The organism is Algimonas ampicilliniresistens (assembly GCF_030159955.1).
Classification (GTDB): Bacteria; Pseudomonadota; Alphaproteobacteria; order Caulobacterales; family Maricaulaceae; genus Litorimonas; species Litorimonas ampicilliniresistens.
The window spans coordinates 115,344-346,029 of record NZ_BSNK01000002.1 but is presented as its reverse complement, the minus strand read 5'-3'; the positions used below and the strand labels follow the sequence as shown (position 1 = coordinate 346,029).

Below are 230,686 nucleotides of genomic sequence, written 5' to 3'. Positions count from 1 at the left end.
TTCTCCGTTAGTGAAGACAGCGATTGCCGGGGAGGACGCCAATTGGGGCCGGATTGTTATGGCGGTTGGGAAGGCGGGCGAACCTGCGGAGCGCGATAGTCTGTCGATCCATATCGGACCGCACTGCCTTGCGAGCCAAGGTCAGCCTGACGCGGATTATGTTGAGGAAATGGGCGCGACCTATATGAAAGAAGCGGAGATTGAGATCGCCATTGATCTGGGTCTGGGGGGCGGTGCGGCGACGGTCTACACGTGCGATCTCACCCACCGCTACATCGACATCAACGCCGACTACCGCTCGTGACGCCCCAAGTTTCGAAAAAATTTAAAGGCCCCGTTGTCTGGGTCGCCGCCTGCGCTTTGATCGACGCAGATGGTCGCGTGCTGGTCACACAACGACCCAAAGGTAAGGATCATGCGGGGCTGTGGGAGTTTCCGGGCGGCAAGATCGAACCGGGTGAGAGCCCGGAGCAAACGCTGGTGCGCGAGCTATACGAGGAATTGTCGGTAGAGCCCTGTCTCGATTGCTTAGAGCCTCTGACGTTCGCCAGTCACGCCTATCTCGATTTTCATTTGATTATGCCGACCTATGTCTGTCGTCAGTGGGATGGCTTCGTGCGGCCCACGGAAGGGCAGGCGACGAAGTGGGCGTGGGCGGAGGACATTGTCCGCTTACCGCTTGTGCCCGCCGATGTTCCACTCGCCCAGCAACTGGCGGCGCGCCTGCCAAAAGGACGGCGGTTTTTGACTTAAAAACGCCCCGGCCCGAGTATAAGGCGCGGGACCGAGGCGCGTTGTTTTTGGACGCTAGCGCTTAAAAATCTTCGATGCGATGACGGAGACAATGATCGCGCCAATGACTGTGCCGATAAAGCCGGCTGCGTCGCCGGGACCATAAAGGCCCAGCATTTGACCGAGATAAGTGAAAACGACCCCACCGATCACACCGGCCAGAATCATCATGATCAAGCCTTTCGGCTCATGTTTGTCGGGCAAAATAATCTTCGCAACAAAACCAGCCAAAGCACCGATGATAATGGTCATTAAAATGTTCATGGGGTTCTCCGTGTATGATGTGAGTGCGTGTAGCAGCTTCGGTCGCGCAACCCAATGTCAATCCTGATCTCCCAGACCGATCTGCCAAATGGACCTACCTGACCGATCTGTCAGAGCAGATCAGAACCGATTTGCTACACACATGCGCCGAAGATCGAAGAGTCTCGGAACAATCCACCACACGTTCCCGTTGATTGAGTGAACCCACTTGCTCGGCGCCGCCAGCCCGAGCCACGAAATCTGAGGAGATATGACGATGGCTATTAACAATCTTAAAGAGCTTTATATTGCTGAACTGCAAGACCTGTATGATGCGAACCAGCAGGCCAATGCGACGGTCGAAAAATTGATCGATGCTGCCAGCTGTCCCGATCTGAAAGACGCGCTGAAAAATTCCATCGACGGCACAAAAGATGGCAATAAGCAGATCAAATCGATCCTGGATAGCCACGGTGAAGGCGTTGGCGATGAAACCTGTCTCGGCATGAAAGGTCTAACCAAGGAAGCCGAAAAACACGTTTTGAAAGAAGAGTTTGGCGACGATTCCGTCCGCGACGCGATGCTGATTAGCCAATATCAGCGTCTGGCCCACTATGCGATCACGGGCTACGGCACGGTTGAAGCCTTTGCTAAGCGCCTCGGCGATCTCGAAAACGCTCAAACATTGGAGCAGTGTAAAGAACAGACGATGGAGGGCGACTTGCACTTCACGAAACTGGCGCAAGCTTCCATCAATAAAGACGCGATGGCCGCCTAAGCGATCTCGTAACGACGAAACAAGCCGTCCGTGTCCTGCACGGACGGCTTTTTCATATTCATAAATGTCGAGGGGATGTGACTGGCGAAACTTCGGCGCGCATGGCAGAAGCTCCGCCTATGAGCGCCCCTATCGATCCTGAAGACGACGATCTTGGCCTGTCGGTCGCGCCGCTAGCGGGCGTAACGCCGGGAAATGTAACACCGGGTCAGGCGCTGCGATTGGATGACGCCGAAAACATGCTCAAATCGAGCTTTCGGACCATGGCGCTGTTTGAATTCTTCGCCGACGTGAAACGCCCGGCCTCAATCGGTGAGATCGCCGATAATTTGAATATGCCGCAATCCTCAGCCTCCGCGTTGACCAAGTCGCTGCAAGAAAGCGGCTATCTTCAGCGCGATGTAGAAAGTCGGGCTTTCTATCCGACATTGCGGATTTCCTTTCTTGGTGATTGGCTGATCCGGATGGCAGGTCTACCCGAGGGTTTCGCCGACAATTTGGCGCGACTGTCCGAGACCATTGGCGAGACCGTTTTTCTAGCCATGCGTAACGGCATCTACTCCCAGTATATTTACACCCATCATCGTCCCGGGCCGGTGCGCGAACATATTGAAACCGGCTCGGTCCGCCCGCTTGTCTGTTCAGCGACAGGCTATGCCATGCTGACCGGTGATACCGATGAAGACATCGGCAAGCTGGTGCGCCGCACCGTGCATGAAGTCGAAAATAGTTTCTGGAAGGAAACAGCGCTGGCGGCGGTCGACGGCGTTCGCGACACGCGCGCCAAGGGTTATGCGATCGCGGTCGGGCCAAGCCATAGTAGCACGGGCGGCATTGCTGTGGCGCTGCCATCGCGCGGCGTTCGGCGACATCTATGCGTCGGGGTTGGCGGCCCCGCTGATGTGATCCGCGAACAGGGGGCCGAGATCGCGCCCGTCTTGCGCGGCTTCGTGGCGGGCTTACCACGCTCCATCGAAGATGCGATATTGGGCCGTGCCGCGTTGGCAAGAGGGACGGGCCCCGCCTAGTCACACCCGACGAAACATCGGGAGATTTATCATGGCCGACGCCTATATTATCGACGCTGTCCGCACACCGCGCGGCATCGGCAAGGTCGCCAGAAATGGGAAGAAGGGCGGCGCGCTCGCCCATCTCCATCCGCAACATCTCTCCGCGACTGTTCTCAAAGCCATTGCCGCACGCAACGCGCTCGACACGGCCAAGGTTGATGATGTGATCTGGGCAACCAGCACACAGGTTGGCAAGCAGGGCACGGATATAGGGCGGATGGCGGCGCTGGATGCGGGCTATGATGTCCGGGCGTCAGGCATGACGCTGGACCGGTTTTGCGGGTCTGGTATTACGTCCGTTAGCCTCGCTGCCTCACAGATCATGTCGGGCATGGAAGATTGCGTGATTGCGGGTGGCTGCGAGATGATGAGCTACACAACCTCTATTGCTGATCCCAAAGTGCCGCCCATGCTGGATGCGCAGAACTTATCTCTGCGCGCTAAGCACCCACAGACACAACAGGGCGTTGCGGCGGACGCGATCGCAAAGCTGGACCGCATAGAGCGGGACGTGCTTGATGATCTAGCTTTGACCAGTCAGCACCGTGCCGCCACGGCTATTAAGGAAGGCCGCTTCGACGGCTCGCTGGTCCCAGTTCACAATGAAGACGGTTCCGTTGCGCTCGACCGTGAAGAATTCCCCCGGCCGCAGACGACAAAAGACGGCCTCGGCCAGCTCAAGACGGTGTTTTCTATGTGGAAGGATATTCCGGTTGATGAGCAAGGCACGACATATGGCCAGCTTGTCGAACAGCGCTATCCGGAATTAAAAGGGGCGTGGCAGCATGTCCACCACGCTGGCAATAGTTCAGGCGTCGTCGACGGGGCGGCGGCTTTGCTACTGACGTCTAAAGAATTTGCAGACGATAACGGGCTGAAGCCACGCGCCCGCATCGTCACGGCCGTCAATATGGGCGATGATCCGACCTTGATGTTGAACGCCCCGGTTCCAGCGGCGAGAAAGGCCTTGGCCCGTGCTGGACTGACCAAGGATGATATTGATGTCTGGGAGATCAATGAAGCGTTTGCCGTTGTGGCCGAAAAGTTCATCCGTGACCTCGATCTCGACCGGGCCAAGGTGAACATTAATGGCGGTGCGATTGCGCTTGGCCATCCGATTGGTGCGACCGGATCTATTCTGATTGGTACGGCGCTGGATGAGTTAGAGCGGTCGGGTGGTCGTTACGCTCTCGTGACGATGTGTGCGGCTGGCGGCATGGCGCCTGCGATTATCATCGAGCGAGTTTAGCGCGGCGGGGTCAAAGGCCACGAAGTCTATGAGATTGTTACAAACAGCGCGAGTGACGTCGCCTATGGCGTCGTAGATCCTATCGGGCACACGAGCGGTGAGTGACGGCCCCGCAAAGTTCGTGGCGGCTTAAAAATCCTCATGAACCTCAATTTGAGGTGGGCACCGGAATTAAACGGACCACGGTCCGAACAGAGCCAGTTCCCTAAGGATACAGTAAGGTCCGGTGGATTAGTGCCATTCACGCAACCCGCAGAAACCGTCTGGGACTATGTGGGGCTCAGACGCGCGCCGTGCAAGCGCGAATGCAGGTCAGAGACTACGCGTAGCAGCCAAATTTTTCTATCTGGGGTCAGCTTCGGACAGCCGCTCGGCCAGCCGTTCGATGCGTTGCGCGGCGCTCATCAGGCTTTCGACAGCCTCGACTTCGGTGCGCTCTCGCGCCTCCGTCGCAGCCTCTGTTTCGGTTTCGAGCGTATTCAGGCGTTTCTTGACTTGGGCTTCAACAGAACTGACCGGGTCTTCCATTTCGTCGAGCAGGGTAATCCCAGCCATGACCAAAAGGCGCAGATCGCCGATCTGTCCAAATTGATTGGCCATCTGGGCGACGCGTTCATCGAGCTTCTGGCCGAGCCGCATCAGCCGCTCTTCTTCACCCGTTTCGCAGCCGAGACCGTAGGCACGGCCATTAATGTTCAGGCTAACCTTACCCATCGACGCCTCCTGCCAGTGCATCCTTGAGCGCATGAATGGTCATGTCGAGTTCAGCGCGGGTTTGTTTGGATAGGGCTTCAAACTCGGCTTCACGAACCCGGCGATTTTCCAACGCTTCGTCCAACTCCGCCGCTAGTCGCGATCGGTCCTCGGAAAATCCTTCCGCCTCACGGGCTTTGGTCTCTAACAGAGCCAATCGGCCCAGCATTGGATCGAGCGATTTTTCAAGCGCAGAGAGCGCGCTTTGCAAAGCGTTCGCGGCATCCTTGAGGCTCGCTTGTTTCATGTCAGCGCTGTCATTCATCGGCTTGTGGTTAAAGTCCTCATTTTTACCCTGAATGGCGCAAGAATTGCCGTTCGCCAAGGGTATTTTATGGGGTATTTTATTGCCCTTGCGGGATGATCCGCGTAACCCTGCGCGCAATTCCAAGGACGTTTTTCCGGCACATCACCATTCGATCGGAATCTGTCCATCGCGTGAAAATTCAGGAACCTTCCCTCTGATATGACTCTTAAAATCGCCATTAACGGCTTTGGACGGATCGGCCGTCTGGTTGCGCGCGCCTTGCACGAATATGACATTGATGATGTCGAGCTGGTTCTGATCAACTCGCCCGGCGACATTGAAACGTCGGCGCATCTGTTACGCTACGACTCTGTTCATGGCCGCTTTAGCGCCAAAGTCGTTGAAGGCGACGGCATGATTGATTTCGGACGCGGACCCGTGCGGATGACGCATGAACGCGATCCTGCCAACGTCGCCTGGGGCGAAGCCGATCTGGTGATGGAATGTACGGGCCTGTTCCGATCACGTGAGCGGTGCCAGCCGCATTTCGACGGCGGCGCCAAAGCCGTGCTGATTTCCGCGCCCGGCGAAGACGTCGACAAAACCATCGTCTATGGCGTCAATGACGATCAGCTTGGCCCGAATGATCGGCTTGTCTCTTGTGCGTCTTGCACGACGAATTGTTTGGCCCCGATCGCCAAAGTCATCTTGAACGCTGTTGGTATTCGCCGCGGTTTTATGACGACAGTGCACAGCTATACGCAAGACCAACGGATTCTCGATAATTCGCATAAGGATCTCTACCGCGCCCGTGCGGCCGGGCTGAACATGATCCCAACCAGTACCGGGGCTGCTAAAGCTGTCGGGCAAGTCATTCCGGAACTGGAAGGCCGCCTCGCAGGTGCTGCCGTACGCGTGCCAACGGCGAATGTCTCCATGATCGATCTAGCGTTCCAGCCCGAGATGAAAACGACAGCGGAAGGCCTCAATGAGGCCATGCAGGCGGCGGCCAACGGAAATATGAAGGGTATCATCTGTTATTCGCGCAATGCGCTGGTCAGCTCAGACCTCAACCATGATCCGCACAGTGCGATTTATGCCAGCCCGCTGACCAAATCCATGGATGGCGATCTGGTCAAAGTCATTGCTTGGTACGATAATGAGTGGGGCTTCGCGAACCGAATGATCGATGTCGCCCGGACCATGGGCCAGCGCTTGGAGCTGACATAGTATGGATATTCGTCGCCTCGAAGAGGCCGACCAGACTTCCGGAGGTTTGGCAGGCAAGACTGCGCTCGTGCGGGTCGATTTCAATCTTCCGCGCCGCGAAGACGGGTCGATTGCTGACGATACGCGACTGCAATCGGCCTTGCCGACGATCAATTTTCTGCGTGAAAAGGGCGCGGCGGTTATTCTCCTGTCGCATTTCGGTCGTCCCAAGGGTGAACCTGATCCCGCTCTGTCACTGGCCTTCGTTGCGGGTCCGCTCGCCGAAGCGATTGAAGCACCAGTCCGGTTTCTGACCACACCCAATATGAATGTGCTGGATGATCTAGGGCCCGGCGACGTATTGATCATGGAGAATACGCGCTTTCTGAAAGGCGAGACAGAGAATGATCCTGATCTGGCAAAGGAGCTGGCGCAATTCGGCGACCTATTCGTCATGGACGCGTTTTCTGCCGCACACCGCGCGCATGCTAGCTCTGCTGGTATTGCTGACCATCTACCAACTTATGCCGGGCTCTCTATGGCGCGGGAATTGGATCATTTAGCGCAAGCGCTCGATCACCCCGAAAAACCGGTCATGGCGATTGTTGGTGGAGCGAAAGTTAGCAGCAAGATCGACCTGCTCGAAAACCTGGTGACCAAGCTTGACCGTCTCGCCATTGGGGGCGGCATGGCCAACACTTTCCTGCTGGCTAAGGGTCATGATGTCGGCAAATCACTGGCAGAGCCCGATTTGCTCGGCAAGGCGACGGATATTTTAAAGGCAGCGCGCAAAGCTGGCTGCGAAATCATCCTACCCGTCGACGCCGTCTGCGCAACGGAATTCAAAGAGGGTGCGGATACACGCGTCGTCGCGATGACAGACGCCGCTAAAGTCACGGTCAAAGCGGGTGAAATGATCCTTGATGTTGGTCCAGACACGGTCACTGAGTTGATGGACGCGATGGATAAGTCAAAGACGCTGATCTGGAATGGGCCGCTGGGCGCGTTCGAAACGCCGCCTTTTGATACGTCGACCATTGAGGCGGCAAAATATGCGGCTCGGCTGACACGCGCGGGCAAGCTCATTGCTGTCGCGGGCGGCGGCGACACAGTCGCGGCACTCAACGCCGCTGATGTGGTTGATGAGTTCACCTTCGTCTCGACGGCGGGTGGGGCGTTTCTGGAATGGATGGAAGGGAAGCCCCTTCCAGGTGTGGACATCGTAACGAAGGGAAATGGGGCATGAGCCGACTAGATGATATGGTCGCTGTGGCGGAAGCTATGGTCAAACCGGGCAAGGGTATTCTCGCGGCAGACGAATCCACCGGCACGATCGGCAAGCGCTTCGCCTCAATCGGCACGGAGAATATAGAAACCAACCGGCGGGATTGGCGCGACATGTTGTTCCGCACACGCCCCGCGATGGATGACCATATTTCTGGCGTCATTCTCTATGACGAAACGCTTCGCCAATCGGCTGCCGACGGTACGTCCATGGTTGAGCTGATCAAGGCGACGGGGGCTATTCCAGGCATTAAAGTCGATAAGGGCATCACGCCGCTCGCGGGTCGTCCGGGCGAAACGATCACCCAAGGCCTCGATGGTCTGCGCGAACGATTGGCTGAATATTACGAACTCGGCGCGCGCTTCGCCAAGTGGCGGGCCGTGATCGAAATTTCCCATCCTGACGTCACGGTTGGCCGGACGCCGACCGAAGGCGGTATCAAGGCCAACACTCATGCGCTGGGCCGCTATGCGGCGTTGTGTCAGGAAGCAGGCATTGTCCCCATCGTCGAACCTGAAGTGCTGATGGGCGGCGCGCATTCGGTCGAACGCTGCCACGAAGTAACGGAACGCGCGCTCAACTCCCTCTTCACCGAGCTTTATGAGCAAGGCGTGGCGCTAGAAGCGACTATCCTCAAACCGAATATGGTTGTGGCGGGCAAACAATGCGCCGAACAGCCGACGCGCGAGCAGATCGCGACCCGCACGATTAAAGTGCTCAAGGACACAGTTCCAGCCGCTGTGCCTGGCATCGCCTTCTTGTCCGGTGGGCAGGAAAACGAAGAAGCGACACGTAATCTCGACATGATGAATAAGATTGGCGGTTTCCCGTGGAAGCTGACCTATTCCTATGGCCGGGCGCTGCAGCAATCGGCGCTATTTGCGTGGCAAGGCAAGGCAGAGAATTACGCAGCGGCTCAGGCGGCCTTTACGCACCGGGCCAAAATGAACGGTCTTGCGTCCAAAGGCGAATGGTCCGCGGACATCGACGCCGAAGTCGATGCATAAGGCAGCTTGAAGCGGGTTATGGGCGATTTCGTCATTGATATCGCCCGTCCTTGCCCGGATTGGCCAGAGGTTGAAGCGCTGATCGCCCCAGCGGCACACGCAGCTCTAGCAGAGTTGGAGGCACCGCATTGGGGCGAGTTGTCGGTCGTGCTGAGTGACGACGCGCATGTTCAAACGCTCAACCGCGACTACCGGGCTAAGGATAAGCCGACCAATGTCCTGTCTTTCCCGATGCCTTCTGAGACCGGTCTGATGGGCGATGTCGTCTTCGCGCTTGAGACCATTACCCGTGAGGCTGAGGCGCAAGGTAAGATGTTTGCCGACCATTTTACCCATTTGCTGGTCCACGGTGTTCTCCATTTACAGGGTCTCGACCATGAAACGGACGCGGACGCGCAGGATATGGAAGCGCGCGAAGTCTGCGCATTGGCGCGTCTGTCGATTGACAATCCCTATAGGTCGGATAATCGCTAGCCCGCTATGACCACCGACCCCACGTCGTCCCCCTCGTCGCCTGAGCTGGCACCCGAGCGGAACGGATCATCCTTCTTCAGTAAGATTTTTCGCCGTGGCAACGGTCGCCGTTCAGGTGACTCCGAAGCCGCCTCTCCGACTGAAAAGGCTGCCGCGCAAGAACGGATGATGGATGCTGCTGAGCGGTTCCACCTACTGCGCGTCGATGATGTGATGGTGCCGCGTGCCAATATCGTTGCGATCGAGAAGACGGCGACACTCAAGGAATTGTCCAAGGCGTTTCGCGATGCGGGCCATTCACGACTGCCCGTCTTTGAAGATACGCTCGATAATCCTATTGCGATGGTCCACATCAAGGATCTGCTGCCCTACCTGATGTTCGATGCGCGGGGACGCACGGCCAAGACTTATCCGGATCGCAAAGTTATTCGAACGATCAAGCGCTCGGTCCTTTATGTGCCGCCCTCCATGCTGGCGCAGGATCTGCTGCGGCGGATGCAAGCGCGCCGGATCCATATGGCGATTGTTGTCGATGAATATGGCGGCACGGATGGCCTGGTCACGATTGAAGATCTAATTGAGCCGATCGTGGGCGATATTGAAGATGAACATGACGAGCTTGATGATGAGCTCAAACGGATCGTGCTCGATGGCGGTAAGGTCTGCTGGGACGCTGATGCCCGCATGAGCATCGATGATTTTGAAGAGGCGATTGGTCGCGACTTTGCAACAACGGACGAGGAAGACGAGGTCGACACTCTGGGCGGCTTGGTCTTCACGCTGGCCGGACGCGTGCCAGAACGCGGCGAGATTATTGTCCATCCCGAAGGGGTGGAAATGGAAGTCATTGATGCGGACCCGCGGCGCGTTAAACGCTTGCGCGTGACAATGCCCAATCGGGACGAAGGCGGTCTTGGCGACGTGCCTCACTTGCTGCCGCAAACATGATGTCATCCGACCGCTCACGCGGGTGGACGGCGCAAGGCTGGGGTCCCCGGCTCGCTATGATCGCCGCTGGTGCGATTGCGGTTCTCGGTTTTGCCCCATTTCACTTTTGGGGTGTCACGCTCCTGTCCCTCACCATTTTGTTTGTCCGCCTCATCGGTGTGTCGCGCTGGGCGCGTCCGGGTCGGGCGGGGTTCTGGACTGGTTTGCTGTTCGGTCTCGGCTGGTTCTCGGCCAGTTGTTTTTGGATCGCGTCTGCTTTCATCGAACGGGGGCCTGAATTTCTGCCGATGATCCCGCCATTGGTCGGTGGGTTGGCGGTTGTGCTGGCGCTGTTTTGGGCTGTGGCGGGGAGTGTTGCCGCCCGAATGATGGGCGGCGCGTCGATCTGGCGTGCCGGGCTGATTTTTGTGGCGGCTTTCATGATTGCGGAGCTGGCCCGCGGTCATATCCTATCCGGTTTCCCTTGGAATATGGCCGCCTATGCTTTCGAACCTGGCGGCGCGACCAGTCAGGTGGCGAGTTTGATCGGTGTTTATGGGCTGACGATGATCATCTATATCGCCGCTGCTTTGATCGGTATTGCGGTGTTATTGCGCGACTGGCGCCCGGCGCTGGGCGTGGTCCTCATTCTCGCTGGAATGATCGGTTTTGGCAGCTGGCGTCTGTCGACCGCGACGATTGAGACGCAACCCGGCGTGACCTTGCGGCTGGTCGATGTGCCGTTCCGACAGTCAGAGAAAATGAACCCGGACACATCTGTTCAGATCGTAAACCGTTACATTGCGGCGAGTTTGGAGCCGGGCATAGAAACGGTGACACATCTGGTCTGGCCTGAAGGCGCAGTGAACGGTCTGGCGATTGAGAATGAGCCGCTTCTAAGCGCGATGGGGGCTTTGTTGACCCAGAGAACAGCGACGCCCCCGGTCTGGCTCATGAATTCTCTGCGCATCGAAGTGAGTCCAGATGGCGAAGGTCGTCCGAAGCGCCGCTATTATAATAGCTCTGTCGCGATCACCTTTGATGAATTCGGCAATCCGGCTGTTGCTGCGACCAATGATAAGGCTAAGCTCGTCCCGTTTGGCGAGTTCATTCCAGGGGGTGAATGGGTTGAGCGAATTGGCGCGCGATTAGTGTCGACAGCTTTGGGCTCGATCTCGCCAGCCTCGGACAAGCGTATCGCGAACTTTCCGGGCCTGCCCCCGATTTCACCGCAGATCTGCTATGAGGTCATTTTTCCGGGACTAACGCCCCGGGGTGGTCAAAACGGCCAGGCTGCGCCGCAGGCTATTCTTAATCAAAGCAATGATGCTTGGTTTGGCGGGACAATCGGCCCGGCCCAACACGCCGCTATCGCGCGCTACCGGGCTATTGAAGAAGGTTTGCCTCTGATCCGGTCCGCGTCAAACGGCATTAGCGGTGTTTTCGACCCATTTGGGCGCGCAGACCGCGTTCTGGACGGTAGTCTAGATGGGCATATTGACGCAGTGTTACCGCTACCATTGGGTCCTAAGCTCCCGATGACATGGGTCAACGCAGCGCTGAGCTTGCTTAATCTATGTTTATTATTACTAGGGATGATCGGCCTACGCCGCCGCTAGGAACGGCATTGGCGTGACCGTTGGAACGGATCTTACGCCAAGGGGTATAGGTATAATGATCAATAAACATGCACCGCGATCGGCGAACCCGGTCGATGTACACGTCGGCGCGCGTGTTCGCTTGCGGCGTCAAATTCTCAAAATGAGCCAAGAAAAACTTGGCGACCAGCTCGGCGTCACTTTCCAGCAGGTTCAGAAATATGAGCGCGGGACCAACCGCGTTGGTGCGTCACGTCTCTGGCGTCTGTCGCAGGTTCTGGATGTGCCGATTAGCTATTTCTTTGAAGGCATGACTAATCAGATTGAAGCTGGTGAGTTCTCTGAGAATGATCAGATGCCGATCGTCTATGATTTCATCAATAGCTCAGACGGCGTTGCGTTGGCCAAAGCCGTGTCGCAAATCACCAATAAGGCGGTTCGCCGTCAGATCCTTGAATTGGCGCGTAGTCTCGCCAAAGATAGTGCCGACAAGGACGGCTAGCTGTAGGCGCTGCAACGGTTGACGGCTGGTTGACTCAAGGGGTCAATCGCGGCCAGTGCGCGGGCATGAGTTTTAACCCGGAACAAGATCGTTTTCGTACCTTTGGCCGCGCCAAAGGCCGCACTTTATCGCCTGCGCAAGCCGAACTTATAGAGACACATTGGCCGCGGCTGGAGATCAAGCCTGGGGATGCTCTACCGCCTGCGCCGCGTTGGCTTGAAATCGGTTACGGCACCGGAACGCATCTCATTCACTTGGCGAAAACTCATCCCGAGGTTTCAATTCTCGGCGCGGAGCCGTTTTTGAACGGGACGGCCAAAGCGGTTAAGGCCGTAGCGGATGGCGGCCTGAACAATGTCCACCTATTTCGCGGGGATGTGCGTGAGTTGATGGCTGAGATGCCGGATAGCTGTCTGTCGCGCGTTTACATTCTATTCCCGGACCCGTGGCCAAAGGCGCGGCACAATAAGCGGCGCCTGATCCGAACTGCTTTCATCGAAGAGCTCTATAGGGTTGTTGAGCCAGGCGGGCGCCTAACCTTCGCCTCAGATATTCCACATTATGTAGATTGGGCGCTGACTCGGTTCCGGACGCATTCCCATAAGGTAGGCGGCGGATTTGACTGGGCGGGCGGCGATCCCAAACAGCCGCCAGAGGGTTGGCCTGGGACAAAATATGAGGCGAAGGCGCGTCGCGAAGGGCGCACCCCCTATTGGTTTGAGTTCGATCGCCTGTAGCGGCGATGTAACCTCAATTCGCAGCAGCGTGTACGGAGTTAAGCACTCCGCTGCGACCCGCTTCGATCCAATCCGGATATTCAAACCGGTGGTTTTGGAGATCTTCGATCAGTTTTTGGCGTGCCTGCGGATCGTCAATCATCCGGACCAGCCGCGCAAAAGGAGAGAAGTCAGTCGTCGGGAAAATATCAAACGCGGTGCGTTCTGGCCCTAACAAACGACCTTCCAAATCAGAGAAGACAATGCGGTTGGAGCCCGTCTCAAAGGCGAAAGACCGATAAAGCAAGCGCTCCTTGATCGTTCCCTTATAAGATGGATCGCAAATATCGATTGGATCGACGTTAAAATCAATCTGTCCGCCAACGACTTCACGCAAGTGAAGCGTGTTTTCAGATGGAAGGACGCAGAGATGCCGGTTGGTCGGCCAAGCGGGCTGCAGGATTAGGCCGTCGATACCGCCCTTCCCTTTTTTAAGCATCTTCTTCACTTTGATCGATTTGGACTCAGCGACCTGACCTGTCGTTGGGTCAAGTGTGAAGCGTGCAAAGCCCGCTCGACCCTGCCAAGGCGATTGAAATTGAAGCAATGTGAGGGACTCAGTCATAAATTTGCCTTCTATACGCATGTCATTTGTGTGACGATCTTGTCGCAAAAGTGTAACAATAGTGTTAGCAAGTCAATATAGACGTCACAGTCGCTTACAGTGGCCTTGATTAAAGGACGCTGAGACGCGAAATCCGACCCAAATATTCGAGTGCCAACATCTCTTGAAAAACTGGATAAAGCTCTCTACATGCAGCACAACATCGCCGGTTCTGGCAGTTGCCAGCCAGGCGGCCCCCGGCAACGGCGGGCCGTTTTTTTATTGGCGAATTGAAGGATAAGCACTGAAAACCAAGACACATATCGACGAACGCGTTTTAGAGCTCGCAGAGCCTATTGCCGAAGACTTGGGTCTTCGGGTCGTTCGCGTGCGCGTCATGGCGGGCAAGCGCCGCACCGTACAGATCATGGCCGAACGTAAAAGCGACGGCCTGATGGGGATTGAAAACTGTCAGTCCTTATCGCGCGAATTATCTGCGATCATGGAAGTCGAAGATCCGCTTGATGATGCCTATGTTTTGGAAGTCAGCAGTCCCGGTATCGACCGACCGCTGACGGACATTAAAGATTTCACGGCCTATGAAGGCTATCTCGCCAGGCTTGAGCTTGACCGGATGGTCGAGGGTCGCAAGCGGTTTCGCGGCGTGCTGGCCGGGGTCGAAGATGGCCATGTGGACATTAATCTGGACGGCGAAAAGGACGCGACCGCGTCAATCCCGTTTGATTGGATTTCAGAGGCCAAGCTTCTGATTACGGATGAGTTGGTCGAAGAAGGCCAGCGCAAAAAAGAGGCGGCCATGGCAATGACCCAGGCCGCAGCCAAGGACGAGGAGGAATAGCGCCATGGGTATTGCCGGCGTTTCCGCAAATAAACTGGAATGGCTGCAGATCGCGAAAGCGGTTGCTGAAGAAAAAGCCATCGACAAACAGATCGTGCTGGCCGCGATTGAAGAAGCCTTCGAACGTGCCGCGAAAATGCGTTACGGTGCCGAGCTTGATATCCGCGCATTTCTGCACCCTGAAACGGGTGAGATGAGCCTGCGACGGGTCATGACTGTGCGCGAAGAAGTCGAAAACGAATATATTGATGTCGACCTTGCGACGGCTCAGCTGGATAATCCTGAGGCCGAAATCGGCACAGAAATCAACACGCCGCTGCCAATGATTGAGCCCAGCCGGGTTCAGACACACCTCGCCAAACAGGTCATCACTCAGAAGACCCGTGAAGCCGAACGCGCACGTCAATTTGAAGAATTCAAAGACCGTATCGGTGAGATCATCAACGGTATCGTCAAGCGCGTCGAATATGGTCACATCATTGTTGATCTGGGTCGCGCTGAAGCCGTGATCCGCCGTGATCAGGCTCTGCCGCGCGAAAACGTCAAACCAGGCGATCGTATCCGCGCCTACATTATGGATGTGCGCGAAGAACAACGCGGCAGCCAAATCTTCCTGTCACGCGCTCACCCGCAATTTATGGCGCAACTCTTTGCGCAGGAAGTGCCGGAAGTTTATGAGGGCACAATTCAAATTGTTGCCGTTGCGCGTGACCCGGGCAGCCGGGCTAAGATCGCCGTCTATTCTAATGACAGCTCGATCGACCCGGTCGGAGCCTGTGTCGGTATGCGCGGTTCGCGCGTTCAAGCCGTCGTCAATGAATTACAAGGCGAGCGGATCGACATTATTCCTTACACAGAAGATGTCGGCACATTTATCGTCAACGCGTTGCAGCCTGCCACTGTCGCGAAGGTCGTCATTCACGAAGCCGATGACCGGATCGAAGTTGTTGTCCCTGAAGAGCAGCTCAGCCTTGCTATTGGCCGTCGCGGCCAAAATGTCAGGCTCGCGTCGCAACTGTCTGGTTGGGCGTTGGATATTCTGACGGAAGAGCAAGAAAGCGAACGCCGCCAGCAAGAATTCCGCGAACGGTCCCAACTGTTCATGGTGGGTCTGGATGTCGACGAAATGGTCGCGCAGTTGCTCGTATCTGAGGGTTTCGAGACGATGGAAGAAGTCGGTTATGTCGAAATGGCCGAGCTTTCCTCTATTGAAGGCTTTGATGATGAAACGGCGGAAGAGCTACAAACCCGCGCCCGCGAATATCTCGAAAAGATCGCACAAGAGCAGAATGCGAAACGCATCGAGCTTGGTGTTGAGGACGGCGTTCTCGAAATCGATGGTGTGACGCTCCCAATGGCTGTCATCTTCGGCGAGAACGAGATTGTCTCGGTCGAGGATGTGGCTGGCTTGGTGCCGGATGATCTGACGGGTTATGTCGAGTTTAAGGATGGTGAAAAAATCCGCGAGCCTGGCTTATTCGAAGGCATGAAGTTCACGGCCGAAGAGGCAACCAACATGATCATGCGCGCGCGTGTCCACGCCGGCTGGATCAGTGAGGAAGACCTATATCAGGATGAGGAAGAGGCTGAAGGCGAAGAGGGGGCGAATGAATATGTCGCGCCGGAACGTGCCATCGATGCTGCCGAGGCCTTGTTTAATACTGATGGCCCCCAAAACAAAGGCGTGGGCGCTTAATGCGCCTATAGCCCCAGGACGGCCCGTTTGAGCGCCGAGTCCGACATCCCTAACCTCGAACAAACCGAGGAAGATCGTCGCGGTCACAAATCGCGCGAGCGCCGCTGCGTCGCGACGGGCGAGGTCCGTGATCCCGATCGGATGGTGCGCTATGTGCTATCGCCAGACGGTCAGGTCGTGGCGGATGTTTATGGCAAATTGCCGGGTCGGGGTGTTTGGGTGTCTGCGAATGAGGCCCTGCTGCGTCAGGCCGTCAAGAAAGGTGGCTTTGCCCGCGGTTTCAAAACGAAAGTCGCTGTCGACGCCGATACGCTCGTGGCGCATACGCGTGATCAGCTGCGTCGGCATATGCTGGGTCAGTTGACGATGGCCCGTAAAGGCGGACGGTTGGTTTTCGGTCAAACGGGTGTGAGAGAGCCTGCATCGCGCGGTGATGTGGCTTTGCGGATTGAGGCGTCAGACGGGGCTCCAGATGGTCGCGGTAAATTGCGAACATTGAGTTTGGCCACGGCGAGAGAATTAGAGCGTCCGGACCCCGCCGTGATTGGGTGCCTGACGGCGCTTGAAATTGGTAACGCGCTTGGACGTGATCCGGTTGTTCACGCGGCTATATTGGTCGGGCCTATGGTTAAGGCGATGAAGGCCTCGGCTGTTCGGCTATCCGGGTTTGAACCCCTTGTACCAAGCGATTGGGCAGATGCGCACCATGAGATTAGTTTGGAGCCTCCGCCCCTAAAAAGACCGCCCCCCAAGGGCGGTTGAAAAACTAGAGTTTCCCGCTAGGTTGCGGCCCGTCGCAGAGAGGGGCCGGAATTTAACGGCTTTGAAAGCGGGCGTCCTGGCCCATATAAAACCTGGCTGATGGCAACCCAGGACCCGTTTTGACGATATGATGATTTGAAAGAATAGAATGAGCGACAATAACGATAACAAACCACGCCGTCCTGGCGGTTTTGGCGGCGGCCGTCCCGGTGGACCCACACGGGGCCCGCGCCGGACAACGGCGCGTCCATCTGCTGTGGTGGTTGAGAAGAAGAAAAAGCGCTTGGTTAAACCAGGTGCTGGCGCGGCCGGGTCGACTGGCGCGAAGCCGAAAATCCAGTTGAAGCCGCGCACAGCGCCTGCGGCAACACCTACACCTACACCTACACCTACGCCCACGCCTGCCGCACCAACGCCCACGCCTGCCGCCGCGACGACGGCAGCGCCTAAGCCTGTGGCAAAAGCCGAACCAAAAGCGGTCGAAATTCCGGCACCTGAAGGCGCTGTCGCTCGCCGCGCTACGCCTGAGGCTGTGAAGCCAACCGAGACGAAGGCCAAGCCGGCAACATTGGCGCCACCGATCAAAACGGCTGCCGCAGCTAAACCGAAGCCTAAGCCCAAACCAAAACCCAAAGTCATGAGTGCCGACGCCGTCGCAGCGGCTGCACGTGAATTGGGTCTGTCGGAAGCTGAATATCGCGCCCGTCAGCAAGCGCTCGCTCAAGCTCAAGCTCAGGCCGAAGAACGCGCCGCCAAGAAGGCCGCAGAAGCCGAAGCTCGCCAAGCCCGTATGCGCGATGAGCAGCAAATGCTCGAAGCCAAAAAGAAGGCCGAAGAAGAGGCCGAGCTGCAGCGCATTGAGAAAGAAGAAGAAGAACGTCGGCTTAAAGAGAAGGAAGAACAGGAACGCTTGCAGCGTAAATCTGTCGGATCGCCGCTTGAGCGCAAAGACGGCAGTGAAGAGAATCTGTCCGAGATCGAAAAAGCGGGTGGACGGATCAAGAAGAAACGCAACACGCCGCCGCCGACCCGTTCCAAAGGCGAACAGAAACGTCGTCGTGGTAAGCTGACGATTGTTTCGGCTCTATCCGATAATGAAGATCGCCAACGGTCCCTCGCAGCGGTCAAACGCAAGCGCGAACGTGAACGTCAGCGCCGAATGGGTGGCTCTGGCTCACGTGAGAAAGTGCAGCGCGAAGTGGTCGTGCCGGAAACGATTACGATTGCTGATCTGGCCAACCGGATGGCTGAACGCGGTGCAGACGTAGTGAAATATCTGATGCAGCAGGGCACGATGTCCACGCTGAATGACGTCATCGACGCGGATACGGCGCAAGTGATCGTTGAAGATTTCGGCCACGTTGTGAAACGTGTCTCCGAAGCCGATGTCGAAGATGACTTCCTGATCGACGATACACCGAGCCAAGAAAAGGACCGCAAGCCGCGGGCCCCTGTCATCGCTATTATGGGTCATGTCGATCACGGTAAAACGTCACTTCTCGATGCCTTGCGCTCAACCGATGTGGCGGCTGGCGAAGCGGGTGGTATCACCCAGCATATTGGTGCTTATCAGTTGCAGCTTAAGTCTGGCGATAAGATCACCGTGCTGGACACGCCCGGCCATGCCGCATTCGCGCAAATGCGCACACGCGGTGCCGAAGCGGTTGATATCGTGGTTCTGGTTGTTGCTGCCGATGACGGCGTGAAACCTCAGACCATCGAGTCGATCCGTTATGCGCGCGCAGCTGGCAAGCCGATCATCGTCGCCATCAACAAGATGGATACGTATGAGGCCAATCCGCAGAAAATCGAAACTGACTTGCTGCAATATGAGGTCATCACAGAATCCATGTCGGGCGATGTCCAAGCCATTCCGGTCTCTGCCAAAGAAGGCACAGGACTGGATGCGCTGGCCGAGGCGATTTCGCTTCAAGCCGAACTGATGGAACTGAAAGCCAATCCGAAACGCAATCCGGATGGTCTTGTGATCGAAAGCCGGTTCGAAAAAGGTCGCGGTGCTGTCACCACCTTGCTTGTCAAACGCGGCACGCTGCAACGCGGCGATATGATCGTGGCCGACGAATATATGGGCAAGGTCAAGGCCATGATGGATGAGCGCGGCAAGCAGCTTAAAAAGGTCGGCCCGAGTATGGCGGTCGAAGTCATGGGTTTGGACGGTGCACCAATGCCGGGCGAACCATTTGCCGTTGTCGATGGCGAACAGAAAGCCCGCGAAATTGTCGAATATCGTCAGCGTAAGAAAAAGCAGGCCCTCGCCGCTGTGCCGTCAGCTTTGGCGTCGATGGAACAGATGATGGCGAAGCTGCAGAACAAGGAAGTGTCCGAACTTCCTCTGCTGGTCAAAGCCGACGTTCAAGGTTCTGCCGAAGCGATCAAAGCGTCGCTCGAAGGGTTGTCCAATTCGGAAGTCAAAGCCAATGTCATCTACTCGGCAGCCGGTGGTATTTCCGAAAGCGATGTGCAGATGGCCAAAACGGCCGAAGCGCCGATCATCGCCTTCAATGTACGCGCCAACAAGCAAGCCAAGGAGTTGGCAGAGCGTGAAGGTGTAGAAATCCGTTACTATTCAGTGATTTACCAACTGATCGAAGAGATCGAAGGCGCACTGACGGGCATGATCAAACCGGAGCGTCGCGAGACGTTCATCGGTTACGCCGAAATCCTGGAAGTGTTCAACATTTCCAAACTCGGCAAGGTCGCGGGTTGTCGCGTTACGGATGGTCGTGTGGAACGCGGGTCCGGCGTCCGTCTCTTGCGCGACGATGTTGTGATCCACGAAGGCACGCTCAAGACGCTCAAACGCTTCAAGGAAGAAGTCGAGAAAGTCCAAGCGGGCATGGAATGTGGTATGGCCTTTGAGAATTACGAAGACATTCGCAAAGGCGATCAGATCGAGTGCTTTACCGTCGAAATGATCGACCGGTCCCTCGAAGATGTGGCCCTGACCGATATGGAGGCAGCTGCTGAGGCGAAAGCGCAAGCGAAAGCTGAAGAAGATTAATCTAATCGATTATTCAGACTGTAAAAAGGGAGGCCTTGGCCTCCCTTTTTTATTTGTTTGAGCAAGGTGCCGACCTTGGTTTTTAAAATAATTAAATTTGCAGATGAGGGCGCTTTAAGCGCCCTCATCGCCCCACATCCGTCCGTGCGGGAATGATGAGCCGCTTTTTTAGAAGCGGCGCCCAATGCCGACACCGACGATCCAAGGGTCGATGTCAACGTCAGCGGACACGGCTGTCCCGCCTGCATTGATCGACACGTCAGTGCTGAGAAAGACCTTCTTCACATCAAGATTGAGAAAATACGTGTCACCCACAGGCACATCGACACCAGCCTGCAACGCGAAGCCTAGACTATTATCGTAATCAATGCTCGTCACCGCACCTGGGTCCTCATTATAAAAGATCGTATAATTGATCCCGGCACCAATATATGGCCGCACACTGGCCCGCGGTGCAAAATGATACTGTGCGGTCAAGGTCGGCGGAAGCAACCAGACATCACCGAGATCGACATTGCCGACCGTTGTGCCAACCGCGCTGACATCATGCGGTGTGGTTGCGAGGATCAGCTCGAACGCGAAATTTTCCGACAGGAAATAACTAATGTCGAGTTCTGGAACGATCTGATTTTCGATCTCTACAGAGCCGCCAATGGGCGTGATGGTGGCATCCTCATCTGGCATGACATTAATCGCGCGAACGCGGATCAACCAAGGGTCCTCGACGTCACTCCCCGCCAACGCGGTGGGGGCAGCGATCGCCGTCATAAGTGGTGCGGCAATCAATCCGGCCAATGCCGATCGTCCGAGGGCGGATCGTGTGAAAAGAGAGCGGGTCAGCATGGAAACCTCCTTGTTTCTGACACTCTGGCTATTCGCACTTTGGCCGCGTCTAAGATGTGACGACGGACACGATTGCGGATGGAGGATTACAGGCCTGACTGGATGTGCAGGCTGGTCTTTGTGCATCACTGTCCCTATCTAATCGCGCATGGCTCGAAATAGACCCCCCTCCCAACGGCAGCTCAAAGCAGGTGAAGTTATTCGCCGCGCTTTGGCGGATATTATTAATCGTGAGGATCTGCGCGATCCCGCGCTGAAGGGTGTCAGTGTAACGATTGCCGAAGTGCGCGCTGCGCCAGACCTTAAGATTGCCACGGTCTTCGCGGCCCCGCTTGGACCGGACGCCGACGGAGAGGCTGTGATTGCGGGTTTAAAGCGCTGTAGTCGTTTTCTGCGTGGACGGTTAGGGCGCGAGCTTGACATGAAAAACACGCCGCGCCTGGTTTTCCGTCTGGATACAACGTTTGAAGTCGCTGACGATATGGCGCGCTTATTGGCGCAACCGGATGTCGTTCGCGATTTAGGCGGCGAAGAGGAATAAAAAACCGTCTCCTGATGGGAGACGGCTGAAACGATTGCGTGCGCTATAGATTATAGTGCCCAGCTAGGGTGCAATGGGCTCGCCCGTTACAGTGGGTGTTGTGAGGTTCGCTTCCATTGGAATCGAAACCGTATCAGGATATTTATATATCGCCCCAGTGAGCGCATCGACACCAACCCCAATCGGGCCACCCAAGACAAGATTACCCGCAGTCGAGCCCTCGACTTTACCGGAGATACTCCGGCTCGCCATTTGATAGCCCGTCTTGTTGCACGTGATATCGATCGTTTTGCTGGACCGCGGCAGCTTGACCTCGACCGGTGTCTGGAATTGTTTGTTCACGGCAAAGTCCGAACCGCCCGTGGCCGTGCAGTCAGCTCCGGTCACGGAGCCCGTGTCGAACGCCACGCGCTGGTTTTTGCCATTCACAACGGTTGAACAGGCACCAAGGCAGAGAGTTGCGGCGGACATCGCCAGTAGTCTGAAAGTCATGATAGTCCCCAAGTAAAATTCGCCCGTTTGTCAGGCGTAGGTTGGGGGGAGATAATCCCGCAATTATACAACGCAGAATCTGACCAAGTTTCAATCTTCGGTAAAACGCCGCGTTTTCTTGTTGCTTGCACGGACATGCGCAGCCAATTCGCGCCCATGGATCCCAACGGACGTAATCGACGCAAACGCGGCAATCCGGTTCACGGCTGGGTCGTGCTGGATAAGCCTTTGGGGTTGGGCAGCACCAAAGCTGTGGGGCGTGTACGCTGGCTATTTGAAGCGCAAAAGGCGGGGCATGCTGGGACACTCGATCCGCTCGCCACGGGTGTGTTGCCCATTGCCTTGGGCGAGGCAACCAAGACGGTCCCGTTTCTGGTCGATGCAGCCAAAGCTTATGAATTTGACATTACCTTCGGGCTCAGCACCGAAACACTGGATGCGGAAGGGGCGGTGACGGGCCGTTCGGATGTGCGACCTGAGGCTGACGCTATTAAAGCCGTGCTACCGCGCTTCATAGGTAATGTAGAGCAAGTGCCGCCCAAATATTCCGCCATTAAAATCGATGGAAAACGTGCTTATGATTTGGCTCGTGCTGGCGTAGCGGTGGAGATGAAAACCCGTATCGTGCGGATCGATGCTGTGTCACTCACTGGGCAGTCTGGCGATATCGCATCGTTCACGGTGGATTGTGGCAAGGGGACCTATGTTCGTTCACTCGCGCGCGATATTTGCGAAGCGTTGGGTGCGCAGGGCCATGTCTCGCGCCTTCGCCGAACCCGCGTTGGGCCGTTCGATGTCTCGCAGTCTGTTACATTAGAGGCACTTGAAGCCGATGAGGACCGCATCACGGCTCTGCGTGCTGTCGCTGCCGCTCTGCCGAACTTACCCCGGCTCTATATAGATGAAGTGCAGGCAAAAGAATTGCGGTTCGGTCGCGATATTCCCGTCGATATGGCTTATCCAGATGGGACCGAGGTCGGCGTGTTTTTGAACGAGCAGCTGGTTGCGATTGGGGCGTGTGACGACGGCTTGTTCCACCCACGCCGGGTGTTCGCCGTAAATAGCCCAGAATAAGAGGCTACCCACTCTATTAAGCGGGGACGAAACAGCCGTTATTAGGGGCTTTACGCGCGTTGGGGCTTCGCGTATGCGCCGCGCGTACGCAAGAGATGACGGGCCGGTAGGCGGACCCAAGATAAACAATGTTCTTCCCGATGGTTCACTGGACGACATCCCGGTGATCGGGACGGAAGATCCCTCCTCCAGCTCTAATCTCTCGCGAGGTCCAATCCCGGGCCGTAGTCAATGATCAAGGATAACCACGATGTCGATTACACCAGAGAGCAAAGCCGCTCTTATTACAGAATACGCCACGAAGCCGGGCGATACCGGCTCCCCAGAAGTTCAGGTTGCCGTGCTGACGCACCGCATCAAAAACCTGACAGAGCATTTCAAGACGAACGCTAAGGATAATCATTCCCGCCGCGGTCTGCTCGCCATGGTCACGCAGCGTCGCCGCTTGCTCGACTATCTTAAAAAGAAAAATGAGAGCCGTTATCAGGACCTCATCAAACGTCTGGAACTGCGCCGCTAGGCCCACGCTCCAGGACTTATAGAGCCGCCGGAGACAGCTTCGGCGGCTTTCGCGCATCCAGCGCATCTGAAAATCGCGCCAACCCAAGGCAATGAGGCCATCCGGTTACGGCGCAGCACGTACGACGAAAGAAAGACTTATGTTCGATACGCAATCTGTCACGATTGACTGGGCGGGACGACCGCTCACACTAGAAACGGGCCGCATCGCCCGCCAAGCTGACGGCGCAGTTTACGCCACTTATGGCGACACGAAACTGCTCGCCACGGCCTGCTTCGCCAAGAGCGAACGCCCCGGTCAGAGCTTTTTCCCGCTCACCGTCAACTATATGGAAAAATTCTACGCGGCCGGTAAAGTGCCGGGTGGTTATTTCAAACGCGAAGGTCGTCCGACTGAGCGTGAGACGCTGATCTCTCGCCTGACTGACCGTCCGATCCGCCCGCTCTTCCCAAAGGGCTATAAGAACGAAGTTCAGGTCGTGATCACGGTCTTGCAACACGATCTTGAAAACGAACCCGACATCATCGGCATCGTGGCCGCGTCTGCAGCTCTGGCGCTATCAGGTGCTCCGTTCGCAGGCCCAATCGGCGCCGCGCGCGTTGGCCTGATCGATGGCGACTATGTTCTGAACCCAATGCTCGACGAAATGGAAGACAGTGAGCTCGATCTCGTTGTTGCCGGTACACATGACGCGGTCATGATGGTTGAGAGCCAAGCTCAGGAACTGACGGAAGAGCAAATGCTCGGCGCTGTCATGTTCGCCCACGAAGCCTGCCAAGACGTGATCGAAGCGATCAATGAGCTGGTCGAAAAAGCTGGCAAGCCAGTTGTTGAGTTTAACGCACCAGATCACTCCGCAGAGAAGAAACTTGTCAAGAAAGCCGCCGAAAAAGGCATCAAGGCTGCTTACAAGATGAAAGACAAAATGGAGCGTCAGGACGCTCTGCGTGCAGCCAAATCTGCCGCTAAGACGGAATTGGTTGAGTCCGATGACAATGCTGACGGCATGTCTGAGTCTGTCTTTAATGACGTCTTTAAATCGGTTGAATCCGAAACAGTTCGGACCTCAGTCATTAAGACTAAGAAGCGGATTGACGGTCGCAAATTGGACGAAGTTCGTCCGATTGAAGCGCTGGCTGGGCTTCTGCCTCGCACACACGGCTCCGCCTTGTTCACACGCGGCGAAACACAGGCCATATGTGTCGCAACGTTGGGCACGTCGGATGACGAACAGTTCGTTGATCAGCTGACGGGCACGATGAAGAACAAGTTCATGCTGCACTATAACTTCCCACCATACTCGGTTGGGGAAACAGGTCGCATGGGCGGAACGTCACGCCGCGAACATGGCCACGGTAAGCTCGCATGGCGCGCGCTTCAGGCGGTCCTGCCAACGGCTGAAGACTTCCCTTACACAATCCGTTTGGTTTCTGAGATCACTGAGTCCAACGGCTCGTCGTCAATGGCGACAGTCTGTGGTTGTTCACTGGCGATGATGGATGCTGGTGTGCCGCTCAAGCGTCCGGTTTCCGGTATTGCTATGGGCCTCATCAAGGATGACGCCGGGATTGCCGTCCTGTCCGATATTCTAGGTGACGAAGATCACCTCGGCGATATGGACTTTAAAGTCGCGGGTACATCCGAAGGCATCACGTCTTTGCAGATGGACATCAAGATTGCAGGTATCTCCGAAGACATCATGGAAACGGCCTTGGCTCAAGCCAATGCGGGTCGCCTCCACATTTTGGACCGCATGAATGATGCGCTGACAGAATCTCGTGACAGTGTGGGTGAATTCGCTCCGCGTATCGAGCAGATGCAGATCCCGGTCGATAAGATCCGTGACGTCATCGGCTCCGGCGGTAAAGTCATCCGCGAAATCGTCGACACTACAGGCGCACGCGTCTCTGTCGAAGATGACGGTAACATCAAAATTGCCTCTAACGATCAGAAGTCTATCGATGCCGCGAAAGCGTGGATCTCTAGCCTGACGGAAGAGCCAGAAGCGGGCAAAGTCTATAAAGGCAAGGTCGTGAAGGTTGTCGATTTCGGTGCTTTCGTGAACTTCTTCGGCAAGAAAGACGGTCTCGTCCATGTCTCTATGATTAAGCCTGAGCGCGTGAACCACCCGTCTGATTTCCTCACAGAAGGTCAGGACGTTTGGGTCAAGCTGATGGGCTTCGATGATCGCGGCAAGGTTCGCCTGTCCATGAAACATGTCGATCAGGACTCCGGCGAAGAGATCGAAGTTGAAGACAAGCCGCGCGCTAAGCGGGATGATGACGACGCCGATGGTGGTGATAAGCCGAAGCGTCCGCGTCGTCGCCGTTCACCGCGCAAAGACGAAGACTAGGGTTTAACCCAACCACAAATTTGAAAAGCCCGGCCCCGGATAATTCTGAGGCCGGGCTTTTTTTATGGTGAATTAAGTCTGAACACATCACTCAGCATCCGTTCGGGCAGTGTGCTGCAATCAATCCTTATCGCAATGATATAGGAGCGCGACATGACCCGGACACGATCTAGACAGACGACCTTCACAACGGCCAAGGCCGTTCTCGCCATCGGCGCACTCGCCGGACCTATGTTGGCCAACACGCCAGCGTTCGCTCAATATTATTCGTCCAATACGGCGGCGTATGAGCAATGTGAGCGTCGTGACGATACGACTCAAATCATCGGAGGTGTCCTTGGCGGCGTCGTTGGCGGTCTGCTCGGCAATGAAATCGATAAGGGTGACGGCACGGTCGGCACAGTCGTTGGCGCGGGTTTAGGGACCTATGCGGGCGCCCGTTTGGGCAACCGGAATTGCACGCAATATAACACGTCGCAATATCGTGCGCCGCAGCCATATCGGACCACGACCTATGTCCAGCCAACCTATACGCAAAGCTATCCGACGCGGACCTACACCCAGCCGACTTACACTCAGCGGACTTACACGGGCCGCCATCCGACGCGGACCTATTCGCAGCCAAGCTATCGTCACGTCACGCATCAGCCGTCAACTTACACGCGGACGCACTACCCGACGACGCGGTATAGCCAGCCGTCTTATCAACCCGCGACCTATGTCGCGCCGCGCCATTACCCCCAACCGCACTATTCCAGCTCGGTTTCAACCGTGACGCAGGGAAGTTATCAGGGCAGCTATTATGGGGCGTCATCAGGTCAGTTGCAGATTGTTGATCCGCAGACAGGCGCGAGCCGGACCATCAGCCAAGCCGAATATGACCGCTATTATCGTCGGTGAACCTGCACCGGTTTCAGGATAAACCCCCAGCCGGGCCGACCTTATCGGCCCGGCTATTTGTTAGCCGCCAGGCGTCATCCGAATCAGGCGACCATTGGTGCCGTCTTCGATGAGCAGCAGAACGGCCCCGTCCGTATCAATGTCTACATCACGGACGCGGAATGGATCAGTTTCCGTCTTGGCATCGCTCAGCAAGATCACTTCTTCGCCCGTCTCCGGGTCGACGCGGCGTAGGTCGCCCGATGCCAGACCCCCGATCAGTGCGTGTCCGTTCCAGTCGGCAAACAAATCGCCGCGATATATGGCGAGGCCCGACGGCGCGATGGACGGCGTCCAATGATGGACCGGTCCAGTAAAGCGCGCATCCTCTTCAATCGGGCTGATGCGGGCGCCTTGATAATCACGCCCATAGGTCACGATCGGCCAGCCATAATTGGCGCCCGCTTCCAGTTGGTTCAGCTCGTCCCCGCCGCGCGGCCCATGTTCATGTTCCCAGATGGCTCCGGTGACCGAATCTAATGCCAAGCCCTGAACATTGCGGTGACCGATGCTGAACAGTTGCGGCTTGGCCGCGTCGCCGAAATTGGGATTATCAGTCGGCGTGCCGCCATCGCGCGTGAGGCGGACAATGGAGCCGAGATGGAGGCAGGCTTTTGTGCTTCTTCGCGCAGCGAGAAGCCGTCCCCGAGACTGAGCAGCAGCGTGCCATCGTTCAAGAACAGAATTTTGCCGCCGAAGTGACTTCCCGCTGCTTTGGCGGGACTAACTCGGAAAACCGTCTCCGACGAAACAATTCGGTCGCCATCCAAGTAGGCACGAAGAAGCGCTGTGCCGTTGGCGTTCCAATTGCCATAGGCATAGGATAGATAAATCTCACCGCTGGTCGCAAAATCAGGCGCGAGCGCGACATCCAATAGTCCACCTTGCCCGCCTTCAGCGACACGGTTTCCAGCAAAAGCCCCGATCTCCATCGGAAGATTCTCAATTTCTCGCGCCGTGCCAGACTCGATCCGCCAGAGCTTGCCCAGTTTTCCTGTTATGAGATAGCCGCCCTCTGGCAAGCTTGCCACTGCCCAAGGTCGCTCCAGACCGTCGACGACAGTCTCCAACTGAAAATCTGATATGGTGCGGGTCGGAAGGTCAGGCGCTGGTTGCGCTTCAAGGCAGGCAGTGAGCCATGTCGCTGTCACTGCGACGGACAGCCATTTCATATTAGATCGCCGATCCATTGTTCGCTCCTACCCATTTGACCTGACCGATACTCTAGGCTTAGCTGCGCGATAGGCAAGCCGCCGGGCAATTCTGAGGAGACGCCACTATGGGCATTTTGACAACAGGCCGGGCTATCGGTCGCTTTATCCCGTCATGGCTAGCGGGAGCGGTCGCCACAACAGTTTTGGCTGTGCTGCTACAGACTCAAGCGGTGATTGGCCGATTGAACGGGATCGGCGCTGAGATCGGTTTAGGGGAACGGCTGGCTATGAGCGCCTATGATGTTTTCCGTCTCGGCTCATTTTATATCATCTTCATCGCAATCGGGATGTTGGTGGCTTATTTGTTTGGACTACTCGTCTACCGATTGGCGGGTTTCGGACGGTGGATCATCTTCGCTGTGGCGGGTGCTGTGGCTATGTTGGTTATGCTGATGGCGATGAAACAAGCCTTCTTTGATATTCATATGATCGCGGGCGCGCGTGACGGGTTCGGCATTGGCTTACAGATGATTGCGGGCGCAGTTGGCGGGTTGGTTTTTGCAATGCTCACGGCGCGTCAAAGTGCCAGTCAGCCGCGCGAGACCTAGGCCGGTTTAAGCGGCCGTGCGGAGCGACCGGGCCTGTTGCAACGCATCAGCCAAGCGGTTTGGCTTGAGCGGGAGATCAAGCAATAAGTCTGCACCGGCTGAGAACAGCTTGGCCTTTATCGCCGGACTTTCATCAGCAACGAGACCGACAATCAGTATGGGATAGCCTTGATCGCTGCGTTGGCGAATTTCCACAATCGTATCGACGGCGTCTAGACCGGATAGCTGCACGTTCAGCATGACGACATCAATTTGGCGGTCGTCCAATCGCTTGAGAAGCTGAGGGCTCGTCTCGGCTTGAACACAACGACATCCCAAATCTTGGAGGGATGACCGCAGGTCTTGAGTTTGTACGCCGCCATCATCACCGAGAAGAACAGTCATACGGGTCTCAGAACCGGCCGGCGGGCTAAAGAGTTGTTCTTCTAGCATCAAGTCGATGATCTCTTCCGGTTCGACAACATCGTCCAAGATGAGCGTTGGCACAGATCCTAAAGTTTGAGGTGGAACGGCAGAGGTCTTCTCTACTTTTATAGGGTGGATTTCAGCAGAGTTAGATTTGGCTGCTTTGGTTGCTGCTTTGGTTGCTGCTACGGGGGTGGCGATGGGGAGTTTGGCAGTCAGCACAAACTCTGATCCCGCGCCTTCGCGGGATGTCACATCAAGATCACCATCCATCATACGGGCGAGCTTACGTCCGATTGCGAGGCTCAGGCCTGCACCACCATATTTGCGTGTCATCATCGCATCGGCTTGCAAGAAGGGTTTGAAGAGGCGGGACTGCACGTCCTCACTCATGCCCTGACCTGTATCGGCGACGATGATTTTGACAGCCAAATCACCTTCGGCATCCGGTGCTGCTGTCGCATGAAGATGTATGCGGCCATCATGCGTAAAGCGCACCGCATTGGAGAGCATGAAGCGGACGCATTGGCGTAGACGCTTTTCGTCTGCGATCACTGTTTCGCTTAGTTCAGGCGCGATGAAGGTTGTGAATGTAAGCCCTTTTTTCTCAGCCGGTGCGGCCCAATCTTGAGCTTCATTCGCGATCGCCTTGGACAGGTTAGCCGCTTCCGTTTCGAGCGTCAGTCGATTGCCTTCAATGGTCGACATGGTGATCAGGCTATCAAGTAGATCGAAGAGGAGCTGACCACTTTCCTGCACGGCGGACGCTTGAGCCTGCATCGTCGGATCTTTGGCATGATGAATCATGGCGTCGCTGATCCCGATGATGCCGTTCAGCGGCGTGCGCAGTTCATGATTGATGACGCCGAGGAATTCCGTTTTCATCTTCTCGGCAGACAGCGCGTCTTTCTGTAGTCCCTGAACCTTGCCGCTGAGACGTTCGCGGTAACGCAGGAAGGCGAGCAGCAGATTGAAGGCGATAGTGAGCACAGCGATCAACGCCCAAAGTAATCTGTTCAAATTCGTTTTCTGCTCAAGCTGAACTGCTCTTAATTCGGCCTCACGTTGAATGGCGCTCTCGCGTTCAGACTGACGTTCGCGCGTGTTCTCTAGATTGCTCAACAAGGAGGTCATGTCGGCGGAGTTGGAGCGCTGAACGCGCTGAACCAGAAGGTCGGTGCGGCGCTTCATTAGCGACAAGGCAAATTTCGGGTCGCTTCGATGCATGGCGAGTAATGCTTCGGCATGCAGGATCGCCTGCGCGTTAATCTGGGTTAGCAGCGCGTCATGGTCATGGTCCCACCCCTGTTCATCCATGATGGCATGGGCTTCATCTTCCCGCCCTAAGCCGGCGAGGGCGACGACCAACATATAATTGGCGCGTGTCACGACCACTGGATATTCGGACAAGGCTAGGGCGCGCTCGGACAATTGTCGGGCTCTGGCGTAATCGTGCAATTCGTTGAACGTTTCTGCCATATAGCCTTCAGCGAGGCCCGGAAGACTGTCTTCGGGACGGTCTTCTAGGACTAATAATTCGGCAATTTTGGCGGCCCCTTCAAAATCCCGGACCCGGTTGAGCGTGAACACAAAATTTGTCATCAATTCATAGCGATTGATCGTCTCGCCAATCTCAGCCTTGACGTCGCGCTGCACTTTTGCGGCTTCCAGAAGGAACTGAGGATTGCCCTGCGCGCCATGTAGAATCATCGAGATGTCCGACGTCCGAAGTCGCGCATTGGTTACACGGTCAGACAGTTCGGTTGGGATGAGTTGCATTGCGTCATCGATGTAACGGGCTGCGACGAGAAGCTGATTGCGCGTAATAAAGATGTATCCCGAGATACTCTGAGCCAAAGACTGGACATACCAGTTCCCTTGCGCGTCGAAATCATCAAGGAATTGGAGGAGCTGATCGCTATTTCTGGACTCCGTTGTCGAATTTAGAGCCTCAAGAACACCTTCGGCGAGACGAAGCGCAGTTGGCCAATCGCTTTCATTGACACCCTGAAGACCTCGCGCTTTTTTGATGGCTGCTGAGAGACGTTCGACGTCATTATTCGCAACAGACTCGATGACGTCATCCATGAGGGCGACCGAGCGGCTCTCGATTTCAACCTTTTGGACCTGATCCGGAGCCGGAAGGGTCTGCGTTTGTTCAAAAAATTGGAGAACGGAGTCGGTCGAATAGGGCTCGGCTTGCTGCGCCCACACTGTCATGGGTAACCCTATGGCTATGAGGGTCGCTAGAAGGAGATATCGCAGAGCTGTAGTCACATCGGTCCCAATGACAGTCTGATACGATGTTTGCCTTAAGGAAGCGTATCTTCGTTTTTGGGAAGGCGAGCCGTTTGCGGCCATAAAAAAACCCGCTCTGAGAGCGGGTTTGCGTCCACATATTCAGGGGGCAGCCTTAGCTGCCAGAGTGTCTACCACTCGCCGTCAATAACGATGGGCAGGCCACCGGTGACGACTTCGAGTTCTTCAACAGTGAGTTCACGCATGTGTGTTGATCCTCTTTGTGTGACGCAACCGGAGGATTCCGATCACGGATGACGACCTAAGCAAATCGTCAGTACGTGCCTCAAGCGAAAAATGGCTCGAAATGGCACTTATCATAGTTAACGCATTGTAAATGCATCGGTTCCCAACACGCTGAACAAGTTTTAAAGACAAGTTCTCTTACAAGTTGCAGATAAATTTTATGTTAACTATGATTGTGACACGTGGATGACGCGATCACTCGCCTCCAAAAAGGCGGGCCTGTGCGCGACGATGACCCGCGTAATCTTCAAACCAGCGACAAGCGCAACGATTTCGCCCTCAGTTTCAACATCCAAATTCGCTGTTCCTTCATCGAGAAATAGCACATCCGGCTGCTGATAGAGCGCGCGCGCCAGCAAAAGACGTTGCTTCTGACCGCCCGATAAGATCGACCCCATATCCCCGATCAAGGCGAGGTAGTTCATCGGGATCGTCGCGATAGTATCGTGAATACGCGCCGCGTTCGCCGCCCGCATGACACGCTGCATGTCAATCTCTGGGTCGAAGAAGGCGATATTATCCGCAATCGTTCCCGATAGGAGCCGATCATCCTGCATGACCACGCCCACGCGGCTTCGCCAATCGTTCGGATCAATGGTTGTCAGATCGCGGCCATCGACCTGCACTTGGCCCTCAATGGGCGCATACAGACCCAGCATCAGCTTCATCAGCGTGGTCTTCCCGCCACCAGAGGGTCCGGTCAGCGTCACCATTTCGCCGGGCGCGATGTCCAAACTAAAATCTTTCACGACAATCGGGTCTTCGGGCGAATAGGCAAAAGTGACATGGTCGAGCGTCACACGTCCCTTCAACTCACCGAGCGGTTCATAGCCATCTGCCGCTCGTTCCGGTGCGGCGTGAACTATGTCCGCCAAGCGGTCGAGATGAAGCGAGAGCAACCTGAACTCATTGCCCTTGGTGACGAGCTGCACCACCGCGTCAGCGAAATATTGTCGATAAATCAAGAAGGCGACGAGCATCCCCACAGTGAAGGTGGAATCCGATTGGGTCATCATCCACGCGGCGGCTACGACGACGGCCACAACCTGCAAGCCAATCATCAAAGTTTGGGCAAAGGTTTGCGTCACCTGCCAGCGCTGATGACCCACATCGGCATTGATGAAATCGGTGAACAGATTGGCCCAGCTGGCTTCGCGTTCGGCTTCGCGCCCAAATAGTTTGACGGTAGTCGATGCGCGAATGCTTTCAATGACATGGCTATTCTCCAGCGCGCGCGCATAGATAGCTTCTTCCTGCGTGCTGCGCAGTTTCGGGTAAATCAGCAGAGTGGCGAGCATGAGCAGAGCGGACGTTATGATGACGATCAGCGCCAGCAGGGGCGAGAACAGGATCATCACGCCCAGCATGAGTAGCGCCATCGCCCCATCAATCAGAACTGCGACAACGGATTGGCTCAGAGCCTCCTGAATGGGCTGGGTCGAATTCATCCGACTAATAATGTCGCCGACATGGCGACGCTCAAAATAACGGACAGGCAAGCGGACCAGGTGGCGGAAGATGTTACCGACCATTTGCCGGGATAGCTGCGCGCCAAAGGTCACGATTGTGTAGCCCCGCGCCGCTTCAACAAGTGCGCGCATGACCGCCAATCCACCAAAACCAATGGCTAGCGCAATCAACAGACTACGGTCTCCGTCCGGAGTTTGCGGCGAAGGCAGAACGGCATCGACGATCAGCTGGAAGAGAAACGGAGAGATCAAGATGGTCGCCAGCAGGGCCAGCGATAAAAGAAGTGTCTGCGCCACAGCGCGCTTCGCCCCGACCAGTGATGACCAGAGATCAGACAGTTTTGGTCGAATACGGTCAGTGATCGGTTGAAACTCGGCCGCAGGCGACAATTCCAACGCCACGCCCGTGAAATGGTCGGAAACCTTAGCGAGCGGAAGCACCCGTTTGCCAATGCCGGGATCGTGGATTTCCACGCGGTCGCCGCGCACACCTTTCAACACGACAAAATGGTTCAGATCCCAATGCAGGATGGCAGGTGTGGCCAGTTTATGAAGTTGGTCGAGATCAACCCGCAAGGCGCGCGGCGAAAGCGAAAGTTCGCCGGCGATCTTGATAATTTGCTTAAGCGACGTGCCGCGCATGGAGAGTAAATATTTCTCGCGCAGACTGTTGAGGTCGACATCATGACCGTGAAAGCGTGACACCATGGCAAGGCAGGCCAAGCCACATTCCGTCATTTCGGTTTGAAGAATGACTGGAAGTTTTGGCTTGAACATATCAGCCCCAAAAAATTTAGCCATTGAGCCAGGTCCAGACGGTCTCGCCATCAACGCGAATACCAAAGAGAATTGCGGCGATGAGCCCACAACTGGCTAGAAGTAGTCCAATCACAGCCCATGCGGGTAAGGGTCCACGCAACACGACCTCCCCGAATAAAGCGCGCGACCGTCGCTCCATCGCTTCTTTACGGAATAGCTGACTCATGGCGCTGCCCCCTTTCGACGCATGAATCACGCCTAGCGTCCCGGCGGAACAAGTAAAGCGTCCGACTTGTAAAGCGCGCGTCGGGGGGGCAAAGCGCGTGTCATGGATATCTCACAAACTGCCGGGTGGTGGTCGCTACTCCCTCCCGTTCTTGCCATTGGCTTAGCGTTATTGACGCGACAAGTTTTCTTAAGCCTCGGGCTCGGTATCGCATCAGGCTATCTGATCCTTGCGGGCGGCAATCCGATCACCGCGACTTTCGACACGATAGATGCCGCCGTCGCGGTCTTCTCGGATGCGGGCAATACGCGAGTCATTATTTTCACGCTCGTGATTGGGGCGTTGATTGCGCTGATCCAGCGTTCAGGCGGCGTGGCGGGTTTTATCGAACGATTGCTGGCATGGCTGGATCGGCGCGTGAAGAGCGCGGAATCAAAAGACCAGCGAGTTCTGGTGGAACTGTTCGCTTTGGGCATGGGTCTGCTTCTTTTTATAGAAAGCAATATTTCAATCCTGACGGTCGGGACTCTGTTCCGGCCTGTGACAGACAAGCTCGGTATGCCGCGCGAAAAACTGGCCTTGATTGCCGATACGGGGTCTGCCCCGTCTTGCGTGCTGATCCCATTCAATGCCTGGGGGGCCTATCTAATGGGATTGATTGCCGCTGAAGGATTGAGCCAGCCCTTCTCGCAATTAATCCAAGCGGCCCTGTTCAACTTCTACCCTATGCTGATCATTGTTATATTGTTGGTCGTCATTCTGACGCGTCGCGACATTGGTGAGATGAAAACAGCGGAAGCGAGGGGCACATTATTGCGTGAGGGCGCTGTCCCGATGATCTCGGATGAGGCTTCAGACATTCCGCCTGCGCCCGGCGCAACCCCGCGGGCGCTCAACATGATCATGCCGATCCTGACAATGGTCGTATTAGTGCCGATATTCCTGATTATGACCGGTGAAGGCGATAGCTGGTTCGCGCGGATGCAGGACGGTTCGGGCTCGTCTGCCATACTCTATTCGACCTCAATCGCCGTGGCGCTCGCCATCATTCTCTATAAGGCGCAAGGTGTGCTGGGCGTCCGTGAAAGCGCCGACACAGCGATCAAGGGCATGGGCGGCATGCTGCCGCTGGCCATCTTGATGCTGCTCGCCTTTGCGCTCGGCAGCCTGTGCCGAACGCTGGGTACGGGCGTGTTTACGGCAGAGGTCACATCGGCCTTCTTGTCTCCAGCTTTGATGCCCGCGCTTGTCTTTTTAATTAGCTGTTTCGTCGCGTTCTCGACAGGGACCAGTTGGGGCACGTTTGCCATCATGATCCCGATCGCCGTGCCTCTGGCGGCTAGCTACGGTATCGATCCCTCACTCGCCATTGCGGCAGCTATTGGCGGCGGCGTCTTTGGCGACCATTGTAGTCCCACCAGTGACACGTCGATCATAGCCTCAATGGCATCGGGCTCCGATCATATCGACCATATTAGGACTCAACTGCCCTACGCGCTTCTGGCCGGGGGTGTGACTGTCGCAGCCTATCTCGTACTGGGTTTCACCTATGCGTAAAATCGCCCTCATGGCCATCCTGCTAGGCGGGTGTGAAGCCGCTTATGCAAACGATCTAGACGGTCTCTGGATTAATGAAGCCGGGTCGGCAGTTCAAATCTCAGTCGCTGAAGACGGCTCACTAAGCGGGTATTATCAGACGGAACTCGGCAAACCTGATGCGGAGAGTCAATTCGCTCTGACGGGTTGGGCGCAGGGCGATGTGGTGGCATTTTCTGTCAACTTTACCAGCTTTGGCTCGATCACGAGCTGGTCGGGTCAGTTGAGCGCGGACGAAGAGGGCGAGTTCATTCGTACACTCTGGCAGCATACGCGCGACATTGCGGAAGAGGATGAGATCGAAGATCTCTGGCGCTCGATCACGGCTGGTGCGGCGACGTTTAGACGGCCCGGTCCGGACCCCAGCGCGACACAGAATAACCAAGACCCACGCTGAGAACCATGGCGATTAGAGACGCTTTGGTCATGACCTCAAAGGTCAGCAGACCCGTCCCTATCGCGGCCGGCAGCGCCTCAAAAAAAGCGGCGATGAGGTGAGTTTGGTCATTGGCATAGGCAGCCAGAACATCCGATTTCAGTTTCCACGCAAAGACCGGAAGCGGGATGACACAGAGCGCCGTAAGCAGCCCTGCGATTGCTCCCCGAATAGGCGCACGGACTGAACCCTTTCTTCGCCAATGGGTCACGGTCCAAAAAATGAAACTGAGCACCACCGTTCCGACAGCAATAACACCGCCAATTTTAATCACGTCGGTCAGGACGTCGGCCTGTCCGACAATGCGCCGCGCGGCCAGAGAGCTGCCAAACAGAGTGGCGAGACCAGACATGAGACCTGTGAACAGCGTGCGCTGGGACAGGCGGGCTAGGCTGAACATCCGAGCGATCTCAACGCCGCTTAATCAACCAACTCGTCCCAGAAGGCTTTGGCTTTATCGAAGAAGCCTTTGCTTTCCGGGCTGATCTCGTCGCCGGACAGTTCGGCAAATTCTTCCAGCAATTCTCGCTGCTTAGCGGACAGGCGCGACGGCGTTTCGACAGCGAGTTCGACATACATATCGCCGCGGCTTTGGCTGCGCAAAACGCTCATACCCTTGCCGCGTAGGCGAACCCGTTTGCCGCCTTGGCTACCCTCTTCAATTTTGATCTTGGTGCGGCCGCCATCAATGGTTGGTAGTTCCAATTCACCGCCCAGAGTTGCGACGGTCATGGGGACGGGTGCGCGCATGAACAGGTTCGCCCCTTCGCGTTCGAACATGTCGTGCGGTTTCACGGAAACGAATAGATAGAGATCACCGCGCTGTCGGTTCGTGGCACCCCGTTTTGGCGCTTGATCGCCTTGGCCGGAGAGGCGGATACGGGTGCCGTCCTCTACGCCGGCTGGAATAGAAACATCCAGTTCAGTGGCTTGTCTGACCTGTCCCTGACCATCACATTCACGGCAAGGGTCAGACACATATTCGCCCTGACCGCCGCAGGTTGGACAGGGGCGTTCCATGGTGAACATGCCTTGTTGCGTGCGGACCCGGCCTGCGCCGCCACATGTGTCGCAACGCTCGACGGATGCGCCTGGCTCGGCCCCCATGCCGTCGCAACGTTCGCAATCTTCGGCAATCGGGACTTCGATCTCAACATCTTTACCGCGGAAGGCCTCTTCCAGCGTGATTTCCATTTCATAGCGCAGATCCGACCCACGCGCGACAGACTGGGCGCGTCGCCCACCGCGACCGCCAAACATATCGGCAAACCCACTCGCGCCGCCGGCGCCACCAAAGATCTGGCTGAAAATATCACCGAAATCTTGGAAGCCGCCGCCGCCCATGCCGCCGCCCTCAAACGCCGCATGACCCATCCGGTCATAGGCTGCGCGTTTTTGTTCGTCAGACAAAATGCCGTAGGCTTCATTTAATTCTTTAAACCGAGCTTCGGCTCCCGGATCGTCTGGGTGGCGGTCTGGGTGGCAGGCCATAGCGGCTTTGCGGAAGGCGGACTTTAGCTGTTTAGCGTCCGCATCGCGCGACACGCCGAGCACCTCATAATAGTCACGTTTGGACATGGTCAGACTTCTTCAAAATTGCATTGAGGGAGGTGGCATCTGCCACGAAATAATTATGGGCTTGGGCCAGTTCAATCACTGGATCGCCGCTGAGAGCTGCTGTCTCAACAATCAGCAATTGCGGATGCAGCGCTTCTGGGGCTTGGTCAAAAAAGGCGCGTAGCGCGCGTTCATCATGACCTTCAATGTCGAGCTTCATTGCGTCGATGTGGGTGACGCTAAGCCGGTCACAAAGACCCACTAAAGTCTCGACTTTAACCTGCTCACCTTGATCGGAAAGTTGCGCTTCGCCGCGATTATTCCCGCCATCCGACAAGCACGCTTCTCCGGGCGCATCGGAAATTGCCGACCGGATTAACTCGACATCAGCCTCGGATGCGTCCGCATTGACTACAAGCCGTGAGGCCATTTCGGCGCTAGGTTCCACGGCGATTAATCGCACAGGACGTTTGGCTGTTTTCGCATAAGCGTTGACGAACAGGGAATAGAGCCCGGCATTGGCGCCGACGTCAAAAAAAGTGAACGGACCTTCATCAGAACCAGAGTCAGAATTCACGGCCATACGTAGGGCATTACGCTCGGTTAAGTCCCAGACTTGAACCCCTGCTAAAGCTCGCTTTTCGCAACGATTGCCAGAGGGATAGAGGCGGGCTTTCACACCCGGCGCAACGTTCACGTCAAAGGGCTCGGTCAGGCCTTTAATGGCCCGTTTTCGCCGCGCGCTGATAATCCAGCGGCCAATGCGTGTGTCAGAACAGCCATCCGCCTTGACCCGCACGCGTTCGCGTGCGGGAGGAAGCGCATAAGCCCCAAAGGCTTGAATATGTGGTGATGGCCCCATGGTCTGAGCGAGCAGCGGACAGTTAAAACGTCGCCGCCTAGCAAAAGGCCCCGCCGTTTCCGGCGAGGCCTATTCGCTTAGCTTTAGGCCGCGTTTTCGTCGTCGACGTCTTCAAACTCGGCGTCGACAATGTCGTCATCTTCTTCGACATCGTCGCCCGGCTTCGTTGCGTCCTTGGCCTTGGCTTCTTCCTCGGCGGCGGCGGTAGCGTAGATCGCCTCACCCATTTTCATGAGCGCTGCGGTCAGGATCTGCACCTTATCGGTAATGCCTGCAGCATCGTCCGACTCGACGGAGGTTTTCACTTCGGCAACCGCTTCTTCGATGGCTGTCTTAGTTTCTTCGTCGACCTTATCACCATGCTCGGCGAGATCAGACTCGGCCTTGTGCACGATCGCTTCAGCCTGGTTCTTGGCTTCGGCCATATCGCGACGCTTCTTGTCTTCCTCAGCGTTGGCTTCGGCGTCCTTGATCATCGCATCGATATCGTCGTCATTCAGACCGCCAGAAGCTTGGATCCGGATTTGCTGTTCTTTTCCGGTTGCGCTGTCCTTGGCCGACACATTGACGATGCCGTTAGCATCAATGTCAAAGGTGACTTCGATTTGCGGCATGCCGCGCGGTGCTGGCGGAATGCCGACCAGATCGAATTGACCGAGAAGTTTGTTGTCGCCCGCCATTTCACGTTCGCCCTGCGCGACTTTAATGGTCACGGCTGACTGATTGTCAGCGGCGGTTGAGAAGACTTGGCTCTTCTTCGTCGGGATCGTTGTGTTGCGGTCGATCATACGTGTGAACACGCCGCCTTCGGTTTCGATACCGAGCGAAAGTGGAGTCACGTCGAGCAGCAGAACGTCTTTGACGTCGCCTTGCAATACCCCAGCCTGAATGGCCGCGCCCATGGCAACGACTTCGTCAGGGTTCACGCCTTTATGCGGCTCTTTACCGAAATAATCGGACACAGCTTTTTGCACGGCTGGCATACGGGTCATGCCGCCGACCAGCACAACATCATCGACGTCAGATGGCTTTAAACCGGCATCGGCCAAAGCTTTCTTGATCGGTGAAATCGTCCGTTTGATCAGGTCTTCAACCAAGCTTTCCAGCTTCGCGCGGGTCAGCTTCATGTTCAGGTGCTTTGGCCCTGTCGCATCGGCTGTGATGAAGGGCAGGTTGATCTCGTAAGTAGACGCGGTCGACAGTTCCTTCTTCGCCTTTTCGGCTTCTTCGCGCAGGCGTTGTAGCGCCAGCTTGTCGGTTTTCAGGTCGATGCCTTGCTCTTTCTTGAATTCGTCAGCGAGATATTCGACGATGCGCATGTCGAAGTCTTCACCACCCAAGAAAGTGTCGCCATTCGTCGCTTTCACTTCGAAAACGCCGTCGCCGATTTCCAGAACTGAGACATCGAATGTGCCGCCGCCGAGGTCATAGACCGCGATGGTTTTACCTTCGTCTTTGTCGAGGCCGTAAGCCAGCGCAGCGGCTGTGGGCTCGTTGATGATGCGTAGCACTTCCAGACCCGCGATTTTGCCAGCATCTTTGGTGGCTTGGCGCTGGGCGTCATTAAAGTAGGCCGGGACCGTAATAACGGCCTGAGTGACGGTTTCGCCGAGGAAGGCTTCTGCCGTTTCTTTCATCTTGGTCAGCGTCATGGCGCTGATTTCCGCGGGGCTGTAAGCCTTGTCGCGACCTTGGACATAAGCGTCGCCATTCTTACCTTTGACGATCTTATAAGGAACCAGTTTGGCGTCCTTTTTGACGGCCGGATCGGTGAAGGGGCGACCGATCAGGCGCTTGACCGCATAATAGGTGTTTTCCGGATTAGTCACCGCTTGGCGACGGGCGGTCTGGCCGATCAGCCGATCGCCATCCTCAGTAAAGGCGACAACGGACGGGGTCGTGCGTGCACCTTCTGCATTTTCGATAACCTTTGGCTTGTCGCCATCCATAACAGCGACACAAGAATTGGTTGTGCCGAGGTCGATACCGATCACTTTCGACATAAGTTTGCTCCTCTTTCGGGCCTGGCTCCCAGCGCCCAACGAAATCAATATGATGCGAGTCCCCGCACGTCCCGGATTTAGGCCCGGCGGGAGCGTTCTACGCCGATATGGGAGAGAGAATCACACCTGCAAGGGCAAGGGGGGAGATTTTGTCGGATTGGCTGTACCAAACAGGGGAAATGAACCCGCTGATGGGCGGTAAAGCAGATGACAGATGAGGACAGGTGACTCACCTTAATCAAGCGTCTATGTGGGTCCGATTGCGGGATGGGCCAATATTTGTGACTTGCCCGCGTAAAACATGTTGGTACGGCTCGCTCTGATTGTATGACAAAGTGCACGTTTGATCTGCGGCAGGCCGAGGTAACCTCGCAGCTAGCCCCCAAGGGTGGCGGTTGGCGGTCGTTGGGGTCAGACCCTTTTTTCGAACTGCAAGACATTCCGGACATTCAGCAGGGTTGGTATCGGATTTCAGTCGGCATTGCGTCGGACAAGCCGTTCTATCCGCGCCTCTACTTCGATTTTGGCAATGGCTTTAACGAACTAGAATCGGCGAAACTCTTTAAAACGGGTCGGTCGCGCTTTAGCGTCACGACCATGTTGCGCCATGCGCCGCGCCGGATCCGATTGGACCCGACAGACGAGCAAGGTTCGTTCGAGATTACCAAGTTAAGGCTTAAGCGGCTCAATAAGGCACATTTTGGCGTTTTCGCCGGGGTCAAAGCGGCCAAGTTGTTCATGCAGGGGCCAGTCCAGAATTTCGACCGTATGGTTCGATCCGGCAAGTCATTGGTGCAGGGTCGCCATTTTTTCTCGATCAATCCGAATGTTTCGCCCCGCAATGATGGGGATCGCTATACATTGTGGCGAGAGACATTTGACTACCACTCAAGCCATGACCGACTTGAGATCGAGGCGGAATTGGCGGATTTGGCTGCGCCCCCTATTGTCAGCCTGATCATGCCTGTGGTCGATCCCGATCCGGCCTTGCTGAATGAGGCGATCTCAAGCGTGACGGATCAGCTCTATCAGAATTGGGAGCTTTGCCTGGCAACAGACATCTCCTGCCCAAAAAGAACGCAAGAAAAGTTGAAAAACTGGGCGGATCGAGATGCTCGTATCAAGCTGACCCATAGCGAGACTGGCGGTCTTTATTCTACACGGTGCAATGCGGCGCTATCCGTCTCCACGGGGGAATGGATTGCGCGTCTCGATCCGGAAGATCAGCTCGCACCACACGCCTTGGCGACGCTCGTGCTGACGGCCCGCGATCGTCCGGATGGAGACATTTTCTATTCTGATGAAGACCGCATCAATTCAAACGGCCGTCGATCAGAGCCACATTTCAAACCAGATTTCTCGCCCGAATTATTCCGGTCGATGAATTATCTTAGCCATCTGACGATGTATCGTCTGCGCCACGTTCGCGGCGTTGGCGGTTGGAGCGACAAGCATCCTGGCAGTGAAGAATATGATCTGACTTTGCGAATCTGGGACCATGTCGCCCGCGACGAGGCGATCGTGCACATTCCAAAGGTTCTTTATCATAACCGCAAGGCAGGCGACCCAACCCGGAGTCCGTTTGATCTGCTGGGCCGCACATTAGGTGCGGGCAATAGTATTGAGGCGGTCCATGCGGTGCAGGACCATATTGAACGACGCGGCATGGCTGCTGAGGTTTTGCCGATGGAAAACCGCCCTTGTCTTCGGGTAAAGCCCGCCCTGCCGGAGCGGTTGCCGAAAGTGTCTTTCATCATCCCGACACGCGACCGGGCTGATTTGGTGAAGAATTGCATTCTCTCAATTTGTGAGCAGGACGAATATCCGAACTTTGAGATCCTTCTGGTCGACAATAACTCGACTGACCCAGACGCCCTTCGCTATTTTGACAATCTCAACGAAGACGGCATTGCCCGTGTGATCAAATACCCGCATCCGTTTAATTACTCAGCTATCAACAACTGGGCGGTTTCCCAATCCGACGGCGAAATTTTAGCGCTTATAAATAATGACATTGCAGCCATTTCGAGCGGTTGGATTTCAGAAATGGTGGGTTGGGCAATTCAGGACCGAGTTGGCTGTGTTGGCGCACGTCTCCTTTATCCGGACAACACGATTCAACATGCCGGCGTCATTCTCGGAATTGGCGGCCTGGTTGGTCATGGTCACAGATCTCTGGACCGGAATGAAGGGGGCTATTTCTACCGACCAAATGTGGTGCAAAACCTGTCGGCCTTGACGGCGGCGTGCCTGTTTGTTCGACGTGACGTATATAATAAAGTCGGCGGATTGGATGAAGTCGACCTGAAAGTGGCCTTCAATGACGTCGATTTCTGTCTCCGCGTAAGGCAGGCGGGTTATTTGAACGTTTATACACCTTTCGCGGAGCTTTATCATTTTGAAAGTACGACGCGTGGGGCCGAAGACGATCCTGCCAAAGTCGCTCGTTTTAATTCTGAAATAGACACGCTGGTTAGGCGCTGGGGGCCTGAGCTGGCTAAAGACCCCTATTATTCACCGAATTTGACACTAGGCGGCGAGGATTTCGCCATTCGCATTGATCGATAGGGCTTTGGTGTCATCGAGGTCGGCTGATCTTTATTTATCGAGCCTTTATAATAGCCGGCTTCGACAAACTTGACCTGTTGGCCTGCGTCCATCGTCTCAAGATGAAATCTATCAACCCAAGTCAGCAACGAACTGATTGATCTACGTTAAGTTTAATCTGCGAAGAGACGAAAGTTCATGAAAAAGCCGTTTGACGGGGGCGATAGGCTTCGTTAGTGCCTCTCTGAGTGCGGGTCCCTATGCGGTCTGCAATCACGAACGGGGACGCCAACAGCACCCTCTTAATCAAGTGACTAGGAATTACTGGGAGATATCATGAAATTCCATAGACTTTTGGCGGGCACTGCAGTGGCCGCTCTCATGGCTAGCAACGCGTCAGCGCTGAGCATTAGCCTTGCCGCCACTTCACCAAGTGCGCCTGGTCCAGGCGGTGCAGCCCTTGTTGCAAGTGATCTGATCGAAGCACCGATTGTCCTGGCTCAAGAACGTCCACAAAACGTTGTTGCCAATGCAGGTACATTCGCTCTGAACGTTACAACAAACAACGTTATTGCTAGCGCCAACAACTATTTCATCGTTCTCGAAATCCTGAACGGTACTTTCGCAACGCAAGTTGACGCTGATGACCTCATCAATGGTACCGGTGGTACTGCGACGGTTTTCAACGGCACAACGGTTCAGTTCGACGGTGCAAACCGTACGGGTGAAGTTGGCGACTCATCAGTTCGCTTCCTGTCATCTGCGACAACTGGCGGTGACAACTTTAGCATCGTCTTCGACTCAACAGCAACATGCGCAGGTCCTTTGAACTTCCGCGTTACGCTCTCGACTGAAAGCAACACGGCGATTGAACAGGGTGTTGTCACTCTTGCAACGCCAGCTGCGACATGTGTCGATGCTTACCAAGTCACTGTCGCATCAGACGAAACGGGTCCATTCGACTCGCTTCTGGTTGCTACGGCGTTCCAAAACTTCAACACAGCAGTTGATTCACGCTCTGTCGGTCTTGCTAGCTCGAATGCTAACAATGGCGGCATCAACGATGACGCAGACGAAGCGACTATCGGTAACATCAGCATCGCTTTTGACCCAACCAACACAGGCGCTCCGCGTCCAGTTTTCCCAACATTGTTGGCAGCTGAAGATGTTGCGACTGGCTTCCTAGCGGGTGTCCCTGCTGAAATCGGTGTAGTCTCTCTGACTGTTGCGGTTGACTCTTCTACTGGTGTCCAAGGCGTTGGCCTTCGCGCTGCTGGCGGTGCAACGAACGCTCTAACAGCTGGTTCAGCATCATTCACATACGATCCTGCTGCGATTGGCCCGAATGTTGCGGCTATTGAAATCGACGTCACTGGTTCTGACACACTGCAGGAAATTCAGCCAACTGCTACGGCCGGTACTGTTTCCTTCACAGGCGCAGCTGCAGGTCTGGCAACTGAGAACATCACACGTGCAAACGGCGGTCTTCTCGACAAGCTTCAGTATGCTGGTAGCCAGTGTGGTACGTTTGACTGGGTCGGCGACGGCACAGTGACACGTCGGAATGTCTTCCGCGTCACAAACTTCGCCAACTCGCAAACAGATGGCATCTTTGCTTCCATGACCAACTCTTCAGCTGGTCTGCCGAACGCAACATTGCCAATCAACGGTACTGTAACTGTTAGCGGTGCAGAAATGTCCTTCACGGATGTGGAACTGACGTCTGTCTTCGGCAACTACGGCCGTGCGGACTTTGCATTCAACTTCATCGGCGCGACATCGTCGCTCGATTGTGATCGTCTGCAGTCTTCACCTGTTAGCTCTGTTGTTACCGGCTTCGGTAACGGTACAGGTAACGCTGAATATGGCGACGGTGACGACTGATCCGTCTCTCATAGCCTAGTCTATGGAAGGGTCGCTCCTCGGAGCGGCCCTTTTTTTATGTAAAAATATAATTCATCCATCCAAGCTCGGACAGAATCGCGAGCTTGTCGGGTTCCATCAGCCAGACTAAGTAGGTCAGTATTACAGGCAGAGCGTATCTGCTGAGCCGGGCATTCCTCTTGGCTTTGTTTAATTCCGGGCCACCTCATTATGACACGTGCCGCAGTGACAGGTCAGGCTAGCCCGCTTAAGGCAGCGCCTTACAATACGCTGGGACAACAATTCACCGCCGACAATGTGCTGGCTTCAGCGGCACTTGCAGAAGCTGAATCCTTTAAACAGGAGTTTGGCGGCGGCTTGATTCAGGCCGCGACAAAGCTTGGCTTGGCGCGAGAGATTGACCTCGTCAGGTCAGCCGCCACATTTCTAGGGGCGTCCATTCTCGATATAGGGTCGACCGACGCCCCCAATGCCGAACAAGTCCGACAAGCTGCTCAGATCTTGCAACTTCCGATGAGTTGGCTAATCTCTGTCGATGCGCTCATCTGGTTTGATCCTGAACTTAAGGAATCCGCTGAGACGGAAACGGGCCCGACGCTCAATGCAGCGCTGCGGGATCCAACAAATCCGACCTTATTAGAAGAACTCGCTCGTCGTCAGGTGGCGGGACTTCGTCTATGGGTCGCAACGGGTCCGATGGTCGATTCTGTCCTGACCGAAATCTCAATTGGAGATGAGGCACCGGATCCTTCTCAATCTCACGCCGATCTCGCGCGCTTACGAGAGTTAGCGGAAGAAGCGCCCGTTATCGAATTCGTTAATGGCCTGTTTTCACAAGCCTTAGACCGCAATGCTTCAGATGTTCATGTTGAGCCCGGGCCCGCTGGATTTGAAACCCGTCTTCGCGTTGACGGCGTGCTGACCGATAAACGCACCCATTCTCGCTCTATGTTTGACAGTGTTGTCACGCGCATCAAAATCTTGTCCGGAATGGATATTGCGGAGCGTCGTCTACCCCAAGATGGCCGCCAGACCATCCGCGTTTCTGGCGAAGAGGTTGATCTGCGTGTGTCTTCCTTGCCTGCGACCGAGGGAGAAAGTGTCGTCATCCGTCTGTTACGAAAGAAATCGGAATTGCCGGATATGCAGGGTCTAGGGTTGCGCGGCTCACTGCTGGATGCCTTCCGGCGTATCATTGAACTCCCAAACGGGCTGTTTCTGGTCACAGGTCCGACTGGGTCTGGTAAGTCGACAACCCTTTACCGCGCACTCGAACACCTCAATCGCGGTGATACGAAAATTATCACGATTGAAGATCCGGTTGAGTATGATTTGGACGGGGTCAATCAAGTCCAAGCTCACTCCGAAATCGGCCTGACCTTTTCGAATGGCTTGCGAGCCATGCTACGACAGGATCCGGACATTATCATGGTCGGCGAAATTCGTGACCGCGAAACAGCGGAAGTCGCGATTCAGGCCGCTCTGACCGGCCACTTGGTATTCTCCACGCTGCACACTAACTCAGCCAGTGGCGCCATCGAGCGTTTGGTTGATCTCGGCGTCGAACCATTTCTACTGTCCGCCGCTCTTCGGGGTGTGTTGGGACAGCGTCTGCTTCGCCGCATTTGCTCAAGCTGCCGGCGCCCGGCTAGCGCGGACGACGCGCATCTGATTGCAGAAATGGTCAAGGATGTCCCGCTTGACCCAAGCCTACCCGACGCGACCGGTGTCTTCGATGCCGTTGGCTGCGAGGTCTGCGATGGCTCCGGTTATAAAGGCCGGATCGGTGTGTTCGAACTGGTCGATGTCCATAGGTTGGTTCAATCTGGTCTGCAGGGGAATATCCGCGACGCGATGAAACTCGAAGTGCTGCGGAAATTTGGCTATCGGACTATGCTGGAAGACGCGTTCTTAAAAGCTAGCCAAGGTGAGACAACGCTCGAAGAAATCGGTCGCGTCTTCGGACGCCGAACGGTTCAGCGAAGCTAAGTATGGCCGCTTTCCGCTATAAGGGCCTGTCCCAAGACGGCCAAGATGTCAGCGGCACGATCGATTCAAGCCGCATGTCGTCGGCATTACAAACTTTGGCGGAACGGCGCATCAGCGTGTATACGCTGGAACCCGTTGAAACCCGTGAGCGCCAGCTCAAACGCCGCGCACCGAAAAGCACAGATTATTACCAGCTAATTCAACAGCTTGCCGTCCTTCTAAAGGCCGGCATCCCGCTGCTGGATGCGGTCGAATCGTTGTCCCGAATGGTTGACCATCAGATCATGCTTGAAAAGCTGGAAAATCTTTCTCGCCTCCTGCGATCCGGCGCCAGCCTATCAGAAGGCTTACGCGAATATTTTCCTGAAATGCCGACGATTGTTCCGAACCTCGTCTCTCTTGGTGAACGAACGGGCGCCTTACCTCAGACCTTGGGCATTCTCGCGGATCAGCTCCGATTTCAAGAGGAGTTGAAAACCGAATTACGCGGGGCTTTGACCTATCCGGGTTTCTTGATGGTGGTTGGTCTCGTCGCGGTTCTGTTCATGTTCCTTTTCGTCGTTCCGCGCTTCCGCGGGATGTTGGGAGAGGATGCGGACAGCTTTACAGGGCTTACGGGTGTCATTTTTGGCCTGTCGCAAGGCCTGCAAGACTATGGTTTGATCGTGGCGCTCGCGCTTGGCGCGTTGATCTTGTTCCTTGTATTTTCTTGGCGGAACCCCGCGCGACGATCGCGAATCACCAGCGGTTTGCAACGGTTTCCAATTGTCGGCCCGTTGCTGCGTCAGCGCGAACTCGCTGATTGGACCCGGACGGTCGGTTTATCACTAGAAGCCCGGGCAAACTTGCTGGATTCTGTCACGCTCGCACGCGATGTGATCCGTAGCTCTCGCAACCGTGCGGCGTTTGATGATCTTGCGCGAGACCTTCGGGCCGGTACGGCGCTTGATGAAGCATTGTGTAAAGTCCCGGACCTTGATCCGGTTGTGCTGAACCTTGCCGCGGTAGGCGCCAAGGCCGGGAATATGGGCGAGATGTTATTGCTGGCGACCGATATTCTCGACAAATCGGTCCGGGCGCGATCAACTCGACTTGGAAAACTGGCTGAGCCGATCGCCATTCTCCTCATTTCTACGATTATTGGCGTCGTGGTGATCTCTATGGTGACGGCCATGACTAGCCTGTACGATGTTGGTTTCAACTAAGTCCGTGTAACCCGGCTGATTTCGTCATTTGCCAAGTCTGGGCCGTGCAACTATTAATCAATCCAGCCCGACAGCATCAAAAGAGGGAATCCCATGTTCCAAGATGTGCGCGATCTGCAGACGGACAAGATAATCGAAAACTCCAATCCATCGCAAAAGCCTGAAAAACCAAGCCGTGAGGCGGGATATTCATTGATGGAAATTTTGATTGCTCTGGCAATTATCTCCACTCTCACGGTTATAGTGGGCCCGCGCCTGACGGGCCATGTCGACCGATCCAAGACGGTTGCCACGCTCTCCCAAGCCAAACAGCTCAAAGCTTCACTGGGTATGATGCAGATGGATGTGGGGCGTTACCCAACACAAGAAGAAGGCTTCCGGCTTTTGATCGAGCCGATGAATGCGGGTCCGCTTTGGCGGGGCCCCTATCTTGACGGCGGTGTCCCGACCGATGCGTGGGGCCAGCCATTTCAATATGTTCCGCCTCCGGCTGACAATATTTACGCTGCGCCTCGCGTCTATTCACTGGGCGCTGACAATGCGCCGGGCGGCACCGGTCTGAACGCCGACATCGAAGGGTAGTGCGCCCCTCCCCGAAAGATATGGGGACAGACGCAAGACGAGATGCGGGATATTCGCTGATCGAAGTCATCGTCGTGTTGATGATCTTCTCGCTTCTGGCCGGGATTGTTGGGATCAATCTGCGCAAACCGTTGCAAAGCACCAAGTATAAAACGGTGCATTCCGATATTATTGAAGTGGTTGAGCTCACGCGCGCTGAGGCCGCCAATCGGGGTCATCTCATACGGTTTAACGAGATATTGGTCGCCCAGCGACGCGCGCCGGATGATGCAGAAATCTATTTCCCTATCAATGCTGGCGCGCGGGCTTACGGCTCTTGTCTCGATACAGTTGGCTCCTACGACCTGAATGGCACGCGGTATAGATTTCGGGTTGAGCCAGTAACTTGTCGGGTCACGTTCAATGTCTGAGCCGTCCGAAATCCTGAAGGCCCCAACAGAGCCGTCGACGTCAGATGCGGGGTTTTCTCTGATTGAAGCGCTGGTTGTCCTCGCCATATCCTCGCTGCTTCTGGTCGTACTAACCGATACGCTGGTCGCCTCACAACGCGGACATTTACGGTTGGAGGATCATTTCGAAAGACGCGGAGAGGCCTTTTACCTTGATCTACAGATGCAGGCCTTGATTGATCATGTCTATGTCGACCCCTTGCTGAGCCAATCCGGCTGGCAGCCGGCGCTCAATGACCGCCGAGCCCCTTTAATGACGTCCGCACAATGGCGGCAGCAACAACGCGATCCGGTTTTTCAAGGTAGTGAAGCGACTGTGACGGGTGAAGTTCGGAATATTTTGGATGGGCGCGGCGCGGTGGAACCGTTCCAATTGAACTGGGTCGACAGTCAATCAGGCCGACAAATACGCCTCCTTGTTGGCGATATGGACGTGACATGGCCGCGTCAGTTTCCGCGCGGCACCGTGTTCCGCTTCGCCACGGATTCGGGTCGGCTGGTCGAGCAGTGGCCCGTTACACAGATCCCCCGGTCTGACCGTGTGAATGAGGTTTCGGTATCGCCGACGCTGCCGAACGCAATACATTTATTCGATAAGTCGCGATCAATGACCTTGGCGGTCTATGATGTTCCGAAATAAGTTTCCAAAGACGAATGAGGCGGGCTTTGCGTTGCCTCTGGCTCTGACCGTTTTGGTCCTGCTCTCCTATGTAATCGCCAGCGGTCTTCAGCGCGTCCGCGTGGCTCAGGTCGATATCCGTCTGTCGCAGGCCAATGTACGAACCGACATTCTCAGACAGAATTTGGAAGAGGATGTGGTTTGGCGGACAATGTTGGAAGCTGTCGGACGTCAGGCGGGCTTTGGTTTTGCGGATGAAGTCGCCCGTTACAATGCCAGGGCCCCAGAAAGCCCTTGGCGGGTCGATGGCGTCCCTTTCATCTGGACCCCGAATTATCCCAATATAACGGATGGTCGTCTCGCGCCGGCGCTCATTGTGGTTCAGGACGAGGTCGGGAAGATCGATCTCAATTTCAGGAATAGAAACTTCCTCAGATTCATTGCTGAACGCGCGGATATACCGACGGGGCGCAGAGACGCCGCTGTTGACACACTGATCGACTACATCGAATCAAAGACCCCATCGCCAATCGATATTGAAGAGAGGCTGATTATTCCGTCACGGACAGGCATTCAGGACCCGGATGAAGTGTGCTCGCTGAATATTTGGGGCGACACGGATCTGTGTCGAGATCGCGAACGGCTGAGATCCTTGTTTACCGGAGGGCTAGGCATGCCGTCTAATATCGCTCTTTCGGGTCCAGACATCTCGGCGTTTCTTTTTGGCGGTAGATTCCCAGATAATCCAAATGATAAAGCCGTCGCATGGAACGAGCTGCAAAGTCGGTACGGGTTTTATGATCTGTTTGAGGGGATCGGCGCAGGCGGGATCAAAATGTCCGTAACCATCATTCCGGCTGGGGCGCTGTCGGCTCTACGATTTGACGTTGACGCCCGCGGACCCACGGAAACGGATCCATTTTCAGTACGTTTACGCCGACAGGTTCCAGCTGGACCAATCCTCGCCCAACTGGAAGAAAGCGCCCCGGATGTAGTCGAGTCTTTCCGGGCCTATTCAGGTGTGCCAGAGTCAAATTAAGTGAACGGGGTGATCAAACCAACACGGACCACACTGTCCAAGGACGGGGTTCAGCAGCCGCTGGGCGACGCACCGTGGCGTGAGAGTGTGTCCGGACAACAAATCGTCCTGTCTCGGGGTCTTTGTGCGTTTAATTTGATCCGTTTGGACAAGAAGCTCTCGGCTCAGCGCCAGCGCCAGGCGGCGGAACTACAGGCGCTCGCCAAAGCGCCGTTTGAAGATCCTGGCCTCTATATCGTAATCGAAGACGGTGCGGCGCAGGCATGGAGCTGGGACCGGGCCTTTGTTGAAGACAAGACCGGTCTGCCGTCCCGTCTCTGCGTTCCAGAAACGATTTTGCATCCAGCGGCTGACGGTATCGTTTTACGAGACTGTATCGACGGGTTTGAGGGGCAGCATTGGGTCAGTGGCAATTTGCAACAAAGCCGCTGGTGGCCGCATCGGCCGACGACACATGATTGGCGGCTTTTTCAGTCTAGCTTGCAAGGGGCTGTCGAAATTGGTGGCGCAAGTGTCCCGGCTGCCACGCCTGTCAACTTGGCAACAGAAACACTGCGCAGCAATAATCGCCGCCCTCTTATCTCTACGCTCAAATCATTGCGGCCTATGACGGTCGCAGTCCTAGCCAGTTGGATTATTCTGCCGCTGCTCGCTTTTCATCTGGTCAGCCTTCTGGTGATCTCACAGCAGACATCGTCGCTCAGAAACGATGTGACCGCTTTGCAGCAAGAGCTTGGCCCCAAACGTTTGGCGGCGACGCAACTCGGTCAGATACAGACGGAACTGGAGACCTATGCGGAGCGTCTTAATGTCGTCTCACCCTTACCGGGCTTCAGCGCGATTTTGACTCGGGTGGCGGCGGCGCAAGGAACAATCCAATCTGCCTCTCTTGTGGATTCAAACCTAGCGGTCACCTTTAGGGTTAGTGAGCCCATCAATCAGGTCGAATGGGTACGAGAGCTTGAAGCGACTCCAGCCTTACGAGAAGTCAGCGTGTTTCCATCGATTCGAATGGGGGACTGGGCCGTGGAAGCGACCTTGGTTGGTGTTGGTGCGCTGCAGCAGAATAGTGCGGTTGACCGTGCGGAGGGCGCGCCATGAGCGACACGCGTTTCTCCCAAGCTTTGACACTGACACCGATGGCTCGCCGTGGCTTGCTGGCCTTGGCAGCGCTCGCTCTTTTCTTCATGTTTGATCGTCTGAGTTTGCATGTTCAGCAAAAGAAGATGGATCTTCAACTGTTGCGTTCGCAACATTCCAAACTGGTGCAAATAGCTAACGGCGAAGATCCAACGCGTCTCTTGCAAGAGGGTCAAACCTTACTCAATCAAGCGCAGTCTGAAATCTTAAATGAAGGGACGACGGGGCTCAATTCCGCGAAGTTGCAGCTGGAATTGGTGGGGCTGCTGGATCAGTGCGGGATAAAAAATGCCAACCTCGTGTTAGAATCTGAGGCTCCGGACGTTGAGGGGCAGATTTTTGAAATCGAAGCCGGACTGCGCGGTCAGACAGATTTGCTGACTCTATCGGACTGTATGCATGAACTCGCCGAACATTCGACACGAATCCATATCCGCGCTTTCCGTTGGAATTCGGCGCAGCAAGTGAACATGCAGTTGCAGGCCTTGGCTCGCAATGACGGGCAGAGCGCGTCATGATCTCGCCCGCCTATAGTTTCACGACCCGAACGCTGCTGGTCTATGCGGTGGGTCTTGCGGTTCTCGCTGGTTTATATGGCGCCTATGTTTCGCGAGCGTCGCAAATGGCTGGCCTCTCCGCGCAACCTTTCGCGCCATCTTTACCCAATTTGACCGAAGTGGATACGACGGAGGCTGCGGATCAAATCAAGGCCTCTGGCATCGGACGCGCGGTGGATCCCAATGCCCCGAACCCTGACAATTCAGGTCCAGATACTGTCGGCGATATTGATCCTGAAAATGCGGTCCCTCGTATTTCTGCTGTCGTCGTTGAAAATGGCGAGCCCTATGCGTACGTCCGTACACAAGAGGGTTTTTTGAAACTTGCTGTCGGGGAAACCGTCAGATCCTTCCACCTTATCGCGTTAAGTCCGTCCAAAGCAGAGTTTCGAAAGTCTGATGGGGACGTCTCCACACAAATCTTCTTCTCGGCCGCAGATTGATTCGCGCTCCGATCCGGGTAAGGGCCTATAAATGGCATACGGCATGATACGATGGCACAGTTGACCACTTCTTCTAGATACCTTTCCAAAGGGCTGCTCTGCCTTGGCGTTTCGCTGATGGCGCTCTCCGGCTGTGCCTCGCTTAATCTTAAGCCGCCGACGGAAAAACCAAAAGCGCCGCCCATCACCAATCTTGAAGGTAGCGCGCCACTCCAATATTTTTCGGCAGATTCCTTATCGCCTGAGCCGGACGTCTATAAGCCTACGACAGGAGATCCGACTGCCTATGAACCGCCACAGGTGCGGCGAGATATTCCGAGCCTGACGACCGGTGTTCGGTCAAGTAAGCCTAGTTTCAAGGTCGAACGCCCTCGTCTGGATTCGACGCGCTTGACGGTCTCACTGCCACAGCAATCGGTTCCGGAATTTATCAATTCCGTTTATGGCGAAATTCTCGGTCTCGGCTTTGTTCTCGGTCCCGGCGTGATTGATTTGGAGTCCATTGTCGCGTTCCGGTCTGCGAACAATGTGCGCAAAATTGATCTGTTCGATTCTGCGTCTGCCGCGCTTCGTGACTATGGCGTGGCGATTTATTATAGCGATGGCCAAGTCCGCGCGGTGATGGAAGATGAATTACGGCAACAGGCTCCGCGCTTTATCCGCTCTCGCGCGCGCAGCTCCGTGCCGAACGGATTGCGACCTGTGGTGCAATTCGTCGAACTTTACGCGATTTCGGTTGATGAGATCGTTGGTATTCTCAAACAAGCTTTCACAGACGCTGACAAGCTCACAATTCTACCCAACCCGTCAACAAATGCGCTGACCCTGACGGGCCTTCCCAGGGAAGTCGACCGGGCACTTGCGATCATTAATGAGCTGGATGAGTTGCGCTTCGGGGGTCAGCAAGTCGCGACCTTGAAGCTCGAAAATTGGGAAGCCGAAGAGCTTGCCACCACGGTCAACAGCCTTCTGACGACGGAAGGGTTTTCGTCGACAACGTCTGCGAATGTGTACCGGCCTATCACGATGCGGGCTATCCCGTTCACCAATCAGCTGGTTATCTTTGCCAAGACAGACGAGCTTTTGGATTATGCGGTTGAGTCAGCCTTACGTCTCGAAAACGCTGCAAATGTGGATGCGGAATCCGAATCCGCCCGCATATACCAAGCGCTTTATTATAAGGCGGGTGACCTGATTACGCTCATAAGCCCGCTATTGGGAGAGGGGGCTGGCACGGCACAACCTGTCCCAGTCCAAACCAGCACGACAACAACCCAAAACGGATCTGACGACGAAGAGTCTGGTTTAGGTCCGGTGCAAGTTGGCGGTTTTGTCGCCGATGAGCAGAGTAATCGCATTATTTTCACCGCGTCAGCGGATCGTTACGCGCAACTCTTATCCTTGCTTCGTCAACTGGACACACCACCCCCAGAAGTTCTGATCGAAGTCACGATCGCCGAAGTGACTGTGACCGCCGATACGCGCTCCGGTGTAGAGTTCTTAATGCGTCAAGTTGGCACCAAAAGCTATACGGTTGGGACGCTTGGCGGGCTTGGCTTGGCAACGGGGGGGCTCACGGGTCGTTATTCCGATCCGGATGGCAATGTGAATGTGGGCGCTTTGTCGTCCGGCAATCAGATCAATGTGCTGTCGACGCCGCGCGTTGTGGCTAAATCCGGTGCCAGCGCCTCGATCCAAGTCGGCACGGATGTGCCAGTCATCACCTCACAAACGGCCAGTGATTCACTGATCGGGGGCAATACGGATATTCTCCAATCTGTCGATTATCGGAAAACCGGTGTTCTGCTTGAAGTGTCTCCGACCGTTCTGTCGGCAGACCGGATCGATATAGAGATCAGTCAGGAAGTGTCATCGGCGGAGGAAAACCCAAACCAAGGCATCGCTTCGCCGATTATTTCTAGCCGAACGATTACGTCTGAACTGACCTTGCAGGACGGACAATCGGCCATTCTCGGCGGCTTGATTGAGAACCGCTACACAGAAGGTGGATCGGGTGTGCCGTTCTTGAAGGACATCCCGATTGTGGGTCGCTTCTTTAGCACCGAAACGCTCAATGAATCCGATACGGTCCTGTTATTTATGATCACGCCTTATATTCTCGATACGGCGGATGATCGCGCGCGGGCTGTAGAAGCGCTGGCGGCATCGGTGAATCGCAGCTTCAATGATACGGATGAACAATCCAAAACCTTGATGCCACGTCGAACGCCCGTGTTCGTTACGCCGCGCAACCAGTCTGACAGTGCCGCCGATCAGCCATGAGGCGATCCGGCTCAGAGGACGGATTTACAACGATTGAGGTCTTGGTCGCCTTGGTGATCCTGACCGCCGGGCTGTTGCCGCTGATGCAAACACAGCTCGATATTCAGCGGCTGACGGCGAGACTTCAGCAGGCGGATCGCGAGTCCGCCGCACTGACCCAAAGCCTGCGCTATCTCCGCGACGTGAATCCCGGTGAGACGCCAAGAGGGACATGGGTTTTTGATGGCGGCCGCCTATCTTGGTCGTCAGAGCTTGTCGGGGCGGATACGGCGTTCGCTTATGAGCGTGGCACTGTGGCTCACGCACTATCCTATCATGATGTGGCGCTATCAATCCGGCTCGACAATGGAACCTTGATTTCAGAGACGGTCAATAAGGTAGGGTGGCAAAGGCTAGACGCTGAGTGAGCGGCCGCCTCTTCGCGTTTACAGATTATCAATCTGAGGTTCGCCCGTCAGTATGTCGACAAGACCGGTGGCATAGACATCCTCAGATAAAGCGACCTTGAAGACGGCCCCATCGAGAATTCGGTGCATGAAGATCATTTCACCGTCGATCTCTCGCGTGACACCGCCATTAAAGAAGTAGGTTCCTGGAACAAGGTTGCATGCGAATGGGAAGCGGACACGCCGCTTGTCGCCGGATACGACGGAGGGCAGGAGCCGATGCTTGGACCGCGAAGTTGTGGCTCCTGCAATCTCCAAACCGCCAACAGATTTTATCAACATGCCAAAGCCGACATTCTCGGCGGGTTCAGTGAAACTCACCAGATAGCTCAGCGTATAGTTCTGCCCCATTGCGAGCTGATTGACGCGCTGTCCGTCCGCGTTGAGAATCTGCATGTCATGAATTTGCGCGCCTTCCGTGTCATATTCGACCGTGGATTGCGGAACGAGATGGGGGTCGAAGAAATCGAGGTTCGGAGCATGTTCCACCTCAGCCTTGGGCGCTGGTTCGTTGTCTGCTTGGCTGGGCTCACTCACATTGAGAATTTCTTCACGGACAGATGTGGCAAGCTCTCCGCTTGCGTTCATCAGCCGCTGGTACTGACCGATGACTGTTTTGGGCTCGCCGTCCATCAGCATTTCCCCATCATCCAGCAGGATCGCGCGGGAACAGAGCTGCAAGACGCTGCTCGGTGCATGTGAGACGAACAGAACCGTCGCCCCGCTGGCCTGAATATGTTCGATCCGGGCGAAGCATTTACGCTGAAACGCTTCGTCGCCGACGGCTAAGGCTTCATCGACAATCAAAACGTCAGGATCGGAATGGATGGCCGTCGCAAAAGCCAAGCGCACGAACATGCCAGACGAATAGGATTTTACGGGCTGATCGATAAAGTCGCCCAAGCCAGCAAACGCTTCTATGGCCGGGAAACGCTCATCAATCTCTTTCTGGCTCATGCCGAGTATTGTGGCGTTTAAATAGACATTCTCGCGACCCGTGAATTCTGTATTGAACCCGGCGCCCAGTTCCAGCAGCGCCGCAATGCGACCTCGAACTGTCGTTGATCCGGATGTTGGCTGCAATGTCCCGCAGATGATTTGCAATAGGGTCGATTTTCCAGATCCATTGCGTCCGACAATGCCGAGCGTTTCACCCGGCTGAACATCGAAACTGATGTCGCTCAGCGCGCGAAATTCTCGGTATGATTTTTTCCGAGAGAATAATGCCTCGGCCAATCTTTGTGTCGGGCGACTATAAAGTCGATAGTTCTTGGAAACATTCCGAACCGTGATCGCGGCAGAATCGAGGTCAGACGGCATCGAAGGCTGAGCGGGATCAGAGGACATCGGCAAATCCAGGCCGTAATCGGGTGAAGCCCATCCACCCCGTGATCGCCAGCAAGGTGGCAACACCCATATAGATCGCCAATGCCGTCCAGTCCGGCCACACGCCCCAGATCATCATGTCGCGGAAAGCTTCGATCGGAATGGTCAACGGGTTGAGCGAGAGCCAAGGTCTCACACCTTCCGAGAAGGAGGAGAGCGGATAGAGGATGGGTCCTAAAAATAGCAGCGCTGTCACGAGCGGGGTCAGAATTTGATTAATGTCTCGAATATATGTGCCAAGCGCCGATAGCCACCATCCCAAGCCTGCGACGAGAACAACCAGCGGCAAAATTGCGAGAGGTGAGAGCAGGGCTGTCCATGGCAGAAAACCGGTCAGAATCAACTGGAACAGTATCAGGATAAGCAGCGAGACAAGTAGCTGGAACAAGGCGCTGAAAATATTGACGATGGGCAGAACGCGTAATGGAAAGACGACCTTTTTCACGAGGTTCACATTGTCTGTGATCGCGGTGCCGGTGGTGAGGACGACTTCGCTGAAAAAGGCGTAGAGACTTAGGCCCGCAAATAACAGCACAGCAAATTGGAAGGTCCCCAGATCGCCGACGCCGTCTGCGCTCACATCCGCGCCCCAGCGCACGGTAAAGACCTTGGTGAAAATGAACGTATAAACAACCAGCATCGAGATGGGTGTTAGGAAGGCCCAAGCCAGTCCTAAAAACGATCCGCGATAGCGTTGCAAAATCGCCCGGCGGGTCATTTGCACCGTGATGGTGGCGGACGGGACTCGGCTCCGTAAAAAGTTCATGACGAAGAAGACCGCGAACGCTGCGTCTGTTTTGACGGGTTCTTCCGCCGGTTTTTCATTTGCGTCTTCGCGCGCTTCGATGCCGTTTTGGGGGCGGATTTAGGCGTCGATTTCAATGATTGCCTAATCTTAGCGACATCTTTCGCATTGGCCTGACTGACGGGATCATAGGCGTCATGCAACATATCGTGACGGCGCTGTCTTTCCGATTGATCCATTGGAGTTAGGTAGATCGATGTGACTTTTGGCGTGAATACGAACGGTCCAACTTGAGCGTATCGGATCCAGAGGTTCCAATCTTCTAACTGCGAAAATTCAGGATTGAACCCGCCGAACCGTTCAAACAAGTTCTTGCGAAATAAGATCGATTGAATCGGGATGAAGTTTTCGCGCATCAACGTCTGGCGATTAAAGGGTCGCCGGTGACTATCGGGCAGCTCAAACTGATGCATCAGAGGATCATCGTTGACCATTTCAGAATGCGCATCCCAGGCCAGTGCGTAAGACGCAACGGCTTTGGGCTGATCTTGCGCGGCGCGGACCAAAGTCTCGACGTGATCAGCAAAGAGTAGGTCATCATTGTCGAGCCAGCAGAGCCAGTCTCCCCGCGCCAATGACGCGCCGTGATTGCCGCATTCTGATCGTCCTTTGCCGGGGCTTTTGGCGTAGCGGATACGGTGCTCACCAAATTGCGCGGCTGCGGCTTCAACCAATTCTCGTCCATCATCAGTACTGTCTTCGACGATGATATGTTCGATGTTCGGGTATGTCTGATTGAGCACGCAGGCGATGGCATTACGAAGATGCGCGTCAGATGGCCCGTGAGTCCGTGTGATAATCGAGACCAGCGGTAGGGATTTGAACTCCGTTTTCCTAAATGGTTTCGTTGGGATGTCGGCCCCAACCCGGGCCACGTCATAATCAAATTCGTTGAACGGGAAAAATATCTGTCCCTTGCGACGGAGTGAGGCAGAGACGCGTCGCCGCCAGAAATGCCAGCGATTGTCGCGCAGTATCTGTTTGGCTTTTTCGAGCGCGACGGCACGAGACGGGTCGATTTCATTTTTGAACGAAGCCTGCAGCAGCGCTTCACCAGCGGCAATATCCATCGGTGAACCATACCGATAGCGCAGCAAAACATTGGCCGCTGTGGAGCCCGAAAGCTGGTTGGGTCTTAAGTCAGCATTATCCAGCTCAACATGATGTAGGACGGTGGCGTCGGGCACATAACGCAATCGGTACCCACCAGCGCGGAATCGATAGGACAGCTCCACATCCTCACCATACATGAAGATCTTTGTGTCATAGCCGCCGACGTCTAAATAGGCTGATCGGCGCATGAGAACGCAAGCATGGGCGTTCCAATTTGTCTCCAGTGTGACCGGGTCATAATATTTCGGATGCTCATAGGGCATCTGGCGAAATTCCCAGCAGGCTACGTCTTCTGCATCGGCGCGCGCGACTGCGGCGCAGCGACGGAGTGATGTCGGATAAAACTCAATATCGACATTCGTGACCAGAACGAAATCGTCATCGCTGGACCGGATCGCGTGATCGTTTCCGGCGCCATAGCCAAGATTGTCGCGCGGTGAGAGTTGTAGCGATCGGTAATGGTCACCTTGGTTTGAAATAAAGGCTTCAATTTGCTCAATGGTGCCGTCGCTTGAGCCATGATCAACGAAATGGATGGAGAGCTTGCTGGCCGGGTAATCGAGCGCGACGAGAGATTTGAAGAATTTCGGTAACCAGCGCTCGGAATTATAAGTGACGGCGCTTACCGTGATCGGAGGGAGGTCTGCATCGGCAACCGCTTGAGCCTCTTTATGCAGCCATTTTGCATCCATGATGGTCGGTCGATTGCGTTGCAGAGCTCTCCGCGCATCACGGATTGACGGAGACCGAGACGCGTCGGCAGACGCTACAATATCTTCGGATTGCATGAGTTGCCGCGCGTGCAGACCGGCCATCATGCCAACGATCAAGCGGGTTTTATTGCGCCAAAGCCGGGTCAAATCGCGCGCGGGTTTGGTGATCCGCCAAGATGTCGACGCCTGCATCGCGGCAATATGATCGGCACTCGCCGATGCGCGAGCCGCCTCAAATTCCGCCATTGTTTCAAGTTGCAGGATTGTGCTTTGAGCCGTTTCCAACTGAGTCTTCAGAACGTCCTGTCTCTTTTTAGCGCGGTCTTTTGCGCCAGCGGCTTGTGCGCGCACATGGTCCAGCGTTTTCGACAAATCCCACAATTCCGCTTGTTTTGCGACCAGCTTGTTTCCGGCCTCGCTCAGATCGGATTGGACAGTTTTCAATTCCGATTGGAGTTGCGTCACATTCTGAACGACATGGTCGTTAAACGCTTTTGCTTCTTCCAACTGGCTCGCGCGTATGGTGGCCTCGACCCTAAGCGTTTTGACCCTTGCATCGGACCTGACACGCTTTTTGTATTGAGTATCAAACTGTTCGCGCAGCGCGTGCAAAGGCCCGCTCGACGCTTCTAGGACATTCCCAATCGCCGTAACTTTTTCTAGGGTTTCACCGTCTGGCGGTTTCGGAACGTTGGACAGCAGCCCATCATAGACTGGTTGCAACCACGCCCTCAGGTCTGGCGTGACTGTCCACTCGGTCACCCTGTGATGTCGCAGAGAGGGATCGAGAAATTCAGCGGCGTCTTTTTCAAAGCGTTCTGGCAACTCAGGCAAATCGTGATCCGAGAAAAAACGGCGAATTGTCCCAACACTATCATTCATGACCTGATCATAGGGCAGAACACTATGAGGTCGTTTGGCGAGCGCCGTCTCGACATCGACGACATGGCGTAGCCAGTAGAGACTGCCAAGCGGTATCGGTATCTTGTTACGCGTCTGAAGCGAGCGGGCAACTTCAACCGGATGTCGCACGGCATGCATAATGCAGACCCTGTATCCCATCGACTCTAAGGCTGAGAGAGTAAGATCCGCGAAGCGGGACATTCTCGGCTCTTTGAGCACGATCAGCTTTGCATCACCAAAGTCGCGTTCGACCAATGTACAGAAACGTTCCTGATATTGATCACGTTGAGTGTCTGTAAATTCAACAGGTCTGAAATCATCCCAGCTCTGATCGACAGCTTCCAGCATTTCGTCGTGAAAAGCGGCAATCGCTTTGGATTCCCAATGGCCGGTTTTATTGCCAGCCCGACTGCGCAGCAGGTCTTGCGGCAATGTCGCCCCAGCGAGCGCACAAAGGCGCGTCAGAGCGGACGTGCCGCTGCGATGCATGCCCAAAATTATAATGCATGTTTTAGCCGCCATTGATGGCCTCGATATGCGGTCCTGAAAGCGACAGGAGACGGAAATGCGATATAGATTTCAGAGCATTATGGATAGTGGAACGGTCCCTAGTGAGTGCGGCAGGACTTTTCAACGAAGAAGGCAGGTCTGGTGCAGCCTGCAAACAGACTATGCCGTGTGGTGACAATGTTTTTTGCCACAATCTTCTTAGTTTTGTCGGTAATCCGGACCTTGCAAAAATGAAATTTGCCGTGCCAGTTTAAGAATCATACTCAGGCAGAGAGAAATCTGGAGGGGTGCTGACATGAAACAATCTGGACTTGTCCTAACCTTCAGCCTGTTATCTGCCTGCGGCCCAGCGGCTGTGGAGACCCCAGAACAATCCGAAGACGATATTGCACCGCCGCCCATCTCTCTGGTCCTGACCGATGGCGAACAGGATGCATGGACATTGGATGTCGAACTGACCGAATCCAAACCGATCTTCTTCTCCCGATCCAATGGCGATTACCGCCGCGAAACTTTCTCGGTCCGAGACGACCAAGCGATGTTTGATCGGGTCGGCGGGTTCGACACAATCATTCCCACCGATGACGCCACATCGGTTGAGCTGTCCGTCACGCCCTATTCCGGCTATATCCGAGGGGACTATACGCCGTTTATTCCGTTTTCGGACGGCGGCATCGCTTTGTTTACGGGTCAATTTGAACTGCTACCCGGCGACGAACTGGCCTCGATCGAGGCGTTGAATGGGAATTTGGGGGCTTGGTCGGGCGAACAAGTGGCAATCCCGATGACGGTCAAATCGAACCGGACATTGCTAGTTCGCGGTGAACGCTATCAGGGCGAAGCCGACATCATGATCGATGGGTCCGGGGAATATATCTATCTCGGTGATGCGACGATCGTACAAGGCGATGCGTTTTCGGGCGTGATTGATCCGGGCCTGCCTGCTTGGTTGCGGGATAGTTTTGATAGCGAACTGTCGACCATTTTTGAGGCGCTGAGTGATCGCTTCGGCTATAGCCTATCGGACCGCGCCACAGTCCTGTTCGCTTTTCGTGGCTATGAAGGTCAGGGCCTCTCTAACAGTGGTGGTGCGCTGCCGGGCAGTGTCCTGGCGTTAGAAACCTCTGGTTCGGCTCTTCGTGATCCGAATGAGCAGGTGCGTGGACATTTCCGATGGTTCTTTGCCCACGAAGCCGCACATTTATTTCAGCATCAAAACGGTAAGATAGGCGGGCAAGAGGTAGCCTGGATTCATGAGGGGGCGGCCAATGCTATGGCGGGCCGCATACTCATTGATCGGGGGTTGCGGGATGCGGCGAGCTATGAGGCCAGCCTTGCCGCTACGTTCGTGCGCTGCGCAGACGGGCTGAAAGGCCGAACCTTGGAGGAGACGATGCGTGCGGGCCGTGTTGGGGCGTATGATTGCGGCGAAATCATCGCGATTATGTCTGACGCCGCTCTGCCGGAACATGATCTCTATGACCTCTGGTCTACCCTCATCACACGCAGCGAAGATCTGGCGCAATATGGTGCAGATGATTACTTCGCTGCCATGACGGAACTGGGCGCGAAGGCAGAGATTGTCGCAGATCTGCGCCGCTTAACAACAGAACCAGTCGAGAATGCGATGGCCCAATTGCAATCCTTATTGGCGGCGGTGGGGCTCGATACTGTTGAAGCGGACGGCCGGATCGTCCGGATCGCCTTACCGGGCTGATATGGCCCAATCTTTCCCACCGGGCTTTGCTCATTACCCGCTCTATTTCGATCCAGCGCAGCAAGCGCTGTTAATTGAAGCTGTGAAGGCGGGTGTGAAACAGGCCCCCTTTTACCAACCAACCATGCCGCGCACGGGAACGCCCCTTTCCGTCGTGATGAGTAATTTTGGCCCGCTTGGCTGGGTCACAGATAAAGACGACGGCTACCGTTATGAGGTTACCCATCCGAAGACGGGCGCGCCTTGGCCGGACCTGCCAAAGCTTCTGCGAGACTTATGGGAAGACGTGTCTGATTGGCCCGACCTGCCTGAAGCTTGTCTTATCAATTGGTATCGGGATGGCGCGAAGATGGGTCTGCATGTGGATCAGGATGAGCTGGATTTGAATGCTCCAGTGGTCTCGGTCAGCCTAGGCGACCCAGCCCTATTCAAGATTGGCGGAGAAAAGCGGGGCGGGACAACGGCGGGAGTCAAGTTGTTCTCCGGCGATGTCGTGGTGCTCGCTGGCTCGGCGCGACGTTGCTATCATGGGGTCAGTCGCGTTTTTTATGGTGAAAGCGCGCTGGTCCCTAAAGGTGGACGCATTAATCTGACCATGCGACGCGTCCATCCATCTTAATCGAGACACCCTATGCACAGAGCTTTGACGCGTATTCCATTACTGACCATGGCTGCTACCTTGGCCGTGATCCTGTCTTTCGTCTTGGTCGCGTGTTCGGCCAACGGCCAAGATAGTGAGGCGGTTGACCCCGATATTCGCTTCCTGACCGAAGGCGTCACACCGCCTGATGCATCGCTGGACGATTTAGACTGGTTCGTCGGACTGTGGGAGGGAGAGGTGTTTGGCGGTATTGTCGAACACCGCGTCATGGCGGCTCATAATGGACACATGCCAGGTCTCGTCCGTATCCGCGCCCCCGAAACTGATGCCGTGTCGATGTATGAATTATCCTCCTTCATTCTAAATGATGGAAGCCTGACATATCGGAATCGGCATTTTGGGGCAGACCTTGTTGCCTACCAAGAGCCAGAGGGTGTGGTTGATCGACCGCTTGTCGCTATGGAGGATGGTACGGCCTATTTTCACGGCATCACTTTCGCCCAGACGGGGGATGACACGTCTGTCGTCGCATTTATGCTGACCGATGATGCGGGCGCGCAGACCAAACATCTTGTTTACTACACCCGCAAATAGCGGGATTGATTATGCATAGTCTTATGAGCTTTCCAGACTTAATTGGCCTGATCGGCGTGGCCCTGATCCTGGTCGCCTATTGGGGTGTGCAAACGGACCGGCTGCCCGCCGCAGATTGGCGTTTCTCCGCGATCAACGGGCTGGGCGCCCTGCTGATCATGGTGTCGCTCTATTTCACCTTCAACCTCGCCAGCTTTGTGATTGAAGTCTTCTGGTTGATTATCAGCGGGTATGGGCTGTTAAAGGCGTGGCGAAACCGCAAGCCGAAGCAGGGCTAGCTCCGACCCAACTGTGCTTGGCATTTAGTCAGGCGGTCTTCGCGCGCGATCCCACCAGACGAAGGCGGCGAGGGCGAAACTAGTGAGGGCCATGATGAACAGCATCGGGCTCGTTGCGCTGTCTATCTCTGGGCCAGTCGGTGTGTAAATGCCGAGCATGGTCAGGTGCGCGCCGAATGCGCCGTCGATAATAACGTGGTTGAGGTGAGGTCCGACTCCTTACGCTCACAAACGAACGATTTGTCGCAGGAACGATCCTATGGCCGTGGACGTTATTTTTCTCGAACACCTAACCCTATCCGAGAAGGAGATTGCTCATGGCTGACTTGTCAAAATTTGAAACTGAACCCCGAATCCAACTACTCGAAGAACTCAAGAGCGCGCGCTGCGTTATGCTGGGCTCGCCGAATTCTAGCGAACATATGCAACCGATGGCCCCGCAGATCGACAAGCAAACGATCGAGACGGCTGAGCAAGGTGGCAGCTCCGCGATTTATTTCTTCTCTGACAACACGTCTGATCTTGGCAAAGCTGTGCTGAGCGACCCTGGCGCGACCGTCATGGCCACCCATATCGGTAAAGACTATCAAGCCTGTATTGAGGGCACGCTATACCCCGTCACAGACGATGCGGCCCTCATCGAGCGCTTCTGGAATCCCATCGCCGCGAGCTGGTATCCAGGCGGGAAAGACGATCCGAAAATGTTGATGCTGAAATTTGTGCCGATCACGGCAGGCGTTTGGGCGTCGACTGGCAACCCGCTGAAATTCGTCTATGAAACTGCCAAAGCCAATTTGACCGACACACTGCCCGATGTCGGTAAAAGCAAGATCATCGCAGCGTAACGGCCCCGCAATATGCGAATGAAGGCTCCGCACTTGCGGGGCCTTTTTCTTTGGGGACTTAGCGTCTAGAGGCGCGGTCATGTCTGATACTATACCCGATCTCTTCACACCGCTCACTTTGCCTTGCGGCCACACTGTGCCGAACCGGATCGCTAAGGCGGCGATGGAAGAGAATATGGCTGATCAAGCCTCAGGGCTGGGGCAAGTGCCGGGTGAGGCGCTAGTCAATCTATACCAGTCCTGGGCCGATGGCGGCGCTGGCATGCTGATCACCGGGAATGTCATGGTGGACGCCACGGCCATGACCGGTCCGGGCGGAATCGTGCTGCGTCAGGGGACGCTCGACAATCCTGATATTCGCACTCGATTTGAGGATTGGGCCGCAGCCGGAAAGTCCGGCGGCGCGTCGCTTATTATGCAGATCAGCCATCCCGGACGACAGCTATACGCCGCGCAGGGTGTGGAGGCGGTCAGCGCGTCGGACTCACGTCTCGATATGGGCTCGGAGACTCTGTCGAAATTATTTGCCCCGGCGCGGGCCATGACAGGGGATGAAGTCCGGGGCTTGATCGCGCGCTTTGGCGAATCCGCTTTGGCCGCCAAGTCTTGCGGTTTTGACGGCGTCGAAATTCATGCCGCGCATGGTTATCTGCTGGCGCAATTCTTGTCGCCGCTGACCAATATGCGTGAGGATGAATGGGGCGGTGCGTTGGAAAACCGGGCGCGGCTTCTGCTCGAAATTGTGCGGTCCGTCCGTGACCGCGTTGGTTCAGACTTTATCGTCGGTGTGAAACTCAATTCCGCAGATTTCCAGAAAGGGGGCTTCGACGTGCGCGATGCGACACAGGTCGTGGAATGGCTCGGCGCAGAGGCTGTCGATTTTGTCGAGGTCTCTGGCGGCACTTATGAAAGCTCCGCGATGATGGGCGAGAGCCAAGACGGGCGCGTCAGCCAGTCGACACATGATCGCGAAGCTTATTTCCTGAGCTTTGCTGAACAAATGGCGGAGGTGGCCAGCATGCCTTTGATGGTGACGGGCGGTATCACTCAGCGCGATACGGCCGACCGTGTGATCGGCTCGAAAGGCGTCGAGTTGATCGGTCTGGCACGGGCTTTGATTATCACGCCCGACCTCCCGAACCGTTGGCAGGCAGGCAGCACGGATAGCGGTCCCGTTCAGACTGTGAGTTGGAAGAACCCGGCGCTCCGCAGTCTAGCGAATATGGCTGTGGCTAAGGCCAATTTGCGCCGCATGAGCCGAGGACAAGACCCCAAGCGCCGATTCAATCCCGTGCTGGCGTCTCTGGTGCAACAAAAGAACCAAGCCGTGCAAACAAAACGCTACAAGGATTGGTTAGAAAAAGATGCGAATTAAGCGTCGCGTGCAACCGTCTGGCATCGATTTTTTGCTTAGTTACACTGCGCCTTAACGCCGTCTTAGTTGGACCATGCTTGAAGGGTCACTCTTGCAACCGGGGTTAACCCGGCCGGAACGAGAGAGCGCATCGTGACGAAAGTACCGCCACAGTCAGAGCCGCAGTCCGATACGTCCGCCACTTGGACGCGGTCGGATCCTGTGTCTGATCCAATCATCCAGCAGGATGTCAATTTTGACCCTCGCCGCGCGGTCACTCCGGATGGTGCTCGTGGGCCGCGTTCATCAGCTGATCCCGCCGTCACATTATCGCAATCATCTTACGCCCCGACCCAAGCGCCGCTCCAGCCTATCGTCGATCAAGCGGTTGACATTGAGGCGGAGCCTGTGCCGCTCAAACGTTCGTCTTTTCTGTCTCGGATCAAAACTCGGATTGACGAAGAGATGCCAGACAATGTGGTTGCCGCGCGTAAACCCTTCTTGATGGGGCTCCTGTCAGGCGTCGTTCTAATGCTTTTGCTGGGACAGATTTTCCGCGCGACACAGCCTGATCCGACCTTTGCGACTATGGTCCTGCCAGTCGACAACAGCGCGCCGGTCGCCTTTCTCGATCAAGTACCAACCGCTGATTAGGTCGACTGCCGCTGGGGCGAGGGATTAGAACTCTTACTTTCGAAGCGAAAGGCGGATGTCTGTAAAGGCTTCAGTCCGAACAGCGGACGTAGGATGGGTACGCGGCGAATGATTTCGTGACCGATGACGCAGCCACCAACCGTGGCCGCCGTTAGAAGCCCAAATTCAACGCCAACATTCAAGCTCTGGCGGGTTAGCCAAAACCCAACCGTTACGATAATCGTCTGGTGCAAAATATAATAGGGAAAGACAGCCTCGGTCAGATAGCGCAGTCCCCGCCACTCTCGCGCGGCCAGTTGTTGCGCCCAAGCCAGCAAGGTCAAGATGACGGCGGTCAGATAGAGAACGCGTCCCACGCGCGCAGGCCATAACCAAGTTTCAGCCTCTGCGACGGCGTCCCAATTGTTCCAGGCAACCGTTAAGACGGCACCTAATCCAATACTGAGGGTCAAAAATGCCCATCGGCCTGATCGCAAGGCCACCCAAACTGCGGATGATTTGGCGATGACATAACCGGTCAGAAGCCAAGTGACGCTGTGTGCATGATTGGCCCAGTCACCAGTCAGGTCATGCGTCGTTGGAAAACGGGCATCCAATGTCAGACGGATCAACATGTGTGGGGCAAAAACAATCGCGAGCAGCAAACACCAGCCCCAACGGCCCGACAGAACTTTCGCGAGCGCGGGCTCAATCGTGTCGCTCAATCGGCTGAGAGGCCGTGCGACTGGCAACAATAGAAGCGTATAGACGAGGATGTAAGCGACATACCAAAGGTGGTTCCACGTCGGCGTTGTGATCGAGTAAGCATCCGTGAGGTAGCCCGGATAAAAAGCGATCAATCCTTGTGAGACTTCACCCGATTCGATGAGTTGTAGCCAGGCTTGCGGGACCACAACAACCAGCATACCGAACAGCAAGGGTAAGAATAGACGCTTGGTCCGGGTCCGGCCAAACCGACCTAGCCCGTCCGTTTTATCAATCGCGAAGCGCAGCGCAGCGCCCGATATTAGAAACAGAAGCGACAATCGCCAGGGATTGAGCAGGCGCATGAGCGGCTCAGCCGCCTCTCCCGCATGGACGCTTTTCACGTGCCAGCCCCAGCTCACATAGAACATGCCGATGTGATAAAAAATGAGCAGGGCAAAAGCGCCGATGCGCAGCGTGTCGAGGTCATAGCGTCGCGTTGTCATTGTCTTGAGGTCCTTCAGCGTGTGTCCTGACCTCATTCCCGTTCTATTCCCTCGATGAGAGCCGGGTGTGACGAAACGCTGAGAGTTTGGGATCAAACAACGCGAGTCTGGGATGAACAACCTGTCACAGGGACAAAGGGTCTGGACGGGGTGCTGAGCTATGGGCGAGAGAACACCTATGACGAAGAGGACACAGAATCCGATAGACCGACGTGCGGACCTCCATAGTTGGGTTATCGTGCTGGTGTTTCTGACGCTCTCACTGATCGTTGAGGGAACGACTGAGCAAATGGAAATTGCGCGGCAGGGCGGGCCGCATGAGCCGGGCAGTATTACGGCGCAGTGGTTGTATGAAGCTAGCTCCCATATCGCGCTGATTGCGGTGGCGGCTCTGATCCCGATTTGGCTGAACAGATTTCCACTCAGCCTGTCGAATTGGGGGCGTCGATTGCCCAATTATGCTGCGGCGTTTCTACTGTTCACAGTCGGGCATATTCTCCTGATGGTCGCGATGCGTCACGCGGTTTGGCCATTCATTGCCCAGGGCCACTATGATTTCGGCCTGCTGCGGATTGAGCCTTGGGCTTATGAAATGCGCAAAGATCTGTTCACCTTCCTCAGCATGCTTGGTGTTTTTATCACGTCTCGCCATATCGCCGTGCTGGACGAAGAACGCCGGGCGGCGCGCGAAGACGCGCAGATGACGGGGCGTCTTACCCTGAAATCGGGTGGCCGTCAGATCTTCGTTCCCGCCAATGAGATTGTCCATGCCAGCGCCGCAGGGAATTACGTTGAGGTGCATACGGAAAGCGGACGCCATTTCGTTCGGCTCACTTTGTCAGAATTGCAAACGCTCTTGTCCGAAGCCGGGGTCGAGCCTGTGCGACTGCACCGCTCACACCTGACGGTGCGGGATCATCTGCGCGATGTCGGCCCGACCGACGCCAACCTGTCCACTGGCGTCCGGCTTCCTGTAGGACGAAGTTACCGGACCGGATTGCAGACCCTAGGCTGAGGTCAATATTTCCGTTATCGCGCGGTGCGCCTGACCCATAGCAACGCCCGTGTCGGCCTTGGCGCCTGCGTCCGAATTAGCGACATGAATGCGCCCAACAGGCTTGCGGCCAATGACCCAGGGTTTGTCCTCTTCATCGGCATAGTCCGGTTCCCAAATCAGCTCTGACGAATAGGCGTAACCATGCGGCCAGCGATTGACGGTGATCGCGGAAATATCCCGCTCGGGATCGAAATCATAATCGGCAAGCGCTTGCGATAGTTGGTGTTTGACGTGGCCCTCAAAGGTCTCAAACGGTGTGCCGAGGATGCGCATTCGCCCTTCACGCCATTGCGCAGGCCCCTTCGTATCCGGCACCCAAGGCACGTGACACATATGCAGGACTAAAGGCTCATCCGGTGAGCCGACGGCGTCATAGCCCCCGATGGAGACGGGATAGGCGAACTCGACCTGCTTGAAGAACCCGTCCGTATAATAGACGAAATCTGTGCCAATCTCTTTGAATCGACGCCAGTCCGGCACGGCGACCTTCGTGTAGACCAACGGAATTTTTGGCACGGAGAGTAGCGCCTCGCGCTGCGTTTCCGGCAGCTCGTCGCACAGATAGGGCAGAGCCATATTATAGCCCGCCATGACCATATGCGCGGCGCGCACAGTATGTTGCTTACCGTCTCGCATATAAGTCATAACCACACCGTCGCGCAGATTGTTCATCTTGACCGCCGTGCTGTTCAGGCGGATGCGAACAGCTTGATCGGGGCGGTCCAGTGCCGTGTAATCGGCTTTGGCCAGTACCACATCTTCCATAGTGGACCCCGGCATAGCGTCCGGTATCATACTGCGAACCATGAGGCGCGCGATGGACGCATTCCCGTCCGGGAAGTGGAAAATATAGGGGTCATCATTGCGCGTGCCCGTACGCGGTAATGTGTGCGTCACGCCCGGCATGCCGCCATCATAATTCTGAATCAGCGTCGCCGGGATTTCATCAATGCCGACGCACCAGAAACTCATCCCCCAGCGCTTATAGATATTGATTACCTCTTCCGGCGCGCGGGCATAATTACGCAGGAAGTCTTCATAGGAGGTTTTGCGCAGGATCTCGTATTTCTCGTCGGTCGACAGGTCTGGTATATAATCCTCGGTCGAGGTTTGCAGGCGGATAAATTCCTGCTTGGCCTGATCGCTGACTGGCATATCGGCGGCGAAGTCTGCCCAAGGACGAGATCCGTAGCCGGGGACCAGCTTGGTCGTACCGAATGTTTCCGCGTCGAACAGGATCGATTTTGACAGGCCTTCGCGGTCCCAGAACTCTTGATCGAAATAGGTGTAGAAGCGGTCGACCTCGATCCCGATCTCTTGCAACAGCCGCTTGGCTTCATCGGGGTAATGGCTTGGCGTATCGATCGCTTCCGTGCCGCCATAGCCAAGGCGAAACTTACCGCCGACATCGAATTCATTGCGCTTGGCATGGCCGCCAAAATCATCGTGATTGTCGAGAATGAGGATGCGCGCATCGGGTCGCGCATCGCGGTAAAACCAAGCCGCCGCTAATCCGCTCATCCCGGCGCCGACGACAATCAAATCATAATCATCTTCGGGGGCACCGTGCTCGATCGTTATACCCGATACGACATCATGCATCGGCTCCCACGATCCGTCATGACTACCACGCAAGCCCGTCTTGGTCGGCGGATAATACCCACTTGGCAAAGCGAATGTGTCTGTCACACCTGTCTCAGCACAGGCCGTGAGTAAGCCGGGAGTCATAGCTGCCCCGATCGCAATCGGAGCCCCATTGAGAAAGTCGCGTCGTGAAATCATGATCCGGTCCCCCTAAAAGGTGATCCTGATAGGGAAGATGTCCCGTGTAAAGGCCACAACGGCGCGGGATGAAATGTCGAGTTCAAGTAAAGGTTGTATTGTGCTATAGCCGTTTTGAGAGAGGGCTCATCATGACAACCAAGTTTGTTCGCTGGCACCCCAAGGGCAAGACAATCTGGCTTTATCCAGGTCCTGAAAAGCGAAGCAAAGTCAGGGATGTGCGATGGGGCGACGTACTTAATATCGTTGAAGACAGGTCTGATGGATGGTCTCGGATCAAATGGGGCGCGAAGACCTATTATATCCAGACGGAAGAGACGACAGACACCCGACCACTTGAAGTGCTGTTCGTAGATGTCGGCCAAGGTGATGGCGCAATCCTGACATCGGCTGAGACAGGCAATGAAGAGCGCATCATCATTATTGATGCCGGTAAGTCGAGCAATATGGCCCGGTTGATCAAGTGGCGATTTGGCAAGCTGAAAGCGCGCTTTGACTTTGCTGGGGCCATTATGACCCATCCGGATCATGACCATTACGGTGGCTTTCAAGCTGTGTTCGACAATGCAAAATTCGGCTTTGACAAGGTCTGGCACAATGGTCTTTTGGAGCGCGCCGGGGACGAGTTACTCGGGGCATCAGATAGCTCCGGCAGGTATCTGACCGACCTTGCGGTGAACGATGAAGATGCCCGCAATATCTATGCGGATGCCACAGTCCGGGGTCGCAAACGCTATCCCAAGCTAATCTGGACAGCTTTGGAGTCGGACAGGATTGGGCCGGTGGAAATGCTGGCGGTTGGACATGGGGTGCAAGCGGGCGGACACACTTACCTACCAGGATTTTCTCCAGCTGACTCAGGCGATGCCCGAATTCGCGTGATCGGTCCCGTGCCGGAGCGGAGGGGCGGACAGCCCGCTTTGCGTTGGTTCGGCAGTGATATTGGCTCGAGCGCGAAGAACACTGGCAAGACCAAGAATGGTCATTCTGTTCTGCTCAAGCTCGACATCGGTATGTTCAGCCTGCTGTTTGGCGGCGACCTCAATCGACCAGCAGAGGATTATTTGCTGCGCCATTATGGCGATATCAACAACCCCGCTGCCCCGCTATCTGATACAGTCAGGGAAGCACGCCGGGTTCTGCGCGCCGATATGATGAAATGCTGTCATCACGGTGCGTCGGATGTGACTGATGAATTTCTCGAAGCTGTTGAGGCTTTTGCCTACGTCGTCTCGTCCGGTGACGAAGAAAGCCATGCGCATCCGCGACCTGATCTTTTGGGTCGATTAGGAAAGCACGGGCGGGGTGATGCGCCGATGATCTTCTGCACGGAGATCCTACGCTCTACCCGGGAAAGCGGAGTGAAGGAGGATTTCACACGTTTGGCCCGTTTGGACAAAGATATTCAGTCACTCAATGTCGATATCGATGAGATAGAAGATGATGGCCGCGACGCTTCACAAGAGCGCACGGCGCTAAAGGACAAAATCAAAGGTCGTAGTGCGCTTCAGAAAAAGCTACAAAAACGCAATGTCGGCGTTTACGGCGCGATTACACTCCGCACGGATGGCCATCGCATGGAAATCAGCTTTATGCTGGAGAAGCCGCGCGGCAAGCAGCGTTGGCAAAGCTTCCGCCTTATACATGATCCTGCGACTGAAGAGTGGTACCCCGCTGATGACAGCGGGCACTAAGCCTTAGCTGTTTTTCCCGGCCTTGCGGTCGCGCGCTTTCAGCAGGCGCAGGCGCAGGGCGTTGATCTTGATGAATCCGCCTGCATCCGCCTGATCATAGACGTCGTCTTCTTCGAAGGTGACGTGTTCTTGACTATAGAGCGAATAGGGGGAGGCGCGTCCGATGACGTCGCAATTGCCCTTATAGAGCTTCAGGCGAACGGTCCCGGTCACGAGTTCCTGCGACGCGTCGATGGCGGCTTGCAGCATTTCCCGCTCTGGTGAGTACCAGAAGCCATTATAAATCAGCTCGGCATATTTCGGCATTAGCTCGTCTTTCAGATGCATTGCGCCCTTATCCATCGTGATTTGCTCAATACCGCGGTGCGCCATGAGTAGGATGGTCCCGCCGGGCGTTTCATAAACACCGCGTGACTTCATCCCGACAAAGCGGTTTTCCAGCAGGTCGAGGCGGCCAATGCCGTTTGCGCCGCCGAGCTCATTGAGTTTGGTCAGCAGGGTTGCCGGGCTCATCGCTTCGCCATCGATTGAGACGGCATCGCCGCGTTCAAACCCGATCTCAATTATAGTCGGCGTGTCGGGCGCATCCTGTGGGCTGACGGTCCGTTGATAGATAAATTCCGGGGCTTCGTCGTTCGGATCTTCTAGCACTTTGCCTTCCGAGGATGTGTGTAACAGGTTGGCATCGACCGAGAACGGGGCTTCGCCGCGCTTGTCGAGCGCGACTTCAATGCCGTGCGTTTCAGCATATTCGAGCAGCTTAGTGCGCGAGTTTAGGTCCCATTCGCGCCAGGGCGCGATAACTTTGATCTCCGGATCAAGCGCGTAATAGGCTAGTTCGAACCGGACCTGGTCATTCCCCTTGCCGGTCGCGCCGTGACAGACGGCATCAGCGCCGACCTCATGCGCGATCTCAATTTGACGTTTAGAGATAAGCGGGCGCGCGATGGACGTACCGAGCAGGTAGAGACCTTCATAGACTGTATTGGCGCGGAACATCGGGAAAACGAAGTCACGCACAAATTCTTCGCGCAAATCGTCAATATAGATTTCCTTGACGCCGGCGGCTTCGGCTTTGCGGCGCGCGGGTTCCAGTTCTTCACCCTGTCCCAGATCGGCGGTGAAGGTCACGACTTCGCAGCCCTTCTCCTCCTGCAGCCATTTCAGGATGATCGATGTATCGAGGCCGCCAGAATAGGCGAGGACGACTTTTTTGGGCTTGGACATGAGAAGGCCTTCACGCGAAATTTGTCGCGCCATAGCGCGACGAGCAGAGCATTCAAAGCGCCGTAATAGAAGGATGTTGCCAGAGTGTTGGCTTAGATCACATTTCCGACACGCCAATTGATAGCGCAGCGCGTGTCATAACGTCAGGATCAGGTTAAACGGGCGCATGGCTTACCCTCCACCCTATTATACCGACGCTGATCCTGACTTTGTGCAACGGATCATGGCGGACCATTCTTTCGCGCTGTTAGTGGCGGACGGGCTGGACGCCACGCATCTGCCTTTGCTGTTCAAAGATGAAGGCACGCAGGGGGCGCTTTATGGCCATCTCGCGCGGAGCAATCCGATTTGTGACAGCCTTGATGGCGGGACGGGTTTGGCTGTTTTCTCTGGGCCGCATGGCTATGTTTCGGCCACGCTTTATGATGATCCGTCAGCCAGTGTGCCGACCTGGAATTATACATCGGTTCAAGTGCGGGGCCGATTTTCAATCCTGCCGGAGTCTGACGTCATTCCGCATCTGGATGAGCTGAGCCGGGTCTATGAAGGCGATAGCGGGTGGGCGGTGTCTGATGCCCCAGACTATGTCACGCGCATTCGGCGCGGCATCATCGCGTTTAAGATGGAGATCGAAACCATTCGCGCTTTCCGGAAAATGTCCGGCAATAAGAGCCCGGCTATACAAAAACGTATTATTGACGCCGCCCGCGCCGGGGGCGAGGAGGCCTTCGCGGCTGAAATGGCTCGCTGAGATGGAGAGACGATCTTGACTGATTTGCTAAGTTACGACCTGACGGATGATGTCGCCACAATCCGATTGGATGATGGCAAAGCCAACGCCTTTTCCAATGCTATGTTCGATGCGGTCAACGCTGCCATGGACCGTGCCGACAGTGAGGCCAAGATCATCGTGCTACGAGGTCGGGACGGGATTTTCTCGGCAGGATATAATCTCAAAGAATTGATGTTGGGCGGCGATACGGCGGTGCAGCTGGTCAAACGCGGCTCTGAATTTGCCGTGCGTATGATGGAAACCCGCAAGCCGATTATTGTGGCGGGTGATGGCCATATCGTCGCGCTGGGAGCTTTCCTGTTTCTGGCCGCCGACTTCCGCATTGGCCGAAACGGCCCGTTCCAAGTCGGTTTGCCTGAGACCGCGAAGGGTCTGCCTATGCATAATTTCGGACGAGAGCTGGCGATGCCACGGCTAAACCAACGTTATTTCTCTCGCGCATTTATCAATGGTGAAATGTTTGAGCCCGAAGCGGCTGTGGATGTTGGCTATCTCGACGAAGCGACAGATGATGTTGATGCGGCCATCGCCAAGGCGGTCGGGTTTTTCAAAACGGTCAGCCTACATGCCTTTGCGATCAACAAGCCACGTGGCCATCAAACACTGATGCCCGTGTTGAAGCAGGCCATTGAGGACGATCTCGACCTCAAGATCGGCTAGCCCGCTTGCAACGCACTTTCTTTGATTTGCCGAATGGACGCCTGTCCGCGCTGCGGTTTGGCGATCCGGGGACGCCGCTGCGTCTGGTCTTCTGCCACGCCAATGGTTTTAACGCGCAAAGCTATAGGGCCATACTCGACCCGTTAAATGTCCATGCCATCGCGCTCGATTTGCGCGGACATGGATTGACAACCCTGCCGACTGACCCGGCTCGCTTGGCGAATTGGCAAATCTTCGCGGACGACATTAAAGAGTTTTTCGCCGCCCATGTTAGCGCCCCTACTGTTGTTGCAGGACATAGTTACGGCGCGGTCAGTGCGATCCTCGCCCTTCCGAATATCCGTGACAAAGTTTCAGGCTATGTAGGCTTTGACCCGGTTCTGGTCCCGGCCCCATTTCGAATATTAGCGCGTGCAGCGTTCTGGCGCGCCCACACGAAACGGCGGCTTCCGATTGCGCGCAAGGCAGGTCAGCGCAAAGCCGTGTTTGATAGCCTCGAAGAAGCTTTCAGTCGCTATCAAGGAAGGGGGGCGTTTCGGGGAGTCTCTGATCCAACCTTACGAGACTATCTTGAAGGCGGTTTAATCGAAACTGACGAGGGTCAGGTGCGTCTGGCGTGCGACCCAAGCTGGGAACAAGCGATCTACACGGCGCAGGGTCACAATGCGTTTCACAACATTCCGCAGCTGCCGGACAATTCGAAACTGGTTTTCGCGGGAGGCTATGGCCGGGTAAGTACGGCCAGTTTGCGCCGGGCTGTGCAACGGTTGCAACCCCGGCTTTCTGTTGAGTTCGGTGAAGACCTGACCCATTTGTTTCCGTTACAGCAACCCGAATTTGCCACAGATGTTTTGCGCGATGTGCTCAGTCGGACGGAGCCAGAGCAGGGATCGTAACGGCGCTCAGCGCGGCGATCTGCGCCTCTGTTGGCTTAGTTAGCTTGCGTGTGTTCAAATTGAACAGACCGCCGGCCGCATAGCCGGACGCGATGGATACACCGCTGCCGGGCTCAACGATATTGTGCATGATGGTCCGGATATAGTCCTTAGCCCCGACAACGGCGGGGTGGAGTTCATAGGCCATACCGATCTCAGCGAAGCGGTGCATCACCAGACGGATTTCCAGCACAACGGCCGAACCTCCACTGGCCGCATAGTCGGGGTCGAAAAATTCCGGCCACCCGCCTTCATACCAGCCGAGCGATGTCGTGATGCGGCGAAATATTTGTGAAAAGGGTACATGACCGGCGGGCATGATTTCGGTCGTGCGAAAGACACCGCCCCCGATGGACGGCGCTCCGGCCTCCGCCAGTGTCTCGGCGTTGAACGCCGGAAGGTCTATGTCGAGTGATAGACTACGCGGCCTGGCAGGGGCCGGGAGTTGATCAGTGAAGTCATCGGCAGCGCGGCGTAGGCGTGACGGCCACGCGAAAGATTTTTGGGTCGGCAGATAGACATGTTCGACCCGCTCACGCAGCGTCGCAGCGATCCGACCATCACGGTGATACATGACGTGACCGACCAGCGCTGTGCCCTCTTCAAGCGTCAACAGGGCGCTCTCAATGCGTAAGGGTTGGCCCGGACGGGCTTCGGCTAAATATTTGATATGCACATCGCGAGATCGGACGGTTGAGACCGCATCTGGGGTGAAGGCTTCCGCCAAGCCAAGCCGGATGAACAATCCCATGCGGGCTTGTTCGAACTTGTCGAAATAAAACGACATATTGAGATGGCCGAGCTCGTCACACTCCCATGCCGAGCAGTCGCCCGCCCACGTTGTTTTGAACATCGCTGTCTCTTTCGACCTTACGCTGCGGCCTGAGCGCAGTTTGCGCAGGTTCCGTAATGTTCAATCACGCTGCGATTGATCTGAAACCCTTTTGGTTTGCAGTCAGAATGGTCGTGCGCGTGTCGCTCTTCCACGCGGCTGCAGCTCTCGCAGATGAAAAACTCCGCCAAATCGCCCTCATGGCTGTGATCACAGGCGATGAAGGCATTGAGGGCTTCGACCCGGTGGACCAAACCGAGCCGGGATAGAAAATCGAGCGCGCGGTAAACGGTCGGAGGTTTGGGGCTGCCGCGATCAGGTTTAAGGCGGTCGAGCAAATCATAGGCTTTCACCGCGCCGCCATCTTCGATCACGAGCTCAAGCACATGTTCTCGTAGCGGCGTAAACCGCTCGCCACTGTCTTCGCAGACTTCGCGTGCGGCCTGCAATCGTTCCTGAATACTGTGCGATCCCATAAGTGACAGATAGGGGATGGGCAGCGCTATAGCAAAGGCCAATGGGTTCCGAAGACGGTCTGGTCTGGATGACTGACCTGAAAAGCCCGGTTGATGGGGACAAAGGGTTCCGCTAAGGCGCTGGCTTCATCGAATTCAGATGGCGGCGCAACACGAACGGGACTGACGCACCGCTCATTCCTTCCTTCCGATAAAGAGGCGACAATGGCTGAAAAGCAGCAATCTACTGTGACTGGTAATGTCATGTTCTATAAAAAGCCGGTTCCCCTGAACCGTGAGCAACATGCGGGCTACGGCGTCAAGGCTGTGTCCAACCCATTTGAGTTCATGGCGAAGAGCCATTTCATGCCGATCACTGCGCCAGAATTTGGATCAGCCGCAGCTAGCTATCCGGTCATTTTCGCGGGTGAAGAGCGCGCGCCTTTGGCTGTTATGGGTATTCGCACTGATGAGAACCTGTTTGTGAAAGACGGTCAATTCAATCAGGATTTCTATATGCCGAGCTTTGCTCGCCGATATCCTTTTGTACTCGCTGGCGATCAGTCGAACGACCGTTTCGTCGTCTGCGTCGATGAAGATGCGGATTGCGTGACTAAAAAGTCCCCGACCCAAAAATTCTTTGAGGGCGACGACACGTCGGGCTTCACGAAAGAAGCGTTCCAGTTTCTACAGGGTTTCGAACGTGATCGTCAGGCGACGAACAATATGGTCGAAGAGTTCAAGAAATTGGACCTGTTCGAATCAAAGGAAATGAACTTCCAAGGGCAGAACGCCGATGGCTCACCAGCCGAGCGTCAAAAAATCGCTGACTATTTCGCGATTTCCGAAGAGAAACTGCGCAATCTTCCGACTGAAACACTGAAGAGCCTAAATGATCGCGGTCTGCTGGCTGTGGCGCATGCTCACCTGATTTCGCTGAGTAACTGGCAACGTCTGGTCAATATGACCCTGCGTCTCGACGGCGAGAAGCAAGCGAAAGCTGCTAAGAAGTAAGCCCCCATTTCAGCTCAATCTTTGAAGCCTCGGCCTAACGGCCGGGGCTTTTTTCTACCTAGCTTTCTTTCCCGAGCAGGAACTGGCCAGAAAGCGCGGCGATGGGTGTGTCAAACCGGTCCTGCCAAGCGCGAACGCGAATATTGGCGACCCGTGCACCCTGCTTGAAAATTTGCGCGCGGGCATAGGTGTCGACAGGGCGTCCGCGGCGCAGATAATCGATATTGATCCCAATCGGCTTGGGTAGCTCTCGGTCAGGGTTGCTCAGAATGATCTGGGCAATGGCGCAGACTTCCATGAATCCGCCAATACCGCCGCCATGCAAGGCGGGCAGGGTGGCATTGCCGATGTTACTGTCTTTATAAGGCAGGATCAGAGTGAATTCCTCGCCCATGAAATGCGGCTCAATGCCAAGCGTTGTCGCATAGGGAATATTCGCCAGCCGATCCCGGATCTGAGTCATGGCGCTTAATGGGGTGTCTGTTTTGGACTGGCTCATGGCTGAAGACCTTCTTCGGCTTGTTTGCGCTTGGCCGCTTTTTCCATACGGGCGTTAATTGCGTCCTCGAAACTCAGTCTCGGACCCGTACTCATGAACGTGGCTTGCGCTGTCGCCACGGGGTCCGTTTCGTCACCGTCATGGGCAATGGCGCGCAGAAAGGCGACATGTTTGGTGGTCTTGTAGCATTCGGCGATACCAATAATGGTTTCACCGGGTTTGGCGGTGCGCTGATAATCAATGCGTAAGGATAAGGTCGCCAGTGCGCCCAATGTGTCAAACCCGGTAAAAGCGGCCAGGCCGCAAGCTTGATCCAGCAAAGTTGTGACGGCTCCGCCATTGACGACACGGGTGCGCGCATCGCCGATCAGTTTCGTCGAATAGGGTAAGGACAGAGTTGCCTGCCCTTCACCGATGGCGACGAATTGAATGCCGAGTTCAGTCGCGTGTGGTGTGCTGGCGATCATCGTTGCGCCGACATCCCAAAATAGTTTCAGTTTTTCATCCATGTCCATGTCGATCGATCTATTTCAAAGCGCGCCTAGCGCTGCAAAGGCCGCATCAATGATGCGATTGGCACGGGGGTCACCCATGAGATATTTATTCTGACGGTTCATCACATAAGCGCCGTGAAGCCCAGTTTTTGGATCTGCGAACACGGCTGATCCGCCCCAGCCCGAATGGCCGAGGCCGTCCGGATTTGGGCCATAATTATAGTTCGGCGCATTGCGCATGACGCCAGCGGCAAAGTCGATGGTAAAGGGCAGGACGGCGTCAGGGCCCATAATCCGGGATCGGGTGGCAGCCTCGCGAACAGCCGGGCTGAGGATTTGGCGGTCGGCCACGCGCCCCGTCGCAAACGCCCCCATCATAGCACCAATCCCGGCGGCACTGGCCTGACAATTGGACCCGGCCATCTCGGCTTCGCGCCATTGTTCGCCGGATATGCGGGACGGAGACGACCAGGGTTTGAGAAAGGCGATGCGCTTGGCTTCCGTCAGCGGCCCCAAATCTGCGGCGGCACGAGGCTTCACGTTTTGTGCAACGCGGTCATGATCGCTGGAATCGAGACCAATGTGAACATCCGCCTGTGCGGGTCCGGCCAAGTCTTCAGCCAATATCCGGCCAAGACGACGATTTTGTGGGTCGACCCGCCGCGCCACTTCTCCGGCTAGGAACCCGAAAGTGATTGGCGAGTAACCGCTTTGACTGCCTGGCTCGAAAAGTGGCTCTTGATCTTCAAGGACGCCGATGACTTTGTCGAAATCGATCCAATCCTGCGGCTGAAATGTTGGGTCGGTGATGCCGCACAGGCCGGATTGATGGCTCATTAATTGAGCGAGAGTCAGCGATGCTTTCCCGTGGCTTACAAATTCCGGCCAAATCTCTGCGACCGACTGTTCATAGTCGAGCAGACCCTGCTCAACTTGATAGGCGATGACCAATGCGGCCATCGTCTTTCCAGAGGAATAGACAGAAAAAAGCGTTTCGGGTGTGACCTCTGTCTCGTGCTTACGGTCGCCCCAGCCAGCGCACAGGTCGACAAGCGGATCACCGTTGCGGAAAATCGCCACTTGGCATCCCAACTCATCTTCCGATCGGAAATTTTCCAATACCGCGTCGTGGACAGGCTCAAAACCGGGTGCGACGAGGCCCGCTATAGGAAGATCTGGGGTCAGCCTGTCAGTCATTTTGGGTCTCTACTGTCAGCTCTGGCGCACCGCCGTCTGGATCAAGAAATCTCTGAGCTCTGATCAGCGGCAGTTCACCAGCATCTATAGTGTCCGCTGCGCCCATAATGGCGAAGACAGCTGAGACCGAACGGCCAAGCGCTTCGCAAGGCTCTATACCGCGCAAGCGTTGGCCTAGATAAGCGGCCGCTAACGTATCGCCGCCGCCATTGGGAACACCATCATAGCGTTCATGCATAACGGTGTGATGGCGATCTCTTTCAAAAAGACAGGCCCCAATCCGGTCTGCATCGGCCACGGACGTTACCAATGTTTCCCGCACGCCAGCCAGAGGGCGGGGCGGGGTATCCGGCGTTTCTGATAGATTGCCCGTGATGTAACGCCACTCCCATAAGTTCGGTGTCGCGATGTGCGCACGTGGTATTAGAAGGTCGCAAATCGCTTCAGCCCGGTCTTCCCCGATATAAAGTCCCTCCTCGGACCGACTGCCATCGCCCATAACGGGGTCGACGAGGACGAGTCCCGGCTGCAGCCGATCAATGATGCTGGCTGCCAGTTCCACATGACCTGTCTCACCCATATAGCCTGTCATTATGGCGTCGAAGGGTAGGGATTGCGTTTCAGATTGTAGTAGAACCGCTGCCCACATATCCGCCAATTGCTCGGTCGGGATGATCGCGCCGCCAGGCGCGCCCCAGCCCGGGTGGCGTCCGAACAGGGTCGTGGGCAGAACCGTCACATTTACGCCCATCCGGCGCAAGACGAAGGCGCTCACCACAGCGCCAACATGGCTGGTCGCTGTGAAAGAGGAGATAAGAAGGATACGGGCCACGGCGACAGGCGATGCCCCCGTGTCCCGATGCCGTCAAGCGGGCGGAGGTTCAATCCTTCAGTCGATCTGTGTCATTCGACTGGCGCGCCTGACTGAGGGGGTCAAACAATCGCGTAGCGAATTGTTCTGAGCTAAACCGCTTGTTAAGCAAGACGCGCCACAAGCCATTAACCATGGCGGGGTCTGCCCGCCTGTTTTTTGACTAGGCGGGGGACGTTATGCGTCTTGCAGGATTGGCTTTGTCGGCGGCGCTCCTGTCCGGTTGCTCTTATATAGGTGGTTTTGGTGATACGCTCGGCGGTGTCTTTAGTGGACCGTCGCAGGGCTATTATGCGGGATCATCGGGGACGGCTAGTGCGGGCTTTTCCGACCCTTGCCAAATCCCCTATGCTCAGGCCCCGATCCCACCGGGCTGCCATCCCTCTCAGGTCTCAGTCGCGACGCCAGGCGCCAATTCTTATGCGGGTGGTTTTCCGCAACAACCGCAGTTCGGTAATCCGTCGGCCTATGATCAGTCACAGGCCCAGTACGCAACGGGCGGCTATGGTAGCCATGCGTCCGGCAATGTTCATGCTCCCGCGCAACAGGTCGCGCGTGGTCCACGCCTGAGACGGCCGAACTTCCGTGGCTTTCTCGACCTCGGAGCTGAGCATAGCATTTCTGGGAATGTGCTCGATTACGGGAAGTTCCCAGTGCAGCCGCTCACAGGCTATGACCCTGACGTCTATAATGAGACGATTGTAAGCGGGTCGATCACGGATGGTCAGATCTCTACACAAGAATATTTCGTCAATTCCCGCTTACCGACCACTCCCGAAAAATGGGATGAAACTTCGATGCCGTCCATCTCGCTTGATGACGCTTGGTCGGTTCCGTCGACAATCGGCGTAGGTGGCGAATTTATCCTCGGCGACCGGGCGACCGTATTTGCGCGCGCCGGATACACCCGGTCTGAGGGTAACAGCGGCGATACAGCCTCAATCGAAGGCACAGTTTACGAGCGCACGACCAATCAGTTTTATGAAAGTGGGGTGCTGGTCGGAACATCCACAGGAACCGTCTTTAATACGGAACAGCTGATCACCGAGTATTCCTATGACTTCTCCGATATGGAGCGGATCGATCTGGAAGCCGGGGGACGTCTCTACTTCAACCCTGTTGCCGGTCAGTCGACCGGTCGTACGGTTACACCGTTTGTGAGCGCATCGGCCGGGGCATCACGCTATAATGACGTGTCCTTCACCATCGATCAGCGCCAATTATCCTACTCATCTGTCTATAATGATCCGGCCAATGAGTATTATGATCTGGATGTTGCGGGATATGATCTTGATGCCAATCCCGCGACACCGACGACCCGCACTGTTGATTTATATGAATCTCAATGGGTGCCGTCGGGTAGTCTGAAGGCGGGTGTTGAGTGGCAGGTAACACCCAAGACGGCGTTTGCCTTTGAGACAGGTTTACGTGTCGAAGGCGCGCGCGATTATGCCAATGGTACTAAAGGCGACACAAATATTGCTGTGCCTATGACCCTGCGCGGTAGCTTCAACTTTTAGGCAACCAACCCCGCCTCAGTGGCAAAAAGCCTTGTGTTGTTAAGGCTTTGTTCGGTGTTTGAGAACCTTTTCTTAAGCCTGTTAGGGTTAATGCGGACTGAAATGAAACTGTTTCGACGCGTCTTTGCGGCGGAATAGCGACCTGAAGGAGGCCGGCGGATGCGGCTCGCAGTTCTAGCACTTTCGGCAGCAGCAATATCGGGATGTTCCTGGTTGGGCGGGAGCGGCCATTATACGGCACAACCCGGATGTTATAATGCTGGCGCGGCCAGTTACGGCCATCAGCAGACAGGCTATCAATACGGTTATGCGCAAGGCGGCGTGGGATGTGTAGGCGGCGTCTATGGCGGTCAACACTATGGAGCCCAATATGGCGCGCAAGCCTATGGCGCTCAGGGCTATGGGGCTCAGGGTTATGCGCCTCAAATGGCCTCGGCTCAAGGCATGCCCGGTCAGGCTATGGCTCAAGGTTACGCCGCTCAGTCCTATGGAATGAACGCTCAGATGGCGGCGCCGAACATGGCCGGCTTTAATGGGGCCGGCGCAACAGTGGCGGGCGGATATCAAGCCACAGCAACGACGCTGGGCGCCGCCGCACCCTATGGTGCCGCAGTCAGCACGCAGCAAATTTCCGGTCAATATGGCCAAGCCCCTTACGGCCAAGGCGCTGGCGTCCAGACTGTCGTGGGCGCGCCGATCTATGTGCCGCAACCTTATCCAGCGCCCTATTTGGTCCCGCAAGTCCGGCAGCCCATCTGCTGTGGTGGCGGTCGTGTCAGTGGCGGCAGTGCGATGCCGTTCGGTCTCGAAGTGTTTGTTGGGACTGAGCTGAATTCCTCGGGTGAAATTTTCACAAAGAAATCTGATGGACCTCCAGATGGAGACTTCACCATCGACACACGTGTCGGCGAAATTGATCCGATCGGCTATGATGACGCTTTCGGCAATGCAAAGACTATTGGTCTAGCATTGGCTAAAGACATCTCTCCGAGCACCACGCTCTTGGGTTCGATCAGCCATAGCCAGTCTGAAGGTCAGACCGTTGAGAGCTATACGACTGTTGAGCCCGGCACGTGGGCAGGTGGGGTGTTTACGCCGCAGCCAGGAACCGCCCCGCGCGAATTGGACGGGACTTTTTCTGACTTAGAACTGACCACGATTGAAGGCGGTGTGCGCCAATATGTCGGTCATGACCCTAGCTTCCGTCCCTATGTCGGCGCGTCAGGGGGCTTTACGCACAATAATGACGTCCAATTCACCCAGACCTTCAATGATGATGGCAGTTTCTACGGTACCCGCCGCTTCGTCGATAGCGGATGGAGCCCAACAGCCGCTGCAACACTCGGCGCAGAAATGGCGGTCAGTCCACGGGCTGCAATTGGTATAGAATCCGGCGTACGCTGGCGCGGGAGCATGGATTCAGGCGCTCCGTCAGAAGATCGGGTAACAATTCCATTGACCTTGCGAGGTCGTTTGGCCTTCTAAAAATATCTAGTATTTCAGCGTATTAGCCCGCTTCAGTTGACTGGAGCGGGCTTTTTCATGGGCGAAGACACTGTCGATCATGAAAAAAATTCAAGAAACTGATTCATTCCGGCACAGTCTGGCACACGTGTTGCAAGGTTGGGCTCGTAAGAGATGGTTCCAGTGGCATAGTGCCGTTCCGGGACTGACGGATCAGGGATGAAGATCATGCGCAAACTGCTTCTTGGGGTCGCCGCCATATCACTTTCGGGGTGCTCCTTTTTAGGTATCGGGGGACATAGCTCCGGTTATCAATCGTCGGGTTATAGTGGTTACACGAACCCAACGCCACGAGGCTGTGGCCCGCAACATGTTGCGCTGGCTAATGGCAATTGCCTGTCCCGTTTCAATATTGAAGGCGGCATCGGCAAGTCTTACAATGTTGGTGGCGACATTGTGACGGGTGACGAAGCGACATACGTCAATGCGAATGTTCCTAACGTTGGTTTCGAAGATGCTTACGAAGACGGCATTCGTTACGAATTGGGCGGTTCTTATGCATTGTCGCCAAACAGAAAAGTCACTGCGATGGCCTTCCTTGACGAGGCTGAAAGCGCTGGGATCCAAAACTTTGGCACAATCGATGGTGATGCTTTCGCAGGGTCAATGTCAGATTATAAGTCAACCGGCGTCGAGCTTGGTTTGCGTCAATATTTCAATCCAACCGGTGCTCCACTGATCCGGACTGTCCGTCCCTATGTTGAGGGCCGCGTCGGTGCCGCTTACCAAGATGCCATTTTCATGGAAAACGCGACTAAGGGTGGTGCTGCAATCGGAACAGGCACGCTCGCGTTCAGCGACTCGGGTTGGGTTCCAACGGCAGCTGGTCTGGTCGGACTGGAAACACCGCTGACACGCTACAGCACAGTCGGCATCGAAAGCGGCATCCGTTGGACGGGTGGACGTGATGGCGGGTCTGCCTTCGGTCCTGGTAAGTTCCAAGGACTGAACAATGACGGTTCACGCGTATCTGTGCCGCTGATGCTTCGCGGTCGTTACCGCTTCTAGAGGATCTCACCTGATTAGATCCCCGAGGGTCCTCGGGGACTATTTAGACTGGGAATGCTCCGGCCCCGGTTCTTGCGATATGTCTCCAAGAAGGCATGTCCGGGCCGGACGTCGGAGTTCCTTCGTTTTAAGCCGTCGGTTTTTCCGGCGGTTTTTTTTATATGGATTTAGTCGTCGGTAGCGCGGGCTTCATTCGCTTCGCGGCGGCTTTGAGCGATGAACCGATCGATCTGTCGTTCTAGAATTGAAAGTGGGACGCTCCCATTTTCCAAGACAGCATCGTGGAAGGCGCGAATGTCGAAATCCTCGCCCAGCGCCTCTTTGGCCCGGCTACGAAGTTCAAGAATTTTCAGCTCCCCAATCTTGTAGGCGAGCGCTTGTCCCGGCCAAGAGATATAGCGATCGACCTCGGTCCGGATGTTGCTCTTCGATAGGGCTGAATTTTCCAAGAAGCAGGCTTCTGCCTGTTCGCGAGACCAACCTTTCCAATGCATACCCGTGTCGACCACCAGACGGCAGGCGCGCCACATTTCATAGGTCAGCTGCCCGAACCGTTCATAAGGTGTTTCGTAGAGACCCATCTCTGCGGCCAGTTTCTCCGAATAAAGACCCCAACCTTCGCCAAAAGCGGTTGCGTAAAGCGATTTCCGAAAATCTGGAATATCTTCCAGTTCCTGCGCTAGGGCGATTTGATGATGATGGCCGGGTACGCCCTCATGCGCTGTCAAAGCAGGAAGATTATAAAGCGGTCGCATCGCCAGATCGTAAGTGTTGACGACATAAAAACCGGCCCGCCCGGCATCTGGGGATCCGCCCCAATAACGACCTGTCGTATAATTTTTCGCAATTTCGTCCGGCACTTTCATCACGCCATAGGATAGACGCGGTAGTGTGCCGAAAAACTCTGGCATTTTGCCGTCGATCCGTTTTGCTAGCCATGCGGCGCGCATCAATAGCTCTTGCTCCGACTGGGCATAGAATTGCGGATCCGTGCGTAGGAAATCGAGGAAGTCCGCAAAGCTGCCGTCAAAGCCACTCTGCTCAATGACCGTATCCATTTCCGTGCGGATGCGCGCCACTTCAGCCAAGCCAATGTCATGGACTTCGTCAGGGGACAGATCGAGCGTCGTAAAATTACGCACAAGAGCACGGTAATAGTCGCGGCCTTCTTCACTGGATCCGACACCGGCATCGACGCGAGCCGAGGGGGCATACACTTCTTCAAAGAATTTCAGCAAATCGGAATAAGCGGGCAGGACAGATATATTGACCGCAGCCGTTCCGAGTTCGGTCAAACGGGATCTCTCAGTTTCGTCGATCGTGTCAGGAAAATTCAGGAAGGGCGCAAAGAGTGGATGCTCCGTCGCGGGCCCTTGCGATAGAGATCTGACGACATCGATGACGCCGGGCAGAATATCTGCGCTGGCCGTGAATCCGTCATCAATCCCGCGTTGCATGTTGTCTCGATGTTGCGCGAAATAGCGTGGCAATTGCGTTAGGCGCGCGGCGTAATCTTCAAAATCTTTGGCACGGTTGAATTGTGTCTGGCGCGACACGTAGCTCATCTCATTGAAGAAGCCGGAATCGTTCACAAAAGGAATACGCGAGGAATCGAACGGAATGAGCCGCTGTCGTTGATCGAGCAGAAAGTCCATCATCTCGTAATTTAGCCGCTGTGCCGCATTGAATCCTGAAAATTCAGGCGAACGGCGTAGCGCTGTATGCCGGCGTTTGAGGGCTTGCAGGCGATCATAATCCGCCGTTCGAGCCGCATCGCTGACATCGGGTAAGCTGCGCAGAGCATCACGATCGCCTTTTTCCCCCGCCGTGATTGGATTGTTGACGAGCTCTGCAGCTTCAAAATCCGTGATTAGCCGATCTAGACTGTCAGATAGGGCGCAGCGCGTTGTGTCTCCAATCAAACTGACACGGCCTTCTGGACAAGAAAATGAACGGACCTCCGTATTGGACGAGGCCTCTAAGGTTTGGGCCGAGGCAATGGACAAAGGCGCAAGACTACAAAGAGCCGTCGTGGCGGAGAGGCGTAAAAGTTTGGACATGGTCGATCTCTTGTCGCGGCAGTGCAACGGGAACAAGGCGCAATATATGTTAGACGCAGCGTCTAGTTACGTTTCAGGACGAAGCGGCGGCTTCCATCGCTTCGGCTAAAGTCACGTCCTTCTGGGTCACGCCGCCCGCATCATGGGTGGTCAATGTGACATCGACACGGTTGTAAACGTTGAACCATTCCGGGTGATGATCCATTTTTTCAGCGATGATCGCGATCCGAGTCATAAAGCCGAAGGCTTGCACGAAATCGTCAAATTTGAAGACTTTGGTGATGAAGTCATCACCGCCCGTCCAGCCGGCTAATCGCTCGGCGACGTCCTTCGGATTAAGACATTCCATTCATAGACCTCATCATTCGTTGGCGTGTTCGCCACAAAGTTGCCACATTTACCCTGGCTTAACCCTATTCTAGCTTAATCGCGCGCGTATTGGGAGGCATCTCTGAACATGAAATTCGCATTTCAGACAAGATTGCGTCTTTGCAGCGCCGTTTCAAACAGCCAAAGCGCAACTTGTGATGATTTGGTTTTTTCGACTTTCGGCTGTACTTCTGGCGATTGCCATACTCGTGTTTTCACTCGAGCCGGCCACGGATTTTCAGGGACCGCTTTATGCCGACAAGGTTCAGCATTTTCTAGCATATGGCCTGTTAGCGTTTCTCATCGCGTTGGGTTGGCCGAAGATAAGACTGGTTTTCGTCATTTTATTGGCCGCTTTGTTCGGCATCGGCGTCGAAATTGCGCAGGGAATCACGCATTTCGGGCGGACAGCCTCTCTATTCGATGCGGTCGCCAATTTGATTGGAGCCAGTTTTGGGGCGTATTTTTCAAGAGTTTTATCGAAATTAAGTCGACGTCGTTCATCTTAGGTTTGGTCTGGACCTTACAAGGTAAATTGTCGCATATTGACTTCACCACGTCCGGAGGACGGAGATGACGTACCGCCGCGCCCTTTTAGGCACAACATTCCTGCTCCTAGCTGGCCCTGCGCTCGCTGGAACGCAGCAGCCTGCCTATAAACCAGACCTGCTACCGCCAAACCCGGCGGTGGGTGAATGCTATGCGCGCGTCGAAATTCCCGCTCAATATGAACGGACCACGGAACGTGTCGTGACGCGCGAAGCGCATAAACGTCTCCATGTGCAGCAACCGCAACTGCGCTCGAGGACCGAGTCCATTATGGTGAAAGAGCCGAGCGTGCGTTATGTTGTGCGGCAGCCGACCTATTCGACCGTGACTAAACATGTGATGACCCGTCCGGGTTATGACAAGCTCTCCGTAAGCCACCCACACTTCAAGTCTGTGACCGAGACTGTGCAAACGGGCGCGCCGAGGTTGGTCTGGAAGCGCGGCAATCCGGCCAAACTTCGTGCACAAGGTTATATTATTCATTCAACTGCCGACGCTGGCGTTGGTGGCCGCGGCTATAGTTCGACCACGCAATACGGTAAAACTGGCGGAAGCCGATGTGGGCCCATGTGTGAAATCTGGTGCTTGGTTGAAGAGCCTGGCGACAGTGTGACCGTTACCCGTCAAGTAATGACAAGTCCCGGGCAGATACAGCGCACACCCGTCCCGCCAGCCTATCAGGCGATCACGCAGCAAGTTGTGACAGATCCGGGCGGCGTCCATAAAGTGCCGGTCCCAGCCGAGTATCAGTCCATCGAAATACAAGACATCATCCATCCGGGCGGTCAGGCCTATGTTGAGGTTCCGGCGGAATATGGCCAAGTTGACGGCCGTCGATTGGTGTCTGAATCGCGTTACGAATGGCGTCGTGTCGTCTGTAAACCGGGTGCGTCTTCGGGAATCGCGCACCGATCTTCCGGCCACACAGTCTATCCATCGTCATCGACGAGTATCCATAAGTCCGGTCATCTTGTTGGCCAGAATCAACAACAGATCCACCACCGCACGACAGTTCAGTCCAGCGCGCCTGTGACATATCGGACGACGCATACTGCCACGACAACCCATATTCCTGCGGTAACGCATGGGACTCTGGCGGTCAGACAGCCTGCTTATTCCACCGGTTACACGTCGGGCTATCAAGGCACTTATGCGCATGGCGCGACGACAACCCGGCTTGGCAAAAGTGGCCAGCCCAACCGATCATATTCTGGTCCCGCTTATACGGCTCCTGGCGCCTCTTCTGACGCACGGACGGTCATTTATGAGAGCCGGCGACAACGCTAACGATAGCGTCCTGATGTAACGGCATCAAAAAAGCCCGCCTCAGTGAGGCGGGCTTTTTCATGGATTGGGTGTGGATCTTAGCTGCCGCGCGGCAGGTCGTCCTGATCAATCAAACCGTCATTGGCTTCCTTCAGCTTGTCGAAATAATCTTTCGTCAGCTTGAAGACGATTGGTGAGAGCAAGGCTAAGCCAATCAGATTGGGTAGAGCCATCAGCCCTGTCAAACTATCCGCGATGAGCCAGAAGGTAGCGACCACCATATTGTCTTCACCGGTTTCAAACGCCAGTGCGAAGGTCGACGCAAATACGGCGACCACCCAGAAGACGCGGAAGACAGGAATAGATTTTTCTTTGAACAGAAAAGCCGTGCACCGCTCACCATAATAGGACCAGCCGATAATGGTGGTGAAGGCGAAGATACACAGGCTGATCGTCACGATATGCGCGCCAAACCCGACCAGTGTTGATTCAAATGCGGCCGCAGTTAGCGGAACACCAATCTCACATCCTGCTGGAGTTGAGCCGCTTTCAAGGATTTCCAAGATGGCTGGGCTGGCCAGACAGTCCGCGCCGACCACGCCGGACGTCAGGATAACCAAGGCTGTCAGCGTGCAGATGATCAATGTGTCGATCACCGTGCCGAGCATGGCGATCATGCCCTGATTGACAGGGTCATTATTCTGCGCTGCCGCATGGGCGATAGGGGCGGATCCCTGTCCGGCCTCGTTAGAAAATAGGCCGCGGGCGATACCCTTTTGCATGGCCAACATCATCAGGCCGATCGTGATGCCCGTTCCGGCTTCCTGTGCGCCGAAAGCCCCTTTGAAGATTAGGCCAAAGGCGGCAGGAACATTGCCGAAATTAGCAAGGATAACGATTAGAGCGGCAGAGATATATAGCACGGCCATGAACGGTACGAGGCGGGAGGCGACAGCGCCGATCCGCGTGATACCGCCAAAAATGACGCCCCCAACGAGGAGCGAGAGGACCACAGCCACCCAACGCGGATCGAAACTATATTGGCTTTGCAGCGCATCAGCGATGGAGTTGGCTTGGACGGCGTTGCCGGTTGAAAGCGCGCCGATCATGCCAAACAAGGCGAAGGCCCCCGCCAGCCACAGCCACTTCGGGCCGAGGCCGTTTTTGATATAATACATCGGTCCACCAACGCGGTTCCCGTTGGCATCGATTTCGCGATACCGCACCGCAAGCACACCTTCGGAATATTTGGTTGCAGTGCCGAGGATCGCCGTCACCCACATCCAGAAGACCGCACCCGGTCCGCCAATGGCGATTGCGGCCGCGACACCGGCAATGTTGCCCGTCCCAACGGTGGACGACAGGGCCATCATCAAAGCCGCGAACGGCGACACATCACCATCGTCAGTGTTTGCGCCGCGTTTCCTGAACAGTTGACTGAAACCGTAAATGATCTTTGTGATCGACCGGAATCGCATCCCGATCGTCAGGAATAAGCCGGTTCCTAATAACAAGATCATCATGGGGGGACCCCAGACAATTCCGTTAAAGGTTTCCATTAAGCTGGCGAAAGTTTCCATTATATCCCCTGGATGTCTCCCCTCGCGGCCGGTTGATGGCACGCGTCGTCTAGACGTTCACTTGCCGCATGCCCGACGACACGCCAAGGGCTAATGTCGATTCTGGCTAGGGTCGGGCGGCGCTATTGATCACGAAGATAGATCAAGGCGGCCTCCAAAGCCGGATCGCCTGCATTTTCATCGCTGTCGGCAGAAGTGAGAGATTGGTCAGCCACGAAATCCTCACGCGGCGTACCGTCAACATGGAATAGAGCTTCGGTCGGAATTGACAGAGTGATCGTCTGGTCCGCAAAGGAAAAGTTGCTCATTGCGCCCAGCAGATCGCCCATATCGGACGCGATGCTATGCACGCCCAGCGCGTCCATCCCAATAACAATGCCTTCGCCCATACTGCCAGTCCAATGCCCGCCTAGGACAACGGTCCGGAACGGGTCAAAGTTGGGACTGCGCGGAGTGACCTGTTCGACGAAACGGCGCGGGACGGTGAATTCCCGTTCAAGAGACGGGATCGTATGGATTTGAAAGGGCCGCACTCTATCGGTGAAATGTCCCATGATGGAACGGCCTACTTCTGAATTTCCACCGCTCGGCGTATTTCGAAGGTCGAGGATCAGTCCATCGGCTTCCATCACCTCGGCCATAGCAGCGTCGAACCCGGTGATGAGATCATTGTCGCCGAGCCGATTATTGATCCGTATTACCGCGATCATAGATCCGTCTGGGGTCGCGATACGCTGTGTTTCAATAGCCGGACGGGCCATGACAGCCCGCGCTTGCTCTCTTGGATTGGCGAGGTCTAGCCGCTGCGTTTCGCCTTCCGGGGTTAGAAATACTAGCGACCGATCTCCAACGCGCCGTCCATTTGCCAAGAGCGTCCCGGCATAATCTAACTGCGCGTCAGATGGGGTGTCGATCAAATCCGTAAACACAGCGGCGGCGAGATCCTGAATGGGTCGCTCATCGGCAGTATTTAAAATCCAACCGGGTCGAATGCCGGCCTCATAGGCGGCGGAGTCGCTTCGCACATCGGCGACGTAATATTGTCCCGCGCGGTGATCGATCTGCAAGTCGGATGAAGTTGGGATAATATTAAAATCGCCATCCTCTGCAGGTCCGAAGCCGAGATGCGGATCGGTAAATGCGTATGTGGCGCGGTGCAGTTGACGGCGGAAGGTGGCGCGGTCTGGCGCCGCGCTAACCAGCGTCCCAACTCTGTCGAGATAGGCATCGGCATCAAAGCCACGATCGTCGCGATAGGCATAGAAAAGATCAAAGTCGTTTCGAAGTGTGGCCCAAACAGACGCGGCATCGAATGCGGTTTCGGTCGTGGGGGCGGACGTATCGTCCGAGTCGGATGTGTCCGAGCGACAGGCCGACAGATTTACCCCGATCAGGATAGACAGAAGAATATGTTGCGCCGTTTTTTGCATAGCTCCGCGCTAACCGACGGGCATGTCTAGTGAAACCATAAATTTGGATTCGAACCCTACTGGTTGGCTGCGACGGATTGGGCTAGAGCGCCCCTATGTTTGACCGTCTCGATTCCCTTCCACCTGACGCTATCATGGCTTTGATGCAGCAATGCAAAGCGGACACGCGCACGGACAAGGTCGATCTCGGCGTTGGTGTCTATAAGGACGCTGCCGGAACGGTTCCGATTATGCGGGCGGTCAAGACGGCTGAAGAAATCATTTTCGGCGAGGAGAAAACCAAAACCTATGTCGGCACGACAGGGCGCGTCGGGTTTCGCGAAACCATGCTCGAACTGGTTCTTGGGACCGATCACCCGGTGCTAGGCAGCGGTCGTATTGCCTCGTCGCAGGCGGCGGGCGGATCGGGCGCGCTGCGTCTTGGCGCACAGCTTGTCCAAGCGGCTGCACCGGACGCAACGGTCTGGGTCTCAACTCCGACATGGGCCAACCATATTCCGCTCATCGGTTCGACCGGACTAAAGCTACAGAACTATCCTTATTATAATCGCGACACGCTCGGCGTCGATTTCGACGATATGCTGGCGCATCTGGATGCCAACGCCAAGCCCGGCGATCTCGTCCTGCTGCATGGCTGTTGCCACAACCCGACGGGGGCGGACCTGTCGCATGCGGAATGGGACCGATTGGTACCGTTTATGAATGAGCGCGGGCTCGTTCCTTTCATTGATCTGGCCTATCTGGGCCTGGGTCGCGGGATTGAAGATGATGGTTACGGATTGCGGCTAGTGGTTCGGGACTGTGCAGAAAGCCTATTTACCGTATCAGCATCTAAAAATTACGGCCTCTATAAAGAGCGGGTCGGCTTGCTGGCCGTCGTTTGCAACAATCCAGATGAGGCGGTTGTTATTCAATCCCGGCTTGGAGCGATTCAACGGACACTGATCTCTATGCCGCCCGATCACGGCGCGCAGATTGTCGAACGAATTCTGGGCAATGGCGATTTGAAACGGATGTGGATGGACGAGCTGACCGAAATGCGGGAGCGTATTAATGGTCTGAGACAGCTCTTGTCAGAAGCGCTCAATGTGCAAGGCGGCGAAGCCATAGCGCGGGCCGTGGTCGCCCAAAACGGTATGTTTTCCATGTTGCCCGTGACTAAAGATCAGGCCATCCGTCTGCGCGAAGATCATGCGATCTATATGACCAATTCGGGCCGCATAAATATTGCTGGGGCCAATGCGAGCAACATTCCCGGCGTCGCTGACGCGTTGCTGAGCGTCTTGAGCTAGCTTGGCTCGCGCCTGTTACTTTAAAACGCAGCGATCTAAGCCCTCATTCTCGACAACCTGGGCGCGCTGCGTCAGCGTATTTGCGCGGCCCCGCACATAAGCGCCCGGCGGATTGACGCGCCATTTGTTCGGGCTCGGCAACACGGCAGCGAGCAGCGCGGCATCCTCGCGGGACAAGTCCGCTGCTGATTTGCCAAAACGCAACTGGGCTGCGGCTTCTGCCCCAAAAATGCCGTCGCCCCATTCGGCAATGTTCAGGTAGACTTCCATCGTCCGGCGTTTGGTCCAGATACTGTCGATATAAAGGGCGAGCCACGCCTCTGCCGCTTTTCGGGCATAGCCGCCGCCATTCCAGAGAAATACATTCTTGGCGGTTTGCTGCGTCAAGGTTGAGCCGCCACGCAGCCGTCCGCCCGCTTGATTATCTTCGATCGCCTCTTCCAGCGCGTCAAAATCAATCCCGCCATGCTCACAAAACCGCGAATCTTCCGCTGCGATCACTGCGCGCACCAGATGGGGTGAGATTTGCTCCAAGGGCACCCAGTCGTGTCGCAGTTTCGTCCCGTCGGGCCGCATCATCATGTTGAGCGTGCCCTGAATGGGCATGACAGCAAAGGTAAGTCCGAGTGCATGCACCGCGAGGAATAGGACGCCCGCTCCAATAGTTGAGCGTGCCAAGATACGCTGCCAGCGTTGCTTATATCCGCCCGCAGATGATGCGGCCTCTCTCTTGACCTTGGCGGGCTTCGCTTCATTATCATTGGGGGGAGGATCAATCATGCGTAAATATCTTATCGTGGGAACGGCGCTCTGTCTCGCGGCCTGTTCGCAGGCTGAACCAGAAGCTATCACCGACACGGCGTATCAGGACACGTTGCAACTGGCTCTGCTTGATGCGCAACCGGGCGATGTCATTACCATTCCGGCTGGAACACACAGTCTTGATCGCGGTCTGTCATTAACGGCAGAAGGCGTGACCATTCGCGGTGAAGGCATGGATCAGTCCATCCTTTCCTTCAAAGGGCAGATTGCAGGCGCTGAAGGTCTGCTCATCACAGGCGACAATGTCGTGCTGGAGAATTTCGCAGTTGAGGATGCCAAAGGTGACGCGATTAAGATCAATGATACGGACGGTGTGACCATTCGCGGCGTCCGCGTCGAATGGACGGGTGAAGCGAAGACCGAAAACGGTGCCTACGGTCTTTACCCGGTACAGACGACCAATGTGCTGATCGAAGGTGTGGTTGCAATTGGCGCGTCAGATGCAGGGATTTACGTCGGTCAGAGTAAGGGCGTGATCGTGCGCAACAGCCGTGCCGAACGCAATGTCGCCGGAATTGAGATTGAAAATACGCAGGACGCCGATGTCTACGGTAATGTCGCAACGGATAATACGGGCGGCATTCTTGTTTTCAACATGCCCGGGTTAACCCAGCCCGGTGCGCGCGTGCGCGTCTATGATAATGACGTTTACGAAAATGACCGCGGCAATTTCGGCCATCCCGGTACGCCCGTGGCCAGCATTCCGGCGGGCTCAGGGGTCGTTGTAAACAGTCATGACGATGTTGAGATTTTCGAAAACCGTATTCGCGACAACCGGACGGCCAACATCATTATTGCCTCAGTCTACTCCAGCAACTTCGCGGACAGCTCTTTCTCCGACACGTTCGATCCCTATCCGGATCGCATCCACGTCCATTCTAATACGCTCTCAGGCGGCGGCCATAAGCCGGACGGGATGGAGTTGAAAGCGGCCAAGACTGTGAAGTTCGGCCTGACCGGACGCTTCCCGCACGTGCTTTGGGACGGCTTTGTTCGCGGCGAAGATGATCCGATGATCTGTATTGAAGAGCCCGAAGCCGAGGTCTTTAATGCGGACCTCGCCAATGGTTCCAAAAATATGCGGGTCGAGACTGAACCACATCGCTGCACACTGCCGCGTTTGGCCGAAGTGACGCTCAAGGACGGATGAAACGTCTCGCGCTCATAGCGGCCATCGGAGCCTTTAGGCTTGCGGCTTGCTCGCAAGCGCCCGACAAGATCATATTTCATGAGGTGAGCAATCCGCTGACCTTGGCAGAATGGAATGTAGTGAGCCTTGATCGCGGGCATCTGGTGACTAGCGGCGGCAGTGTTGCCTATGACGTCTCCGCGCCGCTCTTCACCGATTACGCGCACAAGTTTCGGACGGTCTACACGCCTGACGCCGCGCCCATATTGGCCGACGGGAGCCTCGACTTCCCCGTTGGAACAGTCATCTCCAAGACGTTTTACTATCCCGAAAATGCGGACGGTGTGGTGCGCTCAGAAGACTCGGGTGGGGATGCGATCAATCTCGCCACTCACCGCGTGATCGAAACCCGCTTGCTCGTTCGTCGGGATAGCGGGTGGGACCCGGTCAGCTATGTTTGGAATGAAGGCGAGACCGAAGCGCGGTTAAAGCGGACGGGGGCCGTCGTGCCGCTGACCCTGTCAGGCATGCCCTTCGCCTATGTTGTCCCAAATGAGAACCAATGTGCGGGTTGCCACGCGTCGGATATGAGCACCAAGGCATTGCATCCACTGGGAGCCATCGCGCCGCAATTCCGTGACCGCTCTAAAATGGTCGTAGAAGGCGTGATGCGGCCCGACGCGTTTACGGCTCAAGCTGATTATCGCGACGATGAGTTGTCACTGGATGTGCGGGCACGGTCCTATCTGGCTACCAATTGCGCCCATTGTCACAATCCGGTTGGCCCTGCGGATACGTCCGGGCTTGATCTGTCACTCTCAGCGCAATCGGATCTGGTTCTAGGTCGCTGCAAACCACCAATCGCCGCTGGGTCGGGCACGGGCGGCCACACATTTTCGATTGTGCCGGGTGATCCAGATGGGTCCATCCTGTCCTACCGCATGGCCAGCACCGATCCGGGCGCGATGATGCCTGAACTCGGACGCAGCATCGCCCATGATGAAGGCGTTGCCCTGATCCGAGAGTGGATCGCGGCCATGGATGGGGACTGCAGTTGAGACAAAACGGGTCATGACCGAACCGGGTGCAGACGCGCTGAAGCCGCTACAAGATCAGCATATGGCTCCCGTTAGTGCGCCTGATCTTGCTGACTATCTAAACGACCGTAGCTTCGATGACCTTTGGACCGCCTATGAGCGGGACGGTTATGTCATTGTCGAAAATATTCTGAGCGGTGCTGATGTCGATAAGATCCGTCGAGCCTTACAACCTCACTTCACGAAAACAGGCCGGAACGATTTTGAGGGTTTCCGGTCTCACCGGGTTTACGCGCTAGTGGACAAAGACCCGGACGTGTTCGGGGCGTTGGCTATGCATCCGCTGGCGATGGCCTTTGTAGAACGTGAGTTTGGTCGCTCCTGTCTTCTCTCTGCCATGTTGGCGATCCAGCTTTTACCTGACGAGACGGTGCAAGACTGGCATTTTGATGACGAGCAGATCATGGTGCCGCGCCCTCGTCCAGCTTATGGGGTTAGCACCTTCTGGGCGATTGACGACATGACCGATGAGAACGGCGCGACTGAGTTGATCCCCGGCAGCCATCTTTGGGGTCCAGACATGCCGCGCCCCAGCCGAGTCGAAACGGATGTCGTTAAAGCGATCATGCCATCGGGCTCGCTTATGATCGCCAAGGGAACCTTATTTCACCGGGGCGGTGCAAACCGGACGGATAAGCCACGCCTGATCATCACACCGCAATATTGCCCGGGTTGGGCGCGGCCCCTCGAAAATATGTTGCTGTCCGTGTCGAAAGACAAAGCTGCACACCTGCCGAAACGTGTGCGTGAGCTTCTGGGTTATAACATCCACGCGGCCTTTATGGGCTATGTTGATGGCCAGCATCCGGACCGTGTGCTGGGTCTAGGCAAGGATGCCGAATAGACTCGCAAAAGATCAATTCCATCAAGTCGATGTTACCGTGTCTTGGAACCTGTCACCGGACTGACGGGTTTAAAGACTAGCCCCGCCGTTGAAGGAAAGATGAATTATGACGCAGCAACAAATGATCGCCAGCGCCCGGCAGAGCGCAACAACTGCCCCAAAAGCTGACCCCGAAGTGGCAAAACGCGCTGTCGCGGATGCCAAAGCGCAAAGCCGCGATCATGAAACCTCAGTTCAGCCCGTCTATAAGACGCAGACGGACGACATTGCCGGTAAAAACATCCACCGCGACACGGACTCGCCGATCAGCGAATTCGATGATCCGGCGGCCAATACCTATAAGGACGGATACCGCTAGCCGCGCAGTTGTGCGCCTAGCTTTTCAGCGGCCTTGACGATTTTGGCGCTGATGGTTTCGATCTGACTGTCGGTCAGAGTTTCATCCCGTGGCGACAAGGTCACGTCAATGGCGAGGCTTTTATGTCCGTCCTCAATGCCTTTGCCCGTATATATATCAAACAAAGACACATCGCTGATCAGTGCCTTGTCTGCGCCTTTGGCCGCGCGAACCAAATCACCAGCGGCTAGCGTATCAGGCACGATGAAAGCAAAGTCGCGGTGAACCGGCATCAAATCTGAGAGCGCCAGCGCGCCCTTTGACTTGGAGGCTGACTTCTTGCCCTTCGCCTTATTTCTGGGTGCAGGCAGGCTTTCAGGCCAAACTTCAAAAGCCACAACGCGGCCATCAATACCGAGGGCCTTGAGTACGCGTGGGTGCAGCTCGCCGAAATCGGCGAGGATATTCTTCGGCCCCATCTGCAAGCGACCTGATCGACCGGGATGCCAATAATCGCCTGTCGGTTTAGACAGTTGCAAATTATCCGTATTCGCGCCCATTGCGTCCAAAGCCGCCAGCGCATCCGCCTTTGCGCTCAGCGCGGTGATGGCGTCAGCCCCAGCCCAATCGCGACCGGGCTCGACGCGGCGAATTCCCGCCAAAGTCAAAGACTGATCGCCCGGCTCCGTGCCGCGATAGACAGGTCCCAACTCAAACAAAGCGGCGCCGGGATAGCCTCGGTCTGTCGCTTTCTGCCCGGATAAGAGCAAGTGGATCAGCGCGCTTGGGCGCATGACATTCAGGTCCGAGCTGATCGGATTGTCGAGATAGAGCGCCGCATCACCGCCGCCAAATGCGTCCGCATGCGTGTCCAGAACAAAGGACCAGCTGACCGTCTCAGACAGGCCGCGCAAGGCGAGCGCGCGCCGCGCTAGCCGGGTCCGGGTTTGCGTCAAGGTTGCTGTCGGTTCGCGCCGTCCGGGCATGGCTGGAAGGGACGTTGCGGGGAGTTGATCGAAGCCCGCAATGCGCGCGACTTCCTCGACCAAATCAGCCTGCATGGTAACGTCACGCCGCCATGTTGGGACCGCGAAGGGCCACGGCACGTCAGAGCCCGTTTTTTTGAAGCCGAGCGTATCTAAGATGCGTAGGATTTCGTCATCGCCGGGCGTGAAGCCGAGCAATTGTTCGACGCGAGCCGGGTCAAAAGTGACGGGCTCAGGCTCCGCCGGAATTGCGCCTGCCACGTCAACTGTGCTGGCGTCTCCGCCGCAAAGGTCCAAGACAAGGCGTGTCGCCATTTCCATACCGTCGCGCATAAAGCCCGTATCGATGCCGCGTTCAAATCTGTATTTTGCATCCGAATTGACACCAAGGCGCTTGGCCGAGCGGCGAATGGTGAGTGGATCAAAGACTGCGCACTCGATTAAAATATCCGCTGTCTCGTCTGACACGCCGGAGCTTTCGCCGCCGACAATACCGCCGAGACCCAATATGCCGCGCTCATCGGCGATGACCACATCATCAGCGGTTGCCGTATATGTTTTGTCGTCGAGCGCTTCGAAGGTCTCGTCTTCGCCCATGCGCACAATGATGCTGCCCTCGACTTTGGCTAGGTCATAGACATGGAGCGGGCGGGCGCGGTCAATGGTCATGAAATTGGTGATGTCGACCAGCGCAGAAATCGGTCTCAGGCCAATCGCCTTGAGCTTGTCCTGTAGCCATTTCGGGCTTGGGCCATTTTTAAGGCCGCGCACGACGCGACCGACAAAGGCCGGGCAAGCATCGGGCGCTTCGATCAAGACGCTCTGCGCATTATCGATTGTCGCTTGAACGGGCTCGATCGTGTCAGGTTTAAGCGTACCAATACCAGCCGCCGCTAGGTCGCGCGCAATACCGCGCACGCCGAGCCAATCGGGCCGGTTCGGTGTGACTTCGAAATCGATGACCGGATCGTTTAGGCCCAACACGTCAGCGATAGGCGCGCCGACTTCGGCTTTCGGCAGCTCGATAATACCGTCACTATCCTCACCGAGGTCGAGCTCATCAGCAGAGCACATCATGCCGAAGCTCTCGATGCCCCGGATCTTGCGTGGTTTCTTGTCGAGCGAGAAATCCGCGCCGGGAATATAGGTGCCAAGCGGGGCGAAGGCGACATAAAGGCCTTCGCGCGCATTGGGCGCACCGCAGACGATCTGCTGCTCGCCATCCTTGGTCGCGACGCGGCAGACTTTCAGCTTGTCCGCGTCCGGATGTTTTTCAGCCGCCAGAACATGACCAACTGTGAAGGCGGACAAGGCCGCAGCCGGATCGATAACCTCTTCAACCTCAAGGCCCGCCATGGTCATGGCGTCCACGATTTCAGAGAGGCTCGCATCCGTGTCGAGATGCTCTTTCAGCCAAGATAGGGTGAATTTCATCGGTCTGTCTCAGATAGGCAGGAGAGGGGGCGGGAGCTCATGACAGGCCGCTTTCTAGGCTCGCCTGAACCAGCGGGCTAAATCCGTAATGGCCGAGCCATCTTGGGTCGCCGGCGAACATGTCGCGCAGATCTGGCATGCCGTATTTAAGCATGGCGAGGCGGTCGACGCCCATACCGAAGGCAAAGCCCTGATAGACATCCGGGTTGATGCCGCAGGCGGTCAGCACGTTCGGGTGAACCATACCGCAGCCAAGGATTTCCATCCAATCGTTACCCTGACCGATTTTGATCGAGGCCCCGTCCCGTTCATATCTTACATCCATTTCGGCGCTCGGCTCGGTGAAGGGGAAGTGGTGCGGGCGGAAACGCACATCGACGTCAGTCTCGAAAAAGGCTGAGACAAAATCCATCAGGCACCCTTTCAGGTGACCCATATGAATGTCTTCGCCAATCACCAAGCCTTCGACTTGGTGGAACATGGGCGTATGGGTTTGGTCTGAATCGCAACGATAAGTCCGGCCCGGCGCGATGATGCGGATCGGCGGCTTTTGGCTCATCATGGTGCGGATTTGCACAGGCGATGTGTGGGTTCGCAAGACTTTCTGCTGCCCATCTGAATCTGGGACCATGAAAAACGTGTCGTGCATGTCGCGCGCGGGATGGCCGGGCGGGAAGTTCAGCGCCGTGAAATTATGGAAATCGTCTTCAATATCCGGGCCTTCGGCGACAGAGAAACCCATATCCGAGAAGATGACAGCCATCTCTTCCATCACCTGCTGTACAGGGTGAAGCGTGCCGTTCTTGCGGCTGACCGGCAGGGACATATCCATCATCTCGGACGCCAGCGCCGCATCAAGCGCTTCATTTTCGAGGGCGGTTTTGCGGATGTCGACCAAAGCTGCGACGTCATTTTTGAGCCCGTTCAACGCCGGACCCATGACGGTTTTTTCTTCCGGGCTCATCTTACCGAGCCCGCGCATCATCATCGAAATTTCGCCTTTTTTGCCGAGCGCAGAGACGCGAATAGCGTCGAGCGAAGACAAATCGGAGGCGGTATCAATGTCAGCCTGAAATCGGCTGCGGATGGCCTCAATGTCACTGATGGCAATATCGCTCATGGGAACGGGTCCAGAAAAGGCGTAAAAAACGGATCGCCGCTCCCTAAGGCCGGGCCGCGGCTTTCGCAACCGCGCTTCGCAATGAAGCGCTTAGCCTGTTGCGCTGGTGCGACCCTGCGCGCCGTCAAAACTTGTCCGGCCGTTGGGCTGCTTGCCTTCCGGGAGGATTGGCTCGATCTCCGGTTCAGGTTTGCGATAAAGCCCCGGTGCACCAGCGATCGACTCCAGCCCATAACTCATATCGTTCAGCGTCTCGTTTGACCCCAAAATAAGGTAGCCATAGGGGCGCAGTACTTTGGTCAGGCTTCGGATCACGCGAATACGGGCGGACTTGCTATAATGATCAAGCGACCCTCTGAACATCACGACGTGATAGGGGTCCATCTGTTCTGATCCAGACATGAGGTGCATATCTTGGAAACTGATGTTCTCACGCAAATGATCGGCCGCAACCCAATCGGTCGATCCGGGGGCAGGGTCAGGTGTAAAATGGCTGACCATGTCGCGCGCCGATAGGCCGCGTTGGACTTCGAAATGAGTGTAACGCCCAACGCGTGCCCGCTCTAAGGCCTGACTGGGATAATCTACACCGGTAATGTGAAGGGTCGTTGCGCCCAACGCATCGCGCCCGCCAGGCGCGCGCGCGCGCATAGCGACGGAATAGACATCTTGGCCTGATCCGCAGCCATAAGAGAGTAGGTCGATCCGGCCTCCGCCCCGTTTCTCCGCCAAATCGCGCAGAGCGACATCGAACAGGGCGTCGAAGGACGCTGGGTCGCGATTAAAATGGGTATCGCGCTCAACCAAAGCAGAGACGACTTGGATAGCCAGTCGCGCCTGACCAACGGCGAATAGTTCTTCCACCATGGAGTCGAGCGAATCAAATCCTTCAGTCCGGGCCAAGCTCGACAGGCGCGTCTCAACCAAAAAGGCGTGATCCGAACCCATACGCACGCCCGCCAGCTGGAGGGTCAGCCGCCGCAGCGCTTCATAATAGGTGGGTTTGAGGGTTAGAGCACCGCGCATGCTGCAGGATCCCCATCCAATAAACCGGCCAGCGCGAATTTTGATTCGATAATGTCGGAATCAAACGGCTTCATGATATATTCGTTAGCGCCAGCCTTAAGAGCGGCAACAATCTGCTCAACGCTGCGCTCGGCAGTACAAAACAGAACGGTTGGCATGGGGGTGCCGGTCTTTTGCGCAATGGTTCGGAGGCCGGCAATGAAGGCCGCGCCGTCCATATCAGGTGTTTTCCAGTCAAGCATGACCACATTGGTCGGATGATTTTCGCAGAGCTCTAGCGCCTCATTTGCAGTTCGGGCTTCATCCACTGTGAATCCGAGATCACGAATGATACGCGCGGCAACCCGGCGGACCATCGGGGACTGGTCTATAATCAGGCAACGACGGGTCATAGGTTTTGCGACCCCCCGTCCATCAAGGCGGCTAATTGCGCGCGCAAATCGGCTTCCGTATCCTCAGTTATCCGCGGCTCAGGCGCGGCTACGGGCGCTTCGCCAGTCTCAAAGACCCGTTCAGGTAAAGGAATATCAAAAGCCGGGAAGCCAGACCCGGAAACGATCAGACCCGTAGGTGAGGGACCGAGGTCTAAACGACCCACGCCTTGCAAAGGAAGACTGCCGGCAATGACTTCGGACAGGCGCTCAAACAGCCTATCATCAACATGGGTCAGGGTGCCGTCTGCGACATGCACATCGTCGAGCGAATGCGAAACAGATAGGATTTTGCCGTAGTCGCGACCGACACATAGCAGGCGTTGCACCAAGTCAGCCATAATCCACTCAATCGGCACACCTTTTGCGTCTTGGGGGTCGGGCGTGCCTTGCAGGTTCACCTCAGGTGTATCCTCAGTGGGTAGGGTTGGATCTAGACTCTGTTCAATGACTGCGCTGAGGTCGATATCGGCCAGCCGCATCAGTGCTGCCTGCTCCGCTTCGCTAGCATGTGGCAGCAGGCTCATCAGCGTGTCTTTGGCCAATGCGTGAAGGGGATCAAAGTCCACCGTATCGGGCGTATCTGGTCCGGCGTCGTTCGACGCTTCGAGATCTGAGAGGCCTTCTTCATATTGGCCTAGAAGTTTGTTGAGCACGAATAGCCGCCCATCTACGCGTGTCCAATCAATGGGCATATGGGCGTTGCGGCGCTGGATTAGGCCCAGCACATCTTGCGCGCTCCGATAAACGGCGCGGGCACGGGCGCGTTTGGCTTCGCGTTGAATGATTGTCAGGCGTTCGCACAGCCAAATGGGGTCGCGGCCCTTAGAGACAGGTGATTTGGGCTCAGATGTACGGTCAGCGTCGATAATCGCGACCATCTCTGTTCCAGCGGCAAGGCAGAATTGCCGAGCCCCGATCAAATCATCCCCTTCCGACCAGCCCATAGCTGTCGCGGACAGGCCGACAAGGGTCGATTGTTGCGCGGTTGCGCTCCGCAAATTGGGTTTAGGCTGTCTCAGTCGCATGGGCGTGACGAAATCCGGTAGCAAAGGTCGGCATTTTAAGTGCCGACCCTTCTCACCCAAAAGAGTTAACCTCGCGCTAAATGATGCGGTTTTCAGGCCTCGAAATTATAACGGATTGGTCAGGCGTTTTTCGCGTCAATGGTTCGTCCAAACGAAGGGTCAGGTTGGAAAATCGGCCCGGAACGTCACACTTTCTTCGCTGCTTGAGGCAACAAGCTGTCCGCCGCCTTCTCGCGCCATCATGGCAGAATAAAAAGGCTGGATCGACCGGCCATCAAAGCCGTGTTCAGGGGGACGCCCCAAAAGGGCTTGCTGCACAGTTTCATCAAGCTTTGCCCGCGGTCCAGTTGCGTGAACAGAGACAGAATCAGCCGTCACAGTGAGTTTGACTTCGCCGCCGCGAGGAACGGATTGCACACCGAGCATGGTCATATTGAGCAAAAGGCGGGCGCGTGACTTTTCGACATTCTCATCATGGAAATCGAACAGAATGTCGGCTTTCGCGTCGGTGAACATGTCGCTTACTAGGGATCGGATTTCATCTCCGCCGATCTGGCCGGGCGCGGATCCCCCCGCGCCAAAGGCTAAGCGCAGGAATTTCAGTTTGGCGGCCGCACGGCGCGAGCTTGACTTGATCAGCTCCAACGCGTCATCATGCATATCGGCATTGCCCTCATCATCGAGAATTTCGATCGCCGTGCCGAGCGCCCCAACTGGGCTGACGAGATCGTGGCAGATGCGCGCACATAAGAGGGCCGCGAGGCCGGACGGGGTCAGTTTTGGGGCAGTGCTCATGAACGGAGTCATAGCCAGCGGCTCGAACATGGCAATAGGCGAGGCGGCGCAGATGCACCGTCTCGCCCGGATGTGAATAGGTCTAAGCGTTTAATCTGCGATCATTGCAAGCGCCGCTTCCATCGCCGGGTCACGTCCTTGACGCAGGCTGGCAACGGTATCGGGTGCCGACACATCCGGCTCTAGACCAATCCCATCTTTCACATCGCCCGCATTATTGGTGAAACGTGTGATGGGTAGGCGGAGTTTGAGAGCGCTTTCTGGAAGTTTTAGGAAAAACAGTGTGCCCGCAGTCGTTCCTGCGGGATTGCCGCCAGTTTTTTCTCCGACCAACGTCACGTCTCGTGCGGCGCGGACAGCCGAGATTAGATTGGTGCTGCCCGACGAATTGTTCCGGCTGGTCAGAACGATCAACTCGCCTTTGAACCCGGTAGGAGCAGGTTTAATTGTGTCGGTCGCATCAGAGAAGACACCGCGGAGCTGATACTCTCCCGCCTTGGTTTTTTTGAATGCAACGCGAGGAGGGTTGATCGCCCGTTGTTCCCAAGTGCTGATATAATTCGTATAGGCATCATGATCGATTGTTTTGAAGGTTTCGACCAACTTCATTTGGCGCGGCGCGTCGATCAGGTATGAAAAGAGTCCTTGGCTGGCATCGGTTGATCCACCGCCGTTCTGCCGTAGGTCTAAGATTAACTTGTCGCGGCCTTCCGACGCTAATGCTTCAAAGACGGGTCCATACAGGCTGTCTGGGTCGACGGGCTGGCGATAGTTCACGAACGTGTCGACGCTCAGCACTGCACCGCGTTTGCCGACCTGTGTCAGAGTTACCGCGTCCTTGAAGTTTTTGGCATCTTTAGCGGTGGCGATGGTTTCCCAATCTTCAAAAGGCACGCGCTCAATCTCGACAATACGCCGCTCTCCGTCAGATGTTTCTATCTCTAGACGCGCTGTCGACAAAGTGTCCCACAGCAAAGAGCCGAAATGGTCGACGGCACCGCCCATAAGCTCGCCGGACGCCGTCATTCCACCGTCACGTATATGGTCATTATAACCATCGACGGGAATGTAGCGATGTAGCGCTGCCTGCAGATCATGGATGGTTCGTCCATCAATCGTGATGATTTCATCACCGGGCTTAAGTTGAGGATTGTTGGGTGCATCTTGGATAATCCCGCGGTTCTGAACGATCGTCCAGCGGAGCGGTAAATAGACGGTCTGAGTTTTGCGATTGGCCTTCATCGAAGGGCTGAGTTCGGCTTTCGTATGGTCGCAGCGTATCAGGGCTAACGTCTCGGAGATGGCCAGATAGAAATCGGCCTCGCTCATACCGCCTTGTGCGTCAGCGGATTCAATGATCAGATCCCAAGCCTGATCGAGCGTAGCTTGATCAGTGAAGCGCGTATAGCCGGGATGGATATCTCGGTAGGCGTTTCGCGCCAATGTCACGTCGACTCTAACTTGTGCGGGGCTAAACGTTACGGTTTGGCTTTGAGACAGGCTCATCGTTGAGGCAGGTCCGTCCGGAGACGGTGCGCCGAGACTCGAGGATGTCATTAAGCTGGCGCCTAAGCTCAGGCTAACGGCAAGGGTCGTAGTAAGAAAGCGGGACATATAAACTCCATCATTTGTGATGGGGTCGACATGGCAGAGGCTTTGAGGCTCATCGCCTCGTTACGGATTTTGGGTCGCGATTTACGTCGCTTGAGGCTTTTACGGATTTTGAGACGCCCGGAATCGCGAGGGTGTTTGGCCCGTGAAATCACGGAACACCCGGTTAAACGTCGCTTTGGAATTAAAGCCACTATCCATGGCGATGCTCAGGACTGGATCTGATGTGTCACTGAGTTGAATTTTGGCGTGTTTGACACGCAGCCCGTTGACGAGCTGGTTAAAGCTTTGCCCGCTGGCGCGGTTCAAAGCTCGGCTGACATAGCTCTCATTACTGCCCATCCGGTTGGCCACGTCTCGTATCGACAAGCGGGGCTCTAGAAACCACCGTTCAGCGCTCATTCTGGAGAGAATGCGCTCTGACAGATTGTCAGGCACCGGCGCTGTTGTCGCCAATGAAGGGCGGAGTTTTGGGAAGGGTGATGTTAACCGCCAAGCCGCGTCCAGCCCGAGCCAGCAGAGGATGGCCATTAAGAGGACTTGGAATGGAAAGGCGGCATTATAAGTCAGATCAATCGCAAGCTGGGCGATTTCTAATCCAGCGTAGAGACATGTCGCCGCGACGAGCGCGACAACAATATTTCTGAGCCAGACCGGATCATAATCGCGCGCTGCTGAACTCTCATTCTCAAGAAACGCAAGATACGTTGCGCGCTCCCGCCAGAGATAGATAATCGCAAAAAGCATGAGGGCGACACCGACAAGGGTCTCGACGGGTTCAACATAGGGGCCATGAACCATATTGTTAAAGGCCCATTTCCCGAGATGATCAAACATGCTGTCACCCAGTAGGAAGAAGGCGCCAAGATAGTAGAGGCATTGTACGGCCCCTGGCAGAAGCAAATAGCGTCGCCATCCTAAACTCGTGCCACGCGTTAAGGCATGGGCGTGAATTATAAGTAGGGGCCCAAACCAAAGATCCGTGGAAAAAAGCGGGAAGAACGTCATCCAAGGCCAGATGGCATAGGCATCCGCATAGCCGATGATCTGTGGGCCCATGGATAAAGCCGCTAAGATTAATACGGCTCCGAGTGGTCGACTGGCCCGTGCTTCGACGCGACGGAAGAACAATACCACGCCACAAATTAAAATCGGCGTGATGACCATGGCCATCATCACCGATCGCCAATTCATCACGAGTTGCGCACTATCGTCCATGAGCGCCGCCTAACAAGTCCGGGCCTAATGGCGCAAAGAAAAAGCCGCCCCGAAGAGCGGCTCTGTATTCAAATCTTGTAAACGGTTGTGGCTTTTCGCTTACTTCTTTTTCCAAACGGCATCTTCGCCCATAATCATCTCGCCGGGTGCGGCTTTGGCCAGCTGCTTTTCGCCGGTCAATTTGGCCACAATCTCGATCTTGACGTTCTGCTCACGGGCCAAACGCGTATAGACTTGCTTACGGCCAATATTGATCTCGTCGACTGCGGCTTTAACCTCGGCTGAGGTGCCAGTGACAACAGCCAGATAACCATCAATTCGTTCACCGACTTCGCCGCGCGACTTAGCGGCATCGACGACGGATTTGGCGTTGGTTTGGGCTACAGCGACATTGTCACCTGTTGTCTGCAAAGCGAGCGCGCCGCCTGTCAGAAGTCCGGCTGTCGCCAGGCCTGCAATAATCAGTTTCTTCATGCCTGCCTCCTTATTGTTGGCATTTGGGCTCAAACGAACCCAATCATGGGTGGACCTAGAACAGGTCCGGATTCTCGTTAATCAGCTCTTCAACATCCTTGTCGAGCCGAACGCGGACTTCCTGGTCGATCTTAATCGCCAGTTCGATCCGAAGAGGTTCTTTTGGCGGAACAAATTCATGCTTGATCGTACAGGCCCCTAAAAACAGGGCCGTGCCGACACTCACCAAAATCAGACTACGCTGTGCCAATTTCATGACCTGTCCTTACGTCGTTCGGTGTGAACGTCGCATGAAGGAGAAATGGAAAGCAAGTTGATTGATCGCCTCGATTTAGTCCGGGATCGGCACGGTGATCTTTTTAGGAAGATCGTCATCGCCTCGCATGAACTGATGAATAAGATCTCCCACGGCGGGATCAGTCATAAACAGATTATGGCCAGCGTCCTTGATCAAGACGTGGTGGGCATGAGCGAGGCCGACCATCGCCTCACGAGCGGCTTCGGGATAGGTTCGGCCATCCAAGGTTCCGCTGAGCATTAAGACGGGTACGTCAGACTGAACGGGTCTTCGGAAGTCTGGACCAAGGACAAGATGCGGACGAATATCCTCAGATTCATAAGGCGCATTCAGACGGGTGCCGACCAAGGCGGTGCGGCCCTGAGTGTCGATCAGCGCTCGACGCTCAGGGTCGGTTCCAGAGGCGATGTCGGTCAGACGGTTCATCGGGAGGTAGCTGTGATCCGACGTGACGCCCCAGCGCGCAAACATCTGTTCTAAGGAGGAGGGATCGCCTCGGTCCAGATCGCGGTAAATCCCGACGACCATGATGGCCCATTTTGGATCTGCAATCGCGCCCGACAGTAAGGTCTGTAGGTCACGGCGATGGAACATGGCTTTGGTGCCATCGACGTCGAGCAATTGCGGTTCAGCGTCAAATTTGGCGTGAACCCGCGCGATCAAAGCTTTTACATCCGGTGTGTCCGAATCAGCGGCGTTCATCGCGACTTGCAGCCGATCAAAATAGGCATCCGTGCGCGCGGGCAGTTTGAACGTCTGGTCTAGGCCTTCAATGCTGGCGAACACGGCCCGGTCGATCCGACCATCCAGTTCGCGCAGTGCCGCCAGACCGAGATGGCTGCCATAACTGATCCCCCAGAGCGAGATCTGTTTCGCGCCAAGATGCTGGCGCAGGCCATCAAGATCTTTCGCGTTTTCGACTGTATCGTATCCATCCAGATCGACGCCAGCGGCTTCCCATTCGTCCATACAGGACGCCAGCGCTGCTAAATCCCCGGCTAGGGCGGCTTTGTCGCTGACGATGTCGGTTAGGTCGGCACCGGTGCGCGTGCAGCGCTCCATGTCATTGGATTTGCCTGTCCCGCGCTGATCATAGGCGATGACGTCGCCGTGTTGGCGCATGGCCATAAAGAGGGGGAAACGTTGACCCTTTGCGGTATTGATCCCTGAGCCACCCGGCCCACCGGAGAGGTAGACAATCGGCGCGCCGGGTGTGTCCGTCGTCGCCGGGAAGCGGACGTAATGGATTGTCAGGTCGCGGCTGTCGGGATTGGGGCGGTTCTCTGGCACGACAAAGGTGCCAGCGAAGGCCTCTACGCTCTCACCGTTTTCGGCCTCGAAGGTGATCGGGGTTTCATTGACGACTGTGGACATGGGCGCCGAAGTGAGCAGAGGAACCGCAGAGGCGGGTTTGTCTGTGACCGCATTGGCCGTGCAAGCCGTTAGAGCGAGGGCGAGGGCCGTTGTCAGAGTATGAGTGTAACGCATGAGGTCTCTTTTGTGTTGAGCTTGGTCTGCGTTGCACTGTGCCCATTGGCCATACGGTGTAGGGTGAGCGGCAGCGTCTGTTCCGCGAACGGGGGTTCGCGGTGGGGCTAGGGCGGGCTACGGGAGGCCATGATCTTCAGATTTATCATTGTCGTTCTGGTCGCGATGGGTTTCGCTGACCAAGCCTTGGCTTCGGACGCACAGATCTGTCCGGCCCATTCAACCGAGACTCCGCCAACAGACTGGGTTGGACCAGATTGTGAGCGCCTCCATTCAAGCCGGGTCAATCCGACGGATGGGCTGATCTGGGTTCGCATGGAACGGATGGCACCTGAAACAAATAAGCCAGTTGCCCTCTACATCAGTGGTCGTTTTTCATCGCGCGTTTGGATCAACGGGACAGAAATCGGTCGCAACGGACTTCCTGGACCGGATCGCCAATCAGAAGCGCCCGGATTAATGGATGCGCAGTTGATCGTGCCCGAAGGGAGCTTGAAGCCCGGCGCGAACGACATCGTGCTACTCGCCTCGGCTCATTACGGTGTGCTTAATCTAGCCAGACCACTCCACAGAGTTGGTCTATTCACGATCGACCCCGATGATCGATATTGGGTCGGCACGGTGACGCCTATTATGGTCACATTAGGTCTATTGCTGGCGGGCATGGTCTATTTTGGTGGGCTAGCCGCCATTCGGGCTCCACGCGGTGACGCGCTCATTCTGACAGGTTTGTGCGCGCTGGCGATCGGCCAACTTCTGTCTGAATTGACGCGTGCTCTTTGGGCTTATGCCTATCCCGTTCACGACATTCGCTTGTTGGCTATTGCAGGTTTTTCGGCGGCGTTTGGCTTGTTAGCCTGCTTTTACGTGACACGGCGTCTACGCCCGAAATGGCTGCTGGCGATAATGGGGTGCGCGACGATTTTGTCGCTGATGGCTCTTTGGCTGCGGACGGGTTTTGATGGAAAGTCCTCCTATGCCATGTTGGGTCCGCTCTGCGTCGCTCTGTTCGTCAGCATTTGGACGATCATTCAGGCACGATCCGCTGAGCAGCGCCGACGGGCCAGTCTGAGCGCTGCGGCGCTGACAGCATTTGTTGGATCAAATCTAATGGCGCCCGAATTGTTTCTGGACGTTGTCTTCTTCTATCTTTTGGCAGGCCTGTTGCTGGCATTGCTGGTCGAGCAAGCCCTCGATCGGTCGCGCGAAGCGCAGGAGAGTATGCGCGAGACAGCGCGGGCCGACCGTTTACAGCTGTTGCTCGATCAACTGGACCCTGAAACCCTCTTGCCGCCCTTAGTCATTCGCAGTGCGGGCAGGGTGGAGCAGATCCCAATAAACGACATTGCCAGCATTCAAGGCGCTGATGGCTATGCTGAAATTAAGCTGACGAACGGACGCGCAATTTTGCATACGAAAAGCCTCAACGCGCTTGAGACCGAGCTCCCCAGTTGTTTTCTGAAGGTTCACCGCTCGCATATCGTCAATACAGCCCATGTACGTGCGCTGGAACGTGACAGCTCCGGCACAGGGGCGTTGATTTTGGAAAGCGGCGAAACCATCCCGGTCAGCCGACGGATCCTGCCGACGGTTCGACAAGTGCTATCCTGACAATTCAAGCCCCACAGAAAAACAACTTTGATCGCGCGGATTTGGAACTGTGTGACTGTCTGGTCGTTGCAGCTTCAACATCTCGCCGTTAAAGCGCGTTAAATTGATCTGGAAATTCGACTATGGCCGACCTGTTTACTCTGAGCTCGCTCTTCACTCTGGGGGCGCTAATCTTATTACAAGCCGTGCTCGGCTTCGACAATCTTCTCTATATTGCGATTGAGAGTAACAAGGTCGGCGATCCAGCCGCGGCGAAGAAGGTGCGCAATTGGGGGATCGGGCTGGCGGTCGCTTTGAGGATTGTCCTACTCTTCATAATCGTGTCGCTGTTTGGCGTGTTGGCCGAACCGCTCTTCTCCTTCGCAACGGCCTTTATAGAAGGCGAATTTACGCTGCAGGCGCTGGTGACGATTTTGGGTGGGGCGTTCATTATCTATACGGCGATGAAAGAAATTCATCACCTGCTGCAAGTCGATCATATCGAACATTCAGAAGGCTCCGGCGCACGTTCCGTCATGAAAGCGATCGCGCTGATCGTGGCGATGAACCTCGTTTTCTCGTTTGACTCAATTCTCTCAGCCATGGCGATTGCCAATGTGCAGACAGCCGAAATCGTTGATGCGACGGGCGCGGTCCTGCAGAGTTACACGACGGGTCCTGTTGCGGAATGTAAGCGTTTCCTGATCAACAACCCGATCCCGAGTGCAGTCGGATGCGAAACGGTGAAAACCTATCAGGTTCCCCTTATGGTGATCGCGATTGTGGCGTCGGGCATCGGCATGATCCTGCTGGCCGACAGGGTCACCAACTTCCTGAAAAAGAACCGCATGTATCAGGTACTTGGCCTATTCATTCTGTTCTTGGTCGGCGTGTTGCTGGTCACAGAAGGTGCGCATCTCGCTCATCTGAAATTGTTTGGTTATGAACTGTCTGCGATGAGCAAATCGAGCTTCTACCTCGTCGTGGGTGTTCTGGTCGTTACCGACATTATCTCGAATCGCTATCAGAAACGCCTTTGGGCCCAGAAACAGGCGGAGATCTTAGGCGCGGATAGTGAGATGGCTGGGATTGCCGCCGTCGATAATTTCAAAGGCGGAAAGGGCAAGGACGCACCCTATGTGCCGGGTATCTAGCGCCTAAAGGTTCATCATGGCTAAGCCGGCGACGACGATACTCGCGAAAGCGACCCGTCGAACGCCGAACCCTTCTTTGAGAAACACCCAACCAAAGAGGGCGCCGAACACCACGGCGCTCTCTCGCAAGGCGCTAACACGCGCCACTTCGGTCAAATCCATGGCGTAAAGCAGAACCCCGAAGGACAGCATTGACCCCAATGCGGCCACAACGCCGTAGCGCCAGATGCGCCGTGCATCGATCAATAAAGTTGGCCCGCGCAGGACTGCTCCAGCGATGCCAAGCTGCACCCCATCCAGAACAAACAGCCAGACAATATAGGTGAACGGGCTTTCAGCCATGCGGACGCCGCGGGCATCCAGAACCGAATAGGCGGCAATCCCGACCGCTGTCAGCGCGGCAAAAATCAGAGCTGATTTCGGCACGTCCAGTCCTGACGCCAACTTGCCGGGCCTAAGGACAAAACCCAATGTGCCTAGGGTCGCCACGGTCAGACCCGCCCATTCCAGCGGCATGAGCGTTTCGCCTAGAAAGGCTGCGGCAGCAATAGCGACCAGAATGGGTGCGCCGCCGCGCATGATCGGAAAAACAATCGACAAATCGCCGCGCGACAAAGCGTTGATCAGGCCAAACTGATAAAAGCCATGCGCGATCAGGCTCAGACCCAAAGCGACCCAGACTGGGCCTGTCGGTAGCGGCACAAAAAAGACGGCAGGAAAGATCAGCAGCGCGGACGTTACGGACAAAACAACCCGTGCCATCAAAATATCGCGCCCGGCTTTGACCACCGTATTGACGGCAGCCAAGGACACAGCGCTGGTCAGGCCGAGAAGGATCGCGAGCGCTGTTGAGGTCAAAAGCTAAAACCGCTCAAAGGGGGCGTCCTATCAGACTTGGTCCCGCGTCTATTCGCTGAAGAAGTGCAGGTTTTTTCGGCCCTTGGCGATGCGGTCAATGTCCTGCAATTCGCGTAAGTAAGTTTCGAGTAGATCGAGCGGGATCATGTTCGGCCCGTCGGACGGTGCACTAGCGGGATCATTATGCGTTTCGGCGAAAATACCCGCAACACCCACAGCAATGGCAGCACGGGACAGGGTCGGCACCATTTCGCGCTGACCGCCTGATGTCTCGCCCTGACCGCCCGGTTGTTGCACGGAATGAGTCGCATCGAAAATGATCGGCAGCCCTGTATCGCGCGCCATAGTCGGAAGACCGCGGAAATCGGATACCAGCGTGTTATAGCCGAAGCTCGCCCCCCGCTCGGTCAGAAGGATGTTGGAATTGCCCGCATCGATGACCTTTTGGGCGACGTTTTTCATATCCCAAGGGGCGAGAAACTGGCCCTTTTTGATCTTAATAACACGGCCTGTTTTGGCGGCGGCAACCAGCAGGTCGGTCTGACGGGAAAGAAAAGCCGGGATTTGCAAAACGTCGACAACTTCTCCGACCATGGCGCATTGTTCTGGCAGATGGATATCGGTCAGAACGGGAACGCCGAACGCGTCTTTAACCGCTTCGAATACGGGCAAAGCGTCCTCAAGTCCGACACCGCGCGCGGAACTGGCGCTGGTCCGGTTGGCCTTGTCGAAACTGGTTTTGTAGATGAATTGGATGCCGAGCTTGTCGGTGATCGCCTTGATCCGCTCGGCCATGAATAGCGCATGGTCGCGACTTTCCATGGCGCAAGGCCCGGCAAACAGCGCGAACGGTAGGTCGTTGGCGAATGTCACATCCCCGGATGGGGCTGGAACTGTGACTTTATGAAAGGTGGTCATGGTGTACCCGTGATGGCTTTACCCGCTTTGGGGGGCGGGCTAGGTCGGTCCCCCTATGACAGCAAGACACGAAACATGACAGACTCTTCGGCCAGTGTGAATTCAGCGATCAGTGACCCGCTACAGATTGCCAAGCGGACCATTGAGGTCGAACGCGACGGGCTCGATGTTCTCGCCAAAGCTTTGGTCGAAGGAACGGCGCTGGGCCAAACCTTAAAAGATACGATTACGGCCATCCGCTCTGCACCGGGTCGGGTCATTGTATCGGGCATGGGGAAATCCGGCCATGTCGGGCGAAAGATCGCCGCGACTCTAGCTAGCACAGGGACCCCGGCCAGCTTCGTTCATCCGGCGGAGGCCAGCCACGGCGATCTGGGTATGATCGGGACGGATGATCTGGTGCTCGCTTTGTCCAATTCCGGAGAAACCCGCGAACTGGCCGATCTGGTCAATTATTGTGCGCGTTTCTCAATCCCGCTTGTCGGCATCACCTCTGTTGCGGAAAGCTCTCTGGGTCAGGCTGCCGATCATCTTCTGTTGCTACCAAAGGCGGATGAGGCTTGCACGGTGACGCGTGCGCCCACCACATCGACTGTAATGATGATGGCGCTGGGGGATGCGTTGGCCGTCGCGCTGCTGCGAGATCGCGGCTTTGGGCCCGATGATTTCAAGACCTACCATCCGGGCGGTAAGCTCGGCGCAGCCTTCAGCCGTGTGTCTGATGTGATGCGAACGGGGGCCATGCCGTTGGCCACTCTGGACACGACGGTGGCCGAAGTGGTTGCGTTCATCACCCAAGGTGGTGCCGGAACGGCAGGAATTATCAATGGCGGGCAATTGGTCGGCGTGATTACGGATGGTGACTTGCGTCGTCATATCGGTCGGGATTTGCTTGCCATGAAGGCGGCAGATGTGATGACGCGTCACCCTATCACTGTAACACCTGATACGCTGGCCTCCGATGCGCTCGGTCTGTTGAACCGCAAACGGATTCAAGTGCTCTTCGTCGTGAAAGACGGCGCGCCCGTCGGGCTCTTGCACGTGCATGACTTCCTGAAAGAGGGCGTGGCTTAAGCGTGTTTACGGTCTAACGTTCCATTGCGTGACGACCCAACCATCTTCCTGCTTTTCGACCAAACCATAGGCCCCGGTCTTGAGTTTCCGCTCAGCGCCGTCATGGCGACAGACATCAAGAACGAAGCGGGCAATGCCGTTGCTGGTCACGATCAATGTCGTCCCGACACTCTTGGCCAATAGATCAGCCCAATCCGCGCGAATCGTGGCGGGATCAACGCGCCAATCTTGCGGCGGAATAGCGTCTGTATCCCACAAGTTGATGGCGTCAGCCCCAATGCGGGCGACGACATCAGATTCGGGTTTGCCTTCATCCGGGCCATAATCAATTTCGAGCAGTCGATCGTCGAAGCGGATATTGCGTGCGATCGCGTATGCGGTTTCGTGGGTTCGTTTCAGTGGAGAGCTGATGACGGCGTCGAATTTTGTGTCAGCGAAATGCGCGCCCAAGGCAGCAGCTTGCTGCCGACCGGATGATGACAAGGGTAAATCTGTTCCGCGTCCCACGCGGCGAACCGTTTCGCCGGGATCGAACGTGTTGCCATGCCGGACAATATAAACGCGCCTCACGATAAGCTCGCCAATCTCGCTTCGGCCCGGGCTAAGTCTTCGGGCGTATCAATCCCGGCTTGGCTCATCGGATGGCTGTCGACCCTCGCGCAGGCGATGGTCAGCCCGTTCTCCAGCGCACGGAGCTGTTCCAGTCCTTCAAGTTGCTCATAGGGTGACGGCGGTAAGGTCACATATCGCGCCAGCGCCGCGCGTCGATAGGCATAAAGGCCGACATGTTGCAGTACAGGCGACGTTTCGTTTTCCTCCCGCATGGACGATTCCTTTCGAATCGCTGGAATAATATTTTTCGAAAACCAGCGTGCGCGTCCGTCGTCGCCGACAATGGCACAGGTGCCTGAAAAGGGCGTGGCTTTTTTCGCATCGCGCAACTCATCCAGCGCGTCCCAAGACAAGGCCACGACCGGTGTCGAAATGTCTGCACTTGGATCAGCCGTGAGCGCGTCGAGACACGCTTGGACATAAGCGGGCGGAGTGAACGGCGCGTCGCCCTGTAGATTGACGATGAGGTCCGCGCTGGGATCAAACAGGTCGGCGGCGACTTTGGCGCGGTCTGATCCGCTGAGCAGGTCCGGGTCGGTCATGACGACGGGGAGATCGCGTTCGCGGCAAAAATCTTCGATCCGGTCATCATCCGTCGCGACCACAAAGTCTCCGACCTTGTGTGCGACCATCGCGGTGCGTTCCAACATGGCGATGCCGCCAATCTCCGCGAGCGGCTTGCCGGGAAAACGGGTTGAAGCATAGCGTGCCGGGATGACGATGAGTGGTTTCATACTGCGTTGTATATCAGCGGGTTCACCGCGCGAAACCTATCTTCGTAACCCCCCAGCTCTAGCACCTCGACGCCGTGCTTTCGCAGATAGGCCAAGCCCGTTTGTTCTGTGAACGTCCTATCTTCGGCGACGGCGTAGATGACGCGCTTGACGCCCGCATCAACCAGTCTCTGAGCGCAGCCTTTCGGCTTAGATGCGCGGGTGAGACACGGCTCCAGCGTGCAAATGACCGTATGCGGGGCGTCGCCAAGCTTGGCGAGGAGGGCTTCCTCGGCATGATCATTCGATCCGGTTTCGCGGCTATATCCTGTCCCGAGAATTGAGAGATCGGCAGTGCATCCAACACAGCCGACAGCAAAAGCGGTTCCACTCGGCGGGCATTGTTCGGACAGATGGAATGCCTCGGCCATGATCAGTTGGGCGCGGCTGCGGAGAAGGTCGATATGTAAGACGGTCGTGTCGCCGAGCTTTTCCTTATGCATGACGGATAGCGGCGCGATGAACGCGTCCTGATCGTCAAACAGGCGCGCGTGACCTTGATTACCCAATGCCTTTGGACTGATCGCGAGGCGCAACCAATGGGCGCGAGGTAAGGCCAGGGTCAGAATTTGTGCCCCGCCTTCGATCAGGACATTCGACAGTCCGCGTGCCTCAGCCAGATTGAGAATCGCGTCGATGGGATCTTCGGAAAAAAGTTTGACGGTGGCGGAACTCGCGACTGGTGATTGGCTCAGGATAACCTTCTCGCCTCGGCCCGTTTCAAAGAAGGCGCGATCGTGAGGAATTTTGCCAGATCGAGTGACCACCACCTTAATGGGATCAGGCGCCAGACCTGCAGCTTTGCGCGATGCTATGTGGGCCTCGCCCCGCGTCGCCAAAGACGGATTGTCCCGGCGCAATGTCTCTGCCCCGATCACGATCATGTCCGACTGCGCTCGCAAGGCGAGCACAGCGTCCAGATCTTCAGGCGACGACAGGATCGCGCGCACATCCGACCGGTCGTCGAGATAGCCATCCGAAGAGACGGCGCAGGAAAGGGTCAGCGTGACCATGCCGCGCCTGTGAACAATCACTGGCGCGGGAGCAAGGGTGAGGGGTGGTTAAAGAACGCTGGACGCTTCGACCCAATCCAGACCCTGCGCTTCGGCCACAGCTTCGATGGTCAGCTTACCTTCGCAGACATTCAGGCCGTTAAGCAGATGTGGGTCTTCGCGCATGGCGTCTTTCCAACCCATGCGCGCGATCCGTTTGGCATGGTGCACCGTGGCCGCGTTCAACGCATAGGTCGACGTCCGGGCGACCGCGCCCGGCATGTTGGCGACGCAGTAATGCACAATGCCGTCGACAATGTAGATCGGGTCGGCATGGGTTGTCGCTTTGGAGGTTTCGAAACAACCACCTTGGTCGATGGCGACATCAACAAGAACCGCGCCTTCCTTCATCGTGCTGAGCATCTCGCGGGTGACGACTTTTGGAGCCGCCGCGCCGGGGATCAGGACGGCACCAATCACCAAATCGGCTTCGGTCAGGCGCTGCTGCAGCACGGCAGGCGTTGAGCGTTCGACATTGGCGCGTACGCCAAATTCATAGGACAGCTTTGCCATCACTTCATTGGACCGTTCCAAAATAGTCACATCGGCTTGCATGCCGACGGCCATTAGCGCGGCATTATATCCAACATCGCCGCCACCAATGATCAGCACTTTGCCGGAATTCACCCCGGGTACGCCGCCAAGTAGAACGCCGCGACCACCATTTTCCTTTTGCAGTGCATTGGCACCTGCTTGGATGGATAGCCGGCCAGCGACTTGGCTCATCGGTTTGAGCAGCGGCAGACCGCCGCTATCGGATGTCACAGTCTCGTAAGCGATGCAGACCGCCCCTGACTCGATCAGTTCGTTTGTCTGATCCGGATCGGGCGCGAGGTGGAGGTAAGTGTAAAGGATTTGGCCGGGGCGCAGCATGGCGCGCTCAACGGCCTGAGGCTCCTTGACCTTTACGATCATATCGCAGCCTGCAAACACGCTCGCGGCGTCTGGTTTAATCGTGGCACCTGCCGCTTCATAATCGGCATCGTCCGTGCCAATTCCGGACCCGGCCTGCGTCTCGACCCATAGCTCATGGCCATCGGCAACTAGCTCTGCGACGGATTCTGGCGTCAGTCCAACGCGATATTCGTGATTCTTGATTTCCTTGGGGACACCGATGCGCATGGCGCTCTCCTAATAGGCAATAATTGTGCGGCTAAATAGCGGCATTCCAGACGAAAAACCCGCTTTTATGATGGTCAATTGGCATATTGGCGCGTAATCATCCCATAGAACTGCAAAAAATCAGGATAAAATCAATGCTCGAGAAGACAGACCGGAAGATCCTTCATGAGCTTCAATTCGATAGCCGTCGGTCCGCTGCAACCATTGGTGAGAAGGTGGGGCTGTCCGCCTCAGCCTGTCACCGTCGTATTCGGCTGCTAGAAGATAGAGGCGTCATTGAGGGCTATGGCGCGCGGCTCAACGCTGAAAAACTCGGTTACGTCATGACGTTCTTTGTTGAAGTGACGCTGGAAGGACAAAGCGAAACCGTGCTCGGTGCATTTGAGCGCGCCGCTGCTGCGCGGCCCGAAGTGCTCGAATGTTATCTCACGACGGGCACGGCGGACTATGTGCTGAAAGTCTCTGCGCAGGATACGGATGATTATGAGCGGATCCATCGCCGGGTGATTTCTGGCCTGCCGCATGTGATTCGGATTCAGTCCAGTCTAGTCATGAAGACGGTCAAATCTTGGCGCGGTTATCCAGTCGAATAGACGTTACTCGACCGTGATCGGCAACGACGCTAAAGTCGCCTAATGATGGGTTGGTTGGACTATTTCCGAGCGGTGGGGCCGCGCATTACGTGGGACCGCAGCCTGATGCGGGGGGCTTGGACTGTGCCTTGGCTTCAGCTCACGGGATGGATGAGCCGCCCATCTGACACGGGAACCATCGCCTATTTTCCGCAACCGGCTGGCCCTTGGTACACATTGCCGCTCGCTTTGATGCGAACCGGTATTCGCCGGACGTCGGATTTGGGCAAAGCGGATGCGATCATGATTTTCGACGACCGCACGCAGTCTAATATCACCCTGCCAATAACGACCGCCCGACTTATCAATGCGCGCGCGACCGATGTTTCCAAAACTCAAGTCGGACGGCTGTTCGAAGCTATATTTGACTATCCGCTGACGCTTGACCCGCTGGTCCATATCGGGCTGATGGTCGAAAAATCAGACACTAATGGCGTTCATGACGGACGGATCGTGACGGGACCTATAGCCTCTCCCCGCGCTGATTGTGTGTATCAGACGCTTGCCGACAGTACGGTTCGGGACGGCGTGACCGAAGATCTCCGCTGCGTCTGTGTCGACGGCGAAATTGTGGTGGTCTTCCGCAAAGAAAAAGCCACGCGAGATCGGTTCGCGCCGACCTATCTTGAAACCACGTTGCGCGAGGCGGCCTCCGTCCTCTCAGATCATGAGCGCGCAAATATTGCTCAGTTTTGCGAAATGATCGGGCTCGACTTTGGATCGATCGACGTGCTGCGGGATCATGCCGGAGATGGGCGTATCTATATTGTTGATGTCAACAAGACCTGCATGCCGGTCCTGTCCATGCCTGTTCGCGAATTGAATAAAGCGCTGCACCAGATCGGCGTGGCTGTGGAAGCCCTGATATTGAGGCCATGATGCCCTAGTCTTTAAGCCATGATGTAAGCGTTAGGCGGTGACCGCCAAGCTCCCGCGCGGCGCGTTCGTGGCAGGATAGATAGAGCAATTGCAGCGCGTCCTCACCAACACTGACATAGTTGAGCACGTCGAACATCCGCGCCCGGCGGTCATCATCCGCATAGACGAGCGCATCATCCAGAATGACCGGACAGGCCTGCCCGCCTCTGGCAAGCAGGCGCGCAAAGGCCAGACGTGTGAGAATCGCAATTTGCTCGCGCGTGCCGCCTGACAAAAGCGCGAGATCATCATCCCGCCCCTCGCGTAGCAGGCCTTGAGCCCCTAACGTTTCATTGAGCGAGAGATCCGCCCCGTCGATCACGCGTGCCAGTAAGGGGGCGAGTTCGCGGCGAACTGGCTCCGTATACTGGTCCTGCAACTGGCGCTGCGACGCGCCCAGCGTGTCGCGCAAAAGCGTGAGCGCTTGGGCGTGCCGGCGATGTTGCTCGACCGTCTCCCGTAAGGTTTCGGCTTGGCCGTCTAGAGCTTTGACCTCCAAGTCCGGATCGCTTCGATCCAGCACGCCGCTCCGCCGGGCGGACAGCTCCACATCCTTCTGTTTGAGGTCGGTAAGTTGTTTGGCGCGGTTTTCCCGAACCTGTGTCAGCCGGTTTAGGCTGGCTTGCAGAAGATCCGGATCCGTTGGCGCTTGCGCGCGTAAAGTCTCTAGCTCTGAGAGGGCGGTTTCCGCGCGCTGCCGGGTGGTCGCGGCGGCGGCGGCAAGTTCTGCCTGAGTGTCAGTGCGCTGCTTTGGCGCGGCACTTTCTGGCAATTCCGTCAAAGCCAATTGATGTGCGTCTAATCGCGTTTTTGCAGCTTCCAACTTGCCCGATAGCTCGACCTGTTCGTCCTGTAGCGCAGCCCGCGCCCCTGATCGCGTGGCAATCTCCGCGTCGATCGTTTGGGCGTCAACGTGCACCTCCAACTCAGGTGCGGCGGCAATGAGATCGGTCAAGGTTTCGATTTCGCGCAGTAAAGCGGCTTTACGGTCTATTAGCGTGTCGCGACCATCCGGTGCAATTCGGTCTCGTTCTTTGTCCGTCATGCGGAGCGTGGCGTCGATATCGGCACGGGCGCGCAGGGCGGTTGCCGCATCTGCATAGTCGGTTACGCCCAGACGGGCGCGCAGGTCTTCCGCTTGAACTATCAAACCGTCACGGTCGCGCTTCAGAGTGTCCGCTTCGGGCGCGTCCAGCGCGATGCGTCCGACCCCGGGCAAGATCAATTCCGATGTGGCGTCAAGGCGAACCGTTCCGCTGCCAATGGTTCTCCCATCAAGGCTGGCTGTGGCGCCCGCCTCCAAAGTCAGTCGTAATTGAACATCAACATCTCCGAGCCGATGCTCTAATCGCGCGGCATCCTGTTCCAGCGCGGCAAGTTGATCAAGCGTAGCACGGTCGATCTCTGGCAGAGCGTTGCGCGCTTCCACCTGTTTCTCTCGATCAGCCAAGAGCGTATCCAGCGCCTCCAGCCGGGATTCGACCTGTTGCAGGGCCGCTTGACGGTCCTGCACACGCTCGACATTGGCGCGGGCGGATTGCGCGGCTGCGAGCTGCGACTGACTGTGTCGAAGTGCGGAAAGCTGGGCGTCAATATCTGCCAAGGACGTTTTAATGGCGTCGCGCCTTTGCATGAGGTTGGTCACGGCCTTGCGCTCGGTGGTAACTCCCTGCTTTGCACGGTCGTAGCGGGCGATCGTGGCTAGATGATCTGCAAGGCGGCGTTCCGCTTGTTCAGTTTCAGCTGTCAGCCTTTGTGCCAAAGCTTGCGCGGTTTCCAGAGAGGCGCGCGCGGCTTTGGCGCTATCTAGTTCCGTGCGAACCTGTGCGATCCGGGCGTCTGTCTCTGTATCATCATCCTCACCCTGTAGCCGGCTTAGCGCGGCCCGAACCCGCATGAGGTCGAGCCCAATCTGGCGGGTCTGCTCACGGAGTCGATGCGCATCGGCGAGCTGGGATTCGACCTGTTCCAATGCATCCTCGGCTAGCTTGAGGGGGCCGCCGACCCGGGGGCGTCCTGTTGCAGTCAGCAATTCGCCCAACGCCGCTTCGGTGCGGGCCAGATAATCACGCGCCCGGTCCCCACCGACCAAGGTAGAGAGTTCGGTCTCCAGCTTGGACGCCACCAACCCATCATCTTGCACCGCGTCCATCGATAGGCCTTGCTCAACCCATAACAGACCGGACGGGCCGCGGGCTTTGTCGGCCGTGCCCATAATGGCAGCCATGCGCTCGTCGGCTTCGCCTTTTTTGGCAAGAGTAGCTCCGGTGGACCGGTCGATTAGCTGCGCATCCTTGCCGCGTTGATAGGTTTTGATCAGGCGGTAGGCGACGCCCTGATGGGTGAAGTCAATCTCCCCCGTCGCCGATCCATCGTCGCGTTTTATGGCGTTGCCGCGTTTACCCCAAGTCGTGTGGCCTTGGAGTAGGAAGAGTTGCAACGCCCTCAACAGGCTCGATTTGCCACGTTCATTATGCTCGGCGACCACGTTCAAACCAGACACCAACCCGTCCACGGCGACGCCGTCCGCGCCGAAAGGGCCAACATGGCGGAAGCGAAATCCGTCAATCCTCACGACACGTCTTCCGTCGCGGCGAAGGAGAAGAGCAGGCGGAGCGCATCAGATGCGATGTCTCGGTCCAGCTGACTCAATGCATGATCTTCGCGTCGCGCCTGTAGTGCTTCGGCGGCCGCGCGCACGGAACCTTGGGCATCCAGCGCATCCATATCCTCAGCGACAATTTTCAGCGTCACTGACGATTGTCCGCGAACAGACAGATGTGCGCAGCGGCCTTTTAAGGTGTCGAGGTAACGCTCAACGGCGGCCCATTCTGAAACAGCCGTTTCGCCTGAGAGACTAATTTGGACGAGCGTATGGCGTTCCGCAGGGCCGGTTGTGATTGCCTGTTCGATCTGCTGGATCACCGCATCCACCCCATCGACGTGTAACGGCGCTTCGATCACCGGCCAGTCATAGCGCGCGGTCGCAATATCCGTGACCTTGGGCTCAGCGCCGGGTGCATCGATTTGAACGTGTAGCACTTGCCCGCGATCACCAACCTTATGGCGATCTGGTTCTGGCGTCCCGGAATAATGGGTTCGGCTATTAATCGCCACGCGGGCATGCCAATCGCCGAGCGCGAGATAATCGAGCCGCGCGGTCGTAGCGCGGTTGGGGGGAATAACCTCTCCGGTTTCACCGCCATCCCGCCCTTGATCCTTGCTACCAAATGTCTTGATGCCGCCATGGGCCAACCCGATCCGAATAGCTCCGTCCGGGGTTTCGGCGCCGTCCATCCAATGGGTGAGATCCTCGCCGTGGTGCAGGCGCTGCCACGGCGCGGGTAGGAGCCACACACCGTCAGTCATTTCCACAGGTTCGGCTTCGCGTAAGACCCGGATGTTAGCCAGCCCCCGCGCCTGAACCCGGTCCCACAGACCATCCGTATCATCTCGGTCGTGATTGCCGGGCAAGAGCCACCAGATGATCTCAGGGTGTTCCGCCATAATATCGAGCGGTTGAGTCAGCACATCTTGGCCCGGTAATGTACTGTCCCACACATCGCCCGCGACCAACACATGGCTACAGTGACGGGCCTTCGCCGCGTCAGCAATCCGCCCAATGACGTCCTGCCGTTCCGCGCGCAAGCGACCGGACAAAGTCTCGTCAAACCGGGCAAACGGTTTGCCTAACTGCCAGTCAGCGGTGTGAATGAAGTCGATTCCCATCACCCCATTCATAACAGTGCAGATGGGGAGGGATAGATGTCAGTTTCGGTGATATCGCATGACAGAGATAATGGCAGGTCTGTCCGAGCTGACGGGTATTAAAAAGGAGCATGTGAGAGAGTCGGCAGACCGACTCTCTCTAACAATGCCTAAAATCATTTCTTCAATGGGCGTGTCTCAGAAAAGATTTCAGCCCATTAAAGCGCCATTGTTCGCTTTAGTAACAGCGATTATTTTCCGCCTGGGACAATACGTTCGACCAATGTGCGAACAATTGCCATCACGGACGCGCCACTAAACACAGCGCCAAGGCCGACGAGAATAGCACCAAGATACTCACCAATGCCCGGAATGCCGTTCAAGGACGCTGCACCACCTGCCATTAAGAAAATCGCCGCAATAATGACGCCACGTCGATGTTCCAAATCCAAGAACCAACCGCTCGCCAGTCCCAGAACCGCTAAAATAGCCGGATCATATCCGGTATCCACAAAACTCAGAGCCACGGCAGCCAGTGCGCTCACGAGCCAAACAATTTTTGCTATAGACAAAATCTTCCCCTTCTTTGTTATCTGCGCGTATTATTATGCGTCAGATAAGCTGAATGTTAACCCAAATTAACTAAGTGTCAATTGCACCGCGATTTCGTCATTCTGTTTCATCAGGAAGTCGATTAGACGACATGCAGACGAAACCACTCCGGCGGACCTTTCTGGAGCGATGAATCAGCGAGCGCTTCAACTTTATGATCAGCAAGGCGTTTCAGGACGGTTATCCCGTCCTCGGCAACTATGTCTTCTTTCGTCGTGTGTTTTTCCGTTCACCCTTTTTGACGCCGCCTTTTGCTTTCAGAGCGGCGGCACGGGCGAGTTTTTTCTTGTGTGGTTTTTTCGGTTTCCCTGATCCCGGCGTATCGCCGCTCACGGTTTTGCGGGATTTGCGTTTGAATGTGCCCTCATCATGATTTGACATGGTCTTTGGCGTGGTTTTTTCGCGTGAGGTTTTTTCGTCCTGACTAGCGTTGTTTTTGTTGCCACGTGGTTTTCGGGAGTCGCCATAAGGTGCTTTGCCGCTTCGCCCACCTTTCGTATTTCGGTCACGAGGGGCGCGGTTTTCCGTCGGTCGTGACAGGTTCGGTTTGCCCTCGACACGCGACACGGTGATGGCCGCCTCGATTTTCATATTGGGACCAATGGTCTCTAAAAAGCGCTCAACACCTTTTGGCGCCAGCTCTATAAAGGTCTCCCTGTCTGTGATCTTGATCGCGCCGATTTCTCCTTTTTTCAAACCGCCCGATTTGAGGAGCATTGGCAGAATCCATTTGGGTTCAGCGTTTTGCTTGCGGCCGACATTCAGGGAGAACCAGACGCCATCATCGAAATCTTCTCTGGGCCCGGATGACCGTGCATCAGGACCGGATTTACTAGGCTTATGATTTGCAGGCAGTAGATCTTCGGGTGCGGACTGTCCCATCCGGTACTGACGGATAAAGGCTGTCGCAATATGTTCCGGCGAATGCGCTTTGAGCAAACGGGCCACCAAAGTCCGCTCTTCATCCGTGATCTCCGTGTCGAGCGCCATATTGTCGAGAAGTCGTTCATTATCCTTGGCGATAATGGCATCCGCGCTTGGCGCTTCACACCATTCCGCTGTGATACCCGCGTCTTGAAGCAGGCGCTCCGCATTTCGACGGCGACTTGGCGCGACGATGAGCGCAGATACGCCCTTGCGACCCGCCCGACCTGTTCGGCCACTCCGGTGCAAAAGAGCTTCGCGATTGCGCGGCACATCCGCATGAATGACGAGTTCCAAATCCGGAAGATCGAGACCTCGTGCTGCGACATCGGTGGCGACACAGACTTGTGCGCGACCATCTCGAAGCGCTTGTATGGCGTTGCTACGTTCCGCTTGCGACAGCTCGCCGGATAAAGTTACAACAGAGAAACCACGATTGTTGAAACGCTGAGTCATACGATTTACCGCAATTCGTGTGTCGCCAAAAACGATCGCATTTTTGGCATCGTAATAACGCAAGACATTGATGATCGCATTTTCGCGGTCCACATTGGCGACGCTCATCGCTTTGTAATCGATATCCAAATGTTGCTTAGCTTCGGCGGCCGTATTTACCCGCACGGCATCACGTTGATATTTCTTTGTCATGCCCAAAATTGTCTTTGGGACTGTAGCTGAGAACATAAGCGTTCGGCGTTCCGCCGGTGAGGCGTTCAAGATGATTTCCAGTTCCTCTCGGAATCCCATTTTTAGCATCTCATCCGCTTCGTCCAAGGCAACAGCTTTCAGCTCAGACAGATCCAATGCACCGCGATTGATATGATCACACAAACGACCGGGGGTGCCGACGACGATATGCGCGCCGCGTTGTAGGGCTGCACGTTCTGTACGCGCATCCATGCCCCCGACACAGGAAACTGTCTTGGCTCCAGCGTCTTTGTAGAGCCAATCCAGCTCACGTTTAACTTGCATCGCGAGTTCGCGAGTTGGGGCAATACAGAGGGCCAGCGGCGCGTCGGCACGCAGAAAGCTTTCCGCGTCGCCGAGCAAAGTCGAGGCCATGGTCAGACCAAACGCAACAGTTTTTCCTGACCCCGTCTGGGCCGAGACAAGCAAATCTTGATCTTGCAGTTTTGGATCCAGAACAGCGTCCTGAACCTGAGTAAGCGTTGCGTACCCCTTTTTTTGCAAAGCAGAGGCGAGCGCAGGATGCACGTGAGATATATTGGACATGGGGACAGTCTGTCAGATGGGCCAAGAGGAACATCCTGATCGGCCGGGGCATGATCGACGGCGCCGATCTGTATGGCCAACTCAGAGTAACAGGCCGTGAGACGCGGCACTACGATGTTTCAAATCCTATGGATAGTCTTTGTGCTCTCTTGGCGCGCAGTTTCGCAGATGTTGCGGGCGTCGTGAAATCTGCCGTCCAAGATCTGCTGCTAGGCAGATCGGCGAACCCAGAGTCGGGCATTTGACGTTTCGAATGGGCTAGGGTGGGGCCTCTGAATTTATTCGAAGAATCGTTGTGCTGGAAGACGATGTTGATATGGGTATACACTCATAAGGTGTAAAAAGGCTCCCCCTTCCGTGCAAAACGCGGGGAGTTTAGGGGCTGGATCCGCAATGATTTTCGACAATTCCGAATTCTTTGATCGATCGGTATTGGAGAAACACCAACGGGTCGAGTCGGTCTCCCCAGATTTGAAATTGTTAGATATTGAACCCCTTGGGAACCAGCTTCCACTGCTTTCATCGGCTACGGGCCTGCCGACGCCGCCCACGATAACACTGCCACCCCAACCGACGCCGCCGACGGGGCTGGCTGGCACGAACCTGACGCAGGGGGCCGACTCCTCAGGCTTCTCTGAGGGCGCTGACATCATCTATGGTCTGGGCGGCAATGACGGCCTCGTTATGCGGGGCGGTGACGACATCGTCTTTGGCGGTGACGGCGACGATATTATTTACGGCCAAGATGGGGATGACCAACTTTACGGCGAAGGCGGCATTGACCGTCTGTTCGGCGGTGACGGCGATGATATTCTCGATGGCGGCGCTGATGCTGACGTTCTCGTCGGTGGGGCGGGCAATGACACGATGACCCTCGGCGACGGCAATGACACGGCATACGGCCAAGACGGCGATGACATCATCTATGGCGGTGATGGTAGCGACACTATTTTTGGCGGCGCTGGGAACGATCAGGCCGACGGCGGGGCCGGAGTTGATGTGCTCATCATGGGTGACGGCAACGACACGGTCCTCGCGGGCGCGGGCGACGATGTGATCTACGGCGAAGCGGGCGATGATGCGATTGACGGTGGCTCTGGCAATGACACAATTTTTGGAGGCTCTGGCAATAATACGCTGATCGGCGGCGCAGGCATTGATGTGCTGATCACGGAAGACGGGAATGACGCTATTTATGGCGGGGCCGATAATGACGTCATTTATGCGTTTGGCGGCGATGACTTTGTTGATGGGGGCGACGGCAGCGACACCATCTTTGGCGGTGCGGGTAATGATACGCTGCGCGGAGGCGCCGGCGATGACGTGATCGCCGATGTGTCCGGTAATGATACGCTCGACGGAGGCGACGGCAATGATGTGGTCAACGGCCTAGCCGGAAATGACCGGATCACGGGCGGGAATGGCGATAACATCGTGCTGGGCGGCACGGGCGCGGATGTGTTCTATCAGGCCGGAACGGGCATTGACCGTATTTTGGATTTCCAACTTGGCATCGATAAGATCGAACTGTCCGCATCAGTTACGGACTTCAATGCTCTGATTGCGAGCGCTCAAGATAATGTGGATGCCAACGGCAATAGCCAGGTGATTATTTCCAATGGCGAAGGCGGGTTCTTCGTTTTGTCCAACATCACCGCGGCCGATTTGTCAGTCAGTGACTTTATCTATCGCAACGAAGCGCCTGTCTTCACGTCGAGTGCAACAGCGTCTGTGGCAGAGAACCAAAACTCTGCCTTTACGGCGAGCGCAACGGACGCTGAAGGCGTTACGCTCACCTATAGTTTGTCGGGCGCGGACGCAGCCCTATTCAATATCGACGCGGCGACCGGTGTTGTCACTTTCAAAACGGCCCCTGACTTCGAAGCGCCGGGTGATGTCGATGGGAACAACGCCTATGACGTGATCGTCACGGCGAGCGACGGCATCAATTCGACCAACCAGTCTGTGGCCATCACCGTCACGAATGTGAATGATATTGCCCCGGTCTTTACGTCTGCCGCGTCGGCGGTTTTGACCGAAGGCCAGACAGCCGCCTTCACGGCGCAAGCTACAGACGTTGAAGGCGACACGCTCACTTACGCGCTATCAGGGGTCGATGCAGCGCTGTTCAACATTGATGCAGCGACGGGGGCTGTGACGTTTAAGGCCGCGCCTGATTTTGAGGTCCCAGCGGATGATGGCGGGAATAATATCTATGACGTGATCGTCACGGCCAGCGACGGCATCAATACGGCCGATCAATCAGTCGTCATCTCAGTCGTTGGTGGGAATGATAATGCGCCCGTGTTTAGCTCGGGCGCGACTGCGTCTGTGGCAGAGAACCAAACGTCCGCTTATACAGCGAGCGCGACGGACGCAGACGGCAATCAGATCTACTACAGCCTCTCAGGCGCGGATTTCGCGCTGTTTAACATCGACGCGAACGGGGTCGTCACGTTCAAGGTCGCGCCCGACTTTGAGGCCCCCGGTGATGCGGACGGGGACAATGTTTATGACATCGTCGTGACCGCAGATGACGGCGCGGCGCAGACCAATCAAACTGTTGCGATTACGGTTACGGATGTCGAAGAGAATGTGAATGCGCCGATTTTTACATCTGGGGCATCAGCATCCTTCGCTGAAAACGGCACTGGGGCGGCCTATACGGCGATCACCACGGATGTTGATGGTGAGGCTCGAACCTACAGCCTCTCCGGCACAGATGCGGCGCTGTTCAATATAGACGTGAACTCCGGCGTCGTGACGTTCAAGGAGGCGCCTGATTTTGAGACGCCCGGCGATACGGGCGGCAACAATGTTTATGACATCGTGGTTACGGCCAATGATGGGGTGAATCAGACTGATCAAGCGGTCGCGATCACGGTGACGGACCTGAACGACGAGGCTCCGGCCTTTACATCCGGCACAACTGCGTCTGTGCTTGAAAACCAGACAGCGGCCTATACAGCGATCACCACGGATGCGGACGGCGGGGCTCGAACTTACAGTCTATCCGGTACAGATGCGGCTCTGTTCAACATTGACGTGAACTCCGGCGTCGTGACCTTCAAAACGGCACCTGATTTCGAGACGCCCAGTGATGCGGGCGGCAACAATGTTTATGACATCGTGGTTACGGCCAATGATGGGGCAAACCAGACGGACCAGTCTGTCTCGATTTCGGTGATAAACGAGAATGATAGTGCGCCGACGTTCCTGTCGGGTGCGACGGTCGCGGTGACTGAGAATCAGACGTCCGCCTATACCTCAAGTGTGACGGATGCCGACGGCAATCAAATTTCCTTCAGTCTATCCGGTGTGGATGCGACGCTATTTAATATCGACGTGAACTCCGGGGTCGTGACGTTCAAAGTCGCCCCTGATTTTGAGGTCCCTGGCGATAGTGGAAACGACAATGTCTATGATATCGTCGTGACTGCGGATGACGGCGTGGCACAAACCAATCAAGCCGTGGCAATCACAGTGACGAATGTCGTGGAACCGGCCCGGGTCACAGACCTCACAACCCTCAACGCAGTGCAGGGTTTCATTATCCAAGGTGATGGGAGCCTTGATTTCTCGGGTGCCTCAGTCAGTTCAGCAGGGGATGTGAATGGTGATGGTTTTGATGATTTGATTGTCGGCGCTACTGGCGGCGACGATGGTGGCGAGAATGCCGGCGAGGCCTATGTTGTGTTTGGCGGCGCAGGTGGTTTTGGTACGACGGATGGATCTGGGCGTCAGGTCATCGATCTGACCAACCTCACATCGTCCCAAGGTTTTGTTATTCAGGGCGATTCGACGTTTGATCAAGCAGGCAGTTCCGTCAGTTCCGCGGGGGATGTGAATGGCGATGGATTTGATGATTTGATCGTGGGTGCACCCACTGGCGATTATTTGATTGCGGGTGCATCTACGGGCAATGGTGGCGGTAACCGTGCGGGCGAAGCCTATGTTGTATTTGGCGGCGCGGGCGGTTTTGGTACGGCGGATGGGTCTGGGCGTCAGGTCATTGATCTAACGGGTCTAACCGAGTCGCAAGGCTTTATCATTCAGGGCGATTCAGCGAATGATCGGACTGGTTTTTCCGTCAGTTCTGCGGGTGACGTGAATGGCGACGGGTTTGATGATCTGATTGTTAGTGCTCCTTTTGGAGGCGATGGAGGGGATTTTGCTGGCGAGGCCTATGTTGTATTTGGTGGCGCGGGCGGTTTTGGGACGGCGGATGGATCTGGGCGTGAGGTCATCGATCTAACCAGCCTTACAGCTTCACAGGGCTTCATCATTCAGGGCGACTTGACGTTTGATAGAGCAGGCAATTCCGTTAGCTCTGCGGGGGATTTGAATGGCGACGGGTTTGATGATCTCATTGTCGGCGTTCGTGAGGGCAGCGATGGAGGCTTTTTTGCCGGCGAGGCCTATGTTGTGTTTGGCGGCGCAGGCGGTTTTGGTACGGCGGATGGGTCTGGGCGTCAGGTCATCGATCTAACCAGCCTAACAGTCTCACAGGGCTTTATCATCCAAGGTGATGTGAACCTTGATAATGCGGGCGCCTCAGTTAGTTCAGCAGGTGACGTGAATGGTGATGGTTTTGACGATTTGGTTGTCGGCGCTCCGGGCGGCGACGATGGTGGCGAGAATGCCGGCGAGGCCTATGTTGTGTTTGGCGGCGCAGGCGGTTTTGGTGCGGCGGATGGGTCTGGGCGTCAGGTCATCGATCTAACGAGCCTAACAGTCTTACAGGGCTTTATCATCCAAGGTGACACAATAGGTGATCGGACTGGTTTTTCCGTCAGTTCTGCGGGTGACGTGAATGGCGACGGGTTTGATGATCTGATTATTGGCGCTCGTTGGGGAGATGATGGAGGGGATTTTGCTGGCGAGGCCTATGTTGTGTTTGGCGGTGCGGGCGGTTTTGGTACGGCGGATGGGTCTGGGCGTCAGGTCATCGATCTAACGGGTCTAACCGAGTCGCAAGGCTTTATCATTCAGGGCGATTCAGCGGATGATTGGGCTGGCCATTCTGTCTTTTCTGCGGGTGACGTGAATAGTGATGGGTTTGATGATCTGATTGTCGGTGCGCCGTATTCTGATGATGGCGGCCTCCGCGCTGGCATAAGCTACGTCATCTTTGGCGGAACGACAGGGACGGAGAGCACAGTCGTAGTCACGTCTGCCGGCACAGGCGCAGCCGACAATTTCACCGGCAATGCCGGGAACGATACTTTTGCTGGAATTGCCACAGGCGATGTCGTGCGCGGCGGGGCGGGCAATGATCGCATCACGGTCACGAACCTCGACTTTGCCGACATCCGTGGCGGGACGGGCGTGGACACGCTGGTGCTGGACGGCGCGGGGCTCAATCTCGACGCAACCGGACCAGGCAACGCCTCGCTCGGTTCGATCGAAGTGTTCGATATTACTGGCTCTGGCAACAATACGTTGACGCTGGACGCGCTCGCTGTGTTCGACCTGACCGAAGAGCGATCTGGCGGTAGGGCGACCCTCGACGTGATCGGCAATGCGGGTGACACGGTTGATCTGACCGGGAGTAATTTCACGGCTGGGGTTCAGGTGGTCGAGGGCGGAATAACCTACAATAGCTTCTCAGACGGCAATGCGACGGTTCGGGTTCAGGACGGCGTTACCGTGACCTTGATGCCGCCCCCTGTGGCAGAAAAAGTCGACGATGATACCGTTATCGCCGAACGGCCCGCGGACGCTCTATGGTTCCAAGACGGGCCGATACATATCGCGTCAGCTGACCTCTTTCAGGTCATGGACCGTGAACTGGTTCAGGACGAGGCTTGGGACTCTCTCTTGGAGACGCGCGCAGACAATTTGTTGGATGCGTTAGGCGCTGATTTCGTAGTCGATGGCAGCTTGTTATCTGGTGATCAACAGTCTTGGGGTGATGTCTTTGCGTCGCTGAGTGTTGGTCGTGATGGTGATCTTAGCCAAGCTTCGAGCCGCGAGGATGACATGTTCAATGATCTCTCACTTATTCAAGCTGATCAGAGCCTGTATGATCTCAATGAATTCCAATCTCTCTCCGCTGATTATGTTAGCCCGTGGCATCAAACTGACCCCACTAATATGGTCGACCCGATGAACTCTGACTTCGGCGACGCTCTGGACGGCCCGACCTTCATTGTGGACGACGGAGCCTTCATTTAAAGTTATCAGGCCCATCCGCATGGGTTGTAAGAGACATAATGGCAGAGCCAGCAGACGCTAAGAGTGTGAAGGTGGATGCCGTTTTCGGGCATCGTTGAGCAAACACCCCTCAAAACACATCCATCATTGGGTTTTTGACTGCGAATTGGTGCCAGAAGAGGCACGATGCCTTCTTCATAATCCCATATTTATCAATACAATAGATGTTGGTCAAACAGGTTTTGTAGCACGCGATAAGCTCTTGAAGTGGCACAGTGGTCCTGTGGCGCAGCAGCGGTTTGGGACATCGAATTATTGTTTGGTGAACTGTCTCGAAACCCGCCCAGAGTCCCAACTGTCCAAATTCAATTCCATTCAAAGTGATTGGATAAAACTAAGCCTGTCCAGCAAGCATTCGTTTCACAGACAGGCTTGATCTTACTGAACGAGACAGCTTTCGTCGGTTCCTGAAGTCTCGCAGATTGCGGTGATGCGGTAAGAGCCGTCCCGCCCTCGCTTGATAGAAAAAGCGACGCGATCCTCAACACCGAAACCTGATAAGTCCACATTCGATAAGGCTTCAAAGCCCATCGTCATTGCACCCATGCCGACACCTTCAATCTCAGCATGGTCTATCGTTAGGAAATCGCCGTTCTCGCTGATCGACCGAATAATACCTGTCGTCGTGCCCGAGTCGCCAACAGGCTCTTCTGGGTTCGACGGTGTCTCGACAGGCATTGCACCCACTATGCCCTCATGATCCATCTGCACATGCGTTTCAGAGCTTGGCTCTTGTAGGGTCGACGGAGCATCGCTTGCTCCACAGGATACCAATAGCAGAGCCCCTGGGAGGGTCAGTAGTTTGTAAGTCACGAAGTGTCTCCTTTGATGCTGTGACGTTGGGGAAGTGTTCGGCCGACCCAGATCAGGTAGACGGCCGGTACGACAAAAAGAACAAGTATCAGGGTGGAGGCCATGCCACCGACCATGGGCAGGGCGATGCGGCGCATGACGTCTGCGCCGAGCCCGTCCGTCAGGAAGACCGGCGCGAGGCCGGCGAAGATGGTAATGACGGTCATCAGTTTTGGGCGAAGGCGCTGAACCGCGCCAATGATAACGGCTTCGCGTAAGGCATCCCGGTCTTCGGGCATCCGCGTGCGGACCTCGCTGTCGATGTAGAGCAGCATGATGACGGCCGTCTCCACGGCAATACCGCCGAGCGCGATAAAACCAACAGCCACGGCGACGGACAGGTTGTATCCTGCGAGCCAGACCGCCCACAGACCGCCGATCAATCCGAAGGGTACGGACAGCATGACAATGAGGGTCCGGTCGAGCCGTCCGAAATGGAGCATCAGCAATAGGAAGACGAGGGCGATGGCAGCGGGTATCGCCAGGCTCAGCCGGTCCCTAGCTTCCTCCAACTGTTCAAACTGACCGGAAATCGCCACGGCATATCCGGGTGGAAGCGCAAGATCGCGTGCCAGAGTTTGTCTCAGGTCTTGGACATATCCGCCCAGATCGCGGTTTTCGAAGTCCACGAAGACCCATCCTGTCAGTCGCGCATTCTCCGACCGGATCATCGGCGGGCCTTCGGCGAAACGAATGGTGGCCACATCAGAGAGTGTTACAACAGCACCACTTGGCGCGGGAACAAGCGCCATGCCTATAGCATCGGGGCTGTTTCGGTATTCCGGCGCGTAGCGGAGCAGAATGTCGTAGCGTTCCCGTCCCTGAACGCTTTGGCTCAGGACCTGCCCCCCCAGAGCTGTGCGTACGACCGACTGGAAGGCCGCCATGGAAATGCCCCGGCGGGCCAAGGCTTCCCGGTTGGGGATGATTTCGAGATACTTTCCGCCCAGCACACGGTCTGCAAAGGCCGAGCGTGTTCCTGGAATGTCGGCGATAATTGTCTCAGCCTCGCGGGAAAGCCTTTCGAGCGTGGACAGCTCATCCCCTGTGATCTTGACTCCGATCGGGGTCCGGACACCCGTGCTGACCATATCCATGCGGATCTTGATGGGATAGCCCCAGCTATTGACCAAGCCCGGGATCTGCAGGCGGCTGTCCAGTTCGGCGATGATGCCCTCGGCATCTATGCCGGGCCGCCATTCGTTCTTCGGCTTGAGCTGGATCCAAGTCTCGATCATGGACAGCGGGGCCGGGTCGGTCGCCGTATCGGCGCGGCCTGCCTTGCCGAACACGCGCTCCACCTCCGGGACCGTGGCGATCATGCGGTTGGTCTGTCCCAGCAATTCCCGCATTTTAGTTTCGGACACGCCGGGCAGGGTTGTCGGCATATAGAGGAGTTCGCCTTCATAGAGCGCCGGCATGAATTCCGTGCCGAGCTTGCGCAGCGGGATGACCAGACTGGCCGTTGTCAACAGGGCAATCAGGACGACGAACCACCTCAATCTCAGAGCGCCGCGCAAGGCAGGCGTGTAGAGCCAGATCAGCACGCGCATCAACGGGTGCTTGCGTTCTTGGATGAAGCGCCCGCGCATGAGCAGTAGCATGAGAACCGGGACCAGAGTCACAGACAGGGCGGCTGCGAAGGCCATGGCATAGGTCTTGGTGAAGGCGAGGGGACTGAAGAGGCGGTAGCTCTCCCCGGTCAGGGCGAAGACGGGCAGGAAGCTGACTGTGATGATCAGCAGCGAAAAGAAGATTCCGGGGCCTACTTCCTGCGCGGCCGCCAGCAGAACCTCTCGACGCTGCGCCCCTTTCGGTTTGCCGGGATGTTCTGACAGTTTTCGGGCAGCGTTCTCGACCAAGACAATGGAGGCATCCACCATGGCCCCGATGGCAATGGCGATCCCGCCCAGCGACATGATGTTCGCGGTGACGCCTTGTGCGTTCATGATGACGAACGCCCCCAAGACGCCGAGGGGCAAAGTGATCAACGCGACAAGCGAGGCGCGGATGTGAAGCAGGAAGAGGAGGATGACGAGGGCCACGGCGATCGCTTCCTCGATGAGCTTGTGGCGCAGATAATCGACAGAGCCTTCGATCAGAGGAGCGCGGTCATAGACGGTCACGATCTCGACGCCGTCCGGCAGTCCGCGGCTGACTTCTTCAAGACGGTCCTTTATCCGCTCGATGACCTCCAGCGCGTTCTCGCCGTCGCGCATGACGACGATACCCGCGACGGTTTCGCCTTCGCCGTTCAGCTCGACAACCCCGCGTCGAAGCGCCGGACCTTCGATGACACGGCCAAGATCGCGCAAACGGACCGGTGCGCCGCCGCCGGCAAAGACAACGGTATCGGCCAGTTGATCTACATTCGTTACATAACCATCCGTCTTCAAGACATATTCGGTCTCCCCGCTTTCGATGACGCGTCCGCCCACTTCCAGGGACGCCATTCGGATCGTGTCGGCGACTTTGTCGAGGCTCACGCCCAACGCCCGCAATCGGTTCGGATCCACCAGAACCTGATATTCGCGCTGGAACCCGCCGACGCTGGCCACCTCGGCCACGCCTTCGACGCTGGAAAGTTCCAAGCTGACGAAGAAGTCCTGCAACGCCCGGAGATCGGCAAGATCCGTCGTTCCGGTTCGGTCCACGAGGGCATATTGATAGACCCAGCCCACACCGGTCGCGTCGGGCCCGATTTCCGGCACAGCCCCTTCGGGAAGACTGCCGCCGAGACGTGACAGGGCTTCCAGCACGCGTGAGCGCGCCCAATAGAGATCGACATCATCCTGAAAGACAATGGTGACGAAGCTTGTTCCGAACATGGAACTGGCGCGGACATCCTCGGTTCCCGGCAGTCCAAGCAAGGCGGAGGAGAGGGGATAGGTGACGAGGTCTTCGACCACTTGCGGGCTTTGGCCGGGAAAGTCCGTCCGGATGATGACCTGCGTGTCGGTCAGGTCCGGCACGGCGTCTAGCGGTGTATCGAGCGCGGCCATCCAGCCCGCGACGCCGAGGGCGAGGCTGAGAACCAGAACAATCAGCGGGTTTGCGACCGACCAGCCGATCAGGCGCGCAACGGCGCTTTTTGACGGATCATGTCCGGCAAGGTTTTGGACGTCGGACATTAGTGGCGATGCCCCGAATGCGGATCGGCTGGTTCGCGCCGAGAGGCTGGCTCAGGCGCCATCGACATTGGCTCCGGCCAGGGAATGATCGTGACAGCCCCACCGCCGTAGGGATTGGCGGGCGTAGCCGACTGCTGAAGCCAGAGTTGCCCTGTTGCGTCATCGGAAAACAGGACCAGCCCGCGATTATCGTAGCTCGCCGACGCGCCGTCTAGGAGCCAAGGCTTCAATCCTTCCATCAGGGCGGCCAGCGCCACGCGAAGCGCGTTAGCGTCCGGGGCGGCTTTCGCAGCTCGCAGGGCGGCGTCTACGTCCGTCAAAACCGTGCCGAGGCCCGTCGACCCGAACCTGGCGCGAAGAGGCTCGACGACCGATAGAGCTGGATCCACGAAATAGGGATCAATCCTGTACCCGTCGGTCAAGGCCTCGTGAAAATAGAGCGCCTGGTCCACAAAATGATCAATCTGAGCCAGCGTGTCCGCGTCGATGGGTAAATCGGACAGGGGTGTATCCGGACCAAGGGCGGGTCCGAGCCGGGCGAACCCTTCGCGGAGGTTGGCTTCGCTGCCGAGCAGGAACTGTCCGTTGATAACGACGCTATCCCCGTCCTGCAGCCCGGAGAGGATCGCCGTCCGGCCAGCGTTCGTTTCACCCGTCATAACAGGGCGAGCCGCAAACCGGCCCTCGCCGAGGCTGACAACCACGTAGGATACGTTCCCATCACGAAGAATGGATGGAGCGGGAACAGACAGCTTGATGTCTCGTTCCACCTCGAAGTCGATATCGGCATAAGCACCGGGTCGCAAAGAACCGGTGCTGTTCGTCAGACTGACGCGGAGCTGCGCCGTGCGCGTGACCGGGTCGATCGTCGGATAGATATAGTTAACTTCGCCTTCTCCGTTGGCGTCCGGGGCGCTGGGGAAGCTCAATCGGACCGGAAGGCCGGGCCGGACAAGTGGCAGATCGCCTTCCGGCAGACGGGCGATCACCCAAACGGAACCGAAATCCTGCAGGTCCAGAATGGGCGCTCCAGGTTTCACATAGGCCCCGTTGGAGACCATGATCCCTGACACGATGCCCGCGCTTTCGGCGTAGATCGGCACACGTTCAATCGTCTCGCCGGACTCCACGACCCGGTCGATCGTGCCGGGTTGCATGCCCAGAGAGCGGAGACGCTGGCGCACGGCCTCAATTCGGCGCGGATTGCCGATGCGCAGGGAGTTGAGCAGATCCTTCTGCGCACCGACAAGTTCGGGGCTGTAGATGCGGTAGAGGAACTGGCCTTTTCGGACCGGATCGCCGACGGCGCGTACGCGCAGATCGGAAATCCAGCCTTCCAAGCGTGACGCTTCTGACGTCTGCAGGCTTTCGTCGGCTTCGACGGTTCCATAGGCTCGCAGGGTTCGGGAAAAATCGGTCTGGGTCGCGGGCGCCGTGCGGATGCCCAGCGACTGGATCATTTCGGGTGAGACGGCAACGCTGCCATCGCCCAGCGATGCCAATTGGGTTTCCGCCGGAACCAGGTCCATGCCGCAGATCGGACAGGTGCCGTCTGGGTCTTCGCTGATATAGTGCGGATGCATGGGGCAGGTGTAAAGGCGAGGCTCTTCGGAGCTCGCGTTAGCGGATACGGTCTCGACAGTAGTGGGTCTGTCACCAACGCCGGGATTACCACAGGCGACCAGGCCCAAGGCGAGCCAAGGCAGGAATTGTCGCGGGCTCATGGCTGGGCTCCAGTTTGATCAAGGGGGATGACGAGTAGCCCGTTCATGCGAACGGTCGCGATGTCGGCCCGCGCCTGTTCGGCTCGGACCTGATAGTCCAGAGTGAGAAGAGCGATCTCGCCATCAATGATGGGGGCATAGCCTCCAGCGCCCGATTCATAGACGACCAAGCGGTCTTCCATGACCTGTGCAATGGCGCGTTTTCTGTCTCCGAGGACAAGGATCGATTCTTGTGCGGCCTTGCGCTGCGCATCCAGCGCCTCATATTGCGACAAAGCGGACCGGGCAGCGGCATGGACATCTGTAAGAGCCGCCGAGCGATCGGTTTTTGCCGCGCGCAGCCTCGGTTCCTGCTTTCGGCCCGACCAGAGCGGAACGCTGAGCGTGACTCCGAAGCTGACCCAATCATCACCATCGAAGTTCGTCCCGTTTTCGCGTTGCTGATAAGTGGCCTGTGCGCCCCAATCTGGCTTGAACGCGGCCTCCGCGCGGTCGATGCGCGCATCGGCGACCTCGACGCTTTCCTGCGCGATCCGCACGGTATGAAACGCATTGGCCTGACCGCTCCACACGACAAGCTCCGGCGTAATGTCTATGCCATCCGGGACAGTGCCCAGAAGGTCGCGAAGACGCGCCTCCGCGCTGCTACGTTCTGACACCAGCCCGACACGGGTCCGCTCTAGATCGGCTCGTTCTCCTTCGATTTCCGCGAGCCTGAACAGGGACGGACTGCCCGCATCGACTTCGGCCAGATAGACCTCGTCCAGTTCATCATATTTGGCGTTTCGGGCGTCGAGGAGAATGATCTGGTCGGCGACCTTGTCGAGGATGAGCATCTGGCCGAACATCTCCGCCCGAAGTTCGGCGAGGCGGGCCGCGCGAGCCGCCTCCAACTGTCCGGCATTGGCCAGGATTTCATCGCGCGCGGCCTCACGGCCTGAGAGGTTTGGAAAGCGCTGACGCACGCCGATCGATTTGTTGGTCGGCAGATACTCGGTGAAGGAGGGATCGAAGACCGGGAAATTGTTCAGACCCATCGTCACTTCCGGGTCGGGCAGGGCGGTCTCGGCCTCGGCCCGTTCCCGTTGGGCATCCGCCCGCAGACCATAGGCTTCCAGGCTAGGATGCAGACGCAGCATCTCTTCGAGTTCGGTCAAACTATAGACAGGGTCTTGAGCCATCGCGGACAGGGGCATCAAGCCTATCAGAAGCGCCCCAAGGGAACGAAGGGCGTGAGGGGGACGTGCAATCATTCGGATGAACATCGGCGTGGTCCTACAGATCCGCACTACGCAAACGCAGGGCGTTCGCGATGACGGACACGGATGACAGGCTCATCGCCGCCGCAGCGATCATCGGGCTGAGCAGCAGTCCGAAGGCCGGATAGAGTACGCCCGCTGCGACCGGGACACCCAGAGAGTTGTAGATGAAAGCGAAGAACAGGTTCTGACGAATGTTGCGCATGGTGGCCCGGCTCAGAGTGCGGGCCTGCGCAATTCCCAGAATGTCGCCGCGGATCAGCGTCACGCCCGCGCTTTCCATGGCGACATCGGTTCCGGTCCCCATGGCGATCCCCACATCTGCCTGTGCCAAGGCGGGGGCATCGTTGATCCCGTCTCCGGCCATGGCGACGATCTCTCCGGCTTGCTGCAACTCGCGGACGATCCGGTTCTTGTCCTCTGGCGAGACATCGGCGTAGATATCATCAATCCCGATCTTGTTCGCCACGGCATGGGCCGTGCCCGCGCTGTCGCCGGTCAGCATGACGACCTTCAAGCCACTACGATGCAGCTGATTGATGGCGTCTGGTGTCGTGGCCTTGATCGGGTCCGTGACGCCGATCAGCCCGGCTGGCTTGCCATCGATGGAGACGAACATGACGGTCTGGCCGTCCTTCCGGAACTGCTCGGCGGACGTCGCGAGATCCGTATCGTGAGCGCCGACCCGGCGCATCATCTTGTCATTACCGATGGCGACGGACCGACCCCCGACTTTACCCTCGGCCCCTTCGCCCGTTACGGATCGGAAATCGACCGCGTTGAGCGCCTTGATCTCCCGCTCGGCCGCTCCCCGGACGATGGACTCGGCCAGCGGATGTTCGCTTGCCTTTTCAACGGCAGCGACATGGGCAAGCAGGTTCATTTCGTCAAAAGGTGCAGCGGGTTCGACCTTGACCAGCTCGGGGCGTCCTTGGGTGAGCGTGCCGGTCTTGTCCACCACGACGGTCGTGACTTTTTCCATCGTTTCCAGCGCTTCGGCATTCTTTATCAGAATACCGTTTTGCGCGCCTTTGCCCGTGCCGACCATGATCGACATGGGCGTGGCGAGGCCCAATGCGCAGGGGCAGGCGATGATCAGGACGGCGACCGCGTTGACCGTGGCGAATGCCATGGCCGGTTCCGGGCCGTATAGACTCCATACGATGAATGTCACGACGGCGATAACCAGCACGGCCGGTACAAAATAGGCCGATACTGTATCGACCAGCTTCTGGATCGGCGCGCGCGACCGCTGCGCTTCGGCGACCATGCGTACGATCTGGGACAGTATCGTATCCTCGCCGATCCGCGTCGCCTCGATGACAAGACTACCGGTCGCATTCACCGTGCCGCCGGTAACATTGGCGTCGACCGTCTTGGCGACCGGCATAGGCTCGCCCGTGACCATGGACTCGTCCACGCTGGACCGTCCTTCGGCCACCTGACCATCGACTGGCACCTTTTCGCCCGGTCTGACGCGCAAGCGGTCGCCAAGTTTCACTTCTTCGAGCGCGATCTCGGTCTCGGTGCCGTCTGCATTGATACGGTGCGCGGTCGGCGGGGCCAGCTCCAGAAGGGCGCGGATCGCCCCAGAAGTCTGACTCCGCGCTCGAAGTTCGAGCACCTGTCCCAACAGGACGAGCGTAGTGATGACCGCGGACGCCTCGAAATAGACGGCAACCTGTCCGTCTTCATTGCGGAAAGCGGCCGGGAACAGTTCTGGCAGCAAAACTGCGATCAGCGAATAGAGAAAGGCGACGCCAACACCGAGTGCGATCAGGGTGAACATGTTGAGGCGCCGGGTCACGACGGATTTCCAGCCGCGCACAAAGAAAGGCCAGCCGCCCCACAGAACGACGGGAGCGGCGAGAACAATCTGGGTCCATTGCGACCAGTCCGATGATACAAAGCGGTCAAGCGGACGGCCCGGAATGAGATCGCCCATGGCGTAAACAAAGAGTGGCAACGACAGGGCGGCTGACACCCAGAAGCGGCGGGTCATGTCATCCAGTTCGGCCGTATCCTCAGGTGTGTCGAGGGAGACGGTTTCAGGTTCAAGTGCCATCCCGCAAATTGGACATCCTATATTTGCGATCTTTCGCACCTGCGGGTGCATCGGACAGGTGAAAACGGTTCCGTCATAGCCAACAGGAACATGATTATAGGCCGCGTCGGGTTTGGCCGGTTCGCGATCGGAATCAGGATGGCAATGATCATGCGGGTGCGCGTCCGTCATGATCGTGGTTTCCGGTGAAAGAAATTATAGAGCGGCGCAAAAACAAGAGCCGCATACCAGCCGTAAACGACAGTCCAGACCAGCCCGACGAGATAGCCGCCGAGTGACCAGTTAGAGCCCGGCATCCAGCCCTCCCAGGCTGTGTGCATATGCAGCGTCTCGGGCGTCAGCAGGCCCCAGATCATGCAGAGCGTGAAGGTCACGGCGAGAAAGATGCACAAGGTGAAGCCAAGAGGAACGATCTTCATGGTCAGTCTCCGTTTTTAGAAGTGAGCGTGATGTAAGGGGCGGGTTCTTCGAGTGCCCACGGATCGGCGTCAGGCGCAGCGATGTCGTCCCAGTCTAGCCTAAGATCGCCGCAACCCTGGTTGACGACGAAGTCGAGGCGACGGCCGGAATCGTCCGGCAGCATGGCGCGAAATTCGAATTGCTCGTAAGCGAAGTCCGGGAAGGATCCGCCCGACCAGATCAGAGCGCCCACGACTTGTTTGACCTCGAAGCCGTGCAGGAGGATCGGCTCGTCAAGCGTGCGCATCTCCACCGAAATGTCCCATCCGGGCACGACTCTGGGGGTCACACGGGTCACACCGTCCGGCATAACGATCCGGACGTGGTCCGTTGGCTGCCCCTCGCATCCGTGCATGACGCGAAGCTGGGCCGTATGAAAAGTGCCGGGTTCCGCTTCGTCAACATTGAAGACGACATGGGCTGAAGCGTGTCCGGCTATTTGGGTTATCACGGCAAGGCCGATTATCGATCGGATGAGCATAGTTCGTCTCCTTCTAGGAATGCGGGCCAAAGAGGGTCGTCGCAGCGGCAATGGTGATCAGGGCGGCGAGGAAGAGGGTGAATTCGAGCGAAAGCGAGCGGCGCAGATGGACGAAGGCGCCGGCCTCGCCCGCATCGATGGGTTGCATCAGCCGGAACTTGTTATAGGCGCCAAGCGCCAAGGCAGCGGTGATGACGACGAGCTTTAAAAGCAGCAGACGACCATAGGTCGATCCGAGCAGTCCAGTGGGCCCGTCGGCGATGATCAGAGCCAGCCAAAGTCCCGCGACAATCATCACGGGCACAGCATAGATCGCGATTCGGCTGAAGGCGTGGAGTCTGCGCGATACGTCCGGCCGATTGTGTCCCTGTCGCGGCCAGAGCGTCAGCGGTGCGACGAACCAGAAACCCGCGAAGAGCACATGCGCCGAGACGAGCACCCAGAGCAGGTCGGGCATGCCCTCGCTCCGGGCGTGTCCAGACAGCCCGAACCCGTGAGCCACACACAGCGCACCAATGAAGGCGACGAAGCGAAGACGCATCAGTGAGGCTATCGCCAATATGCCTGCGCCAAGAACCAAGGCGAAGACCTGGTCCCGAACCCCCGGCCAGACCCAGCCGAACATGGAAAAGTCGAATATTCGGACCGGATCGCCGACCATTTCCAAGTTCAGTCCCAACAGCCGAAAGCTGATTGCGAGAAGGGCGGACGCGGCTCCGACCCAAAGCCACCGTCGTGAGGGGACGATCCAGACCGCGTAATGCGTACCCGCTCCGATTCCGAACAGACTGCCCAGATAAAAAAGAACCTTGGCCGATATGACGAGACTGCCCGTCATGTCAGTCGGAGACGACCGTAAAGGGGATTTCGCCGCTCATGACGTGTCCGTCACTGGCGACCGCCCGCCATTTTACGATGTATCGGCCAGCCGTCAGGGCTGGAAGCGCGACGCGGTGGACTTTGTCCATTGTCTTCGCTGTCTGAAGCGTACGGGTCTCATCGTCAGGCCCCATCAGTTCGACTGCCGCCAGGCCGACGGCCTTTGCAAAGGTCAGCTCGAGCGTGTCCGGAACCTGCGAAACCTCCGATCCCGCGACGATATTCGACGCGGACAAGGAGGTATGGGCTGTCGCATGGGTCGGTATTCCGGTCATCAGAGTGAGCGCGACAATGAGTGTCATCATTCGTTTCATGGTCTTTTCCTTAGTCAAGAGATGAGGTGTCAGCGTCACATCACGGCTTTGACGATCATCCAGATTCCCATGCCCATCATGGCAAGGTTTTCGGACAGGGAGACGAAGCCGAGGGGGACGTTCGTGCCGCCGCCCGTGCAAGCGCATTTCAGCTCGCGCTTGTCGATATAGACGGCCTTGAACACGCTCCAGGCACCGATCGTGCCGATGAAAAGGGCGACCGGCGCGGCGATCAGGCCCCAGACGCCGCCCGCCACCATGAGAACGGCGGCAAAGGCTTCCGCGAACGGATAGATATAGGCATAGCGGACGACCCGCCGCGCCAGCACATCATAGTTCAGGAATATGTTGGAGAAGGCATCCAGATCGCGCAATTTCAACATGGCGAGCATCGCCATCGAAAATGCGACAAACCATTCAATGGTCAGAACAGCTGACAGCCCGCCCGTCAGAGCCCAGACACCGGCTATGGCGAGCAAGGCGGCGATGGCAAAGACGACCAATACCGGTGTATAGGTCTTCTTGTTCGGATCTTTGACCGAATATCCGAAGTGTTCGCGCAGTGCGTCATGGCCCCCAATACGGTTCTGCGCTATCTCGGAGCCGATGAAAGTCTGGGGCGTCGTCTTGACGCCCCACTTCTCCTTGAAGGCGTCCGTCTCAGATCGGCTGGTCAGGTGATTGTCCTCGACCGTGAACCCCTTGCGTTTCAGCAGATCCACCGTCTTGAGCCCGAAAGGACAGACATGGTCGGCCATCACCATCCGGTAGACAATGGCTTTTCGGCCCTTTGCGGTCTCATTCACCACGAGTTCTTCCGAAATACTCATCTTGTTCTCCTATCGTATCGCTATGGTTTACTGGCCGTCGGACGTGCTGAAGTCAGGCACGGGGCGGGCGTCGGCTTCAGCTTGCGTAGCGGCCTTTCCATTGTCCTTGATGTCCTGGATGAGCCATTCCATCTCGGCGATCTCGCGGCGCTGGGCGTCGATGATTTCGTTGGCGAGTTCGCGAACCCGAACGTCATCGATCTCGGCCCGTTCGCTTGTCAGGATGGCAATGGAGTGGTGCGGAATCATCGCCTTCATCCAGGCCCGGTCCTGCACGGTGACCTGTGAGCGCACGAGGAACAGCGCGACGGCAAACAGCAAGACCGATCCGGCGACGATGGCCCAGCTTTTGGCCTTGTCCTTGTACATGCCCCACATGAAAGCGAGCATGACGAGCGACATCATCCCGCCCATATAAAGCGCCATGTAAGTGCGGGTTTCCGAGAAGCGGACATGGCTGAGCTGGTAGCTATTCAGATACATCAGTCCGAGCATGATGACCGTCGATGTGGCGATCATGGCGAGGAACCGACCATAGCTGCTGCCATGTTTCATGGCCCCGTGTGCGTGCGTCGTCGCAGCGTTCGCTTCGGCCTGTTCGTCATTGGTTTTCGTCATCGATCTATCCTTCTGTTGGATGGGTGGGTGAGGGGAGGTCATCGGCGTTGACGGCCGGGGACTGAGGGGGCCGCACGGGGCAACCGGGTTTTGGAAAGCGGTGGAGCCTGCTCGGATGAGCTGAAGTGTGGACGGCTCACCATCCGGAAGAGCAGGGCGGCCGAGCAGGAAATCAGCAGGAAGCCATTGAGCGATGCCACGCCTGCAATCAGGCGCAGATGTCCCGTCGGATAGATATCGCCGAGGCCAAGGGACGTGTAACTCACGAGCGCGAAATAGTAGGTGTCCATCCACCCCGACTGGCCGTCAGCGCTGGCAAAACCGCCCAGTCCCAAGGCTTGACCAGCCTTCAGAGCCGCTGCGTAGAAACCGGCCTCCGTCACATGCAGAAGTCCGATCAGCCCGAACGTGCCGACCCAGAGCAGGGGGCCGGTCGTGAACGCGTCGTCGATCCGTCGCGCGACCCCGTGCAATACACCGAGATGCAAGATGGCGGTGGCTGCAAAGGTCAGACCGGCAATGATGACCGCGACAATCATGACGGATCTTCCCGGTCCATCCAGACATAGTCGATGGACCGCGCACGGACGGGATGGCTGCCGACTGGCTCGACCTGAAAAGTCGTAAAGTAGAAGTCAAAACTCGTCGTCAGAACAGCTTCTGCGGCGCGGATCACATCCTGCGCGTTCGCGGTTTCAGAAATTCCGATATGAGCGGAGAAAAGGTTGCGGTCCGATGTCAATGACCAGGCGTGGATATGGTGCAGATCCTCGACGCCCGGAAGTTCCGTCAAGGCGACTTCAATCTTTTCAAGATCGACATTGATGGGAACCGTTTCCATGAGCAGGTTCAGCGTATCGCGCGTGATGCCCCAGCCCGCCCAGATGAGCACAAAGCCAAAGGCCGTCCCCAGGATTGGATCGATTAGGGTGAAACCCGTAAAATAGACGACCGCCGCTGCGACGATGATGATGAGGCTGCCGACAAAGGTCTGCATGACGTGCCAGAACGCGCCGCGCATATTGAGATTGTCGCGCGACCCTCGCGTCAGGACGTAGAGTGAAATCAGTTCCGTCACGAGACCGCCCGCGGCGGCGGCGAGCATGAGACCATATTCAAGCTCGACCGGATCAAGCAGCCTGCGGATACCCATATAGATGACGAAGACGGCCATACCGAGCAGGAAAAGGCCATTGAGGAGTGCCCCGATCAGTTCCGCTCGGAACGATCCGAAGGTTCGGTGACGGTCGGCCGGGCGCGCCGCGATCCGCCCGGCGACCAGAGCGAGCAGAACACCGCCTACAGCCGAGAACGTGTGGAAGGCATCAGAGAGCACGGCGATGGACCCGCTGGCGATGCCGAGACCGAGTTCGACGAAGAAATAGATCCCCGTCAGAAAGGCGCTGATCTTCAAGGCGCGTTCGTTCGCACCCATGGCCGTCATGTCGTGGCCGCTGTGCTCGCCAGATTTTTGGTCCGTTTTCTTATGTTCGTCTGGAGGGTTCAATCGGATGCGTCCCCGTCATGACGGGTGAAGACGGTCGCGGTGTCCGCGTCGAACAGCAGGGTCGCATAGGATTGCTTGACGCCCTCCATATCCATCCCCGGAGCGCTGGCCGGCATACCCGGGACGGACAGGCCGATCGCGTCGGGACGTTCAGAAAGGAGACGAAGGATGTCGCTCGCGGGCACATGGCCTTCCAGTGCGTAGCCATCCACTTCCGCAGAATGGCAGGATGCCAACCGTTCCGGGATCCCGAGACGTTTCCGGATCGGCGTCAGGTCTGCATGGTCATGCACCGTCACCGAGAATCCCTCGGCCACGACATGCTCGACCCATTGCGTGCAGCAGCCGCAGGTTGGCGTCTTGTGGACCGTGATATGCGCAACAGTCGGAGCCGTCGCGGACGCGGCTTGGGTCTCAGACGCGTTCCGGTCAGCCGAACAGGCGACAAGCCCGATGGCGGCAACACATGCGATGACCAGCCGGCGCATCATGACGTCGGTCCGCAGCAGCATCCCCCGCCGGATTTGGGCTTGGAGTCGGCCTTGTCTTTGGGCGTCGCGGGCGCTTCGGTCGAGACAGTCGTCGACTCCGGCTCACTATCCGTTTCGCGCGGGTCGGACTTTGGCGCGCAGCAACTTTTCTTATTGTCGGTCATGAGAATGTCCTTTCATTGGAGGCGACGCTGTGCGGGGCGTCAGGGGAAGAGAGATTTGCCGAGGGGCGGGATTTGGGCTTGAGACGTAGCGCCGCTTTTTCGACCAGATGCCAACTCGCAGCCGAGAGGCTGAGCCAGATCGGCGTGGAGAGCAGCCCCAGCATTAGGGGACCGGTGTCAGGCCGCAGGAACATGACGGCCTGCATTACCGGATAGTGCCAGATGTAGATGCCGTAGGAATAGTCGGGGATGGCCACGACCGGAGCATGTGCCGCATCCGACAGGCCGAACCGCAACATCAGGCCGGTCAGCGCCAGCGTTGCAAGAAATTCGCCGCCAAAGCCGCTGCCGAGCCAGAGAAAGGCGCCAATGGCCAGAGCGACAAGTCCCCAATGCGGGCGGCGGGCGCGGGGCCAGTGCCAGAGTACCATACCAAGAAGGAAGCAGGACGACAGCCGGAGGAGCGGGACGAAGCCGGTCGGAAGAATCGACACGTCCATCACGTATGGCAGGACCAGATAGGCCGTCTGGACGGCGATGAACGCACAGAGCGTCAGGACAGGTCGTTTCAGAACGCCTACCGCGAAACCGAGCGCCGCCAGGATATAGGCCGCGATCTCGTAGCGGATGGTCCAAAGCGGCCCGTTGAAGTCGGCCTCAAGATTGCCAGCGAAGATACCGCCCGGGGCGTTTTGCGGATCTCCCAACAGAAGGACGCGCATGACATAGGTCCACGTCTCCAGTGACAAGACGTTCTCGATGCCGCCGGGTCGCGAGAAAATAGGCGAGAACACGAAGGCGAACGCCAGGAGAAGGACGATGAGTGCCGGATAGATGCGCAAGGCCCGCGAAACCGCATAGGCCTTGAGATCGCCCCGGAACGACAGGCTCTTGGCGATCAACATGCCGCTGAGAACGAAGAATCCGTTCACGGCCATATATCCGCCCGTCCATTGATGGATCCGCACAGGCTCGTAAGCGGTCGTGAGAAGGTAGAGATGACCCAGCGCCACGAGGCTGGCTAGCAGCCACCGAATAGCGGTAAGGTGATTGGCTCCGAGCAGGGGATCGCGGGGAACCGAATAGGGTGTAACAGCAACCATCAGTCGGACCCTTCCGTCGCCGCGTCGGGTTCGACATGCTCGTGATCGTCGTGGCTATGGCTCGCGTCGCTGGGTTGAGGGGCTGCGCCGCTCGACCAATGAACGTGGGCGATCCGCCAGCCCGCATCGGTCTTCTGGAGTGTCAGCGTCTCCATGAGCTGATTTCGAACGTCTGTCTCCCGAAAGCGTCCCGTGATGAGGGACTCCGTGACCACCACGGCCAGCCCATTCTGATCGATGACGTCCCGTTTCACAGTCTGCGCGGTCGTCGCGCCGACATAGGCCATGTCGGAGATCATGTGATGGGAGGCATATTCCTCGAAGGAACGCTCGGCTGCGCCCCCTTCGGCGATGATGACGGACGGCAGGAAAAGAGCTTCGAGTGCCGCCGCGTTTTCAGTCCTGAGCGCATCGCCAACCATGTCCGCAATTTGCGAGGGGCCGGCTGCCGACATGTCTTCCAAGGGGAGGTCTTCAGACGATCCATCATGACGTGCTTGAGCATCTGGATCGGCTTTCGTCGCGATTTCCGGCCCGTGATCATGATCGTGACCATCGTCATGACCCTCTCCGGCGACGACGGGGAGTTGCTGGACGCCTAATCCATAGTGGTAGACGAGCTTGCCGCCCAGCCAGGCCGTTGCCGTCAGGGACGCGCAGACGAGCCCGAATGTTACGAGAAAGCCCAGTGTCGGTGGCGCGACACGCTGCGTCCACCGCCATGCTCCGATGAACAGAACTGCGCCAGCCGTCGGGAGAGCCCAATTGCGGTGGAGCGTCATGGCCGCATGGGAGGGACCGTCATGGGCGACCGTGTAATAGGCCCAAAGGCCCGATGCGGCCGTCGCGATGATGGCGAGGACACCGAATGCGAGCATCCAGTCTCCCGCCGTCGTCAAGGTCTCGCTGCGGGGTGTGACCGGACGACGAAACCCCAGCAGATAGGCCAGCAGGGCGGCGACAATGAGCGCAAAGCCGAAGTGAACGATGACCGGGTGGATATTGGGCTCGATGAAACCTCCCATGGCGACCTCCTAGAACCAGGTCCGCAAGCCGACGACGCCGACGATCTTGTCGGAATCCTCGTCAGAGGCGCGCGTGAAATCTGCCGTGTCACCAAACTGCTTCTGCCACTCGACGCCGATGTAGGGCGCGAAGGTGCGTCGGATTTCATATTGGAGACGCACGCCCGGCTCGATCCCGGTCAAGCCCGAGCCGATGCCGAGCTCTGGGATGTCTCGCGCCGACAGGTTGGCTTCGATGCGAGGTTGCAGGACGAGGCGTTGGGAGAAACGCAGCTCATATTCGGCTTCGATGCGGGCCGACAGGTCGCCATCCGTGGAGAGGAAAGCGGCTGCATCCACCTCGAACCAGTAAGGTGCAAGACCCTGAAGGCCGAGAACCGCATGGGTGCGGCCTTTGGGCTCCAGATCGTATCGAAGACCGGCCTGTACGTCCCAGAAGGGAGCGACGGCGCGTGACCAGAGAGCCTGCACCTCGGCATCTTCGATCTCGTCGTCTTCCAAGGAGACTTCGCCTTCGCTCTTGATGAAGAGCTTGTCGATGTCGCCGCCATACCAGCCTTGGAAATCCCAGAGCAGCGTGCCGTCCCCGCCCGTGTCCTGCCATTCCAGCCGGTCAAACATGACCATATAGGTGTTGAGATCGCCGTTGGCGGCCATGACCTCTTCGCGCGCTTCGGCCATAGCCTCTTCGCCCCAGTATCGGTCGGCCATGGACCAAGGCTTGCCGTCATCCGGATTTTCGGAACTCTGCGCGGACGCGGTTAGGGGAAACAAGAGAACGAACGCCGACAGTACGGTCGCTCCTGCCCACGCGACACGGCGGATCATGGGGCCGTCTCCGCATCGGGGCGCGCCAATGCGGCGTCGATCCGGTCTTTACGCTCGATGAGAGGGTTCGGCTGAACCGTCACCACCTGCATCATGCCTGCATGCATGTGGTAGATGAGGTGGCAGTGAAACGCCCAGTCGCCGACATGCTCGGCCGAGATGTCGGCGGACAGTTTCTCGCCCGGCTTGACGACGACCGTGTGCTTGCGGGGCATGTGATCGCCGCCGCCATTGACGAGGTCGAAGAACATTCCATGCAGGTGAATCGGATGCGGCATCATGGTGTTGTTGACCAGGGTCAGCCGGACCCGCTCGCCTTCCATGAAGGTGATCGGTGCGGTGATTTCCGAGAACTTCACGCCGTCGAAGGACCACATGTAGCGTTCCATGTTGGACGTCAGATGCACGACGACCTCGCGGGCGGGCGCGCGCGTGTCGGGGTTGGGTTCGAGACTGCGCAGGTCGGCGTAGGTGAGCGTGCGATGCGGGACGTCTTCCAGGCCGATGCCGGGCTCGTCCAGACGGCTCATGGGCATGGCGGCGATGTTGACGACGCCGGGACCGCGCTCCAAATTTGCTTCGACGCGGGGCAGTTGGACGGGCGCCCCATGCGGATCAGGACCGTGGCCCATCGCCGCGTGTCCGGCCATTGACGCTGTCCGCCCGGACATGCTGGCGTGATCCATGCCGGACATACCGGCCATCGAACTATGGTCCATTCCCATGTCTTTCATCGTGAGAACGGGGACGGGCCGCAGTCTTGGCTCGGCTGCGCGCATGCCGGGCCGCGGACCCAGCGTGGCGACGACCTGGCCGGACCGGTCGATGCTTTCGGCCACGAAGGCGAACGGCTGGCTTTCCGTCGGTTGGACGATGACGTCGTAGGTTTCCGCTACGCCGATCTGGAACTCGTCGGTCTCGATCGGACGGACGTTCAGCCCGTCGGCTTGGACGACCGTCATGGGCAGGCCGGGCATCCGGACGTTGAAGAGCGTCATGGCGGCGGCATTGATGATCCGTAGCCGGACCCGCTCGCCGGGCCGGAAGACCATGTTGAAGTTGTCGGCCGTGGAATGGCCGTTGATGACGTAAGTGTAGGTCTCGCCCGTGACATCGGCGAGATCGTTCGGCGACATCCGCATTGCACCCCACATCCCGGTCAGCCCCTTGGGGTTGCCGATCGTGGGCTGGTTGAAGTTCAGGCTCTCCGCATTCTTCTTCAGCTTGTCGAAGATCCGGTGCGGGTCCGTGAAGGTCCAGTCGCCCAGCATGAGAACATATTCCCGGTCATAGGCAACCGGATCGGAGCCTTTCGGATCGATGATGAGCGGGCCGTAGTGACCAACCTGTTCCTGCAGCCCGGAATGGGAATGATACCAGTAAGTCCCGTTCTGAGGGGTCGAGAATTCGTAGGTGAAGCTGGACCTGGGCTTGATCCCAGGAAAGCTGACGCCGGGTACACCGTCCATATGGAACGGCACGAGCAGGCCGTGCCAATGGATCGAGGTGTCAACATCGAGATCGTTGCGGACGTTGAGACGAATAGGTGTGTCTTCACGAAACCGGATCAGTGGCGCAGGCACGGTTCCATTGACGCCGGTCGCCAGCGTGTCGCGGCCGTCGATGCGGATCGGGAATTGGGAAACCGTCAGATCAAAGTCAGTCCCGGTGAGCGCGGGCAAGCCCAGATTGCCCATCGATGCGGGCCGCGCCCAGGCCGGCATTAGCCCGGATGCACCGAGCGCAGCGGCGGATCCGAGGGAGGTTTGAAGGAAATGGCGTCTGTCGAATGTCATGGCTTTGCCCCCGCGCCTACTCGTTCGCATCGTGGCGATGCGCGTTCGACGGGGTCGCTGCGTCAGTGCCCGAAGCGTGTGAATCGCCGTGCGACATGGCTCCATGCGGCATTGCCGAATGGTCCATTTTCGAATGATCCATCTGGCCATGATTCATAGTCGCGTGATCCATGCCGGAGGCACACAGACCCGGCGTGACGCCGTTACCTTGAGCGGAACAGAGTTCGACCAGGGGAAGGCTCCCATCCGCTGCCCGGTGCAAGGTGAACTGGACAGCCTGGCCGGGCGCAAGCGTTTTCAAATCAACCCCGTTGCCGACTGGAAAGACCATCTGTGCGGCGGGCCAGGACACGGCGGGGATCGCATCGTGGCGAATGGTCGCCTCGCGCGTTTCGGGGTTCAGCGCGACCAGAGAACCGCGGGCCTCGACCATGTGGGTGGCCCACATCGTCATCATGGCATCGTGGTTCATGCTACCATGGTCCATCTTGCCATGGTCCATCTTGGGCATCCCGGAAGCGGGCATGTCATGGCCAGGATGCTCGTGCGTTTGAGCTTGGACGGGCGCGACTGAGAGTGTCGCAAGGAAGATGGAAGCTGCGAGAGTTCGCACAATCGTGAAAGTCATTTGTCATGTCCTGATCTGGAGAACGGACACGGCAGAGGATTCTCGCCGCGTCCTAGGACCGACCGGCAGCGATTGAGGAAGAGATGACTTGCAAGCGGGGAGGGGAAAACCGTTGCCACGACACCTCCGCCGGCGCTGCCGGTCGGGAGGGATCGCGTGCGATCGTCCAGTGGACGGACCAGATAACCGCACACGACCAAGCGGAAGCCGGATGACTATCCGGCCCGCCAGTCGGAACGATGTCCTAGATCAGGGCGAGGGTCTTGAGAGTGACGGGGGTCGGTCGCGGCGGGTCACGCCATCGGAGTCCGTGCAGGGCCGAACCTGCCATTCCGGCCCGGTGAGGCGAGGGCAGGGCCGACGCAATGAGCGTGACGGACTGCGACGGGAGATCGAGCTGTGGCGCGTTTGTCAGGTCGGCCTTGGCATCAACCGCACTAGCGCCGTCGCAATGCGAACAGTTCTCCGCATGGTCATGCTGCGGGTCAGGGTCGCAATGACCCTCCGGCATGGGTTCCGGCATCGTATGACCCGCGTGGGGTGTCGCCAGTTCGGCCAGAAGAATGACTTCCGGCATGTCGTCGGGACTGTGCGCCAAATGCGCGACCGCGACATCGGAGCTATCGGAGCCTGCAATCTGGAGAGCGCCGCTATCGGGCAGACAGGCACAAAGAATCTGCACGACGCCGAATGTCACGGCGACGATCAGCGCAAACATTGCTCTGATTTGACCCAAGGCCATAGGCTCGGTTGCTCCAATTCCGGTAGCGCGCTATACCCTCGGACAGTATTTGTCAACGAACGGATAGGTGTCCAAACGTGTCAGCCAGTACGATCAATCGGTTAAAGCGTTCCGAAGGACAGATACGCGGTATCATCAAGATGTTGGAGGAGGGTCGATATTGCATCGACATTCTCCAGCAGATGCAGGCCGTGAAGGCTGCCCTTGCGCGCGCCGAGTCACAGCTCCTGATGGAACACGCCCAGACCTGTATCGAGGACGCAATCGCTTCGGGCAATGCAGCGGCACAAAGAGAGAAGGTCGTCGAACTAATCGATCTGTTCGACAAACTTAAGCGGTAATGCGCTCTGCTTCTGGAGGACAGTCATCATTACACTAGCTTGGATCCAGCCGCGAACTGATAGACAAAACCTCTGCAGGTTGACCCTGAAAACCCGAATGGCTGGCTAGCCAAAGTTGGGGAGTTCGCGCGAGGATGATCCATCTTCATGATTTTGTGACGTTGGAGCCATCGCTCTCTGGACTCTCTCCTGTCGTCACGCCCATAGCGAGCCGGTGAGACTGCCCGCATGTGCGGCAGGCATATCCGAAGCCCGGAACCCATTCGCCTTCCGCGACATAATTGATTGTATCGCAGCTTTCGGAAATGCAGGGAACGGCTGCCTGACGAGGATCGAACATCACCTTGCCATCACCTAGGTCTTGAAGGTCGTAGGTCATTCCGCACTCCCAGCACTCGACCTTCCGGGTTTCGCCGTCATGGCTTAAGCGACGCCGCATCGGAGCATTGCAGTTCGAGCAGTCTGTTGAACCCGATTGCTTGAAATCGACATTCCAAACGGAAGAGGACAAAACGACATGCATAGCTTCGACTAAGGCATCGCAGCGAGAGCGAAGCTTGGCAAAATTGTGACCGCGAGATGCTGTCCATTTTGCGATCGTCGGGACGTGAAGGTAGCTCCCGAGTGCATCGTAATGCTTCTTGAGGGTCTTGAGATTCAATACGTTGTCACGTCCCATGAACCGCATGGTTTCAGGTCTTTCACCGAATGAGGGCTCGACACCCATATGGAGATCGCCGGAGGCGTCGGCTTGTGGATCGATCTCCAGCATACGCTGCATGAGCCTGCGAGGTTGCCAGGTTTCCATTCCGTGCGGACCGAGGTCGTCCTTGTAGATCTTGGCGCGTTCGTAGGTCAGCGCTTCCATGGCCATTCGAAGCCGTAAGGCCGCATCTAGAAGGTCTTCCTCTTGACCGGAGGACATCTTTGCTTCCGCAGCCTCCAGATATTGTCGGGCTTTGTGACGATAAAAAGGACTGGTCATAGGCCTCACTATGCCCGCCGACGAACTCGGTAAAGCCGGCCGCAGAGACAGCGCCCGCGTTTCACGATAGCCGAATATATTTGGCGAAGGTGTGAGAGGCATTCATGAGGTCCATCCCACAATCCAGCTCAATCTCAGTGCGGATCTCGACATATCGAGTGTCGCGACTAAGGCAGAAGACCGGCTCATAAGAAGGAACAAGTCCTAATCAGGGGAGCCGGTCATAAGGTGATGGGAACCTAGGCTTTCACCATACAACGATCAACAGAAAGGGAGATTGTGACCCTTCGTCAATCATTATCAGAGCTTGATTTCAAGAAGGACATATCACGGATGCGTCAGCCATCACTATCCAGACGGTCGCGTACTCTCAACAAAGGCAATTAACTGATCCAGGTCATGCGCCCAGAACAATGTAAGATCACGTGACTGTGCATCGACGAGGTTATGGACATCGTAAACGCCTTCGAGGACTGCCGCAGGCACGACTTGGTGAGTTCCAAACGCTTTGATCCAAACTCCCGCCTTGACCGCGGCATCACCATTAAGCCTCTTGATACTGTTTACGGCCGAGTTCGAGACTTTGCATTCAATCGCCATGGTCCGATTGTCCCACAGACCGATGATGATGTCGGCTTTCCGGCCTGCGAAAACGGACTCCCGGCAGAATTCCCCGGCGATGGGAGCGTCTTGGATGACCCTGACTGTGCGGGTATCGACTTGGACAAGTCCGGCTTCGATCAGAGCATTGACGACGCGCATTTCTTGAGCTGTTGACCCTTTGCTTCTCCGCGCGGTCTGCGTTTTTTGCATTGCAACCATTGCTGCCGTTGCGATCACGGCTGTTCTTCGTTCGTCTTCCTCTGGCTCCCAATCTCCTGACAGCCATGGAAAACGACGTCGATCATGCCAGTCCCGGATAAACTCAATCAAGCGCGCCGAGAGTTCGGGATCGGTTTTGAACTTTACTGCCGACAATGTGCTTGTGTCGAGCATGGTCTTAAGATCATCGGCCGACACAGGGGGCCCGGAGAGGTAGCGGACGAGGTATTGCTTGTCTTCGTCCGCCATCAGTTCGACAATCGCTTCGTCAAGATGTGTCAGATCGACCGTTTCTTCCAGAAGTTCTTCCATGAGTCCCTGATAGGTCTCGAAGAAGCCGCCATAGACTTCCAAGGGTTCCTGACGTCTGGACTCCCGAAAAAAGTCGACGGCGAGATCGCGGTCATGTTTAAGCTGCGCCTCCGTCCATTCTGGGGCGTCGCTCATTCAGCCGCTTCCATCGACGAGTCCATCGACATCGCCATTTCAGCCAATACACCCGGACGGGGAATGGGAAGGCGTTCCATTTCACGAGGCTCAAACTTCGTCAGTCCGCCTGCGTAGACGCGGCCTCCGTCCAAAGTCGCCGTATTGCGTAAGTGCGTGGCAAGCGCTTCGATGACGGGTTGAGAGAGGTCTTCACGCGGGTAAATGCCGTGGGCGATGTTGATATGACGTGCGTCCACATCGTTAAGGACAAAAGATGGCGGGCGTCGTGCCATATAAGTGGCGAGAATAGGGGCGGGCTTGCGAAGATCCACGGACCACCAAGCGCGGCGGTTTTGCGCCACATAGCCCGACTTTGCCGCCGCGACAGACTTTCTTCGGAGAAACCGCCTTACGGCGGTCCGGTCTTCTTCAGACAGTACAGAGAGGTCCTTGGGTAGATCGACGACGCGTCGAAGCGCGTCGGCGTCCTGGAGGCGGGCTCCCGCGTTGATGAGATCGCGGGCCTTCGTGACCGTCGGATAAAAAACATGGTTCGGCAACCCATGCGTATGTTCGCCCTCGATCCAGACGGCATTGGCTCCGGTAACCTGGCCGCGATGAACACGGCAAAGCTCGCCCAGCTCGACATGGTCGCTCGGCATAGTCTTACGGGTTCGAGTGAAGTGTGACCAACGCGGTTCAGTGAGAAGCCGTTCGCGGGAGACTGGCTTGCCACCTTCGAGACAACCCAGTTCTTCCACAGTCTTGACCCGTGAAAATGTCGGTGCCTTGACCGTTTGGCCGAACTGGAAGGTCGTAACAGCCCCGGTGGTTGCCGTGCCAGGAAAGGGCTGCGCTGTGGCTTCCAGCGTCAGAACGCTTCGTCCTCCGAGCTGTTTAGTGAAAAGCTCGCGGACCAGCTTTCCGTAATTGACGTCCAGCCATTCAGCCGATGTAATCTGCACTCCAAAATCTCCAACCTTCGCCTTGTGAGCAATTGCCAGCAGGAAATAGACATGCAGACCGGCAAGCCCGCTGGACGGGAGGTCAAGCAGCCGCGCGTGCATTTTCAGCCAATCCTTGTCACGGGGCGTGATCTGATGATGGCGGACGTAGGGCGGATTCCCGATCCAGAGTGTCTCTCCATCGATCGAGCAGACTTCCGCGCGAAGAAAATCTTCCTGTCGAATTTCAGCGCGATTACCAAATCCGAGTACGCTAAGGTTTGCACGAGCGATGTCGCAGGCAAGGGGGTCTGTGTCGAACCCGATCAATTCTGCTTTCGGGAACGCCTTTGCTGCAGCCGAGAGAAATCGGCCACTTCCACAGCCGGCGTCCACAATGCGAGACGGTTGAGTCGTCGCAGCCGCCCATGCCACCATGGCGTCTACGATCGCTGGAGGGGTGTAGACGGCCCCATCGTCACGCCGTGTCTTTGCATCGCGGATCGAGCAGAAGATATCGCCTAGAGGATCATATCCTGCACTCACAGCTTGGGTGATAGCCTGCCGAAGGCCGTCGCTCTCTGAAACTGAGAGGAGACCTTGCGCAACATTGCGAAGCTCGTCTTCTGTCGCAGGCGTGTCGTCGGGGACCGTTATGAATGCCGGGAAGAACATTTGAGCAACGTCATTGTCGTGTTTGTCAAAAAAAACAAGGGTCCCACGGTCCTGGATCGTGCATGGTCATCTAACTGGAAAGTGTTTTACACGCACTCATGTACGCAATATCGGAGGCTTGACCTAACTGCCTGTTACGATGAAGGCCTCCTTTGCGAGCGGCAAGGACGACACAACGGCCTGCAGAGTGAGCCCAGCGTCTTCCACGGATTGCATCGCATTTGTCGTCCAGACAAAGTCACCATTGTTCGTGAAGTCTTCTCGTAAACCACGTAGCGTTTCGATCGCCGTGTCGGACCAGGCAAGGAAATCCCGTTTCGTCCAAAGTAGGGTGTCTCCAAGATGAACCGGTCCTCCGGTGTCGCAGTGAGCGGCGTCGGTCAAAGCAATCGCTGTTTTCTGCAATGAAGCCGTATGAGGCAGCTTCTCGGCTAGCCAAGTCGGGTGAGTGATAACCTGGCGGACTTTAGTCGTTCCGAACACCCTATCCGAAGTAGCCTCGGAATAGGCCTCGAAAACGACGAGTTGGGTTGCACCTATCCACCATGGATCAGGCGCGGCATCGGCATCGCTGTTTCCGCTTTCCCAGCCCAACAATCCGCCAAGCACCTCGACGCCTCTTTCAAAGGTGCTGCCATCATCTGAGCGAAGGTTGCGTCGGATCTCTGCCACCGCGTTTTCGAACTTTTGGCCAGTCGAACCCAGAGCTTCCAAGTTGGAAGCAATATTTTCCACCTGACTTGCTAGGTCGAGATCGTCCTTCGTCGTCTCGTCAGCTTTGCCAGCCAGATTGCTTCGATAGGCTAGATCGGTCAGCCAGCTCACACTGGGCGCGGCGTTCTTGGCTTGCAGGAACATCGGTTTGGCTTCGTCTGCAACAAGATCACCGTCTTCTGCCTTCAGCCGGTCTACCGCCGATCCCTCCAGATAGTGCCATAAGGACCTATAGCCGCGTAATTCTGGATGCTTCAAAAGCGAATGTACCTTCGCTGCGGCGACCGCCGCTTTCCTTTCGTCACCGTTCCAAACCGCCTTCAGATACTTGACCTCCTCGGAAACGGATGCACTCAGATCGGCAAAGTATTGGGGCGTTTCCTGATCGGCTTCCCCGCGAATCTCCTGAATCGCATCTTCGACATCTTGCCACTCGTCACTATCGGCCAGGAAGAGTTCCAGGTTTTCGACGAAATCGTCTGCGCTCGCATCCGTCGATTGCTCGACACCGATTTCCAGCTCGGCCTGTAGTTCGGGTTTGAGGAACTTCCACCTTCTTTGATCCGTCAAACTCTCGACCAGACCTTTGCCCGTTACAAGCACAGCAGCCCGGTCGTTCAGCGCGCGAGTGCAACGCCCAATGGCTTGAAGCACTCGGATCTGCAGGCGCGCAGAATAGAGGGCTCGGGCGCTCATTTTGGACATGATAAATCGTTCCTGCGGATTCATCGCCCCCGGAAATCCGTCGATGCAGAGCAATCGACAATCATCCCCAGGGAAGTCGATCCCGTCGAAGCGGCCGGGCAATACCGCGACAGCACGGGCAGTCGCTGCAAAATCCGACTTGCGCGTCTCGATGTCCGAACTGCTAAAGATTTCGTAGCCGTGAAGACGTGCCTTGATCTCCTCTTCGATGTTACGTCCGCTAAGGCTCGACGGTGTCAGGACGACGGAACGTGTTGCCAGGGCTTGTGAGCGCAGTCGGACGTCTGCCGCCTCGTTGTCATCCAAAGATAAGGTCGGGAACATAAAGAACCTGCGCCCGACACCATCGCGCTCGAAACCGTCCGGTGAGGGCAGGCGCACAATTTTGGTCCGGCCGGTCAGCCGTTCGGTATCACCTCCTTCTCCGAGCGTCGCGGACATGAAAACGCGCTGCTTCGCGTCATTGAAGGGTGCATGTGTCCAGGTCGGCGGAATGATCGGCCGGATCGTGATGCTGCGCGACGAGAGGTAAATGTGGCATCCACTGAGATGCCCCTCGATGGCCCGCCAGGCGAAGCGTCGTTGATCGTTAGAAGGGATATTTGCCTGGAGTACAGCATGAATCTGATCGTGAAAGCGCCGGACAACGGGAGACGGAACCTTGTCGACCCAATTTACAGCGAAACGGTCTTCCCAGTTGCCTTCCAACCGGTCGATGTCGCGTTTCGTCAACGTGCTGCGTAGGACTCCGATCAAGGCGGCATGAGCGGGATGTTCTGACGGCAGATCAAGGGTCCATGGGGAGGCGATGTAGTTCTCAGCAACGTGGGCGTCGTCGGCAACGATAAGATCCGGTGAAGTGAAGAAGGGATTCGAGTTGAAGAGTGCGGAATAGGGGGCGACGGCGACGGCTTTGCCACGTCTGTACGCGGCTTCATCGGCAGCATTGAATTCGGCTTTCCTGCCGCTGAAATTGATGGCGCTTATGCCGTACTTATCCTTGGCCTGTTCAACAACCTGTGCCGCGAGCTGACGTGTCGGGCAGAGGAACAGCACCCGCTCCTTGTCCTTCACACGCCGCCAATCTGCGATCAGCAAGCCGACGAGTGTCTTCCCTCCGCCTGTAGGAAGCTGGATTGCTACATCCGGCAGATCGACGGCTTCCTGTGCATAGTGCTCCAAAATCACCTTCTGATGGGGCAGGACATCCGGAATCTTGCGGTTTGAGATACCTCGAAGGTGAGCCGCTGGGTTGGGAGCGACGGTTGAAGATTTTGAGCGTGTTTTGAAGGCCATGAAAACTTCTAAAGCTTTGGTGCCAGAATGCCTTCTGGCAGAATGGAAAATCCTATTACAGTGTTGGTGCGGCAGGGAGGGCGTTAACCCTCCCCCTGCTGGCGACTACGGCGTAATCCCAACCCTTCGATTATCCTTACCTTGCCGTCTGTGCCCGAGTGGGACCGAAGTCACCGCAGCGCCAGCCACGCGGTCGCAGACGTTTTCGTCATTGCCTTCATGCGGACCTCCAAGGCTTTAGTGAAGCGAGTTTTCTTGAAACGCGCGACAACCTCGGTGCCCAACAGACGCCAGACGACAAAAGCTAGAAACGCTGTCGAAGGGTCGAGCGCCAGTCCTTTGGGCCGACTTGGGTGGTGCATACTTGCGGTGCAAGACCTGACTTGGAATTATTCAACAAATGGATAGTTGTTCCGGCCCCCTACGAGGGAAGTTTTAAATGCAAAATAATGCTCATTTGTCGCGTGAAACGCCTTCGCTGCATTTGGGCTACATGAGACCTCTTCGGCAGACGGATCGCCATAAATCATGTTGTCTTCTCGAAATGTTCGGTCTCGACAAGAGACCGATGTCCGTTCGGCCTCGGCGAAAACCACTTGTGAAGGGCCGGGATGACAAGAAGGGTCAGAATGGTTGATGAGACCAGCCCGCCCGTTACGACGGTCGCCAAGGGTCTTTGAACCTCGGCCCCGACACCCGTCGCAAAGAGGAGCGGCGCCAGCCCAAGAGCGGTGGTCAATGCCGTCATCAGCACGGGGCGCGCCCTGAGCTTTGCCGCGTCGATCGCCAGCGTGTCCCTGTCGCGACCTTGCCGCGCAAAGTCGTCCATGAAACTGACGAGCACCATGCCGTTGCCGAGCGCGATTCCGAACAGTGCGATGAAGCCCACTGTGGCTGGAACCGAGACCGGCAAACCTGCCAGCCAAAGCGCGAGCGCTCCGCCCGTCAAGGCCAAGGGAATGTTGACCAGAATCAGAAGCGCGGATTTCAACCGGCCGAATGTTAAGAGAAGGATCAACAGGACGATACCGAGCGTGATCGGAATGACGACCGCAAACCGGGCGTTTGCCTGTTGTTGCAATTCGAACTGCCCGCCCCAGACCAGCCTGTAACCGGGTGGCAAATCTAGATTTGCGTCGGTCAGCTCTTGGGCATCCTTCACAAAGGAGCCAATATCCCGGCCCCTGACATTGGCCTGGACGGTGATGAAGCGCTGGCCGTCTTCGCGCGTAATCTGACGCGGGCCCACCAAACGTTCGACGGAAGCCACGGCTTGGAGCGGAACACGCGCGCCTGATGGCGATTCGAGGATAATCCGGCTGATGTCGTCGGGGGTCGCCCGGCGGCCCTCCTCGAAACGCACGACGATCGGAAACTGCCGAACGCCTTCAAACAGCGACCCGGCTTCCGCCCCGCCCACGGCGGCACGCAAGGCTCCGAGCGCGTCATCAACGGTCAAGCCGTATCGACCCAAGGCCACACGATCGGTCGTGACGATCAGTTGCGGGGATCCTGTGATCTGATCGGCCTGGACTTCCGACGCTCCGTCGACCTGTTGCAGCAGTCGTGTCAGATCCTGGGAGGCGTCGATCAACACTTCGCTATCCGGCCCAAAGATCTTCATGGCCAGCTCGGCGCGAGTTCCGGTCAGGAGTTCATCGACCGACATGGCGATCGGTTGGCCGATGTTGACGACGATGCCAGGGAAGGTCTCAAGGTTTTCCGAAATCTCCGTCCGCAGATCTTCGGGCGTGAAGCCGTCGCGCCATTCCTCTCTCGGACGAAGCTCGACAAACGCTTCAGCACTGTTCGTCGGATCGGCGTGTGCCCCGACTTCACCGCGGCCAACGCGCGTGACGATCGACTTGATTTCGGGAAAGGCGCCGAGAAGCCGCTTTTCGATCTGCGTTGTCGTTTTCGCAGCTTCGGTCAGGGATATCGACGGTGCCATGGTGACACGCAGAAGAATGTCACCTTCTTCCAGCGCGGGCGTGAACTCAGAACCCAGGCGGGAGCCCGCAAGGCTTCCTGCCAACACGAGAATCCCGGCGAGAACCAGTGCGGCCCATCGGCGGCGGACGAAAAAACCGGCGACATTGCCGATACCGGCCGCGATCCGGCCTTCCTTGACGTCGCTTGCTCTGTTCGATCCTCGACGCATCAGCGCGTTGGACAGCGGCGGAGCGATAAAGAACGCATAGATAAGCGACCCCATCATGGCGAGAGCCGCCGACGCAGCCAGCGGACGGAAGGTTTTGCCTTCCACACCTTCGAGCGAGAACAGCGGAAGAAAAACGACGATCACGACCGCCACGGCCGCGATAAGCGGAGCAATGACTTCGGCTGTCGAGCGGGCGACAGTCGTTCGCCTGTCATCGCCGGACCCGTCCTCTTTGAACCCTCGGTCCACATTCTCCGCGATGACGATGGCCCCGTCCACCATCATGCCGATGGCGATCGCAACGCCGCCCAACGACATGAGATTGGCACTGATGCCGAGCATCTGCATGGCAATGAAGGCAAAGCCGACGGAAAAGGGAATGGACAGAACAACAACAAGGCTTGGACGCCATCCACCCAGAAAGACGAAGACCACCAAGGCCACGAGCAGCGCCCCCTGCCAGAGCGCGGTTGTGACCGTGGCGGCGGCTTTGTTCACCAATGTCCCCTGATCGTAATAGGGAATAGCGGTGACGCCGTCGGGCAAGGTCGTGTTGATCTCGTCGAACCGGGTTTTGACGCGCTCAATGACATCGGATGTGTTGGTCCCGTAGAGCTTGAGAACCAGGCCGGCGACGACTTCGCCGTCACCATTGGCCGTCGCCAAACCCTGCCGGACCCCGCCGCCGATCTCCATTCTTCCGAGATCACGGACCCTGACCGGTCGTCCGTCGGCCGCAGACAAGACGATGTCACCCAAATCGTCTAGAGATTGAGCCAAGCCGACGCCGCGGACCGTGTATTGCTCCGAGCCGAGTTCGAGGAATTGCGCGCCTTCCGTCCGGTTGCCACGCTCAAGCGCCTCGATCACGTCGCCAATCTGGATGTCGTAGGAGAGCAGGGCGTCGGGATTGAGCTTGATCTGATATTGCTTCTCATACCCGCCAAGGGACAGGACTTCCGTCACGCCCGTCACGGTCTGGAGCTGGTACTTGACGATCCAGTCCTGGATCTCGCGCATCTCGACCAGGCTCCGCGTTCCGGTCTGATCTTCGAGGCGAAAGTAGAGGATGATGCCGAGCCCTGTGGAAATCGGCCCCATTTGCGGTTCGCCGAACCCGTCGGGAATGCTCTCGCGGGCCTGGGCTAGTCGTTCGCCGACGACCTGACGGGCGAAGTAGATGTCCGTGCCATCCTCGAAATAGACGTTCACGACGGACAGGCCAAAATTGGAAACCGACCGCATATGATCGATCTTGGGAAGGCCGGCCATGGCCGTCTCGATCGGGAAGGTGACATAGCGTTCGACTTCCTCGGGTGCGAGGCCGTCGGTTTCGGTAAACACCTGGACGAGAGACGGTGTGACATCGGGGAAGGCATCGACGGGAAGGGCGCGAAAGGCGAACAGACCGCCCAGGGTCATTGCGAGAGCCGCGATCGCTGCAAGCAATCGCCCACCCGCTATGCGGTGCATGAAATGTAGCATGTTGAAATACCCTTAGTGGTCGTGGTCGCCACCGAAGGCGTCTTTTTCGAGTTGCGCTTTCAGCGTGAAGGAGCCGGCGGAGACGTAGCGGTCCCCGGAATTCAGCCCGGAGCGGATTTCAATCTGCCCGTTCGCCCGCTGACCCGTCTCGACGGGCAACGGCCTGAAACCGCCCTCATAGGGTACGAACACCGACACCGTTCCCTCCACGGTCTGCACGGCCGCCTCCGGAATCCGTACAACGGCTACTGTCTGAGCCGTCGAAATATCGGCGGTGACGAACTGACCCGGCCGCAACTCTCCGTCCGCATTCTCGATGACGATGCGGGCCGTTGCGGTTCTCGATGTTTCATCGATGACGGGAAGGACGAAGTTGATGGTCGAGACCGCCAGCACGCTTCCACCCTGGTCACGAAGCGTAACCGGCGCGTCGACTCTGACGCGGCCAAGGTCGTCCTTGAAGACGGCGATATCGGCCCAGACGACACTCTCATCGACAATGGTGAAAAGAGGAGTGGCGCTCGCGTCACCCGCCGACACGGTTTCACCGAGCGCCACCGATCGCCGTACGACACGCCCTGAAATGGGCGCCGTCAGAAAGGCGTTGGCATTATCGCCGTCGGCGGCTCGGCCAATGCCTTCCAAAGCCGCGTGGCTGACACCAGCGGCGTGAAGCTCGTTTTCTGCCGCCGCGCTGGCGGCTTTTGCGGCTTCGAGGTCGGCACGAGCACGTTGCAGATCGGCCTCTGACGTAATCTTGTCTGCGAAAAGCCTCTCTTCGCGCGCGAGCGAGGTCGCGGCCAGGTTTTCGCGTGTCGTCTCGGTCTGCCACCGTGCCTTCAGGCTGGCCAATTCTCGGCTCTTGATGAGGGCAAGCCTGTTGCCCCTGCCGACCGGGTCGCCTTCACCCGCATAGAGGCGTTCGATAATGCCGCTGACCTTTGGAGAGACGTTGGCGATCCGGTCCGCATCGAAACGGATTTCGGCGGGCAGGGAAAGGACTTGCGTCAAGGCTGCTGTCGTGGCGGTGGCAACGACGATCCCGGCCGCCTCGATCGACTGTTGATCGAGAATGACGGTCTCGGGTTCGGAACCCGCTTCATCATGCTCCTCATGGTCATCATGATCTTCGTCATGTTGGGTTGATTGCTGCCGTTCTGAGGCTGGCACATCCGACGACATGTCCGGCGCTCCGCACCCTGACAGAAACAGGATCAGGCTGAAGGTCGTGGTTAGGTAAAGAGCGTTCTTCATTGGGTTGCACCTTGGAAAGGGGGGAGGCCGATCAGACTCTGGAGTTGGGCCGTGGCCGCAGCGAGATCTCGCAAGGCTTCAATCCTGCCGGTTTCCGCCTCGATCAGACCCTGTCGGGCGTTAAGTGTTGTCGTGAGGTCGAACCGTCCGGCCGTGTAGCCAGCAACGGAGGCGTCATAGGCCTCGCGCGCGGCGGGTAGCGCGTCGGTTTCGAACACACGGAGGCGGTCTATTGCCGCAACAACGCGTTGACGGGCTGCGGATTCACGTAATCGAAGTCGGGCGTCGATTGCCACTGCGTTGATGCGCGCGGCATCTCGTCTGAATTCCGACGCCCGCGCGGCGTCCCGGTTCCGATCGAATATCGGCAGCGGGACGCTGAAGCCGAGGACGAACGCATTGTCATTGCTTTCCTCGAACCGCCTGAAACCGGCATTGACGGTTACATCCGGCAGCCCGTCAGCGAGCCGTGAAACGCGTTCCGCCTCACGCGCTTCCTCGGCGGCCTGGGCAAACGCCGTCAAAGGGTGATCGCTAGCATTGGCCTGATTTATGAGCTGGCCGTTCATGGGCGGAAACCCGGCCGTCGGCGCAGCAAAAGCGGGGCTGGCGCTGCCCCAGAGGGATGCGAGGTCATACTTAAGTATCTCAACCCGGGCATGAGCAGCGACGGCGGCTGCCTGTAGCGAAGCGGCATCGGCTGTGGCCCGGGATAGTTCCGGTGGAGCTGCGGCGCCGGCATCGACGCGCTTTTCGACCGTATTTGCCAATGAGTGCGCAAGGTTTGCGGCGTCTTCAGCAAGTTGGGAAAGCTCTTGGGCTGCGACGAGCTCGTAATAGGTCAGCGCTGTCGCAAGCATTGCATCGCGCAGTATGACCTCGCATTCCGCGAGACCGAGGGACCGATTGGCCTGGGCGGCTTGTTGTCGCTTTCGTCGTTTCCCGCCGAGCTCGATCGTCTGTTCGAGGCTGATAGTGGATTCGTTTTGATCGAACCCGCTCAAAGCACCGGATCCTGCGAAATTTTCGATCTCGAAGCCGATGGAGGGATTGAGCCTTCGACCCGCTTGATCGGCCTCGGCCGTGAGCGCACGAGCTTCCATAACCATCTGGCGCACGGCGGGTGAGGCGGCCCGGACTTCGGTTAAAGCCTGTTGCAGGGTGAGTGGCTGGTTGGCGAGTATGTTCGTTGGCGGCCTCTGGGTCGGCGTCGCGTCACAGATGGACGCGAGTGCCAATCCCGGTGAGGCAACCGCCAACAGGACGCAGGCTGCGCCCATGCGGAACTTGGACATGAGTAGAGAATCCTTGAGTCTGATCTGAAAACGGGGGCGAACAGCGTAAAGATACGCCGTGCCGAAGTCAGATTAGTCTCGAGGGGGGCGGAAGAGGCCCTGAAGGCCCTTGCGCGGGGCTGCGTAATTGGGCCCGAAGAGGAAGTTGGGCGCACTTATTGGTGCGAGATAGTGCTCCGCATCCATATGACTGACGATGTGGACGTGGCAGGATCCACAGGAATGTCGGTGATGATTATGGGCGCGCTGATGGTCCACGTCGGTCGGTTGTTCGATTGCGGACGAGGGTGGCAAAATCTCGTTTTCCCAGACCTCGCCATCCTCGCAGGTCGCTTCCGGGACGTCGGACATGTGGAGTTCAGACGCCATCGCCCCAAAACTCATAAGAGAGGATAGGGAGAGGGCAATCCAAAGCTTTGCCGATCGTATGAAGTCGTGCCAACGCATACTCAGCTGGGACTATACACGAAATTGCTCACTAAACCATCCGTCAGCGTCAGTGCCCGGTATGGGCGTCAATGGGATCGAGTTCGATGTTGCTGCATCGAGTGCGGAAGCGGACTTCACCTTCGCCGTTGCGCGTGGTGAATGTCCTGCCATCGAGCTGTAGGATGTCCAACTTGACCGCCGCATTGGACATCCCGGTCGCATCGAGAGGAAAATCATTGTGCGTCATCGACAAAGTGTCTCCAGCAACACGCCATTGACCGAAGGAATGGATGTCGCCGTTCTTGCTTAGAAAAACCAGAACGGTTCCATCCGACGCAAAGTATGTGATGGGTTGCGTCATGCAGTCGGACTTGTCCTCGCTGCTGACCCAAGCGCCAGCGGGGGAGAGGTCGCTTTCGCTGGCCAGCGTCTGGTTTTGGCCGACTAATGAGGCGCAGCCGGTTAGTCCCAAAGCCATGAGGGCACCGGAAAATAGGTTTAAGCGCGAGGCGGTTTTATCCTTCATGCCCCGACGCTAATCTCTCTAGCGGCTGTAGGGGCAAGAGAAAAATTAAAGTCCGCTGAAGTTCGTATCGTCGAGGTCGATGGGCCGGACATGGACCTCATCGGCGCATAGGGAATGATCGCTGAGAACTTGGAGGATGTTGCAGGTCTTCACCGAAGTTCCCGAGCATTGCGTCGTCATCCTTTCCAACTCCGCTTCGAGCGCTTTCAGACGCGCCAATCGACTCCTGATCTTTGCGAGTGTCTTCTGCGCGACAGCGTCCGCACTGTCGCAACGACCCTCGGCATTGCTTTGCATGTCGATGAGATCGCGAATGGAAGGAACGGCAAAACCGAGTTCCCGCGCGTGCCGAATGAATTTCAGCCTCTCTATGGCATCGTCGCCATACTGTCGTTGACCGCTCTCCGACCTGCCGGGCTCGGCCAGCAACCCGATCGACTCGTAATAGCGGATCGTCGTGACCTTGACCCCGGTCGCCAAGGCGACCTTTCCGATTGTGAGCGGCTTCATTCAAATTCCTTCTTGCATCTACAGCGACTGTAGATGCTAGCAGCGCACAGGACGGTCAACCCGACTTATAGGCTGGCTCGCAACCGAATGCGGCAAGTGTCGTTAAGTCTCTGCTCTTAAATATATTTTGCCGAAAGTGATCGTTGTGAGTGGTGAAGTCATAGACATCGATACGCCCGAGAAGCGCAAGACGCTCTGGATTGTGCTCTGGCTTAACGTCGCCATTGCCATTGGCTTCTTTATTACTGGGTTTATCGGGGACTCGAATGCGCTCTTCGCGAACGGCCTCGACAATACATCCGATGCCGCTGTCTATGCGCTGAGCCTGCTGGCCCTCACGCGGTCCCGCGTCTGGAAACGCGGCGCAGCGCGCCTGTCCGGTATCATGCTTCTGGTCTTCTCCGCAGGCGTCATCGTCGACGCAATCCGGCGTTTCCTCGAAGGCTCCGAGCCTGTCGGGATCATGATGATGGCCATGGCGGCCGTGGCAGGCATTGTGAACCTCATTAGCTTGGTCTTGCTGAAGAGACTTCAAAACCGCGACGTCAATCTTCGAGCCGCCACCACCTTCAGCTTCAACGACTTCGTCGCCAATGGCGGTATTCTCCTCGCAGGGATCGTCGTCATGTTCACTGGAGCCAACTGGCCCGATCTTGTCGTCGGTCTCGCCGTGGCCGGGATTGCGCTCTACGGCGGGATCGAAATCCTACGCGACGCTCATGGCGACATGCACGAAGACGCGCAGACAACTCACACCTCCATCACGGATGGTCTTCGAAAATAATGTAAATGCGGCTCTTACGAGCTCTGAATAAAGTCAGGATTCCCATGGGGGCTGAACACACGGCGGACGACCACGACCACGACCATGACCATGGAGAGGGCAAAGCCCACGGGTCGGGTGACGGCCACAATCATGACGACATAATCAGCCGCATTCTCGGTCCGCGCGCGGAGGTCATCTTCGCGGTTCTGGCGGGCATGTTCCTGCTCGTCGGCTGGCTCGGGCCCAAATTCGGTCTGGGCGAGCCCATCGCTTTTGGCGCTCTTCTGGCCGCCTATTTCTTCGGCGGCTATTACGCCTTGCGCGAAGCCCTGGGCAGCGTCTTTCAGGGCCGGTTCCAGATCGACTTCCTCATGTTGGTCGCGGCGACAGGCGCGGCCATACTCGGCGAATGGGCGGAGGGCGCGTTTCTGCTCTTCCTCTTCGCCATCGGCCACGCTCTGGAAAACTTTGCCATGACACGCGCCCGCAACGCCATCACGGCTCTGGCTGATCTTGCTCCTGACGAAGCCCTTGTGCGCCGCGGCACGGAATCACTGATAGTACCAATCGACGAACTTATCATCGGCGACATCGTTGTAGTGAGGTCTAATGAACGCCTGCCAGCCGACGGTTTCGTCGTGCGCGGCGAGAGCGCCGTGAACCAGGCCCCGATCACGGGCGAGAGCGCACCCGTCGACAAGCAGCCCGTCTCCGATGCCGCGCTGGCCGCCGCCAATCCCGACACCGTGTCCAATGATAGCCGCGTCTTCGCCGGGTCCATCAACGGCGCGGGCAGCCTCGATATTCAGGTGACCCGTCTGGCGGGAGAGACCGCGCTCGCGCGCGTCGTGCAGATGGTCAGCGAGGCCGAAACACGGCAGTCCCCGACGCAGAGCTTCACTAAAAAGTTCGAGCGCGTCTTCGTGCCGTCCGTCATCGTGCTGGCCATTCTGGTCGCGCTATCCTTCCTCGTGCTGGACGAAACGCCGTCCGAGAGCTTCTACCGCGCCATGGCCGTGCTGGTCGCGGCGAGCCCGTGCGCGCTCGCGATCGCAACCCCGAGTGCCATTCTCTCCGGCGTGGCCCGAGCCGCGCGCGGCGGCGTTCTCATCAAGGGCGGCGCGCCTTTGGAGTCGCTCGGCAAGCTCGATGCCATAGCCTTCGACAAGACTGGAACCCTGACCGAAGGCGAACCGCGCCTGACCGACATACAGCCCTATGGCGGCGTGACGGAGGAAGAGCTCCTGCGTGTCAGCGCGGCCGTTGAAACTTTGTCCGATCACCCGCTCGCACAGGCCGTGGTGAGAGACGCGGCGGACCGTCTGCCGTCCATTCCTGATACGGCGTCCGGCTTCGGGAGCATTACGGGCCGCGGTGTCACGGCCGAATTCGAAGGACAGACTGTGCATATCGGCAAGGCCGCCCTCTTCTCGGAAGTGTCGGGATTGCCTCTGCCCAAGGACTTGCGGGCGAGCGTCGAGCGTCTGTCGGAAAATGGACGCACGACCATGATCGTGCGGCAAGGTGACCGCTATCTGGGTGCCATCGGTCTTATGGACACGCCTCGGGAAGCGTCAAAGCCCGTCATCGCGAAACTGCGCGAGCTGGGCATCAAGCGGATGATGATGATTTCCGGCGACAACCAAAACGTCGCCGATGCCGTGGCCCGCGACGTCGGGCTGGATACTGCCTTTGGCGATCTGATGCCGGACGACAAGGTCACCAAGATCAAGACGCTCAGTTCCGAGCAAGGTGTCGCTATGGTCGGGGACGGGGTGAACGATGCCCCCGCCATGGCCAATGCGACAGTCGGCATTGCCATGGGCGCGGCAGGCTCGGACGTGGCTCTGGAGACCGCCGACATTGCGCTGATGGCCGACGACCTCGAAACACTGCCTTTTGCCGTCGGGCTTAGCCGTGCGACAAGCCGCATCATCCGTCAAAATTTGTGGGCAAGTCTAGGGATCGTTGCATTTCTGATTCCGGCGACATTGCTCGGCCTGCGTATTGGTCCAGCCGTGCTAATTCACGAAGGATCAACGTTGATCGTGGTGTTCAATGCCCTTCGCTTGCTGGCTTATCGAGATCCAAGTTAGGCACGCAAAACTATAAGGTCTTAGAACGACTATTTTTGCGTCTTTAAAAGCGCCGTTTAGTTCGGTTTCATGCAACGTAATGCAGGTTATGTTGTGTGAAGGTTTCAACATTTTATTAAAGTTACGTGCCATCATCTAAAATCCCGGCTCGGAAATAGTTTCGCTGCTTGGCTGCGCGGATGACGACTGGCCCCATGCGCATAGTAGGCCGTCACGTCCTTCCGGTCCTTTGACCGGTCCGTCCTCGGGTCCGCACCGAGGGGATCAGCCTTGACGGGCTTAGGCACATGCGAGGCGGCCTTGTCGCGCGCGATCGAGGTCGATGTCTGGACCGGTGACCGGACGTGGTCTGCATTATCATGCGCTGGGTAGATGGGTTCGGCTTCAGCGCCGCCCGCCATGCCATCCAGCAGGAATGACAGGTCCTCAATGTGATCCGCGATGACGTTGGTGACGATGCCCTCACGCTGGAACGTGCCGGACACGCGCAGCAGCCGCCCCGCCATGACTTCGGCCCGGAACTTCGGGAAAACGCCATTGCCCCAGACGATGATGTTTGACGTGCCCGCCTCGTCCTCCAGCGTTAGGAAGACGACGCCGGACGCCGTGCCTGGACGCTGGCGGCAGACGACGAGACCGCAGACTGTGATGGGACGCCCGTCCGGGTAGTCGCGGAGATGTTGGGTTTGAATGCGGTTGCCGAGCTGCTTGCCGAGCAGTTCGACTGGATGGGTGCGCAGCGTCAGACGCTTGGAAACATAGTCGGCATAGACCTGCTGCGCTTCGGTCAGGATCGCAAACGCGACCTCGCCGGTCGGTAGACCTTCCCCAACGTCCGAAAAGAGCGGCAGCGGGCCGCCGCGCGGCAGCGCCTTGACCTGCCAGAGCGCCTCGCGGCGGTTGAGGCCGTAGCCCGCAAACGCATCGGCCTGCGCCAGCTTGTTGAGGGCGCGGTAGGACAGGCCCGCACGACGCCAGACGGCATCGACTGAGCGGTAGCCATTCCCCCGGCAGGCCGTCAGCCATTTGGCTTCCTCCTCGGGCAGACCCTTGATCTGGCGGAGACCGAGCCGGACGGCGAGCTTGCCGTTGCCGTCCGGCTCCAGCGTGCAGTCCCAGAAGCTGGCTTCCACGCAGGGAGGGCGGACTTCCACACCGTGGCGCTGCATGTCCTGCACGATCTGGGCGGGCGCGTAGAACCCCATCGGCTGACTGTTCAGCAAGGCGCAGCCAAACACTTCCGGATGGTGACACTTCAGATAGCAGGACACATAGACGATTAGCGCGAAGCTGGCGGCATGAGACTGCGGGAACCCATAGCCGGAAAAGCCTTCCAGCTGTCGGAAGACACGTTCTGCGAAGTCTTGTTCGTACCCGTTGTCGAGGCAGCCCTGGATGAAACGCTCCCTATGGATCTGGATGCGCCCTGGACCCGATGAGGAGGCCAAGCTCCGGCGCAAGTGGTCGGCTTCGCTCGCCGAGAAGCCGGCGGCAATGGACGCGATCTCCATGGCCTGCTCCTGGAAGAGCGGGATGCCGAGCGTCTTCTCCAATGCCGGGCGCAAAGCTTCGCTCGCATACTTGACCGGTTCTTCGCCGCGTCTGCGCTTGAGGTAGGGATGGACCATGTCGCCCTGGATCGGGCCGGGCCGGATGATGGCGACTTCGATGATGAGGTCGTAGAAGGTGCGCGGTCGCATCCTGGGCAGGAACTGCATCTGCGCGCGGCTTTCGATCTGAAAGACCCCGAGCGTGTCCGCTAAGCAGATCATGTCGTAGGTGGCGGGGTCTTCCTGCGGCACGTTCGACATATCGAGATCGATACCCTTCCAGCGGCGCAGCAGTTCGAACCCCTTGCGGACGCAGGTCAGCATGCCGAGCGAGAGGACATCAATCTTCATCATGCCCATCACGTCGATGTCATTCTTGTCCCACTCGATGATGGTCCGGTCCGCCATCGCCGCATTCTCGATCGGGCAGAGTTCGTCCAGACGGCCATTGGTGATGACCAGCCCGCCCGAGTGTTGGGACAGGTGCCGCGGAAAGCCGATCAGTTGGTTGGCGAGTTGAAGCGTCAGAGCGATACGGCGGGCGTTCGGGTCGAGCCCGGCATAGGCGGCACGCTCCGGTGTCAGGCCGCCATCGCGCCAACCCCAGATCTTGGACGAAAAGGCGCGAATACTGTCTTCTGAAAGACCTAGCGCCTTGCCGACTTCACCCAAAGCCGAGCGAGACCGGTAATGGCGCACGGTCGAGCAGATCGCCGCGCGGTGACGGCCGAACTTGCCGAACACATACTGGTAGACCTCTTCGCGCCGCTCATGCTCGAAGTCGACATCGATGTCGGGTGGCTCGCCACGCACATCGGAGATGAACCGCTCGAACACCATGTTGATGAGGTCGGGGCTGGCATGGGTGATGCCGAGAGCAAAGCAGACGACTGAGTTGGCGGCCGAGCCGCGACCCTGACAGAGGATGCCATCCCCGCTGGCGTAGCCGACAATGTCCTGGACGGTCAGGAAGTAGGGCGCGTAGCCAAGTTTGGCGACGAGCGCGAGTTCCTTCTCGACCACGGCCCGCACCTTGAGCGGCACCCCGCCCGGATAGCGCCCACGCAACCCCTCTTCGGTCAGTTGGCGGAGCCGCGTGTCCGGATCGATGCCGTTCAGCACCTCGTCCGGATATTGGTATTCCAGCTCGTCCAGCCGAAAGGTGCAGGTGTCCGCGATGCGCAGCGTGTTGAGCAGGGCTTCGGGATAGTCCGCGAAGAGTTGTCGCATCTCCAGCTCGGAGCGCAGGCGGCGTTCGCCGTTCAACAGGGCGTGCTGGCCGAGCTGGTCGACGGTCCGCTTTAAACGGATGGCGGTGAGCGTATCGGCCAGAAGACGGCGATTGCCTCGGTGCATCAGCACATTGCCCAGCGCGACGAGGGGCACGGCCTTAATCGTTGCCAACTGGGCGATGATGCAAAAGCGGTCTTCGTCCCAGCCGTCATAGTAGGGAGACAGGCCAAGATAGAGGTCGGTGCCGAACGTCGCCTTGAGCGGGTCGATATGTGCTTGCGACCGGATCGGGTCCTTCAGGATGACGACGGTCTCCGAGAGGCCGTCCAACACGTCGGCCATCTCCAGCCGACAGCCGCCTTTCTCCGCGCGGCGCTTTCCGAGCGTGAGCAGGCGCGCGAGCTTGGCGTAACCCGGCCGTGTTTTGGGATAGGCAAGCACTTCCGCCCCGCAGCTTGTCACGAGGCGCGAGCCAACGCGGAAGTCGAGACCGATGTCCCTTGCGGCCGAGTAGGCCCGGACGATGCCGGAGAGCGAGTTGCGGTCGGCAACTCCAATTGCGCGCAGGCCGATCTCGCGGGCGCGCTCGACCAGTTCCGCTGGGTGGCTCGCACCCCTCAGGAAGGTGAAGTTGGTCGTGATGTCGAGCTCGACATAGCTCATTAGGCGAGAAGCAGGGAAAGGCGGGGCTCGCGCAGGAACTCGCCGCAGACATAGCATCCATCGTCCGGGTGCCGAGGAAAGACCATCAACCAGAAGAGGCGGCCGCACTCGGTCCGAGCCCGCCAATAGTCGCGCACCCGGGCTTCGAACTTGGTGTTTGGGTCGTCCCAGTTCACCGGGCTGATCCGTTCTGGGCCCTTGACCTTAACGACGCGGTAGCTGTCCTGCCGCCAGGTAAAAGCATAGGGCGCGCGACCGGGTTGGTCGACCCGCACGCGCTCGGGTGCGAAGGCGATTTCGGGGCGGGGATAGGCTGTCAGGTCCGTGGGCGGTGCCCAGTCGAGCGCATCGACGGCCGGGCCGAACATCATCTCGCGCTCCGGCGTATGGCCCGGTCCGGGGCGCGGCGTGTGCAGCCGGTCGAAGCCGATCCGGTTGCCGAGCGTGGTCAGCGTCTGGTCGACGGCCTCCTGCTGCGCCTGGGCGGCATTGCCCGCCTCGATTTGGTGTGGGTTGAAAAGGCCGGTGTCGAGCGCGAGCAGCCGCATCCAGTCTGCGCCGAACTCGATTTTGAGCTGATCTAGTGGCCGTGCGAACTGGCGCAGGACCGGCGTGACGGTCCGGGTCGGACTGGCAAAGCCGACAGACAGATGATGGTCGCCCGTATCGACACAGCGGACCGTCAGCCGGAAACCCCGCGCCGTGTAACCCTTGTCGCAAAGCTTCTGGCAAACGCGCTCGGCCAACCGTTCCAAAATGCCGGTCACGTCTTCAAGGCGGCCGATGGGCTCAGGCAGTGTCATGTTGGCGGCGAAGGTCGGGACGACAGCGCTAGGAACGACCGCGTCGTGGGTATGGCCGCGCAACTCATCCAGCGCGCTCGTCAAATGGACGGAAAAGCGCCGAGCCAGCTCGGCGGACTTGAATCGCCGTAGCTCGCCGATCGTGGTGACGCCAAGTCGACGCAGGTCGGTCTCGATAGACGTCTTCAGATCCAAGGCGGTGACGGGCAAATCATCGACTTGGGCATGCTCGCGGTCTGGATCTGTTATGGTGATCGTTGAGGCACCGTGCCGCGCAAACCCGCGCGCCGCCCGGAGCGTGTTCGCAATGCCGATCCGGGTCACGACCGTCAGGTCTTCCGTCTCCCTCAGGATGAGTTTGGCCATCTGCTGCTCGCCGTCGAACAAATGCGCGCAGCCAGTGACGTCGAGGAGAAGTCCGTCGGGCGGATCGAGTGCGATGCGCGGCGAGTAGCGGTCCGCCCAGATGTGGAGCGCGCCCAAGAGCCGGGACTCACGCATATCGTCCTGCGGCTCTGTCAGCAGGTCGGGACAGACGGCATAGGCGTCCGCGACCGTGTCGCCCGGTTGGAATCGGGCTTTGCGTGCGTGATCATTGGCGCAGACAATGCGGTCCACATTGCCGGTCTTGCGCGTCACGGCAAACGGGCCCCAGAGGCGCGGATCCTCGCGCCGCCGCCATCGATCAAGCGGCAGCTCCGGAAACCAGAGAGCGAGGGTGCGTCGTGAAACGGATGGGCGCATGGATGGGTGGGGTTTCCAAGGAAGGGCAGAGATCGGGCGGGTGGACGAGATGTTCGGGCGGGTCGCCCCGCACGGACCAGGCGCGCGGGCGGCCGCGCTTGTTGCGGGTCAGGCTCCACACCCAGTCGGACCCAGACCCCTCTTCGCTCTCGCAATGCCATCGGGTCTGGCAGGCCGAGGACTGCGCATGGCGTCGGATGAGGACGAGGCCGATCCCGCCGCCGACTTGTGCGGCGATCTGGAGGCGTCGGCTCTCGGACAGGTCCGGTCCCTTGTCGATGTCGATGATGACCGCGCCCGCCCCGCGGCAGCGCAAGGCTTGCTCGGCCGCCCAGAGGGTCTCGTCGCGATTGGCGGTCTCGACGAGAATGAGGTGCGCCGGGTCGCCATAGGGGCGAAGGCCCCGGGCGCGGAGGGATCGAGACCGGCCTCCGATCGCAACCCAGAAGATCCGTCCCGTTGACTTTGCAATGACGGCGAGGGCCAAGGATGTGCGAAGAGACCCCGTCACTTCGTGGACGCGGGCAGCGGCGATCGGCTCGGCGGAGTCCAGCCGGATGCTGTCTTCATTGGCCGGGAAGTCCTGTCCGGAAACAAGGCCGACATGTGATCTTATGTCCTGCAGGGTTGACATAAGTTCGTGCTTTGTTCTCATTAAAGCGAGCTCGTCAAGCAAAACAGGAATTTTATCCTAACTAGGCTGTGGGTATGTTCAGCTCCTGAGACATCCCGGATCTCTTCGTTTTCATGTGAGAGATAGACAGCGAGGTTGACCTTACGCTCGCATGTGAACAAGATTGACTGAGCTGGGACGAATGGAGGTCGCATGATGCGAACCACATCTCTCGGCATTGTGTCCGTTTCGCTTTTCTCTTTGCTGATCGTGTCATGTAGCGGTGGGCCCGACGACAAAGTCTCGGACGATGTTTTTCTACAAGCGCTTCGTGACAGCTACGTAGACCGGAAAGCCTGTTCGCAAATCGGCACACGTCCGCGGGACGGTGTGATCGCTCAAGCCCCGTCCATCCGTCCAAATCCACAGCTGGACGCTCTCGTGGAGCAGGGCCTGCTCACGCGCCGCCAAGACGGCATCGGCTTGAATTACAGCCTGACCGATGCGATCCGGCCCTATCTGAAAAATGGGCAAAGCTCGGAGGGGGCCCCGAACCTTTGCTTTGCAGACATCGAGGTAACCGGGATCATTGGCTTCACGGAGCCGACGGAAACCTTTGGATCGACCGTGTCGAACGTTCGCTTCATAACAGCACTGACCGATATTGAGCCTTGGGCCGCAGATGTTTTTGCGGGGACGGATTATCTTCCGTGGATCCAGGGTGAGCCGCGCGAGGTTGCGACAGACATGGTCCTCACGTCCGGCGGCTGGATCCCTCAGAGCGAGCTGCAGCAGTAGCTAAAACATCTGGCGCCTCGCGCGTACCGCGCGACCGGGCTCGCGTGAACGGAGCCTGCGCTTCGCTTGTCTCCGCCCTCCGGGCTTTCATCCCATGGCGCGCCGGGCATCGGCCCGGCTCAAGGGGCCGCTGATGCGGCACAGATCCCGACCGCAATCGTCTCAACATTGACAGCCATGCGGACGGCGCTGACGCGCCGGCTCTTTTGAGTGGGTTTCCCTCGGCAGACGGGGGTGGGCGACCGGCAGGGATGGCACGGGGCGGTCGGCGCGCAAGGGCGTCGGGACTGAACGTTGTTTCGTATGTCCGTGCCTGCCTACCTGTGCCCTTGCGCCCCGCCCTGATGCCCCGCGCCTGACCTGCCTCTTCGCCGCCCACCCCCGCCTGCCGGGGGAAACTGCGCGGGGCGGGACAGAGAAGGATGCGACATGGCCCCACGATCCCACACCGACCCGCTTTCCGAGACCCCGGAGTTGCCGCCTTGCGGCGGCGGCGCTGGCGCGCCCCCTATGCCTCTCCCCTCTGGCGCGGGCGCGCCAGCCACGGGCGGGCCATTGATGGGAGAGTCCGAGCGCGAACCCGCCCACCCCGGCGGCGAGCGCCCGGCCATCTATGTGGCGTGTCTGGCCAGCTACAATGGCGGCACTCTGCACGGTCGCTGGATTTGGGCAGAGGATTCCTACGAGATGCGCGCGGACACCAGCGCCATGCTCGCGGCCAGTCCGGAGCCGGGGGCGGAAGAATGGGCCATCCACGACCATGCCGGGTTCGAGGGTGCGCGCATCGAGGAATATCAGAGCTTCGAGAGCGTCGCGGAAATCGCGGCCTTTATCGAGGAACGCGGCGCGTTGGGCGCGAAGGTACTGGAGCACTTCGGTCAGGACTTAAACGACGCGCGCAAAGCGTTCGAGGACTATTGCGGCGCGTATGAGAGTCTTGCGGACTATGCCGAGGAATTGACCGCCGAGTGCGGCCCAGCCGTCCCGGAGAGCCTTCGGCACTACATCGACTATGCGGCGATGGGCCGAGACATGGAGATCAACGGCGACGTGTTCACCGTCCAGACGGGCCATGCCGAAGTCCACGTCTTCGGAGGACGCTAGGATGTCCCTCCCAAAGAGCGAATGCACAGACTCGCGCGTCTGGAAAGAAGCCAAATGCCCGGACGGATACAAAGCAAAGCATATCTCGGAAGTCCGGGTTGGCGACATCGTCCTGCACCCGGACGGGTATGACCGCACGGTCTGCGCTGAAAACCTCACGCGCGACCCATTCATGGGTCTGTCCCTGTTCGGAAGCAGCCACAAATCGGGTTTGGAACCCGTCTTCGTAAAGCTCTCGCCCTCTCCGAGGGCAACGACATGACCTTCCGCGAGAGCTTCGACGCCTATGTCTGCGAAGGCGACGTCATCACCACCGAGGCGGATGGGTTTACCGTGACGGCTCGCATCGTACGCGACGACATCCCTGATGCCCCGGACAAACGCCAAGATGGATTCTGGCCGACATTGGACCCGCAAGACGCCGGATATATCGGCGCGGGCAAGACCCACGCCGACCTAGAGACCACCATGGCGAGAGCCAAGAGCGTCATGGAGGCATGGGAGGCGGACGAGTGGTTCTATTGCGGGATTGTCGTTTGCGTGTCCCGCGCGGGCGTCACGCTGGATGACCACGCCGCCAGCCTCTGGGGCATCGAGGCGAACTATCCCGATAGCGACAATGCCTATCTGTCGGAGGTCGCCAACCAACTTCTGCCGGAAGCGCTTGAGACGGCCCGCGCGGCGCTGGCGCGCCTATGCGCGGGATGCGGCTACACCGACGCCGAGGCTGCGGCATGACCCGCGCCGCGACTTTGGCGGCGGACCCCGCCCAACCGACCCCGATGATGCGCCAATATTTGCGCATCAAGGCGGACGCCGGAGCCGACACGCTGCTGCTCTACCGGATGGGCGACTTCTACGAAGTATTCTTCGAGGATGCGAAAGCGATGGCGGCGACGCTCGGCATCGCGCTGACCAAGCGCGGCAAGCATGACGGGAAGCCCATCCCAATGGCGGGCATCCCGGTTCACGCGTCGGAAGCCTACATCGCTCGGCTGTTGAAAGCGGGCCACCGCGTCGCCATTGCCGAAGTGACGGAAGACCCGGAGGCCGTGCGCCAGCGCGGGCTGCGCCGCCCGGCGCGGCGCGAGATCGTCCAGCTTGTCATACCGGACGCGGACGCCCGGACCCCATGCGATCCAACGCCTGCGGCCTTGCGGTCGGAGCCGACCGAGGTCGGAGAACAGACGCTCGTCCACGGCGTCCGTCCCGTCACGCTTGGCGAGCGGCTGACCGCCCTGACCCAGCAACCCATGCGCCCGCGCCGGAACCCGGCGGCGGAGCAGAAATCCTGCGACCACGGACTCTTCGATGAGGTCGGCCGTGCGCAGATGGACCTGTGCGACCTCATCGACCAACTCACCCAAGGAGAACGACCATGACCGCCCAGCAAGTGAAGATACGCCCGCAGAAAGCGGCGAAGACTGCCTCAAAGAGTGCCCCGAAGACGGCCAAGACGAAGCCCGGAAAAGCGGCGCACCCCAAACCCAAGACGACGACGGGTGAGCCGCCCAAGCGTCTGCCCGCCCCATCCCGACCCGCGACGGTCGAGGCCGTGCAGGTCATCGACGTGGCCAAGCTGCACGTGTCCAAGCTGAACATGCGACACGGCGCGGACGCGCCGGACATTGCCGACATCTATCCGAGCGTTCTCGCGTCCGGCGTCAACCAGTCGCTGCTCGTGCGCAAGGAGGACAAGGGGTACGGCGTGGTTGCCGGACGCCGCCGCCTATTCGCGCTGCGGCGCAAGGCGCAAGAGACGGGCGAGGTTGTCACCGCACCCTGCCTCGTCATGCAGTCCGGTGACGACCTCGCCGCGCTGGAAGCCTCGCTCTTGGAGAACGTGGCGCGGCTGCCCTCGACCGAACTGGAACAACTCGCCGCCTTCAAGGCGTTGGCGGGTGCGGGAGAGACGGCCAAGTCCATCGCGGTCACCTTCGGCTTGACGGAGTTGCGGGTGAAGCGGGTGCTGGCCTTGGCCGATGTCCATGCCGACATCCTCGCCCTCTACGAGGCGGAGGAGATCAGCCAGACCAGCCTGCGCTACATGACGATGGCGACGAAGGAGCAGCAGGCCGCGTGGCTGGAACTCTGGCGCGGCGAGGACTACGCGCCACAGGAAAGCTACCTCAAGGAGTGGCTGACGGGCGGCGCGTCCATCGCGACGAGCGCGGCCTTGTTCGACCTGTCCGACTATCCCGGCAACGTCATCAGTGACCTGTTCGGTCGGGAGGAAGGCAGCGGCTACTTTCAGGACGCGGACCTGTTCTGGACACATCAGAACCGCGCCATAGCGGAAAAGGCGGACGCCTTGCGGGCCAAAGGATGGGCGGATGTCGTCATCTTGGAGCGCGGAAAATCTCTCGACAGTTGGGACTATGGCGACCGCGAGCGGCGCGCGGGCGGCAAGGTCTTCATCGAGGTCGGGCATGACGGCTCGGTGCGCATCCGCGAAGGTCTGCTGCACAAGGCGGACATTGCGCGCATCGACGCCATCATCCGGCCTAACGATACGAGCGCCAAGGCAGAGGCCAGCATGGCCAAGCCAGAAATGAGCGGACCCGTCGCGGAATATGTGCGTCTGCACCGCCATGCCGCAACGATCGCGACCCTGCTGGATCATCCCGGCGTCGCCTTGCGGCTGGCCGTGACGCATATGCTGGTTGGGTCGTATCGCTGGACCGTGGAGCCGCAGAAAACGACAAGCCGGAAGGACGGGACAACGGAGAGTGTCGCGCTGAGCCAAGGCGCGGTGCGTCTTGCAGAAGAACGGCGAGCGGTCTTCGACCTGCTCGGCTTGAAAGCGGAAGACCCATATTATGGAGAGCCAAAGCAGCTTGCCGCAAACCCCTTTACCGAGGTCTTCGCGTCCCTGCTGGCGCAAGACGATGCAACCGTCATGCGCGTCATGACGCTGGCCATGAGCCTGACGCTCTGCGCCGATGAAGACATTGTAGAGACGGTCGCAACCACCATTCAGCCGGACTTGGCCGCACTTTGGTCGCCGGACGATGCGTTCTTCGACATTCTACGCGACAAGCGCGTCATCAATGCGATGCTCAAGGACATTGGTGGGAAGCGGTTCGCTGATGGCCTCATCAGCGAGACCGGAACCAAGCAGAAAGCAGCCCTTCGCAACCGTCTCGACCCTGATGTCGTCGGCAAGGACACGGCCCAGCCGGACTGGCGTCCGCGCTGGATGCAGACCGTGCCGACCCACTATCTGGACCGGGCGACATGCCCGCCTGCCGGGGCGGCGGCAGAGGTCGCCAAAGCCCTCGCAGAGCATAAAACCAGCGAGATAGCGCAGCGTGAGACGGCTTCCAAAGGCAAGTCCAAAGCCGCTTGATATAGGCTCCCTCTCGCGAGGGAGCCACGCCACACGCTCCGCAGGATATTCTCCAATCCTTTGGGAGCGACAGGAGCGATCGCGGCAATCCCGCATCGCCTCCGGCCAAGGCCGTCCCCGCAGGGACGGCCTTCGTCATGCTCGGTAGTCAGCTTATATCTTGTAGATCCTCTGTCCGTCCGACGGGCAAAATCCAGCCCGCTTTAGGAGCGTGGTTTTGCAATCAAAGTATCTTTGTAAGACTGGTCGCGAGGTGCAGACCGCACCGTATCCAGCGACCGCCCGGCGCAGAGCCGGACGGTCTGTTTTTAGGTCACTACCTTAACAACCGCGAGGGAATGGATGACACGGCGGGTCTCGCCAATGTTGACTGCATGGACCCAATGGCGAACCTGCAAAGTCCGTTCTCCGAGAAGGCAAGGGCCAGCAATTCGAGCCGGATCGAGAGTGCCGGTCTCACTCAGCCCGCCCAATGAACACCATAAGAATGCCGCCAACCAGCACCCGGTAGTCAGGCTGGCTGTATCGAATAAGCCCGGCCATTCATGACGATACGGATCAGGATAGAGAACCTTGCATGACCTGATGGCGTTCCCTAAAAGCCTGAATCGGTCTCGGCGGAAGGCTCGCCCAGTGCATTTGCCAGAGCCATCCTCTCCACAAGACATAGGCTAACGCGAGGGCCCGATGCCCTGTTGAAGAGACTGACCTGGTCGACCCGTCAGGCCCGGCCAACCGGTTCCACGCACGACTTTCCCCTGCCGCTTCGCGGCATTCCTCGCGAGACAAAGTCGCACCCTCCACCGGTGCTCCTCTTCGTTCCGCCCGCGAAGAGCGGTGGCCGACCCTGCCGCGCCGCCCTGCCGGTCGCTCGTCAACAGGGCATCGGGCCCTCGCGACGAACTTATGGAGAAAATGACCATGGCAAATGCACTGGGCTATATCACTGAAACCGACACAGGCTTCGAGGGCACGCTCTCGATGCTCTCCCTGTCCACCCCTATCCGCATCGTCGCGAACGGCCTCAAGCAGGACGGCACAGACCAGCCCGACTATCGGGTGCTGGCCGGCGGCCAAGGCGCTCCCATCGGGGCAGGCTGGGTGAGAACGGCGAAGTCATCGGGGCGCGAATATGTTTCCCTGACCCTCGCCTCTCCGGAGATCGGACCGCGTAAGGTCTACGCCAACATCGCGCCGGTCAAGAATGACGAGACCCGCCACGTCATCCTCTGGAACCCGGCAGGCTAGTCTCTCGGGACGACCAAAACCCAGACCGCTCGGCTCCGCGCCGGGCGGTCGCTACGTTTCTACTTGGAAAGAAGTCGCGCTTAGATTGAACAGAAGTCGAACATGCAACTGAGTCTAATCGGATTCCCGTATTTACTTTTCTAGGAAATTGTTCCTATTTTGTTCCCTCGCGGGCTGGGGGTCGCTATACGTGTCTGGAGGCAAGAGAAATGAGGCTGGACGAGCAGATTGTCATGTCGGATGCGGCTTGGGCGTGGGAGGGGTTGCGAAGAAATATCTCCTACAGACAATCATGGGCGAGACATCGCCAACACCTGCCAGAAGTCTGTGATCGACATGACAGCCTCCGATACATCCGTTTGCACAAACCCTATCTCGAAGCGGAAACCTTCGGTCTTATTGCATTCGCAGACCCAGACCTTCCATCAAGTGAGACCCCGGTTTTCTGGTTGCCGAACTTGCTCACTAGCACTCTTCCTGTCCGCTTCGATGTAGCTCTGCCCGACGATGATGGCAGTTTTTCTTTAAAGACACTCAGGTGCTTGCCGACCATTCTCGACACGAGCGATGGAAAGAGAATGGTTCGTTTGGGCGGTCATGATTTCTGGATACAACTCGTCGGCAATAGCGACATACCGATAGGCGAAGATGCCCGCGTTTCCATCAAATTGGACGGTAGACCTGGCGCGACGCGTCGGCTTCGGACCTTTGGAAAACTCTTGTCTCTGCATAGGTCTGATGCACGAAAGGTATTGCGTACGACACGTCGCCCGAGTCGTGACAAGCTCTTGGAAGGTCTCCTTGCGTGGGACATCGAAACGTTAGAACCGGGTCGGATCGGCAGTCTTAGGGACATCGCGATTGGCCTCTTTGGTGAGGCTCGAGTTTCACTGGACTGGGCATCAAACCGATCATTGAAAGATCGCGCAATCAGAGCGCGCGACCGGGGGCGTGCCTTTGTCGGCGGTGGGTATCTCCATATTTTGCGAGACGCCGCATCTTAGGGGTGTCGAAAATTGCATTGCAGAATTCGACACTGCCCAAAGGCTCAAGTATAGGAATATAGTCCTTTTACAGACTTCTCCCAACTCTTCCATTGGTTGCAGAAATGAAAGGACAAATCATGGTCAACCCTTCCGAGACTCCATATTTTACGACCGAAGAGGCGGCGATCTATCTTCGCATGAAGGTCTCAACGCTAGACGCCATGCGGTGGCGGCATGACGGACCGACGTTCCGGAAACATGGGGCCAAGGTGCTCTATCACCGCGATGATCTCGACCTGTGGTCGCGCTCGCAGCATGTCGGCGACATACTCGCACCGGCCAATGACCGGGCCGATAATGACGACTGATCCGTATACGCTGGTCGAAGTTCACTTTCGCAAAAACCGCATCAATCACCGCGTTCTTTTCGGCGAGCCTGACCGGTATGTTCGTAAAGATTGGCAGCGTCGGTTTGCAGCATATCGTCCCGGCCAGGTCTTCGGCTATGAACGCTGGGAGGCCAATGGGTTCGGGACACAACTATGGTCGGTCGCGATCTGTCGTGCACTTGACCAGGGTCATTGTACGACGTTGCCCGGTATTCATCCGGGAGCTGACGTCTGGCTGCACGCGTCAGGGACGACCCGCGTTAGGCGCGTTCTTGCGGCATTGGACGCGCTGCAAGCGATCCAATTTGCGCCCGAATCCCTCCCTGAGCGGCGCTGGCGCGCGATCAATCTGGCCAATCTGCAAGCGAAAAACCTCGCCCAGATCGTCGAGGGCTGGTTATGTTGATCCGCGTTCTTGCACCGCTTTCGATTGCTGTATTGTGTGGCGCGACACTCTTCCAGATCGTCCGTCCCAGCGTTCCCAGATTGCTTTACAATCCAAGCCCGAGTGCGCCGGTTGGATGGTATCGATTAGAGCCGGGCGCGCAAATTAGGCGAGATGATCTTGTCGCAGCCTATGCGCCTCAAGCGGCTGAAATGCTTGCCGTAGAGAGACGCTATCTCCCTCCCAACATACCTCTCATTAAGACCGTCTGGGCTGTCTCGGGAGAGAGAGTTTGCCATGACGAACATGGCGTCAGCGTGTCGGGACGCCCTCTGCTTGTCGTGCTGTCGCACGACTCGCGAGGGCGGCCCCTACCATCGAAACGAGGCTGTTTTACGCTCTTGAAAGATCAGATCTTTCTCGTTTCGACAGATGTGCAGACCTCGTTCGATAGTCGCTATTTCGGCCCGGTTTTGCGCTCGAATGTTCTCGGTCGTGTTCGCTATCTGGGACAGTTTCGTTGGGGATCGGATCAGCAGGGGCTCGTCGGTAAGGCGGGGCACGGGTGACGGGCGTGGAAGGCAAGATAAAAGGGGGTGTCGACACCCCAGGACTAAGTCCTGTCTGCACATCGGTTTTTAGTGTCGACATGGTCGACCGTGGTGTCGACACCGATCTTCGGTTTTCTCAGGTGGTACTGGGCGAAACGGTGTCGACACCGAAGACCAAACCTTTTTTAGCCTCTTCGATCCTCTTTCCGACATGAAGAAAGGCGATGACTTCGAAGTTCGGCTCGGTCGTATTCGAACGCGGTCAGGAGCGCGCAAGACTGTCACTTTCTTCAAGCGGATCGAGCGAGCGTCGAAACGCAAGGGCGCTAGCTCGTCGCGATCATCCGCGTCCAGCCGGGCCGTCCGACCAATGGCATTTTACCGACGGGTCGTGATCAAAGGGTCGTTCAAGACCCACGCAGTCGGCAAACATATCGGACTGAAGAAACACGTCGATTATATCCAACGGGATGGGACGGACGAACATGGCGGACGTGCCGAACTGTATGGGTCTGAGATCGACCAAGTAGAAGGCTTAGATGAGCGCAAGAGTCTTGCGAATGACGTTGCCAAGACTTGGAAGGATGACCGTCACCATTTCCGGTTCATCGTTGCACCGGAAGACGCCGCACAACTGGCGGACTTGAGGGCTTACACGACCGATCTTGTCACGGAGATGGAAAACGAACTTGGTACGAAGCTGGAATGGCTGGCGGCCGACCATCATAATACGGCCAATCCGCACACGCATCTAATCGTGCGCGGGGTCCGGGACAATGGCAATGACCTCGTCATTCCGCGCCGCTATCTCTCATATGGAATGCGGCGACATGCAGAGCAGCTTGTCGAGGCTGAACTGGGACCAATGACTCAGATCGAAGGCCGTGTGCGCCTTGCAAAGACTGTTGAAGCGGAACGGGTGACGGACCTGGACCGAGCGCTCTCCAAGCAGGCCGAGCAAGGCGTCATCGATCTGTCTGGCCCGGCCCAGAGGGGAAGGGTCTGGCATCGACGGCTCATGATCCGACGCTTGCGCCACCTTTCGGTTCTAGGACTAGCGGAACCGCAAGGCGGAGGCCATTGGCGGATTGAGCCCGATTCCATCGACCGTCTCCGACAGATGGGAGAGCGGGGAGACATCGTCAAAGCGTTGCACAGCGCGATGAAAGGCCAAGCGCCCAGTATCGTGACGGAAGACAATATCTTCGACCCCAATCGACTCGGCTCTCGGTCAGTTACAGGACGGGTCACACGGTTCGGGAAAATTGATGATACACACTCCGATGGTTACGTTGTGATCGAAGCTCTAGACGGGCGGTTGGTCCATGCCGCCGTCGCAGATGACGAGACATTTGAGACGTTGCAGGCCGGGCAGGTGGTCACTTTCGAACCGCATCACAAAGGTCCAAGGTCGATAGACAGATCCATTTCAGAATTTGCCGACCAGAACGGCGGCATTTACAGCGAGGCGAGACATGCGACCGAAGGCGACAGGGTTTCCGCAGACTACGCAAGAGCACATGTTCGGCGACTGGAAGCGCTGCGTCGACAGAAGTACGTCGTCCGAAGGCCGGATGGGTCGTGGCGCATACCCAGCGAATATCTAGACCGCGCCGCGGATTATGAGACCGAACGGGCCAAGCGTCTCCCGACATCTGTTCGCCGCGATAGTCGATTGACCCTTCGCGAGATGGAAACGGCAAGGGGCGTTACATGGATAGATAGGAAGCTAACCGGGAGTGGAAACCCCGTCCTGCGCTCAAAGGAAATTCAGGCGGCTATGGCGAAACGAGTCACGGTGTTGAAAGGGATGGGCTTCGAGAAAGACGAAGCCGGAAGGCTGCCGAGCGCCGCACTTGAGAAACTGGAAGCAATAGACCTCGGCGATGCTGCCTCAGGAATATCGGTCGAGACTGGCAAATCCTACACTCCGCTTGGAGACTTTCGGCATGTCGATGGGATATACAGTAAGGCCATTGAGCGACCGAGCGGAAAGTTCGCTGTTATTGAACGCTCGAAAGACTTCACGCTCGTGCCTTGGAGACCAGTTATGGAGAACCGATTGAGTCGTTCAATTAGAGGACGAGTGTCGTTAAGTGGGATAAGCTGGGACGTGATTGGACGGCAAGGGCAGGCGCGTTAGAGCTGGATTTGAAGGACCTCTTGGTAAGAGCAAGCCTTCGGCCGGGGGCAGGTATAGCGCGTTACATCTACCGCTTGATTAGCTCATGACACAATAAGGCGGCACGCTCGTCGTTTTAAAGTTCGTCCGCCTCGGCCAAGTTCGTCCGCCTCGACCGCAGCATGAAGCACCTTTTGGAAACCGTCGCCTGCTTGGAAGAGAGTAGCTTGGGATTTCGTTCTCTGACCTAGAATTTCGACACGACCATAACGACCGGACCGCTGGTCGTTTATATCGTCGGCGTGATCGGACAGTTCGAGCGAGACCTTATCAGCGAACGCACAAGCGCCAGTTTATAAGCCGCCGCCGCGCATGTGCGTAAAGGTGGTCGTCCCAAAGTCGTCACGAATAATAGGTTGCCGAGAGCAATTGGTTTGAACAAGGAAGGGCTGACGATACATGAAGCGGCGTGGCGTCTAAAGATCGGCGCCATCGTCGAGATAACAGACCCCACGCAGAGGAAGTAAAAGGCTGTGGGCGATACCAAAACAATAGCCATAAACCCGTCCTAAAACCTATGTGGGCTCAAGACTGTTTTTAGGACACTAAGAGACCCACATGACGCCAACAGTCTGCAATGAACTTTCTCTCAGACTAGAGAGAGATGACAGTCATACGGATGGGCCCAGTTTCGGGTTATATTTATTTAGACCATGCATTCGCAAAACTCGCATCGCTACTGGTTGGCGCATGCTCACTCGGAAGTGCCTTGACTGCAATTTTGGTTGCTAAAGGCAGAGCGTCGCCAAACATTACCATTTGGCCTCTTGCTAGGCCTGGCACCTCGGTAGTTGCATAGCGATTTGCTTTTTCTGAACCGGATGCAATTACAGACTGATCCCGATCATTTGTGAGCCTGAAGACTGCCCAAGTCCCACACTGCGCAAGAACTGTGGGTGACACCTCCGAAGGGCGTTGCGTGCTTATGAGCATCGATACCTGAAATTTGCGTCCTTCGCGGGCTAATCGTTCATAGGCTAATGAGTGCAAACCCGTGTCGGTGTCACCGGGTATTTGGCGTAGGTAGTGCTGAGCCTCCTCCAAAACCAACAGCGTAGGATGGGTCTGGCCTGGCCCTCTTGCAAAGAGCTGTTCGGCATAGAGTTCCAATAGAGATCCGAGAACATACGGCATCAAGTCGTTGGTTAGGTTTTTCAAACAAACAATGTGGACGTTCCAGTCGTTATGAGTGGGAGAGCCAAGAGAGCCAAATAAGTCAGACACTAATTTTTGCGCTTCAGCCTCGTAGCTTAGTGGAGGTATGAACCCAGCTTCTGCGAAACCGCTGGGTTCTACATTGATGATTTTTCTGAACTGCTCGTCTCTGATCAAGCGACTGATCCGCCGGAGCATGGTTTGGACGTTGTTGTACAGCCAACCGTCGCGCACCCAGTTACCCCGGTCATACTTAAGGCATGACCATTCGGCAGCAAGATGCCCAATGCTACTCATATGTGGCCATTGACTCGCTCCATCAGCTGTCCCGTCTTTCAAAGTCTGGATCGCTGCATTTGCGCTATTAGCGTTTCCCGGCCGACCATCATCGAAGAGAACCTCTTGCTGATGGCCGACAAGCTTTGAACCTCCCATAGAGCCAGACACGTATCGGAGCTTATCCACCGCGAAGTTGAGCGCCGGTCTCTGCGTGCGTTCGCTAGGAAGTATTAAGCGCGAGAGTCCAGTTAGACCGAGTGCATAATATGGGATGTGATAATGCGCTCGCGGATCATTATTTAGTTTTTGTCCTAAGACGGTCTCTTTCAAGCGAACTCCGGGCAGTGAATTGAAGGCATTCGCGTACTCGTCATGGATGTCGAAAATCACTATTCGAGCGTTAGGCCCCTTTTCGAGTAGCTTTTGCAGAACAGAAGCCACAAAATGTGTTTTTCCCTGCCCTGATGAACCTAACACTGCGGTGTGCCTCGTTAGCAGAGCATCAATCCCGACTGTGACGGGAATAGTCGCGGCGCCAATGGCATCGCCGATGACAATCCTCTCGGATGGTTCAGATGCCCTCCCTGAACAAAGAACCGCAGCAAGTTCGGCGCTTGTTAAGCCTACAGCTTGAGCTCCGAGAGCTGGCAAAACCGACCTGTCAGGGTCAAACGACAGCCGACTGTTGGATCTGCTTACGTTCCCGATCGTGTAGGCTTGGAGGGTTCTAACTACTTCCTTAGATTTGCTGTAACGCGGATGCGCCGCAACGTCGGTCATTTGTATCGTCTCGATACGCGCAATCAGAAGAGTTGCACCCGCCTCTACGCCGATTAGATCTCCGGGCTGCCCAATTGAGGATAAACCGTCTGCGTGAGCAACGACTGCTCCGCGGGCGTAATCGCGAAGGCGCACTGTTACCTTTTGCGAATGGACCTCTACAACCTCTCCTAAACTAGGCCGTTTCACAGAATTGGTGTCGTTGTTGTTGGAGTTGGCGGTGTTGTTGGCGTTGTAGGGTTGAGTTCTTGTGCCAGTGCCTTAGCTATCTGGCGGGACCGTTCCGCAGGATCATCTAGGATGGTTGGGTCAGGGAGGTGCGACGTCATCTCACTGAAGTAAGCAGCGGCACCACCGCCGAGTATAGCTACCTGAGGTAGCTTGAGGTTCAAAAACTTAACAAGACCTGGACGTAGGTCCGCAAGATTGGTGGGATCACCGTTGGCTTCGAACCCATTTATCTCCGGTAGGTAGACCACAAGCTGAAGTGTCGGGTTATTAAGCGCCGACAGCAGTACTCGGTTTAAGTGGAAGTCACCGAAACCGTAGCCGCTAATGAGAAGCGTGACGTTGGGCCTTGATAGAAAATGAGTAAAACGACGTATCATCTCGCCATAAACAAAACCTACCGTGTCCACGAACTTCGCTGATGATGGAAAAATCAATGAACTGGGCGACGTCGCCGTATTGCCATCGACGAAGTCGAATATATCGCCGCAACGCGCGTCAATCTGGAATGCTCGTACGTCCCCTGAAGCCGTCTGCTCCCAAGAGAGAGAGCCATGCAGTTTCGCCAAGTAAATTTCATAGGTCCCAAATTGAGCCTCACCCCGGGACTCTGTATTGCGCAAGCCAAGATCAAAGGAAGATGGTGAAAAAACCCTATTGTGAAAGCCGCGAAATCCATCCCGGACATTTAGCGATGCATTTTCGGCCGCCAACTCGATTGCCATGTCGTAGTTTGTCGTAAAGACCCATGGCGCTGGCTGTCCTGGCTGGCGTGTATGTACTAATCGCGTCAAAAGGCGGACGTGGTCCGAAAGGCCTGACGCTGTTGCCGCGCTTGTTGGGTCACGAAGCCAATCGCGATCAAGCAATGATGCCTTTAGGACGGCTCGTAGAAGTGAATTATACAGAGCCAACAATTGAGCAACGTCGCGTCCCGATCTTGCCGCATCAAGTTGCGCGATAACCAACTTATCGATCAGGACTTCAATGTTTGGAGGATCTACGCGATCTTCGAGTATGAACCGTAGCGCTTCCAATTGTGCAGTCTGGTCAGGGTTCTCGGTCACGTATTGCGACCAGAGTTGTTGGATGGTTTTCCCGCCACATCCCAGCGATGCACCTGCGCCTAACATTGCACCAACATGTTCAAGTTGGACGGCTTGAGCGAGATGAGTTTCAAACTTGTCGAGTGTCCATACGGTGTCGCCTCTTCTCGCTACGCCCATGTATCCTCGCTATAATTCGTTATATCGATCAAGGGCTCAAGTGTGCTTGTCCCTGTATTAGTTTGTATCGTGCTATGTGCCGCATCTTTTGGATTCTCTGTGAAGCGGAACGTCGAGGATAGCAGGTATAGGTTGAGCTTTGGTCCAGGCAAGGGACAATGTACCTTAAGCCGCCACAATCTCCGCTAGACCCAACAATCTAATTTATGAGCACTCGATGCTTTGGTGTCGACGCTGTTATAATGTCTGTAATACTCTATGAAATGCATATAAAATCCAGACTTTTCGGAGCTGAAACGTCTATCTGCGATACTTGCGTTTCTCTGAAACACACTAACCCCTGCACCAATTCCTCTTCTATACTGAGCTTACCCTTTTCCGAACTTGACCAAACTCGACTTGCCTAAATAGCCAAATCCTACATCTGCCTTGATCTTAAGCCTCGAACTTCCACCCGAGGCTTTTCATGTCGCCCCAGTCCATTCTCATCGGCCAAGTCACTATCGTCTTCACGACGATCGGCACTGGCATGTGGACGGCGACCCAATGGGTCGCCACTGAATTCCACTTCGACCCTTACTTGGGTGCGCCGTGGTTTCTGGCAGGCGATACGCCGGTCTACTATCCATGGAGGCTCTTCGAATGGTGGTACGCCTTTGAGCCTTATGCTCCAGAGGTGTTCAATACGGGCGGGCAGATCGCCATTGGTTTTACCTTCCTTGGAGTCGTCTTCGCGGTCATCGGGTCGGTCTGGCGTGGTCGGCAAGCAAAAGCGTTGACAACCTTCGGCTCCTCTCGTTGGGCAAATGCTCAGGACATGAAACAAATCGGCCTCTTTGGGCGAAACGGGGTCTTCATTGGCCGCACGAAAGCCGACTATCTCCGCCACGACGGCCCCGAACACGTCATGACGTTCGCACCGACTCGGTCGGGTAAAGGCGTCGGTCTCGTCATTCCGACCTTGCTGTCCTGGCCGCATTCCGCCGTTATTCATGACATCAAGGGTGAGAACTGGCAACTCACATCCGGCTGGCGGTCGACTCTCTCGCACTGCTTGCTGTTCGATCCGACCAACCCGGCGTCCGCGAAGTACAACCCGCTACTCGAAGTCCGCATGGGCCGGAACGAAGTGCGCGATGTCCAGAATATTGCCGACATCCTCGTTGACCCAGAGGGCGCGCTGGAGCGTCGATCCCATTGGGAGAAGACAGGTCACGCTCTGCTTGTCGGCGCAATCCTCCACATTCTCTACGCAGAAGAGGAAAAGACACTCTCTCGCGTTGCCACCTTTCTGTCTGACCCCGCGCGCTCATTTGAGAAGACGTTGCGGGCGATGATGTCCACCAATCACCTCGGCTGCGGGGATGCAGCTACTCCGAAGGTCCATCCCGTCGTCGCGCAGGCGGCACGAGAACTGCTCAACAAGTCTGAGAACGAACGCTCTGGCGTGCTCTCGACGGCGATGAGCTTCCTAGGCCTGTATCGCGACCCGACCGTGGCCGAGGTGACCTCACGTTGCGATTGGCGGATCGAGGATCTGGTGAGCGCGGAGAAGCCCGTCTCGCTCTACCTGGTCGTTCCACCATCCGACATCTCTCGCACAAAGCCCCTTGTGCGGCTGATTCTGAACCAGATTGGTCGCCGGTTGACCGAAAAATTGGACGGAGAGATCGACGGGACCTCACGCCGCCAGCTTCTCCTGATGCTGGACGAATTTCCTGCGCTTGGGCGGCTCGACTTCTTCGAAAGCGCGCTGGCCTTCATGGCGGGATATGGCTTGCGCGCTTTTCTGATCGCGCAATCGCTCAACCAGATCGAGAAAGCCTACGGCCCGAACAACTCCATTCTCGACAACTGCCATGTGCGGATCGCGTTCGCGACGAACGATGAGCGCACGGCCAAGCGGGTTAGCGACGCTTTGGGCTCGACCACGGAAATGCGCGCCATGCGCAACTATGCCGGACATCGCCTCGCGCCCTGGCTGTCGCACGTCATGGTCTCCCGGCAGGAGACGGCGCGCCAGCTTCTGACACCCGGCGAGGTCATGCAGCTACCGAGCGATGAGCAGGTGGTGCTCATCTCCGGCACACCGCCGATCCGCGCAAACAAGATTCGCTATTATGCGGACAAGAATTTCAACGGCCGGGTCACTCCACCCCCGGTGTTGAACGACCCTAGTCATTCCTATGGCGACCGTCCTTCCCCTCGTCGGGATGACTGGGGTCACCGAACGGCCGACATCGTCGATACGCTCTACAAAGCGACTGCCAGTGCCGCCTTTGCCCCGCAGAGCGACGGCGGCAAGGAGCGGGCGCCGGACCGGCAAGAGTTGAAGGAACGCTCGAACAACACCGAGCCGCTTGAGACGACCGCCGAGGTAGGCGCCGACGCGCAATCAGACGCCTCCCTCCAACCTACGCTTCCCCGCACGGTCTTCGCCATTGGGCAGGACACGCCAGGCATCGACCTGAAAGGCATGACATGACCCCTGACCAAAACGACATCCTCAAACGCCTCGACATGATCGCTGAAACGCTCGCGGTTTCGGCCCGCCGACAAGAAACGATTTCGAAGGTGCTGGAACTGCTCGTAGTTCATATCCCGGATACGACGCCAACAATACCGGCAAATGACAAGGCTTGCCTTTGCCAGATCACCTTCTCCGATCTGAGCGCGGGAGGTTAAAATGGTAACGGCCAAACCCAAAGTGACCGTCTATCTATCGGACAAGATTTTCCTTCGCCTGAAACTCGACGCCAGCCGTCCGGGCATGAGCTACTCGGAGATTGCCGAACAGGCTTTGACGCTCTGGTACTCCGAAGACAGGGTTCACGAACAAAACAATCCGCTTCTACGTCGAATGGACCGGATGAACCGGGCCGACGAAGTCCACACCCGGAAGCTCGCCGTCGTGTCGGACGCCCTAGGACTCTTTATACAATACTTCCTGACGCTCATCCCGGAGATCCCGTCAGACCGGCGTGAAACGGCAAGTGATCTGGGCATCTTACGCTTTAATCGCTTCATCGAAGATCTGACTACGGTCAGGTCGGATAGCACTCGAGGCATACTCGCACGTGCTGAGGATGTTATGGCCGATATCAGTTCGTTTTTCACGAAGGAACAACTGGAGACAATGAACGCACCGGCTCCGGAACGCTCGGACGCCATGTCCGAAAATGAAGGAGGTTCCAATGATTGAACGTGATTCACCAAGCCGCCTTCGCACGGACGCCATGCTACGCAGCGCATTCGGTCCCGTCATCTGCAAGGCTCTGTCAGACCCAACCGTAGTTGAGATTATGCAGAATCCGGACGGCAAGCTCTGGATCGAGACAGCAGGCCAAGGCCGCCTGACACGCGGTACGATCATCACGTCCGAGAAGGCGGAGCGGATCGTGCGCCTCGTTGCGAGCTTGGCTGGACAAGACGTCACGCGAGAGCACCCTATTGTCAGCGCGGAGTTGCCCATCGGCGGCCAACGGTTCGAGGGCATTTTACCTCCGGTGGTGCAAGCCCCGTCCTTCTCGATCCGCAATCATGCTGCGCGCGTGTATACGCTCCACGATTATGTCGACGCAGGCACAATGGATAACCAGACCGCTGACCTACTTCGCTCCGCTGTCGCCGATCGCAACAACATCTTAATCGTCGGTGGAACGGGCTCAGGCAAGACAACCTTTGCTAATGCCCTCCTCTCCGAAGTCGCTGACACGGGTCATCGCGTCCTTATTCTGGAGGACACACGCGAGCTCCAATGCAACGCCGATGACTGTGTCGCTCTTCGCACCCAGCCGACAGTCTCTATGGCTAACCTATTGCGCTCAACACTCCGCCTGAGACCGGACCGCATCGTGGTTGGTGAAGTCCGTGGGGGTGAAGCACTCGATCTTCTCAAAGCCTGGTCCACCGGACACCCGGGTGGTCTCGCCACGGTACACGCCAACAGCGCCGCCGATGGTCTCGACCGTCTGGAGCAGCTTGTCGGCGAAGTCGTTCAAAGCGTGCCTCGCAAACTCATTGCCGCAGCGGTCAACGTCGTCGTCGGGATCGAGAACCGATCTGGAGTGCGCCGCGTGACAGATGTCCTCGAAGTGCTCGGAAGCGACAGCACCAACGGTGGCTATCGGCTTCGCCCGATGGTCCCTGATCCACCCTAGCAATCAGTTTCGAGGCTTAAGCCTCACGTCAAACTTGAGTTCCTCTACCATCCAAAAAGGAGTCCCCTGTGACGCTGTTCTCCAGTCCTGCCTTCAACTCTCATTCCACTCGACAATTGGCCATCGGCCTTTCGGTTGGTCTCGCTGTCTTCTTCCTTGCCCCATCTGCCCATGCAGCTGGGTCGGGTATGCCGTGGGAAGGACCGCTGACGCAGATTCTCTCTTCCGTCGAAGGCCCCATTGCCAAGATCGTCGGCACGATGGCGATCATCCTAGCCGGTCTCGGCCTTGCTTTCGGCGACACGGGCGGAGGTTTCCGCAAGCTGATTCAGATCGTCTTCGGCCTGTCCATCGCCTTTACCGCGACCAGCTTCTTCCTGAGCTTCTTCAGCTTTGGTGGCGGAGCGGTGCTTTGATGAACACCGCTCAGTACATCGAGGGGTTCAGCATTCCGGTCCACCGCTCAGTCACGCAGCCGATCATGATGGCAGGCGCGCCCCGCGCCGCCACAATCCTCAATGGCACGCTCGCAACGGCACTCGGCCTAGGCCTTCAGCTCTTGCCTGTCGGCATCGCCGTCTGGGTTGTGGCTCAGACGGCCTGCGTCTTCGCGGCCAAGCGCGATCCGCTCTTCCTCGACGTGCTGCGCCGCCACCTTCGCCAGAAAGGTTATCTCGCATGATGTTCCTTCGCGAATACCGTCAACGCCCTGCCGCGCTGGCCGACCATCTCCCATGGGCTGCGCTCGTCGCACCGGGTGTGATCCTCAACAAAGATGGCAGCTTCCAGCGCACGATGCGCTTTCGCGGCCCCGATCTCGACAGCTCGACCCCGCAGGAGTTGATCGCGACCTGCGCTAGGATCAACAATGCTTTGCGCCGGTTTGGATCTGGCTGGGCGCTTCACTTCGAGGCGACACGACGTGAAGCGGAGGGCTATGCACCCTCCAAGTTTCGCGACCCGCTCGCTTGGCTGATCAATGAAGAGCGGCGTGGGTTGAACACGGCTTCGGGCGCGCTTTTCGAGTCCGATTATCACCTGACTTTCACCTTCCTTCCGCCTGCCGACAAGATCGGTAGGCTGGAGACTGTCTTTATCGATAACGACAAAAATGGCGCCGAGAACGCGAGCCTAGATTTTCTTACAGCCTTCGTCCGCAATACGGACGCTGCTCTTGACTTGCTTGCGGGTGTCTTTCCGGTGGCAGTTTTTCTGTCCGATGATGAGATGCTGACCTATCTCCAGTCTTGTCTTGCGCCCGACAAACGACAGCACGTGCGTGCGCCGGACATTCCGATGCACCTTGATGCCGTTCTCGGCGGTGTCGACTTGGTCGGCGGTCTAGCGCCCAAGTTGGGCGGTCAGCACGTCCGTTGTGTGACTGTCATGGGCTTTCCGGGCGCAATGGAACCGGGCTTGTTGGACGCCCTTAACGGCCTCGGCTTCCCCTATCGATGGACTACGCGCTTCCTGCCGATGGATAAGTCCGAGGCGACCAAGGTGCTTGGTCGCTATCGCCGCCAATGGTTCGCCAAGCGCAAGAGCGTCATGGCGATCTTGAAGGAAGTCATAACGAACGAAGCCTCCGCGCTCGTCGACACTGACGCGGATAATCAAGCTGGGGACGCCGACACCGCCCTACAGTTGCTGGGTCAGGATCATGTCGGCTTCGGCTATGTCACGCAGACCATAGTCGTCAGCGATGTCGATGCGGCGATTACCGAAGCTCGAATCAAAGCGGTCGAACGGCTCGTCAATGGGCAGGGCTTCGTCACCATCCGCGAGACGGTCAATGCCGTCGAAGCCTGGCTTGGCTCGATCCCTGGACAGTCTTACGCCAATGTCCGCCAGCCCATTATCCACACGCTGAATCTCGCGCACATGATGCCGCTCTCGGCCATCTGGGCCGGACCGGAGCGCAATGACCATATGGATGGTCCGCCGCTGCTGCACGCCACGACCCAAGGACATACGCCATTTCGTTTGGTGACCCATCAAGGCGATATTGGCCATACTCTGATCGTCGGGCCAACCGGCGCCGGGAAGTCCGTCCTGCTGTGTCTGCTGGCCTTGCAGTTTCGCCGCTACGAGAACGCGCAGGTTTTCCTGTTCGATAAGGGCCGCAGTGCAAAAGTCGCGACGCTCGGCATGAGTGGTCAGCACTATGAGCTGGGCGGAGAAGGCGGACTCTGCTTCCAGCCGCTTCGCAACATCGATAAGCCCCAAGACCTCGCATGGGCCGAAGGTTGGTTGCTCGACCTGCTGCGTCAGGAAGGTGTCGAGGTTACACCTGACATTAAGGACACGGTATGGAGCGCGCTTAACTCGCTCGCCTCTGCGCCGGTCGAAGAGCGAACCTTGACGGGCCTGGAAGCTCTGCTTCAATCCTCGCACCTCCGCCAAGCCATCCATCCTTATACGTTGGCTGGGCCACACGGCTCCGTGCTCGATGCAGATACAGATATCTCACTTGACGCCAACTGGCAGTGCTTCGAGATGGAAGAGCTGATGCACAGCAAGGCTTTGGTCCTGCCGGTCCTGACCTATCTCTTCCATCGTCTCGAAGCGCGGTTCAATGGACACCCAACCTTACTCGTACTGGACGAGGCATGGGTCTTCCTCGACGACCCGGTCTTCGCGGACCGCATCCGCGAATGGCTAAAGGTACTGCGCAAGAAGAACGTCTCGGTCATCTTCGCGACCCAATCACTATCCGATGTCGCCAATAGCACAATTGCGCCCGCCCTCATCGAAAGCTGCCCGTCGCGCATTTTCCTGCCCAATAGCCGCGCGACCGAGCCGCAACAGCTCGATGCCTATCGTCGCTTCGGCCTCAACGACACACAAATACAGCTTATCGGACAGGCGACGCCCAAGCGGGATTACTACTTTCAGAGCCGCGCCGGAAACCGCCTCTTCGATCTGACGCTCGGTCCCATCGCGCTGGCTTTTTGCGGCGCATCATCGGTTGGCGCGCTGATGGAGGCCGACGGCGTCCGAGCGTCGTCAAACGGCTCTGACTTCGCAGCACGATGGCTGCACTGGCAACAGCTCGATTGGGCTGCCGATCTTCTCTCGTCCTTCTCAACTCATGGAGACGCCTAATGCGCCGTGCCTTCAAAACCCTTCGACAGGCTTTGCTTGCCGCCGTCGTTCTGCCGCTCGCCTTCGCCGCGCCGGCCCACGCCATCTTTGGCATCGGTGACATTGTGCTCGACCCGACCAACCTCGCACAGAACGTCCTGACAGCGACCCGGTCTTTCCAGCAGGTACAGCAGCAGATCGTAATGCTGCAAAATCAAGCGAAGCATCTGATCCGACAAGGCGTCTATCTTGGCCCCGATCTCGACCGTACGCTGGCGGAGATCAATCGCCTCCAGCATGAAGCGCGCGGTCTGACCTACCGGATCGACCAGATCGAAACGGCGTTTGAGCACCACTTCCCAGACGCCTATGCCAATTGGTCGGTGACCGAGCAGGCCCAAATTGCCGATGCTCAGCAAGATGCCGCGATCATGGCCTATCGCGACTCCATCCGGATGCAGGCGCAGATCAGCGGCGCCATCGAACGGGACGGCCGAAATCTCGAGACCTTGTTGAGCGCGTCGCAGTCGGCGCCCGGCGAACTGTCTGCCATGCAGGCAGGCAACCAGATTACTGCTCTGTCTGCCAAACAGTCCATGCAGATGCAGAGCTTGATGGCGGCGCAATACCGCGCCGATGCCATTGAACGGTCGCGCGCGCTCTATGCAGAGCAGGTCGGCACGGCCCGCCATGACGCGTTCATGGGCCGAGTATCAGGGATGGGCGGTTAGTCGTGGTCCCGATCCTACAAGCCAGCCCGCCACCATCGCCCCCCGCCGACCTGTCGGTCATCGACCGGTTCATGGAGACCTTCTCGGTCTACATCGACTCCGGGTTTGGACTGCTCGGCCCTGAAGTCGATTTTCTTGTCGCCACACTTATCGTCATTGACCTCGTTCTTGCTGGCGTTTTCTGGGCGATGAGTTCGGACGGCACGGTGATGGCCAAGTTCATCAAGAAGGTACTCTATATCGGGGCCTTCGCCTACATTATCGGCAACTTCGCGTTCCTATCCGGGGTCATCTTCGACAGCTTCACCGGACTTGGCTTGCAGGCAACGGGAACGAGCTTGACGGCGGCGGATTTGATGCGGCCAGGCTTCATTGCCAGCACCGGCTTTGATGCGGCCACACCCATTCTAGATACGATCAAAGAGTTGACCGGACCGGTCGCCTTCTTCGTAAACATCGTTCTGATCGCTGTGCTGTTTCTCGCCTGGCTGATCACAATCTTCGCTTTCTTCTTTCTCGCGATCCAGCTTTTCGTGACGATCATCGAATTCAAGCTGACAACCCTGGCTGGGTTCGTGCTGGTCCCATTTGCGCTCTGGAACAAGACGTCATTTCTAGCCGAGCGCGTGCTCGGCAACGTCGTGTCGTCCGGCATCAAGGTCATGGTGCTTGCGGTCATCATCGGAATTGGCTCGACATTATTCTCGGAAGTGACGTCAGGCCTCTCTGGCAGCGTCACCCTCGAAGATGCAGGCGGCGTTATCTTGGCCAGTCTTGCTCTGTTCGCCCTGGGCTTGTTCGGTCCAGGCATTGCGACAGGTCTGGTCAGCGGTGCCCCGCAGCTTGGAGCGGGCGCAGTCGTCGGCACAGCGGCAGCCGTCGGGGCTGCCGGAGCCGCAGGCGTCGCTGGAACGATTGGTGCGACGAAAGTGGCAGGCGGCACAGCCGTCGGGGCCGCCAAAGCTGGTGCATCCCTCGGCGGTGGCACGTCTATGGCCTTCGCCATGGGCAAAGCCGCCAGCGGCGCAGGTGGCATGCGCGGCACAGCCGCCGGTTTGGGGGCCGTGGCACAGGCCGGAGTCGGCTCAGTGGCCCATGCCGCCAAGCGGCGAATGTACGGTGCAGGCGATGCAATCCAAGGATCGACCCGTGCCGGGGCACGGGGTGCCGTCACCGGCACAGGCGGCACGATCCGTAGCGCAGATGCTGCTAATTCGAACACGCCAGCCGCAGACGTCGGAGGGCCCAACCCGGCACCCGACTGGGCGAGGAAAGCCTCCAGTTCTCAAAACAGACAGCGCGCCGAGAGCGCAGCCCTCCACGGCTTACGCGGTGGTGACAGCGGCGGCGCGTCCACCGGCCCCAAACTCAACGACGAAGACTGAAACAGGAGATAGACATGGTCTGGAAGAGATCCCAATCCGCCTACGGGCGAACACCCGAGCCGACGACGCCTTACCAAAAGGCAGCCCAGGTCTGGGACGAACGCCTTGGATCGGCACGCGTGCAAGCCAAGAACTGGCGGCTCGCCACGCTCATGTCGATCGGACTGTCAGTCGTGCTGGCTGGAGGTCTGCTCTGGCAGGCCACGCAAAGTCTGGTCACGCCTTACGTTGTCGAAATTGACACAACGGGCGAGGTGCGCGGCGTTACGCCGACCGTGAAAGACTTCGTACCGAGCGACGCGCAGATCACGTTTCAGCTCGCAGAATTTATCCGCCACGTTCGCGGGGTCTCGACCGACCCGGTCGTCGTTCGCCAGAACTGGCTTTACGCATATGACTTCGCAACCAGCCAAGCCGCTGCGACGCTCTCGGATTACGCAACGACCAATGACCCTTTCGCAGAAGTCGGTGTCCGGTCTGTCGCGGTCGATGTGCAGAGCGTGGTTCGGTCGTCAGACGCGACTTTCGAAGTTCGCTGGCAGGAGACCGAGTTCCGCTCGGGTGTGAAGCAGTCGGTTTCCAACCACACCGCCCATCTCACCATCGTCACTGATCCGCCGCGCGACGAGGCCACGCTCCAGCGCAACCCGCTCGGTGTTTACGTCCATGCCATCCACTGGTCGCAAGACCGCATCAAAACAGGAGACGCGCCATGAAAGCCGCAACCTTTGCCCTGACCACATCCGTTATCGTTTTAAGCGGTTGCTCGACACTCGGAACACACTTCAACAACGCGCCAGATGATTTCAAGTTGGACGATACGCCGCTCGTGCAAGCGGTCATTGCGTCCGACGATGAGGTCGAGACCGTCACGCGAACCGTCGAAGTAGAACGGTTCACGCCGATCCCCATGCCGGGCCAGTTGAAGCCGCGAGAGATACAGGGTGTGACTTCCACGGAATCTCACAAGAAGCCGCATGACATAATCGATGCAGCCCATGCGAAGTCGACCGTTGGCCCGAAGTCCGGAGCTTACGTCAATGCAATCCAAGTCTACCCGTTTGCCAAGGGCGCGCTCTATCAAGTCTACACAGCCCCAGAGCAGGTGACGGACATCGCTTTGCAACCCGGAGAACGGCTCATCTCCGTTTCTTCCGGCGACACAGAGCGTTGGATCCTTGGCGATACGCTTTCGGGCGAAGGCTTAGCCGAGCAGGTCCACATCCTGGTCAAACCGATCGAGAGCGGCCTCACGACCAACCTCGTCATCACCACATCCCAGCGAGCCTATCATATCGAGCTGACATCATACCGCGAGACCTACATGGCCGCCGTGTCCTGGCGCTATCCGCAGCAGTCCCTGATCAGCCTGTCCAAAGAGCGGAGAGCGCGGCCGCGACCCATCCAGTCGACTCTCTCGATGACCGAGACGCAACCTGTATTGACCGATGCCAATGCGGCGTTCCCGACCGTACTCGCCGTCGATGCTCTCAACTTCCGATACGCGATCGAGGGCGACGATCCCCACTGGCGACCGCTTCGGGCCTTCGATGACGGCTACAAGGTCTACATCCAGTTTCCGGCGCGGCTAGACCAAGGTGAAGCGCCGCCACTCTTTGTCGTCGGCACGGATGGCGACAGCCAGCTCGTGAACTATCGGGTCAAAGGGCGCTACTATGTCGTCGACCGACTGTTCGGTCGCGCCGAGCTCCGTCTCGGCGAAAAGGATCAACAGGTGGTCCGTATCGACCGGGTCGCGTCATGAGCGGCACGAACCAAGACTTGCAGATCCGCGGCGCGCCGCCGTCGGTCAAGCGGTTTAACAGACGTGTGCTCATGGGTTTGCTGGGCGGATCGGCGCTTGTGCTGATGCTCGCCGCCGGGTTCGCTTTACGCTCGCCGGAGAGCGATACAGTTGCGCCGCGCGAGCTCTATAACACGACCAGCAAAGTCCTTCCGGACAGCTTGAATGAACTCCCAGACAGCTACGCCGATGTTAAACAACCTGTGTCAATTTTGGGGCCGCCAATGCCAGGCGATATCGGTTCGGGGTTTTACAATGCGCCCCGCGAGGAGCCGCCGGACAATCCGTTCCGCTACCAGCCGTCATCCTACGACTATGCGCCGCCGCCAAGCTACAGCGTGTCGCCTGGTCAGACGTCGACGGCTAGTGTGTCGTCGCCACGCACCTCCGAACTCTTCTTCATCGCGCATGATAGCGGCGGAGATCGTGTTCAGCCCAATAACGCTGAGGTCGATCCACAAATTGTCGATCCGGGTGTCGCAGCCTTGGCAGCGCTGTTCGGTAACGATGGCGTCTTGCAAATCGGCGAGGATGCCCTCGAAGACAACCCTGGTTCGGTTTCTAATGATGAGAGCGGCCTGTCAGATGCCGACATCTACAATCCGCACAGCCTTCACATGCCAATGTCGCCCTATCAGGTCATGGCTGGCACGGTCATTCCGGCGAGCCTCGTCACAGCTTTAAACTCCGACCTGCCGGGGCAGGTTATCGGGCAGGTCACAGAAAACGTGTTCGACACGCCGACCGGTCAGCATCTTCTGATCCCGCAAGGCTCGCGCCTGCTCGGCCGCTATGAGAGCGATATCGAGGCGGGGCAGTCCCGCGCACTGGTCGTCTGGACCCGGATCATCCGTCCGGACGGCTCGTCACTCGTCATCGAGAGCCTGCCCGGCGTGGACCTGTCCGGACATTCGGGCTTGCGCGACCGCGTCGATCGGCACCGGGGCAGCCTGTTCGGCGCCGCCATCCTGTCGTCCATTCTGTCCATCGCGTCTGAGATCGGCTCGGACGAAGAGGACCGGATCGTCGAAGCCCTGCGAGATGGCGGACAAGACACGATCAACCAGGCAGGCCAGCGCGTCGTGACCCGCGCGCTTCAGCGCCAGCCGACCTTGCGCGTCCGCCCAGGCTGGCGGTTGCGCGTCATCGTCAATCGCGACCTTATCCTCTCACCCTACGCCCAAGGAGGCTGACTCATGTCCGACACCCAAACTCCCACTCTGCGCATTGCGAAGTTGCCGGACCTCACGCCGGTCAAGATGACTATCCATGTCGAGCCGGAGACGTACCGAATGCTCGAAGACTATGCCCGGCTCTATGCGCAGAGCTACGGCGAAGAGGTGGCGGCCGCCACGCTCGTCCCGTCCATGCTCGCTAGCTTTCTGGCGTCCGACTCAGGCTTCAAGAAAGCACGCAAGACGCTCTCCAACACCGACTGATCTCCATCGACCACAACCCACCTGAAAGGATGCATCATGGCCACCATAGGACAGTTCCGCATCAAGGATGACGGCTACGAAGGCACGATCTCCACACTCACCATGGCCCGTAAGGTGAGGCTCGTTCTGAACACCAACAAGAAGCACGACGATAGTCCCGACTACTTTGTGAAGACCGGGCAATGCGATCTCGGCTTTGCGCGCAAGGCCGTCGCGAAAGGCGAGGAGGGCCAACCCTACCTCAAGGTCTTCCTTGACGATCCCAGCTTCGCCGCGCCCGTCTGGGCGGCGATGTTCGAAGCCGACGGAAAAGCGGACCTCGTTTGGTCGCGGCCAAAATCCCACTAACTGAACCCCGAATGCGCAACGCTCCATCCGACGAAACGGCGAAGATCCTGGAAGGCTTGGGAAAGCTGACATGGATCATCGAGACCCATAGCGAAGCGGCTTGGCCGATCTTCGACCGTCTCGAACGAGAGTTGAAGCTTCGACAAAGTCGGCGGTCCAGGCTGGACCGCCATCGTCAGATCTTCAGGTGAGCATCGTTGAGCACAATACGGGATAGCTGGTCCCGACGAAAAGCCAGCGACCCGCCGTCTCCGTAGTCGGGACGATTGTTATAATGGCCGATCAGTTTGCACCTCAAGCCATAGTCCAATTCCGCTTCCAGCATACGCTTCTCAAAAGAGTGGCGCAGCGAGTAGATGCGGTGATCCGCTGTCGGGAACAGTCCCCGCGTCTTGAAAGCCTTCGATAAGGTCGCTGACAGTGAGTCGCTTTTCTCGCGATAGCGCGGGAACCCCTTGGGACAGCGTCGCATAGCCTTCAGCGAGACCCCGAGCAACGGAACGTCCCGGTTTGCCGATTTGGATTTGAGCTCGCGTTTTGCTTGCGGACGGATTTGCAGATGAGGAATATCGTGGTCGAGAATGATATGCTCCGGCCGTAGGTTCGCAATCTCGCTCGGACGGCATCCAGTCTCGATAAGAGCGTATACGATGCATCGGGCCTCAACATTCAAACCGTCGAAGACGCCCGAAACGAGTATCTTTGACTGAATCCAATCCGTCTCGAACGGTGGAATGTCCTTGTAGACGACATTCTTAAAGCGAAGATTGCGGAAAGGGTTCTCGCGCTCCTCATCGCCTTGGTAGGCCCAGTAACGCTCGTAAAGCGTCCGAAGGTTCGTGAAGTCCTTGTTGGCCGAGTTGGCATGGAGCGGCTTGGTGCCGTCCGTTGGATTCACGCGGCCGCTCCACCAATCATAGACTTGCCGGGCGTGGCTCCGCGTAATGGCGTTCATTGGAAGGTCGCCGCAGAGAGCGATGAAGTTGTTCACTGCCCGCCGTTTGACCTTGGTCCAGTTTTTCACTTGCGCCGCAGATTTGTTCTTCAGATCGACGGCGCATATTTTCTCGCAATAGATCGTGAAGGCCTCGGATATTGGGGCAGCACTGGGCTCGACGAGCCCTAGGGCGGCATCCGCTTCTGCTGTGGCAATTGGAGAACCGACATTGATTTTGTCCAGACGCGCGAGAATTTCATCGAGCGTAGCCTCTACGGCGATTTCATTGGCAGGAACGTAGACGAACCCCTGTGCAACCGCACGGGTGCGAGCCGTTTCGTAAGCGTCCAAGGCAGTTGGCTTTCCAGCCCGCAAGGCGTTCCAGAGCTTTTCATCTGCAATGGCGAGGGCATCGCGTCGAGCGCGGGCAATCTCCAGGGAGGTGGTTCCGAGAGCACTTCTAATCGTGCCTCTAGGGTCGAGACTTTGAAAAGCTTTCGGGACGCGTCTATGGTAGTTCCAATACCCTCCGCGACATTTGAGGTATTGGTTTAGCCTCTTCATGACAGGCATAATGTAGCACACAATGTAGCACGTGGTGTGGCACATCAGTCGAGGAAATCAGAGTTTGAAAGAGTTTCGATGAGGAAATCTCTAGTGATTTCAACAACATGCCCGGATCGTGAAGCCGGAAAATGGTGCCCAGAAGAGGACTCGAACCTCCACGTCCATTCGGACACCAGCACCTGAAGCTGGCGCGTCTACCAATTCCGCCATCTGGGCACGTTATCGGCAAGTCGCGCGATTTACGGAGATGGGCCCGGCGCGTCAATCTCTTTGTGTGCGTGAACCGCAGTGATAGGGGCGGACCATGACAGAGTTTCAAGCCAAAAGCCCCGCCATGAAAACTATCGGTGTATTGGGCGGAATGAGTACAGCTTCGACCCTGCAATATTATGAGCTTTTGTGTCGTCTGACGGCGGAGCGATTGGGCGGTTTGCACAGTCCGCGCCTACTGATCCGGTCAGTTGATTTTGGCACGGTCGCGCATTTGCAGAATGAGAGTGCTTGGGGCGCGCTGGGCGAAATGCTCGCAACGCGCGCTGAAGAGCTAGAGCGCGGCGGCGCGGAGCTATTAGTTTTGGCGACGAACACCATGCACAAGGTCGTACCGCGCATGATGCGGGACGTGACTATCCCATTGGTTCATATCGCTGACGCGACGGCAGAGCGAATTTTGGCGGGCGGGTTTTCTCACCCCGGCTTGATCGGAACACAATTTACGATGGAGGACCGTTTCTATCTCGACCGGTTGCGCGGGGAGGGTCTGCAGCCTATTGTGCCGGAATACACGGACCGTGCGCATATTCACGCGATCATCTATGAAGAGCTGTGCCGTCATGATGTGCGGGCAGAAAGTCGCGATGGTTTCATCGCGATCGCGGAGCGGCTAAAGCAAATGGGGGCGGATTGTCTGATCCTCGGCTGTACCGAAGTCGGTCTTTTGCTAAGCCCTGACAATAGTCCTCTACCTGTATTCGATACGACGCAAATTCATTGCGAAGCGGCGCTGAATGTCGCTCTGGAGTCGCCAGAGACATAGGCCAAAATCATAGAGATGACTCCCTTGTCTGGACAGAAGCTTAACCCGCGTTAACAAATCTGGCACGCGAGTTGCAAAGCCCTGTTCAGGCAAATTCCTGCTGGGGGCTTATATGAAACATTCCTTACTCTTCTGCGCCGTCGGCGCACTTGCAGTGGCCGGGTCCGGTTGCGCTTATCAACAAGGGTCCAGTTACGGATCTCACACCGCGTATCCGACTTATCAAAGTCACAGCACAAGCTACGCGCCTTATCGCCGTCATCAACAGCATATCGGCGCTACACGCTTGGAATTTGAAGCGTCTCGCGAACAGTTTATCGATGGCGACATCATCGAAGGCGGCAACGTTATCGGCGGGGTCACCACAAATGATGTGGCTTATAAGGATGTCTATAAAGCAGGCTATCGCCTCTCAGCTGGTTTGGCCCGGGACGTCCGTCCAAACACGACATTCTCCGCAAAAGGTTTCTATAAGGAAGCTGAAGCCGATGGCCCCGTGCTGGTCGGCAATAATGGCGGCGCTGTGAATGCGACCTTCTCTGACTTTAAGAGCTATGGTGCAGAATTAGGCCTTCGCCAATATATGGCACCACAGATTCAGGGTCGCATGCGGCCTTATCTCGGCGGTACACTTGGTGCGGCCTATATCGATGATATCGCGGTTACAGGTGGCTTAACGGGTCCGCTGAATGAAGCGGGCTGGGTTGCAACAGCCAGCGGTACGGCTGGTCTCGAAATGCCAATTTCACCGACAGGCTCTCTGGCCCTTGAATCCGGCGTTCGTTGGACAGGGTCACAGGACCGTACGGCCGTCGCTAGTGCAGCGGGTTTCACGGATGACGGTTCTAAGCTGTCTGTGCCGATCACACTGCGCGGTAGCTTCCGCTTCTAGTCCGACTATTCGCTCGGCGCCTTATTCAAGGCGCCGAGTTTTTCTTCTGCCCAAATGGGCACGATTGTTCCGGCCGGACCATGTCTCGCCGTATCAAAATATGTTGAGCCCAATGACGGTTCCATATTCAACTCCAGTGTCGGTGTTCCCATAGACCGCGCCATTTGAACAAACCCCGCGGCTGGATAGACAGCGCCAGATGTCCCGATGGAAACGAACTGATCAGCCCGGGCGAGCTCTGCTTCGATCCTGTCCATTTGATACGGTATTTCGCCGAACCAGACGATGTCTGGACGTGCCCGACTGACTGTCGTGCAGGCCGGGCAAAGGCTCTCGATACTTAAATCCCCCTCACAGTCCCAACGAAAATTGCAAGCTGAACATAGCGCGCGTTTAAGTTCTCCATGCATATGAATGACGTCCCGCGCGCCGCCGCGCTCATGCAGATCGTCAACATTTTGTGTAACAATAACTAGGTCGCCGCCCCGCTCTCGCAAGCTTGATTGCAGGCGCGCTAAGGCCCGGTGAGCAGGATTGGGCTTCACGTCCGATAAGGCGGCGCGGCGCAGATTATAGAAGCGGTGCACCAAGACCGGATCGCGGGCGAAAGCGTCGGGCGTGGCCACATCCTCGACGCGATGTGTTTCCCACAATCCGTCATTGTCGCGAAATGTTTTGATACCAGACTCTGCGCTGATCCCCGCGCCACTCAGAACAAAAATGATGGGCGATTGAACGGTCATGGCCGAATCCTAACATCCGAAACGTCCCAATGCGACGGAGTTACGCGCCCATAGTCTGCCCGAGTCAGTTGAAAGATCGGATCAGGCATGGTTACAGCGACTTGAAGTTGATGGTAACACGTCGCAAACTTTACCCGGAACGCTACTTTTTCAGTGTGTGCTGCCGGTTAAAGACGGTCAAACGACCGAAACGGCGTCAATCTTTCAATTCCGATTGGTTAGCGGAAAGGACATCATGACCAAGACATTTAAATCTAAGCTCGCAAACTGTGCGGGTGGTATCGTCGCCAGCGTCATCGCCATGACCGCTTTTGGTGCGGCGCCCGCTTGGGCCAAACCTCTCAAAATTGAATCGGAAAATATCGTATTCTTCGGTGATGTCGATCCGGTTCTGGCTAAGGAGCGGGTCCAGAAGTGGGAAACTTACCGCAAGATGATCTATGCCTTGTCCGGCGTCTCTAATCCTCCTGCCGACACTCAAAAACTGACGATTTACGGTTTTAGAGACACGAGAGAATTGCAAAAGTTCACGGGAAATCGTGGTATTGCGGGTGTTTACACGAATGGTGTTGATGGACCAATCTTCCTGACGTCAGTCAATAATAGCTACATGGAAGATGGATTTTCCGAACAGGTCGGCTTTCACGAATATACACACCATGTTCTCCATTCCTTTGTCAGAGAAGGGTTCCCGCGCTGGTATGATGAGGGGTTTGCCAACTATCTAGCGACCATGTCCATAACAGACGATACTGTTGCGGTCGGCGACCCATCCGTTGGGCATGTAAAGTCTGTCGTTAAATACCGCCTTGATTGGCTCGATCCGGAAACTGTTTTGAAAGCGATCGCTTTCTATCCAAACTATAAACGTCGGGAAATGCGAAAGGGCGGCCCTACAGTCTTCTACGCGCAAGCTTGGCTTTATGTTCATTACATGCGGTCTCAGCCGAAATATAACAGCAAATTGACGGAGTATCTGAAGCTGATTGATACGCCCGGAATTGATCCCCTAGACGCATTTGAGCAGGCATTTGCTGTGAGCGTCGAGGATTTTCACAAAGAAGCTGCGAATTATTTCCGCAACGACGATTTCGTGGTCAATCAATACATTCCCGGTCCCGAGATCATGACGTCTGACATGAAAGTCGCGGCGATGAGCGAAGAGGATTTAAAAGCGGCGCAAATTCCAGCTCGTTTAGCGTTCTTGAACGATAAAACGGCGCGAAACTTCCTTAAAGACCTCAACAAAGCCTATAAGAAGGATCCATCTAATCCGCGGATAACAATGGGGTTTGTCTCTTACGATATTCATCAAGAATCTTATGAAGATGCTGTTGCCCGGAGCGAAGCCGCTTTGGCTGCGTCGCCCTCAGATCCATATCTGATGCATGCCGCGGCCGGAGCCCGTTTTGCCAGCGTATCGGGTCCGCATTTTGAGGCTCTGGAAGATGAAGAATATAAGCCTCTGCCTATGAATGACGATATGAAGGTGGCTCTGAACCGCTACGAGCAACTTCTACAACGTGATCCAACAGATCTGTTCGCAGTGCGGCAAGTCACAACATTCTACGGTAATAGCGATATGCCTGCGACTGATGCGGCCTTGGACGCTGCGCGTATGATTGATCAGCGCTATATGGATGGGTTCGAGCCCTTCAATGGCATGAACCTCGCTGTGATCTACGCTAAGAGTGGCTATGAGCTTTATGCGTGCGATTATTATCAGAAATCGACGGAGAGCGTGAAGGACTTCAAGGATCGTCAGCTTGGTAATTTCAAAGCGCGTCTAGATTGGTTCAAGACCAATTATGGTCAAAATTGCGAATTCGATGATGGTGAAGGCTAACGTCACGTTTCCGTGTTAGTCCGTCGATTCTAAGGTAAGGGTCGGCCTCATTTATAGACAGACAGGCGCGCCTCGGTTATCGGGGCGCGCTATTCTTTTTTTGGCAGGCACAGAATGCATAATGGTCTAGTCACGGTCTTTGGCGGCTCCGGCTTTGTTGGTCGGCAGGTGGTTCGCGCGCTGGTGCGCGACGGCTGGCGCGTCCGTGTGCCGATGCGGCGTCCACATTTGGGTCAGGATCTGCGCGTCTTTGGCATGGTCGGCCAAGTCCAGTTGGTGCAAGCTAATTTGCGTTTTCCAAGATCGGTAGAGGCTGCGCTAGATGGGGCTGATGCCTGCGTTAATTTGGTCGCCCTGCTGCATGAGTCTGGACGCCAAACCTTCGACGCTCTGCACGTTAATGGGGCCGACACGATTGCAAAAGCCTGCGCGGCGCGGGGCATCACAAATTTGGCGCATATTTCGGCCATCGGGGCGAACTCGGCGGCGAAATCCGACTATTCGCGGACGAAGGCTGAAGGTGAAGTCCGCATTCGCGCGCATGTGCCGACCGCGACGATTTTGCGTCCCTCCATTATTTTTGGTGAGGGCGATAGCTTCTTTACACGCTTCGCCTCTCTGGCCTTGAAATCACCCGCTCTGCCTTTGATTGGCGGCGGCGAGACCCGCTTTCAGCCTGTTTTTGTCGGCGATGTCGCCGACGCTGTGGCCGCCGTCATTCAACGCGGTGCCATGGGTGAAACCTATGAATTGGCCGGGCCGCAAACTTACAGTTTTGCAGAGCTGATGCGCTTTGTTCTGGATACAATTGACCGCCGTCGCTTTCTTGTCCCTGTGCCGTGGTTCGCCGCTGGCCCGATGGGTTTTGCAGGAGAAGTGAGCGGTGCTTTGCCATTTGTTGAGCCGTTTTTGACTCGTAATCAGGTCGAAGATCTGAAAGTGGATAATATCGCATCAGGCGATCACCCGGGCTTTGAAGCACTAGGGATCACGCCGGATACGATTGAAGCGATCGTTCCGGACTATCTCGAACGGTTCAGAAAATATGGCCAGTTTCACGACATGCGATCCCCCAAAGCCTACCGGTAATCCTAGAAGGAGTTTCCCATGACACTGCGTACACTTATCTTAGCGGCCTCTGTCGCGACCCTTGCGGCCTGTTCCCAACCGGCCCCCGACGCGACTGTTGACGCAACTGACACCGTTATGACGGACGCGCCTGTTGAAACCGCGCCAGAGGTCATGGCTGAACCCGTCATGAGCTTTGATGCAGTGAAGCTGCAGGCAGCGCTTGATGCGCAAGATGATGCCGCCAAGGCGCGTTATGATGCCCGCAATCCTATGGAAACGCTTGAGTTTTTCGGTATTACACCCGGCATGGCTGTTGGTGAAGCTCTTCCCGGCGGCGGTTGGTATTCCAAAATCCTGCTGCCCTATCTGGGTGATGAGGGTCGCTTAGTCGGTGTTGATTATTCAATCCCAATGTGGGGCGAATTTGATTTCGCGTCCCCAGAGTTCCTCGAATCCAAACAGACATGGCCAGATACATGGATTGCGGACGCGCGCGGCTGGACGGATACACAGGCCGATATTTCAGCTTATACGTTCGGCACTTTGCCCCAAGACGGCTCGCTTGATGCCTTCCTTTTTATCCGGGCTTTGCACAATATGTCCCGCTTCGATGCGACAGGCAATTATATGAGCGACGCGATCGCTCAGGTTCATGGTAGCCTGAAATCGGGTGGCGTGGTTGGCGTGGTCCAACATGCGGCGGCAGATGATGCCGATGCGGCTTGGGCCGACGGCAGCGCTGGTTATCTACGCAAGCCTGATGTCGTTGCGGCGTTCGAAGCTGCCGGGTTTGAGTTTGTTGGTGCAAGTGATGTGAATGCTAATCCGCTCGATAATCCAACGGTGGATGACATTGTTTGGCGCCTTCCGCCGCGTCTCGGTACATCGGCCGAGAACGCAGAATTACGCGCTGAGATGGAAGCTATTGGCGAGTCCAACCGGATGACCCTGATGTTCCGCAAGCCTTAGATAGGTCCCGACCATTTCCCAGCCGGAAGACCAGTTCGCAGCCTTCCGGCATAGTTCCTACGCGCGCTATTTTAGCGCGCGTTTTTTTTCGTCAACAGCCGTGCAAATCCTGTCCACCGCGATTGGCTGGCAGGTCTATGATGAAACGGGCAATGCGCTGCTGCTTGGTCTGATCGGGCTGGTGCAATTCCTGCCAGCAGTCATCCTCGTGATCCCGGCGGGTCTTGCCTCAGACCGGATCGGCCGACGCTTTATCATGGGCAGCGCCATCTGGCTGGAAATGCTCTGTGCGGCTGTGATCCTGATGTTGGCGATCACGCGCAACTTCGATCCCCTATGGGTGTTGGGGACGCTGACAATATTCGGGATATGCCGCGCTTTTTATACGCCTGCCGCCAGTAGCTTGGCCGTGAACCTTGTTCCGCGCGAGGATTTCCCGAATGCGGTGAGTTGGAATACGGGCAGCTGGCAGCTCGCACATATTGCGGGGCCTGCAGCGGGCGGCTTACTGTACGGCATATCGGCCTCGACGGCTTATGGATCGGCGATCGCTCTGCTCCTCGTGGCCGGGTTTTTGATCTTCTCAATCCCGAAACCACCGCAGCGTATCGAGACTGAACCCACATCGCTTTCCGTTCTGCTCGGTGGGTTTTCCTATGTCTGGCGTGAAAAGGTCGTGCTCGGGGCGATCAGCCTTGATCTGTTTGCCGTCCTGCTCGGCGGGGCTGTGGCGTTGATGCCGATTTATGCGCGGGACATTCTAGAGCTGGGGCCGCAGGGGCTGGGCTTGCTCCGGGCCTCCCCCGGTATTGGGGCCGTGATTATGCTATTACTCCTCACCCGGTTCCCGGTCCGCAATCATGCTGGGGTCATCCTGCTCGCCACAGTTGCGCTGTTTGGGCTATCGACGGCGATATTCGGTGCCTCGCGCCTGGCTTGGTTGTCCATTGCCGCTTTAATGCTCGTCGGCGCGTTTGACATGGTCAGCGTCTATATTCGCGAGATTATTCTGCAGCTCTGGACGCCGGACGAAGTCCGCGGCCGGGTCAACGCCGTGAACGGAATTTTCCTTGGCGCGTCCAATGAATTAGGCGAATTTCGCGCTGGGTTGATGGCTGCCATTTGGGGCGCGGTCTTCACCGTGACTGCGGGTGGACTGGCCGCTATTTTCGTGGCGGGCCTGGTCGGTAAAGCCTTTCCCGGTCTGGCGCGCATCAAGACTTTGGATGGCCGCCCAGATGGGGCCGATGTTTCACGTGAAACAAAACCGAAATAGGTCGGTATAGCCCTGCCAATCAAATCCTGACTTAACAGGCTTTGTCACGTGCACCGCGTCGCGGGCGACCCTAGTCATCCATCCATTCGGTCACGGGGCATACCCGTTCTTTCCGGGACCCCAATTTCGGGAAGGGAGTCCCGCAGTCAGCTCGAGCGCGGGGTTTTTCAAATCTGGCACCGTAAACTGTGGGTGTGGTACAGGCCGCTCAGGCAGAGATTGGCCCGTCGCCTTAACCCCTGTAATTTCCGTGCATTTTTGCCTATTCCCACCTATATATTTTGCATCCGAAACGATTGATTCGAGCATTATGGCCGACCCTGCGCAACCGATCCCCGATCCCGCCGCCTTACCCGAAGAATATGGCGCTGATAGTATCAAAGTCCTGAAGGGGCTGGATGCCGTTCGTAAGCGTCCGGGCATGTATATTGGTGACACGGATGACGGCTCCGGCTTGCATCACATGGTCTATGAAGTCGTCGATAATTCGATCGACGAAAGCTTGGCCGGTCATGCCGACAAGGTTGAAGTCACCCTGCATCCAGACGGTAGTGTTTCCGTCCGCGATAATGGCCGTGGCATCCCCGTCGCGATCCACGGCGAAGAAGGCGTCTCCGCCGCCGAAGTCATCATGACCCAGCTGCATGCTGGCGGGAAATTCGATCAGAATAGCTACAAGGTCTCCGGTGGTCTTCACGGCGTGGGCGTGTCGGTTGTGAACGCGCTGTCGGTCTGGCTCCGGCTTCGGGTTTGGCGGGACGGCAAAGTCCACGAAATGGAATTCAGTCACGGCGATGCGGTCGCGCCGCTCAAGATTGTTGGTGACGCGCCCACGGAAACGCGCCGCGATGGATCAAGCAAAGTCCTAACCGGGACTGAAGTCCGCTTCATGCCGTCTGAAGAGACGTTCACGATGACGGAATTTGACCGCGACACGCTGGAGCGTCGTTTGCGCGAACTGGCCTTTCTGAATTCCGGCGTGAACATCACGCTGACGGATGAACGCCCTGAAGAGCCTGTCGTGACGCAACTTTATTATGAGGGCGGGATCGAAGCCTTTGTACGTCATCTCGACGCGAATAAGGCCGCCGTCCTCGAGACGCCGATTGTGGTTGTCAAGGAAGCGGACGGCATCACGGTTGAGGCCGCGCTGTGGTGGAATGATAGCTATCACGAGAATGTCCGCGCGTTTACTAACAATATCCCACAGCGCGACGGCGGGACCCACGTTGCGGGTTTCCGCGGCGCGCTGACCCGAACGATCAATAAATATGCGGCGTCCTCTGGCATCGCCAAGAAAGAGAAAGTCGCGATCAGTGGCGACGATGCGCGCGAAGGCCTGACCTGTGTCTTGTCCGTCAAAGTTCCGGATCCAAAATTCTCATCCCAGACTAAAGATAAGTTGGTCAGTTCCGAGGTTCGGCCTGTCGTCGAAAGCGCAATGGGCGAAGCACTCAGCGATTGGTTTGAAGAAAATCCGACGGATGCGAAGAAAATCGTTCTGAAGATCGTCGAAGCCGCCGCCGCCCGTGAAGCGGCGCGTAAAGCGCGTGATCTGACCCGGCGGAAATCAGCGCTCGATATTGCCAGCCTGCCTGGCAAACTGGCTGATTGTCAGGAGCGTGATCCGGCGCTGTCCGAAATCTTCATCGTGGAGGGCGACTCTGCGGGGGGATCCGCCAAACAGGCGCGCGACCGCCAAAACCAAGCCATCCTGCCGCTAAAGGGTAAGATCTTGAATGTGGAACGCGCGCGGTTTGACCGGATGCTCGGCAGCCAAGAAATCGGTACCATGATTACGGCGCTCGGCACAGGCATCGGGCGCGAGGATTTCGACGCCGACAAGGCGCGCTATCATAAGATCGTCATCATGACCGATGCTGACGTTGACGGCGCGCATATTCGGACGCTGCTGTTGACCTTCTTCTATCGGCAAATGCCGGAGCTGATTGAGCGCGGCTATCTCTACATCGCGCAACCACCGCTCTACAAAGTTGAGCGTGGTAAGTCGGTTCAGTACATTAAAGACCAAGGCGAATTAGACGATTATTTGATCGAGGCCGGTTCGAAAGATGCATCTCTGGAGCTCGGCTCAGGCGCTGTCATTACGGGCGAAGATTTAAAACGTGTCGCCAAAGAGGCACTGCAGGCGCAATCGCTGATCGATCGGTTGAAACATCGCGCCCCAGACAATATCATTTCGCAATTGGCAATCAGCGGCGTGCTGGCCCCGGACGAGGATGAAAGCTTACTCGCGGCAACATCTGCCCGGCTCGACCGCATCGCGGATGAAGGCGAAGACGGTTGGTCTGCGCGCTATGATGATGACGGTGCGCTCGTGGTAGAGCGTGAAGTGCGCGGCGTCATGGAACGCTATGCATTGCGCCCGGGATTCAGGGGTAGCTCGGACGCGCGCCGCTTGCACCGCATGTCGGATGCTTTGCGCGAAACCTTTGACGGGACCGCTTATTTCCGCCGCGGCGAAGCAGATGCGGTCTCTATTTTCGGCCCCGCGCAGCTGCTGGAGACCATTTTTGCGATTGGGCGCAAGGGTTTCAAGATCCAGCGCTACAAGGGTCTGGGCGAGATGAACCCGGATCAACTGTGGGAAACCACACTCGATTCCAACGCGCGCTCGCTGCTGCAGGTGAAGATCGAAGCGGCCGATGCGTCCGATGACTTGTTCACGAAATTGATGGGGGATGTCGTCGAGCCCCGCCGCGATTTCATTATCTCCAATGCGCTCGACGCTGAGGTCGATACTTAAGGTGCGGCGCGTCCTTGCAAGCCTGCCTCTGGCCGCGATCTTGGTGGGATGTGCCGGATCATCCTCTAAGCCCTCCGACACGTTTTTCGAAAACATGACGGCGCTCTGCGGGCAGACCGTGTCTGGCAATGTCATCAGTGAACAAGAGGTCGATGCCGATTGGCGCGCGTCAGACTTAGTCGTGGGGCCGGTCACATGCGAACCAGACACCATACGCCTGCCACTGGCTGTGGGTGAGGACACGTCGCGAACATGGGTATTGAGCCGCATGGATGGCGATCTCATCTTCCGCCACGAACATGTAGAACCGGACGGCAGCCCGTCTGCGGTGACACAATATGGCGGCGCGGCGCGAGAGGGCGGTACAGCCTCGCGTCAGGACTTTCCGGCCGATGCAGCCACTAAAGCCAATTTCCAAGAGAATGGTCTGACCGCATCACTGCCCAATGTGTGGACGCTGAGCCTCGACAATGACCAGTTGCTCTATGCGCTCGCTCGCCCGGCAACCAATACTGACCCGGCGCGCGATTTTCGGGCGGCATTTCAGTTGAACGTTAAGCCGAAATAGTCGGATCGACGAATGGGTCTGACTACTGGCTTCGGGCCATGGCTTCGACATCGTCTTCGAGCGCATCGACTTCCTTTTGCAGCTTTGACTGAACCGCGATTTGCATGTCCATCTGCGCCCTGTCGAAATCGCGTTGCGCTTCTTGTTTCAGGCAGTCGATATAATAGCTGACCTTCAGCGCGTAGGCCTGCATCTTCTCTTGAGCCTGAGGCGCGCCCTTGGTGAGGAAAGGTCGAGACGGCCGAATACATTCCGTACTCTTCCATTCGAAATCCGCGCCCGGTTCCGCTCGGGTAATATCCCCCGCGAAGGACGGCGTCGCGAACCCTAAAAGGGCGGTGATGATCAAAAAGCGGGTCAAAATTGTGGGATCCTCTGGGTGGTTGTCTCTTCGAATATATTTACCTGCCGTTTGGCGATAATATGTCAAACAATTGGCTGTCTTGCGTCCGATCTTCACCCGCGCCATAGGGGCGCGAAATGAGTGAAGGACGCAGTTTCATGGATTTCGACGCACTGAACGCGCAGGCGCAAGGCTGGATCGAGCAGGTCATGCTCTGGCTGCAAAGCCCAGTCTTTCTGGCACAGTTGGCGGCCATCGGCCTCGCGATCATTCTCGCGCCAATTTTGGCGGGATTGCTACGCCGCCTGATCCCGGTCCTTCGCACCGCCCCGACGCCCGACGCCAACCTGTTTAGGGCTCGTTCCATCATCTACCAGACGGGCCAATTCCTCCGCGCCATTCTCTTGGTCGCTATTCTCGCCCTGTTCGCCACAGCTCTACGAAGCATCAGCGCGTTTGGCGAAGACTGGCTCGTCAAGATTGCGCAAAGTCTCGCGACGGTCTTCCTCGTTTATCGGGCTATCCGTGTTTTCTTGGCCGATCCGTTCTACCGGAAAGTGGCCGTCTATATTCTGGTGCCGCTCGCCCTGATTATTGTGCTCGGTTATTGGGACGAATTCACGAGCTTCCTTAACGCGACAACCGTCATTCCGATGGGTGACAATCCCATCACGGCCATGACCCTAGCTAAGCTTGCCGTGTTTGGCTCACTCTTCTTCTGGCTCGGCAGTGTCGGCAATAAACGCGGGCAAAGCGCGATCCGGGCGCAGGAAAGCCTCGACAGCGGTGTGCGCGAAATTCTCGCCAAGCTGTTCCAGATCATCCTGTTTATTGTGATCGCATTCTTGGTCATCAATACGGCCGGCATTCCGACCTCTGGCCTTGTTGTCGTTTTCTCAGCTTTGTCTTTAGGCGTGGGATTGGGTTTGCAACCAATCGCAGCAAATTTTGTGTCTGGCCTTATCATCCTGCTCGACCGATCCGTGAAAGTCGGCGATTTCGTGATGTTGGAAGGCGACGTGTTCGGCCGCATCAAATCGATCAATATGCGCTCTACCACAGTCGCGACGGCGGACGGGAAAGACATCATCGTTCCCAATACGGACTTTACTGAGAACTCTTACGAAAACTGGACGCATGATAGCCCGCTGCAACGCTATGAAGTAGATTTCGGGGTCAGCTATGACACGGATCTGGACGCGCTCGTGCCTATTGTTCGGGATGCCGTGTTGGCCCATCCAGATGTGCTGGGCGACCCAGATGAACCCAGCGTCGAATTCCGAAATTTCGGTGATAGTTCGATCAATATGTGCGTCGAATTTTGGTGCCGCGGCATTGATGACGGCCCGAATAAATTCACGTCCGATGTTGGCTTTATCATTTGGCGCACGCTCAAAGCGAATAATATCGAAATCCCGTTCCCGCAGCGCGTGAACCATCAGGCTCCGGCTCCGAAAAAGTAAGGGCGGGCCATGACGGCACGACGAATTCAGACGTTACTCGCGCTGGTTTTTCTGGGTCTTGGTGGGTGGTGTTTGCTGATGCCTGCTATGGTCGAGCGGCTCGCTCTACTGCCAGAATTTCAGCATAATAGCGCAACGACGCGCTTGCTAATGGGCTGTTTCGGCCCGCAGGCTGTGCTGTGCGGCACTGTTATTCTATTGTCCGAGTTCAAGGCTAAGACATTCCTCGTTTTTGGCCTTGTCGGCTCGATCCCGTTCTTCGCCTTCAACTACTACTTCCTGTTCGTCGTCCAGATGTTTACGCCGCTCATGTGGCTCGATTTCGCCGGCAACGTCGCGATCCTAACGCTGTGTCTCTGGGGTTGGCGATTAAAGCGGGCGGAGATTGGGTGAGGGTTACCACCCTCCACCGCCACCACCGCCGCCACCGCCACCGGAAAATCCCCCGCCCCCTGAGCCAGAACTAAACCCGCTGCCGCTCGATTGGCTGACGGGTGCTGCGGCTGCGACGCCTGCGGTCAGGGTTTTGGTCATGGTTTTGGAGAAATCGACCGGGCCTTTGCCAGACCGAAACGCATTGCCGGTTGCGTAGGATGGGCGGTATTCGGCCGCTTCACGCGGCAGCGAAGTTTCGAACTGTTTGGTCCAAGGCTTCTCGACCCCCAGCGCCATGGCGTAAGGGAGGAACCGCTCATACAGTTCGACGGTCATAGCCGGCGCACGGCCTGAGACTGGATCAGCCATGTTGATACGGTCTTCCTCAGCGGTTTCGAGATAGAGCTTAAAGCCATCTATTTCGGCGCTAACTTCGGCACCGCGTTTAGTCGGGGCTGGTAAAAGGAAGAGGAACAGGCCGTTCATTCCAACAATCGCGGCAAACAATCCCAACACGACCATGTTTGATTTGGCCACGGGGGCGGCGAGTACGACAACGGCCAGTACGACCGAGGCGACAATACCGAGCGCGGCCCAGCCAATATTATATTTGTGGTATTTTGCGCCGTAGCGCTTAGCGAGTGTTTTGTGGAACGTGCTGACGGCTTTATAGAATTTCGTGTCCGTTTCGCCGTCGAGAATGAGCTTGCCATTTCTGCCATTCATCAACTCACTGATCAGAGTCTGCGCGTCAGCCCCCTCTACAGGGCTCTGCCTTTGCCAGATAGTCGTGACCTTTTTGTCGGCTTTGATGTCGAGGATGCCTTGTCCGCCGAGCTGCATGAGCAGCGCGGATAGCGCGTCCATGCCCTTCAAACCTTTGTGATGAATGTAGTGAACGGCGGCGGGGCTGTAGCCCTCGGGCGGGGCGTAGCGCGCGAACACAGGCGGCTTTTGCGGGTCGCGGCCGATCCGGTTCCAGATGCTCCAATAATAGAGCAGGAGCGCCAGACCGCCTGCACCGAGCATGATCATAGCTCCGTAGCGAATCCAGTTCAATTCAGCTTTACGCGCCGCGCTCATCGGGGCGATCACGCCCGGCGCGATGGAGGCTGAGATCGTCATCCCAGTTTTGCGGGGGAGGGCTTGCAACGTTTTGAACGTGACCATGTCGCCGCGAATATCGATGGTGGCATCGCTCGCTCGGCTATTGCGTCCACCCGTATAAGCGTAAGTATCGGTGACGTCCGCGCCAGATGGAAAGCGCACCGTGGTGCGCGCATTTTCGATCGGAAAGTCCCAATAGGTGCCCGTTGCATTCCAATAAAGTTCATCGCGATCGTCATGGCGATACACAGCATCGCCGACCCGGTAACGGATCACATATTGATGCGGGCCATTATCAAGAAACACCTCCGCGCGTCCGATCCGCCAAGTGATCGCATTCCCTTGGCTCAAACGTGTGACCGCGTCTGGCTCTCTGTCGCGCGTGACGTCGATGAGGTCATAGTCGTAATCCTGCGTGACGCCCATGAAGGTATAGCGCGTAGGGAGTTCGCGAAAAATACCGCGTCTGATCTGGTCGCCTTCGCTGACCACGTCGATGGTTTCTGTGATGACAATATCGCCAGAGGTCTCGACTTGGATGTCGACATCATAATTGGTGATCCGTTCTTGGGCGAAGCAAAGCGTCGCCCAGATCAGGGAAAGACAGAGACCAAACAGAAATCTCATGTGTCGAACTCAATCGTCGGAGCCGCGGCATCCGCGTCGCTGATTTCGAAATAGTTGCGTTGGGAAAAGCCGAACGGCCCGGCGATGAGGTTGGACGGGACCGTCTCAACCGCTGTGTTCAGTTCGCGCACGGCACCGTTATAGAAGCGCCGCGCCATTTCGATTTTGTCTTCTGTGTCTGACAACTCATTCTGGAGATCGAGAAAGTTTTCGTTTGATTTCAGGTCGGGATAGGCTTCGGCCAAGGCGAATAGCTTGGTCGTGCAGCGCGAAACTGCGCCTTCCGCCGCCCCGCGTGCATTGACGTCATCACCGGCGTTAAGGGCCGCATTACGCGACTCGATGACGTCTTTGAACAGGGTACGCTCATGCGCGGCATAACCTTTCACTGTTTCCACAACACGCGGGATCAGATCGGACCGGCGTTTGAGCTGCACATCAATATCCGACCAGCCATTGCGTGCCATTTGTCGAAGACCAACAAGCCGGTTGAATAGGAATATGACCCCACCAGCGAGACCGGCGAGGAGAATTAAAGGGATCCAGAGCATGGAAACAGTTTAGGGGTTAGGTCGCCGGAAGGGAAGTGTCAGCGAGGCGAGCAGTTTCGCGGGTTCCTCGGTTTGATGCTCTGATAGACCGAGGGTTAGCTCCCCTTTGGCCTTGGCACGGTATGTCCTGAACAGGTGATCCCAAATCGACAGGTTGAATCCGTAGTTGGAATTGGTCTCCGGTCGGTCAGTTGAATGATGGATGCGGTGCATGGTCGGTGTGACGATGATCCGTCTCAGACGATGATCAAGACGTTCTGGTAGGGCCGTGTTGCTATGGGTAAAAATCGCCGTGCCGTTCAGTAGAATTTCGAATACGACTACCGCGATGATGGACGGCCCTAATGCGAGAATGACCAGCGCTTTCCAGAGCAAGCTGGCGCCGATTTCGACCGGATGAAACCGCACGCCCGTTGTGGCGTCCAGATCGCGGTCCGTATGATGAACGGCATGAAGTCGCCACAGCCACGGCACATAGTGAAAGGCGACATGCTGCGCCCAGACCGCGAGGTCGAGCAAGATCACAGCGATCAGGCCTTCAATCCACGGGTCGAGACCGATGAGATTGAACAGCCCCCAACCTTTTGATGTTGCTAGCGCGGCCATGCTGACGGCCAAAACCGGAGCCATGACCGCACCGACGACGCTCCCTAAAATAGATAGGCTCAGATTGGTGCGCCAGCGCGCCAGTCGCGGCAGGACGCGCTGTCGGGCTGGGAACACCCATTCTAAGCCGATGAAGAGAATGAGAACGCCGACAAAAACGCCGAGCCGGGCCAGCGCGATGGTGTCCAATTAGAGGCAGCCCTTCTGGCGGCGCGCCAGAGCGATTGAGCGCTGATCACGCGCCTGCTCAATTTCATAGGGTCGAGCATTGCCGCGCACACCAATGGATGAGTTACGTTCGTTGCGGCGTTCTAATTCACTAATACCGTCTGCGCCGACCATATTCTGAGCCGTATCGCGATAGCTCTCAGAGAGCTGAGCGAGCTGTTCGCAATCAAAACCCATATATTTCTCAGGCTCGGCATCTTTAAAGTCGAGCGTGCTACAGCTGCTAAGCCAGATAGCCGCCGTCATAAGCAGCGCGGATCGTCCAATAGTTTGCCTTGTCATGAGGGCGGGTCTAGCAAGCGGGCGAGCGATAGAAAACTGACAAAGGGGTCATGCATGGCGGATCGGAAAACGGCGCGAACAATGCTAATCACGGGGGGTTCCGCCGGGATTGGGGCTGCGTTGGCGCAAGAATATGCGGGTCGCGGCTGGAATTTGATCATCACGGCGCGCCGGACAGATCGTTTGATCACCTTGGGCAAGGAGATCGAAGCCGCCTTTGACGTGACGGTCGATCATGTGACGGCGGATCTGATGAAAGACGGCGCCGTAGACGTCATGCTGGCTGAGATCGCTGGAAAAGGACTGATCGTAGACGGCGTCATCAATAATGCCGGCTATGGTCATACGGGCCTTTATCTCGATAGTCCTTGGGCGGACCATGCCCGCTTCAACAGGCTCATGGTCGATGTGCCGTGCGAGATGACGCACAAGCTTCTCCCCGGCATGATTGAGCGCGGCTTTGGCCGTGTCATGAATGTGGCGAGCCTTGCGGGCCACATGCCGGGCAGCCGTGGCCATACGCTTTACGCCGCAGTGAAAGCCTATCTCATCAAATTCAGCCAGAGCCTGAATGTGGAAATGGACGGCACAGGCGTGCATGTTTCCGCGCTCTGCCCCGGCTTTACCATCACTGAATTTCATGATGTGAACGGCACACGCGAAGGCATTAATCAGCTCCCCGACTATATGAAGATGAGCGCCGAAGACTGCGCTCGACTTGGCGCAGATGCGTTGGAAGCGAATGAAGACGTGTTCATTCCGGGCAAGGTCAACCGCACGATTGCTCGGCTGGGTCGCTTTCTGCCGCAAAAACGCGTGAAGAAAATTATGGCGAAAATGTCTGGCGGCTATCGCAATACGGGTGAAGCTTGATGGAAAAGACCATGACCGATGAACGCGTTTTTGTTGCGCTCGACCTGCCGAGTGTCGAAGAAGCGCGCGTCATGGTGGAGCGGCTCGGCGAGAGCGTCGCAAGCTACAAGATAGGGCTTCAGCTTTTACCGATTGGCGGCGTCGAATTGGGGCGCGAGCTGCGCGCCATGGGCAAAAATGTTTTTCTTGATTTCAAATTCCACGACATCGACGCGACGGTCGAAAAAGCGACCGCATCGGTTGCTGGTCTTGATGCACAATTACTGACGGTTCACGCTCGGCCTGACGTGATGCGGGCGGCTGTTCGGGGGAAGGGCAGTTCGAGCTTGAAAATTCTCGGTGTGACGGTCCTGACATCGCTCGACAAAAAGGCCCTGGAAGACATTGGTTATAACGACAATGCCGAAAATCTGGTGATGCGACGCGTGCGTCAGGCGCTCGACGCTGGGATGGACGGTGTTGTAGCGTCGCCGCTTGAGGCCGCGTCAATACGCGCCGCTGTGCCGGATAGTTTTTTAGTCGTCACGCCGGGCGTTCGCCCGACGGGCGCTGCCGCCGGTGATCAGAAAAGGATCGCGACGCCGTCGGCCGCGCTCAAATCTGGCGCGACGCATTTGGTGATCGGACGACCGATCACACAGGCCGATGACCCAGCCGCCGCCGCCCGCGCCATAATGGCGGAGATTGACGGCGCCGATTTCAGGCGCAGCTAGCGCCAGTCCTTAATTGCCGTAGCGCGAATAGCGACGAACCGGCTGACACGGGGCTGTCGGGCACGGCGCATAGACCGGGTAGGTCACGGGCACCGGCACCGGATAGGGCACGTGAACGATGGGCCGTACCACGCGAACATATCGCGGACGCGGCGGGTGAATCACGGGTGGATGCACGACGGGTGGATGAATAACGGGTGGCCGCACGATCGGTGGGTGAATTTTCGGCGGATGCACGATCGGACGGTGCACATTTTTGATGATCACTGTTTTGCATTGGGTGGTCGTCTTATGAACCACGACTATACACGGTTTCTTGGGGTGGTGCTTAGGACGGTGTCTCGGGACATGGTGTTTGTAGGACGGGACCGGGGCGTGGTGCACGACCTTCGGCACAGGCTTATAGACTTTCCCGCAATGGGCCTGATGATCAAAGTAGGATGATAGGGGCGGTAATGTGCTTGTGCCGGTCTTCGGGCCCACACAACTTACACAGGGTTTGGGCGGAACAACGCAGGTTGTATGGGTGGGCGTGTCGGCTTGAGCCACACTTCCCAACAACACTGTAGCGACGAGCCCAAGTGACCCTTTGATGATTTTGGACATGGCGGACCCTCGTGCTGTCGCGTTAACCTTAAGTGCTTCAAATCACTCGAAGCTTTCGGCTCAGGCGCTGCAAGGTGTGTGCCAATCAGAGTCATGGGTGAGGGTCTAAGGTCCGGCTCTAGTCAGAATCACAGAAGGCCGCAGTCCGGTCTGGACCGCGGCCTTCTGACTGATGTCTAGGCCACTTTAGTAGCGGCTTTTATATCCGTGAGGAGACCCACAAGGTGGGGTCGCTGTTGGGTGCGGCAAAGGCACGTAAGGCGGGGCCGGTAAGGGGCGTTTACATGTGACCGGCGGCATGGGCCTTGGATGAACCACAGGCGGACGCGGGTAGATCACCGGGCCACCGACCATCGGTGGGCGGGGGTTTATATAGGGTGGTCGCACATTCGGGACAGCCGGACGAACGGGCACACCTAGATAGGCGGGCGTGATACCACCAGGAGTCCACGGGTTAGGTCGCGCTTGACCCGTGTCCAGCACGGCTTGTGCCTGACGTGGATCGCGGACAACGATTGATGTCGGCAAATAGGCGATACCCGGCGTGATTGTATAAGGATCGCCATAAACACGCGGCGTGAATTTGGACGGATCATAACCGCCGCCAATCGCAACAATGCGCGGTGGGGCTACAGGGTGTTGAACAACCGGGCGGTGCGCCACAGGTTTGTGCGCATAGGGATGCGGCACAGTGGGGTGGGGCACCGCGGGACGCGGCACAACTGGCGCAGGCGTAACGGTTTGATGTCCGGTACGGCAATAAACAGTGCTCTGCGGATGGCAACCAGTGGTAAATCCAGCCGGTGCATCGGATAGACCAACGCTTGCGCTCAGACTATGAATACGGGTGATAGACACATGCGGCGAACGCTGGAAATGGACGCTGTCGAGAAAATCATAAGGCGTCCGATTTTCTACCGTCATCGGACCTGAATGGCCTCTTGGTGCTGGCATAAAAGCGACGCCTGAATCGCAGTTTCCAATGCCGCTACACTGTCCAACAACTGTGTGCGCAGTCCCTGGCCCGCCCGCAAATGCGGGTCCGGTCACCAGCCCTAAAAACGCGATTGCGCCCATGCTCCGAAGAGCCAATTTGATGGCCATCATGCCACTCCCACTTCGCTACGGCCGGATATATTTCCGGTCCGCGTTCATTCACAATGCAGCGAAGGGCGGTGGCGCGGGTGAGGGGCTAGAAATCGTAAGCGATGCCGCCCCGTTCCCAATCCCCATATCGCGTCGGCTCCTCGCCGCTCGGACCACGATGTTCGGTCGGACGCTCTTGCTCGGCTTCGATCCGGCGTCGCTCGGCGGCCTCTTTAAGGGCGCGCACAGCGGCGGGCGGCAAAGCTTTGCCCGGAGCCGCATTTTCCAGATCGTCGGGGGCTGTCTTTGACATACCCACGACGTAGGATCGGCGACCCGTTACGTCAAACCGGACGCAGTCGCCCGATGTGCCTTTTCGTTACAGTGGAAGGCTGAAAATCGCGTGAATCCCGCGCTAGGGCGTTGTTTACCATAGGCTGTGCGGAAATGTGTCACAGGCGGCTCATTCTGAAGTGCTGTGGCGTTTGGTCTCGGTCTGTCGGGGGGGCGGACTCTCCGCTCCGCCGTCGGGTAATGCCGAGGAGTGGATGCCGTGGGGTGGATGATGGACCGCAGCGCGTGTCTGTCCTATGGCGCGGCCATGGCTGAACCAACCAACAGATCTGATCGTCCAAAGCGCGACTCGAATAAAGGTCCTCGAAAGACGGGGTCTGGATCCAAGGCTCCTTATAAGGGCGGCAGCGGGTTTAAAGGGAAGCCCGGGGGCAAACCCGACAACAAAGGCAGTGGCTATAAAGGCAAGTCTGGCGACGCCCGTGGTGGCTCAAAAGGCGGCGGTAGACCTTCCGGCTCTAGAGACGGCGGCCGTAGAGATGATAATCGAGGCGGTCGCGATGGTGGCAAGCCAGCGGCACGCGCTTGGCCGCGCCCAACGCGTGAAAAACTGACCAATGCCCAGGCAGCTCGTAAAGCCGCCGCTATGGCCGTTAGCGATGTGCTGGGTCGCGGGTTCAGACTCGAAGGATCACTGGCCAAAAATCCAGCGCTCGAAGGTTTGGATGCACGCGACCGGGGCTTTGCCCGGGCGATTGCAGCAACGACGCTACGCCGGCTTGGCCAGATTGATGCGGTGCTTGCCCCGTTGATACAGCGTCCACCGCCCGGACGAGTTCAGGCCTATCTACAGACGGCGACGGCGCAAATGGTCTTTATGGACGTCGCACCCCACGCCGCCGTTGGCGATACGGTCAATCTCATAAAAGCTGACTCTAAATCTGAACCCTTCGCCGGACTCGCCAATGCGGTCCTGCGCAAGGTGGCTGAAATCGGCAAAGCGGAAGCCGCGAAGGTTCCACCGACGCAAAATATCCCCGGCTGGCTGCGGTCCGAATGGATGCGCCTTTACGGCAAACCCACGGTTCGGCGCATGGCCCTTATGTTGTCCATGTCCCCGCCCTTGGACATTTCGGTCAAAAAAGACCCAGAGGCTTGGGCGAAAACTTTAGGTGGCCAGATTATTGGCGAGACCACGGTCAGGCTCGACTCAATTGGGAATGTCACGGCGTTGGAAGGATTCCAGGACGGCGCTTGGTGGGTTCAGGATATGGCGGCGGCCTTGCCTGCTCGTATTTTGGAGCAGGCCAGTGAGGGTTTGTCTGGCAAACGCGTCGCAGACCTTTGCGCCGCGCCTGGCGGGAAATCGATGCAACTCTGCGCGATGGGTGCGGAGGTGACGGCGATCGATGTCTCAGAAGCTCGCACCCTGCGTCTGACCCAGAATTTGGAGCGCACAGGTTCCAAGGCGACGGTCATCACATCAGACCTCAATGACTACGAGCCTGAAGTTCTGTTCGATGCGGTTCTACTGGATGCGCCCTGTTCTGCGACGGGGACGTTCCGGCGTCGCCCGGATGTCCTCTATAATCGTCGTGAGCGCGATATTACGCCTCTAACCCGACTCCAAGACACGTTGCTCAAGCGTGCGGCGAAATGCGTCGCCCCAGGTGGTGTGCTGCTCTACGCCGTGTGTTCGCTGCAGGAGAGAGAAGGTGCAGCGCGGGTGAACAAGTTTCGCAAGGCAATGCCTGAATTTGGCCTTGTTAAGCTGACACAGATCCCGGGTCTTGATCTGCCAGACGGACGATTGGACGATGGAATGCTTCGCATTCTGCCGCCCGACGCACCAGATGGGCGGGGAGTAGACGGATTTTTCATCGCGGTCCTGAAACGGACTGAATAGGTAGACCTCGAAAGGCGGACAAGGCTCGGAAATACCCCTAATACTGGATTTAAAGAGGGTATTAACCCAGTTTGAGGCAGAAACGCACTGAACTGGCATGAGACTTGAAGCGAACCGCTCAGCGATGTGTCAAAATGGGAGGCTCTAATGAGCACGAAACAGTTATTCCGCGGTGGCCTGATGGCAACTGCTGGCGTTGCGGCTCTAGGCTTGACAGCCTGCGCCAATAGCCACGCCACCAGCGCGCGTTACGGTGGAACGCATTATGATTATGAAAGTGCTCAATCTTGTGGTGGGAACTGCGGTGTTTCGACCGTAAGTGCGCCAGCTATCCGTACGGCTCCGGTTTATTCTGGGACACACTACGATTATGAAAGCAGCCATACGTGCAATACCGGTACGTGCGGCGTTGGCGTTGTCAGCCATTCTGGTTACAGCCAGACGGGTCATATTGCGGCACCGTCTTACTCGACAGAAGTCGCTCCGTGTCCGACTGGCACAACATCGCAACCTGATGGAACCTGCATGCAAAATGGCGGTTCGCACTATACAGGCTATTCAAGCGGCTCAACCAGCTACACGACGGGTTCTACATCCTACACGGGCTCATCTTACGGTAGCTCTAGCTATTCTTCAGGTGGCATGGCGGAATGCCCAGCCGGTACATCGGCTCAACCTGATGGTACGTGTCTGCAAAGCGGCCACGGCTATTCCAGCTACTCGTCTTCATCGTCATACACGGCCCCAACAACGTCGACCTATTCTTCGACTTATGTTGCTCCGGCTCTGACGACTGAATGTTGTACTGTTGGATCCACCACCATCTATTCTGGTGACGCGACAACCGAGACATATAGCGATACCACAACCGCCGACACCTATACCGGTTACGCGACGTCGGGTTCGACTTACAGCTCAAGCGATTACTTGCCGATCCGCAAATAAGCGCGGCAAATTACGACACATCGAGCTCGGTCCGGTTAATTCCGGGCCGGGCTTTGTTGTGTCTGCGCGTTGCAGAGCCGTATTTGCGCTGCTACGGGCCTGATCGAACCGAATATTTCGGCCCAACGCGTCAAATCTGACCGGATAACCGGCCATAGACCATCCTGACATCGAGGCTGCCCGTGAGCGAAGTCCTGATTTCCCCGTCCATCTTGTCAGCTGACTTTGCAGCGTTAGGGCAGGCGGTGGCTGATGTTGATGCTGCTGGGGCCGACATGATCCATGTGGATGTGATGGATGGCCATTATGTCCCCAACATCACGATCGGCCCGGCCGTTGTGAAAGCGCTGCGGCCGCATTCCAGCAAACCTTTTGACGTCCATCTGATGATTGCGCCCGCGGATCCGTTTATTGACGCGTTCGTAGAAGCCGGCGCGGACTTTCTTTCAATCCATCCCGATGCTGGACCCCATGTTCATCGGAGTCTGCAAGCGATCCGTGCGCGCGGCGCGAAACCGGGCCTAGTGCTCAATCCCGGCACACCCGCCGCCACAATCGAACCGGTTATTGATCTACTCGACCTTGTTCTGGTGATGAGCGTCAATCCCGGGTTTGGCGGCCAAAGCTTTATTGATAGCCAGCTTCGTAAGATCGAAGCCTTGCGCAAGATGATTGATCAAACTGGACGAGACATTGTTCTAGAAGTGGATGGGGGCGTGAATCCCCAGACGGCGCCGCTTTGTATTTCTGCCGGCGCGAGTGCTCTGGTCGCAGGGAGCGCAGTCTTTAAAGGGGCGGGAT

Annotated in this window: 209 protein-coding genes, 1 tRNA gene and 1 pseudogene (2 of these 211 only partly in view); 113 read left to right on the top strand and 98 right to left on the bottom strand. The window is 57.1% G+C overall.

Annotation, left to right across the window (positions count from 1 at the left end; translation table 11 throughout):
- Both argJ and QQL54_RS09590 read left to right on the top strand, forming a co-directional pair.
- Window positions 1-304, top strand: the final stretch of a protein-coding gene (argJ, locus tag QQL54_RS09595) for a bifunctional glutamate N-acetyltransferase/amino-acid acetyltransferase ArgJ (RefSeq protein WP_284390047.1). 935 nt of this gene lie to the left of the window's left edge; the window shows 304 of its 1,239 coding nt (coding positions 936-1,239); its start codon lies beyond the left edge, outside the window; it ends in the stop codon at window positions 302-304.
- The gene (locus QQL54_RS09590; RefSeq protein ID WP_284390046.1) at window positions 301-753 is read left to right on the top strand and encodes a (deoxy)nucleoside triphosphate pyrophosphohydrolase; all 453 of its coding nucleotides are present in this window, start codon (window positions 301-303) and stop codon (window positions 751-753) included. Before argJ ends, QQL54_RS09590 begins: the two co-directional genes overlap by 4 nt.
- A gap of 54 nt (window positions 754-807) precedes the next feature.
- Here QQL54_RS09590 and QQL54_RS09585 read toward each other — a convergent pair whose 3' ends face one another.
- Window positions 808-1,056, bottom strand: a complete 249-nt coding sequence (locus tag QQL54_RS09585; RefSeq protein ID WP_284390045.1) for a GlsB/YeaQ/YmgE family stress response membrane protein — start codon at window positions 1,054-1,056, stop codon at window positions 808-810.
- 256 nt (window positions 1,057-1,312) lie between these two features.
- On the opposite strand from QQL54_RS09585, the gene QQL54_RS09580 reads away from it, so the two are divergent.
- The 3 genes from QQL54_RS09580 to QQL54_RS09570 all read left to right on the top strand — a co-directional run bounded on the left by QQL54_RS09580 (window position 1,313) and on the right by QQL54_RS09570 (window position 4,132).
- Window positions 1,313-1,813 (top strand): YciE/YciF ferroxidase family protein, encoded by a 501-nt coding sequence (locus QQL54_RS09580; protein ID WP_284390043.1) that lies wholly within the window; start codon window positions 1,313-1,315, stop codon window positions 1,811-1,813.
- Between the two features lie 119 nt (window positions 1,814-1,932).
- Window positions 1,933-2,841 (top strand): IclR family transcriptional regulator, encoded by a 909-nt coding sequence (locus tag QQL54_RS09575; protein ID WP_284390041.1) that lies wholly within the window; start codon window positions 1,933-1,935, stop codon window positions 2,839-2,841.
- Window positions 2,842-2,872: 31 nt separating this feature from the next.
- The gene (locus QQL54_RS09570; protein WP_284390039.1) at window positions 2,873-4,132 is read left to right on the top strand and encodes an acetyl-CoA C-acetyltransferase; all 1,260 of its coding nucleotides are present in this window, start codon (window positions 2,873-2,875) and stop codon (window positions 4,130-4,132) included.
- A gap of 342 nt (window positions 4,133-4,474) precedes the next feature.
- Here the strand turns inward: QQL54_RS09570 and QQL54_RS09565 are convergent, their stop codons facing one another.
- Window positions 4,475-4,846: a cell division protein ZapA gene (locus tag QQL54_RS09565; protein ID WP_284390037.1), complete on the bottom strand. Its 372-nt coding sequence runs from the start codon at window positions 4,844-4,846 to the stop codon at window positions 4,475-4,477.
- Window positions 4,839-5,132, bottom strand: coding sequence for a DUF4164 family protein (locus tag QQL54_RS09560; protein ID WP_284390035.1), 294 nt, complete (start codon window positions 5,130-5,132; stop codon window positions 4,839-4,841). Before QQL54_RS09560 ends, QQL54_RS09565 begins: the two co-directional genes overlap by 8 nt.
- A 219-nt stretch (window positions 5,133-5,351) precedes the next feature.
- Here QQL54_RS09560 and gap point away from each other — a divergent pair, with 219 nt between their 5' ends.
- The 8 genes from gap to trmB all read left to right on the top strand — a co-directional run bounded on the left by gap (window position 5,352) and on the right by trmB (window position 12,871).
- Window positions 5,352-6,362, top strand: coding sequence for a type I glyceraldehyde-3-phosphate dehydrogenase (gene gap, locus QQL54_RS09555; protein ID WP_284390033.1), 1,011 nt, complete (start codon window positions 5,352-5,354; stop codon window positions 6,360-6,362).
- Window position 6,363: 1 nt separating this feature from the next.
- Complete coding sequence (locus tag QQL54_RS09550) at window positions 6,364-7,587, top strand: phosphoglycerate kinase (protein WP_284390031.1); 1,224 nt, start codon at window positions 6,364-6,366, stop codon at window positions 7,585-7,587.
- Window positions 7,584-8,633 (top strand): class I fructose-bisphosphate aldolase, encoded by a 1,050-nt coding sequence (locus tag QQL54_RS09545; RefSeq protein ID WP_284390029.1) that lies wholly within the window; start codon window positions 7,584-7,586, stop codon window positions 8,631-8,633. Before QQL54_RS09550 ends, QQL54_RS09545 begins: the two co-directional genes overlap by 4 nt.
- Window positions 8,634-8,651: 18 nt before the next feature.
- Entirely contained in the window at window positions 8,652-9,107 is a 456-nt protein-coding gene (ybeY, locus tag QQL54_RS09540) for an rRNA maturation RNase YbeY (RefSeq protein WP_284390027.1), read from the top strand.
- 6 nt (window positions 9,108-9,113) lie between these two features.
- A complete protein-coding gene (locus QQL54_RS09535) occupies window positions 9,114-10,055 on the top strand; it encodes a hemolysin family protein (protein WP_284390025.1) in 942 nt (313 codons plus the stop codon).
- Window positions 10,052-11,653, top strand: coding sequence for an apolipoprotein N-acyltransferase (gene lnt / locus QQL54_RS09530; protein WP_284390023.1), 1,602 nt, complete (start codon window positions 10,052-10,054; stop codon window positions 11,651-11,653). The genes QQL54_RS09535 and lnt overlap by 4 nt, the downstream gene beginning before the upstream one ends.
- A gap of 52 nt (window positions 11,654-11,705) precedes the next feature.
- Complete coding sequence (locus QQL54_RS09525; protein WP_431355936.1) at window positions 11,706-12,134, top strand: helix-turn-helix domain-containing protein; 429 nt, start codon at window positions 11,706-11,708, stop codon at window positions 12,132-12,134.
- 65 nt (window positions 12,135-12,199) lie between these two features.
- Window positions 12,200-12,871, top strand: a complete 672-nt coding sequence (gene trmB, locus QQL54_RS09520) for a tRNA (guanosine(46)-N7)-methyltransferase TrmB (protein WP_284390019.1) — start codon at window positions 12,200-12,202, stop codon at window positions 12,869-12,871.
- 13 nt (window positions 12,872-12,884) lie between these two features.
- On the opposite strand, the gene QQL54_RS09515 is transcribed toward trmB, so the two are convergent.
- Complete coding sequence (locus QQL54_RS09515; RefSeq protein WP_284390017.1) at window positions 12,885-13,475, bottom strand: hypothetical protein; 591 nt, start codon at window positions 13,473-13,475, stop codon at window positions 12,885-12,887.
- A 283-nt stretch (window positions 13,476-13,758) separates the two neighbouring features.
- Between QQL54_RS09515 and rimP the strand changes: the two genes are divergently transcribed.
- From rimP to infB, 4 genes are all read left to right on the top strand, one after another.
- Window positions 13,759-14,313, top strand: coding sequence for a ribosome maturation factor RimP (rimP, locus tag QQL54_RS09510; RefSeq protein WP_284392483.1), 555 nt, complete (start codon window positions 13,759-13,761; stop codon window positions 14,311-14,313).
- 4 nt (window positions 14,314-14,317) lie between these two features.
- Window positions 14,318-16,009 carry a transcription termination factor NusA gene (gene nusA / locus QQL54_RS09505; protein WP_284390015.1) on the top strand — a complete coding sequence of 564 codons (1,692 nt, stop codon included), beginning with the start codon at window positions 14,318-14,320 and terminating at the stop codon, window positions 16,007-16,009.
- A 27-nt stretch (window positions 16,010-16,036) separates the two neighbouring features.
- The gene (locus QQL54_RS09500; RefSeq protein WP_284390013.1) at window positions 16,037-16,771 is read left to right on the top strand and encodes an RNA-binding protein; all 735 of its coding nucleotides are present in this window, start codon (window positions 16,037-16,039) and stop codon (window positions 16,769-16,771) included.
- 148 nt (window positions 16,772-16,919) lie between these two features.
- Window positions 16,920-19,793 (top strand): translation initiation factor IF-2, encoded by a 2,874-nt coding sequence (gene infB / locus QQL54_RS09495; RefSeq protein WP_284390011.1) that lies wholly within the window; start codon window positions 16,920-16,922, stop codon window positions 19,791-19,793.
- Between the two features lie 168 nt (window positions 19,794-19,961).
- Here infB and QQL54_RS09490 read toward each other — a convergent pair whose 3' ends face one another.
- Complete coding sequence (locus tag QQL54_RS09490) at window positions 19,962-20,636, bottom strand: OmpW/AlkL family protein (protein ID WP_284390009.1); 675 nt, start codon at window positions 20,634-20,636, stop codon at window positions 19,962-19,964.
- Between the two features lie 148 nt (window positions 20,637-20,784).
- Here QQL54_RS09490 and rbfA point away from each other — a divergent pair, with 148 nt between their 5' ends.
- Window positions 20,785-21,177 (top strand): 30S ribosome-binding factor RbfA, encoded by a 393-nt coding sequence (gene rbfA, locus QQL54_RS09485; protein ID WP_284390007.1) that lies wholly within the window; start codon window positions 20,785-20,787, stop codon window positions 21,175-21,177.
- 63 nt (window positions 21,178-21,240) lie between these two features.
- Here the strand turns inward: rbfA and QQL54_RS09480 are convergent, their stop codons facing one another.
- Window positions 21,241-21,669, bottom strand: a complete 429-nt coding sequence (locus QQL54_RS09480) for a hypothetical protein (protein WP_284390005.1) — start codon at window positions 21,667-21,669, stop codon at window positions 21,241-21,243.
- Between the two features lie 135 nt (window positions 21,670-21,804).
- Between QQL54_RS09480 and truB the strand changes: the two genes are divergently transcribed.
- The 4 genes from truB to QQL54_RS09460 all read left to right on the top strand — a co-directional run bounded on the left by truB (window position 21,805) and on the right by QQL54_RS09460 (window position 26,516).
- Window positions 21,805-22,743 (top strand): tRNA pseudouridine(55) synthase TruB, encoded by a 939-nt coding sequence (gene truB, locus QQL54_RS09475; RefSeq protein WP_284390003.1) that lies wholly within the window; start codon window positions 21,805-21,807, stop codon window positions 22,741-22,743.
- A gap of 250 nt (window positions 22,744-22,993) precedes the next feature.
- The gene (gene rpsO / locus QQL54_RS09470; RefSeq protein WP_284390001.1) at window positions 22,994-23,263 is read left to right on the top strand and encodes a 30S ribosomal protein S15; all 270 of its coding nucleotides are present in this window, start codon (window positions 22,994-22,996) and stop codon (window positions 23,261-23,263) included.
- A 139-nt stretch (window positions 23,264-23,402) separates the two neighbouring features.
- Window positions 23,403-25,616 carry a polyribonucleotide nucleotidyltransferase gene (gene pnp, locus QQL54_RS09465; protein WP_284389999.1) on the top strand — a complete coding sequence of 738 codons (2,214 nt, stop codon included), beginning with the start codon at window positions 23,403-23,405 and terminating at the stop codon, window positions 25,614-25,616.
- 153 nt (window positions 25,617-25,769) lie between these two features.
- On the top strand, window positions 25,770-26,516 hold the full coding sequence (locus QQL54_RS09460; RefSeq protein ID WP_284389997.1) for a glycine zipper 2TM domain-containing protein: 747 nt from the start codon (window positions 25,770-25,772) through the stop codon (window positions 26,514-26,516).
- A gap of 60 nt (window positions 26,517-26,576) precedes the next feature.
- On the opposite strand, the pseudogene QQL54_RS09455 reads toward QQL54_RS09460, so the two are convergent.
- Window positions 26,577-27,727: pseudogene (locus QQL54_RS09455) on the bottom strand (PQQ-dependent sugar dehydrogenase).
- 107 nt (window positions 27,728-27,834) lie between these two features.
- On the opposite strand from QQL54_RS09455, the gene QQL54_RS09450 reads away from it, so the two are divergent.
- Window positions 27,835-28,317, top strand: a complete 483-nt coding sequence (locus QQL54_RS09450; RefSeq protein WP_284389996.1) for a hypothetical protein — start codon at window positions 27,835-27,837, stop codon at window positions 28,315-28,317.
- A gap of 6 nt (window positions 28,318-28,323) precedes the next feature.
- Here QQL54_RS09450 and QQL54_RS09445 read toward each other — a convergent pair whose 3' ends face one another.
- The 3 genes from QQL54_RS09445 to QQL54_RS09435 all read right to left on the bottom strand — a co-directional run bounded on the left by QQL54_RS09445 (window position 28,324) and on the right by QQL54_RS09435 (window position 33,720).
- Window positions 28,324-30,942, bottom strand: coding sequence for an ATP-binding protein (locus QQL54_RS09445; RefSeq protein WP_284389994.1), 2,619 nt, complete (start codon window positions 30,940-30,942; stop codon window positions 28,324-28,326).
- Window positions 30,943-31,433: 491 nt separating this feature from the next.
- The gene (locus QQL54_RS09440; protein WP_284389992.1) at window positions 31,434-33,536 is read right to left on the bottom strand and encodes a peptidase domain-containing ABC transporter; all 2,103 of its coding nucleotides are present in this window, start codon (window positions 33,534-33,536) and stop codon (window positions 31,434-31,436) included.
- A complete protein-coding gene (locus QQL54_RS09435; RefSeq protein WP_284389990.1) occupies window positions 33,529-33,720 on the bottom strand; it encodes a hypothetical protein in 192 nt (63 codons plus the stop codon). The genes QQL54_RS09440 and QQL54_RS09435 overlap by 8 nt, the downstream gene beginning before the upstream one ends.
- 102 nt (window positions 33,721-33,822) lie before the next feature.
- Between QQL54_RS09435 and QQL54_RS09430 the strand changes: the two genes are divergently transcribed.
- Window positions 33,823-35,277 carry a Na+/H+ antiporter NhaC family protein gene (locus tag QQL54_RS09430; protein ID WP_284389988.1) on the top strand — a complete coding sequence of 485 codons (1,455 nt, stop codon included), beginning with the start codon at window positions 33,823-33,825 and terminating at the stop codon, window positions 35,275-35,277.
- Entirely contained in the window at window positions 35,270-35,713 is a 444-nt protein-coding gene (locus QQL54_RS09425) for an avidin/streptavidin family protein (RefSeq protein WP_284389986.1), read from the top strand. Before QQL54_RS09430 ends, QQL54_RS09425 begins: the two co-directional genes overlap by 8 nt.
- Here the strand turns inward: QQL54_RS09425 and QQL54_RS09420 are convergent.
- From QQL54_RS09420 to dnaK, 4 genes are all read right to left on the bottom strand, one after another.
- Entirely contained in the window at window positions 35,658-36,152 is a 495-nt protein-coding gene (locus QQL54_RS09420) for a hypothetical protein (protein ID WP_284389984.1), read from the bottom strand. The genes QQL54_RS09425 and QQL54_RS09420 overlap by 56 nt on opposite strands.
- A gap of 20 nt (window positions 36,153-36,172) precedes the next feature.
- The gene (gene dnaJ / locus QQL54_RS09415) at window positions 36,173-37,330 is read right to left on the bottom strand and encodes a molecular chaperone DnaJ (protein WP_284389982.1); all 1,158 of its coding nucleotides are present in this window, start codon (window positions 37,328-37,330) and stop codon (window positions 36,173-36,175) included.
- The gene (locus tag QQL54_RS09410) at window positions 37,317-38,171 is read right to left on the bottom strand and encodes an FkbM family methyltransferase (RefSeq protein ID WP_284389981.1); all 855 of its coding nucleotides are present in this window, start codon (window positions 38,169-38,171) and stop codon (window positions 37,317-37,319) included. The genes dnaJ and QQL54_RS09410 overlap by 14 nt, the downstream gene beginning before the upstream one ends.
- A gap of 83 nt (window positions 38,172-38,254) precedes the next feature.
- Entirely contained in the window at window positions 38,255-40,174 is a 1,920-nt protein-coding gene (dnaK, locus tag QQL54_RS09405; RefSeq protein WP_284389979.1) for a molecular chaperone DnaK, read from the bottom strand.
- Between the two features lie 327 nt (window positions 40,175-40,501).
- On the opposite strand from dnaK, the gene QQL54_RS09400 reads away from it, so the two are divergent.
- The 13 genes from QQL54_RS09400 to QQL54_RS09340 all read left to right on the top strand — a co-directional run bounded on the left by QQL54_RS09400 (window position 40,502) and on the right by QQL54_RS09340 (window position 55,318).
- On the top strand, window positions 40,502-42,742 hold the full coding sequence (locus QQL54_RS09400) for a glycosyltransferase family 2 protein (protein ID WP_284389977.1): 2,241 nt from the start codon (window positions 40,502-40,504) through the stop codon (window positions 42,740-42,742).
- Between the two features lie 315 nt (window positions 42,743-43,057).
- The gene (locus QQL54_RS09395; RefSeq protein ID WP_284389975.1) at window positions 43,058-44,605 is read left to right on the top strand and encodes a hypothetical protein; all 1,548 of its coding nucleotides are present in this window, start codon (window positions 43,058-43,060) and stop codon (window positions 44,603-44,605) included.
- Window positions 44,606-44,815: 210 nt separating this feature from the next.
- The gene (locus tag QQL54_RS09390) at window positions 44,816-46,594 is read left to right on the top strand and encodes a GspE/PulE family protein (protein WP_284389972.1); all 1,779 of its coding nucleotides are present in this window, start codon (window positions 44,816-44,818) and stop codon (window positions 46,592-46,594) included.
- A gap of 2 nt (window positions 46,595-46,596) precedes the next feature.
- Complete coding sequence (locus QQL54_RS09385; RefSeq protein ID WP_284389970.1) at window positions 46,597-47,799, top strand: type II secretion system F family protein; 1,203 nt, start codon at window positions 46,597-46,599, stop codon at window positions 47,797-47,799.
- A 93-nt stretch (window positions 47,800-47,892) separates the two neighbouring features.
- Window positions 47,893-48,381 (top strand): type II secretion system major pseudopilin GspG, encoded by a 489-nt coding sequence (gene gspG / locus QQL54_RS09380; protein WP_284389968.1) that lies wholly within the window; start codon window positions 47,893-47,895, stop codon window positions 48,379-48,381.
- Window positions 48,381-48,791, top strand: coding sequence for a pilus assembly FimT family protein (locus QQL54_RS09375; RefSeq protein ID WP_284389966.1), 411 nt, complete (start codon window positions 48,381-48,383; stop codon window positions 48,789-48,791). Before gspG ends, QQL54_RS09375 begins: the two co-directional genes overlap by 1 nt.
- Window positions 48,784-49,470, top strand: coding sequence for a prepilin-type N-terminal cleavage/methylation domain-containing protein (locus tag QQL54_RS09370; RefSeq protein WP_284389964.1), 687 nt, complete (start codon window positions 48,784-48,786; stop codon window positions 49,468-49,470). Before QQL54_RS09375 ends, QQL54_RS09370 begins: the two co-directional genes overlap by 8 nt.
- On the top strand, window positions 49,454-50,488 hold the full coding sequence (locus QQL54_RS09365; RefSeq protein WP_284389962.1) for a hypothetical protein: 1,035 nt from the start codon (window positions 49,454-49,456) through the stop codon (window positions 50,486-50,488). Before QQL54_RS09370 ends, QQL54_RS09365 begins: the two co-directional genes overlap by 17 nt.
- 9 nt (window positions 50,489-50,497) lie before the next feature.
- Window positions 50,498-51,589, top strand: a complete 1,092-nt coding sequence (locus QQL54_RS09360) for a hypothetical protein (RefSeq protein ID WP_284389960.1) — start codon at window positions 50,498-50,500, stop codon at window positions 51,587-51,589.
- Window positions 51,586-52,146 carry a hypothetical protein gene (locus tag QQL54_RS09355; protein ID WP_284389958.1) on the top strand — a complete coding sequence of 187 codons (561 nt, stop codon included), beginning with the start codon at window positions 51,586-51,588 and terminating at the stop codon, window positions 52,144-52,146. Before QQL54_RS09360 ends, QQL54_RS09355 begins: the two co-directional genes overlap by 4 nt.
- Window positions 52,143-52,628 carry a cupredoxin domain-containing protein gene (locus tag QQL54_RS09350; RefSeq protein WP_284389957.1) on the top strand — a complete coding sequence of 162 codons (486 nt, stop codon included), beginning with the start codon at window positions 52,143-52,145 and terminating at the stop codon, window positions 52,626-52,628. The genes QQL54_RS09355 and QQL54_RS09350 overlap by 4 nt, the downstream gene beginning before the upstream one ends.
- Before the next feature lie 51 nt (window positions 52,629-52,679).
- A complete protein-coding gene (locus QQL54_RS09345; protein WP_284389955.1) occupies window positions 52,680-54,911 on the top strand; it encodes a secretin N-terminal domain-containing protein in 2,232 nt (743 codons plus the stop codon).
- The gene (locus QQL54_RS09340; RefSeq protein WP_284389953.1) at window positions 54,908-55,318 is read left to right on the top strand and encodes a type II secretion system protein; all 411 of its coding nucleotides are present in this window, start codon (window positions 54,908-54,910) and stop codon (window positions 55,316-55,318) included. Before QQL54_RS09345 ends, QQL54_RS09340 begins: the two co-directional genes overlap by 4 nt.
- Window positions 55,319-55,336: 18 nt before the next feature.
- Here QQL54_RS09340 and QQL54_RS09335 read toward each other — a convergent pair whose 3' ends face one another.
- From QQL54_RS09335 to QQL54_RS09325, 3 genes are read right to left on the bottom strand one after another with little or no spacing between them, the layout of a single operon-like run.
- Window positions 55,337-56,704 (bottom strand): ABC transporter ATP-binding protein, encoded by a 1,368-nt coding sequence (locus QQL54_RS09335; RefSeq protein WP_284389951.1) that lies wholly within the window; start codon window positions 56,702-56,704, stop codon window positions 55,337-55,339.
- Window positions 56,694-57,509: an ABC transporter permease gene (locus tag QQL54_RS09330; protein WP_284389949.1), complete on the bottom strand. Its 816-nt coding sequence runs from the start codon at window positions 57,507-57,509 to the stop codon at window positions 56,694-56,696. The genes QQL54_RS09335 and QQL54_RS09330 overlap by 11 nt, the downstream gene beginning before the upstream one ends.
- On the bottom strand, window positions 57,506-60,799 hold the full coding sequence (locus QQL54_RS09325) for a glycosyltransferase (protein WP_284389947.1): 3,294 nt from the start codon (window positions 60,797-60,799) through the stop codon (window positions 57,506-57,508). The genes QQL54_RS09330 and QQL54_RS09325 overlap by 4 nt, the downstream gene beginning before the upstream one ends.
- A 283-nt stretch (window positions 60,800-61,082) precedes the next feature.
- Between QQL54_RS09325 and QQL54_RS09320 the strand changes: the two genes are divergently transcribed.
- The 7 genes from QQL54_RS09320 to QQL54_RS09290 all read left to right on the top strand — a co-directional run bounded on the left by QQL54_RS09320 (window position 61,083) and on the right by QQL54_RS09290 (window position 66,830).
- A complete protein-coding gene (locus QQL54_RS09320; RefSeq protein WP_284389944.1) occupies window positions 61,083-62,504 on the top strand; it encodes a hypothetical protein in 1,422 nt (473 codons plus the stop codon).
- Window position 62,505: 1 nt separating this feature from the next.
- The gene (locus tag QQL54_RS09315) at window positions 62,506-63,123 is read left to right on the top strand and encodes an alpha-ketoglutarate-dependent dioxygenase AlkB family protein (protein ID WP_284389943.1); all 618 of its coding nucleotides are present in this window, start codon (window positions 62,506-62,508) and stop codon (window positions 63,121-63,123) included.
- Window positions 63,124-63,135: 12 nt separating this feature from the next.
- Entirely contained in the window at window positions 63,136-63,699 is a 564-nt protein-coding gene (locus tag QQL54_RS09310) for a DUF6265 family protein (RefSeq protein ID WP_284389941.1), read from the top strand.
- 11 nt (window positions 63,700-63,710) lie between these two features.
- Entirely contained in the window at window positions 63,711-63,977 is a 267-nt protein-coding gene (locus tag QQL54_RS09305; protein ID WP_284389940.1) for a CBU_0592 family membrane protein, read from the top strand.
- Window positions 63,978-64,294: 317 nt separating this feature from the next.
- A complete protein-coding gene (locus tag QQL54_RS09300; protein WP_284389939.1) occupies window positions 64,295-64,822 on the top strand; it encodes a pyridoxamine 5'-phosphate oxidase family protein in 528 nt (175 codons plus the stop codon).
- A 79-nt stretch (window positions 64,823-64,901) separates the two neighbouring features.
- A complete protein-coding gene (locus QQL54_RS09295; RefSeq protein ID WP_284389937.1) occupies window positions 64,902-66,197 on the top strand; it encodes an NADH:flavin oxidoreductase/NADH oxidase family protein in 1,296 nt (431 codons plus the stop codon).
- Window positions 66,198-66,329: 132 nt separating this feature from the next.
- Entirely contained in the window at window positions 66,330-66,830 is a 501-nt protein-coding gene (locus QQL54_RS09290; RefSeq protein ID WP_284389934.1) for a hypothetical protein, read from the top strand.
- Here the strand turns inward: QQL54_RS09290 and QQL54_RS09285 are convergent.
- A complete protein-coding gene (locus QQL54_RS09285) occupies window positions 66,827-68,020 on the bottom strand; it encodes an acyltransferase family protein (RefSeq protein ID WP_284389932.1) in 1,194 nt (397 codons plus the stop codon). The two genes, QQL54_RS09290 and QQL54_RS09285, sit on opposite strands and share 4 nt — an antisense overlap.
- A 178-nt stretch (window positions 68,021-68,198) precedes the next feature.
- On the opposite strand from QQL54_RS09285, the gene QQL54_RS09280 reads away from it, so the two are divergent.
- Window positions 68,199-69,035: a LytR/AlgR family response regulator transcription factor gene (locus tag QQL54_RS09280; protein ID WP_284389921.1), complete on the top strand. Its 837-nt coding sequence runs from the start codon at window positions 68,199-68,201 to the stop codon at window positions 69,033-69,035.
- Here the strand turns inward: QQL54_RS09280 and QQL54_RS09275 are convergent.
- Window positions 69,027-70,859: a flavin monoamine oxidase family protein gene (locus tag QQL54_RS09275; RefSeq protein ID WP_284389917.1), complete on the bottom strand. Its 1,833-nt coding sequence runs from the start codon at window positions 70,857-70,859 to the stop codon at window positions 69,027-69,029. The two genes, QQL54_RS09280 and QQL54_RS09275, sit on opposite strands and share 9 nt — an antisense overlap.
- 131 nt (window positions 70,860-70,990) lie before the next feature.
- On the opposite strand from QQL54_RS09275, the gene QQL54_RS09270 reads away from it, so the two are divergent.
- Window positions 70,991-72,553, top strand: coding sequence for a ComEC/Rec2 family competence protein (locus tag QQL54_RS09270; RefSeq protein WP_284389915.1), 1,563 nt, complete (start codon window positions 70,991-70,993; stop codon window positions 72,551-72,553).
- Between the two features lie 3 nt (window positions 72,554-72,556).
- Here QQL54_RS09270 and QQL54_RS09265 read toward each other — a convergent pair whose 3' ends face one another.
- Entirely contained in the window at window positions 72,557-73,780 is a 1,224-nt protein-coding gene (locus QQL54_RS09265) for an argininosuccinate synthase (protein WP_284389913.1), read from the bottom strand.
- Window positions 73,781-73,946: 166 nt separating this feature from the next.
- Between QQL54_RS09265 and QQL54_RS09260 the strand changes: the two genes are divergently transcribed.
- Genes QQL54_RS09260 through QQL54_RS09250 form a run of 3 tightly spaced genes read left to right on the top strand, consistent with a single transcriptional unit; the run spans window position 73,947 to window position 76,129 of the window.
- Entirely contained in the window at window positions 73,947-74,531 is a 585-nt protein-coding gene (locus QQL54_RS09260) for an FMN-binding negative transcriptional regulator (protein WP_284389911.1), read from the top strand.
- A 15-nt stretch (window positions 74,532-74,546) separates the two neighbouring features.
- A complete protein-coding gene (locus tag QQL54_RS09255) occupies window positions 74,547-75,233 on the top strand; it encodes a crotonase/enoyl-CoA hydratase family protein (protein ID WP_284389909.1) in 687 nt (228 codons plus the stop codon).
- Window positions 75,234-75,238: 5 nt separating this feature from the next.
- Complete coding sequence (locus QQL54_RS09250; RefSeq protein WP_284389907.1) at window positions 75,239-76,129, top strand: alpha/beta fold hydrolase; 891 nt, start codon at window positions 75,239-75,241, stop codon at window positions 76,127-76,129.
- Here the strand turns inward: QQL54_RS09250 and QQL54_RS09245 are convergent.
- Together QQL54_RS09245 and QQL54_RS09240 are read right to left on the bottom strand one after the other, a co-directional pair.
- Complete coding sequence (locus QQL54_RS09245; protein WP_284389904.1) at window positions 76,098-77,021, bottom strand: acyl-CoA thioesterase; 924 nt, start codon at window positions 77,019-77,021, stop codon at window positions 76,098-76,100. The two genes, QQL54_RS09250 and QQL54_RS09245, sit on opposite strands and share 32 nt — an antisense overlap.
- A 17-nt stretch (window positions 77,022-77,038) precedes the next feature.
- Window positions 77,039-77,476, bottom strand: coding sequence for a transcriptional repressor (locus QQL54_RS09240; RefSeq protein ID WP_284389902.1), 438 nt, complete (start codon window positions 77,474-77,476; stop codon window positions 77,039-77,041).
- 93 nt (window positions 77,477-77,569) lie between these two features.
- Between QQL54_RS09240 and QQL54_RS09235 the strand changes: the two genes are divergently transcribed.
- Window positions 77,570-78,469 carry a SapC family protein gene (locus tag QQL54_RS09235; RefSeq protein ID WP_284389899.1) on the top strand — a complete coding sequence of 300 codons (900 nt, stop codon included), beginning with the start codon at window positions 77,570-77,572 and terminating at the stop codon, window positions 78,467-78,469.
- Between the two features lie 58 nt (window positions 78,470-78,527).
- Here the strand turns inward: QQL54_RS09235 and QQL54_RS09230 are convergent, their stop codons facing one another.
- Genes QQL54_RS09230 through QQL54_RS09215 form a run of 4 tightly spaced genes read right to left on the bottom strand, consistent with a single transcriptional unit; the run spans window position 78,528 to window position 81,491 of the window.
- A complete protein-coding gene (locus QQL54_RS09230; RefSeq protein WP_284389897.1) occupies window positions 78,528-78,968 on the bottom strand; it encodes a PaaI family thioesterase in 441 nt (146 codons plus the stop codon).
- On the bottom strand, window positions 78,965-79,477 hold the full coding sequence (locus QQL54_RS09225) for a PaaI family thioesterase (RefSeq protein ID WP_284389895.1): 513 nt from the start codon (window positions 79,475-79,477) through the stop codon (window positions 78,965-78,967). The genes QQL54_RS09230 and QQL54_RS09225 overlap by 4 nt, the downstream gene beginning before the upstream one ends.
- A 21-nt stretch (window positions 79,478-79,498) precedes the next feature.
- A complete protein-coding gene (locus tag QQL54_RS09220) occupies window positions 79,499-80,659 on the bottom strand; it encodes a serine hydrolase domain-containing protein (protein ID WP_284389894.1) in 1,161 nt (386 codons plus the stop codon).
- A complete protein-coding gene (locus QQL54_RS09215) occupies window positions 80,652-81,491 on the bottom strand; it encodes a bifunctional hydroxymethylpyrimidine kinase/phosphomethylpyrimidine kinase (protein ID WP_284389892.1) in 840 nt (279 codons plus the stop codon). Before QQL54_RS09215 ends, QQL54_RS09220 begins: the two co-directional genes overlap by 8 nt.
- 218 nt (window positions 81,492-81,709) lie before the next feature.
- Between QQL54_RS09215 and QQL54_RS09210 the strand changes: the two genes are divergently transcribed.
- From QQL54_RS09210 to QQL54_RS09200, 3 genes are all read left to right on the top strand, one after another.
- Window positions 81,710-83,050 (top strand): hypothetical protein, encoded by a 1,341-nt coding sequence (locus QQL54_RS09210; RefSeq protein ID WP_284389890.1) that lies wholly within the window; start codon window positions 81,710-81,712, stop codon window positions 83,048-83,050.
- 159 nt (window positions 83,051-83,209) lie between these two features.
- The gene (locus QQL54_RS09205; protein ID WP_284389889.1) at window positions 83,210-84,535 is read left to right on the top strand and encodes a hypothetical protein; all 1,326 of its coding nucleotides are present in this window, start codon (window positions 83,210-83,212) and stop codon (window positions 84,533-84,535) included.
- Between the two features lie 207 nt (window positions 84,536-84,742).
- Window positions 84,743-85,582 (top strand): hypothetical protein, encoded by an 840-nt coding sequence (locus tag QQL54_RS09200; RefSeq protein WP_284389888.1) that lies wholly within the window; start codon window positions 84,743-84,745, stop codon window positions 85,580-85,582.
- 167 nt (window positions 85,583-85,749) lie between these two features.
- Here the strand turns inward: QQL54_RS09200 and QQL54_RS09195 are convergent, their stop codons facing one another.
- Window positions 85,750-87,642 carry a DUF885 domain-containing protein gene (locus QQL54_RS09195; RefSeq protein ID WP_284389887.1) on the bottom strand — a complete coding sequence of 631 codons (1,893 nt, stop codon included), beginning with the start codon at window positions 87,640-87,642 and terminating at the stop codon, window positions 85,750-85,752.
- 73 nt (window positions 87,643-87,715) lie between these two features.
- A complete protein-coding gene (locus QQL54_RS09190; protein ID WP_284389886.1) occupies window positions 87,716-87,991 on the bottom strand; it encodes a 4a-hydroxytetrahydrobiopterin dehydratase in 276 nt (91 codons plus the stop codon).
- A gap of 178 nt (window positions 87,992-88,169) precedes the next feature.
- On the opposite strand from QQL54_RS09190, the gene QQL54_RS09185 reads away from it, so the two are divergent.
- Complete coding sequence (locus tag QQL54_RS09185; RefSeq protein WP_348520746.1) at window positions 88,170-88,520, top strand: VanZ family protein; 351 nt, start codon at window positions 88,170-88,172, stop codon at window positions 88,518-88,520.
- Window positions 88,521-88,584: 64 nt separating this feature from the next.
- Entirely contained in the window at window positions 88,585-89,847 is a 1,263-nt protein-coding gene (locus QQL54_RS09180; protein ID WP_284389880.1) for a hypothetical protein, read from the top strand.
- A 77-nt stretch (window positions 89,848-89,924) separates the two neighbouring features.
- On the opposite strand, the gene QQL54_RS09175 is transcribed toward QQL54_RS09180, so the two are convergent.
- Both QQL54_RS09175 and QQL54_RS09170 read right to left on the bottom strand, forming a co-directional pair.
- Entirely contained in the window at window positions 89,925-91,406 is a 1,482-nt protein-coding gene (locus QQL54_RS09175; RefSeq protein ID WP_284389879.1) for an alanine/glycine:cation symporter family protein, read from the bottom strand.
- Window positions 91,407-91,528: 122 nt separating this feature from the next.
- On the bottom strand, window positions 91,529-92,836 hold the full coding sequence (locus QQL54_RS09170) for a S41 family peptidase (RefSeq protein WP_284389877.1): 1,308 nt from the start codon (window positions 92,834-92,836) through the stop codon (window positions 91,529-91,531).
- Window positions 92,837-92,931: 95 nt separating this feature from the next.
- On the opposite strand from QQL54_RS09170, the gene QQL54_RS09165 reads away from it, so the two are divergent.
- The gene (locus QQL54_RS09165; RefSeq protein ID WP_284389874.1) at window positions 92,932-94,128 is read left to right on the top strand and encodes an amino acid aminotransferase; all 1,197 of its coding nucleotides are present in this window, start codon (window positions 92,932-92,934) and stop codon (window positions 94,126-94,128) included.
- Between the two features lie 15 nt (window positions 94,129-94,143).
- Here QQL54_RS09165 and mtgA read toward each other — a convergent pair whose 3' ends face one another.
- Entirely contained in the window at window positions 94,144-94,908 is a 765-nt protein-coding gene (gene mtgA / locus QQL54_RS09160) for a monofunctional biosynthetic peptidoglycan transglycosylase (RefSeq protein ID WP_284389872.1), read from the bottom strand.
- On the opposite strand from mtgA, the gene QQL54_RS09155 reads away from it, so the two are divergent.
- The 4 genes from QQL54_RS09155 to QQL54_RS09140 all read left to right on the top strand — a co-directional run bounded on the left by QQL54_RS09155 (window position 94,907) and on the right by QQL54_RS09140 (window position 98,378).
- Entirely contained in the window at window positions 94,907-96,100 is a 1,194-nt protein-coding gene (locus tag QQL54_RS09155; RefSeq protein ID WP_284389871.1) for a parallel beta-helix domain-containing protein, read from the top strand. The genes mtgA and QQL54_RS09155 overlap by 2 nt on opposite strands.
- The gene (locus QQL54_RS09150; protein ID WP_284389869.1) at window positions 96,097-97,137 is read left to right on the top strand and encodes a hypothetical protein; all 1,041 of its coding nucleotides are present in this window, start codon (window positions 96,097-96,099) and stop codon (window positions 97,135-97,137) included. Before QQL54_RS09155 ends, QQL54_RS09150 begins: the two co-directional genes overlap by 4 nt.
- A complete protein-coding gene (locus QQL54_RS09145) occupies window positions 97,121-98,020 on the top strand; it encodes a phytanoyl-CoA dioxygenase family protein (RefSeq protein ID WP_284389867.1) in 900 nt (299 codons plus the stop codon). Before QQL54_RS09150 ends, QQL54_RS09145 begins: the two co-directional genes overlap by 17 nt.
- Window positions 98,021-98,126: 106 nt before the next feature.
- The gene (locus QQL54_RS09140; RefSeq protein ID WP_284389865.1) at window positions 98,127-98,378 is read left to right on the top strand and encodes a hypothetical protein; all 252 of its coding nucleotides are present in this window, start codon (window positions 98,127-98,129) and stop codon (window positions 98,376-98,378) included.
- Here the strand turns inward: QQL54_RS09140 and pheT are convergent.
- The 11 genes from pheT to QQL54_RS09085 all read right to left on the bottom strand — a co-directional run bounded on the left by pheT (window position 98,375) and on the right by QQL54_RS09085 (window position 110,266).
- Window positions 98,375-100,777 carry a phenylalanine--tRNA ligase subunit beta gene (gene pheT / locus QQL54_RS09135; RefSeq protein ID WP_284389862.1) on the bottom strand — a complete coding sequence of 801 codons (2,403 nt, stop codon included), beginning with the start codon at window positions 100,775-100,777 and terminating at the stop codon, window positions 98,375-98,377. The two genes, QQL54_RS09140 and pheT, sit on opposite strands and share 4 nt — an antisense overlap.
- Before the next feature lie 37 nt (window positions 100,778-100,814).
- On the bottom strand, window positions 100,815-101,882 hold the full coding sequence (pheS, locus tag QQL54_RS09130) for a phenylalanine--tRNA ligase subunit alpha (RefSeq protein WP_431355935.1): 1,068 nt from the start codon (window positions 101,880-101,882) through the stop codon (window positions 100,815-100,817).
- A gap of 105 nt (window positions 101,883-101,987) precedes the next feature.
- Window positions 101,988-102,923: a CheR family methyltransferase gene (locus QQL54_RS09125; RefSeq protein ID WP_284389858.1), complete on the bottom strand. Its 936-nt coding sequence runs from the start codon at window positions 102,921-102,923 to the stop codon at window positions 101,988-101,990.
- Window positions 102,908-103,315, bottom strand: a complete 408-nt coding sequence (locus QQL54_RS09120) for a response regulator (RefSeq protein WP_284389856.1) — start codon at window positions 103,313-103,315, stop codon at window positions 102,908-102,910. The genes QQL54_RS09125 and QQL54_RS09120 overlap by 16 nt, the downstream gene beginning before the upstream one ends.
- Complete coding sequence (locus tag QQL54_RS09115) at window positions 103,312-104,382, bottom strand: hypothetical protein (RefSeq protein WP_284389854.1); 1,071 nt, start codon at window positions 104,380-104,382, stop codon at window positions 103,312-103,314. Before QQL54_RS09115 ends, QQL54_RS09120 begins: the two co-directional genes overlap by 4 nt.
- A 159-nt stretch (window positions 104,383-104,541) precedes the next feature.
- Entirely contained in the window at window positions 104,542-105,177 is a 636-nt protein-coding gene (locus tag QQL54_RS09110) for a histidine phosphotransferase family protein (RefSeq protein ID WP_284389853.1), read from the bottom strand.
- Window positions 105,178-105,267: 90 nt separating this feature from the next.
- Complete coding sequence (locus tag QQL54_RS09105) at window positions 105,268-106,734, bottom strand: S41 family peptidase (RefSeq protein ID WP_284389851.1); 1,467 nt, start codon at window positions 106,732-106,734, stop codon at window positions 105,268-105,270.
- Between the two features lie 156 nt (window positions 106,735-106,890).
- Window positions 106,891-108,006, bottom strand: a complete 1,116-nt coding sequence (locus QQL54_RS09100) for a helix-turn-helix domain-containing protein (protein ID WP_284389849.1) — start codon at window positions 108,004-108,006, stop codon at window positions 106,891-106,893.
- A 99-nt stretch (window positions 108,007-108,105) separates the two neighbouring features.
- Window positions 108,106-108,480, bottom strand: coding sequence for a YdbL family probable chaperone protein (locus QQL54_RS09095; RefSeq protein ID WP_284389847.1), 375 nt, complete (start codon window positions 108,478-108,480; stop codon window positions 108,106-108,108).
- A 55-nt stretch (window positions 108,481-108,535) separates the two neighbouring features.
- Entirely contained in the window at window positions 108,536-108,736 is a 201-nt protein-coding gene (locus QQL54_RS09090; RefSeq protein WP_284389845.1) for a YnbE family lipoprotein, read from the bottom strand.
- 75 nt (window positions 108,737-108,811) lie between these two features.
- A complete protein-coding gene (locus QQL54_RS09085; protein WP_284389843.1) occupies window positions 108,812-110,266 on the bottom strand; it encodes an alpha/beta fold hydrolase in 1,455 nt (484 codons plus the stop codon).
- Window positions 110,267-110,395: 129 nt separating this feature from the next.
- Between QQL54_RS09085 and QQL54_RS09080 the strand changes: the two genes are divergently transcribed.
- Both QQL54_RS09080 and QQL54_RS09075 read left to right on the top strand, forming a co-directional pair.
- Window positions 110,396-111,877 (top strand): LytTR family DNA-binding domain-containing protein, encoded by a 1,482-nt coding sequence (locus QQL54_RS09080; RefSeq protein WP_284389841.1) that lies wholly within the window; start codon window positions 110,396-110,398, stop codon window positions 111,875-111,877.
- Between the two features lie 122 nt (window positions 111,878-111,999).
- On the top strand, window positions 112,000-113,010 hold the full coding sequence (locus QQL54_RS09075; protein ID WP_284389839.1) for a TerC family protein: 1,011 nt from the start codon (window positions 112,000-112,002) through the stop codon (window positions 113,008-113,010).
- Window positions 113,011-113,013: 3 nt separating this feature from the next.
- Here QQL54_RS09075 and QQL54_RS09070 read toward each other — a convergent pair whose 3' ends face one another.
- Complete coding sequence (locus tag QQL54_RS09070; RefSeq protein ID WP_284389837.1) at window positions 113,014-113,868, bottom strand: DMT family transporter; 855 nt, start codon at window positions 113,866-113,868, stop codon at window positions 113,014-113,016.
- A 48-nt stretch (window positions 113,869-113,916) separates the two neighbouring features.
- Complete coding sequence (kdsA, locus tag QQL54_RS09065; RefSeq protein ID WP_284389835.1) at window positions 113,917-114,786, bottom strand: 3-deoxy-8-phosphooctulonate synthase; 870 nt, start codon at window positions 114,784-114,786, stop codon at window positions 113,917-113,919.
- Window positions 114,787-114,861: 75 nt separating this feature from the next.
- On the opposite strand from kdsA, the gene QQL54_RS09060 reads away from it, so the two are divergent.
- Complete coding sequence (locus tag QQL54_RS09060) at window positions 114,862-115,860, top strand: KpsF/GutQ family sugar-phosphate isomerase (RefSeq protein WP_284389833.1); 999 nt, start codon at window positions 114,862-114,864, stop codon at window positions 115,858-115,860.
- A 6-nt stretch (window positions 115,861-115,866) separates the two neighbouring features.
- On the opposite strand, the gene QQL54_RS09055 is transcribed toward QQL54_RS09060, so the two are convergent.
- The 4 genes from QQL54_RS09055 to ald are packed head-to-tail and all read right to left on the bottom strand — an operon-like array spanning window position 115,867 to window position 119,419.
- Complete coding sequence (locus QQL54_RS09055; protein WP_284389831.1) at window positions 115,867-116,430, bottom strand: histidine phosphatase family protein; 564 nt, start codon at window positions 116,428-116,430, stop codon at window positions 115,867-115,869.
- Window positions 116,427-117,206, bottom strand: coding sequence for a 3-deoxy-manno-octulosonate cytidylyltransferase (locus tag QQL54_RS09050; protein ID WP_284389829.1), 780 nt, complete (start codon window positions 117,204-117,206; stop codon window positions 116,427-116,429). The genes QQL54_RS09055 and QQL54_RS09050 overlap by 4 nt, the downstream gene beginning before the upstream one ends.
- Window positions 117,203-118,258 (bottom strand): dihydrofolate reductase family protein, encoded by a 1,056-nt coding sequence (locus QQL54_RS09045; RefSeq protein ID WP_284389827.1) that lies wholly within the window; start codon window positions 118,256-118,258, stop codon window positions 117,203-117,205. The genes QQL54_RS09050 and QQL54_RS09045 overlap by 4 nt, the downstream gene beginning before the upstream one ends.
- 48 nt (window positions 118,259-118,306) lie before the next feature.
- Window positions 118,307-119,419, bottom strand: a complete 1,113-nt coding sequence (gene ald / locus QQL54_RS09040; RefSeq protein ID WP_284389821.1) for an alanine dehydrogenase — start codon at window positions 119,417-119,419, stop codon at window positions 118,307-118,309.
- A 134-nt stretch (window positions 119,420-119,553) separates the two neighbouring features.
- On the opposite strand from ald, the gene QQL54_RS09035 reads away from it, so the two are divergent.
- The gene (locus QQL54_RS09035) at window positions 119,554-120,012 is read left to right on the top strand and encodes an Lrp/AsnC family transcriptional regulator (RefSeq protein WP_284389819.1); all 459 of its coding nucleotides are present in this window, start codon (window positions 119,554-119,556) and stop codon (window positions 120,010-120,012) included.
- A 42-nt stretch (window positions 120,013-120,054) separates the two neighbouring features.
- Window positions 120,055-120,930, top strand: coding sequence for an ATP-grasp domain-containing protein (locus QQL54_RS09030; RefSeq protein ID WP_284389817.1), 876 nt, complete (start codon window positions 120,055-120,057; stop codon window positions 120,928-120,930).
- 4 nt (window positions 120,931-120,934) lie between these two features.
- Here the strand turns inward: QQL54_RS09030 and QQL54_RS09025 are convergent, their stop codons facing one another.
- From QQL54_RS09025 to QQL54_RS09010, 4 genes are all read right to left on the bottom strand, one after another.
- Complete coding sequence (locus tag QQL54_RS09025) at window positions 120,935-123,544, bottom strand: ATP-binding protein (RefSeq protein ID WP_284389815.1); 2,610 nt, start codon at window positions 123,542-123,544, stop codon at window positions 120,935-120,937.
- Window positions 123,541-124,698 carry a metallophosphoesterase family protein gene (locus QQL54_RS09020; protein WP_284389813.1) on the bottom strand — a complete coding sequence of 386 codons (1,158 nt, stop codon included), beginning with the start codon at window positions 124,696-124,698 and terminating at the stop codon, window positions 123,541-123,543. Before QQL54_RS09020 ends, QQL54_RS09025 begins: the two co-directional genes overlap by 4 nt.
- Window positions 124,699-124,928: 230 nt before the next feature.
- A complete protein-coding gene (locus QQL54_RS09015; protein WP_284389811.1) occupies window positions 124,929-125,249 on the bottom strand; it encodes a hypothetical protein in 321 nt (106 codons plus the stop codon).
- A gap of 238 nt (window positions 125,250-125,487) precedes the next feature.
- Window positions 125,488-127,446: a DEAD/DEAH box helicase gene (locus QQL54_RS09010; RefSeq protein ID WP_284389809.1), complete on the bottom strand. Its 1,959-nt coding sequence runs from the start codon at window positions 127,444-127,446 to the stop codon at window positions 125,488-125,490.
- A 393-nt stretch (window positions 127,447-127,839) separates the two neighbouring features.
- Here QQL54_RS09010 and QQL54_RS09005 point away from each other — a divergent pair, with 393 nt between their 5' ends.
- Complete coding sequence (locus tag QQL54_RS09005) at window positions 127,840-133,623, top strand: beta strand repeat-containing protein (protein WP_284389807.1); 5,784 nt, start codon at window positions 127,840-127,842, stop codon at window positions 133,621-133,623.
- A gap of 417 nt (window positions 133,624-134,040) precedes the next feature.
- Here QQL54_RS09005 and QQL54_RS09000 read toward each other — a convergent pair whose 3' ends face one another.
- The 21 genes from QQL54_RS09000 to QQL54_RS08900 form a co-directional block, all read right to left on the bottom strand.
- Window positions 134,041-134,475, bottom strand: a complete 435-nt coding sequence (locus tag QQL54_RS09000; protein ID WP_284389804.1) for a copper-binding protein — start codon at window positions 134,473-134,475, stop codon at window positions 134,041-134,043.
- The gene (locus QQL54_RS08995) at window positions 134,472-137,645 is read right to left on the bottom strand and encodes an efflux RND transporter permease subunit (protein ID WP_284389800.1); all 3,174 of its coding nucleotides are present in this window, start codon (window positions 137,643-137,645) and stop codon (window positions 134,472-134,474) included. The genes QQL54_RS09000 and QQL54_RS08995 overlap by 4 nt, the downstream gene beginning before the upstream one ends.
- Entirely contained in the window at window positions 137,645-139,369 is a 1,725-nt protein-coding gene (locus QQL54_RS08990; protein ID WP_284389798.1) for an efflux RND transporter periplasmic adaptor subunit, read from the bottom strand. The genes QQL54_RS08995 and QQL54_RS08990 overlap by 1 nt, the downstream gene beginning before the upstream one ends.
- Window positions 139,366-140,550: a TolC family protein gene (locus QQL54_RS08985; RefSeq protein ID WP_284389796.1), complete on the bottom strand. Its 1,185-nt coding sequence runs from the start codon at window positions 140,548-140,550 to the stop codon at window positions 139,366-139,368. Before QQL54_RS08985 ends, QQL54_RS08990 begins: the two co-directional genes overlap by 4 nt.
- A 94-nt stretch (window positions 140,551-140,644) precedes the next feature.
- Window positions 140,645-142,864: a copper-transporting P-type ATPase gene (locus QQL54_RS08980; protein WP_348520730.1), complete on the bottom strand. Its 2,220-nt coding sequence runs from the start codon at window positions 142,862-142,864 to the stop codon at window positions 140,645-140,647.
- Complete coding sequence (locus QQL54_RS08975; protein WP_284389794.1) at window positions 142,861-143,112, bottom strand: DUF5676 family membrane protein; 252 nt, start codon at window positions 143,110-143,112, stop codon at window positions 142,861-142,863. The genes QQL54_RS08980 and QQL54_RS08975 overlap by 4 nt, the downstream gene beginning before the upstream one ends.
- Window positions 143,113-143,114: 2 nt before the next feature.
- On the bottom strand, window positions 143,115-143,633 hold the full coding sequence (locus tag QQL54_RS08970) for a YcnI family copper-binding membrane protein (RefSeq protein WP_284389791.1): 519 nt from the start codon (window positions 143,631-143,633) through the stop codon (window positions 143,115-143,117).
- 13 nt (window positions 143,634-143,646) lie between these two features.
- Complete coding sequence (locus QQL54_RS08965) at window positions 143,647-144,471, bottom strand: copper resistance D family protein (protein WP_284389789.1); 825 nt, start codon at window positions 144,469-144,471, stop codon at window positions 143,647-143,649.
- A gap of 1 nt (window position 144,472) precedes the next feature.
- Window positions 144,473-144,826 (bottom strand): copper resistance CopC family protein, encoded by a 354-nt coding sequence (locus tag QQL54_RS08960; RefSeq protein WP_284389787.1) that lies wholly within the window; start codon window positions 144,824-144,826, stop codon window positions 144,473-144,475.
- A gap of 35 nt (window positions 144,827-144,861) precedes the next feature.
- The gene (locus QQL54_RS08955; RefSeq protein ID WP_284389785.1) at window positions 144,862-145,656 is read right to left on the bottom strand and encodes a MauE/DoxX family redox-associated membrane protein; all 795 of its coding nucleotides are present in this window, start codon (window positions 145,654-145,656) and stop codon (window positions 144,862-144,864) included.
- Window positions 145,657-145,683: 27 nt separating this feature from the next.
- Window positions 145,684-146,211, bottom strand: a complete 528-nt coding sequence (locus QQL54_RS08950; protein WP_348520745.1) for a DUF305 domain-containing protein — start codon at window positions 146,209-146,211, stop codon at window positions 145,684-145,686.
- Between the two features lie 101 nt (window positions 146,212-146,312).
- Window positions 146,313-146,813 (bottom strand): potassium channel family protein, encoded by a 501-nt coding sequence (locus QQL54_RS08945; protein WP_284389781.1) that lies wholly within the window; start codon window positions 146,811-146,813, stop codon window positions 146,313-146,315.
- A complete protein-coding gene (locus tag QQL54_RS08940; RefSeq protein WP_284389779.1) occupies window positions 146,810-147,718 on the bottom strand; it encodes a cation diffusion facilitator family transporter in 909 nt (302 codons plus the stop codon). Before QQL54_RS08940 ends, QQL54_RS08945 begins: the two co-directional genes overlap by 4 nt.
- A 59-nt stretch (window positions 147,719-147,777) precedes the next feature.
- Complete coding sequence (locus QQL54_RS08935; protein WP_284389777.1) at window positions 147,778-148,272, bottom strand: DUF411 domain-containing protein; 495 nt, start codon at window positions 148,270-148,272, stop codon at window positions 147,778-147,780.
- The gene (locus QQL54_RS08930; protein ID WP_284389775.1) at window positions 148,269-148,436 is read right to left on the bottom strand and encodes a hypothetical protein; all 168 of its coding nucleotides are present in this window, start codon (window positions 148,434-148,436) and stop codon (window positions 148,269-148,271) included. Before QQL54_RS08930 ends, QQL54_RS08935 begins: the two co-directional genes overlap by 4 nt.
- Window positions 148,433-149,539, bottom strand: coding sequence for an acyltransferase family protein (locus QQL54_RS08925; RefSeq protein WP_284389774.1), 1,107 nt, complete (start codon window positions 149,537-149,539; stop codon window positions 148,433-148,435). The genes QQL54_RS08930 and QQL54_RS08925 overlap by 4 nt, the downstream gene beginning before the upstream one ends.
- Window positions 149,539-150,564: a DUF2231 domain-containing protein gene (locus QQL54_RS08920; protein ID WP_284389772.1), complete on the bottom strand. Its 1,026-nt coding sequence runs from the start codon at window positions 150,562-150,564 to the stop codon at window positions 149,539-149,541. The genes QQL54_RS08925 and QQL54_RS08920 overlap by 1 nt, the downstream gene beginning before the upstream one ends.
- A 9-nt stretch (window positions 150,565-150,573) precedes the next feature.
- Window positions 150,574-151,392, bottom strand: a complete 819-nt coding sequence (locus QQL54_RS08915) for a copper resistance protein B (protein ID WP_284389770.1) — start codon at window positions 151,390-151,392, stop codon at window positions 150,574-150,576.
- On the bottom strand, window positions 151,389-153,188 hold the full coding sequence (locus QQL54_RS08910; RefSeq protein WP_284389768.1) for a copper resistance system multicopper oxidase: 1,800 nt from the start codon (window positions 153,186-153,188) through the stop codon (window positions 151,389-151,391). The genes QQL54_RS08915 and QQL54_RS08910 overlap by 4 nt, the downstream gene beginning before the upstream one ends.
- A 16-nt stretch (window positions 153,189-153,204) precedes the next feature.
- On the bottom strand, window positions 153,205-153,816 hold the full coding sequence (locus QQL54_RS08905) for a copper-binding protein (RefSeq protein WP_284389766.1): 612 nt from the start codon (window positions 153,814-153,816) through the stop codon (window positions 153,205-153,207).
- A 244-nt stretch (window positions 153,817-154,060) separates the two neighbouring features.
- A complete protein-coding gene (locus tag QQL54_RS08900) occupies window positions 154,061-154,534 on the bottom strand; it encodes a hypothetical protein (RefSeq protein ID WP_284389765.1) in 474 nt (157 codons plus the stop codon).
- A gap of 101 nt (window positions 154,535-154,635) precedes the next feature.
- On the opposite strand from QQL54_RS08900, the gene QQL54_RS08895 reads away from it, so the two are divergent.
- Entirely contained in the window at window positions 154,636-154,899 is a 264-nt protein-coding gene (locus QQL54_RS08895; protein ID WP_284389761.1) for a metal-sensitive transcriptional regulator, read from the top strand.
- Between the two features lie 145 nt (window positions 154,900-155,044).
- Here QQL54_RS08895 and QQL54_RS08890 read toward each other — a convergent pair whose 3' ends face one another.
- The 11 genes from QQL54_RS08890 to QQL54_RS08840 all read right to left on the bottom strand — a co-directional run bounded on the left by QQL54_RS08890 (window position 155,045) and on the right by QQL54_RS08840 (window position 169,129).
- The gene (locus QQL54_RS08890; RefSeq protein WP_284389757.1) at window positions 155,045-155,884 is read right to left on the bottom strand and encodes a hypothetical protein; all 840 of its coding nucleotides are present in this window, start codon (window positions 155,882-155,884) and stop codon (window positions 155,045-155,047) included.
- 348 nt (window positions 155,885-156,232) lie between these two features.
- Complete coding sequence (locus QQL54_RS08885; protein ID WP_284389755.1) at window positions 156,233-157,153, bottom strand: XamI family restriction endonuclease; 921 nt, start codon at window positions 157,151-157,153, stop codon at window positions 156,233-156,235.
- Window positions 157,150-158,754: an N-6 DNA methylase gene (locus QQL54_RS08880; protein ID WP_284389752.1), complete on the bottom strand. Its 1,605-nt coding sequence runs from the start codon at window positions 158,752-158,754 to the stop codon at window positions 157,150-157,152. Before QQL54_RS08880 ends, QQL54_RS08885 begins: the two co-directional genes overlap by 4 nt.
- Window positions 158,755-158,877: 123 nt before the next feature.
- A complete protein-coding gene (locus tag QQL54_RS08875; protein ID WP_284389751.1) occupies window positions 158,878-161,469 on the bottom strand; it encodes a DEAD/DEAH box helicase in 2,592 nt (863 codons plus the stop codon).
- Between the two features lie 170 nt (window positions 161,470-161,639).
- Entirely contained in the window at window positions 161,640-161,831 is a 192-nt protein-coding gene (locus QQL54_RS08870; RefSeq protein ID WP_284389749.1) for a hypothetical protein, read from the bottom strand.
- A 164-nt stretch (window positions 161,832-161,995) separates the two neighbouring features.
- The gene (locus QQL54_RS08865; RefSeq protein WP_348520729.1) at window positions 161,996-165,115 is read right to left on the bottom strand and encodes an efflux RND transporter permease subunit; all 3,120 of its coding nucleotides are present in this window, start codon (window positions 165,113-165,115) and stop codon (window positions 161,996-161,998) included.
- Between the two features lie 12 nt (window positions 165,116-165,127).
- Entirely contained in the window at window positions 165,128-166,369 is a 1,242-nt protein-coding gene (locus tag QQL54_RS08860) for an efflux RND transporter periplasmic adaptor subunit (protein ID WP_284389745.1), read from the bottom strand.
- On the bottom strand, window positions 166,366-167,664 hold the full coding sequence (locus tag QQL54_RS08855) for a TolC family protein (protein ID WP_284389744.1): 1,299 nt from the start codon (window positions 167,662-167,664) through the stop codon (window positions 166,366-166,368). Before QQL54_RS08855 ends, QQL54_RS08860 begins: the two co-directional genes overlap by 4 nt.
- Window positions 167,665-167,736: 72 nt before the next feature.
- Window positions 167,737-168,111: a hypothetical protein gene (locus QQL54_RS08850; RefSeq protein ID WP_284389742.1), complete on the bottom strand. Its 375-nt coding sequence runs from the start codon at window positions 168,109-168,111 to the stop codon at window positions 167,737-167,739.
- 49 nt (window positions 168,112-168,160) lie between these two features.
- Window positions 168,161-168,619, bottom strand: coding sequence for a hypothetical protein (locus tag QQL54_RS08845; RefSeq protein WP_284389740.1), 459 nt, complete (start codon window positions 168,617-168,619; stop codon window positions 168,161-168,163).
- Window positions 168,620-168,664: 45 nt separating this feature from the next.
- A complete protein-coding gene (locus tag QQL54_RS08840; RefSeq protein ID WP_284389738.1) occupies window positions 168,665-169,129 on the bottom strand; it encodes a MerR family transcriptional regulator in 465 nt (154 codons plus the stop codon).
- Window positions 169,130-169,256: 127 nt separating this feature from the next.
- Here QQL54_RS08840 and QQL54_RS08835 point away from each other — a divergent pair, with 127 nt between their 5' ends.
- The gene (locus QQL54_RS08835) at window positions 169,257-169,913 is read left to right on the top strand and encodes a cation diffusion facilitator family transporter (RefSeq protein WP_431355931.1); all 657 of its coding nucleotides are present in this window, start codon (window positions 169,257-169,259) and stop codon (window positions 169,911-169,913) included.
- Window positions 169,914-169,957: 44 nt separating this feature from the next.
- Complete coding sequence (locus QQL54_RS08830) at window positions 169,958-171,991, top strand: heavy metal translocating P-type ATPase (RefSeq protein ID WP_284389736.1); 2,034 nt, start codon at window positions 169,958-169,960, stop codon at window positions 171,989-171,991.
- Window positions 171,992-172,122: 131 nt separating this feature from the next.
- Here QQL54_RS08830 and QQL54_RS08825 read toward each other — a convergent pair whose 3' ends face one another.
- Window positions 172,123-175,437, bottom strand: coding sequence for an error-prone DNA polymerase (locus QQL54_RS08825; RefSeq protein WP_284389734.1), 3,315 nt, complete (start codon window positions 175,435-175,437; stop codon window positions 172,123-172,125).
- Window positions 175,437-176,984: a Y-family DNA polymerase gene (locus QQL54_RS08820; protein ID WP_284389732.1), complete on the bottom strand. Its 1,548-nt coding sequence runs from the start codon at window positions 176,982-176,984 to the stop codon at window positions 175,437-175,439. The genes QQL54_RS08825 and QQL54_RS08820 overlap by 1 nt, the downstream gene beginning before the upstream one ends.
- On the opposite strand from QQL54_RS08820, the gene QQL54_RS08815 reads away from it, so the two are divergent.
- The 13 genes from QQL54_RS08815 (at window position 176,983) to QQL54_RS08755 (ending at window position 188,550) form a co-directional block, all read left to right on the top strand.
- Window positions 176,983-177,447 (top strand): hypothetical protein, encoded by a 465-nt coding sequence (locus tag QQL54_RS08815; protein ID WP_284389730.1) that lies wholly within the window; start codon window positions 176,983-176,985, stop codon window positions 177,445-177,447. The two genes, QQL54_RS08820 and QQL54_RS08815, sit on opposite strands and share 2 nt — an antisense overlap.
- Window positions 177,448-177,810: 363 nt before the next feature.
- Complete coding sequence (locus QQL54_RS08810) at window positions 177,811-178,395, top strand: hypothetical protein (protein ID WP_284389728.1); 585 nt, start codon at window positions 177,811-177,813, stop codon at window positions 178,393-178,395.
- Window positions 178,396-178,953: 558 nt separating this feature from the next.
- Window positions 178,954-179,499, top strand: a complete 546-nt coding sequence (locus tag QQL54_RS08805; protein WP_284389727.1) for an antirestriction protein ArdA — start codon at window positions 178,954-178,956, stop codon at window positions 179,497-179,499.
- A gap of 1 nt (window position 179,500) precedes the next feature.
- Window positions 179,501-179,761: a hypothetical protein gene (locus tag QQL54_RS08800; RefSeq protein WP_284389723.1), complete on the top strand. Its 261-nt coding sequence runs from the start codon at window positions 179,501-179,503 to the stop codon at window positions 179,759-179,761.
- Entirely contained in the window at window positions 179,758-180,237 is a 480-nt protein-coding gene (locus QQL54_RS08795) for a hypothetical protein (protein ID WP_284389721.1), read from the top strand. Before QQL54_RS08800 ends, QQL54_RS08795 begins: the two co-directional genes overlap by 4 nt.
- Window positions 180,234-180,881, top strand: a complete 648-nt coding sequence (locus QQL54_RS15540) for a MutS N-terminal domain-containing protein (RefSeq protein ID WP_284389718.1) — start codon at window positions 180,234-180,236, stop codon at window positions 180,879-180,881. The genes QQL54_RS08795 and QQL54_RS15540 overlap by 4 nt, the downstream gene beginning before the upstream one ends.
- Window positions 180,878-182,848: a ParB/RepB/Spo0J family partition protein gene (locus tag QQL54_RS08785; RefSeq protein WP_284389717.1), complete on the top strand. Its 1,971-nt coding sequence runs from the start codon at window positions 180,878-180,880 to the stop codon at window positions 182,846-182,848. Before QQL54_RS15540 ends, QQL54_RS08785 begins: the two co-directional genes overlap by 4 nt.
- Window positions 182,849-183,754: 906 nt before the next feature.
- A complete protein-coding gene (locus tag QQL54_RS08780) occupies window positions 183,755-184,096 on the top strand; it encodes a DUF736 domain-containing protein (protein ID WP_284389715.1) in 342 nt (113 codons plus the stop codon).
- A gap of 209 nt (window positions 184,097-184,305) precedes the next feature.
- Window positions 184,306-185,100, top strand: coding sequence for a DNA -binding domain-containing protein (locus tag QQL54_RS08775; protein WP_284389713.1), 795 nt, complete (start codon window positions 184,306-184,308; stop codon window positions 185,098-185,100).
- Window positions 185,101-185,219: 119 nt separating this feature from the next.
- Window positions 185,220-185,450, top strand: coding sequence for a helix-turn-helix domain-containing protein (locus tag QQL54_RS08770; protein ID WP_284389711.1), 231 nt, complete (start codon window positions 185,220-185,222; stop codon window positions 185,448-185,450).
- The gene (locus QQL54_RS08765; protein ID WP_284389709.1) at window positions 185,440-185,877 is read left to right on the top strand and encodes a DUF2840 domain-containing protein; all 438 of its coding nucleotides are present in this window, start codon (window positions 185,440-185,442) and stop codon (window positions 185,875-185,877) included. Before QQL54_RS08770 ends, QQL54_RS08765 begins: the two co-directional genes overlap by 11 nt.
- Entirely contained in the window at window positions 185,871-186,425 is a 555-nt protein-coding gene (locus QQL54_RS08760) for a S26 family signal peptidase (protein WP_284389707.1), read from the top strand. The genes QQL54_RS08765 and QQL54_RS08760 overlap by 7 nt, the downstream gene beginning before the upstream one ends.
- Window positions 186,426-186,618: 193 nt before the next feature.
- Complete coding sequence (locus QQL54_RS08755; protein ID WP_284389705.1) at window positions 186,619-188,550, top strand: DUF3363 domain-containing protein; 1,932 nt, start codon at window positions 186,619-186,621, stop codon at window positions 188,548-188,550.
- A gap of 681 nt (window positions 188,551-189,231) precedes the next feature.
- On the opposite strand, the gene QQL54_RS08750 is transcribed toward QQL54_RS08755, so the two are convergent.
- Window positions 189,232-190,803, bottom strand: a complete 1,572-nt coding sequence (locus tag QQL54_RS08750) for an ATP-binding protein (protein WP_284389703.1) — start codon at window positions 190,801-190,803, stop codon at window positions 189,232-189,234.
- 185 nt (window positions 190,804-190,988) lie between these two features.
- Window positions 190,989-191,756 carry a hypothetical protein gene (locus QQL54_RS08745; protein ID WP_431355930.1) on the bottom strand — a complete coding sequence of 256 codons (768 nt, stop codon included), beginning with the start codon at window positions 191,754-191,756 and terminating at the stop codon, window positions 190,989-190,991.
- Between the two features lie 23 nt (window positions 191,757-191,779).
- On the opposite strand from QQL54_RS08745, the gene QQL54_RS08740 reads away from it, so the two are divergent.
- The 15 genes from QQL54_RS08740 (at window position 191,780) to QQL54_RS08670 (ending at window position 205,208) form a co-directional block, all read left to right on the top strand.
- Window positions 191,780-191,995, top strand: coding sequence for a hypothetical protein (locus QQL54_RS08740; protein ID WP_284392512.1), 216 nt, complete (start codon window positions 191,780-191,782; stop codon window positions 191,993-191,995).
- 728 nt (window positions 191,996-192,723) lie between these two features.
- Window positions 192,724-194,742, top strand: coding sequence for a conjugal transfer protein TraG (locus QQL54_RS08735; RefSeq protein WP_284389701.1), 2,019 nt, complete (start codon window positions 192,724-192,726; stop codon window positions 194,740-194,742).
- Window positions 194,739-194,942 (top strand): hypothetical protein, encoded by a 204-nt coding sequence (locus tag QQL54_RS08730; protein ID WP_284389699.1) that lies wholly within the window; start codon window positions 194,739-194,741, stop codon window positions 194,940-194,942. Before QQL54_RS08735 ends, QQL54_RS08730 begins: the two co-directional genes overlap by 4 nt.
- 1 nt (window position 194,943) lies before the next feature.
- Window positions 194,944-195,459: a hypothetical protein gene (locus QQL54_RS08725; RefSeq protein WP_284389697.1), complete on the top strand. Its 516-nt coding sequence runs from the start codon at window positions 194,944-194,946 to the stop codon at window positions 195,457-195,459.
- A complete protein-coding gene (gene trbB / locus QQL54_RS08720) occupies window positions 195,452-196,417 on the top strand; it encodes a P-type conjugative transfer ATPase TrbB (RefSeq protein ID WP_284389695.1) in 966 nt (321 codons plus the stop codon). The genes QQL54_RS08725 and trbB overlap by 8 nt, the downstream gene beginning before the upstream one ends.
- 116 nt (window positions 196,418-196,533) lie before the next feature.
- Window positions 196,534-196,833 (top strand): TrbC/VirB2 family type IV secretion system protein, encoded by a 300-nt coding sequence (locus QQL54_RS08715; RefSeq protein WP_284392475.1) that lies wholly within the window; start codon window positions 196,534-196,536, stop codon window positions 196,831-196,833.
- Complete coding sequence (locus QQL54_RS08710; protein WP_284389693.1) at window positions 196,833-197,099, top strand: VirB3 family type IV secretion system protein; 267 nt, start codon at window positions 196,833-196,835, stop codon at window positions 197,097-197,099. Before QQL54_RS08715 ends, QQL54_RS08710 begins: the two co-directional genes overlap by 1 nt.
- On the top strand, window positions 197,096-199,522 hold the full coding sequence (gene trbE, locus QQL54_RS08705; protein WP_284389691.1) for a conjugal transfer protein TrbE: 2,427 nt from the start codon (window positions 197,096-197,098) through the stop codon (window positions 199,520-199,522). The genes QQL54_RS08710 and trbE overlap by 4 nt, the downstream gene beginning before the upstream one ends.
- Complete coding sequence (trbJ, locus tag QQL54_RS08700) at window positions 199,522-200,232, top strand: P-type conjugative transfer protein TrbJ (RefSeq protein WP_284389689.1); 711 nt, start codon at window positions 199,522-199,524, stop codon at window positions 200,230-200,232. Before trbE ends, trbJ begins: the two co-directional genes overlap by 1 nt.
- Before the next feature lie 2 nt (window positions 200,233-200,234).
- Window positions 200,235-201,617 carry a P-type conjugative transfer protein TrbL gene (gene trbL / locus QQL54_RS08695; RefSeq protein ID WP_284389687.1) on the top strand — a complete coding sequence of 461 codons (1,383 nt, stop codon included), beginning with the start codon at window positions 200,235-200,237 and terminating at the stop codon, window positions 201,615-201,617.
- Between the two features lie 14 nt (window positions 201,618-201,631).
- Window positions 201,632-202,333 carry a conjugal transfer protein TrbF gene (gene trbF, locus QQL54_RS08690; RefSeq protein ID WP_284389685.1) on the top strand — a complete coding sequence of 234 codons (702 nt, stop codon included), beginning with the start codon at window positions 201,632-201,634 and terminating at the stop codon, window positions 202,331-202,333.
- Window positions 202,330-203,382 (top strand): P-type conjugative transfer protein TrbG, encoded by a 1,053-nt coding sequence (trbG, locus tag QQL54_RS08685; protein WP_284389684.1) that lies wholly within the window; start codon window positions 202,330-202,332, stop codon window positions 203,380-203,382. The genes trbF and trbG overlap by 4 nt, the downstream gene beginning before the upstream one ends.
- Window positions 203,379-204,614 (top strand): TraB/TrbI/VirB10 family type IV secretion system protein, encoded by a 1,236-nt coding sequence (locus QQL54_RS08680; protein WP_284389682.1) that lies wholly within the window; start codon window positions 203,379-203,381, stop codon window positions 204,612-204,614. The genes trbG and QQL54_RS08680 overlap by 4 nt, the downstream gene beginning before the upstream one ends.
- A 3-nt stretch (window positions 204,615-204,617) precedes the next feature.
- Entirely contained in the window at window positions 204,618-204,860 is a 243-nt protein-coding gene (locus QQL54_RS08675; protein WP_284389681.1) for a DUF2274 domain-containing protein, read from the top strand.
- Between the two features lie 36 nt (window positions 204,861-204,896).
- The gene (locus QQL54_RS08670; RefSeq protein WP_284389679.1) at window positions 204,897-205,208 is read left to right on the top strand and encodes a DUF736 domain-containing protein; all 312 of its coding nucleotides are present in this window, start codon (window positions 204,897-204,899) and stop codon (window positions 205,206-205,208) included.
- 175 nt (window positions 205,209-205,383) lie between these two features.
- Here QQL54_RS08670 and QQL54_RS08665 read toward each other — a convergent pair whose 3' ends face one another.
- Window positions 205,384-206,709, bottom strand: coding sequence for a DUF6538 domain-containing protein (locus QQL54_RS08665; protein ID WP_348520728.1), 1,326 nt, complete (start codon window positions 206,707-206,709; stop codon window positions 205,384-205,386).
- Between the two features lie 132 nt (window positions 206,710-206,841).
- Window positions 206,842-206,928: transfer RNA gene (locus QQL54_RS08660), tRNA-Leu, on the bottom strand.
- 118 nt (window positions 206,929-207,046) lie between these two features.
- Here QQL54_RS08660 and QQL54_RS08655 point away from each other — a divergent pair.
- Entirely contained in the window at window positions 207,047-207,748 is a 702-nt protein-coding gene (locus tag QQL54_RS08655) for an aspartate/glutamate racemase family protein (RefSeq protein ID WP_348520743.1), read from the top strand.
- A 112-nt stretch (window positions 207,749-207,860) separates the two neighbouring features.
- Window positions 207,861-208,640, top strand: coding sequence for a hypothetical protein (locus tag QQL54_RS08650; protein ID WP_284389672.1), 780 nt, complete (start codon window positions 207,861-207,863; stop codon window positions 208,638-208,640).
- 5 nt (window positions 208,641-208,645) lie between these two features.
- Here the strand turns inward: QQL54_RS08650 and QQL54_RS08645 are convergent, their stop codons facing one another.
- Window positions 208,646-209,383 carry an NAD-dependent deacylase gene (locus QQL54_RS08645; protein WP_284389669.1) on the bottom strand — a complete coding sequence of 246 codons (738 nt, stop codon included), beginning with the start codon at window positions 209,381-209,383 and terminating at the stop codon, window positions 208,646-208,648.
- A 235-nt stretch (window positions 209,384-209,618) separates the two neighbouring features.
- Here QQL54_RS08645 and QQL54_RS08640 point away from each other — a divergent pair, with 235 nt between their 5' ends.
- The 6 genes from QQL54_RS08640 to QQL54_RS08615 all read left to right on the top strand — a co-directional run bounded on the left by QQL54_RS08640 (window position 209,619) and on the right by QQL54_RS08615 (window position 217,880).
- The gene (locus tag QQL54_RS08640; protein ID WP_284389667.1) at window positions 209,619-211,229 is read left to right on the top strand and encodes a hypothetical protein; all 1,611 of its coding nucleotides are present in this window, start codon (window positions 209,619-209,621) and stop codon (window positions 211,227-211,229) included.
- Window positions 211,230-211,343: 114 nt separating this feature from the next.
- Window positions 211,344-212,318 carry a complex I NDUFA9 subunit family protein gene (locus QQL54_RS08635; protein ID WP_284389665.1) on the top strand — a complete coding sequence of 325 codons (975 nt, stop codon included), beginning with the start codon at window positions 211,344-211,346 and terminating at the stop codon, window positions 212,316-212,318.
- 18 nt (window positions 212,319-212,336) lie between these two features.
- Window positions 212,337-213,269 carry a class I SAM-dependent methyltransferase gene (locus QQL54_RS08630; RefSeq protein ID WP_284389663.1) on the top strand — a complete coding sequence of 311 codons (933 nt, stop codon included), beginning with the start codon at window positions 212,337-212,339 and terminating at the stop codon, window positions 213,267-213,269.
- Window positions 213,270-213,282: 13 nt separating this feature from the next.
- Window positions 213,283-214,545: an MFS transporter gene (locus tag QQL54_RS08625; RefSeq protein WP_284392473.1), complete on the top strand. Its 1,263-nt coding sequence runs from the start codon at window positions 213,283-213,285 to the stop codon at window positions 214,543-214,545.
- A 310-nt stretch (window positions 214,546-214,855) separates the two neighbouring features.
- Entirely contained in the window at window positions 214,856-217,312 is a 2,457-nt protein-coding gene (gene gyrB / locus QQL54_RS08620) for a DNA topoisomerase (ATP-hydrolyzing) subunit B (protein ID WP_284389661.1), read from the top strand.
- A gap of 1 nt (window position 217,313) precedes the next feature.
- Window positions 217,314-217,880, top strand: coding sequence for a hypothetical protein (locus tag QQL54_RS08615; protein WP_284389660.1), 567 nt, complete (start codon window positions 217,314-217,316; stop codon window positions 217,878-217,880).
- A 22-nt stretch (window positions 217,881-217,902) separates the two neighbouring features.
- On the opposite strand, the gene QQL54_RS08610 is transcribed toward QQL54_RS08615, so the two are convergent.
- Complete coding sequence (locus QQL54_RS08610) at window positions 217,903-218,241, bottom strand: hypothetical protein (protein WP_284389658.1); 339 nt, start codon at window positions 218,239-218,241, stop codon at window positions 217,903-217,905.
- A gap of 119 nt (window positions 218,242-218,360) precedes the next feature.
- On the opposite strand from QQL54_RS08610, the gene QQL54_RS08605 reads away from it, so the two are divergent.
- Window positions 218,361-219,686, top strand: a complete 1,326-nt coding sequence (locus QQL54_RS08605) for a mechanosensitive ion channel family protein (RefSeq protein ID WP_284389655.1) — start codon at window positions 218,361-218,363, stop codon at window positions 219,684-219,686.
- Between the two features lie 9 nt (window positions 219,687-219,695).
- Window positions 219,696-220,079 (top strand): hypothetical protein, encoded by a 384-nt coding sequence (locus QQL54_RS08600; RefSeq protein ID WP_284389653.1) that lies wholly within the window; start codon window positions 219,696-219,698, stop codon window positions 220,077-220,079.
- Between the two features lie 3 nt (window positions 220,080-220,082).
- On the opposite strand, the gene QQL54_RS08595 is transcribed toward QQL54_RS08600, so the two are convergent.
- The 4 genes from QQL54_RS08595 to QQL54_RS08580 are packed head-to-tail and all read right to left on the bottom strand — an operon-like array spanning window position 220,083 to window position 223,462.
- Entirely contained in the window at window positions 220,083-221,795 is a 1,713-nt protein-coding gene (locus QQL54_RS08595) for a DUF2207 domain-containing protein (RefSeq protein ID WP_284389651.1), read from the bottom strand.
- On the bottom strand, window positions 221,792-222,346 hold the full coding sequence (locus QQL54_RS08590; RefSeq protein WP_284389649.1) for a LemA family protein: 555 nt from the start codon (window positions 222,344-222,346) through the stop codon (window positions 221,792-221,794). The genes QQL54_RS08595 and QQL54_RS08590 overlap by 4 nt, the downstream gene beginning before the upstream one ends.
- 9 nt (window positions 222,347-222,355) lie before the next feature.
- Entirely contained in the window at window positions 222,356-223,141 is a 786-nt protein-coding gene (locus QQL54_RS08585) for a sterol desaturase family protein (protein WP_284389647.1), read from the bottom strand.
- Entirely contained in the window at window positions 223,142-223,462 is a 321-nt protein-coding gene (locus tag QQL54_RS08580; protein WP_284389644.1) for a hypothetical protein, read from the bottom strand.
- Between the two features lie 54 nt (window positions 223,463-223,516).
- On the opposite strand from QQL54_RS08580, the gene QQL54_RS08575 reads away from it, so the two are divergent.
- Together QQL54_RS08575 and pyrF are read left to right on the top strand one after the other, a co-directional pair.
- Window positions 223,517-224,335: an SDR family NAD(P)-dependent oxidoreductase gene (locus QQL54_RS08575; protein WP_284389641.1), complete on the top strand. Its 819-nt coding sequence runs from the start codon at window positions 223,517-223,519 to the stop codon at window positions 224,333-224,335.
- An 11-nt stretch (window positions 224,336-224,346) separates the two neighbouring features.
- Window positions 224,347-225,048 carry an orotidine-5'-phosphate decarboxylase gene (gene pyrF / locus QQL54_RS08570; protein WP_284389640.1) on the top strand — a complete coding sequence of 234 codons (702 nt, stop codon included), beginning with the start codon at window positions 224,347-224,349 and terminating at the stop codon, window positions 225,046-225,048.
- 792 nt (window positions 225,049-225,840) lie between these two features.
- Here pyrF and QQL54_RS08565 read toward each other — a convergent pair.
- A complete protein-coding gene (locus QQL54_RS08565) occupies window positions 225,841-226,761 on the bottom strand; it encodes a hypothetical protein (RefSeq protein ID WP_284389638.1) in 921 nt (306 codons plus the stop codon).
- Window positions 226,762-226,846: 85 nt separating this feature from the next.
- Window positions 226,847-227,053: a DUF1674 domain-containing protein gene (locus QQL54_RS08560; protein ID WP_284389636.1), complete on the bottom strand. Its 207-nt coding sequence runs from the start codon at window positions 227,051-227,053 to the stop codon at window positions 226,847-226,849.
- A 288-nt stretch (window positions 227,054-227,341) separates the two neighbouring features.
- On the opposite strand from QQL54_RS08560, the gene QQL54_RS08555 reads away from it, so the two are divergent.
- The 3 genes from QQL54_RS08555 to rpe form a co-directional block, all read left to right on the top strand.
- Entirely contained in the window at window positions 227,342-228,940 is a 1,599-nt protein-coding gene (locus tag QQL54_RS08555) for an RsmB/NOP family class I SAM-dependent RNA methyltransferase (RefSeq protein WP_284389634.1), read from the top strand.
- Window positions 228,941-229,087: 147 nt separating this feature from the next.
- Window positions 229,088-229,885 (top strand): hypothetical protein, encoded by a 798-nt coding sequence (locus tag QQL54_RS08550; protein WP_284389631.1) that lies wholly within the window; start codon window positions 229,088-229,090, stop codon window positions 229,883-229,885.
- A gap of 182 nt (window positions 229,886-230,067) precedes the next feature.
- A protein-coding gene (gene rpe / locus QQL54_RS08545) for a ribulose-phosphate 3-epimerase (RefSeq protein ID WP_284389629.1) crosses the window boundary here: on the top strand, window positions 230,068-230,686 show its 5' portion. Its footprint extends 56 nt past the window's final position; 619 of the gene's 675 nt are visible here — the first part of the coding sequence; it begins with the start codon at window positions 230,068-230,070; its stop codon lies beyond the right edge, outside the window.

Bases quoted from the DNA above. Each gene is read 5' to 3' on its own strand.
- QQL54_RS09585 (WP_284390045.1), bottom strand. From the start codon at position 1,056: ATGAACATTTTAATGACCATTATCATCGGTGCTTTGGCTGGTTTTGTT.
- QQL54_RS09580 (WP_284390043.1), top strand. From the start codon at position 1,313: ATGGCTATTAACAATCTTAAAGAGCTTTATATTGCTGAACTGCAAGAC.
- QQL54_RS09575 (WP_284390041.1), top strand. From the start codon at position 1,933: ATGAGCGCCCCTATCGATCCTGAAGACGACGATCTTGGCCTGTCGGTC.
- QQL54_RS09570 (WP_284390039.1), top strand. From the start codon at position 2,873: ATGGCCGACGCCTATATTATCGACGCTGTCCGCACACCGCGCGGCATC.
- QQL54_RS09565 (WP_284390037.1), bottom strand. From the start codon at position 4,846: ATGGGTAAGGTTAGCCTGAACATTAATGGCCGTGCCTACGGTCTCGGC.
- QQL54_RS09560 (WP_284390035.1), bottom strand. From the start codon at position 5,132: ATGAAACAAGCGAGCCTCAAGGATGCCGCGAACGCTTTGCAAAGCGCG.
- gap (WP_284390033.1), top strand. From the start codon at position 5,352: ATGACTCTTAAAATCGCCATTAACGGCTTTGGACGGATCGGCCGTCTG.
- QQL54_RS09550 (WP_284390031.1), top strand. From the start codon at position 6,364: ATGGATATTCGTCGCCTCGAAGAGGCCGACCAGACTTCCGGAGGTTTG.
- QQL54_RS09545 (WP_284390029.1), top strand. From the start codon at position 7,584: ATGAGCCGACTAGATGATATGGTCGCTGTGGCGGAAGCTATGGTCAAA.
- ybeY (WP_284390027.1), top strand. From the start codon at position 8,652: ATGGGCGATTTCGTCATTGATATCGCCCGTCCTTGCCCGGATTGGCCA.
- QQL54_RS09535 (WP_284390025.1), top strand. From the start codon at position 9,114: ATGACCACCGACCCCACGTCGTCCCCCTCGTCGCCTGAGCTGGCACCC.
- lnt (WP_284390023.1), top strand. From the start codon at position 10,052: ATGATGTCATCCGACCGCTCACGCGGGTGGACGGCGCAAGGCTGGGGT.
- trmB (WP_284390019.1), top strand. From the start codon at position 12,200: ATGAGTTTTAACCCGGAACAAGATCGTTTTCGTACCTTTGGCCGCGCC.
- QQL54_RS09515 (WP_284390017.1), bottom strand. From the start codon at position 13,475: ATGACTGAGTCCCTCACATTGCTTCAATTTCAATCGCCTTGGCAGGGT.
- nusA (WP_284390015.1), top strand. From the start codon at position 14,318: ATGGGTATTGCCGGCGTTTCCGCAAATAAACTGGAATGGCTGCAGATC.
- infB (WP_284390011.1), top strand. From the start codon at position 16,920: ATGAGCGACAATAACGATAACAAACCACGCCGTCCTGGCGGTTTTGGC.
- QQL54_RS09490 (WP_284390009.1), bottom strand. From the start codon at position 20,636: ATGCTGACCCGCTCTCTTTTCACACGATCCGCCCTCGGACGATCGGCA.
- rbfA (WP_284390007.1), top strand. From the start codon at position 20,785: ATGGCTCGAAATAGACCCCCCTCCCAACGGCAGCTCAAAGCAGGTGAA.
- QQL54_RS09480 (WP_284390005.1), bottom strand. From the start codon at position 21,669: ATGACTTTCAGACTACTGGCGATGTCCGCCGCAACTCTCTGCCTTGGT.
- truB (WP_284390003.1), top strand. From the start codon at position 21,805: ATGCGCAGCCAATTCGCGCCCATGGATCCCAACGGACGTAATCGACGC.
- rpsO (WP_284390001.1), top strand. From the start codon at position 22,994: ATGTCGATTACACCAGAGAGCAAAGCCGCTCTTATTACAGAATACGCC.
- pnp (WP_284389999.1), top strand. From the start codon at position 23,403: ATGTTCGATACGCAATCTGTCACGATTGACTGGGCGGGACGACCGCTC.
- QQL54_RS09460 (WP_284389997.1), top strand. From the start codon at position 25,770: ATGACCCGGACACGATCTAGACAGACGACCTTCACAACGGCCAAGGCC.
- QQL54_RS09450 (WP_284389996.1), top strand. From the start codon at position 27,835: ATGGGCATTTTGACAACAGGCCGGGCTATCGGTCGCTTTATCCCGTCA.
- QQL54_RS09445 (WP_284389994.1), bottom strand. From the start codon at position 30,942: ATGACAGTGTGGGCGCAGCAAGCCGAGCCCTATTCGACCGACTCCGTT.
- QQL54_RS09440 (WP_284389992.1), bottom strand. From the start codon at position 33,536: ATGGCTAAATTTTTTGGGGCTGATATGTTCAAGCCAAAACTTCCAGTC.
- QQL54_RS09435 (WP_284389990.1), bottom strand. From the start codon at position 33,720: ATGAGTCAGCTATTCCGTAAAGAAGCGATGGAGCGACGGTCGCGCGCT.
- QQL54_RS09430 (WP_284389988.1), top strand. From the start codon at position 33,823: ATGGATATCTCACAAACTGCCGGGTGGTGGTCGCTACTCCCTCCCGTT.
- QQL54_RS09425 (WP_284389986.1), top strand. From the start codon at position 35,270: ATGCGTAAAATCGCCCTCATGGCCATCCTGCTAGGCGGGTGTGAAGCC.
- QQL54_RS09420 (WP_284389984.1), bottom strand. From the start codon at position 36,152: ATGTTCAGCCTAGCCCGCCTGTCCCAGCGCACGCTGTTCACAGGTCTC.
- dnaJ (WP_284389982.1), bottom strand. From the start codon at position 37,330: ATGTCCAAACGTGACTATTATGAGGTGCTCGGCGTGTCGCGCGATGCG.
- QQL54_RS09410 (WP_284389981.1), bottom strand. From the start codon at position 38,171: ATGGGGCCATCACCACATATTCAAGCCTTTGGGGCTTATGCGCTTCCT.
- dnaK (WP_284389979.1), bottom strand. From the start codon at position 40,174: ATGTCGAAAGTGATCGGTATCGACCTCGGCACAACCAATTCTTGTGTC.
- QQL54_RS09400 (WP_284389977.1), top strand. From the start codon at position 40,502: ATGACAAAGTGCACGTTTGATCTGCGGCAGGCCGAGGTAACCTCGCAG.
- QQL54_RS09395 (WP_284389975.1), top strand. From the start codon at position 43,058: ATGAAATTCCATAGACTTTTGGCGGGCACTGCAGTGGCCGCTCTCATG.
- QQL54_RS09390 (WP_284389972.1), top strand. From the start codon at position 44,816: ATGACACGTGCCGCAGTGACAGGTCAGGCTAGCCCGCTTAAGGCAGCG.
- QQL54_RS09385 (WP_284389970.1), top strand. From the start codon at position 46,597: ATGGCCGCTTTCCGCTATAAGGGCCTGTCCCAAGACGGCCAAGATGTC.
- gspG (WP_284389968.1), top strand. From the start codon at position 47,893: ATGTTCCAAGATGTGCGCGATCTGCAGACGGACAAGATAATCGAAAAC.
- QQL54_RS09370 (WP_284389964.1), top strand. From the start codon at position 48,784: ATGTCTGAGCCGTCCGAAATCCTGAAGGCCCCAACAGAGCCGTCGACG.
- QQL54_RS09365 (WP_284389962.1), top strand. From the start codon at position 49,454: ATGATGTTCCGAAATAAGTTTCCAAAGACGAATGAGGCGGGCTTTGCG.
- QQL54_RS09355 (WP_284389958.1), top strand. From the start codon at position 51,586: ATGAGCGACACGCGTTTCTCCCAAGCTTTGACACTGACACCGATGGCT.
- QQL54_RS09350 (WP_284389957.1), top strand. From the start codon at position 52,143: ATGATCTCGCCCGCCTATAGTTTCACGACCCGAACGCTGCTGGTCTAT.
- QQL54_RS09345 (WP_284389955.1), top strand. From the start codon at position 52,680: ATGGCACAGTTGACCACTTCTTCTAGATACCTTTCCAAAGGGCTGCTC.
- QQL54_RS09340 (WP_284389953.1), top strand. From the start codon at position 54,908: ATGAGGCGATCCGGCTCAGAGGACGGATTTACAACGATTGAGGTCTTG.
- QQL54_RS09335 (WP_284389951.1), bottom strand. From the start codon at position 56,704: ATGTCCTCTGATCCCGCTCAGCCTTCGATGCCGTCTGACCTCGATTCT.
- QQL54_RS09330 (WP_284389949.1), bottom strand. From the start codon at position 57,509: ATGAACTTTTTACGGAGCCGAGTCCCGTCCGCCACCATCACGGTGCAA.
- QQL54_RS09325 (WP_284389947.1), bottom strand. From the start codon at position 60,799: ATGGCGGCTAAAACATGCATTATAATTTTGGGCATGCATCGCAGCGGC.
- QQL54_RS09320 (WP_284389944.1), top strand. From the start codon at position 61,083: ATGAAACAATCTGGACTTGTCCTAACCTTCAGCCTGTTATCTGCCTGC.
- QQL54_RS09315 (WP_284389943.1), top strand. From the start codon at position 62,506: ATGGCCCAATCTTTCCCACCGGGCTTTGCTCATTACCCGCTCTATTTC.
- QQL54_RS09310 (WP_284389941.1), top strand. From the start codon at position 63,136: ATGCACAGAGCTTTGACGCGTATTCCATTACTGACCATGGCTGCTACC.
- QQL54_RS09305 (WP_284389940.1), top strand. From the start codon at position 63,711: ATGCATAGTCTTATGAGCTTTCCAGACTTAATTGGCCTGATCGGCGTG.
- QQL54_RS09300 (WP_284389939.1), top strand. From the start codon at position 64,295: ATGGCTGACTTGTCAAAATTTGAAACTGAACCCCGAATCCAACTACTC.
- QQL54_RS09295 (WP_284389937.1), top strand. From the start codon at position 64,902: ATGTCTGATACTATACCCGATCTCTTCACACCGCTCACTTTGCCTTGC.
- QQL54_RS09285 (WP_284389932.1), bottom strand. From the start codon at position 68,020: ATGACAACGCGACGCTATGACCTCGACACGCTGCGCATCGGCGCTTTT.
- QQL54_RS09280 (WP_284389921.1), top strand. From the start codon at position 68,199: ATGACGAAGAGGACACAGAATCCGATAGACCGACGTGCGGACCTCCAT.
- QQL54_RS09275 (WP_284389917.1), bottom strand. From the start codon at position 70,859: ATGATTTCACGACGCGACTTTCTCAATGGGGCTCCGATTGCGATCGGG.
- QQL54_RS09270 (WP_284389915.1), top strand. From the start codon at position 70,991: ATGACAACCAAGTTTGTTCGCTGGCACCCCAAGGGCAAGACAATCTGG.
- QQL54_RS09265 (WP_284389913.1), bottom strand. From the start codon at position 73,780: ATGTCCAAGCCCAAAAAAGTCGTCCTCGCCTATTCTGGCGGCCTCGAT.
- QQL54_RS09260 (WP_284389911.1), top strand. From the start codon at position 73,947: ATGGCTTACCCTCCACCCTATTATACCGACGCTGATCCTGACTTTGTG.
- QQL54_RS09245 (WP_284389904.1), bottom strand. From the start codon at position 77,021: ATGTTCAAAACAACGTGGGCGGGCGACTGCTCGGCATGGGAGTGTGAC.
- QQL54_RS09240 (WP_284389902.1), bottom strand. From the start codon at position 77,476: ATGGGATCGCACAGTATTCAGGAACGATTGCAGGCCGCACGCGAAGTC.
- QQL54_RS09235 (WP_284389899.1), top strand. From the start codon at position 77,570: ATGGGGACAAAGGGTTCCGCTAAGGCGCTGGCTTCATCGAATTCAGAT.
- QQL54_RS09230 (WP_284389897.1), bottom strand. From the start codon at position 78,968: ATGAGCCAGTCCAAAACAGACACCCCATTAAGCGCCATGACTCAGATC.
- QQL54_RS09225 (WP_284389895.1), bottom strand. From the start codon at position 79,477: ATGGATGAAAAACTGAAACTATTTTGGGATGTCGGCGCAACGATGATC.
- QQL54_RS09220 (WP_284389894.1), bottom strand. From the start codon at position 80,659: ATGACTGACAGGCTGACCCCAGATCTTCCTATAGCGGGCCTCGTCGCA.
- QQL54_RS09210 (WP_284389890.1), top strand. From the start codon at position 81,710: ATGCGTCTTGCAGGATTGGCTTTGTCGGCGGCGCTCCTGTCCGGTTGC.
- QQL54_RS09205 (WP_284389889.1), top strand. From the start codon at position 83,210: ATGCGGCTCGCAGTTCTAGCACTTTCGGCAGCAGCAATATCGGGATGT.
- QQL54_RS09200 (WP_284389888.1), top strand. From the start codon at position 84,743: ATGCGCAAACTGCTTCTTGGGGTCGCCGCCATATCACTTTCGGGGTGC.
- QQL54_RS09195 (WP_284389887.1), bottom strand. From the start codon at position 87,642: ATGTCCAAACTTTTACGCCTCTCCGCCACGACGGCTCTTTGTAGTCTT.
- QQL54_RS09190 (WP_284389886.1), bottom strand. From the start codon at position 87,991: ATGGAATGTCTTAATCCGAAGGACGTCGCCGAGCGATTAGCCGGCTGG.
- QQL54_RS09185 (WP_348520746.1), top strand. From the start codon at position 88,170: ATGATTTGGTTTTTTCGACTTTCGGCTGTACTTCTGGCGATTGCCATA.
- QQL54_RS09180 (WP_284389880.1), top strand. From the start codon at position 88,585: ATGACGTACCGCCGCGCCCTTTTAGGCACAACATTCCTGCTCCTAGCT.
- QQL54_RS09175 (WP_284389879.1), bottom strand. From the start codon at position 91,406: ATGGAAACTTTCGCCAGCTTAATGGAAACCTTTAACGGAATTGTCTGG.
- QQL54_RS09170 (WP_284389877.1), bottom strand. From the start codon at position 92,836: ATGCAAAAAACGGCGCAACATATTCTTCTGTCTATCCTGATCGGGGTA.
- QQL54_RS09165 (WP_284389874.1), top strand. From the start codon at position 92,932: ATGTTTGACCGTCTCGATTCCCTTCCACCTGACGCTATCATGGCTTTG.
- QQL54_RS09155 (WP_284389871.1), top strand. From the start codon at position 94,907: ATGCGTAAATATCTTATCGTGGGAACGGCGCTCTGTCTCGCGGCCTGT.
- mtgA (WP_284389872.1), bottom strand. From the start codon at position 94,908: ATGATTGATCCTCCCCCCAATGATAATGAAGCGAAGCCCGCCAAGGTC.
- QQL54_RS09150 (WP_284389869.1), top strand. From the start codon at position 96,097: ATGAAACGTCTCGCGCTCATAGCGGCCATCGGAGCCTTTAGGCTTGCG.
- QQL54_RS09145 (WP_284389867.1), top strand. From the start codon at position 97,121: ATGGGGACTGCAGTTGAGACAAAACGGGTCATGACCGAACCGGGTGCA.
- QQL54_RS09140 (WP_284389865.1), top strand. From the start codon at position 98,127: ATGACGCAGCAACAAATGATCGCCAGCGCCCGGCAGAGCGCAACAACT.
- pheT (WP_284389862.1), bottom strand. From the start codon at position 100,777: ATGAAATTCACCCTATCTTGGCTGAAAGAGCATCTCGACACGGATGCG.
- QQL54_RS09125 (WP_284389858.1), bottom strand. From the start codon at position 102,923: ATGCGCGGTGCTCTAACCCTCAAACCCACCTATTATGAAGCGCTGCGG.
- QQL54_RS09120 (WP_284389856.1), bottom strand. From the start codon at position 103,315: ATGACCCGTCGTTGCCTGATTATAGACCAGTCCCCGATGGTCCGCCGG.
- QQL54_RS09115 (WP_284389854.1), bottom strand. From the start codon at position 104,382: ATGCGACTGAGACAGCCTAAACCCAATTTGCGGAGCGCAACCGCGCAA.
- QQL54_RS09110 (WP_284389853.1), bottom strand. From the start codon at position 105,177: ATGAGCACTGCCCCAAAACTGACCCCGTCCGGCCTCGCGGCCCTCTTA.
- QQL54_RS09105 (WP_284389851.1), bottom strand. From the start codon at position 106,734: ATGACATCCTCGAGTCTCGGCGCACCGTCTCCGGACGGACCTGCCTCA.
- QQL54_RS09100 (WP_284389849.1), bottom strand. From the start codon at position 108,006: ATGGACGATAGTGCGCAACTCGTGATGAATTGGCGATCGGTGATGATG.
- QQL54_RS09095 (WP_284389847.1), bottom strand. From the start codon at position 108,480: ATGAAGAAACTGATTATTGCAGGCCTGGCGACAGCCGGACTTCTGACA.
- QQL54_RS09090 (WP_284389845.1), bottom strand. From the start codon at position 108,736: ATGAAATTGGCACAGCGTAGTCTGATTTTGGTGAGTGTCGGCACGGCC.
- QQL54_RS09085 (WP_284389843.1), bottom strand. From the start codon at position 110,266: ATGCGTTACACTCATACTCTGACAACGGCCCTCGCCCTCGCTCTAACG.
- QQL54_RS09080 (WP_284389841.1), top strand. From the start codon at position 110,396: ATGATCTTCAGATTTATCATTGTCGTTCTGGTCGCGATGGGTTTCGCT.
- QQL54_RS09075 (WP_284389839.1), top strand. From the start codon at position 112,000: ATGGCCGACCTGTTTACTCTGAGCTCGCTCTTCACTCTGGGGGCGCTA.
- kdsA (WP_284389835.1), bottom strand. From the start codon at position 114,786: ATGACCACCTTTCATAAAGTCACAGTTCCAGCCCCATCCGGGGATGTG.
- QQL54_RS09060 (WP_284389833.1), top strand. From the start codon at position 114,862: ATGACAGACTCTTCGGCCAGTGTGAATTCAGCGATCAGTGACCCGCTA.
- QQL54_RS09050 (WP_284389829.1), bottom strand. From the start codon at position 117,206: ATGAAACCACTCATCGTCATCCCGGCACGCTATGCTTCAACCCGTTTT.
- QQL54_RS09045 (WP_284389827.1), bottom strand. From the start codon at position 118,258: ATGGTCACGCTGACCCTTTCCTGCGCCGTCTCTTCGGATGGCTATCTC.
- ald (WP_284389821.1), bottom strand. From the start codon at position 119,419: ATGCGCATCGGTGTCCCCAAGGAAATCAAGAATCACGAATATCGCGTT.
- QQL54_RS09035 (WP_284389819.1), top strand. From the start codon at position 119,554: ATGCTCGAGAAGACAGACCGGAAGATCCTTCATGAGCTTCAATTCGAT.
- QQL54_RS09030 (WP_284389817.1), top strand. From the start codon at position 120,055: ATGATGGGTTGGTTGGACTATTTCCGAGCGGTGGGGCCGCGCATTACG.
- QQL54_RS09020 (WP_284389813.1), bottom strand. From the start codon at position 124,698: ATGGGAATCGACTTCATTCACACCGCTGACTGGCAGTTAGGCAAACCG.
- QQL54_RS09010 (WP_284389809.1), bottom strand. From the start codon at position 127,446: ATGTCCAATATATCTCACGTGCATCCTGCGCTCGCCTCTGCTTTGCAA.
- QQL54_RS09005 (WP_284389807.1), top strand. From the start codon at position 127,840: ATGATTTTCGACAATTCCGAATTCTTTGATCGATCGGTATTGGAGAAA.
- QQL54_RS08995 (WP_284389800.1), bottom strand. From the start codon at position 137,645: ATGTCCGACGTCCAAAACCTTGCCGGACATGATCCGTCAAAAAGCGCC.
- QQL54_RS08990 (WP_284389798.1), bottom strand. From the start codon at position 139,369: ATGAGCCCGCGACAATTCCTGCCTTGGCTCGCCTTGGGCCTGGTCGCC.
- QQL54_RS08985 (WP_284389796.1), bottom strand. From the start codon at position 140,550: ATGGCTCAAGACCCTGTCTATAGTTTGACCGAACTCGAAGAGATGCTG.
- QQL54_RS08980 (WP_348520730.1), bottom strand. From the start codon at position 142,864: ATGACGGACGCGCACCCGCATGATCATTGCCATCCTGATTCCGATCGC.
- QQL54_RS08975 (WP_284389794.1), bottom strand. From the start codon at position 143,112: ATGAAGATCGTTCCTCTTGGCTTCACCTTGTGCATCTTTCTCGCCGTG.
- QQL54_RS08970 (WP_284389791.1), bottom strand. From the start codon at position 143,633: ATGCTCATCCGATCGATAATCGGCCTTGCCGTGATAACCCAAATAGCC.
- QQL54_RS08965 (WP_284389789.1), bottom strand. From the start codon at position 144,471: ATGACGGGCAGTCTCGTCATATCGGCCAAGGTTCTTTTTTATCTGGGC.
- QQL54_RS08960 (WP_284389787.1), bottom strand. From the start codon at position 144,826: ATGAAACGAATGATGACACTCATTGTCGCGCTCACTCTGATGACCGGA.
- QQL54_RS08955 (WP_284389785.1), bottom strand. From the start codon at position 145,656: ATGAGTATTTCGGAAGAACTCGTGGTGAATGAGACCGCAAAGGGCCGA.
- QQL54_RS08950 (WP_348520745.1), bottom strand. From the start codon at position 146,211: ATGAAACATGGCAGCAGCTATGGTCGGTTCCTCGCCATGATCGCCACA.
- QQL54_RS08945 (WP_284389781.1), bottom strand. From the start codon at position 146,813: ATGATTGTCGCGGTCATCATTGCCGGTCTGACCTTTGCAGCCACCGCC.
- QQL54_RS08940 (WP_284389779.1), bottom strand. From the start codon at position 147,718: ATGACGGCCATGGGTGCGAACGAACGCGCCTTGAAGATCAGCGCCTTT.
- QQL54_RS08935 (WP_284389777.1), bottom strand. From the start codon at position 148,272: ATGATGCGCCGGCTGGTCATCGCATGTGTTGCCGCCATCGGGCTTGTC.
- QQL54_RS08930 (WP_284389775.1), bottom strand. From the start codon at position 148,436: ATGACCGACAATAAGAAAAGTTGCTGCGCGCCAAAGTCCGACCCGCGC.
- QQL54_RS08925 (WP_284389774.1), bottom strand. From the start codon at position 149,539: ATGGTTGCTGTTACACCCTATTCGGTTCCCCGCGATCCCCTGCTCGGA.
- QQL54_RS08920 (WP_284389772.1), bottom strand. From the start codon at position 150,564: ATGGGAGGTTTCATCGAGCCCAATATCCACCCGGTCATCGTTCACTTC.
- QQL54_RS08915 (WP_284389770.1), bottom strand. From the start codon at position 151,392: ATGATCCGCCGTGTCGCGTGGGCAGGAGCGACCGTACTGTCGGCGTTC.
- QQL54_RS08910 (WP_284389768.1), bottom strand. From the start codon at position 153,188: ATGACATTCGACAGACGCCATTTCCTTCAAACCTCCCTCGGATCCGCC.
- QQL54_RS08905 (WP_284389766.1), bottom strand. From the start codon at position 153,816: ATGACTTTCACGATTGTGCGAACTCTCGCAGCTTCCATCTTCCTTGCG.
- QQL54_RS08900 (WP_284389765.1), bottom strand. From the start codon at position 154,534: ATGTTTGCGCTGATCGTCGCCGTGACATTCGGCGTCGTGCAGATTCTT.
- QQL54_RS08890 (WP_284389757.1), bottom strand. From the start codon at position 155,884: ATGACCAGTCCTTTTTATCGTCACAAAGCCCGACAATATCTGGAGGCT.
- QQL54_RS08885 (WP_284389755.1), bottom strand. From the start codon at position 157,153: ATGAGCGACGCCCCAGAATGGACGGAGGCGCAGCTTAAACATGACCGC.
- QQL54_RS08880 (WP_284389752.1), bottom strand. From the start codon at position 158,754: ATGTTCTTCCCGGCATTCATAACGGTCCCCGACGACACGCCTGCGACA.
- QQL54_RS08875 (WP_284389751.1), bottom strand. From the start codon at position 161,469: ATGGCCTTCAAAACACGCTCAAAATCTTCAACCGTCGCTCCCAACCCA.
- QQL54_RS08870 (WP_284389749.1), bottom strand. From the start codon at position 161,831: ATGCACCACCCAAGTCGGCCCAAAGGACTGGCGCTCGACCCTTCGACA.
- QQL54_RS08865 (WP_348520729.1), bottom strand. From the start codon at position 165,115: ATGCTACATTTCATGCACCGCATAGCGGGTGGGCGATTGCTTGCAGCG.
- QQL54_RS08860 (WP_284389745.1), bottom strand. From the start codon at position 166,369: ATGAAGAACGCTCTTTACCTAACCACGACCTTCAGCCTGATCCTGTTT.
- QQL54_RS08855 (WP_284389744.1), bottom strand. From the start codon at position 167,664: ATGTCCAAGTTCCGCATGGGCGCAGCCTGCGTCCTGTTGGCGGTTGCC.
- QQL54_RS08850 (WP_284389742.1), bottom strand. From the start codon at position 168,111: ATGCGTTGGCACGACTTCATACGATCGGCAAAGCTTTGGATTGCCCTC.
- QQL54_RS08845 (WP_284389740.1), bottom strand. From the start codon at position 168,619: ATGAAGGATAAAACCGCCTCGCGCTTAAACCTATTTTCCGGTGCCCTC.
- QQL54_RS08840 (WP_284389738.1), bottom strand. From the start codon at position 169,129: ATGAAGCCGCTCACAATCGGAAAGGTCGCCTTGGCGACCGGGGTCAAG.
- QQL54_RS08830 (WP_284389736.1), top strand. From the start codon at position 169,958: ATGGGGGCTGAACACACGGCGGACGACCACGACCACGACCATGACCAT.
- QQL54_RS08825 (WP_284389734.1), bottom strand. From the start codon at position 175,437: ATGAGCTATGTCGAGCTCGACATCACGACCAACTTCACCTTCCTGAGG.
- QQL54_RS08815 (WP_284389730.1), top strand. From the start codon at position 176,983: ATGGATGGGTGGGGTTTCCAAGGAAGGGCAGAGATCGGGCGGGTGGAC.
- QQL54_RS08820 (WP_284389732.1), bottom strand. From the start codon at position 176,984: ATGCGCCCATCCGTTTCACGACGCACCCTCGCTCTCTGGTTTCCGGAG.
- QQL54_RS08810 (WP_284389728.1), top strand. From the start codon at position 177,811: ATGATGCGAACCACATCTCTCGGCATTGTGTCCGTTTCGCTTTTCTCT.
- QQL54_RS08805 (WP_284389727.1), top strand. From the start codon at position 178,954: ATGGGAGAGTCCGAGCGCGAACCCGCCCACCCCGGCGGCGAGCGCCCG.
- QQL54_RS08800 (WP_284389723.1), top strand. From the start codon at position 179,501: ATGTCCCTCCCAAAGAGCGAATGCACAGACTCGCGCGTCTGGAAAGAA.
- QQL54_RS08795 (WP_284389721.1), top strand. From the start codon at position 179,758: ATGACCTTCCGCGAGAGCTTCGACGCCTATGTCTGCGAAGGCGACGTC.
- QQL54_RS15540 (WP_284389718.1), top strand. From the start codon at position 180,234: ATGACCCGCGCCGCGACTTTGGCGGCGGACCCCGCCCAACCGACCCCG.
- QQL54_RS08785 (WP_284389717.1), top strand. From the start codon at position 180,878: ATGACCGCCCAGCAAGTGAAGATACGCCCGCAGAAAGCGGCGAAGACT.
- QQL54_RS08780 (WP_284389715.1), top strand. From the start codon at position 183,755: ATGGAGAAAATGACCATGGCAAATGCACTGGGCTATATCACTGAAACC.
- QQL54_RS08775 (WP_284389713.1), top strand. From the start codon at position 184,306: ATGAGGCTGGACGAGCAGATTGTCATGTCGGATGCGGCTTGGGCGTGG.
- QQL54_RS08770 (WP_284389711.1), top strand. From the start codon at position 185,220: ATGGTCAACCCTTCCGAGACTCCATATTTTACGACCGAAGAGGCGGCG.
- QQL54_RS08765 (WP_284389709.1), top strand. From the start codon at position 185,440: ATGACGACTGATCCGTATACGCTGGTCGAAGTTCACTTTCGCAAAAAC.
- QQL54_RS08760 (WP_284389707.1), top strand. From the start codon at position 185,871: ATGTTGATCCGCGTTCTTGCACCGCTTTCGATTGCTGTATTGTGTGGC.
- QQL54_RS08755 (WP_284389705.1), top strand. From the start codon at position 186,619: ATGAAGAAAGGCGATGACTTCGAAGTTCGGCTCGGTCGTATTCGAACG.
- QQL54_RS08750 (WP_284389703.1), bottom strand. From the start codon at position 190,803: ATGACCGACGTTGCGGCGCATCCGCGTTACAGCAAATCTAAGGAAGTA.
- QQL54_RS08745 (WP_431355930.1), bottom strand. From the start codon at position 191,756: ATGGCAATCGAGTTGGCGGCCGAAAATGCATCGCTAAATGTCCGGGAT.
- QQL54_RS08740 (WP_284392512.1), top strand. From the start codon at position 191,780: ATGGCGCTGGCTGTCCTGGCTGGCGTGTATGTACTAATCGCGTCAAAA.
- QQL54_RS08735 (WP_284389701.1), top strand. From the start codon at position 192,724: ATGTCGCCCCAGTCCATTCTCATCGGCCAAGTCACTATCGTCTTCACG.
- QQL54_RS08730 (WP_284389699.1), top strand. From the start codon at position 194,739: ATGACCCCTGACCAAAACGACATCCTCAAACGCCTCGACATGATCGCT.
- QQL54_RS08725 (WP_284389697.1), top strand. From the start codon at position 194,944: ATGGTAACGGCCAAACCCAAAGTGACCGTCTATCTATCGGACAAGATT.
- trbB (WP_284389695.1), top strand. From the start codon at position 195,452: ATGATTGAACGTGATTCACCAAGCCGCCTTCGCACGGACGCCATGCTA.
- QQL54_RS08710 (WP_284389693.1), top strand. From the start codon at position 196,833: ATGAACACCGCTCAGTACATCGAGGGGTTCAGCATTCCGGTCCACCGC.
- trbE (WP_284389691.1), top strand. From the start codon at position 197,096: ATGATGTTCCTTCGCGAATACCGTCAACGCCCTGCCGCGCTGGCCGAC.
- trbJ (WP_284389689.1), top strand. From the start codon at position 199,522: ATGCGCCGTGCCTTCAAAACCCTTCGACAGGCTTTGCTTGCCGCCGTC.
- trbF (WP_284389685.1), top strand. From the start codon at position 201,632: ATGGTCTGGAAGAGATCCCAATCCGCCTACGGGCGAACACCCGAGCCG.
- trbG (WP_284389684.1), top strand. From the start codon at position 202,330: ATGAAAGCCGCAACCTTTGCCCTGACCACATCCGTTATCGTTTTAAGC.
- QQL54_RS08680 (WP_284389682.1), top strand. From the start codon at position 203,379: ATGAGCGGCACGAACCAAGACTTGCAGATCCGCGGCGCGCCGCCGTCG.
- QQL54_RS08675 (WP_284389681.1), top strand. From the start codon at position 204,618: ATGTCCGACACCCAAACTCCCACTCTGCGCATTGCGAAGTTGCCGGAC.
- QQL54_RS08670 (WP_284389679.1), top strand. From the start codon at position 204,897: ATGGCCACCATAGGACAGTTCCGCATCAAGGATGACGGCTACGAAGGC.
- QQL54_RS08665 (WP_348520728.1), bottom strand. From the start codon at position 206,709: ATGAAGAGGCTAAACCAATACCTCAAATGTCGCGGAGGGTATTGGAAC.
- QQL54_RS08655 (WP_348520743.1), top strand. From the start codon at position 207,047: ATGAAAACTATCGGTGTATTGGGCGGAATGAGTACAGCTTCGACCCTG.
- QQL54_RS08650 (WP_284389672.1), top strand. From the start codon at position 207,861: ATGAAACATTCCTTACTCTTCTGCGCCGTCGGCGCACTTGCAGTGGCC.
- QQL54_RS08645 (WP_284389669.1), bottom strand. From the start codon at position 209,383: ATGACCGTTCAATCGCCCATCATTTTTGTTCTGAGTGGCGCGGGGATC.
- QQL54_RS08640 (WP_284389667.1), top strand. From the start codon at position 209,619: ATGACCAAGACATTTAAATCTAAGCTCGCAAACTGTGCGGGTGGTATC.
- QQL54_RS08635 (WP_284389665.1), top strand. From the start codon at position 211,344: ATGCATAATGGTCTAGTCACGGTCTTTGGCGGCTCCGGCTTTGTTGGT.
- QQL54_RS08630 (WP_284389663.1), top strand. From the start codon at position 212,337: ATGACACTGCGTACACTTATCTTAGCGGCCTCTGTCGCGACCCTTGCG.
- gyrB (WP_284389661.1), top strand. From the start codon at position 214,856: ATGGCCGACCCTGCGCAACCGATCCCCGATCCCGCCGCCTTACCCGAA.
- QQL54_RS08605 (WP_284389655.1), top strand. From the start codon at position 218,361: ATGAGTGAAGGACGCAGTTTCATGGATTTCGACGCACTGAACGCGCAG.
- QQL54_RS08600 (WP_284389653.1), top strand. From the start codon at position 219,696: ATGACGGCACGACGAATTCAGACGTTACTCGCGCTGGTTTTTCTGGGT.
- QQL54_RS08595 (WP_284389651.1), bottom strand. From the start codon at position 221,795: ATGAGATTTCTGTTTGGTCTCTGTCTTTCCCTGATCTGGGCGACGCTT.
- QQL54_RS08590 (WP_284389649.1), bottom strand. From the start codon at position 222,346: ATGCTCTGGATCCCTTTAATTCTCCTCGCCGGTCTCGCTGGTGGGGTC.
- QQL54_RS08580 (WP_284389644.1), bottom strand. From the start codon at position 223,462: ATGACAAGGCAAACTATTGGACGATCCGCGCTGCTTATGACGGCGGCT.
- QQL54_RS08575 (WP_284389641.1), top strand. From the start codon at position 223,517: ATGGCGGATCGGAAAACGGCGCGAACAATGCTAATCACGGGGGGTTCC.
- pyrF (WP_284389640.1), top strand. From the start codon at position 224,347: ATGACCGATGAACGCGTTTTTGTTGCGCTCGACCTGCCGAGTGTCGAA.
- QQL54_RS08565 (WP_284389638.1), bottom strand. From the start codon at position 226,761: ATGATGGCCATCAAATTGGCTCTTCGGAGCATGGGCGCAATCGCGTTT.
- QQL54_RS08560 (WP_284389636.1), bottom strand. From the start codon at position 227,053: ATGTCAAAGACAGCCCCCGACGATCTGGAAAATGCGGCTCCGGGCAAA.
- QQL54_RS08555 (WP_284389634.1), top strand. From the start codon at position 227,342: ATGGCTGAACCAACCAACAGATCTGATCGTCCAAAGCGCGACTCGAAT.
- QQL54_RS08550 (WP_284389631.1), top strand. From the start codon at position 229,088: ATGAGCACGAAACAGTTATTCCGCGGTGGCCTGATGGCAACTGCTGGC.